This is a genomic window from Pseudomonas sp. LBUM1648 (assembly GCF_059716145.1).
Genome location: NZ_CP166808.1, coordinates 1,729,516 through 1,960,201, shown reverse-complemented (window position 1 = coordinate 1,960,201; position 230,686 = coordinate 1,729,516). Strand labels below are relative to the sequence as shown.

The 230,686-nt window shown below is 58.9% G+C and carries 216 protein-coding genes, 4 tRNA genes and 1 riboswitch (2 of these 221 running past the window's edge); of the genes, 79 read left to right on the top strand and 141 right to left on the bottom strand.

What is annotated here, in order from left to right:
* From ACA043_RS09005 to ACA043_RS08960, 10 genes are all read left to right on the top strand, one after another.
* Positions 1 to 7, top strand: the 3' portion of a protein-coding gene (locus ACA043_RS09005; protein WP_122691297.1) for an XRE family transcriptional regulator. The gene continues 641 nt to the left of window position 1, outside the view; 7 of the gene's 648 nt are visible here — the last part of the coding sequence; its start codon lies beyond the left edge, outside the window; its stop codon occupies positions 5 to 7.
* A gap of 261 nt (positions 8 to 268) precedes the next feature.
* Positions 269 to 859 carry a hypothetical protein gene (locus ACA043_RS09000; RefSeq protein ID WP_497658998.1) on the top strand — a complete coding sequence of 197 codons (591 nt, stop codon included), beginning with the start codon at positions 269 to 271 and terminating at the stop codon, positions 857 to 859.
* Positions 860 to 869: 10 nt separating this feature from the next.
* Complete coding sequence (locus ACA043_RS08995; protein ID WP_497658997.1) at positions 870 to 1,151, top strand: phage antirepressor KilAC domain-containing protein; 282 nt, start codon at positions 870 to 872, stop codon at positions 1,149 to 1,151.
* A 158-nt stretch (positions 1,152 to 1,309) separates the two neighbouring features.
* Positions 1,310 to 1,627: a pyocin activator PrtN family protein gene (locus ACA043_RS08990; RefSeq protein WP_122691300.1), complete on the top strand. Its 318-nt coding sequence runs from the start codon at positions 1,310 to 1,312 to the stop codon at positions 1,625 to 1,627.
* Between the two features lie 55 nt (positions 1,628 to 1,682).
* Entirely contained in the window at positions 1,683 to 2,288 is a 606-nt protein-coding gene (locus tag ACA043_RS08985) for a FliH/SctL family protein (protein WP_497658996.1), read from the top strand.
* Positions 2,285 to 2,827, top strand: a complete 543-nt coding sequence (locus tag ACA043_RS08980) for a phosphohydrolase (protein WP_497658995.1) — start codon at positions 2,285 to 2,287, stop codon at positions 2,825 to 2,827. Before ACA043_RS08985 ends, ACA043_RS08980 begins: the two co-directional genes overlap by 4 nt.
* Positions 2,824 to 3,405, top strand: a complete 582-nt coding sequence (locus ACA043_RS08975; protein WP_497658994.1) for a hypothetical protein — start codon at positions 2,824 to 2,826, stop codon at positions 3,403 to 3,405. Before ACA043_RS08980 ends, ACA043_RS08975 begins: the two co-directional genes overlap by 4 nt.
* Positions 3,306 to 4,454, top strand: coding sequence for a tyrosine-type recombinase/integrase (locus ACA043_RS08970; protein WP_497659630.1), 1,149 nt, complete (start codon positions 3,306 to 3,308; stop codon positions 4,452 to 4,454). Before ACA043_RS08975 ends, ACA043_RS08970 begins: the two co-directional genes overlap by 100 nt.
* 22 nt (positions 4,455 to 4,476) lie before the next feature.
* Positions 4,477 to 5,022 (top strand): GTP cyclohydrolase I FolE, encoded by a 546-nt coding sequence (gene folE / locus ACA043_RS08965; protein WP_010456659.1) that lies wholly within the window; start codon positions 4,477 to 4,479, stop codon positions 5,020 to 5,022.
* A gap of 101 nt (positions 5,023 to 5,123) precedes the next feature.
* A complete protein-coding gene (locus tag ACA043_RS08960) occupies positions 5,124 to 5,495 on the top strand; it encodes a glutathione S-transferase N-terminal domain-containing protein (protein WP_401269716.1) in 372 nt (123 codons plus the stop codon).
* Positions 5,496 to 5,590: 95 nt separating this feature from the next.
* Here ACA043_RS08960 and ACA043_RS08955 read toward each other — a convergent pair whose 3' ends face one another.
* The gene (locus tag ACA043_RS08955) at positions 5,591 to 6,757 is read right to left on the bottom strand and encodes an aminotransferase-like domain-containing protein (RefSeq protein WP_401269714.1); all 1,167 of its coding nucleotides are present in this window, start codon (positions 6,755 to 6,757) and stop codon (positions 5,591 to 5,593) included.
* Positions 6,758 to 6,839: 82 nt separating this feature from the next.
* On the opposite strand from ACA043_RS08955, the gene ACA043_RS08950 reads away from it, so the two are divergent.
* From ACA043_RS08950 to ACA043_RS08915, 8 genes are all read left to right on the top strand, one after another.
* Positions 6,840 to 7,286 (top strand): MarR family winged helix-turn-helix transcriptional regulator, encoded by a 447-nt coding sequence (locus ACA043_RS08950; protein WP_187680076.1) that lies wholly within the window; start codon positions 6,840 to 6,842, stop codon positions 7,284 to 7,286.
* 200 nt (positions 7,287 to 7,486) lie between these two features.
* Positions 7,487 to 8,836: an NCS2 family permease gene (locus ACA043_RS08945; protein WP_401269712.1), complete on the top strand. Its 1,350-nt coding sequence runs from the start codon at positions 7,487 to 7,489 to the stop codon at positions 8,834 to 8,836.
* 91 nt (positions 8,837 to 8,927) lie between these two features.
* Positions 8,928 to 9,557 carry a LysE family translocator gene (locus ACA043_RS08940; RefSeq protein WP_401269711.1) on the top strand — a complete coding sequence of 210 codons (630 nt, stop codon included), beginning with the start codon at positions 8,928 to 8,930 and terminating at the stop codon, positions 9,555 to 9,557.
* 512 nt (positions 9,558 to 10,069) lie between these two features.
* Positions 10,070 to 11,575, top strand: coding sequence for a hypothetical protein (locus tag ACA043_RS08935; RefSeq protein ID WP_497658993.1), 1,506 nt, complete (start codon positions 10,070 to 10,072; stop codon positions 11,573 to 11,575).
* 39 nt (positions 11,576 to 11,614) lie between these two features.
* Entirely contained in the window at positions 11,615 to 13,522 is a 1,908-nt protein-coding gene (locus ACA043_RS08930; protein WP_497658992.1) for a hypothetical protein, read from the top strand.
* A gap of 44 nt (positions 13,523 to 13,566) precedes the next feature.
* Positions 13,567 to 15,486: a hypothetical protein gene (locus ACA043_RS08925; protein ID WP_497658991.1), complete on the top strand. Its 1,920-nt coding sequence runs from the start codon at positions 13,567 to 13,569 to the stop codon at positions 15,484 to 15,486.
* A gap of 282 nt (positions 15,487 to 15,768) precedes the next feature.
* A complete protein-coding gene (locus ACA043_RS08920) occupies positions 15,769 to 17,550 on the top strand; it encodes a hypothetical protein (protein WP_401269702.1) in 1,782 nt (593 codons plus the stop codon).
* Between the two features lie 150 nt (positions 17,551 to 17,700).
* Complete coding sequence (locus tag ACA043_RS08915; protein ID WP_497658990.1) at positions 17,701 to 21,252, top strand: calcium-binding protein; 3,552 nt, start codon at positions 17,701 to 17,703, stop codon at positions 21,250 to 21,252.
* Positions 21,253 to 21,363: 111 nt separating this feature from the next.
* Here ACA043_RS08915 and uraH read toward each other — a convergent pair whose 3' ends face one another.
* Positions 21,364 to 21,717, bottom strand: a complete 354-nt coding sequence (gene uraH / locus ACA043_RS08910; protein ID WP_401269699.1) for a hydroxyisourate hydrolase — start codon at positions 21,715 to 21,717, stop codon at positions 21,364 to 21,366.
* A gap of 432 nt (positions 21,718 to 22,149) precedes the next feature.
* Here uraH and puuE point away from each other — a divergent pair, with 432 nt between their 5' ends.
* From puuE to ACA043_RS08870, 8 genes are all read left to right on the top strand, one after another.
* Positions 22,150 to 23,076 (top strand): allantoinase PuuE, encoded by a 927-nt coding sequence (puuE, locus tag ACA043_RS08905; RefSeq protein WP_192564080.1) that lies wholly within the window; start codon positions 22,150 to 22,152, stop codon positions 23,074 to 23,076.
* On the top strand, positions 23,073 to 23,588 hold the full coding sequence (gene uraD, locus ACA043_RS08900) for a 2-oxo-4-hydroxy-4-carboxy-5-ureidoimidazoline decarboxylase (RefSeq protein ID WP_497658989.1): 516 nt from the start codon (positions 23,073 to 23,075) through the stop codon (positions 23,586 to 23,588). Before puuE ends, uraD begins: the two co-directional genes overlap by 4 nt.
* Positions 23,589 to 23,676: 88 nt before the next feature.
* Positions 23,677 to 24,672, top strand: coding sequence for an allantoicase (alc, locus tag ACA043_RS08895; RefSeq protein ID WP_497658988.1), 996 nt, complete (start codon positions 23,677 to 23,679; stop codon positions 24,670 to 24,672).
* 134 nt (positions 24,673 to 24,806) lie between these two features.
* Entirely contained in the window at positions 24,807 to 25,310 is a 504-nt protein-coding gene (locus ACA043_RS08890; RefSeq protein WP_008005655.1) for an ureidoglycolate lyase, read from the top strand.
* Between the two features lie 51 nt (positions 25,311 to 25,361).
* The gene (locus ACA043_RS08885; RefSeq protein WP_187680061.1) at positions 25,362 to 26,675 is read left to right on the top strand and encodes a urate hydroxylase PuuD; all 1,314 of its coding nucleotides are present in this window, start codon (positions 25,362 to 25,364) and stop codon (positions 26,673 to 26,675) included.
* A 168-nt stretch (positions 26,676 to 26,843) separates the two neighbouring features.
* A complete protein-coding gene (locus tag ACA043_RS08880; RefSeq protein ID WP_497658987.1) occupies positions 26,844 to 28,202 on the top strand; it encodes a nucleobase:cation symporter-2 family protein in 1,359 nt (452 codons plus the stop codon).
* A gap of 71 nt (positions 28,203 to 28,273) precedes the next feature.
* On the top strand, positions 28,274 to 29,059 hold the full coding sequence (locus ACA043_RS08875; RefSeq protein ID WP_497658986.1) for an outer membrane protein OmpK: 786 nt from the start codon (positions 28,274 to 28,276) through the stop codon (positions 29,057 to 29,059).
* Between the two features lie 373 nt (positions 29,060 to 29,432).
* A complete protein-coding gene (locus ACA043_RS08870) occupies positions 29,433 to 30,218 on the top strand; it encodes an outer membrane protein OmpK (RefSeq protein WP_497658985.1) in 786 nt (261 codons plus the stop codon).
* Positions 30,219 to 30,352: 134 nt separating this feature from the next.
* On the opposite strand, the gene ACA043_RS08865 is transcribed toward ACA043_RS08870, so the two are convergent.
* Entirely contained in the window at positions 30,353 to 31,513 is a 1,161-nt protein-coding gene (locus ACA043_RS08865) for a patatin-like phospholipase family protein (RefSeq protein WP_187680058.1), read from the bottom strand.
* Between the two features lie 32 nt (positions 31,514 to 31,545).
* On the bottom strand, positions 31,546 to 32,478 hold the full coding sequence (locus ACA043_RS08860; protein WP_187680057.1) for a lipid A biosynthesis lauroyl acyltransferase: 933 nt from the start codon (positions 32,476 to 32,478) through the stop codon (positions 31,546 to 31,548).
* 117 nt (positions 32,479 to 32,595) lie between these two features.
* Between ACA043_RS08860 and minC the strand changes: the two genes are divergently transcribed.
* The 8 genes from minC (at position 32,596) to ACA043_RS08820 (ending at position 40,749) form a co-directional block, all read left to right on the top strand.
* Positions 32,596 to 33,333 carry a septum site-determining protein MinC gene (gene minC / locus ACA043_RS08855; protein ID WP_038367080.1) on the top strand — a complete coding sequence of 246 codons (738 nt, stop codon included), beginning with the start codon at positions 32,596 to 32,598 and terminating at the stop codon, positions 33,331 to 33,333.
* A gap of 169 nt (positions 33,334 to 33,502) precedes the next feature.
* Positions 33,503 to 34,315, top strand: coding sequence for a septum site-determining protein MinD (gene minD, locus ACA043_RS08850; protein ID WP_187680056.1), 813 nt, complete (start codon positions 33,503 to 33,505; stop codon positions 34,313 to 34,315).
* Positions 34,315 to 34,569 carry a cell division topological specificity factor MinE gene (gene minE / locus ACA043_RS08845; protein ID WP_003223146.1) on the top strand — a complete coding sequence of 85 codons (255 nt, stop codon included), beginning with the start codon at positions 34,315 to 34,317 and terminating at the stop codon, positions 34,567 to 34,569. The genes minD and minE overlap by 1 nt, the downstream gene beginning before the upstream one ends.
* A 91-nt stretch (positions 34,570 to 34,660) precedes the next feature.
* Positions 34,661 to 35,296, top strand: a complete 636-nt coding sequence (locus tag ACA043_RS08840; RefSeq protein WP_007960625.1) for an RluA family pseudouridine synthase — start codon at positions 34,661 to 34,663, stop codon at positions 35,294 to 35,296.
* Positions 35,297 to 35,488: 192 nt separating this feature from the next.
* Complete coding sequence (locus ACA043_RS08835; RefSeq protein WP_187681369.1) at positions 35,489 to 36,778, top strand: M18 family aminopeptidase; 1,290 nt, start codon at positions 35,489 to 35,491, stop codon at positions 36,776 to 36,778.
* A 164-nt stretch (positions 36,779 to 36,942) separates the two neighbouring features.
* Entirely contained in the window at positions 36,943 to 37,119 is a 177-nt protein-coding gene (locus ACA043_RS08830; protein ID WP_305442182.1) for a hypothetical protein, read from the top strand.
* A gap of 77 nt (positions 37,120 to 37,196) precedes the next feature.
* The gene (locus ACA043_RS08825; RefSeq protein WP_497658984.1) at positions 37,197 to 39,350 is read left to right on the top strand and encodes a mechanosensitive ion channel domain-containing protein; all 2,154 of its coding nucleotides are present in this window, start codon (positions 37,197 to 37,199) and stop codon (positions 39,348 to 39,350) included.
* A 64-nt stretch (positions 39,351 to 39,414) separates the two neighbouring features.
* Positions 39,415 to 40,749 (top strand): amidohydrolase, encoded by a 1,335-nt coding sequence (locus tag ACA043_RS08820; RefSeq protein ID WP_497658983.1) that lies wholly within the window; start codon positions 39,415 to 39,417, stop codon positions 40,747 to 40,749.
* A 399-nt stretch (positions 40,750 to 41,148) separates the two neighbouring features.
* On the opposite strand, the gene ACA043_RS08815 is transcribed toward ACA043_RS08820, so the two are convergent.
* Positions 41,149 to 41,862 carry a UTRA domain-containing protein gene (locus ACA043_RS08815; protein WP_187677495.1) on the bottom strand — a complete coding sequence of 238 codons (714 nt, stop codon included), beginning with the start codon at positions 41,860 to 41,862 and terminating at the stop codon, positions 41,149 to 41,151.
* Between the two features lie 352 nt (positions 41,863 to 42,214).
* Between ACA043_RS08815 and ACA043_RS08810 the strand changes: the two genes are divergently transcribed.
* From ACA043_RS08810 to ACA043_RS08785, 6 genes are all read left to right on the top strand, one after another.
* A complete protein-coding gene (locus ACA043_RS08810; RefSeq protein ID WP_489878573.1) occupies positions 42,215 to 43,282 on the top strand; it encodes an ABC transporter substrate-binding protein in 1,068 nt (355 codons plus the stop codon).
* A gap of 133 nt (positions 43,283 to 43,415) precedes the next feature.
* Positions 43,416 to 44,222 carry an alkaline phosphatase family protein gene (locus tag ACA043_RS08805; protein ID WP_187677493.1) on the top strand — a complete coding sequence of 269 codons (807 nt, stop codon included), beginning with the start codon at positions 43,416 to 43,418 and terminating at the stop codon, positions 44,220 to 44,222.
* A gap of 5 nt (positions 44,223 to 44,227) precedes the next feature.
* Positions 44,228 to 45,064, top strand: a complete 837-nt coding sequence (locus tag ACA043_RS08800; RefSeq protein ID WP_187677504.1) for an ABC transporter permease — start codon at positions 44,228 to 44,230, stop codon at positions 45,062 to 45,064.
* Positions 45,051 to 45,851 carry an ABC transporter permease gene (locus tag ACA043_RS08795; RefSeq protein ID WP_401271989.1) on the top strand — a complete coding sequence of 267 codons (801 nt, stop codon included), beginning with the start codon at positions 45,051 to 45,053 and terminating at the stop codon, positions 45,849 to 45,851. Before ACA043_RS08800 ends, ACA043_RS08795 begins: the two co-directional genes overlap by 14 nt.
* Positions 45,848 to 46,837 (top strand): ABC transporter ATP-binding protein, encoded by a 990-nt coding sequence (locus ACA043_RS08790; RefSeq protein WP_187677491.1) that lies wholly within the window; start codon positions 45,848 to 45,850, stop codon positions 46,835 to 46,837. Before ACA043_RS08795 ends, ACA043_RS08790 begins: the two co-directional genes overlap by 4 nt.
* Before the next feature lie 34 nt (positions 46,838 to 46,871).
* Positions 46,872 to 47,525, top strand: coding sequence for an HAD family hydrolase (locus ACA043_RS08785; RefSeq protein WP_187677490.1), 654 nt, complete (start codon positions 46,872 to 46,874; stop codon positions 47,523 to 47,525).
* Between the two features lie 96 nt (positions 47,526 to 47,621).
* Here ACA043_RS08785 and ACA043_RS08780 read toward each other — a convergent pair whose 3' ends face one another.
* Positions 47,622 to 48,584: a zinc-binding dehydrogenase gene (locus tag ACA043_RS08780; RefSeq protein WP_187677489.1), complete on the bottom strand. Its 963-nt coding sequence runs from the start codon at positions 48,582 to 48,584 to the stop codon at positions 47,622 to 47,624.
* A 138-nt stretch (positions 48,585 to 48,722) separates the two neighbouring features.
* On the opposite strand from ACA043_RS08780, the gene ACA043_RS08775 reads away from it, so the two are divergent.
* On the top strand, positions 48,723 to 50,807 hold the full coding sequence (locus ACA043_RS08775) for a carboxy terminal-processing peptidase (RefSeq protein ID WP_187677488.1): 2,085 nt from the start codon (positions 48,723 to 48,725) through the stop codon (positions 50,805 to 50,807).
* Positions 50,808 to 50,941: 134 nt separating this feature from the next.
* On the top strand, positions 50,942 to 52,732 hold the full coding sequence (locus tag ACA043_RS08770; protein WP_497658982.1) for a bifunctional diguanylate cyclase/phosphodiesterase: 1,791 nt from the start codon (positions 50,942 to 50,944) through the stop codon (positions 52,730 to 52,732).
* Positions 52,733 to 52,745: 13 nt separating this feature from the next.
* Here ACA043_RS08770 and ACA043_RS08765 read toward each other — a convergent pair whose 3' ends face one another.
* From ACA043_RS08765 to bamJ, 7 genes are all read right to left on the bottom strand, one after another.
* Positions 52,746 to 53,162 (bottom strand): hypothetical protein, encoded by a 417-nt coding sequence (locus tag ACA043_RS08765; RefSeq protein WP_047599024.1) that lies wholly within the window; start codon positions 53,160 to 53,162, stop codon positions 52,746 to 52,748.
* Positions 53,162 to 57,946 carry an RHS repeat-associated core domain-containing protein gene (locus ACA043_RS08760; protein WP_497658981.1) on the bottom strand — a complete coding sequence of 1,595 codons (4,785 nt, stop codon included), beginning with the start codon at positions 57,944 to 57,946 and terminating at the stop codon, positions 53,162 to 53,164. The genes ACA043_RS08765 and ACA043_RS08760 overlap by 1 nt, the downstream gene beginning before the upstream one ends.
* A gap of 237 nt (positions 57,947 to 58,183) precedes the next feature.
* Entirely contained in the window at positions 58,184 to 58,591 is a 408-nt protein-coding gene (locus tag ACA043_RS08755) for an SEL1-like repeat protein (RefSeq protein WP_187677484.1), read from the bottom strand.
* The gene (locus tag ACA043_RS08750; RefSeq protein WP_003223109.1) at positions 58,592 to 58,963 is read right to left on the bottom strand and encodes a hypothetical protein; all 372 of its coding nucleotides are present in this window, start codon (positions 58,961 to 58,963) and stop codon (positions 58,592 to 58,594) included.
* Positions 58,960 to 59,301, bottom strand: a complete 342-nt coding sequence (locus ACA043_RS08745) for a helix-turn-helix domain-containing protein (RefSeq protein WP_497658980.1) — start codon at positions 59,299 to 59,301, stop codon at positions 58,960 to 58,962. The genes ACA043_RS08750 and ACA043_RS08745 overlap by 4 nt, the downstream gene beginning before the upstream one ends.
* Before the next feature lie 112 nt (positions 59,302 to 59,413).
* Complete coding sequence (locus ACA043_RS08740) at positions 59,414 to 59,869, bottom strand: YkvA family protein (RefSeq protein WP_187677482.1); 456 nt, start codon at positions 59,867 to 59,869, stop codon at positions 59,414 to 59,416.
* A 292-nt stretch (positions 59,870 to 60,161) separates the two neighbouring features.
* Positions 60,162 to 60,878: a BamJ family beta-barrel-assembly machinery protein gene (gene bamJ, locus ACA043_RS08735; RefSeq protein WP_497658979.1), complete on the bottom strand. Its 717-nt coding sequence runs from the start codon at positions 60,876 to 60,878 to the stop codon at positions 60,162 to 60,164.
* A 270-nt stretch (positions 60,879 to 61,148) separates the two neighbouring features.
* Between bamJ and ACA043_RS08730 the strand changes: the two genes are divergently transcribed.
* A complete protein-coding gene (locus ACA043_RS08730) occupies positions 61,149 to 62,957 on the top strand; it encodes a di-heme-cytochrome C peroxidase (RefSeq protein ID WP_497658978.1) in 1,809 nt (602 codons plus the stop codon).
* A gap of 26 nt (positions 62,958 to 62,983) precedes the next feature.
* On the top strand, positions 62,984 to 64,117 hold the full coding sequence (locus ACA043_RS08725) for a catalase family protein (RefSeq protein ID WP_497659629.1): 1,134 nt from the start codon (positions 62,984 to 62,986) through the stop codon (positions 64,115 to 64,117).
* A 328-nt stretch (positions 64,118 to 64,445) separates the two neighbouring features.
* Here the strand turns inward: ACA043_RS08725 and ACA043_RS08720 are convergent.
* The 4 genes from ACA043_RS08720 to ACA043_RS08705 all read right to left on the bottom strand — a co-directional run bounded on the left by ACA043_RS08720 (position 64,446) and on the right by ACA043_RS08705 (position 64,986).
* Positions 64,446 to 64,522 (bottom strand) — tRNA-Asp (locus ACA043_RS08720).
* Positions 64,523 to 64,541: 19 nt separating this feature from the next.
* Positions 64,542 to 64,617, bottom strand: a tRNA-Val gene (locus tag ACA043_RS08715).
* 197 nt (positions 64,618 to 64,814) lie between these two features.
* Positions 64,815 to 64,891: transfer RNA gene (locus ACA043_RS08710), tRNA-Asp, on the bottom strand.
* A gap of 19 nt (positions 64,892 to 64,910) precedes the next feature.
* A tRNA-Val gene (locus tag ACA043_RS08705) sits at positions 64,911 to 64,986 on the bottom strand.
* Positions 64,987 to 65,145: 159 nt separating this feature from the next.
* Here ACA043_RS08705 and rdgC point away from each other — a divergent pair.
* From rdgC to sugE, 3 genes are all read left to right on the top strand, one after another.
* Entirely contained in the window at positions 65,146 to 66,066 is a 921-nt protein-coding gene (gene rdgC, locus ACA043_RS08700; protein WP_122593573.1) for a recombination-associated protein RdgC, read from the top strand.
* 171 nt (positions 66,067 to 66,237) lie between these two features.
* Positions 66,238 to 67,203, top strand: coding sequence for a bile acid:sodium symporter family protein (locus ACA043_RS08695; protein WP_497658977.1), 966 nt, complete (start codon positions 66,238 to 66,240; stop codon positions 67,201 to 67,203).
* Between the two features lie 120 nt (positions 67,204 to 67,323).
* The gene (gene sugE / locus ACA043_RS08690; RefSeq protein ID WP_008077894.1) at positions 67,324 to 67,638 is read left to right on the top strand and encodes a quaternary ammonium compound efflux SMR transporter SugE; all 315 of its coding nucleotides are present in this window, start codon (positions 67,324 to 67,326) and stop codon (positions 67,636 to 67,638) included.
* Positions 67,639 to 67,735: 97 nt separating this feature from the next.
* On the opposite strand, the gene ACA043_RS08685 is transcribed toward sugE, so the two are convergent.
* The 4 genes from ACA043_RS08685 to ACA043_RS08670 all read right to left on the bottom strand — a co-directional run bounded on the left by ACA043_RS08685 (position 67,736) and on the right by ACA043_RS08670 (position 72,516).
* Entirely contained in the window at positions 67,736 to 69,610 is a 1,875-nt protein-coding gene (locus ACA043_RS08685) for an MFS transporter (RefSeq protein WP_497658976.1), read from the bottom strand.
* 96 nt (positions 69,611 to 69,706) lie between these two features.
* Positions 69,707 to 70,858, bottom strand: coding sequence for a TDT family transporter (locus ACA043_RS08680; protein WP_497658975.1), 1,152 nt, complete (start codon positions 70,856 to 70,858; stop codon positions 69,707 to 69,709).
* A gap of 105 nt (positions 70,859 to 70,963) precedes the next feature.
* Positions 70,964 to 71,275, bottom strand: coding sequence for a cupin domain-containing protein (locus ACA043_RS08675; RefSeq protein WP_187677476.1), 312 nt, complete (start codon positions 71,273 to 71,275; stop codon positions 70,964 to 70,966).
* A gap of 53 nt (positions 71,276 to 71,328) precedes the next feature.
* Positions 71,329 to 72,516: an MFS transporter gene (locus ACA043_RS08670; protein ID WP_401269870.1), complete on the bottom strand. Its 1,188-nt coding sequence runs from the start codon at positions 72,514 to 72,516 to the stop codon at positions 71,329 to 71,331.
* 91 nt (positions 72,517 to 72,607) lie between these two features.
* Between ACA043_RS08670 and ACA043_RS08665 the strand changes: the two genes are divergently transcribed.
* Positions 72,608 to 73,150 carry a TetR/AcrR family transcriptional regulator gene (locus tag ACA043_RS08665; RefSeq protein ID WP_401269872.1) on the top strand — a complete coding sequence of 181 codons (543 nt, stop codon included), beginning with the start codon at positions 72,608 to 72,610 and terminating at the stop codon, positions 73,148 to 73,150.
* A 222-nt stretch (positions 73,151 to 73,372) separates the two neighbouring features.
* Positions 73,373 to 76,843 (top strand): hybrid sensor histidine kinase/response regulator, encoded by a 3,471-nt coding sequence (locus ACA043_RS08660; protein ID WP_489878562.1) that lies wholly within the window; start codon positions 73,373 to 73,375, stop codon positions 76,841 to 76,843.
* A 78-nt stretch (positions 76,844 to 76,921) separates the two neighbouring features.
* On the opposite strand, the gene ACA043_RS08655 is transcribed toward ACA043_RS08660, so the two are convergent.
* Both ACA043_RS08655 and ACA043_RS08650 read right to left on the bottom strand, forming a co-directional pair.
* The gene (locus ACA043_RS08655; protein ID WP_187677502.1) at positions 76,922 to 78,286 is read right to left on the bottom strand and encodes a DNA recombination protein RmuC; all 1,365 of its coding nucleotides are present in this window, start codon (positions 78,284 to 78,286) and stop codon (positions 76,922 to 76,924) included.
* Positions 78,287 to 78,461: 175 nt separating this feature from the next.
* A complete protein-coding gene (locus ACA043_RS08650) occupies positions 78,462 to 78,785 on the bottom strand; it encodes a sel1 repeat family protein (protein WP_497658974.1) in 324 nt (107 codons plus the stop codon).
* A gap of 964 nt (positions 78,786 to 79,749) precedes the next feature.
* Between ACA043_RS08650 and ACA043_RS08645 the strand changes: the two genes are divergently transcribed.
* From ACA043_RS08645 to ACA043_RS08635, 3 genes are all read left to right on the top strand, one after another.
* Positions 79,750 to 79,974 (top strand): hypothetical protein, encoded by a 225-nt coding sequence (locus tag ACA043_RS08645; RefSeq protein ID WP_003223079.1) that lies wholly within the window; start codon positions 79,750 to 79,752, stop codon positions 79,972 to 79,974.
* A 299-nt stretch (positions 79,975 to 80,273) separates the two neighbouring features.
* Complete coding sequence (locus tag ACA043_RS08640; RefSeq protein ID WP_401269879.1) at positions 80,274 to 80,756, top strand: hypothetical protein; 483 nt, start codon at positions 80,274 to 80,276, stop codon at positions 80,754 to 80,756.
* A gap of 146 nt (positions 80,757 to 80,902) precedes the next feature.
* Positions 80,903 to 82,174, top strand: coding sequence for an OmpP1/FadL family transporter (locus ACA043_RS08635; protein WP_497617149.1), 1,272 nt, complete (start codon positions 80,903 to 80,905; stop codon positions 82,172 to 82,174).
* An 81-nt stretch (positions 82,175 to 82,255) separates the two neighbouring features.
* On the opposite strand, the gene ACA043_RS08630 is transcribed toward ACA043_RS08635, so the two are convergent.
* From ACA043_RS08630 to cobO, 14 genes are all read right to left on the bottom strand, one after another.
* Positions 82,256 to 82,816 carry a glutathione peroxidase gene (locus ACA043_RS08630; RefSeq protein WP_497617147.1) on the bottom strand — a complete coding sequence of 187 codons (561 nt, stop codon included), beginning with the start codon at positions 82,814 to 82,816 and terminating at the stop codon, positions 82,256 to 82,258.
* A 54-nt stretch (positions 82,817 to 82,870) separates the two neighbouring features.
* Entirely contained in the window at positions 82,871 to 82,993 is a 123-nt protein-coding gene (locus ACA043_RS08625; RefSeq protein WP_305442146.1) for a hypothetical protein, read from the bottom strand.
* Entirely contained in the window at positions 82,990 to 84,192 is a 1,203-nt protein-coding gene (locus ACA043_RS08620; protein ID WP_401269883.1) for an MFS transporter, read from the bottom strand. The genes ACA043_RS08625 and ACA043_RS08620 overlap by 4 nt, the downstream gene beginning before the upstream one ends.
* Positions 84,193 to 84,244: 52 nt before the next feature.
* Positions 84,245 to 84,649, bottom strand: coding sequence for a MarR family winged helix-turn-helix transcriptional regulator (locus tag ACA043_RS08615; RefSeq protein WP_187677467.1), 405 nt, complete (start codon positions 84,647 to 84,649; stop codon positions 84,245 to 84,247).
* Between the two features lie 124 nt (positions 84,650 to 84,773).
* The gene (locus ACA043_RS08610) at positions 84,774 to 85,505 is read right to left on the bottom strand and encodes an adenosylcobinamide-GDP ribazoletransferase (RefSeq protein ID WP_497658973.1); all 732 of its coding nucleotides are present in this window, start codon (positions 85,503 to 85,505) and stop codon (positions 84,774 to 84,776) included.
* A gap of 1 nt (position 85,506) precedes the next feature.
* The gene (gene cobC / locus ACA043_RS08605) at positions 85,507 to 86,082 is read right to left on the bottom strand and encodes an alpha-ribazole phosphatase family protein (protein ID WP_497658972.1); all 576 of its coding nucleotides are present in this window, start codon (positions 86,080 to 86,082) and stop codon (positions 85,507 to 85,509) included.
* Positions 86,079 to 87,134 (bottom strand): nicotinate-nucleotide--dimethylbenzimidazole phosphoribosyltransferase, encoded by a 1,056-nt coding sequence (cobT, locus tag ACA043_RS08600; RefSeq protein ID WP_497658971.1) that lies wholly within the window; start codon positions 87,132 to 87,134, stop codon positions 86,079 to 86,081. Before cobT ends, cobC begins: the two co-directional genes overlap by 4 nt.
* On the bottom strand, positions 87,131 to 87,652 hold the full coding sequence (cobU, locus tag ACA043_RS08595) for a bifunctional adenosylcobinamide kinase/adenosylcobinamide-phosphate guanylyltransferase (protein WP_401269891.1): 522 nt from the start codon (positions 87,650 to 87,652) through the stop codon (positions 87,131 to 87,133). The genes cobT and cobU overlap by 4 nt, the downstream gene beginning before the upstream one ends.
* A 90-nt stretch (positions 87,653 to 87,742) precedes the next feature.
* Complete coding sequence (locus tag ACA043_RS08590) at positions 87,743 to 89,194, bottom strand: cobyric acid synthase (protein WP_497658970.1); 1,452 nt, start codon at positions 89,192 to 89,194, stop codon at positions 87,743 to 87,745.
* Entirely contained in the window at positions 89,191 to 90,183 is a 993-nt protein-coding gene (gene cobD, locus ACA043_RS08585; RefSeq protein WP_401269894.1) for a threonine-phosphate decarboxylase CobD, read from the bottom strand. The genes ACA043_RS08590 and cobD overlap by 4 nt, the downstream gene beginning before the upstream one ends.
* The gene (gene cbiB, locus ACA043_RS08580; protein WP_497658969.1) at positions 90,176 to 91,084 is read right to left on the bottom strand and encodes an adenosylcobinamide-phosphate synthase CbiB; all 909 of its coding nucleotides are present in this window, start codon (positions 91,082 to 91,084) and stop codon (positions 90,176 to 90,178) included. The genes cobD and cbiB overlap by 8 nt, the downstream gene beginning before the upstream one ends.
* Entirely contained in the window at positions 91,081 to 91,731 is a 651-nt protein-coding gene (bluB, locus tag ACA043_RS08575) for a 5,6-dimethylbenzimidazole synthase (protein WP_401269898.1), read from the bottom strand. Before bluB ends, cbiB begins: the two co-directional genes overlap by 4 nt.
* Complete coding sequence (locus ACA043_RS08570) at positions 91,728 to 93,128, bottom strand: cobyrinic acid a,c-diamide synthase CobB (protein ID WP_497658968.1); 1,401 nt, start codon at positions 93,126 to 93,128, stop codon at positions 91,728 to 91,730. The genes bluB and ACA043_RS08570 overlap by 4 nt, the downstream gene beginning before the upstream one ends.
* A complete protein-coding gene (gene cobO, locus ACA043_RS08565; protein WP_187677457.1) occupies positions 93,125 to 93,736 on the bottom strand; it encodes a cob(I)yrinic acid a,c-diamide adenosyltransferase in 612 nt (203 codons plus the stop codon). Before cobO ends, ACA043_RS08570 begins: the two co-directional genes overlap by 4 nt.
* Positions 93,737 to 93,817: 81 nt before the next feature.
* Positions 93,818 to 94,043: riboswitch (cobalamin riboswitch) on the bottom strand.
* Between the two features lie 153 nt (positions 94,044 to 94,196).
* On the opposite strand from cobO, the gene ACA043_RS08560 reads away from it, so the two are divergent.
* A complete protein-coding gene (locus ACA043_RS08560; protein WP_401269907.1) occupies positions 94,197 to 94,781 on the top strand; it encodes a hypothetical protein in 585 nt (194 codons plus the stop codon).
* A 68-nt stretch (positions 94,782 to 94,849) separates the two neighbouring features.
* On the top strand, positions 94,850 to 96,163 hold the full coding sequence (locus ACA043_RS08555) for a PQQ-dependent sugar dehydrogenase (protein WP_489878552.1): 1,314 nt from the start codon (positions 94,850 to 94,852) through the stop codon (positions 96,161 to 96,163).
* Positions 96,164 to 96,295: 132 nt separating this feature from the next.
* Here the strand turns inward: ACA043_RS08555 and ACA043_RS08550 are convergent, their stop codons facing one another.
* From ACA043_RS08550 to ACA043_RS08530, 5 genes are all read right to left on the bottom strand, one after another.
* Positions 96,296 to 96,832: a C40 family peptidase gene (locus tag ACA043_RS08550; protein ID WP_497658967.1), complete on the bottom strand. Its 537-nt coding sequence runs from the start codon at positions 96,830 to 96,832 to the stop codon at positions 96,296 to 96,298.
* A 221-nt stretch (positions 96,833 to 97,053) separates the two neighbouring features.
* The gene (locus ACA043_RS08545) at positions 97,054 to 97,668 is read right to left on the bottom strand and encodes a C40 family peptidase (RefSeq protein WP_187677453.1); all 615 of its coding nucleotides are present in this window, start codon (positions 97,666 to 97,668) and stop codon (positions 97,054 to 97,056) included.
* A 214-nt stretch (positions 97,669 to 97,882) separates the two neighbouring features.
* Positions 97,883 to 98,587 (bottom strand): DnaA regulatory inactivator Hda, encoded by a 705-nt coding sequence (hda, locus tag ACA043_RS08540; RefSeq protein WP_007919828.1) that lies wholly within the window; start codon positions 98,585 to 98,587, stop codon positions 97,883 to 97,885.
* A 219-nt stretch (positions 98,588 to 98,806) separates the two neighbouring features.
* Positions 98,807 to 99,880, bottom strand: coding sequence for an AI-2E family transporter (locus tag ACA043_RS08535; protein WP_187677451.1), 1,074 nt, complete (start codon positions 99,878 to 99,880; stop codon positions 98,807 to 98,809).
* Between the two features lie 34 nt (positions 99,881 to 99,914).
* Positions 99,915 to 100,973, bottom strand: a complete 1,059-nt coding sequence (locus ACA043_RS08530) for a DUF2066 domain-containing protein (RefSeq protein WP_497658966.1) — start codon at positions 100,971 to 100,973, stop codon at positions 99,915 to 99,917.
* 369 nt (positions 100,974 to 101,342) lie between these two features.
* Here ACA043_RS08530 and purM point away from each other — a divergent pair, with 369 nt between their 5' ends.
* From purM to ACA043_RS08515, 3 genes are read left to right on the top strand one after another with little or no spacing between them, the layout of a single operon-like run.
* Positions 101,343 to 102,401, top strand: a complete 1,059-nt coding sequence (gene purM / locus ACA043_RS08525) for a phosphoribosylformylglycinamidine cyclo-ligase (protein ID WP_497658965.1) — start codon at positions 101,343 to 101,345, stop codon at positions 102,399 to 102,401.
* A complete protein-coding gene (gene purN, locus ACA043_RS08520) occupies positions 102,401 to 103,051 on the top strand; it encodes a phosphoribosylglycinamide formyltransferase (protein WP_489878550.1) in 651 nt (216 codons plus the stop codon). Before purM ends, purN begins: the two co-directional genes overlap by 1 nt.
* 8 nt (positions 103,052 to 103,059) lie before the next feature.
* Entirely contained in the window at positions 103,060 to 103,773 is a 714-nt protein-coding gene (locus ACA043_RS08515) for a DUF3108 domain-containing protein (protein ID WP_166220242.1), read from the top strand.
* Positions 103,774 to 104,049: 276 nt separating this feature from the next.
* Here ACA043_RS08515 and ACA043_RS08510 read toward each other — a convergent pair whose 3' ends face one another.
* A complete protein-coding gene (locus ACA043_RS08510; RefSeq protein ID WP_401269922.1) occupies positions 104,050 to 105,675 on the bottom strand; it encodes a methyl-accepting chemotaxis protein in 1,626 nt (541 codons plus the stop codon).
* A gap of 130 nt (positions 105,676 to 105,805) precedes the next feature.
* Positions 105,806 to 106,861 carry an amidohydrolase family protein gene (locus ACA043_RS08505; RefSeq protein ID WP_489878548.1) on the bottom strand — a complete coding sequence of 352 codons (1,056 nt, stop codon included), beginning with the start codon at positions 106,859 to 106,861 and terminating at the stop codon, positions 105,806 to 105,808.
* A gap of 128 nt (positions 106,862 to 106,989) precedes the next feature.
* Between ACA043_RS08505 and ACA043_RS08500 the strand changes: the two genes are divergently transcribed.
* Both ACA043_RS08500 and ACA043_RS08495 read left to right on the top strand, forming a co-directional pair.
* Entirely contained in the window at positions 106,990 to 107,406 is a 417-nt protein-coding gene (locus ACA043_RS08500; RefSeq protein WP_497658964.1) for an OsmC family protein, read from the top strand.
* A 61-nt stretch (positions 107,407 to 107,467) separates the two neighbouring features.
* Complete coding sequence (locus ACA043_RS08495; RefSeq protein ID WP_497658963.1) at positions 107,468 to 108,334, top strand: pirin family protein; 867 nt, start codon at positions 107,468 to 107,470, stop codon at positions 108,332 to 108,334.
* A gap of 94 nt (positions 108,335 to 108,428) precedes the next feature.
* Here ACA043_RS08495 and ACA043_RS08490 read toward each other — a convergent pair whose 3' ends face one another.
* The 4 genes from ACA043_RS08490 to ACA043_RS08475 all read right to left on the bottom strand — a co-directional run bounded on the left by ACA043_RS08490 (position 108,429) and on the right by ACA043_RS08475 (position 112,137).
* The gene (locus tag ACA043_RS08490) at positions 108,429 to 109,157 is read right to left on the bottom strand and encodes a dienelactone hydrolase family protein (RefSeq protein ID WP_187677443.1); all 729 of its coding nucleotides are present in this window, start codon (positions 109,155 to 109,157) and stop codon (positions 108,429 to 108,431) included.
* 68 nt (positions 109,158 to 109,225) lie between these two features.
* Positions 109,226 to 111,130, bottom strand: coding sequence for a molecular chaperone HtpG (gene htpG, locus ACA043_RS08485; RefSeq protein ID WP_497658962.1), 1,905 nt, complete (start codon positions 111,128 to 111,130; stop codon positions 109,226 to 109,228).
* An 81-nt stretch (positions 111,131 to 111,211) separates the two neighbouring features.
* Positions 111,212 to 111,664, bottom strand: coding sequence for a PaaI family thioesterase (locus ACA043_RS08480; protein WP_187677441.1), 453 nt, complete (start codon positions 111,662 to 111,664; stop codon positions 111,212 to 111,214).
* Positions 111,661 to 112,137 (bottom strand): PaaI family thioesterase, encoded by a 477-nt coding sequence (locus tag ACA043_RS08475; protein WP_401269936.1) that lies wholly within the window; start codon positions 112,135 to 112,137, stop codon positions 111,661 to 111,663. Before ACA043_RS08475 ends, ACA043_RS08480 begins: the two co-directional genes overlap by 4 nt.
* Positions 112,138 to 112,295: 158 nt before the next feature.
* Here ACA043_RS08475 and ACA043_RS08470 point away from each other — a divergent pair, with 158 nt between their 5' ends.
* Positions 112,296 to 112,532 (top strand): hypothetical protein, encoded by a 237-nt coding sequence (locus tag ACA043_RS08470; protein WP_497617114.1) that lies wholly within the window; start codon positions 112,296 to 112,298, stop codon positions 112,530 to 112,532.
* A 77-nt stretch (positions 112,533 to 112,609) separates the two neighbouring features.
* Here ACA043_RS08470 and ACA043_RS08465 read toward each other — a convergent pair whose 3' ends face one another.
* The 12 genes from ACA043_RS08465 to sdhC form a co-directional block, all read right to left on the bottom strand.
* Entirely contained in the window at positions 112,610 to 113,011 is a 402-nt protein-coding gene (locus ACA043_RS08465; protein ID WP_187677439.1) for an MAPEG family protein, read from the bottom strand.
* Complete coding sequence (locus ACA043_RS08460) at positions 113,011 to 113,748, bottom strand: DUF599 domain-containing protein (protein WP_187677438.1); 738 nt, start codon at positions 113,746 to 113,748, stop codon at positions 113,011 to 113,013. Before ACA043_RS08460 ends, ACA043_RS08465 begins: the two co-directional genes overlap by 1 nt.
* Positions 113,749 to 113,907: 159 nt before the next feature.
* A complete protein-coding gene (gene brnQ / locus ACA043_RS08455) occupies positions 113,908 to 115,221 on the bottom strand; it encodes a branched-chain amino acid transport system II carrier protein (RefSeq protein ID WP_401269941.1) in 1,314 nt (437 codons plus the stop codon).
* A gap of 319 nt (positions 115,222 to 115,540) precedes the next feature.
* On the bottom strand, positions 115,541 to 116,422 hold the full coding sequence (gene sucD, locus ACA043_RS08450; RefSeq protein ID WP_187677436.1) for a succinate--CoA ligase subunit alpha: 882 nt from the start codon (positions 116,420 to 116,422) through the stop codon (positions 115,541 to 115,543).
* Positions 116,422 to 117,588 carry an ADP-forming succinate--CoA ligase subunit beta gene (gene sucC / locus ACA043_RS08445; protein ID WP_085732277.1) on the bottom strand — a complete coding sequence of 389 codons (1,167 nt, stop codon included), beginning with the start codon at positions 117,586 to 117,588 and terminating at the stop codon, positions 116,422 to 116,424. Before sucC ends, sucD begins: the two co-directional genes overlap by 1 nt.
* 183 nt (positions 117,589 to 117,771) lie before the next feature.
* Positions 117,772 to 119,208, bottom strand: a complete 1,437-nt coding sequence (gene lpdA, locus ACA043_RS08440) for a dihydrolipoyl dehydrogenase (protein ID WP_187677435.1) — start codon at positions 119,206 to 119,208, stop codon at positions 117,772 to 117,774.
* Between the two features lie 97 nt (positions 119,209 to 119,305).
* Positions 119,306 to 120,523, bottom strand: a complete 1,218-nt coding sequence (odhB, locus tag ACA043_RS08435) for a 2-oxoglutarate dehydrogenase complex dihydrolipoyllysine-residue succinyltransferase (protein WP_497617109.1) — start codon at positions 120,521 to 120,523, stop codon at positions 119,306 to 119,308.
* Between the two features lie 42 nt (positions 120,524 to 120,565).
* Complete coding sequence (locus ACA043_RS08430; protein WP_187677433.1) at positions 120,566 to 123,397, bottom strand: 2-oxoglutarate dehydrogenase E1 component; 2,832 nt, start codon at positions 123,395 to 123,397, stop codon at positions 120,566 to 120,568.
* 251 nt (positions 123,398 to 123,648) lie between these two features.
* Positions 123,649 to 124,353: a succinate dehydrogenase iron-sulfur subunit gene (locus ACA043_RS08425; RefSeq protein WP_038364054.1), complete on the bottom strand. Its 705-nt coding sequence runs from the start codon at positions 124,351 to 124,353 to the stop codon at positions 123,649 to 123,651.
* 11 nt (positions 124,354 to 124,364) lie between these two features.
* Positions 124,365 to 126,137, bottom strand: coding sequence for a succinate dehydrogenase flavoprotein subunit (sdhA, locus tag ACA043_RS08420; RefSeq protein ID WP_187677432.1), 1,773 nt, complete (start codon positions 126,135 to 126,137; stop codon positions 124,365 to 124,367).
* Positions 126,138 to 126,140: 3 nt separating this feature from the next.
* Positions 126,141 to 126,509 carry a succinate dehydrogenase, hydrophobic membrane anchor protein gene (gene sdhD / locus ACA043_RS08415; RefSeq protein WP_007977503.1) on the bottom strand — a complete coding sequence of 123 codons (369 nt, stop codon included), beginning with the start codon at positions 126,507 to 126,509 and terminating at the stop codon, positions 126,141 to 126,143.
* The gene (sdhC, locus tag ACA043_RS08410) at positions 126,503 to 126,877 is read right to left on the bottom strand and encodes a succinate dehydrogenase, cytochrome b556 subunit (RefSeq protein WP_034156251.1); all 375 of its coding nucleotides are present in this window, start codon (positions 126,875 to 126,877) and stop codon (positions 126,503 to 126,505) included. Before sdhC ends, sdhD begins: the two co-directional genes overlap by 7 nt.
* 361 nt (positions 126,878 to 127,238) lie before the next feature.
* On the opposite strand from sdhC, the gene gltA reads away from it, so the two are divergent.
* Positions 127,239 to 128,528 (top strand): citrate synthase, encoded by a 1,290-nt coding sequence (gene gltA, locus ACA043_RS08405; protein ID WP_003222994.1) that lies wholly within the window; start codon positions 127,239 to 127,241, stop codon positions 128,526 to 128,528.
* Between the two features lie 1,026 nt (positions 128,529 to 129,554).
* On the opposite strand, the gene ACA043_RS08400 is transcribed toward gltA, so the two are convergent.
* The 3 genes from ACA043_RS08400 to ACA043_RS08390 all read right to left on the bottom strand — a co-directional run bounded on the left by ACA043_RS08400 (position 129,555) and on the right by ACA043_RS08390 (position 132,613).
* On the bottom strand, positions 129,555 to 131,213 hold the full coding sequence (locus tag ACA043_RS08400) for a cation acetate symporter (RefSeq protein WP_187677431.1): 1,659 nt from the start codon (positions 131,211 to 131,213) through the stop codon (positions 129,555 to 129,557).
* The gene (locus tag ACA043_RS08395) at positions 131,210 to 131,521 is read right to left on the bottom strand and encodes a DUF485 domain-containing protein (RefSeq protein ID WP_187677430.1); all 312 of its coding nucleotides are present in this window, start codon (positions 131,519 to 131,521) and stop codon (positions 131,210 to 131,212) included. Before ACA043_RS08395 ends, ACA043_RS08400 begins: the two co-directional genes overlap by 4 nt.
* Before the next feature lie 240 nt (positions 131,522 to 131,761).
* Positions 131,762 to 132,613, bottom strand: a complete 852-nt coding sequence (locus tag ACA043_RS08390) for a glycine betaine ABC transporter substrate-binding protein (protein WP_095190653.1) — start codon at positions 132,611 to 132,613, stop codon at positions 131,762 to 131,764.
* A 287-nt stretch (positions 132,614 to 132,900) separates the two neighbouring features.
* On the opposite strand from ACA043_RS08390, the gene ACA043_RS08385 reads away from it, so the two are divergent.
* Complete coding sequence (locus ACA043_RS08385) at positions 132,901 to 134,496, top strand: glycoside hydrolase family 17 protein (protein WP_497658961.1); 1,596 nt, start codon at positions 132,901 to 132,903, stop codon at positions 134,494 to 134,496.
* A 122-nt stretch (positions 134,497 to 134,618) separates the two neighbouring features.
* Here ACA043_RS08385 and ACA043_RS08380 read toward each other — a convergent pair whose 3' ends face one another.
* Complete coding sequence (locus ACA043_RS08380; protein WP_187677427.1) at positions 134,619 to 134,987, bottom strand: hypothetical protein; 369 nt, start codon at positions 134,985 to 134,987, stop codon at positions 134,619 to 134,621.
* 224 nt (positions 134,988 to 135,211) lie between these two features.
* Between ACA043_RS08380 and ACA043_RS08375 the strand changes: the two genes are divergently transcribed.
* Complete coding sequence (locus tag ACA043_RS08375; RefSeq protein ID WP_187677426.1) at positions 135,212 to 136,510, top strand: serine/threonine protein kinase; 1,299 nt, start codon at positions 135,212 to 135,214, stop codon at positions 136,508 to 136,510.
* Complete coding sequence (locus ACA043_RS08370) at positions 136,503 to 137,291, top strand: MlaA family lipoprotein (protein ID WP_401272091.1); 789 nt, start codon at positions 136,503 to 136,505, stop codon at positions 137,289 to 137,291. The genes ACA043_RS08375 and ACA043_RS08370 overlap by 8 nt, the downstream gene beginning before the upstream one ends.
* Before the next feature lie 86 nt (positions 137,292 to 137,377).
* On the opposite strand, the gene ACA043_RS08365 is transcribed toward ACA043_RS08370, so the two are convergent.
* Positions 137,378 to 138,292 carry a DUF808 domain-containing protein gene (locus tag ACA043_RS08365; RefSeq protein WP_187677424.1) on the bottom strand — a complete coding sequence of 305 codons (915 nt, stop codon included), beginning with the start codon at positions 138,290 to 138,292 and terminating at the stop codon, positions 137,378 to 137,380.
* Positions 138,293 to 138,426: 134 nt separating this feature from the next.
* Here ACA043_RS08365 and ACA043_RS08360 point away from each other — a divergent pair, with 134 nt between their 5' ends.
* Positions 138,427 to 139,032, top strand: a complete 606-nt coding sequence (locus tag ACA043_RS08360; protein ID WP_187677423.1) for a TetR/AcrR family transcriptional regulator — start codon at positions 138,427 to 138,429, stop codon at positions 139,030 to 139,032.
* Positions 139,033 to 139,138: 106 nt separating this feature from the next.
* Here the strand turns inward: ACA043_RS08360 and ACA043_RS08355 are convergent, their stop codons facing one another.
* Positions 139,139 to 139,579, bottom strand: coding sequence for a GlcG/HbpS family heme-binding protein (locus ACA043_RS08355; protein ID WP_187677421.1), 441 nt, complete (start codon positions 139,577 to 139,579; stop codon positions 139,139 to 139,141).
* A 268-nt stretch (positions 139,580 to 139,847) separates the two neighbouring features.
* On the opposite strand from ACA043_RS08355, the gene gcl reads away from it, so the two are divergent.
* From gcl to ACA043_RS08310, 9 genes are all read left to right on the top strand, one after another.
* Positions 139,848 to 141,623, top strand: a complete 1,776-nt coding sequence (gene gcl, locus ACA043_RS08350) for a glyoxylate carboligase (protein WP_007919935.1) — start codon at positions 139,848 to 139,850, stop codon at positions 141,621 to 141,623.
* Between the two features lie 192 nt (positions 141,624 to 141,815).
* Positions 141,816 to 142,598 (top strand): hydroxypyruvate isomerase, encoded by a 783-nt coding sequence (gene hyi / locus ACA043_RS08345; RefSeq protein ID WP_497658960.1) that lies wholly within the window; start codon positions 141,816 to 141,818, stop codon positions 142,596 to 142,598.
* Between the two features lie 222 nt (positions 142,599 to 142,820).
* Positions 142,821 to 143,714, top strand: coding sequence for a 2-hydroxy-3-oxopropionate reductase (locus tag ACA043_RS08340; RefSeq protein WP_489878539.1), 894 nt, complete (start codon positions 142,821 to 142,823; stop codon positions 143,712 to 143,714).
* 154 nt (positions 143,715 to 143,868) lie between these two features.
* The gene (locus ACA043_RS08335; RefSeq protein ID WP_401271711.1) at positions 143,869 to 145,143 is read left to right on the top strand and encodes a glycerate kinase type-2 family protein; all 1,275 of its coding nucleotides are present in this window, start codon (positions 143,869 to 143,871) and stop codon (positions 145,141 to 145,143) included.
* A complete protein-coding gene (pyk, locus tag ACA043_RS08330; RefSeq protein WP_489878537.1) occupies positions 145,140 to 146,555 on the top strand; it encodes a pyruvate kinase in 1,416 nt (471 codons plus the stop codon). Before ACA043_RS08335 ends, pyk begins: the two co-directional genes overlap by 4 nt.
* Before the next feature lie 210 nt (positions 146,556 to 146,765).
* Positions 146,766 to 147,680, top strand: coding sequence for an urea transporter (locus ACA043_RS08325; RefSeq protein ID WP_497658959.1), 915 nt, complete (start codon positions 146,766 to 146,768; stop codon positions 147,678 to 147,680).
* 21 nt (positions 147,681 to 147,701) lie between these two features.
* Complete coding sequence (locus ACA043_RS08320) at positions 147,702 to 148,526, top strand: ion transporter (RefSeq protein WP_401271705.1); 825 nt, start codon at positions 147,702 to 147,704, stop codon at positions 148,524 to 148,526.
* Between the two features lie 103 nt (positions 148,527 to 148,629).
* A complete protein-coding gene (locus ACA043_RS08315; protein WP_401271703.1) occupies positions 148,630 to 149,628 on the top strand; it encodes a sulfate ABC transporter substrate-binding protein in 999 nt (332 codons plus the stop codon).
* A gap of 304 nt (positions 149,629 to 149,932) precedes the next feature.
* The gene (locus tag ACA043_RS08310) at positions 149,933 to 151,120 is read left to right on the top strand and encodes an MFS transporter (RefSeq protein ID WP_187677411.1); all 1,188 of its coding nucleotides are present in this window, start codon (positions 149,933 to 149,935) and stop codon (positions 151,118 to 151,120) included.
* Between the two features lie 40 nt (positions 151,121 to 151,160).
* On the opposite strand, the gene ACA043_RS08305 is transcribed toward ACA043_RS08310, so the two are convergent.
* The 12 genes from ACA043_RS08305 to ccmA form a co-directional block, all read right to left on the bottom strand.
* Entirely contained in the window at positions 151,161 to 151,565 is a 405-nt protein-coding gene (locus ACA043_RS08305) for a type II toxin-antitoxin system HicB family antitoxin (RefSeq protein ID WP_187677410.1), read from the bottom strand.
* Positions 151,565 to 151,777 carry a type II toxin-antitoxin system HicA family toxin gene (locus ACA043_RS08300; protein ID WP_401271699.1) on the bottom strand — a complete coding sequence of 71 codons (213 nt, stop codon included), beginning with the start codon at positions 151,775 to 151,777 and terminating at the stop codon, positions 151,565 to 151,567. Before ACA043_RS08300 ends, ACA043_RS08305 begins: the two co-directional genes overlap by 1 nt.
* A gap of 154 nt (positions 151,778 to 151,931) precedes the next feature.
* Complete coding sequence (locus ACA043_RS08295; protein WP_401271692.1) at positions 151,932 to 152,336, bottom strand: hypothetical protein; 405 nt, start codon at positions 152,334 to 152,336, stop codon at positions 151,932 to 151,934.
* A 25-nt stretch (positions 152,337 to 152,361) separates the two neighbouring features.
* Positions 152,362 to 153,561, bottom strand: a complete 1,200-nt coding sequence (ccmI, locus tag ACA043_RS08290) for a c-type cytochrome biogenesis protein CcmI (RefSeq protein ID WP_497658958.1) — start codon at positions 153,559 to 153,561, stop codon at positions 152,362 to 152,364.
* Entirely contained in the window at positions 153,558 to 154,028 is a 471-nt protein-coding gene (locus tag ACA043_RS08285) for a cytochrome c-type biogenesis protein (protein WP_095190679.1), read from the bottom strand. Before ACA043_RS08285 ends, ccmI begins: the two co-directional genes overlap by 4 nt.
* The gene (locus ACA043_RS08280) at positions 154,025 to 154,561 is read right to left on the bottom strand and encodes a DsbE family thiol:disulfide interchange protein (RefSeq protein ID WP_187677406.1); all 537 of its coding nucleotides are present in this window, start codon (positions 154,559 to 154,561) and stop codon (positions 154,025 to 154,027) included. The genes ACA043_RS08285 and ACA043_RS08280 overlap by 4 nt, the downstream gene beginning before the upstream one ends.
* A complete protein-coding gene (locus ACA043_RS08275; protein WP_187677405.1) occupies positions 154,558 to 156,546 on the bottom strand; it encodes a heme lyase CcmF/NrfE family subunit in 1,989 nt (662 codons plus the stop codon). Before ACA043_RS08275 ends, ACA043_RS08280 begins: the two co-directional genes overlap by 4 nt.
* Positions 156,547 to 156,549: 3 nt before the next feature.
* Positions 156,550 to 157,005, bottom strand: coding sequence for a cytochrome c maturation protein CcmE (gene ccmE / locus ACA043_RS08270; RefSeq protein ID WP_187677404.1), 456 nt, complete (start codon positions 157,003 to 157,005; stop codon positions 156,550 to 156,552).
* A complete protein-coding gene (gene ccmD, locus ACA043_RS08265) occupies positions 157,002 to 157,178 on the bottom strand; it encodes a heme exporter protein CcmD (protein WP_011333085.1) in 177 nt (58 codons plus the stop codon). Before ccmD ends, ccmE begins: the two co-directional genes overlap by 4 nt.
* Positions 157,175 to 157,930: a heme ABC transporter permease gene (locus tag ACA043_RS08260; RefSeq protein ID WP_187677403.1), complete on the bottom strand. Its 756-nt coding sequence runs from the start codon at positions 157,928 to 157,930 to the stop codon at positions 157,175 to 157,177. The genes ccmD and ACA043_RS08260 overlap by 4 nt, the downstream gene beginning before the upstream one ends.
* A 78-nt stretch (positions 157,931 to 158,008) precedes the next feature.
* Positions 158,009 to 158,677, bottom strand: a complete 669-nt coding sequence (gene ccmB, locus ACA043_RS08255) for a heme exporter protein CcmB (RefSeq protein ID WP_085710502.1) — start codon at positions 158,675 to 158,677, stop codon at positions 158,009 to 158,011.
* The gene (gene ccmA, locus ACA043_RS08250; protein ID WP_489878529.1) at positions 158,674 to 159,309 is read right to left on the bottom strand and encodes a cytochrome c biogenesis heme-transporting ATPase CcmA; all 636 of its coding nucleotides are present in this window, start codon (positions 159,307 to 159,309) and stop codon (positions 158,674 to 158,676) included. Before ccmA ends, ccmB begins: the two co-directional genes overlap by 4 nt.
* A gap of 198 nt (positions 159,310 to 159,507) precedes the next feature.
* On the opposite strand from ccmA, the gene fliK reads away from it, so the two are divergent.
* Together fliK and ACA043_RS08240 are read left to right on the top strand one after the other, a co-directional pair.
* A complete protein-coding gene (gene fliK, locus ACA043_RS08245) occupies positions 159,508 to 161,082 on the top strand; it encodes a flagellar hook-length control protein FliK (protein WP_497658957.1) in 1,575 nt (524 codons plus the stop codon).
* The gene (locus ACA043_RS08240) at positions 161,079 to 161,408 is read left to right on the top strand and encodes an EscU/YscU/HrcU family type III secretion system export apparatus switch protein (protein ID WP_401271680.1); all 330 of its coding nucleotides are present in this window, start codon (positions 161,079 to 161,081) and stop codon (positions 161,406 to 161,408) included. The genes fliK and ACA043_RS08240 overlap by 4 nt, the downstream gene beginning before the upstream one ends.
* 124 nt (positions 161,409 to 161,532) lie before the next feature.
* Here the strand turns inward: ACA043_RS08240 and ACA043_RS08235 are convergent, their stop codons facing one another.
* From ACA043_RS08235 to flhA, 14 genes are all read right to left on the bottom strand, one after another.
* Complete coding sequence (locus ACA043_RS08235) at positions 161,533 to 161,925, bottom strand: DUF2802 domain-containing protein (protein ID WP_401271677.1); 393 nt, start codon at positions 161,923 to 161,925, stop codon at positions 161,533 to 161,535.
* The gene (locus tag ACA043_RS08230) at positions 161,926 to 162,411 is read right to left on the bottom strand and encodes a chemotaxis protein CheW (protein WP_010456928.1); all 486 of its coding nucleotides are present in this window, start codon (positions 162,409 to 162,411) and stop codon (positions 161,926 to 161,928) included.
* A 90-nt stretch (positions 162,412 to 162,501) separates the two neighbouring features.
* Positions 162,502 to 163,455, bottom strand: a complete 954-nt coding sequence (locus tag ACA043_RS08225; protein WP_497658956.1) for a CheW domain-containing protein — start codon at positions 163,453 to 163,455, stop codon at positions 162,502 to 162,504.
* 2 nt (positions 163,456 to 163,457) lie between these two features.
* On the bottom strand, positions 163,458 to 164,246 hold the full coding sequence (locus ACA043_RS08220) for a ParA family protein (protein ID WP_187677397.1): 789 nt from the start codon (positions 164,244 to 164,246) through the stop codon (positions 163,458 to 163,460).
* Positions 164,247 to 164,289: 43 nt separating this feature from the next.
* The gene (gene motD / locus ACA043_RS08215; protein WP_187677396.1) at positions 164,290 to 165,180 is read right to left on the bottom strand and encodes a flagellar motor protein MotD; all 891 of its coding nucleotides are present in this window, start codon (positions 165,178 to 165,180) and stop codon (positions 164,290 to 164,292) included.
* A gap of 12 nt (positions 165,181 to 165,192) precedes the next feature.
* The gene (locus ACA043_RS08210) at positions 165,193 to 165,933 is read right to left on the bottom strand and encodes a flagellar motor protein (protein WP_187677395.1); all 741 of its coding nucleotides are present in this window, start codon (positions 165,931 to 165,933) and stop codon (positions 165,193 to 165,195) included.
* Entirely contained in the window at positions 165,933 to 167,069 is a 1,137-nt protein-coding gene (locus tag ACA043_RS08205) for a protein-glutamate methylesterase/protein-glutamine glutaminase (protein ID WP_187677394.1), read from the bottom strand. The genes ACA043_RS08210 and ACA043_RS08205 overlap by 1 nt, the downstream gene beginning before the upstream one ends.
* 49 nt (positions 167,070 to 167,118) lie before the next feature.
* Positions 167,119 to 169,386: a chemotaxis protein CheA gene (locus ACA043_RS08200; RefSeq protein ID WP_187677393.1), complete on the bottom strand. Its 2,268-nt coding sequence runs from the start codon at positions 169,384 to 169,386 to the stop codon at positions 167,119 to 167,121.
* 54 nt (positions 169,387 to 169,440) lie between these two features.
* The gene (locus ACA043_RS08195) at positions 169,441 to 170,229 is read right to left on the bottom strand and encodes a protein phosphatase CheZ (RefSeq protein ID WP_027613919.1); all 789 of its coding nucleotides are present in this window, start codon (positions 170,227 to 170,229) and stop codon (positions 169,441 to 169,443) included.
* 17 nt (positions 170,230 to 170,246) lie between these two features.
* The gene (locus tag ACA043_RS08190) at positions 170,247 to 170,618 is read right to left on the bottom strand and encodes a chemotaxis response regulator CheY (protein ID WP_161986607.1); all 372 of its coding nucleotides are present in this window, start codon (positions 170,616 to 170,618) and stop codon (positions 170,247 to 170,249) included.
* Between the two features lie 166 nt (positions 170,619 to 170,784).
* A complete protein-coding gene (fliA, locus tag ACA043_RS08185; RefSeq protein WP_003222919.1) occupies positions 170,785 to 171,525 on the bottom strand; it encodes an RNA polymerase sigma factor FliA in 741 nt (246 codons plus the stop codon).
* Positions 171,522 to 172,352 carry a flagellar synthesis regulator FleN gene (gene fleN, locus ACA043_RS08180; protein ID WP_003222917.1) on the bottom strand — a complete coding sequence of 277 codons (831 nt, stop codon included), beginning with the start codon at positions 172,350 to 172,352 and terminating at the stop codon, positions 171,522 to 171,524. The genes fliA and fleN overlap by 4 nt, the downstream gene beginning before the upstream one ends.
* Positions 172,353 to 172,468: 116 nt before the next feature.
* Entirely contained in the window at positions 172,469 to 173,809 is a 1,341-nt protein-coding gene (gene flhF / locus ACA043_RS08175) for a flagellar biosynthesis GTPase FlhF (RefSeq protein ID WP_008077677.1), read from the bottom strand.
* Between the two features lie 11 nt (positions 173,810 to 173,820).
* Positions 173,821 to 175,950: a flagellar biosynthesis protein FlhA gene (gene flhA / locus ACA043_RS08170; RefSeq protein ID WP_187677392.1), complete on the bottom strand. Its 2,130-nt coding sequence runs from the start codon at positions 175,948 to 175,950 to the stop codon at positions 173,821 to 173,823.
* Positions 175,951 to 176,590: 640 nt separating this feature from the next.
* On the opposite strand from flhA, the gene ACA043_RS08165 reads away from it, so the two are divergent.
* Entirely contained in the window at positions 176,591 to 176,950 is a 360-nt protein-coding gene (locus tag ACA043_RS08165; RefSeq protein ID WP_497658955.1) for a DUF6124 family protein, read from the top strand.
* 135 nt (positions 176,951 to 177,085) lie between these two features.
* Here the strand turns inward: ACA043_RS08165 and ACA043_RS08160 are convergent, their stop codons facing one another.
* Entirely contained in the window at positions 177,086 to 177,376 is a 291-nt protein-coding gene (locus tag ACA043_RS08160; RefSeq protein WP_497658954.1) for a hypothetical protein, read from the bottom strand.
* Positions 177,377 to 178,006: 630 nt separating this feature from the next.
* Here ACA043_RS08160 and ACA043_RS08155 point away from each other — a divergent pair.
* A complete protein-coding gene (locus ACA043_RS08155; protein ID WP_401271978.1) occupies positions 178,007 to 178,366 on the top strand; it encodes a DUF6124 family protein in 360 nt (119 codons plus the stop codon).
* Between the two features lie 246 nt (positions 178,367 to 178,612).
* On the top strand, positions 178,613 to 181,369 hold the full coding sequence (locus ACA043_RS08150) for an immunoglobulin-like domain-containing protein (protein ID WP_497658953.1): 2,757 nt from the start codon (positions 178,613 to 178,615) through the stop codon (positions 181,367 to 181,369).
* Between the two features lie 214 nt (positions 181,370 to 181,583).
* On the opposite strand, the gene ACA043_RS08145 is transcribed toward ACA043_RS08150, so the two are convergent.
* From ACA043_RS08145 to ACA043_RS07910, 48 genes are all read right to left on the bottom strand, one after another.
* Entirely contained in the window at positions 181,584 to 182,252 is a 669-nt protein-coding gene (locus ACA043_RS08145; RefSeq protein WP_497658952.1) for a hypothetical protein, read from the bottom strand.
* A 132-nt stretch (positions 182,253 to 182,384) separates the two neighbouring features.
* Positions 182,385 to 182,636 carry a hypothetical protein gene (locus ACA043_RS08140; protein ID WP_489878521.1) on the bottom strand — a complete coding sequence of 84 codons (252 nt, stop codon included), beginning with the start codon at positions 182,634 to 182,636 and terminating at the stop codon, positions 182,385 to 182,387.
* A gap of 128 nt (positions 182,637 to 182,764) precedes the next feature.
* Positions 182,765 to 183,904, bottom strand: a complete 1,140-nt coding sequence (gene flhB / locus ACA043_RS08135; protein WP_305442064.1) for a flagellar biosynthesis protein FlhB — start codon at positions 183,902 to 183,904, stop codon at positions 182,765 to 182,767.
* Between the two features lie 3 nt (positions 183,905 to 183,907).
* The gene (fliR, locus tag ACA043_RS08130) at positions 183,908 to 184,693 is read right to left on the bottom strand and encodes a flagellar biosynthetic protein FliR (protein ID WP_489878519.1); all 786 of its coding nucleotides are present in this window, start codon (positions 184,691 to 184,693) and stop codon (positions 183,908 to 183,910) included.
* Positions 184,694 to 184,696: 3 nt separating this feature from the next.
* The gene (gene fliQ / locus ACA043_RS08125; protein ID WP_008077662.1) at positions 184,697 to 184,966 is read right to left on the bottom strand and encodes a flagellar biosynthesis protein FliQ; all 270 of its coding nucleotides are present in this window, start codon (positions 184,964 to 184,966) and stop codon (positions 184,697 to 184,699) included.
* Positions 184,963 to 185,721 (bottom strand): flagellar type III secretion system pore protein FliP, encoded by a 759-nt coding sequence (gene fliP / locus ACA043_RS08120; protein ID WP_497658951.1) that lies wholly within the window; start codon positions 185,719 to 185,721, stop codon positions 184,963 to 184,965. The genes fliQ and fliP overlap by 4 nt, the downstream gene beginning before the upstream one ends.
* On the bottom strand, positions 185,721 to 186,173 hold the full coding sequence (gene fliO / locus ACA043_RS08115) for a flagellar biosynthetic protein FliO (protein WP_497658950.1): 453 nt from the start codon (positions 186,171 to 186,173) through the stop codon (positions 185,721 to 185,723). Before fliO ends, fliP begins: the two co-directional genes overlap by 1 nt.
* A complete protein-coding gene (fliN, locus tag ACA043_RS08110; RefSeq protein WP_123533702.1) occupies positions 186,174 to 186,629 on the bottom strand; it encodes a flagellar motor switch protein FliN in 456 nt (151 codons plus the stop codon).
* A gap of 56 nt (positions 186,630 to 186,685) precedes the next feature.
* The gene (gene fliM / locus ACA043_RS08105; RefSeq protein ID WP_003222890.1) at positions 186,686 to 187,654 is read right to left on the bottom strand and encodes a flagellar motor switch protein FliM; all 969 of its coding nucleotides are present in this window, start codon (positions 187,652 to 187,654) and stop codon (positions 186,686 to 186,688) included.
* A gap of 9 nt (positions 187,655 to 187,663) precedes the next feature.
* On the bottom strand, positions 187,664 to 188,167 hold the full coding sequence (gene fliL, locus ACA043_RS08100) for a flagellar basal body-associated protein FliL (RefSeq protein ID WP_150708269.1): 504 nt from the start codon (positions 188,165 to 188,167) through the stop codon (positions 187,664 to 187,666).
* A gap of 210 nt (positions 188,168 to 188,377) precedes the next feature.
* Positions 188,378 to 189,748: a flagellar hook-length control protein FliK gene (locus ACA043_RS08095; RefSeq protein ID WP_497658949.1), complete on the bottom strand. Its 1,371-nt coding sequence runs from the start codon at positions 189,746 to 189,748 to the stop codon at positions 188,378 to 188,380.
* A gap of 106 nt (positions 189,749 to 189,854) precedes the next feature.
* The gene (locus ACA043_RS08090; protein WP_187677384.1) at positions 189,855 to 190,202 is read right to left on the bottom strand and encodes an Hpt domain-containing protein; all 348 of its coding nucleotides are present in this window, start codon (positions 190,200 to 190,202) and stop codon (positions 189,855 to 189,857) included.
* Between the two features lie 31 nt (positions 190,203 to 190,233).
* A complete protein-coding gene (locus ACA043_RS08085; protein WP_489878514.1) occupies positions 190,234 to 191,940 on the bottom strand; it encodes an ATP-binding SpoIIE family protein phosphatase in 1,707 nt (568 codons plus the stop codon).
* 5 nt (positions 191,941 to 191,945) lie between these two features.
* Entirely contained in the window at positions 191,946 to 192,251 is a 306-nt protein-coding gene (locus ACA043_RS08080) for an STAS domain-containing protein (protein ID WP_489878513.1), read from the bottom strand.
* A gap of 78 nt (positions 192,252 to 192,329) precedes the next feature.
* On the bottom strand, positions 192,330 to 192,779 hold the full coding sequence (gene fliJ, locus ACA043_RS08075) for a flagellar export protein FliJ (protein ID WP_305442054.1): 450 nt from the start codon (positions 192,777 to 192,779) through the stop codon (positions 192,330 to 192,332).
* A 6-nt stretch (positions 192,780 to 192,785) separates the two neighbouring features.
* Positions 192,786 to 194,144 carry a flagellar protein export ATPase FliI gene (gene fliI, locus ACA043_RS08070; RefSeq protein ID WP_187677380.1) on the bottom strand — a complete coding sequence of 453 codons (1,359 nt, stop codon included), beginning with the start codon at positions 194,142 to 194,144 and terminating at the stop codon, positions 192,786 to 192,788.
* Positions 194,134 to 194,940: a flagellar assembly protein FliH gene (gene fliH, locus ACA043_RS08065; protein ID WP_187677379.1), complete on the bottom strand. Its 807-nt coding sequence runs from the start codon at positions 194,938 to 194,940 to the stop codon at positions 194,134 to 194,136. Before fliH ends, fliI begins: the two co-directional genes overlap by 11 nt.
* 4 nt (positions 194,941 to 194,944) lie before the next feature.
* On the bottom strand, positions 194,945 to 195,964 hold the full coding sequence (gene fliG, locus ACA043_RS08060; RefSeq protein WP_095191139.1) for a flagellar motor switch protein FliG: 1,020 nt from the start codon (positions 195,962 to 195,964) through the stop codon (positions 194,945 to 194,947).
* Positions 195,957 to 197,744 carry a flagellar basal-body MS-ring/collar protein FliF gene (gene fliF / locus ACA043_RS08055; RefSeq protein ID WP_187677378.1) on the bottom strand — a complete coding sequence of 596 codons (1,788 nt, stop codon included), beginning with the start codon at positions 197,742 to 197,744 and terminating at the stop codon, positions 195,957 to 195,959. Before fliF ends, fliG begins: the two co-directional genes overlap by 8 nt.
* Positions 197,745 to 197,759: 15 nt before the next feature.
* Positions 197,760 to 198,089 carry a flagellar hook-basal body complex protein FliE gene (gene fliE, locus ACA043_RS08050; protein WP_401272007.1) on the bottom strand — a complete coding sequence of 110 codons (330 nt, stop codon included), beginning with the start codon at positions 198,087 to 198,089 and terminating at the stop codon, positions 197,760 to 197,762.
* A gap of 127 nt (positions 198,090 to 198,216) precedes the next feature.
* Positions 198,217 to 199,608 (bottom strand): sigma-54-dependent transcriptional regulator, encoded by a 1,392-nt coding sequence (locus ACA043_RS08045; protein ID WP_497659628.1) that lies wholly within the window; start codon positions 199,606 to 199,608, stop codon positions 198,217 to 198,219.
* A 5-nt stretch (positions 199,609 to 199,613) separates the two neighbouring features.
* Positions 199,614 to 200,807: a sensor histidine kinase gene (locus tag ACA043_RS08040; protein WP_497659627.1), complete on the bottom strand. Its 1,194-nt coding sequence runs from the start codon at positions 200,805 to 200,807 to the stop codon at positions 199,614 to 199,616.
* Between the two features lie 127 nt (positions 200,808 to 200,934).
* Entirely contained in the window at positions 200,935 to 202,410 is a 1,476-nt protein-coding gene (locus ACA043_RS08035) for a sigma-54 dependent transcriptional regulator (RefSeq protein ID WP_187677375.1), read from the bottom strand.
* Between the two features lie 172 nt (positions 202,411 to 202,582).
* Entirely contained in the window at positions 202,583 to 202,879 is a 297-nt protein-coding gene (gene fliT, locus ACA043_RS08030; protein WP_187677374.1) for a flagellar protein FliT, read from the bottom strand.
* Between the two features lie 10 nt (positions 202,880 to 202,889).
* On the bottom strand, positions 202,890 to 203,285 hold the full coding sequence (fliS, locus tag ACA043_RS08025; RefSeq protein WP_187677373.1) for a flagellar export chaperone FliS: 396 nt from the start codon (positions 203,283 to 203,285) through the stop codon (positions 202,890 to 202,892).
* Positions 203,286 to 203,413: 128 nt separating this feature from the next.
* Complete coding sequence (fliD, locus tag ACA043_RS08020) at positions 203,414 to 204,844, bottom strand: flagellar filament capping protein FliD (protein ID WP_497617064.1); 1,431 nt, start codon at positions 204,842 to 204,844, stop codon at positions 203,414 to 203,416.
* An 82-nt stretch (positions 204,845 to 204,926) separates the two neighbouring features.
* On the bottom strand, positions 204,927 to 205,292 hold the full coding sequence (locus ACA043_RS08015; protein WP_187677371.1) for a flagellar protein FlaG: 366 nt from the start codon (positions 205,290 to 205,292) through the stop codon (positions 204,927 to 204,929).
* Between the two features lie 74 nt (positions 205,293 to 205,366).
* Complete coding sequence (locus tag ACA043_RS08010) at positions 205,367 to 206,218, bottom strand: flagellin domain-containing protein (RefSeq protein ID WP_123465735.1); 852 nt, start codon at positions 206,216 to 206,218, stop codon at positions 205,367 to 205,369.
* 252 nt (positions 206,219 to 206,470) lie between these two features.
* Positions 206,471 to 206,734 carry a hypothetical protein gene (locus ACA043_RS08005; protein WP_187677370.1) on the bottom strand — a complete coding sequence of 88 codons (264 nt, stop codon included), beginning with the start codon at positions 206,732 to 206,734 and terminating at the stop codon, positions 206,471 to 206,473.
* On the bottom strand, positions 206,731 to 208,023 hold the full coding sequence (locus ACA043_RS08000) for a motility associated factor glycosyltransferase family protein (RefSeq protein ID WP_497658948.1): 1,293 nt from the start codon (positions 208,021 to 208,023) through the stop codon (positions 206,731 to 206,733). Before ACA043_RS08000 ends, ACA043_RS08005 begins: the two co-directional genes overlap by 4 nt.
* A 92-nt stretch (positions 208,024 to 208,115) precedes the next feature.
* Positions 208,116 to 209,042: a ketoacyl-ACP synthase III gene (locus ACA043_RS07995; protein ID WP_401271060.1), complete on the bottom strand. Its 927-nt coding sequence runs from the start codon at positions 209,040 to 209,042 to the stop codon at positions 208,116 to 208,118.
* A 228-nt stretch (positions 209,043 to 209,270) separates the two neighbouring features.
* Positions 209,271 to 210,323, bottom strand: coding sequence for a pseudaminic acid synthase (gene pseI, locus ACA043_RS07990; RefSeq protein WP_497658947.1), 1,053 nt, complete (start codon positions 210,321 to 210,323; stop codon positions 209,271 to 209,273).
* The gene (pseG, locus tag ACA043_RS07985; protein WP_497658946.1) at positions 210,320 to 211,822 is read right to left on the bottom strand and encodes a UDP-2,4-diacetamido-2,4,6-trideoxy-beta-L-altropyranose hydrolase; all 1,503 of its coding nucleotides are present in this window, start codon (positions 211,820 to 211,822) and stop codon (positions 210,320 to 210,322) included. Before pseG ends, pseI begins: the two co-directional genes overlap by 4 nt.
* Positions 211,819 to 212,514: a pseudaminic acid cytidylyltransferase gene (pseF, locus tag ACA043_RS07980; RefSeq protein ID WP_489878506.1), complete on the bottom strand. Its 696-nt coding sequence runs from the start codon at positions 212,512 to 212,514 to the stop codon at positions 211,819 to 211,821. Before pseF ends, pseG begins: the two co-directional genes overlap by 4 nt.
* Positions 212,511 to 213,131 (bottom strand): pseudaminic acid biosynthesis-associated methylase, encoded by a 621-nt coding sequence (locus ACA043_RS07975; protein ID WP_497658945.1) that lies wholly within the window; start codon positions 213,129 to 213,131, stop codon positions 212,511 to 212,513. The genes pseF and ACA043_RS07975 overlap by 4 nt, the downstream gene beginning before the upstream one ends.
* A 31-nt stretch (positions 213,132 to 213,162) precedes the next feature.
* Positions 213,163 to 214,320 carry a UDP-4-amino-4,6-dideoxy-N-acetyl-beta-L-altrosamine transaminase gene (pseC, locus tag ACA043_RS07970; protein WP_401271047.1) on the bottom strand — a complete coding sequence of 386 codons (1,158 nt, stop codon included), beginning with the start codon at positions 214,318 to 214,320 and terminating at the stop codon, positions 213,163 to 213,165.
* Positions 214,317 to 215,318, bottom strand: a complete 1,002-nt coding sequence (pseB, locus tag ACA043_RS07965) for a UDP-N-acetylglucosamine 4,6-dehydratase (inverting) (RefSeq protein WP_305442024.1) — start codon at positions 215,316 to 215,318, stop codon at positions 214,317 to 214,319. Before pseB ends, pseC begins: the two co-directional genes overlap by 4 nt.
* A gap of 31 nt (positions 215,319 to 215,349) precedes the next feature.
* Complete coding sequence (locus ACA043_RS07960; protein WP_489878503.1) at positions 215,350 to 218,283, bottom strand: TIGR00180 family glycosyltransferase; 2,934 nt, start codon at positions 218,281 to 218,283, stop codon at positions 215,350 to 215,352.
* A 52-nt stretch (positions 218,284 to 218,335) separates the two neighbouring features.
* The gene (locus tag ACA043_RS07955; protein ID WP_187677361.1) at positions 218,336 to 219,073 is read right to left on the bottom strand and encodes a cephalosporin hydroxylase family protein; all 738 of its coding nucleotides are present in this window, start codon (positions 219,071 to 219,073) and stop codon (positions 218,336 to 218,338) included.
* 17 nt (positions 219,074 to 219,090) lie between these two features.
* Positions 219,091 to 220,161: a class I SAM-dependent methyltransferase gene (locus ACA043_RS07950; RefSeq protein ID WP_497617053.1), complete on the bottom strand. Its 1,071-nt coding sequence runs from the start codon at positions 220,159 to 220,161 to the stop codon at positions 219,091 to 219,093.
* On the bottom strand, positions 220,158 to 221,009 hold the full coding sequence (locus ACA043_RS07945; protein WP_497658944.1) for an NAD-dependent epimerase/dehydratase family protein: 852 nt from the start codon (positions 221,007 to 221,009) through the stop codon (positions 220,158 to 220,160). The genes ACA043_RS07950 and ACA043_RS07945 overlap by 4 nt, the downstream gene beginning before the upstream one ends.
* On the bottom strand, positions 221,006 to 222,232 hold the full coding sequence (locus tag ACA043_RS07940) for a methyltransferase domain-containing protein (RefSeq protein WP_497658943.1): 1,227 nt from the start codon (positions 222,230 to 222,232) through the stop codon (positions 221,006 to 221,008). The genes ACA043_RS07945 and ACA043_RS07940 overlap by 4 nt, the downstream gene beginning before the upstream one ends.
* A complete protein-coding gene (locus tag ACA043_RS07935; RefSeq protein ID WP_401271037.1) occupies positions 222,229 to 222,789 on the bottom strand; it encodes a dTDP-4-dehydrorhamnose 3,5-epimerase family protein in 561 nt (186 codons plus the stop codon). The genes ACA043_RS07940 and ACA043_RS07935 overlap by 4 nt, the downstream gene beginning before the upstream one ends.
* Complete coding sequence (gene rfbG, locus ACA043_RS07930) at positions 222,786 to 223,868, bottom strand: CDP-glucose 4,6-dehydratase (RefSeq protein WP_187677356.1); 1,083 nt, start codon at positions 223,866 to 223,868, stop codon at positions 222,786 to 222,788. Before rfbG ends, ACA043_RS07935 begins: the two co-directional genes overlap by 4 nt.
* On the bottom strand, positions 223,850 to 224,623 hold the full coding sequence (gene rfbF, locus ACA043_RS07925) for a glucose-1-phosphate cytidylyltransferase (RefSeq protein ID WP_401271033.1): 774 nt from the start codon (positions 224,621 to 224,623) through the stop codon (positions 223,850 to 223,852). The genes rfbG and rfbF overlap by 19 nt, the downstream gene beginning before the upstream one ends.
* Positions 224,624 to 224,871: 248 nt before the next feature.
* Positions 224,872 to 226,464 carry a calcium-binding protein gene (locus ACA043_RS07920; RefSeq protein ID WP_497658942.1) on the bottom strand — a complete coding sequence of 531 codons (1,593 nt, stop codon included), beginning with the start codon at positions 226,462 to 226,464 and terminating at the stop codon, positions 224,872 to 224,874.
* 173 nt (positions 226,465 to 226,637) lie between these two features.
* Positions 226,638 to 230,198, bottom strand: a complete 3,561-nt coding sequence (locus tag ACA043_RS07915) for a glycosyltransferase (RefSeq protein ID WP_497658941.1) — start codon at positions 230,196 to 230,198, stop codon at positions 226,638 to 226,640.
* 96 nt (positions 230,199 to 230,294) lie between these two features.
* Positions 230,295 to 230,686, bottom strand: the end of a protein-coding gene (locus tag ACA043_RS07910) for a flagellar hook-associated protein 3 (RefSeq protein WP_187677352.1). It continues 1,174 nt past the right edge of the window; the window shows 392 of its 1,566 coding nt (coding positions 1,175-1,566); the start codon falls outside the window, past its right edge; it ends in the stop codon at positions 230,295 to 230,297.

Below are 230,686 nucleotides of genomic sequence, written 5' to 3'. Positions count from 1 at the left end.
CCTGTAAAATTAACCCTGAAGGTTATTTTTTCTTGACCAAATAACCTTCAGGGTTAATATTGCCTCACTCTCCACCATAGAGCGAGGCATCACCCATGCAATCCACCGCAACCCTCCACGTCCACCCGGCGTGCGTCAGCAACAAAAGGATGATTGAGCAACTGCAGTCCGTTACCGGCTGCTTGGTCATCATTCACAACAGCAAGCCAAAGCTTATTGCCAAGCCTCAACCCTCTCCTTTTGATCCAAAGGGCGGAGGGCACGCAGCGTGAGCAAATACCGAATCGACAACCGCACCCTGCAGTTGCTCAAAGCTCAGGTCAATCTGACCGAGACCTTCAATCATGTCCTACGAACCGCTCCCACGCGCGAGTGCCTTGCGTTCCGCCTCAAAGTAGAACGGGGCGCAACTGAGACCGCATTTAGTGTCGAGCTGGGGACTGAGCGCCACACGCTGACCCTTCCAAGCGACAAGAAAACTCACCTTAAGCTGGCCGACTTCATTGAAGAGATCGCTAACGGACCGTTCGATCCGAGCAATAGCAGCGACCCGGTTCATCTCCCGCATGTCAGCCGCGTATACGGCCGCTTTGAAGCCCAAGACAAGCAGCGTGTGCTTGAGCTGGTGCGCACCGGCGGCGTGCTGAGCCTCGACATGGGGTTTGATCTCCCCCTGCACGTTGCCATTCACCGCACACACACGCGCCGAGGGGCGACCATCATCCTGAGCATCGGGAACAAAAGCCCCAAAACACGATGCTTCACCGTGAGCGACACCGATACCGAGATTTACCTAATGGTTATCGAGTCCATCAACCATCTCGCGGCCGCTGCAACACCTGCCGCACACGCGGCATGAGGTGGACGACATGGAACGCACCCTCGCCCAAGCAGCCTCGAAACTCGGCCTCACACGTCCAAAACTGATTGCACTCATGCGGGAAAAAGACCTGCTAAAGGGCAACCTGCCGGCTTACCCAAAACGGGACAAAGAGTATCTGCGGGTCAAGGACGGCACCTGGTATGACGAAAAGTACGGCTTGCAATACAGCCAGTCGACGCGGGTCAAGCAAGCCGGCATTCGTTGGCTGGCTGAAAAACTCGGCATCGACCTACCTGAAATTCCGGCAGACCGCCGTGACGTGGCCTAGGGAATACGCCCGACAGATCATCGCAATGCGGACACGAGAGGAGCGCAATGCCGCGCTCCTTGAGGTGCCCGAGAATCTGCGGGAGTTGACCAAACGCCATTGCCTGAACGCCTGGAACCATCCAGCAAGAAGCAAACGCAAGGAGGCCACACAAAGCCATGAGTAATGCAGCCCAAGCCCCACTGCGGCTACGCCCCGCTCCTGAATCCACGACCATCGAGCTGCTGTACCGCACCTTCGGCGATGTGCTGATTCCGCTGGAGGCCGTGCGCGAAAAGTATTTCCGCAACCTCAACGAGCAAAAGTTTGTGATTGAAATCAATAGCGGTCGGATCCAGCTTCCGATCACCACACTGGACCCAAGTCGGAAAGCGCCCAAGTACGCCCACATTCGACACGTTGCATCGCTCATAGATATTCGCGCCTACCAGGCCGACGAAGGCATGCAGAGTCAGCAAGACGAGCCAACCGAGTAAGACTTATCCCAAGGACTGCCACCACCAGTCCAACACTGAATCAGGAGCAAACCAAATGACAGCAGTTCAAATTTACGCGCTGATAGCAATCATCCTCACGACCGCCGCCGTTTGCTGGCTCACATACCGGAGCGGCTTCAGCAATGGACATTCCGAGGGTCAATCGCAAGGCTATAGCGAAGGCTACGACGTCGGTGGCTGCGTTGGGTATCGAGACGGAATCAACGAAGGCAAAGCCATTCAGAGCGCAGATAACTCGGAAGATATCCGCAACCTGACGCACTCCCTCAATCAGGCTCGCGACCAGTACAAGGAGTTGTACGCCCACTACGAGCGCGCCCTGGCAGCCTCGAAACTCGGGGAGCCTGCTCGTCAGACTCTGCTGGATATTGCGGAGAAGCTGCGAATAGCCGCCGCCACTTTCAATGCGCTGCGCACCGGTAAAGTCATCACTCGTGAAACAACCGCTCTATGTGATCAGGCTCTCGCCATGGCTGAACTACTGATGCCCACAGAAAGAACCGGTGTCGCAAAGGTGGTGATAGAGCCTTTCAGCCCTTCCCTCAGTACGGTCGATGCAGAGAAAGCTGCATTATTTTTCCAGCAAGATAACCAAGCAATCGCCACAACAATGCATACAGCTTTAGGTGGTGCCGCATGAGCGAGATTCTGACTTCCACCGGCAAACGGTTCGAACTGTTCAAACCCGACACCATCATGATTGAACCGAACGACATCTCTCACGCGCTCGCCCACCTGTGCCACTTCGAAGGCCAAGCCTGCGAGTTCTACAGTGTTGCCCAGCACAGCTGCATCGTTGCCGCTATGGTGCCGGAAGAACACAGACTCGCAGCGCTACTTTATGCCGCCACCGACGCGTATGTGGCTGTGATCAACGAACACCCCAAGATATGGATGTTCCTCCAGCAGCGTTTTGAAGATGTTATTTGGCAACGTATTTGCGAGCGCTTCAGCCTTTCCCACGAGACTCCCGAATGCGTATACGAGGCAAGCCTCGTTACGATGGCAACTGAATACCGAGATCTCATGCCAGCAGCCCCGGCTATCAGTGACTGTCTTATTGGCATCGAACCTTCAGTCGAAACCATCCGACCCTGGACTGCTGCAGAAGCCCAACTCAATTACCACCAGCACTTGATGGATCAACTCTCTATCGAACTACGGAGGAAAGCGGCATGACGAACGCTCAAAATATCCCTCGTACTCAGACCGCTTTGCTCCGCAATGATCACAGTATCGCCACGCCAGTAACAAACAGCTGCTGCGCAGCAGCTCGCATCATTGACGCTTACAACAGAACGACCGAGGGTTTTACCCCCCACGAAAAGCTGCGCGAGGCAGCCCCCCACAGTGCAACGCTTATCGCTCAAAAACGCTCGCCCGCGCAGCTTGTCGAGGGGTATACGCAGTGTGATGAGGTGGCAGAGCTATCGCTGCCGACCTACCACCTCGACAAGATTCCAGAAGACAAGATGGCCGAACTGGTCGGCACCACCCGCCGGGCATTACAAGGCAAGCGCGCCAGAGGCGTTATCCCCAAAGGGGTCTGGAACAGCATCGATAGCCGCATCTATTACAGCCTAAGGAGATACGAAGCATGGCTCGAGAGCCAATGGGATTGCCCACCGGAGTTGAATTTGCTGGACAGTCCGTCCGCATTCGCTTCACCTGGAACGGGCAACGCCGTTGCAAAACCCTCCCCTATCCCCAAACGCCGAAGGGGATTAAGGCTGCCGCCGACCTACGCGCTAACGTAACCAGCCTGATCAAGCACGGCGTGCTGGATGATCAGCGCTACGCCGAACTGTTCCCAAACTCCACCTATGCAAACTACTCGGCGACTCCCCGTTTCGGGGAGTACGCCCAGGAGTGGCTCAACAGTCGCGAAATCGTGGCTGGGACACGCAAGAACTACCTCGGCTCGCTCAATCTGTACTGGATGCCTTATCTGGCGATGCTGCCTATCGACAGCATCACGTCGGTGATGCTGCGCAAGGTCGTGGCCAACACAGAATGGCCTACGCCGGGCGTGAAGCGCGCGGCGATCCAGCGCCTGACCACAGTGTTCGGTACCGCGGTAAAAGATGGCCTGATCAACCGTAACCCGGTGGAGTCCATCGAGCTGCCGGTAAAGGCCAAAAAGCCCATCGATCCGTTCACGGTTGGCGAGGCCAACCAGATCATTGATCATCTATATAAGACGCTGGCCCATTCGATGCGGATCTACGCGGCGTACTTCGAGTTCGCCTTCTACACCGGAATGCGCCCCAGCGAGATCGCGGCACTGCGCTGGGAAGAGGTCGACAAGGAAAAGCGACTGGTCAACGTGTGTCGGATCGTCGCGGACTACAAGATCGAGGAGCGCACCAAAACCCGGAACGTGCGCCAAGTCATGCTCAATAGCCGAGCGCTGCACGCCCTCGAGCAAGCCGAGCTGGAAGCACAACAACGCGCCTTGCAAAGCCGCCGCAAACGCGCAGATTCGCCCTACGTGTTTCCGCCAACCAAGAACTTCGAGTTCATTCAACAATCGAGTGTGACTGACAAACACTTCCAGGCTGCACTGACCAAATTGGGGATTCGCGCCCGCCGGCAATACAACTGCCGACACACATACGCTACCATGTGCCTCATGGCGGGTATGAACCCTGCGTTTATTGCCACTCAGCTCGGTCATAGCGTTCAGATGTTGCTATCGACTTACGCCCGATGGATCAACTCCAGCACCGACTGGGGTGAGCTCGGTAAGCTCGAAAACAGCTTGATTGGTACAAAATTGGTACAGACAGAAACAGTACCCCTCTGAAACCCTTATGGAATCAGCCCCTGTGACACTGGAACAGAACTACACCGCGATTCTCGGCCAATTGGGCGAGGACGTCTCCCGCGAGGGCCTGCTCGACACGCCAAAGCGTGCCGCCAAAGCCATGCAGTACCTCTGCCGCGGTTATGAACAGACGCTCGAAGAGGTCACCAACGGTGCCCTGTTCAGCTCCGACAACAGCGAAATGGTGCTGGTCAAGGACATCGAGTTGTACTCGCTGTGCGAACACCACCTGCTGCCGTTTATCGGCAAGGCGCATGTCGCTTACATCCCGAGCGGCAAAGTGCTGGGCCTGTCGAAGGTCGCGCGCATCGTCGATATGTACGCGCGCCGCCTGCAGATTCAGGAAAACCTGAGTCGTCAGATCGCCGACGCGGTGCAGCAAGTCACCGGCGCGCTGGGCGTGGCCGTAGTGATCGAGGCCAAGCACATGTGCATGATGATGCGCGGTGTCGAGAAGCAGAATTCGTCGATGATCACTTCGGTGATGCTCGGTGAGTTCCGGGAAAACGCAGCGACCCGCAGCGAATTTCTCAGCCTGATCAAGTAACTCGTCACACAAAAAAACCGGCGTTGATCGCCGGTTTTTTTCGCCCGTGAAAAATCGGGTAAGCTGCGCGCCTTCTTCAATGTCCCTGTGAGGCTTGTAACGTGTTCGTCAAAGCGCTTCGTGTCGGCCTCGGCCAACTGATTATCTTCATCGATTTCCTCACCCGTCCGGGCAAGAAAAAACGCCCCGCCGCTGCCCAGGCTCAGGTGGACGCCTCTGCGAAGGACCTGACCCTGTATCAGTTCCACGCCTGCCCGTTCTGTGTGAAAACCCGCCGGACCTTGCGTCGTTTGAATGTGCCGGTGGCGCTGAAGGATGCGAAGAACAATGAGCAGGATCGTCAGACGCTGCTGGAACAGGGCGGCCGGATCAAGGTGCCTTGCCTGCGCATTGAAGAGAATGGGCAGACGACCTGGCTGTATGAATCCAAGGTGATCATTGATTATCTGGATAAGCGTTTCGCTGCGGTCTGATGCATTTGTTGTGGGCCTGCTAACGATGAGGCCCGCCCGGTCAGCGCAAAACCCAGACAACAATAAACCGGCCCTTGAGCCGGTTTATTGGTTTTTCAGGCAGCTTTCTCGATTTGCGCCTTGCGCACCACCGCCGCCAATCGCTTGAGCCCTTCATCCAGCCGCGCCGGGTCGATGTGGCTGAAATTCAAACGCAAATGCCCGAGGTTTCTATCGGGGTCGGGAAAGAACGGCTCGCCCGGCATGAACGCCACATCATTGGCCAGCGCCTCGTTAAGCAACGTTCGCGTGTCCAGCGGCTGCTTCAACGTCAGCCAGAAAAACAGCCCACCCTGCGGCACATTCCAATCAGCCAAATCAGCGAAATGCGTTTCCAGCGCCGATTGAAAACCATCGCGCCGCTGACGATAGAAACCGCGCAATTCGCTCAAATGCTGCTGATATTTCTCGCTGCCGATCCACTGCAATGCCTGCCACTGGCCAATGCGATTGGTGTGCAGATCCGCCGATTGTTTGAGCTTGAGCAGGTGCGGGAACAGATCCGGGCTGGCGATCAGATAACCGACACGCAAACCGGGCAGCAAGGTTTTCGACACGGTACCGGTGTAGATCCAGCTGGACTTCTTCAAACGTCCGGCAATCGGTTTGGCGCTACCGCCGTCGAAAGTCAGTTCGCGATACGGCTCGTCTTCAATCAGTGTGACGCCGAATTCGTCGAGCAATGCAGCGACGGCGGCACGCTTGGATTCGCTGTAGCGCACGGCGGATGGGTTCTGGAACGTTGGGATCAGATAGATGAACGCCGGACGATGCTGTTCCAGGCGACTGCGCAGTTGCGCCAGGTTCGGGCCATCGGACTCTTGCGGCACGGTGAGGCAGTCGGCGCCGAACAGCTGGAAGATCTGCAACGCCGCGAGATAGGTTGGCGCTTCCAGCAGGATTTCGGTGCCCTGGTCGATGTACAACTTGGCCGCCAGATCGAGTGTCTGCTGGGAGCCGCTGACCACTAGAACCTGACTCGCTTCACAGGCCAATCCCAACGCCCTCGCCTCCGCGGCCAGCGCTTCGCGCAATGCCGGTTCACCCTCGCTCATGCCGTACTGCCCGAGGGACAGCGGCATATCGGCCCATTCGACTTTCGGCAGCATGGCTTCGGCGGGCAAGCCGCCAGCGAACGACATCACTTCCGGACGCTGGGCCGCGGCGAGGATTTCACGGATCAAAGAACTTTTAAGGCGCGAAACACGTTCGGAAAAAGCCATGGAAGTCACCGGTAGCAAGGCATGTGAAAAATGAGTCAAACTTGTTGACTGAAATTACGCCAGTCTGAGCGAGTACGTCAACATGCTTGACCTTAAAAACCCCAACAGTCAGCAACAGGCCATGGAAGCGTTTTTCTTCGGCTATCAGGCCTTCACCGCCAAGGCTGACGAGATGCTCGAACGCCGCGGCCTGTCGCGGGTGCATCAGCGGATTGTGTTTTTCATCGCCCGTTATCCGAACTTGAGCGTGAAGGAATTGCTTGCGTTGCTCGGTGTGAGCAAGCAGGCGTTGAACATGCCGTTGCGGCAGTTGCAGGAGATGCATCTGGTTGAGAGCGTGGCGTCGCAGGCAGATAAGCGTAAGCGGTTGCTGGAGTTGACGCCGGAAGGGGCGAAGTTTGAACAGGCATTGCGGCGTGAGCAGGTGAAGTTGCTGGAGCGGGTGTTTGCCGAGGCCGGGGAAGCGGCGGTGAATGGGTGGCTGGCGGTGAACCTGGCGCTGGGGAACACTCAGGCTGCTGTCGAATGACCGATATATCCCTATCGACGGACCTTTCGTAAACAAAATCAAAAACAATATTTGCTTTATTTGTACACAAAAGCATAATCCACAGCGCGCGAGTTCCTGACCGCATGGTCAACAAATTCGCGTATGCCTCAAAGGGCCGCTGCCACCCCTCATGGGTCCGGCCCTGGAAATAACAATAAAACTCTTGAGGAGTACTCGCTGTGGAAAGCCGCAAATCCGAAGCATCGACGCTGGATCTCTCGCCGCCGTTACGCACTGGCTTGCTTGAGCGCCTGTTTAAACTCAGCTTGCATGGCACCACGGTGAAGACCGAGCTGATTGCCGGTCTGACAACCTTCATCACCATGGCCTACATCATCTTCGTCAACCCGAACATCATGGCCGATGCCGGGATCGATCACGGTGCAGCCTTCGTCGCCACCTGTATCGCCGCTGCGCTGGGCTGTCTGTTGATGGGCCTGTACGCCAACTGGCCGGTGGGTCTGGCACCGGGCATGGGCCTGAACGCGTTCTTCACTTACACCGTGGTCGGTACCATGGGCTACAACTGGGAAACCGCCCTCGGTGCGGTGTTCGTGTCCGGTGTGCTGTTCATGATCCTGACCTTTTCGCGGATTCGCGAATGGCTGCTCAACAGCATTCCCGTCAGCCTGCGTTATGCGATGGGTGCGGGTGTCGGCCTGTTCCTCGGTCTGATCGGCCTGAAAACCGCCGGCATCGTCGTCGACAGCCCAGCTACTTTGATCAAACTCGGTTCTCTGCGTGAACCCGGCCCGCTCCTCGCCGCCATCTGCTTCCTGATGATCGCGATCCTCAGCTACCACCGCGTATTCGGCGCGATCCTCATCAGCATCATCACCGTGACCCTGGCCGGTTGGGGTCTGGGCCTAGTGCACTACGAGGGCATCATGTCCGCCCCGCCGAGCCTGGCACCGACCTGGATGGCCATGAACGTCGCGGGTGTGTTCAACATCAGCATGATCAGTGTGGTGCTCGCCTTCCTCTTCGTGCACATGTTCGACACCGCCGGCACCTTGATGGGCGTGGCCCAGCGCGCCAATCTGGTCGGCGCTGACGGGCGTATAGAAAACCTCTCCCGCGCGATGAAAGCCGACAGCGCTTCGAGCGTATTCGGTGCGGTGGTTGGTGTTCCTCCAGTAACAAGTTATGTAGAAAGTGCTGCCGGCGTGGCCGCTGGTGGTCGGACTGGTCTTACCGCAGTCACCGTAGGTGTGCTATTTATAGCGGCGATGTTTTTCGCACCACTGGCCGGCATGATTCCCGCTTACGCCACCGCCGGTGCGCTGATCTACGTTGCGATGCTGATGATGGGCGGCATGGCCCATATCGAATGGGACGAAGCGACCGACAGCATTCCGGCGATCGTCACCGCGATCATGATGCCGCTGACCTTCTCGGTCGCCGACGGCATCGCGCTGGGCTTTATCACCTACGTGGCGCTGAAGGCCGGTACCGGCAAGTACAAAGAAATTTCCGTCAGTTTGTGGGTGCTCTGCGCGATCTTCATCGCCAAGTTCATCTTCTTGTAAGCGTCACGCGGTTCCAGCTTCAAATCAGCCTCACCCTCGCGGGTGGGGCTTTTGCACATTCGTGATACCAACAAAAATAGGGAGGAAAGTGATGAGTCTGGAAACCTGGTTGCTGTTCAGCGGCGCCGCATTGGTGGTGATCCTGATTCCCGGGCCACTGTCGTTGTTGATGATCAGCAACAGTCTGAATTACGGTTTGCGCCGTTCGTACCCGGCATTTCTCGGCGGCGTAATTGCCTCGATCTGCTTGCTCAGTGCGTCGGCGCTGGGTCTGGGTGCCCTGCTGCTGGCTTCGGAAAAACTGTTCAGCGCCCTGAAGATCGTCGGCGCGCTGTACCTGTTCTACCTTGCCTGGCAGAGCTGGCAGCAATCGCGTCAGCCATCCACTGGCGCTGAAGTACCGCAGGCGGCTCCGGTACCACGCTTTCGTGCGCTGTTCGGCCGTGCATTTGTGCTGGGCGCAAGCAATCCGAAAGATATCCTGTTCTTCGCCGCTTTCCTGCCGCAGTTCCTCAGCGCCGAACAGCCGTTCCTGCCGCAGTTACTGATCATGATAGCGACCTGGACGGTATTGGATCTGCTGTGCAAGCTGGCTTACGGGCTTGGCGCCCATGGCGCAGCGCGCTATCTGCGCAGCGGCAAAGGCCAGAGCTGGTTCAATCGGATCAGTGCCGGGTTGTTTGGTGGTGCAGGCGCCATGTCTTTACTTGGCAGCCGTTGATCTGATTGAACAAAAATGGATCATTGCCACCGGCCATCTCGCGCTGACAACTGCCGAGGCACGGGGAAATGTTGAAAACCGCATCAGCTCCGAATGCAGTTTTTATCCTTGGAAAGCGCTAACACTCCTCAAACCCTCATCGATCCACCGGTGAGGGTTTTCAAATCCCGCCCCTCGGTATCAGCGTAACGCCTTGCATTACTTGGCCGCAAAGCCAGATATATATACCGCACACCAGCCCCCCCGTTTGCACAACATAAGCCCTCTTGAAACCCGCCGCGCGAAACGCGCTTCACCGGAGCAATTCAATGGCTAAACCACCCAAGAAAATATCCACTACAACGTCAGCCGATCCCTCGGTAACCACAACAAGGCCAACGGCCGACGCCTCTGGCACCGCTCGCGGTGACACGGGGCGTTCCGTCCCAGACATCGGGAGCAGTGATCCGACACCCGGGTCCTCTACCTCAGCAGTTCTGTCAGAGACACTTGGCCAGCGCCCAAGCGTTATCGTGAGCCGCATGCAGGATCCCCAACAACTTTCGCCTGCACGCCAATCGCGCGCGGCGGACGGCGCACAAGACTCGGCAACACATCAGGCGATCAATATCGATGTGTCCGGCAGCACTGATCCGCGCCCACCTGAATTCATTTTCGCGGAGATGGCTGCCCTGCTGACAAGTGCTGAAAACTCACCTGAAGGCATCCGCTACGGCAAACACGGTACGCCCTATGTTGATATGGAGGGCGGAACCGTGATGATCAGCAAGGCCACGGACGGCAGTGTTCGACACACGCATCCCGGTGAGTCCAGCCCCACGGGAGCCTTGCTCGAACAGATCCCCGGAACCCGACTCTGGCGCTTAAAAGAGCCGACCAACACGGGCGTAAAACGTCCACAGCCCGACGTTGATTCTTCACCTGTCGAAACCACTGAGGCGATTGCCGGCCCAAGCAAACGGCCGCGCCAGGAGTCGGCCAGCAGTGACACCGCGAGCACCGACGCGCTCATGGAAACACTGTTTTCCCGGCAGCCCGTCGCACTGGATCTATCCTCTGGCCAGTGGAGAAACTGGGCAAAAGCGACCCGCCCCGAAAATGGCGATTCGGTAGAAATAGACGGCGCCCACTACCAGATCGTATCCCGGGGCGGTCAACCCGACACCGGTCTTGTCTATTTGCAACATCCGGGATTTGCACCTGAGAGCTATGACGCGTTTGAAAACATGCTGCGCAATGAGCCTTCACGCCAACCGAAGTGGGCGCTCAAGCGCAACGGCCAATGGAGCGTCCTGGAAAGCCATCCCCCTTTTGAAATGCCAATGACGCAATACGTTGCCGGTGCCTTCAAATACTTATCAAATCATTGCTCAAACACCATCGCACGCGCCGTGTTTGATCACAGCACGCAGTCCGGAGCGGTAACCAATCATGCACTGTCGATGATGGTTCTGACATTTCGACACTGGGTTGATCGCGTCAATAACGATGCGCCGCCAGCGCGAAGCCTGCTGGACCCGTTGATGCTTCTGCCCAAGTTGCCGACACAGCCCGACAGACTGTTTTCCGGCGGCATCCTGACACTCCCCTCATCCTCCGCCGAAGCATTTTTACGTATCGACTTTGATCCGCAAACGTTCTCCACAAAATGGAACGCATACGTTTCGGCCGCTACGCCTGCCAACTTGCGCTCGTTGTTTATTACCGTTCTGCAAGACAACGGGTACAGCGTCAACCCGAAAACACGCGCCCTGCAAGAGGGAGCATTGATCTTTCACCGCGAAGGCATACCTGCGGTATTCGTGTTGAAACTGCCGCGTATTACCGGGCATTCGATTCCCCGAAACTCGCTACCAGGTTCCGAAATTTCCAGCACGGTATTCCAGGCGAGGCTGAGTGCCGCTGCACAACAGGCATTGAACATTCATCTTGCGCAAAACGAGGTCGTTTATTTGATGGGAGGAACGCAATTGAAGGAGTCGGGTGAACCGACGCTCTTCATGGTTAGAGAAGGGTAATCGCGAACACAGACTCATTAACCGAAAGGAGCGCCAAGGATGGCAAAGCCACCAAAGAAAATTCTCGTAACCCCCTCATCCGATACTTCACCGACCACCACAAGGGCCGTATCGGACCCATCTGCGGGCGACCGTCTTGTAGCGCAGATTCCCGATCCCGCGATCCCTGGCAGTGTTCGCGCGCCAGAGGTTTCAGGAGATGTTGCGCAAACCGGGACGGACCGGTCGCCAACGGTAACGGTCAGTACATTGCCGGATTCGATCGCCAGATTACTGGAGATCAATATGAGCGCGATTACCTGGCCTGCCGATAAAACCCACCTGTTGCGCACAACCGGCAGCGGCCTTTTCCAGAGCCCGGAGGGCGGCACTTATGCTCACGTGGCAGGCGAAGGCTACCTTCAAGTCATACGCCAGCCGGATGGGCGCTATCGGGTGTTCTGGCCGCAAAATCTGGGGGAGTCGGGTCCGTTCCTGAAACAGATCGAGGGGCAACCTCTCTGGCGCCCCGAGACAGCGAACCGACCGAGTCACGGGGTAGAGGCTGATCGTGCGCCGGCAGTTGAATCACCGTCTGATCCGCAGCCCCCCCTACCCTTGCCGATTGCACAGGTCGCCTGGCTGACAAATGCCCAGAACACGGCGGACGGGCTTCGTTACGACAAACGGGGCGCCACCTATGTCGACATGGAGGACGGAACCACCTTCCTGGTGCGCAGGGATCCGGCCGGTCATTATCGGCAAGCCTCTGCCCGCGAGCGGTCTTCACCTGGCGCAGTTGTCGAGCCTTCTCCGGGCACAAAACGGTGGCGGGTAAAAACGCCGGAACCTTACCGGCCGCCTGGCACGTCACGAAGAACTCATGAACGGTCAGCTGTTGTCATCGACGAACCGACGCCCGGCCCAAGCAAACGCCCACACCTGACTGAAGATAGCGAGCAACGCCACACACAGCCATTGACCGTGCCGTTGCCTGATGCCACACCGCTCGCGCATGCCTGGCCCGCAGGACACTGGAGAAACTGGGGGAAAACCTTCAAGCCAGAATGGCAGGATTCCATAGAAATAGACGGTCAGCATTATGTGATCGTGCCGCAACGCGTGTCGGTCGAAACGACCTTGGTGTACCTGGAAAACCCGCTCTTTTCTCCGGGTCGATACGACGCATTCGAGCGGATGCTTAACCACAACCCATCACTGCAGCCGAAATGGGCGGTTAGAAATGATCACACATGGACGGTGGTGGAACTCCCCGCGTTTGGCAGATCGCTGACTCAGTCTGTTGCCAAATCCTTCAAGTACTTGTCGGATCACTCCTCGAGCACCCTCGCCAGAGCAGCGTTCAATGAGGCCAACCACAGTGATGTCATCAACGGTGAAGGGTTGCGGGTGCTGTTTGACACCTTCTATCACTGGGAAAACCGCTCCCTTGCCACGGCCCCCCGCCGCGAACTCGCTGACCCGCTGATGATGCTTCCGGTTCTGCCCCTGCAACCCGGCGTGCTTAGCCAGACACTGTTGCTGCCCTCGCCCCATGCCACGGCTCTGGAGCGCATCGACTTCGATACGCAAATGTTTGATCAGCGATGGCGTGATGCCATGAATACCCCCGGTTCCAGCCTGCGCGGTGTCTTCAGCGAAATTCTGCAGCACAACGGTTATGAGGTCGATCGCACCAGTCGGTTGTTCAGCGAGGATGCCTTGTTGTTCAAGCGCAGCAATCTGGACGTTGTATTCGTGTTGCGATTCCGCCCCAGCGCCCCGGACGGCACAGTCCAGCGCCTGATGGAACCGGGCGAGGAACTGAATGCACCGGCACTTAGAGCCACGCTCGAGAAATCCGAATGGAAGCACATGCTCGAACCCGGCAAGGTCGTCTATCTCGTGGGCGGCACTCAAAAAGTCTCTGCGCAACAGACATATCTATTCATCGTCAGAGAAGGCTGAGACCGATGCGCAACCGAAAACCAACACGATCGAGAATGTCCTGAATGGCTAAACCTCCGAAAAAAAAACCAGGCACCCCTCTGCCTGATTCCCCCGCCAAGACCGATCCTGTGGCCGTGAATTCGCCCGACGTCAACCGCACGGATATCGCGGGTATCGATACGATGCGTGCGCGCGTTGATCAAACTCTCGACCTCACGCCCGAGGGGGCGTCCGACGAATTGACACATCAGCCTTCTGTAACCGTCAGTGAAATACCTTCAACCCGCCCGCTATCACTCGATGACGTATTGCGCTCGATAACCTGGCCCGCCGATCGCTCGCATTTGTTGATGCCACTGGATCCTGACGGAGGTCTGTTCATCAGCTCGGACGGCAGAATTTATGCCCATATCGAAAGCGACGGCCATTTTCTGGTGGAACGCCAAGCCGATGGCCGCTATCAGATTCCCTTCGACTTCGCCCCCGGCTCGCCAGGCCCGTTCGTGAGCAAAATAAAAGACCAACCGCTTTGGCGCCTGGAAAAACCGGATTGGCTGACACCGCAGTCAGACGTACTACCCCATGTCCCGACCGTGCCATCACCGATGACAGTGAACGCAACCAAATACCTTGATCCGGATCTGGCGGCACGGCTTTCTCAAGCGGCGGATTCCAGCGATGGAATCCGCTATGACAAACATCGTAAAACCTATGTCGATACACCCGACGGCACTGTCATGGTGAGTAAAAATGCTGACGGCAACTATCAGCAGACCTTCGCCAGGGAGCGCCGCCCCTCCGGTGCATTGCTTGAACGGATTGCCGGAACAAAACAATGGCGCCTGAAAACACCGCACGCTTCGGGTACTCAAGATACATTGCGTCTGGACAGACGTCGGCCGGCAACTGAAACGAATCCCGCGCCGGGTCCAAGTAAACGGCTCTTTTTGGGCGACGATGCAGACAGTGCAACCGATACACAAGCACTTACCCAGAGCTTGATTTCATCCAGCGACGCTGCACTTGATCCGTCTTTCGAGCAATGGCGCACTTGGGGCAAGACGACCAGAGCGCCGCTAGAGATGCACATTGAAATAGACAATCTTCACTACCCAGTAGTGATTCAGAACATTAACGCCGACACCCGACTGGTGTATGTGAAACACCCGCAATTTTCACCTGGCTTATATGACGCCTTCGAACACATGCTCGGAACTGACCCGGCGTTACAGCCAAAATGGGCGGTTAAAGTCGATAAAAAATGGTGTATCCTGAGCAAACGTGTACCGTTCGAAATGCCCCTCACAAATTACATTTCGACGCATTTCAAATATCTGTCGACTGAATCTACACGTTCACTTGCTCGAGCCATGTTTAATCAGGCTAACCGATCCGAAGTTATCAACGGTCATGGCCTGGCGGTATTGAACCAGACATTTAGATTCTGGGCCGACAGGAAGAACAACCCGGTTCAACGACGAGAATTGGCTGACCCGCTCACGATGTTACGCAAACTCCCGCCGCCGAATGCAGACGACCTGTCATTGAGCATGCCTTCATCGCTAGGTGAGGGATTACAACGCCTGGACTTCGATCCCGGACAATTTGCTCAGCACTGGATTGACCACGCCGTGCTACCGACAACACCTGACTTGCGGAGTTTGTTCAGCGCTGTATTGACGCAAAACGGTTACCTCATCAACGAAACGTCGCCTCATCTGGGCGAAAATACGTTGTTGTTTCATCGAGAAAAAATCAACAGCGTCTTTGTACTGACCTTCCCGAAAGTTATCGGCAAACAGATACAGCGCAAGGCTCTCCCCGCTTCACATTTGAGTGAGTCTGCTTTGCAAATCCGTATGGGCGAACAACAAAAGGACTTGGCCACCTATATCGATGAACAAAAGGTCGTCTATCTGATGGGGGGCATTCAAAAACAGACTCAGCAACTTACAACACTCTTTATCGTCAGAGAGGGCTGACCTGCTTTCCATATAAAACCACAGCAAACGTCAATTACAACAGCGGTTATCAATTTACATGAAGCACTACGGCTCGTAGCGATAACGCTGCGCCGGTTAACTGTTGCCGAGTGGAGATTGATAAACGCAAAAGACGGAAACCGCCAGAGCGTCAATTAACGACGCCCTGGATAAACAGCAGATCATCAGAGGTCAACGTCAATGACCAAACCACCCAAATCGATAACGGGAAGTCATTACAGCGATACATCCCAAACATCCAGACCTGTACAGGATCAAACTGTGGCCAACCGTGTCAACATTGAGAGTTCCAATCCGCCCATATCCGCAGGTGAGCGAGTATCCGACACTTCCACACCCACGTTGGCGGGTAACGACGACATTGCACCGCGTGTCGTTGTAACCCGTATCACGGATCCGGTCATGACGGATCTCAATACCAACCTCAGAGAGATTTCATGGCCGGCCCTGCAGAATCATCTATTGCGGCCCCACGCGTCGATCGACGGGTTTTACGTCAGCCCAAGAGGTGAGTTCTATGCACACTTGGAAGAAGGAGGCTATTACCGTGCCGAACTCAACAGCAACGGTGACTACCAGATTCCCTGGCCCGACGCACCGGGTGTTACGCCACCGATATTGAGGAAAATCGAAGGGCAGGCTCGCTGGCGTGTCGAGGCAGACTGGTATGGGCGAACGTCAGAGCAGGGAAACAGTACGCAACCTGCAGTGGCAGGCGCGCCGTCACAAGCATCGATCCTCCTCCCCCCGCATCTGGCAGCACTGTTGACGAGTGCACACAGCACGACCGACGGCGTGCGTTATGACAAGTTCAAGAAAAGCTATGTCGATCTGGCGGAGGGAACCGTCATGGTTCGTAAAAACCCCGACGGCCATTATCAACAGACCTTTGCTGGAGAACGGACGGCGTCTGGCTCTGTGCTTGAGCAAATACCGGGAACACAGCTCTGGCGCCGCAAGACCGTGCACACGGTGCCACCGGATAATCGCCGGGCAGCTTCTGAAACCGATGAACCAACGGCAGTGCCAGGTAAACGACCGAGAATGGATGGCGAATCAGACGCTGCGGATCTGCGTAGCGGCGACTGGCGCGCCTGGGGAAACACCACCAGACCACACATCAGTGACGCTATCAAAATCGAAGGAAAATACTTTCCGATAGTCCCTCAGGCGGGACATGCCGATGACGCTCTAGTCTTTATCAAACCACCACGTTTCGCCGCTGAACGTTTCGACGCGTTCGAACAGATGCTACGTGTCATGCCGGAGTTACAACCCAGGGGCGCGGTGAAGATAAAGCAAAATCACGCAGTCGCCACAGAACCTGACTGGAGGGTCGTAGACGGTCATCCATTCAAAAAACCGTTCGCCCGCTATGTTGCCGATAAATTTCCTTATATGTCGGATCATTCGGCAAACGAAACCGCACGTCTTATGTTCAAGCGAGCCAATCATTCTGAAGAGATGAATGGTTACGGCCTCAATGATTTGTTTGATACGTTTAACTACTGGACAGACCGATCCAGGAATCTTGACGTTCAAAACGTCAACCGTCAGGAATTGATCGATCCATTGGCTCTCATGCCCCCGCTGCCAAAGGACGCGACAGGCTTCATGTATATGCCACCCTTTTCTGCTGAAGGGCTCTACCGGATTGACTTTGATTCGCAGCGTATGCCAGTGCAGTGGAAAAGAGCAATAAACGGCAGTTCACCGAGAGCCGTGTTCAAAGCGGCTCTGGAACATCAAGGTTACAATATATTTGAATCTTTTCGCCAAACACAAAGGGACGCACTGATGTTTAGACGAGCAGGCGTCGACAATATATTCCTTATGTTATTCAGTCCTTTTCATGAAGGCAGAACATACAGGGTAAATCCGACAGAGTGGGTTTATTCAAAAGCACTGAAAAACCAAATCAATCCTAATGACGCACTTACCCTGCGAAAACATGTTGAGAAGAATAAAATCTTCTACTTACTTGGAAGTTTCAATATCCTACCTTCCGGACAAGGCAGCCTTGTCATCACAAAATTTGATTAATTGATCCAACCGGCTGCTACGCAAAACGGCAGCCAATAGAAACCATTCAAAAAAAAATCAGCCGAAACAAGCGAGAGAATTATTTTCTCGCTTGCATCACCCCCTATTCTCATCGACTTATAACTTGCAACACCGAACAAGGATGTTTACATGTCAATCCCCCTGCCCATTAATACCTATGCAAAAGACGAAACCGTCGAAGTTTTTGATATTGGTAATCATGCTAATGAGCGCACTTCATCGACTATCGACTTCGCGCCTGACATCAAGAGCGACAGTGCAAACCCAGAACCCGAAAATAGCGCCCGCAAACCCGGCCAGCTCAAGATGCTCGACGATCTGTTTGGGCCGTTCAAGATCGGCCCCTACACCATTACTCGTCGAGGCCTGGATGCATTGGGTGCGACTATTGATGGCCAACCGCTGACCGGCCATAACACCCAGTTTCGTACACCCAGCCGATCGTTCGTCAACGCCCTGCAACTCAGTTATCCCGAAATCGAGAAGCGCATGAAAGTGTCCACTTTCGGCGACGATTATTTACTGCCCTCCCTGTTATATGAGATGGCCTGCCTGCGCCCGCAGACGGCCCCGCCGGTCATAAGGAATGACACCGGTGTGAACGTCGGGGAGGTCGATTACTCGCAGAAAATGTCTCGTCTTCTCAACTCGGCACAGAACCTGGATCTGCGTCTGAGCTATTCAAAAAAGCAGAGCAGCCCGAGCTGGATCATCATCAAAAACCATTCCACGGTCGGCGCCAGCGTCGGCATTCAGGCCTTTGGCATATTCATGGGCATTCGCGGTATTTACGATGCCGTCAAAAAGAATGACAAGGATGAAATCATCTTTAACAGCATCGGCATCGGGACAGAGGTCGGTTCGATTATCACCGACGTAGCCGTCACCAAAGCCGGTCAACGCATGATCGAAGCAGGCAGTGGCGCCTTGAAGGATTTCGCCAAAACCCGGGTCGGAATCAGGCTGGGGCGTTCAGGGGGACTTGTCGGCGGTGCGCTGACGTTGCCGTTCGATATCTACAGTGCTGTCAGAGAATTCAACGCCGCCAGCAATAAAACCGGCAAACAAGCCATTGATCATTACGTCAGCGCCGGTTTGAACATCGCCAGTGCCGCCATGACGGTCATTCTGGGTACCGCCGCCCTGGCCGGCTTTTCGTTCGCAGGGCCGGTCGGCCTGGCCGCTGGTGCGCTCATGGCGATCGGCTCGCAGATCTACGGCGCCGTGCGCATGGTGGATGAAATCGACGACTACATTGAACTCACCGTTGAAGAACGCTGGCGCACCGGCTGGTTCTCGTTTGTGCCGTTGATGGATATCGATCAAGACATCAAAAATCGCTACGAACTGGCCAAAGCCAAAATCGAAACCGCCAAACGACTGACAACGACGGCCAGAAAGATACTCGACGAGACTCAAAAGGACACCATCGAGGCGGTCGTGCACGGCCGCTACGAAGACCGCCTCAAGAAACGACGTGAACGCGTAAAACACTGGTGGGGCGTAGAAACCATGCCGATCGTCTACGTCCCCGAGGTCGTAGGTCTTGACGATACGATTGACGCACGAGCCGGCGTTACAGCCCAGACACCCGGTGCTGTGCTCGGTACGCCAGGAGAAGACAAAGGCATCCTGTGGATGATCGGTGATGGCAAGGATACGGTCACGGGTGTCGAGAAAAAGCCCAATGCCTTTTATTACGCAGAGGGGACAAAGACTCTGACCGGGGGTGAAAAGGATGACAAATTCATTGTCCAAAATGCCGCGCAAGCAATCGAGAGGCCGGTTGAGAGCGCTGAGTTCTCCAGACTGAAAGGGGGCGCCGGCAGCGATACATTGATACTGGATGGCAAGCAGTCATTTCCCGCGGAGGGACGGGGATATGACATCGACCTGACGGCGGGCACCCTGCAAATCTACACACCCAATGCGGATCCGGCAGTCGAGGATGGAGAAAGTTATTCTTTCAAGGCACTGCTCGAAAACATTGAAAACGTTCAGACGCTCAATGATGGAAAAAGTATTGTCACGGGCACTAAAGAAGCCAACGTGATCACATCAAGAGGCGCAGACAAAATCTACGCCGGCGCCGGTAACGACACGCTTTATCTGCTCAAGAACAATGCAACGGCCTTTGGTGAAGCCGGAACGGATTTTTATCACGTGGACCTTGCGCAGGGCTCAGTGCTCATTAGCGATGATGGTGTTGATGAAAGCTATATCTCGCTGGGCTGGCGAATGGACCACATCGAGAAGTGGAAGGTGGACAGACTTCGCCTTCTGATAACGCTGCAGTTCGATTTTCACTATGGCCGCAGAAGCATCATAGCGATTGACAATGTCTACAAAACATCCGAAGGCCACAGGGTTTTGAACAATGACAAATTGACCATCATCACCAGAGATGGCTACTACTTGAAACCCGATCTGCCGGAAAAAATGCAACACGATGACCCGTTTGAGATAAGCGCAGAAATCACCAAGGTGGGCCGTCCCGAAAAAACCACCATTGTCCATGAAACAGTGTGCAAAGTGCCCACTAACCAGAACACCCACTACTACGTCCAGCGATTCAACCCGCACACTCAATTTATAACCGGGAGTCACCCTGACTCCTATTACGGTACCCGAATCTTTCTCGACTACGACTTTTCCGAGCTGACGAGCGCTCATGCAGCCTTTGCGACTACGCCGTCCATTGAAATGAATGCCGCCGCCGGTAACGACAAGGTTAATGTCTCAATCGACTTTCTGTTTTACTTCGGCAAAAACCTGTTGCAAATCGCCGGCGTTAGCCAATACGCAGACACGACACTCGACGCTGCACTGGTAAAAGCGGCGGCCAATGTTTCAACTCATGGATACATGCTGGTGTTCCGGGATGGAAAAGCCCACACCCTGATTCTTGAAGCGGACTATGCCAAACCTCCCGCGCACTATAAGCCCAACGTGGCTGGCAATACGCTGACCAGCCACGACTTACGCTTCCCGATACGGGTCAAAGACAATGCGGTTTTTGAAATCCCCCAAACCCTGGCGCTAGAGCTGGATCACATTTCTTCTTGCTCCCGGCTACTGCCTCTCGCCAAACAGACTGCCATCGATAACATTGAAGGTGCGGGAGCCACTTATCTTATCCATCTGAGCGCGAACAGGGTGCTGCGGATTTCGACGCCCGGCGGTCTGGCCACCGCAAGCAGCCAACTGAACCATTCCTCCACCTGGGAGCTCGACGCCACACAACTCGGTGAATTCAACATCGTCCTGGCGGATAACAAACTGTATATCGGAAACACCACTGTGCATTTACCTCAATACGGTGCCGACGATCTTATTGACGAGATTTTTGTCATCGGACCAAAGGGCGTGGTGCATACCGTAGACCTTTCTTTCGACAGAATTTATATCAACCGCCTGGACGCCAGATACTTTGAGTCACCCACCGACGCTACAGCCGATGTGCCCGAAGAGTTTTCTGCCATTGCGCACAGTGTCCTCGAAGTCCGCAATGTTGCGATGACCGATGGCACCCGAGGAAAACTCAAATACAGCATGCCGGAGCGCAAATGGATCCTGGAAAGTAACAAGTCTCGGACAATAACCAATGCCGACCTGAAGATATTTGGCCGCTGCACCCACCAGACGCCGGATATGCTCACACTGTCGTTGCCTGACAACTGACCTTTAGTCATGCGCCATCACTGAAATAAAAAAAGCCCGCAGTGTGAGCGGGCAAAAGACCAAAGAAGCTATATGCGCAGTCGCTTCCCGGTGGGGGCAGCTGCTTGGGGGTCAGCTGCCCCGGTACGTGGAATAGCTGTAAGGCGAAATCAGCAGGGGTACGTGGTAGTGATCCTGTTCGGCAGAGATGCCGAAGCGCAGCACGACCACATCCAGAAATGCCGGCTCCGGCAGTTGCACCCCACGGGCTCGGTAGTAATCGCCGGCATGGAACTGCACCTGATAAACCCCGGTACGGTAATCATCGCCTTGCAGCAGCGGCGCATCGACCCGGCCGTCACTGTTGGTCATCGCGCTGGCAACCAATTCCAGGTGCGAACCTTCAACGCGGTACAGCTCGACCTTGATCGAGCTGCCCGGGCAACCGTGTGCAGCGTCCAAAACGTGTGTTGTCAAACGTCCCATTGATTCTGCGCGCCTGGCCGCAAAGAGCAGTCAGACTTCGCGCCTCCCGAAGTCAGTTGAAAAGGAGACCGCACCCTTTCGATGCACGAAAAGCTGCGGCGAGCGATTGATTAAGACACTTTCCAAAAAAATTGTACACAATAAAAACGACATTTTTCACACCACCCCCGCCATCCGGGCGTTTACAGCGGATCTGCCAGCGCAGCGCCTGATCATTGAACCTCCTATCCATTAGCTGACTGGTCAGGCAGGTTTCTTGCAGGTTCACGCCGATAGCAGTAAAAGATGACAGTCGGTGAAAAATGCAAAAAATCAGGCTTACAAATTGAGAATAAAGTTGTATACAATCAGCCCATCGCTGTGACGCCAGCCTGCAACCTCACCGCCAGGCCGCCACGTAATATCTGTCAACGAATAAGAAGGAAGACTGCAGTGAGCGCTGACTACCCACGCGACCTGATCGGTTACGGCAGTAACCCTCCTCACCCACACTGGCCGGGCAATGCCCGCATCGCCCTGTCCTTCGTACTCAATTACGAAGAAGGCGGCGAGCGCAACATTTTGCACGGCGACAAAGAATCCGAAGCCTTCCTCTCTGAAATGGTTGCTGCTCAGCCGCTGCAAGGCGCGCGCAACATGAGCATGGAATCGCTTTACGAGTATGGCAGCCGTGCCGGCGTGTGGCGGATTCTGAAACTGTTCAAGGAATTCGACATTCCGCTGACCATTTTTGCCGTGGCCATGGCGGCCCAGCGTCACCCGGACGTGATCCGCGCGATGGTCGAAGCCGGCCACGAGATCTGCAGCCACGGCTACCGCTGGATCGACTACCAATACATGGACGAAGCGCAGGAACGCGAGCATATGCTCGAAGCGATCCGCATCCTCACCGAACTGACCGGCGAGCGCCCACTGGGCTGGTACACCGGCCGCACCGGCCCGAACACCCGTCGCCTGGTGATGGAAGAAGGTGGATTCCTTTACGACTGCGACACCTATGACGACGACCTGCCCTACTGGGAACCGAACAACCCGACCGGCAAGCCACATCTGGTGATCCCTTACACCCTCGACACCAACGACATGCGCTTCACTCAGGTGCAGGGTTTCAACAAGGGTGACGACTTCTTCGAATACCTCAAAGATGCGTTCGACGTGCTTTACGCCGAAGGCGCAGAAGCACCGAAGATGCTGTCGATCGGTCTGCACTGCCGACTGATCGGCCGTCCGGGTCGCCTCGCTTCGCTCAAGCGCTTTATCGAATACGCCAAAAGTCATGAACAGGTGTGGTTCAGCCGTCGCGTCGACATCGCGCGTCACTGGCACGAAACCCACCCGTACCAAGGGGCCGCCAAATGAGCCGCTTTCAAACCCTGCAACCGTCGACCCTGAGCCGCGACGCCTTCGTCAACGCCTTCGCCGACATCTACGAACATTCGCCATGGGTGGCCGAAAAGGCCTACGACCTGGGCGCAGATGCCTCGATCGACGAGATCGAAACCCTGCACCAGCGCATGAGCGACTTCCTGTTGAGCGCCGATCACGCCAGCCAGTTGGCTTTGATCAACGCTCACCCGGACCTGGCCGGCAAAGCCGCCGTCCAGGGCCAACTGACCGAAGCCAGCACCAATGAACAGGCTGGCGCCGGTATTCACCAATGCACGGCCGAAGAGTTTTCTCGCTTCACCGAGCTGAACGACGCTTACAAAGCCAAGTTCAAGTTTCCCTTCATCATGGCGGTAAAAGGCAGCAACCGGCATCAGATCCTCGCGGCGTTCGAAACGCGCATTCACAACTCGGTCGACACCGAATTCAAATGTGCGCTGGCGGAGATCAACAAGATCGCCCTGTTCCGTTTACTGACTCTCTAGCGAAGCCTGACCCGAGTACATCAGACGCGGAGAGTACCCAGGGTCTTGCAAGCATCCCAAGCCACTTATTTAAAGGCAGACAAGAAGAATGAAAGCTTACGCCGTACCTTTCGAGAAGTTCGTCAACCTGGCCGATGCCCGTCTGGGCACCAAAATCCTCTCGGTCACCGATGACTGGTTCGCAGACGCCAATCGTCTGTTTCAGCCAACCCCGGCCGTGTGGAAGGAGGGCGTGTTCGATGACAACGGCAAGTGGATGGACGGCTGGGAGTCGCGCCGCAAGCGCTTCGAAGGCTTCGACAGCGCGGTGATTCGCCTGGGCGTACCGGGTTCGATCAAAGGCGTAGACATCGACACTTCATTCTTCACCGGCAACTTCCCGCCGTCGGCCTCGCTGGAAGCGTGCTTCCTGGCCTCGGGCGAGCCTGATGAAAACACCCAGTGGACTGAAGTGCTGTCGGCCGTCGAGCTGCAGGGCAATAGCCACCACTACCACGAAATCAGCAACGACAAAGCCTTCAGCCACCTGCGCTTCAACATCTACCCGGACGGCGGTGTTGCTCGTCTGCGCGTGTACGGCATTCCGTTCCGCGACTGGTCGGCAGTTGGCGACAACGAACAGGTTGACCTGGCGGCTGCTCTGAACGGTGGCCGTGCGCTGGCCTGCTCCGACGAACACTTCGGCCGCATGAGCAACATCCTCAACCCGGGCCGTGGTATCAACATGGGCGACGGCTGGGAAACCGCACGTCGTCGCACGCCAGGCAATGACTGGGTAATCGTCGCGCTGGGCCACCCGGGCGAGATCGAAAAAATCGTCGTCGACACCCTGCACTTCAAAGGCAACTACCCGGACACTTGCTCGATCCAGGGCGCGTTCGTCAAGGGCGGCACCGACAGCCAGATCGAAACCCAGTCGCTGTTCTGGCGCGAACTGCTGCCGGCACAGAAACTGGAAATGCACGCCGAACACACCTTCGCCGAGCAGATCAAGGCTCTGGGCCCGATCACCCACATCCGTCTGAACGTTTTCCCGGATGGTGGTGTGAGCCGTTTGCGCGTTCTCGGCAAGGTCGCGAAGTAATGCTGAGACTGTAGGAGCTGCCGCAGGCTGCGATCTTTTGACTTTGTTTTTCAAGATCAAAAGATCGCAGGCTTCGCCAGCTCCTACAGGGATTGCAGTGAATTGAACATACATTTGAAGACAAGAAGAACAGCATGCGCACACTGACGATTGAACCGCTGACCAAAGAAGCCTTCGCCCCTTTCGGTGACGTAATCGAAACCGACGGCAGCGATCACTTCATGATCAACAACGGTTCGACCATGCGCTTCCACAAACTGGCGACGGTCGAAACCGCTACGCCTGAGGACAACGCGATCATCAGCATCTTCCGCGCCGACGCGCAGGACATGCCGCTGACCGTTTGCATGCTGGAACGCCATCCGCTGGGCAGCCAGGCTTTCATTCCGCTGCTCGGCAACCCCTTTCTGATCGTGGTCGCGCCACTTGGCGATGAACCTGTATCAGGCTTGGTCCGCGCCTTCGTCACCAACGGCAGGCAGGGCATTAATTACCATCGCGGCGTCTGGCACCACCCGGTGCTGACGATCGAAAAGCGGGATGACTTCCTGGTGGTTGATCGCAGTGGCACAGGCAATAACTGCGATGAGCATTTTTTCAAAGAGGATGAGCGTTTGATCCTCGCCCCCCACCAATAAGAGAAGGTCTGATCACCCGACAACAAGGGTGACAGGCGAGAGGTAAAGACTGTGGAAGCACATCTGTTGGAATGGCTGAACCTGAGCGTGCGCTGGGTTCACATGATCACTGGCGTGGCCTGGATCGGCGCGTCGTTCTACTTCGTCTGGCTGGAGAACAACCTCAACCGCGTCAACCCGAAAACCGGTCTGGCCGGTGATCTGTGGGCGATCCACGGCGGCGGTATCTACCACCTGGAAAAATACAAACTGGCCCCGCCGGCAATGCCGGAGAACCTGCACTGGTTCAAATGGGAAGCCTATTTCACCTGGATGTCGGGGATCGCGCTGCTGTGCGTGGTGTTCTACTACAACCCGACGCTTTACCTGCTGGCTCCGGGCAGCACGCTGAGCGGCCCTGAAGGCGTGGCCATCGGTATCGGCTCGCTGTTCCTCGGCTGGTTCATCTACTCCTTCCTGTGCGACTCCGCTCTGGGCAAACGCCCTGCCCTGCTCGGTTTCATCCTGTTCGTGCTGATCATCGGCGCGGCATATGGCTTCAGCAAGGTGTTCAGCGGTCGTGGTGCGTACCTGCACGTCGGCGCGATCATCGGCACCATCATGGTCGGCAACGTGTTCCGCATCATCATGCCGGCGCAGCGCGCACTGGTTGCGGCGATTGCCGAGAACCGCACGCCCGATCCGGCGCTGCCAGCCAAAGGCTTGTTGCGGTCGCGTCATAACAACTACTTCACCCTGCCGGTGCTGTTCATCATGATCAGCAACCACTTCCCGAGCACTTACGGCAGCCAGTACAACTGGTTAATCCTGGCCGGGATCGCAGTGTTTGCAGTGTTGGTGCGTCACTACTTCAATACCCGTCACGACAGCCACAAGTTTGCCTGGACGCTGCCTGTCGCAGCGGTCGGGATGATCAGCCTGGCTTACGTCACCGGCCCAACGCCGATGTCGACAGCTCCGGAAGTGGCCAACGCACCAGCGAAAATCGAGTACCAACCGCTGCCGGAAACGGCACTGGGTGGTGGCGCAAAACCGGCTGAAGCAGCGCAACCGGCAGCACCTGCCGCCCCTGCTGCGGCACCGGCACAGGCGTCCAACGCCGGCCCCGGTTTCGACAAGGTGCACAACGTGATCCAGGAACGTTGCACGGTGTGCCACTCGGCCAAACCGACCAGCCCACTGTTCAGCGCCGCCCCGGCCGGCGTGATGCTCGACACCCCTGAGCAGATCCGCCAGAACGCGGCGCGGATCCAGGCGCAAGCCATCACCACACAGATCATGCCACTGGGCAACATCACACAGATGACCCAGCAGGAACGTGACCTGATCGGTGCCTGGATCGCCCAGGGAGCCCAGACCAACTAAGCAGTAAAAGCATCGCTGGCAAGCCAGCTCCCACAGGGATTACCTGAATCCTGTGGGAGCTGGCTTGCCAGCGATTAGCCGCAGCGCGGTTTACCTGATGCAAAAAAACAGCTGTGAGCAACCCGGCAGCTGTTCAATCACAAGAATAAAAAAGATCCGAGGTGTTGCATGTCCGAGCTGTACAAAGCGCGCATCCCCGACGCACCCGCCATTCAGCGTTTGCCCCTTTTGCAACTGATCCTGGTCGGTTTGCAACATGTTCTGCTGATGTACGGCGGTGCCATCGCGGTGCCGCTGATCATCGGACAGGCCGCTGGCCTGAGTCGTGAAGAAATCGCCTTCCTGATCAACGCCGACCTGCTGGTCGCCGGCATCGCCACCATCGTGCAGTCGATGGGCATCGGCCCGATGGGCATTCGCATGCCGGTGATGATGGGCGCCAGTTTTGCCGCTGTGGGCAGCATGGTCGCCATGGCCGGGATGCCCGGTATCGGTCTGCAAGGGATCTTCGGTGCAACGATCGCCGCCGGTTTCTTCGGCATGATCATCGCGCCGTTCATGTCCAAAGTCGTGCGCTTCTTCCCGCCGCTGGTGACGGGCACGGTGATCACCTCGATCGGTTTGTCGCTGTTCCCCGTGGCCGTGAATTGGGCCGGTGGCGGTGCTGCCGCTGCGCAATTCGGTTCACCGATTTATCTGGCCATCGCCGCACTGGTGCTGGGCACCATTTTGCTGATCCACCGCTTCATGCGCGGTTTCTGGGTCAATATCTCCGTGTTGATCGGCATGTGCTTCGGCTACCTGCTGTGCGGGGCGATCGGCATGGTCGACTTGAGCGGCATGGCCAACGCGCCGTGGATTCAGTTCGTTACCCCGCTGCACTTCGGCATGCCGAAATTCGAACTCGCACCGATCCTGTCGATGTGCCTGGTGGTGGTGATCATCTTCGTCGAGTCCACCGGGATGTTCTTGGCGCTGGGCAAGATCACCGGCCAGGAAGTCTGCCCGCGCATGCTGCGTCGCGGCTTGCTGTGCGATGCCGGCGCGTCGTTCGTTGCCGGGTTCTTCAACACCTTCACCCACTCTTCGTTCGCGCAGAACATCGGCCTGGTGCAGATGACCGGCGTGCGCTGCCGCTCGGTGACCATCGTCGCCGGCGGCTTGCTCATCATGCTCAGCCTGCTACCGAAAGCGGCCTTTCTCGTGGCCTCGATTCCACCGGCCGTATTGGGTGGTGCTGCGATTGCGATGTTCGGCATGGTCGCGGCCACCGGGATCAAGATCCTGCAAGAAGCCGACATCGGTGATCGTCGCAATCAGTTGCTGGTGGCAGTGAGCATCGGCATGGGCCTGATCCCGGTGGTGCGTCCGGAGTTCTTCGCCCACCTGCCGCTGTGGATGAGCCCGATCACCCACAGCGGTATCGCCATGGCCACGCTCAGTGCGCTGACGCTGAATCTGCTGTTCAACATTCTTGGCGGCAAAGAGCGCGCAGCGATCAACGACTGCCACGCGCACCCGCATTAACAGCAACACCGATAGCCCCTTGTGGGAGAGCAACTCTGCGCCTGAAAAATAAAAACAAGAGGGAGCAACAGATGATTCGCACGCAAACCAACCTGCTGTTGAGCGGCTGCCTGCTGGCCGCATCCCAAGCCATGGCCGGCGATCTATTGCTGTGGCAGACCAACAGCCTGAGCTATCTGTACGGCAAGAATTTCGCGATCAACCCGTCGATTCAGCAGACGGTGACGTTCGAACATGCTGACAAGTGGAAGTACGGCGACAACTTCCTGTTCGTCGACAAGATCTTCTACAACGGCCAGGAAGACCGCAACAAAGGCCCGCACACCTTCTACGGCGAATTCACTCCGCGTTTTTCGTTCGGCAAGATCTTCGATCAGAAGCTCGAATTCGGCCCGATCAAAGACGTGCTGCTGGCGATGACCTACGAGTACGGCGAAGGTGAGAGCGAGGCCTATCTGATCGGCCCAGGCTTTGACCTCAAGGTGCCCGGCTTCAACTACGTCACCCTGAACATCTTCCGTCGCCAGACCGAGGGCCCGCGTCCCGGCGATGGCGTCTGGCAGATCACCCCCGGCTGGTCCTACAGCATTCCCGTGGGCAATTCCGATCTGCTGATCGACGGCTATCTGGACTGGGTTGTCGACAACGACGAGAACTCGCGCGGCACCTACCACGCCAACCTGCACATCAATCCGCAAATCAAATATGACCTCGGCAAAGCCCTTGGCTGGAGTCATAAGCAGTTGTACGTCGGCACCGAGTACAGCTATTGGAAAAATAAATACGGGGTCGAAAACAGCCGCAACCTCGACACCAATCAGAACACCGCCAGCCTGCTGGTGAAGGTGCACTTCTAAGATGACCCGCAACCGTGCCCCATACCTGTCGTCGGTGCTCTGTTGCGGGGCACTTGAGAGCTGGCCAAGGAGTCAGTATTCTCCGCGGCCTCTTGAATTCGGTCTAAAAAAAAGCCCGGATTTAATTCCTGACCGAAAAGCCAACTTATCCCGGCCCCGGCCAGTACCGAGGCATCCCGAAAACACGCTCAATCGACTGTTTTTCAGCAGCCGAACGGGCGTTTTTTTGCTTTCTGAAAGCGTTGGCCCAGCTCTTGCTATCGATAGCGAAGCTGACCGATCGGATGACTTTTGCAGCAACGAAAAAAGGCGCCACACCAGAGCGCCGATCTTAAAAAAATAAACGTGGAACACCTACTTTGGGAGCAACCGAATGAAACGTATGTGCACCAGCCTGATGCTCGCGGGATCGATGTTGGCCGGGGGGCAGGCCATGGCCGAAGGCCTGCTGCAATGGCAGAACAACAGCCTGACTTACCTCTATGGCAAGGACTTCCAGGTCAACCCGCGCATCCAGCAGACCGTCACCTTCGAGCACGCCGATGCGTGGAAGTACGGGGATAACTTCTTCTTCCTCGACAAGATCTTCTACAACGGTGGCAAGGACTTCAGCAACGGCCCGAACACCTACTACGGTGAGTTCAGCCCGCGCATCTCGCTGGGCAAAGTGCTCGACCAGAAGATCGAGTTCGGCCCGATCAAAGACGTTCTGGTGGCGATGACCTACGAGTTCGGCGAAGGCGACACCGAGTCGTACCTGATCGGTCCGGGCTTCGACCTGGACATCCCGGGCTTCGACTACTTCCAGTTGAACTTCTACCAGCGCCACACCCAAGGTGCACGCGCCGGTGACAACGTCTGGCAGATCACCCCGGTCTGGTCCTACACCATCCCGGTCGGCAAGTCGGACATCCTCATCGACGGCTTCATGGACTGGGTGACCGACAACGACTCCAATTCCAAAGGCGATTATCACGCCAACCTGCACTTCAACCCACAGGTCAAATACGACCTGGGCAAGGCGCTGAGTTTCGGCGAGAAGCAGTTGTATGTCGGTGTTGAATACGACTACTGGAAAGACAAGTACGGGATCGACGATACCGGTGCGTTCAAGACCAATCAGAGCACCACGAGCTTCCTGGTGAAGTTCCACTTCTGATAAAGATCAAAAGATCGCAGACTGCGATCTTTCGCTCTAAAAGCTTCGCGAGCAGGCTCGCTCCCACATTGGTTTTGTGAACGACACAAATCCCTGTGGGAGCGAGCCTGCTCGCGAAGGCCTCACCGCAGATCTCACTCCTGCCGCAATCCTAAAAACCGGCACAGCTCCTCACGCTTGGCCAACGCATCGCGCCGCCCCAGATCGATCAACTCGCTGCAATACCCCGCCTCGAACAGCAGATAACTCAACACCCCGGCCCCACTGGTCTTGGTCGCCCCCGGCCCACGCAAGAACAAGCGCAACGCCGCCGGCAATTCCTGCCGATGTCGCGCCGCGATCTCATCGATTGGCTGACTCGGCGAAATCACCAACACCTCCACCGGCGCCACACCCAACTCGCGAGTCGGCGTACCTTCGGGCATCAGATGGCTGAACTGGTTGAGACGCTGAAGCAGCTCGATATCGCCCTCCAGGCTGTCAATGAACGTGCTGTTGAGCATGTGCCCGCCGATCTGCGCCAGCGTCGGCTGTTGACCGGTGTAGGTGCGCTCCAGTGGCTGCTCGGGATCGAACCCGCGCGGGTTGCCGCTGACGCCCACCACCAGCACGCGACTGGCACCCAGGTGCAACGCCGGGCTGATCGGCGCCGATTGCCGCACCGCGCCGTCGCCGAAATATTCCTCACCGATTTTCACCGGAGCGAACAACAGCGGAATTGCCGAACTCGCCAGCAGATGCTCCACCGACAATTGCGTCGGCACACCGATGCGTCGATGGCGCAACCACGCATCAATCTTGCCGCCACCCTGATAGAACGTCACCGCCTGCCCCGACTCGTAGCCGAACGCGGTCACCGCCACCGCATGCAATTGCTTGCGCGCGATGGATTCGGCGATGCCGGGCATGTGCAGTTTTTCATTGAGCAGGTCGCGCAGTGGCGAACTGTTGAGCAGCGCCACCGGCAGCTGGCGACCGAGGCCAAGCAAGCTGTGGCTGACGAAGCGGCTGGCCTGGTGGATCACGCCCGGCCAGTCGCTGCGCAGCACGCGGTGGCTGCGAAAGCCCTGCCAGAACAGGGTCAGGCGTTCGATGGCAGCACGAAAGTCCGTGGCACCACTGGCCAGACTAACCGCGTTGATCGCCCCGGCCGAGGTGCCGACGATTACCGGAAACGGATTGTCGGCGCCCAACGGCAGCAACTCGGCAATCGCCGCCAGCACCCCCACCTGATACGCCGCCCGAGCCCCGCCGCCGGAAAGAATCAAACCTGTGACCGGTTCAGCTGGGCTCATCGCAACACTCCATGGTGCTTATAGGGATTGGTTCAACCGCGTTTGGCGTACAGCTTCGGCTCGCCCGGCGGACGGCTTTTGAAGCGGCGATGCGCCCACAGGTATTGCTCGGGGCAGGCACGCAATGCGCTCTCGACCCACTGGTTGATGCGGATGCAGTCGGCCTCTTCGGTCTCGCCGGGGAAGTCTTCCAGCGGCGGGTGAATCGTCAGGCGATAACCGCTGCCGTCCGCCAGACGCTCCTGAGTGAACGGCACCACCAGCGCTTTACCCAACCGGGCGAATTTGGTGGTCGCGGTCACGGTCGCGGCCTGAATGCCGAACAGCGGCACGAAGATGCTTTGCTTGGCGCCGTAGTCCTGATCCGGTGCGTACCAGATCGCCCGACCTGAACGCAGCAGCTTGAGCATGCCACGCACGTCATCGCGCTCCACCGCCAGCGAATCGAGGTTGTGTCGCTCGCGACCACGACGCTGGACGAAGTCGAACAATGGATTCTTGTGTTCGCGGTACATGCCGTCGATGGTGTGCTGCTGACCGAGCAGCGCCGCGCCGATTTCCAGCGTGGTGAAATGCGCGGCCATGAGGATCACGCCTTTGCCTTCACGCTGGGCCTTTTGCAGATGCTCCAGACCTTCGACGTGGGCCAGTTTCGCCAGGCGCTCGCGGGACCACCACCAGCTCATCGCCATTTCAAAAAAGGCGATACCGGTAGAGGCGAAGTTTGCCTTGAGCAGGCGTTTGCGCTCGGCGGCGGATTTTTCCGGGAAGCACAGCTCAAGATTGCGCTTGGCAATGCGCCGCCGGTCGCCGGCCACGCGATACATCAAGGCGCCCAAAAATCGACCGATGGTCAGCAACGCCGGATACGGCAATTGCACGATCAGCCACAAAAGCCCCAGCCCGCACCAGAGCGGCCAGAAGCGTGGAGCAAGAAATGCTTTTCGAAAACGCGGGCGATCCATTAAAGCTTCCGTAAATACAGTGGCCGCGCATTCTACATCGTTCGACCCGGCTTGCGGCTCGCGGGCGTTCTCGTTATAAGTCTCGGCACTTTTAGTGACAAGTCGTTGTATGCCGACATGAGCCAAACCGAACCGTTAGACCAAGATCCCGTATTCCAGCTCAAGGGCAGCATGCTGGCCATCACTGTGCTGGAACTGGCCCGTAACGACCTCGAAAGCCTCGATCGGCAATTGGCCGCCAAAGTCGCCCAGGCGCCGAACTTCTTCAGCAACGCGCCGCTGGTTCTGGCGCTGGACAAACTGCCACCGAGCGAAGGCGCGGTCGATCTGCCGGGCCTGATGCGCGTGTGCCGCCAGCATGGCCTGCGCACCCTGGCGATTCGCGCCAGCCGTATCGAAGACATCGCCGCCGCTATCGCCATCGACATTCCGGTGCTGCCGCCATCCGGCGCCCGTGAACGACCGTTGGAAACCCCGGAAGCCGAAGTCAAAAAGAAACCGGAAAAGCCGCCGGAGCCGACCATCAAACCGACCCGTGTCATCACTACGCCAGTGCGTGGTGGCCAACAGATATATGCCCAGGGTGGCGATCTGGTCGTGGTGTCCTCGGTCAGTCCGGGGGCGGAACTTCTTGCCGATGGCAACATCCATGTATACGGCCCGATGCGCGGTCGTGCACTGGCCGGGGTCAAGGGCGACACCAAGGCGCGGATTTTCTGTCAGCAATTGAGCGCTGAACTGATCTCCATCGCAGGCCACTACAAGGTTTCCGAAGACTTGCGTCGCGATCCGATGTGGGGCTCGGGCGTACAGGTCAGCCTGTCGGGCGACGTGTTGAACATCATTCGGCTTTAACGGATACTGCCGCATTTTCCAAGCATCTCTAAAACGTAGCGAAAACGGCTCAAACGAAGTAGGAAAAAGGCTAAAAGCCAAATTCCAGCCAAGGCTGTCCGACTGCAGTAGTTTTCAAGAGATGTTTTTCAGGGGCTAAAAAGTCCTTCTTCCTTAGGGGTGAAACACCTTGGCCAAGATTCTCGTGGTTACATCCGGCAAGGGTGGTGTGGGTAAGACCACCACCAGCGCCGCTATCGGTACCGGCCTCGCTCTGCGCGGCCACAAAACAGTAATCGTCGACTTCGACGTGGGCTTGCGTAACCTTGACCTGATCATGGGTTGCGAGCGCCGCGTGGTGTATGACTTCGTCAACGTGGTCAACGGCGAAGCCAACCTGCAACAGGCTCTGATCAAAGACAAGCGTCTGGAAAACCTCTACGTACTGGCCGCCAGTCAGACCCGCGACAAAGACGCGCTGACTGTCGAAGGCGTGGAAAAAGTCCTGATGGAGCTCAAGGAACAATTCGAGTTCGTGGTCTGCGACTCCCCGGCGGGCATCGAAAAAGGCGCGCACCTGGCCATGTACTTCGCTGACGAAGCGATCGTTGTGACCAACCCGGAAGTGTCCTCGGTACGAGATTCGGACCGCATGCTCGGCCTGTTGGCGAGCAAATCGCGTCGCGCCGAACGTGGCGAAGACCCGATCAAGGAACACCTGCTGATCACCCGCTACCATCCAGAGCGTGTTGAAAAGGGCGAGATGCTTGGCGTTGAAGACGTCAAGGATATCCTCTCGGTAACGCTGCTGGGCGTGATCCCGGAATCCCAGGCGGTGCTCAAGGCATCCAACCAGGGCGTACCGGTCATTCTCGACGATCAGAGCGATGCCGGTCAGGCGTATAGCGATACCGTCGACCGCTTGCTGGGCAAAGAAAAAGCCCACCGTTTCCTCGATGTCGAGAAGAAGGGATTCTTCGAGCGCCTGTTTGGAGGTAGGTAATGAACCTTTTTGACTTCTTTCGTGCCAACAAAAAGCCAAGTACCGCCTCGGTAGCGAAAGAGCGTCTACAGATCATCGTGGCGCATGAGCGCGGCCAGCGCAGCACGCCGGATTACTTGCCAGCCTTGCAGAAGGAACTGGTCGACGTGATCCGCAAGTACGTCAACATCGGCAACGACGACGTACATGTTGCACTGGAAAGCCAGGGCAGTTGCTCGATTCTGGAACTCAACATCACCCTGCCTGATCGCTGAGTCGATACGGCAGGAACGACGGCGGCTCAGGGCCATTCCCATACCGGAATGGCCCTGAGCCGCCGTTGGCATTTGTTACGAGGCTGTTTTAATGCCGTTGTCCAACATCCGCATCATCCATCAGGACGCCGCCGTACTGGTGGTCGACAAACCGACCCTGCTGCTCTCGGTGCCCGGTCGCGCCGACGACAACAAGGACTGCCTGATTACCCGCCTGCAGGAAAACGGCTACCCGGAAGCGCGCATCGTCCATCGTCTGGACTGGGAAACCTCCGGCATCATTCTGCTCGCCCGTGACGCCGACACTCACCGCGAACTCTCGCGCCAGTTTCACGACCGAGAAACCGAAAAGGCCTACACCGCATTGGCCTGGGGTCAGCCTGAACTGGACAGCGGCAGCATCGACCTGCCGTTGCGCTACGACCCGCCGACCAAGCCGCGCCACGTGGTCGATCACGAATTCGGCAAGCATGCGCTGACCTTCTGGCGCGTGCTGGAACGTTGCGGCGACTGGTGCCGCGTCGAGCTGACGCCGATCACCGGTCGCTCGCACCAGTTGCGCGTGCACATGCTATCCATCGGACATCCGCTGCTCGGTGACGGGCTCTACGCCCATGAACAGGCACTGGCAGCTTGGCCGCGTCTGTGCCTGCACGCGAGCATGCTCAGCTTCACCCACCCGCAAACCGGTGAGCGTCTGCGCTTCGAGTGCCCGGCGCCGTTCTGAATGGCACCGCTGGCCCCATGTAGGAGCTGCCGAAGGCTGCGATCTTTTGCTCTGGTTTTTGATTTACGAAACACCAGATCAAAAGATCGCAGCCTTCGGCAGCTCCTACAGGTTATGCATGCGCAGCAACGACCGCATGTCATGCCCCAACCGATGCGTTAAACTCCCGCCCATTGCTGTCTGGAGCTTCTTATGCGCGAAGAGTTGAACCAAGGCCTGATCGACTTCCTCAAGGCCTCCCCTACCCCGTTCCACGCCACCGCCAGCCTTGTTCAACGTCTGGAGGCCGCCGGTTTTGTGCGCCTCGACGAGCGCGAGCCATGGACTACCGAGCCCAACGGCCGCTACTACGTTACTCGTAACGACTCCTCGATCGTCGCGATCAAAATGGGCCGTCACTCACCGCTGCACGGTGGCATCCGCCTTGTCGGTGCACACACTGACAGCCCATGCCTGCGGGTCAAGCCACAACCTGAGCTGCAACGTCAGGGCTTCTGGCAATTGGGCGTCGAAGTCTACGGCGGCGCGCTGCTGGCACCGTGGTTCGACCGCGATCTGTCGCTGGCCGGCCGCGTGACCTTCCGCCGTGACGGCAAGGTCGAGAGCCAGTTGATCGACTTCAAGGCACCGATCGCGATCATTCCCAACCTGGCCATTCACCTCAACCGTGAAGCCAATCAGGGCTGGGCGATCAATGCCCAAACCGAACTGCCGCCGATCCTCGCGCAATTTGCCGGTGACGAACGCGTCGACTTCCGCGCCGTACTCACCGATCAACTGGCCCGCGAACACGGCCTCAACGCCGATGTGGTGCTCGATTACGAGCTGAGCTTCTACGACACGCAAAGCGCTGCGGTGATTGGCCTGAACGGCGACTTCATTGCCGGCGCGCGCCTCGACAACCTGCTGTCGTGCTACGCAGGCCTGCAAGCCTTGCTCACAGCCGAGACCGACGAAACCTGCGTGTTGGTCGCCAACGACCACGAAGAAGTCGGCTCCTGCTCAGCCTGCGGTGCCGATGGCCCGATGCTCGAACAGACCCTCCGTCGCCTGCTGCCGGAGGGTGACGAGTTCGTCCGCACCATCCAGAAATCGCTGCTGGTCTCGGCCGACAACGCCCACGGCGTACACCCCAATTACGCCGAAAAGCACGACGCCAACCACGGCCCGAAACTCAACGCCGGCCCGGTGATCAAGGTCAACAGCAACCAGCGCTACGCCACCAACAGCGAAACCGCCGGGTTCTTCCGCCATCTGTGCATGGCCGAAGAAGTGCCGGTGCAGAGCTTCGTGGTGCGCAGCGACATGGGCTGCGGCTCGACCATCGGCCCGATCACCGCCAGCCATCTGGGCGTGCGCACCGTCGATATCGGCCTGCCGACCTTCGCCATGCACTCGATCCGTGAACTGTGCGGCAGCCATGACCTGGCACATCTGGTCAAAGTGCTGAGCGCCTTCTACGCCTGCCGCGAATTGCCGTAACAATTCGGCACGACACGCCCCCTGTAGGAGCTGCCGCAGGCTGCGATCTTTTGATCTTGTGTTTTATAAATCAAAAACAGGATCAAAAGATCGCAGCCTGCGGCAGCTCCTACAGGTGGAAACCGACCTAGACTCAAATCATCCCTTCCGACAAGGCAGTCACCATGATCTCGATGTCCTCCTTCCACGCCATGCTCATTCCCATCCTGAGCGGAATGATCCTGCTGGCCGTCGGCTTCAACTTCCGCGACAAGAACGCCGGGGTGTTCGCCATGTGGATCGGCATGCTGACGATACTCGCCACCGTGGTCTACAAGATCCTCGCCAAACTCAACGAATAAATCCGCGCCCGGCTCGCATTGATTAATGCGGCCTCGTACACTCCAGCGAATCCGCCCCTTGCGAGGTTGACCGCCTAGTGTTTGCTCGTCTTTTTGCTCTACCCTGCCTGTTCCTCATCTGCTTGATGACGCTGCTGCCCATGGCACCCGCCCACGCGGTCGGTCTGCCGGGCCTGCTCAACACCACCAAGACGCAGCCAGAAGCCCAGGAACCGCTTGGCCAGTCCCTCGACGAAGTCATCAAGTCGCTGGAAAACGACAAGCAACGTGCACAGTTGCTGACCGATCTGAAGAAACTGCGCGACGCCACGAAAAAAGCCCAGGCCTCTCCCGAAGAAGGCGTGCTCGGGTTGATTGGCGGCACCCTGGCCAATTTCGAGAAACAGTTTTCCGGAGCTGGCAGCCCGGTCACTCGCTGGTCCAACGAATTCGATCTGGCCAAAGATGAACTGAAAGCGCTGATGCTCCCGGCCAGTGAATGGCTGCCGATCATTTTCGGCTTCGCCATGATTCTCATGGTCTGGAGCCTGCTTGCCGCCGCGCTGATCTGGGTCAGTCACCGGGTGCGCATGCGCTTCGGACTCACTGAAGAACTGCCGCAACACCCCAGGGCCGTCGACATGCTGCGCTTCGCATTGCGCAAGCTCGGGCCGTGGTTGATCGCGTTGGTGATCACCGTCTACATGAGTTATGCGTTGCCGTCGTCTCTGGGCAAAAGCCTGGCGATGGTGCTGGCCTACGCGCTGGTGGTCGGCACCTGCTTCTCGGCGATCTGCGTGATCGCTTTTTCCCTGCTCGACGGCCCACACCGCCATCGCGCGTTGTACATCCTGCGCCATCAGGCGTTTCGGCCGTTGTGGCTGATCGGCAGCTTCGCCGCCTTCGGGGAGGCGCTGAACGACCCGCGCCTGATCGAGAGCCTCGGTGTGCATCTGGCGCACAGCGCCGCGACCATCGCCAATGTTCTCGCTGCGCTGTCGACCGGGCTGTTCATCCTGCGATTCCGCCGGCCGATCGCCCACCTGATCCGCAACCAGCCGTTGTCCCGACGCCTGACCCGACGCGCGCTCAGCGACACCATCGAAATCCTCGGCACCTTCTGGTACGTACCAGCGCTGGTGTTGGTCGGCATCTCGCTGTTCGCCACCTTCGTCTCCGCCGGCGACACCAGCACCGCGCTACGCCAGTCGCTGATCTGCACCGTACTGTTAGTGTTGTGCATGGTGATCAACGGCCTCGTGCGCAGGCACTCGCTGAAACCGCAACGCGGATCAAAACGCCACGCGCTCTATTCCGAGCGCCTGAAAAACTTCTTCTATACCCTCGCGCATTTGCTGGTGTGGCTGGTGTTCATCGAACTCGGCCTGCGCGTGTGGGGCCAGTCGCTGATCGGTTTTGCCGAAGGCGAAGGGCATGACGTCAGCGTCAAACTGTTCAGCCTGATCGGCACACTGGTTTTCTCCTGGCTGATCTGGATCCTCGCCGACACCGCCGTGCACCACGCCCTCACTCGCTCACGCAAAGGCCTGGCCAATGCGCGGGCGCAAACCATGATGCCCCTGATCCGCAACGTGCTGTTCGTGGCGATTTTCATCATCGCGCTGATCGTCGCCCTGGCGAACATGGGCATGAACGTCACGCCACTGCTGGCCGGTGCCGGTGTGATCGGCCTGGCTATCGGTTTCGGTGCACAGTCGCTGGTGGCGGACTTGATCACCGGCCTGTTCATCATCATCGAAGACTCACTGGCCATCGATGACTACGTGGATGTCGGCGGCCACCTCGGCACCGTCGAAGGCCTGACCATCCGCACCGTGCGCCTTCGCGACATCGACGGTATCGTCCACACCATCCCGTTCAGCGAAATCAAAAGCATCAAGAACTACTCGCGGGAATTCGGCTACGCGATCTTCCGCGTGGCGGTGCCGTACAACATGGAAATCGACGACGCGATCAAACTGATGCGCGACGTCGGCCAGAAAATGCGCACCGATCCGTTGCAACGCCGCAATATCTGGTCGCCGCTGGAGATTCAGGGTGTAGAGAGTTTCGAGTCCGGCAGCGCGATTCTGCGCGCGCGCTTCAAGACCGCGCCGATCAAACAGTGGGAAGTTTCCCGAGCCTTCAACCTGTCGCTCAAACGTCACCTGGACGAAGCCGGGCTGGACCTGGCGACGCCGCGCATGAGCGTGCAAGTGATCACTGCCGGCGGTGGTCAGGCGAAGGAATAGCACTTAGGCACGACGTTCGGGTCACAGGCAGGGAAGCCAAGAACAATAAACAAGGAGAAACCCGATGCAGCTGACACGCATTGCCCAGACCGTTCTGCTCACCCTGCTGGCCGGCCACGCCACTGCAGCAACAATGGACAGCACCCGCGAACAAATCGCCGCGCAGGCCAAGGCACTTGAGCCGCAACTGCTGGAAACCCGCCGCGACATCCACGCCCACCCGGAACTGGGCAACACAGAAAAACGCACGTCCGAATTGGTCGCCAAACAACTGAAAGCCATAGGCCTTGAGGTGAAAACCGGCGTCGCCCGCACCGGCGTCGTCGCCATCCTCAAAGGCGCCCTGCCCGGCCCGACCGTGGCTCTGCGCGCTGACATGGACGCGCTGCCGGTCAAGGAAGTCGCGGACCTGCCGTTCGCCTCGAAAGCCAAAGGCACCTACCTCGACAAAGAAGTCGACGTGATGCACGCCTGCGGCCACGACGCCCACACCGCGATCCTGCTGAGCACGGCGAAAATTCTCACAGGCATGCGCGACACTCTGCCCGGCACCGTGGTGTTCTACTTCCAACCCGCCGAAGAAGGCCCAAGCGACTTCATCCCCGACGGCAAAAACACCTGGGGCGCGAAAATGATGGTCGAAGAAGGCGTGATGAAATCACCCAAACCCGACGCCGTTTTCGGCCTGCACGTCTGGGCCGGCGTCCCGGCCGGCCAGATCGCCTACCGCCCGGGCGCCACCCTCGCCAGCTCTGACGACCTGCGCATCAAAATCCTCGGCAAACAAACCCACGCCGGCCGCCCCTGGGACGGCATCGACCCGATCACCGTCGGCGCCCAAACCATCGTCGGCCTGCAAACCGTGGTCAGCCGCCGTACCGACATTTCATCTTTTCCGTCTGTCGTCAGTATCGGCACCATCAACGGCGGCACCCGTTACAACATCATTCCCGAATCCGTCGACATGACCGGCACCATCCGCTCCTACGACTACGGCATCCGCCAGAAACTGCATGCGGACGTGCGTCAGACCGTCGAGAAAATCGCCGAAAGCGGTGGTGCGAAAGCCGACGTCACTATCATTGAAAAATACGACCCAACCATCAACAACCCGGCACTGACCGAAAAAATGCTGCCGACATTGAAGTGGGCGGCCAAGGATGACGTGGTGAATGCGCCGCTGGTGGGTGGCGCGGAGGACTTCTCGTTCTTTGCCAAGGAAGTGCCGGGGCTGTTTGTGTTTCTCGGTGTGACTCCACGAGACCAAGACATAAGCAAGGCTGCGCCGAATCACAATCCGGGGTTCTTTGTGGATGAGTCGGCGTTAGTGGTGGGCGTGAGGACACTGGCATCGTTGGCGACGGATTATTTGTATGCCAATGCCGGGGCAGCAAAATAGAGATGGAGTGACTGTGGGGGCGCCTTCGCGAGCAAGCTCGCTCCCACAGAAAAGCAAAGCCGAGCGCATCCGCTCTTCACCACTCAACAGAATGAGCGTTAGCTCGGCTGCAGCTTTTGATCTGAAGGCCCGTCGGCAGGCTGAGTGGAGGGATTGATCCGGGGGTGGGAGCGCAGCGACCGTTCGACGAAGTCGAACACATCGAAAGGAGGTGCAGCGAAGCAAACCGGAAGCGATGCGCCCGGATCAATCCCGGAGCGAAGGTACCCGAGCCACGGCGAGGGCCGAACGTCAGGGTAAAGACCTTTGCTTCCTTTGGGGCGTTTGCCAAAGGGAGTCGACCGTCAGGGCGAAACCATAAGAAGCCATCACCGCAGCAACGGATATTCACCCAACCGATCAAACGACATCGACCCCGACATGAATCGCATCATGCCGCCAAAACTCCAGATCACAATCAATCAACCGCTCATGCTGATCATAATTGACCCGAGCAATCCGCAACCCCGGGCTCCCCACCGACACCCGTAAAGCCGCCGCCGCATCCACCGACAACGACGTAGGCACGATCTCAAACCGCACCCGCCCATAGTGCAAATCGTAATGCCGCGCATACAACTCAGTAATCGACTGATTCAAATCAAACTCTAAAATCCCCGGGAAATACTGCGGATTCAAATAGTGCTCTACATAAAGCACCAACCGCCCATCAATCCGCCGCGACCGACAAATCTGAATCACACTCGACAACGCCGGCAACTGCAACCAGGCACACACCGCCGCCGAAGCCGGTTGCAGTCGAGCCGAAATCACCTCGGTCGAAGGCACCCGCCCCTGCGCACTGACCATCGCGTGAAAGTGACTGCGCTGCATCAGGTTGTAGGCCAGACGCGGTGGCGAAACGAACCAGCCCCGCCGCTCCTCACGATAAATCTGCCCCTGCGCCTCCAACTGCAACAACGCCTCACGCACAGTAATCCGCGTCGTGCCAAACAACTCACTGAGCTTGCGCTCGGCCGGCAACTTGCTGCCGGGCGCCAATAGCCCGTGGTCAAGTTGCTCCTGCAACACCTGGCCAATCGCTGTCACCGCTTTTGTTGCCTCATCGCGCATCAACGTTACCTATCTGGACTAGACCAGCACTGTTTCAGGGCAAAAACCGAACGACCTGCAAGCCGTTAACGAGTGTTGCAAGCCTAGGCAGTGCAGATGACCAACAGATGACAAACCTGCTCAACGGTCGCCTTAACGACTTGCAATACATCGGCCAAGTCCCTTGCCCGCCGGGGCTTTGAGCATGGTCTACGCTTATCTGGCAGCCGCCGATACCGGGCAAATAAAAGGCCTGAAGCAAGGCCACCGACATGAAAGTGTCATCCAGCCCCCTTAAATTGGCTCAGGTATTGCTGACCTAGACCAACACAAACCGCAATCGCAGCGTTGAACACGACCAAGGAGCTTCGTAATGAAACAGCTTTTCCTGGCAACACTGTTAGGCTCGACCATTGCAATGTGCACCGCCGCCATGGCGGCCGACACTGATCTGAAAACCCTCGAAGCCGCTGCGAAAGCGGAAGGCGCCGTCAACAGCGTCGGCATGCCCGATGACTGGGCCAACTGGAAAGGCACCTGGGAAGACCTGGCGAAAAAATACGGTCTGAAACACATCGACACCGACATGAGCTCGGCCCAGGAAATCGCCAAATTCGCTGCGGAAAAAGATAATGCCAGCGCCGATATCGGCGACGTCGGTGCCGCCTTCGGCCCGATCGCGGTCAAGCAAGGCGTGGTGCAACCGTACAAGCCAAGCACCTGGGACCAGATCCCGGACTGGGCTAAAGACAAGGACGGCAACTGGGCACTGGCCTACACCGGCACCATCGCTTTCATCGTCAACAAGAAGCTGCTGCACGGTTCCGACGTACCGACCAAATGGGCTGACCTCAAGGGCGGCAAATACAAGGTTTCCATCGGTGACGTGAGCACCGCTGCGCAAGCTGCCAACGGCGTTCTGGCCGCAGCGCTGGCCAACGGTGGCGACGAGAAGAATATCCAGCCTGCCCTGCTGCTGTTCGCAGACATCGCCAAGCAAGGTCGCCTGTCGATGGCCAACCCGACCATCGCCACCATGGAAAAAGGCGAGATCGAAGTCGGCGTGGTCTGGGACTTCAACGGCCTGAGCTACAAGGCCAAGATGGCCAACCCGGATGACTACGTGGTGCTGATCCCGTCTGACGGTTCGGTGATTTCCGGCTACACCACCATCATCAACAAATACGCGAAGAACCCGAACGCCGCCAAGCTGACCCGCGAATACATCTTCAGCGACGCCGGCCAGACCAACCTCGCTCGCGGCAACGCCCGTCCGATCCGCGCCGAACACCTGCAACTGCCGGAAGACGTGAAAGCCAAACTGCTGCCGAACGAGCAGTACAAAAAGGTCACGCCGATCAAGGACGCCGATGCGTGGGAGAAAACCTCCAAAGGCCTGCCACAGAAGTGGAACGAAGAAGTCATCGTAGAGATGAAGTAATCCTTCATCTGTAGGAGCTGCCGCAGGCTGCGATCTTTTGATCTTGCTCTTGAAAGGCAAAGTCAAAAGATCGCAGGCTTCGCCAGCTCCTACAACGTTCGGTCCCAGCCTTGTTTTCGGAGTCACCGCCCCTATGAAGCACAACGTCATCCTTGTCGTGCTCGACGGCCTCAACTACGAAGTCGCGCGTCACGCCATGGGGCATCTGCAGGCTTACGTTGGCGCAGGACGCGCCGCACTCTACAAACTGGAGTGCGAGTTGCCCGCCCTGTCCCGACCACTTTACGAATGCATCCTCACCGGCGTGCCGCCGATCGACAGCGGTATCGTTCACAACGACGTCTCGCGCCTGTCCAACCAGCGCAGCATCTATCACTACGCGCGTGACGCCGGCCTGAAAACTGCCGCCGCGGCCTATCACTGGGTCAGCGAGTTGTATAACCGCTCGCCGTTTGTGGCCGCCCGCGACCGCCACACTGACGATCCATCACTGCCAATCCAGCACGGCCACTTCTACTGGAACGATCACTACCCGGATTCGCACCTGTTCGCCGACGCCGAAAACCTGCGCCTGCGGCACACGCCTGACTTCCTGCTGATTCACCCGATGAACATCGACGACGCCGGCCACAAGCACGGCCTCGACACCCCGCAATACCGCAACAGCGCGCGTTTCGCCGACATCATCCTCGCCGACTACTTACAGGCCTGGCTCGACGCCGGTTATCAGGTGCTGGTGACCGCCGACCACGGCATGAACAACGACCGCTCGCACAACGGCCTGCTGCCGGAAGAACGCCAGGTACCGCTGTTTGTTCTCGGCGACGCCTTCAGCCTCAACGCAGACGCTGCACCGAAGCAGACCGAAATCTGCGGCACGGTCTGCGAACTGCTCGGCGTGCCCCATGACAAACCTGTGTGCCGGGAGCTGCTCAAGTGAATGCCATGACTCGCGGCAAATGGCTGGCGGCACTGTGCCTGGTGCCCTTCGCACTGTTCTTTATCGTGTTTGAAATCGCCCCGCTGATCTGGGTGATGATCAACAGCCTGCAATCGGAAGAGTCCGGTTGGGGCCTGGAAAACTTCAGCAAGATCTTCAGTTCGAAGTTCTACCGACAGGCGATCCAGTACAGCCTGGAAATCAGTTTCTGGTCGAGTGTGTTCGGCATCATCATCGCCGTGCTCGGTGCGTACTCCCTGCGCCGGGTCGACTCGAAACTGCGCAACTTCGTGAATGCCTTCGCCAACATGACCAGTAACTTTGCCGGCGTTCCTCTGGCCTTCGCGTTCATCATCCTGCTCGGTTTCAACGGCAGCATCACCATCATGTTGAAGCAGGCCGGGATCATCGAGGACTTCAACCTGTACTCGAAAACCGGGTTGATCATCCTTTACACCTACTTCCAGATCCCCCTCGGCGTGTTGCTGCTCTACCCGGCCTTCGATGCCCTGCGCGAAGACTGGCGCGAGTCCGCCGAATTGCTCGGTGCCAACGGCTGGCAGTTCTGGCGGCACATCGGTCTGCCGGTCTTGACCCCCGCGCTGCTCGGCACGTTCGTGATCCTGCTGGCCAACGCCCTCGGCGCCTACGCCACGGTGTATGCACTGACCACCGGCAACTTCAACGTGCTGCCGATCCGTATCGCGGCGATGGTATCCGGCGATATCTCCCTCGATCCGAATCTGGCCAGTGCGCTGGCCGTGGTACTGGTGGCGCTGATGACCATCGTGACCGTCGTGCATCAACTGCTGTTGAAGAGGAGCTACCATGTCTCGCGTTGAATCCGGCCCGGCCGGCCTCTACCACCGCGTCGTGGTCTACCTGCTGTTCGCCATCCTCTTGGCACCGCTTGTGGGCACACTGATTTACTCAATCGCCAGCAGTTGGTCGGCGACCATTCTGCCCAGCGGCTTTACCTTCAAGTGGTACATCCAGTTGTGGAGCGATCCACGCTTCCTGCACGCCTTCGGCCAGTCATTGCTGGTCTGCGTCGGCGCGTTGGTGCTGTCGGTGGTGCTGATCCTGCCGCTGCTGTTTGTGGTGCATTACCACTTCCCCAAACTCGATGCGCTGATGAACATCCTGATCCTGCTGCCCTTCGCGGTGCCGCCAGTGGTGTCGTCGGTTGGCCTGTTGCAGCTCTACGGTTCCGGGCCAATGGCGATGGTTGGTACGCCGTGGATTCTGATCGGATGCTACTTCACCGTGGCGCTGCCGTTCATGTACCGGGCGATCACCAACAACCTTCAAGCGATCAATCTGCGCGACCTGATGGACGCCGCCCAACTGCTCGGCGCGAGCACCTTTCAGGCAGCAATTCTGGTGGTGCTGCCGAACCTGCGCAAAGGCCTGATGGTGGCGTTGCTGCTGTCGTTCTCGTTCCTGTTCGGTGAGTTCGTCTTCGCCAACATCCTCGTCGGCACCCGCTACGAAACCCTGCAGGTTTATCTGAACAACATGCGCAACAGCAGCGGCCACTTCACCAGTGCGCTGGTCATCTCCTACTTCTTATTCGTGCTGGTCCTGACCTGGATCGCCAACATTCTGAACAAGGACAAAAGCGAATGAGCTATGTCAGCGTCCAACATCTTCAAAAAAACTACGCTGGCACCACGGTGTTCAGCGACATCGACTGCGAAATAAACAAGGGCGAATTCGTCACCCTGCTCGGCCCGTCCGGTTGCGGCAAATCCACCCTGCTACGTTGCATCGCCGGGCTGACGCCGGTCGATGGCGGCAAGATCCTGCTCGATGGCGTCGACATCGTGCCGCTAAGCCCGCAGAAACGTGGCATCGGCATGGTGTTCCAAAGCTACGCGCTGTTTCCCAACATGACCGTCGAACAGAACGTCGCCTTCGGTCTGCGCATGCAAAAGGTCAATGCCGACGACAGCCATAAACGCGTTGCCGAAGTGTTGAAACTGGTTGAACTGAACGACTTCGCCAGTCGCTATCCTCATCAGCTTTCCGGTGGCCAATGCCAGCGCGTTGCCCTCGCCCGTTCGCTGGTGACTCGTCCGCGTCTGTTGCTGCTGGATGAGCCGCTGTCGGCCCTCGATGCACGGATTCGCAAGCACCTGCGCGAACAGATTCGTCAGATCCAGCGGGAACTCGGCCTGACCACGATCTTCGTCACCCACGATCAGGAAGAAGCGCTGACCATGTCTGACCGGATTTTCCTGATGAATCAGGGAAAAATCGTACAGAGCGGCGACGCCGAAACCCTGTACACCGCGCCTGTCGATGTGTTCGCCGCCGGCTTCATCGGCAACTACAACCTGCTCGATGCCGACGACGCGTCGAAGCTGTTGCAGCGCCCGATCAACCACCGCATTGCCATTCGCCCGGAAGCCATCGAACTGAGCCTGAACGGCGAACTCGACGCACAGATCCGCAGCCACAGCCTGCTCGGCAACGTCATCCGCTATCGCGTCGAAGCGCGCGGCGTAGAGTTGGTGGTGGATGTGCTCAACCGTTCGGCCGCCGATCTGCACCCCGACGGTCAGCGTCTGGCACTTTCCATCGATCCCACGGCCCTGTGTGAGGTAGCCTGATGACTTTGCTGACGTTGAAGAGAGAACTGCACTGATGGCCCTGGCAATTTTTGATCTGGACGAAACCCTCATCCATGGCGACTGCGCTACCCTCTGGAGCGAGCAGATGGGCCGTTTGGGCTGGGTCGATCCCGAATCGTACATGCGCAAAAACAACGAGCTGATGGATGCCTACAGCCATGGCAAATTGCGCATGGAAGACTACATGGACTTCAGCCTCGAACCACTGATCGGCCGCACCCCAGAAGAAGTCGAGCACTTGGTCGGCCCGTGGGTTGAAGACTTCATCGAACCGATCATCTTCAGCGACGCGACCAAAACCATCGCCGCCCACCGCAAGGCTGGCGACCGGATTCTGGTGATCTCGGCGTCGGGCACGCATCTGGTCAAGCCGATTGCCGATCGGTTGGGTATCGACGAAGTCCTCGGAATCGAACTGGAAGTCGCGCATGGCGTGTACAGCGGCCATACCGTCGGCACCCTGACTTACCGCGAAGGCAAGATCACCCGCTTGCTTGAGTGGCTGGATGCTGAAGAGGAAAACCTGGAGGGCGCGAGTTTCTATTCCGACTCACGCAATGACCTGCCGTTGTTGCTGAAGGTCGATTTCCCGCACGTGGTCAATCCGGATCCGGTGCTGCTTGAACATGCCGAAAAGGCCGGCTGGCCGATCCATCTCTGGAAATAAAAGCAAAAGATCGCAGCCTCCGGCAGCTCCCACAGGGTGTACACATTCCACCGTAGGAGCTGCCGAAGGCTGCGATCTTTTGATCTGGCCTTTCTTTCAGCTCAGGCTGTCGTCAATCACCAACACCAGTTTTCCGGAAACGGTATTGCTCGCCAGTTCGGCAAATGCCGCCTCGGCGTCTTTCACCGGGAAAGCCTTGGCCAACTGCGGACTCAAGCGTCCTTCGGCAAACAACGGCCACACATGCTGACTCAGGTCACTGAACAGATCGGCCTTGAACTGATCGTCACGACTGCGCAGCGTAGAACCCAGCAATTGCACGCGCTTGGCCAACACCTGGGCCAGATCCAGCTTCGCCTCACGGCCCCCCATCAAACCGATCAACACCCAACGCCCATCCAGCGCCATGAGCTTGAGATTGAGCGCCGAGTAGTTGCCGCCGACCGGATCGAGAATCACATCGAACGGGCCGAAGTCGCGCAGGCTTTCCAGATCATCCGTACGCACTACGCCGCCCTGGGCTCCCAACGCTTCACAGTAAGCCAAACGCTCGGTCGAGCCGACGCTGACCCAGCACGGGTTGCCGAACGCCTTGCACAGCTGAATAGCGGCTGAACCAATTCCACTTGCCCCGGCGTGCAAGAGAACTTTCTCACCCGGTTTGAGCGCCGCAAGCTGAAACACATTCAGCCAGACCGTTGCATAAACCTCGGGTAATGCCGCCGCCTCGATCAGCGACACGCCTTCGGGAACCGGCAGCACGTGCCGCCCGTCGACGACCACCTCTTCGGCCATGCCACCCCCGGCCAGCAAGGCGCAGACCCGGTCGCCGACGTGCCACGAACTGCCCGCACCGACCTCGCTGATCACCCCGGAGCACTCAAGACCGAGGACTTGGCTGGCACCCGGGGGCGGCGGATAAAGCCCTGCTTTCTGTAATAAATCGGCGCGATTGAGGCCGGCTGCCGCCACTCGAATGCGGACTTGTCCTACATCACACGTAGGACTCGGCTCTTCAACCCATGCCACTTGACCTTCCACGCCTTGCAATGCCTTCACAGTGCCTCCATAGTGAGTCTGGACTGAGCCCGAAGCTGTAGCGCCGGGCTTTTTGCATTATGCGACCGGCTCTCGTAGAACCGGCGACTTCAAAGACGGCCTAATATGCGTTATCAATTGTCCCCGCGTCGAATCAGCATGAAGCATTTGCTCCCCAGCACCGCCCTCGCTCTTTTCATCGGCATCGGCCTGTTGCCGGTGTCGGGCAATACATTCGCAGCCAACAGCTGGGACAAATTGCAGCCTGATCGCGATGAAGTCATCGCCAGCCTGAACGTCGTCGAGTTGCTCAAGCGTCACCACTACAGCAAGCCGCCGCTCGACGATGCGCGCTCGGTGATCATCTACGACAGCTACCTCAAGCTGCTGGATCCGTCGCGCAGCTATTTCATGGCCAGCGACATCGCCGAATTCGACAAGTGGAAGACCCAGTTCGACGACTTCCTCAAAAGCGGCGACCTCAACGCCGGGTTCACCATCTACAAGCGCTATCTGGATCGCGTCAAGGCGCGTCTGGACTTCGCCCTTGCCGAGCTGAACAAAGGCGTCGACAAGATGGACTTCACCACCAAGGAAACCTTGCTGATCGATCGCAAGGACGCTCCTTGGCTCAAATCCACCGCCGATCTTGACGACCTGTGGCGCAAACGCGTCAAGGACGAAGTGCTGCGGATGAAGATCGCCGGCAAAGAGCCGAAGCAGATCCAGGAAACCCTGACCAAGCGCTACAAGAACCAATTGTCGCGCCTGGATCAGACCCGTCCGGAAGATATCTTCCAGGCGTACATCAACACCTTCGCCATGTCCTACGATCCGCACACCAACTATCTGTCGCCGGATAACGCGGAAAACTTCGACATCAACATGAGCCTGTCCCTCGAGGGCATCGGCGCCGTGTTGCAGAGCGACAACGATCAGGTGAAAGTCGTGCGTCTGGTGCCTGCCGGCCCTGCCGACAAGACCAAACAGGTCGCCCCTGCCGACAAGATCATCGGTGTTGCCCAAGGCAACAAAGAGATGGTCGACGTGGTCGGCTGGCGTCTGGACGAAGTGGTCAAGCTGATCCGCGGCCCGAAAGGCACCGTGGTGCGCCTGGAAGTGATTCCGGCCAGCAATGCACCGAATGACCAGACCACCAAGATTGTGCCGATCACCCGCGAAGCGGTGAAGCTTGAAGATCAGGCCGTGAAAAAATCCGTACTGAACCTGAAGCAGGACGGCAAGGACTACAAACTCGGCGTCATCGAGATCCCGGCCTTCTACCTCGACTTCAAGGCGTTCCGTGCCGGTGATCCGGACTACAAGAGCACCACTCGCGACGTCAAGAAACTGCTGACCGAGTTGCAGAAAGACAAAGTCGACGGCGTGGTCATCGACCTGCGCAATAACGGCGGCGGTTCTCTGCAGGAAGCCACCGAGCTGACCAGCCTGTTCATCGACAAAGGCCCGACCGTACTCGTGCGTAACGCCGATGGCCGCGTCGACGTGCTGGAAGATGAAAACCCGGGTGCGTTCTATAAAGGCCCGATGGCGCTGCTGGTCAACCGCCTGTCTGCCTCGGCGTCGGAGATCTTCGCCGGCGCCATGCAGGACTATCACCGCGCGCTGATCATCGGTGGCCAGACCTTCGGCAAAGGCACCGTGCAGACCATTCAGCCGCTGAACCATGGCGAACTGAAACTGACCCTGGCCAAGTTCTACCGGGTTTCCGGTCAGAGCACCCAGCACCAAGGCGTCTTGCCGGACATCGACTATCCGTCGCTGATCGACACCAAGGAAATCGGTGAGAGTGCCCTGCCGGAAGCCATGCCGTGGGACACCATCAAGGCCGCAATCAAACCTGCGGCCGATCCGTTCAAGCCGTTCCTGGCACAGCTCAAGTCCGAGCATGACACTCGCACCGCCAAGGATGCCGAGTTCGTGTTCATCCGCGACAAGCTGGCACTGGCGCAGAAGCTGATGGAAGAAAAAACCGTCAGCCTCAATGAAGCGGATCGTCGTGCCCAGCACGCCAGCATCGACGCCAAGCAACTGGTGATGGAGAACCTCCGTCGCAAGGCCAAGGGCGAAGAACCGCTCAAAGAGCTGAAGAAAGAAGACGAAGACGCCCTCGCGGCAGCCGAGCAGGACAAGGTCAAACCGGAAGACGATGCCTACCTGAGCGAAACCGGGCGCGTTCTGCTGGATTACCTGAAACTGAGCAATCAGGTGGCCAAGAAGTAAGGTGATGGCAATTTAATGCTGACGATCCCCGGATCGTCATCAAACAGTCATCATTCTGTCGTGCAATAAAGGACTGGGAGCCACTCTCTTCATCGAGAGCGCTCCCAGTCCTTTTTTTATCGCCAGAGATTGCCATGACCACGACCGAACAGCTGAGTGCCTTGAGCTCGATACTGACTCAAAGCGGTTTACACAGCCTGTTCCAGCCGATCATCTGCCTCTCTGAGCGACGTATTCTCGGTTACGAAGCTCTGACTCGCGGCCCGTCCAATAGCCCTCTGCACTCGCCCATCGCGCTGTTCGCGGTGGCGCGTCAGGCCGGACGCTTGAGCGAACTGGAAATCGCCTGCCGCCAGAGTGCTTGCCGTCGATTTAACGAACAGCAACTGCCGGGCAAACTGTTTCTCAACGTCTCGCCGGAGTCCTTGCTCGAAGCGGCGCATCAGCCAGGGCGGACACTGCAATTGCTGCAAGACTTCGGCATCCCGCCGAGTCAGGTGGTGATCGAACTCACTGAACAGACGCCAATCGACGACTTCCAGTTGCTGCAAACGGCTCTACATCACTATCGAGCGATGGGTTTTTCGATTGCCCTGGATGACCTCGGCGCCGGGTATTCGAGCCTGCGCCTGTGGTCAGAACTGCGTCCAGACTACGTGAAGATCGACCGGCATTTCATTGATGGCATTCATCAGGATGCATTGAAGCGAGAATTCGTCGGCTCGATCCTGCAGATTGCCAAAGCCTCCCGGGCGCAAGTCATTGCCGAAGGCATCGAACTGCCGGAAGAACTGGCGGTGCTCACCGAAATGGGCGTTGATCTGGTGCAGGGTTACTTGCTGGGTCGCCCCCAGGAACAGCCACCCCGTGACGCCCGCGCCCTGATGCCTAAACACGACAGCAGCGCCGTGGCCCTGAACGACGAAGGCAGCGACCTCAGCGCCCTGCTCAACGACCAACCCGCCGTGCCACGCGACACGCCGACCGCTACCGTGCTGGAAGCCTTCCGCCGCCAGGCCAACCTCAACTCACTGGCAGTACTCGACGAACAAGGCCAACCGTGCGGCATCGTCCACCGCCACTCTCTCTCGGATGCGCTGCTCAAACCGTTCGCCACCGACCTGTTCGCGCGCAAACCCATCAGCCGCCTGATGAACGACGACTTCCTCGCTGTGGAAATGAGCCAGTCGCTGCAACAGGTCAGTCGCCTGATCACCAGCCGCGCCCGTCAGCGGATCGAAGAAGACTTCATCATCACCCTCAACGGCAGCTATCTCGGCCTCGGTCGGGTGATCGACGTGCTCAAACTGATCACCGAACTGAAAATCCAGCAAGCCCGCTACGCCAACCCGCTGACCCTGCTACCCGGCAACGTACCGATCCAGCAATGCCTGACGCGCCTGCTGCAACAGGCCCGCGAATCAATCATCTGCTACGTCGACATCGACAGCTTCAAACCCTTCAACGACATCTACGGCTACGGCCGCGGCGACGAAGTCCTGCTGTGCCTGGCGCAGTGCCTCAACGAACGCGTCGACCCTACCCGCGACTTCGTCGGCCACATCGGCGGCGACGACTTCCTGCTCGTCCTCGGTCCCGAAGACTGGCGCAAACGCCTAAACCAGTTGCTTGATGACTTCCAAAGCCAGTGCCGCCGCTTTTACCGCCCCGAGCATCTAGAGGCCGGCTGCTTCATCGCCCCCAACCGACAAGGCATTCGCCAGGAATTCCCGTTGTTGTCACTGTCCATCGGCGTGGTGCATCTGCATCCCGAAGCGTGCGCACAACTGGACGCCAGCCAGCTTGCGGAAATGGCTTCGCAGGCGAAACATCATGCGAAGAATGTTCCGGGGTATAGCGTGCATGTGATTGATAGTCTCGCCTCTGCCGAGCTACATCGATTGCAACTTAGCGTACAACGTTGACTTGATTTTTAGTTTACCAAGCCGACTTATCTTCACTAGCAGCCATCAACAGATCCTCTTTCCAGATTTCTGTCGCTAGTTGATAGACATCTTGAAAAAACCTACGTGGACTTTCTAATGAATACCATTCCTCACGCGGCCAACTGTTTGTCTCGCATTCATCTATTTCAAATATGGCTTGAAAATCGAAGTTTGGATCCTTAAGCACCGCCTCTAGATTTTCAATGAGAGCCAATTTATGCCTATGTGAGAGATAAGGCTGATTCAAGCAATACTTCTTTATTAGCATACTTCTATCAGCTTGATCATTCGGATCATAAGCCTCGAGTTCTACACCCTTGGTCTCCTCTCTATCATAAACATCAAATATCCCAACGAACCACATTAAGTCAGGTTCGAAGCGTTCATTTAAAAATGGGTCTTTCAGCATCACTTTCCCTCCGCGGGGAAGCCCGTAAAAGGCTCCTGTGTATTCACTTTGTCGAATTTAACCTCAAACCAATTCATATCCTCATTAAGCCCCGGATTTTGTGAATCTTTTTTATTGGGTCTGTAACCGCGCCCAGCTCCAGGCAGTTCCAACCTAACTATTGGATTTTTCTTCTGATCCTTTCCTGTATGCCTAATCAAACCGTTTTTATCCTTCGTCATCGCTTTATTCAAGGCACCCAAATGCATGCGCCAGCTATGAAACTGAGAGCTTGGATTACCTTTGGCACCTTTCGGGACCTCACCGGTATGAGGATCCGCTCCATTGATCGCTCGCTGTTTGAGAGCTGGATCAGAAATTTCCGAACTATGTTTTTTCACAGTGTGCATGTCATAAATTTTTTCATACTCACTAACACGCCGCTTTGCATTTTCCTCGGCTAGTTCATCAATTCTCGCCCTCCGCTCCTGCGCCGTCATCTTCGGCAGCGCTGGCTCACCCTCATCAACCTTAGCCCCACCAATCCCACCCGGCACCGTACAACCCGGCGTCTTCGGCGGCGGACAGTTCGAACTCAACCCCAGCGGATCCACCCACCCCGTCGGATTCGGCACGTACTGGTACTGATTCAACCCACCCGCCAGCTTGATCGGGTCCGGCGTCAGATACCGGCCCAGCCGTGGGTCGTAATACCGATGCCGGTTGTAATGCAGTCCACTCTCCCCATCGAAATACTGCCCCTGAAACCGCATTGGCTGGTCGAGGTATTCCTCGGCGGCGAGGGTCAGCGCGGCAACTTTGCCGTAGGCGTCGTATTGCGCCGACCAGACGATTTCGCCGCTGTAGTCGGTGAGTTCCTGCGGGGTGCCGAGGTGGTCGAGTTGGTAGTAGAACGGGCAGGCGCGCTTCGGGCCTTTGCCGTCGAGCAGCGCCAGCGGGCGGAAGGTGCCGGGTTCGTAGACGTAGCTGCGGTGGTGGGTTTGGCTGCTTTCGGCGACGAGGTTATCGCCTTGCCAGAAGAACTCGGTGGTGGCGCCGTCGACGGTTTTGCTGATGCGCCGGGCGAAGGCATCGTATTTGTAGGACGCGGTTTTGCCGTCGGGGCGGGTCAGGCCGATGAGGCGGTGTTGGCAGTCGTAGCGGTATTCGGTGACGAGTTTCTGCGCGGTGCCGCGGCGTTCGCGGATCAGGTTGCCGAAGGCGTCGTAGTCGTAGTGGCGGTCGCCCTGCATCAGCAGGCGGTTGCCCTTGATTTGCGTCGGGCCGGAGCGATCCTGCATCAGCAGGTTGCCGGCCGGGTCGTGGGCGAAGGATTCCGGGAGTTCGTCGTGCGAGTGGCGCACGCGGATCAAACGGTCGAGAGCGTCATAGCCGTAGGTGCGCTGGCCGTGGCGGGTGTCGGCGATGTGCTCAAGGTTGCCGTTGGCGCTGTAGGCATAGTCGCGGCGATACAGCGAATCGTGCTGATGGCCTACGGCATGGGCGAGCAAGCGACCCTGATCGTCGTAGGTGTATTCGCTGAGCAGCAGGCCTTGCTGGCGTTGTTGCTCGCGTCCTGACTGATAGACGTGGCGCGTCAGTGACGCGCCGTTGAGGTCGATGGCTCTGAGCGCACCGCCCTTGGCGTGGTGGTAATCGAGTTTGCTGTTGTCCGGCAGGCGCATGCGTTTGAGCTGGCCGCAGGCGTCGTAGGCGTAACGCAAAGTGCCCCAGCCCTGGTGCTCGGTGATCAGCCGGTCTTGCAGGTCGTATTCGAAGGCCAGGGGATGCTTCTGACCGTCGTCGACGCCGGTCAGTCGGCCGAGGCGGTCATAGCGGTATTCGACCTTGATCCCGTCGGGCAGGGTTTTGACCAGCAGGCGGCCGACGGCATCGCGCTCGTATCCGGTGACCAACGTCGAGCCGTCATCGCCGAATTCGGTCTTTTCCAGCAGATGACCATTGAGGTCATAGGCGTAGCTCGTGCGCCGGCCATCGAAGCCGGTTTCCTGTCGGATCAGTCCGGTCGGCGTGTAGTCCAGACGGTACTTTTCGCCGGACTCGTTTTCGATTTCGGTGAGCAGAAGTTGTGCATGGTCGTAGCGGTATTGCACCCGCGTACCGTCGGGGTTGATTCGGCGTGAGACCAGATGCAGGTCGTCGTCATATTCGAAGCGAGTGATGCGGCCGAGTTCGTCGCGTTCGGCGGTGACCTGGTTGTAAGCGCCGTAGCTGTAGGCGCGCGTCGCGCCTGTAGGAAACGTCACCTGCACCAGACGGCCCACGGCGTCCCAGTGCTGACGCGTGAGCGCACCGTGTTCGTCCTGAGTCGTGCTCCGTCGCCCCAGCGCATCGTAGGAGAAGCGCCGCACACCGCCATCGGGCAGGGTTTCTTCAACCAATTGACCGAGACCATTCCAGACCAGCACATGCCGACTGGTGTCCGGATAACGAATCGACAGCAACTGCCCAAGCGCATCGTAGTGGTAATGCGTGACCTGCCCGTCTGGATCAACCGCTTCGGTAACATCACCCTGGGCATTGCGCCGGTACGTCCACACCGCCTCGCCGCGAGAGCGGCTGTGCAGGAAACCGTTGCGGTACTCGTAGGACGTCGGCTCATCGTCCGGTGGAAGCAGCGCGATCAGGCGTCCGACGTCGTCGTAGCGGTATTCGGTGACGGCGCCGAGCGGATCCTGCTCGGCGATCAAACGCCCCGCGTCGTCGTAGGCCTTGAGGTGCTCGCCACCGTCGGCCTCGACCTTGCGCACCAGCCGCGCACGCTCGTCGTGGACGTAGGTTTCTTCGGTGCCATCGACGTAATGCACCGCGACACTGCCGTCGTCATCCCAGACGTAGCGGGTGTCCATCTGCGAGAACGACGCCCAGTGCCGCACGCAGCGCGCCGATTTTCCGGCCCGTTCCCACTCCCAGAAGAAACTCGCCCCACCGGTCAGCTGACGCTGGAGGATGACGTGCTGATCGTCGTAGTCGTAACGCTCGCTGTCGCCAACGGCGTTACACGCTTCGATCAGGTGTTGATAAGCGTCGTAGCGATAACTGACGAGGGTTTGTTCGGTTTGCCAGCCACCATCACAAAACGTTTGGTAATCGACGCCGACCAGATGAGCCCGGTCATACCGCAACAGCAGCGCCCGCCCCGCACCGTTGTCCAACCGCTCAATGCGATCCTGACGATCCCGCGAAATGCGCAGACGATTGCCATACCCATCACTGACCGCCGTCAGCCGCCCGGCCCGAAAGTGATAAAACCGCGCAGTGTCCCCCGCCAGCGCAAGAATCAGCTCCTCCGGTTCATCCCCCAGAAAAATCGCCGCCCGCGACAGACTGTTGTGAATCGCCGGCCGCTCGACACTCGGCAACGGAAACCGCGTACGCCGGTTCTCATGATCCACCCAAACAACAAAATCGCCCTCAAACTCCAGCCGATGCGCCAGCGAATGGCTCCAGCCAAACCCCAGCCCGACATCGATTTCGGCGGCACTGGTGCGATACAAGCGGGTGAACTCGAACGGCAGCAATCCATCGAGCGTGCCGTCAGTCAGGGTCAGCAGTTCCTCACCGGTAACCATCGACACCGGGCAGCCGTTGGTGCAGGTGCTCGGCACACAATCGGCGCTGTCGCCGTTGGGGTTTTTAGCCTGATCGGGCTTATCGTCGTGAGGTTCGTCTTTCTTCAGCGAGGCGTTGCGCTTGGCATTCCAGCGCAGTTGCATCCGGCCTTTTTTCACGCCGGCCGCTATGCCGCGCGCGGCAACGGTTTTGTATTGATCAACGTACTTGATGAAGCCGTTGACGATGGCAAAAAGCGCCTTCACCAACCGCGTCACCGCTGACAGCAATTGAGCCGCGCGATCTGCCAGACGCAGCGTCAGATACGCGATCCCTGCGCCGCCACTGGCGAAAGTCAGCACAACGCTGATCAGCACATCGATCAGCAATTGCACGATCATCATCGACGCCGCTTCAGCGGTTTTGCCGGCGATCTCACTGGGCGGCAACATCTCCAGCCAGAGACTCGCCGTGCGTAGCAGCAAACACAGGGCCGCCTCGTCACTGACCAGCAGTTGAAGCTGCTCCATCACCTCAGGCGCGGTAGCTGCCAGATTGATCAGATCAGTTGCGCCACTTCCCAACCGTTGGGCAAACTTGCCCGGATCCTGGAGAATCTCCGACAACAATCCAATGCTATCCCACACCCCCTCGATCGCCGCCCAGCTCCCGGCCAGCATGCCGTTACCCGCCGCCGTCGCCACCGACTGCGACCACTGTGGCTTGAACCCCTGCCATTCGCTACGCAGCCAATCATCCAGTTCAACGGTCAGGCCATCGTAGGACTCAAAAAGATCTTCAACCTGTTCCGGGCTGACAGCACCGTGCACTTGCACCCGGTAGAACTTGCCCTCTGTGCCCTTGAACTGCCCCTTGCCTTGAGCATCCAGAGTGATGGGCGTCGTTTCGCCACCATCCACTGCCACCACATCGACCACGATGTTGCCGAGCGGGATGTCATACACCGACTCGAACTTGCTCTCGATCAGCATCAGCCCGCCCTTCGGGCACTGCACGACGTTGGAGAAAAACTGGTCGTCGCTACTGCTGACGGCGGTACTGCTCTCACCAAAGCGGATGATCCGCTCGATGCCCATCAGCGACGGAAGATCTGCGGCATGGCTGACTGTGTCGGCGGCACGGCTGGCCCAGTGTTTGAGCTGCTCGCGGTAGAGGCTGAGGGTGTCAGGGAAGCTGTCGAGTGCTTGCTCGATACGGGTGATGGCTTCCATCAACGCACGCTTGGGTGCGGGGTGGACTGAATAACCGGGTCGAGCATGAACGTTCCCTCGCGCAAAAATTAGGCGCGGGAACTGTGCGGGGGATCAATCAGGAAAGAAGTCAGGCGAGTAGGCAATAGATGTAGGACTAATCCTCAAACTATCCAAAAAAACAAACAGGCAGGCGAAAACGCAAACGTGGCGTGAGGTTTCCCTCACGCCACGTTTATTGAGCGGACACAGATAGACTTACTGCGTTGAATCCCGCGCACTCAACTCTTTCAACTTATGCTCGGCCAACGGATGCCCGGCCTTGGCAGCCATGCTCCACCAGCGTGCGGCCTCAGCAGGGTCAGGCGCTTTGCTCGGTGTACCCGTCAGGCTGATCACCCCGACCTGATAAGCCGCTTTGCCATCGCCGGCCAGTGCCGCCAGCCGCAACAGTCGCACGCCCTCTTCACGCGCTCCCAACCCTACACCGCGAAAGGTCAGGATGTGGCCGTAGAAGCTTTGCGCGCCGACATCGCCGAGGGTAGCCATACGCGCAAACTGGCCTTCAAGCCAGCGCCAGCCTCGGGGCTGGCGAACAAACCACGACCAGTGAAACAGCCGGCGAGCCAGCCAGTAACCGGCTCGCGCCTTGAGTCGTAAAAACACTCAAGCCTCCGCCGATTCCGGGTACTCGTATTCGAAGACTCTGACGACCTCCGAAGCATGCCATGACGCTGCGGCGACGCCATCGGACGGCCCGGAAAAACGCCCCAGGCGCTCGACGCATTCAAAAAAACCGGTACGCGGCAGGCGACTGGCGCCCTGACTTATCACCAGCGAACTGCGTAATGGTTGTTCGGCCTTGGCATCCAGCGCGGCCAGATGCTCCAACGCGGCCGTCAAGGTTTGCATCGCCGGTGTCGGCAATTGCAAACGTTCGAGCAAGGCCCGATAGGTCAACAGATGGCGCTGCCGGCGCGCCTGATCCAGCTCCCCCAGCAATCCGTCCCAATGTTGACGACTGATGCGTACGCTCACGATTCTTCCCTCCACCCTGGCACCGTCAGCTCCCAGGCCAGGCTGCGGCGAATCGCGGCGTCGGGCAGACGCTCGCCACTTTCGATCATGGCCAGATAAGACGGGCTGATGCCTACCGTGCGGGCCAGCGCCTCGACGGCGATGCCCTTCCCTTCGCGCAAACTGCTTAGTTGATCCAGACCTGGAAGAATCGGGTCCGGTGTTGCCACGAGCGGCGCTGGCGCCTGCTGTGGCGGTGCTTCTTTGATGCCTGCTGCTTTCAGTAGAGACTGATACTGAGCCCATGGCAAAACCGCATATTCGGGTTCGCCATCGCGTGCAATTATCTGAATATCCATGACTACCCCGTAGGACAACAACACTTAGCGAGTCGGCACTTTTCCTTAGAAGTGTAATCCTAACAGCGGCCAAGGTCGCGGGGGGTATCTATCTGTAAGCGGACTTCGACAATCAGGGCTTTTTCGGGCCCTGGAGTTGCAGTTGCTCGGGGGTATCGGGCAGACGTTCGACGACTGCCAGTTTTTCCGGTTGCAAGCGGTTGCGCCAAAGTCGGAAGGCGTTGAGTTCATCGTCGAGGGTTTTCATCAGCCAGGCGAGGACGGCGATGTCGTCTAGCATGCCGAATACCGGGATAAAATCCGGGATAGCATCCACCGGGCTGAGGAAATACATCAACCCCGCCACCACCGAAACCAAGGCTTTCGGGCTGATCGCCCGGTACTCACCGCGCCAGTAGGCCAGGCACAAGGCCTGAAGCATACGAAGATCATCTTTGAGTTTGCCGAGTCTATTGCCTTGCGCGGCGCCTTTGCTGGCCACGGCAAACAGCAGCGTCGGCAGGCGACCGCGAGCCAGCAGACGGCCGGCCAGAGGCAGGAATCGAGCGAAATTCCACGGAGCTTTCATCTATTCCTCCCGTTGAAATGTTATCCACACAAATTGTGGATAACCTTGTGAACAGAGCTGCATTTCAGCGCTGAAAGCCCCGTTTCATAAGGGCTACGCTCAGATCGGGCGTTTTTTACTCACATAAAAAAACCCAATATTTCATTGACTTGGCGGCTGAGGGCGTCTAGCGAGCAACCTCAAAGGCTATGACTCCCCCGACCGCCATCGGTTCGCTCTGTTTACCCTTGCCAAGGTCCAGATGCAACAACGCCCCGCATAAGCGAGGCGTTGTTGTCGAAGCCTTGGCTAATTACTTGGCCGCGGCGCCTTCTTTGGCTGGATCCTTGATGGCCATCAGTTCCAGGTCGAAAACCAGAACCGAGTTGGCCGGGATTGCCGGGCTTGGCGATTGAGCGCCGTAAGCCAGATCGCTAGGGATGTACAGCTTGTACTTCTCACCAACGTGCATCAATTGCAGACCTTCAACCCAACCCGGGATCACGCCGCTTACTGGCAGATCGATCGGGCTGCCGCGCTCGACGGAGCTATCGAATACGGTGCCGTTGGTCAGCTTGCCGGTGTAGTGAACGGTCACTACGTCAGTCGGCTTAGGCTGTGGGCCGTCGGCCTTTTTGACGACTTCGTACTGCAGACCCGAAGCGGTGGTGGTCACACCAGCCTTCCTGCCATTTTCTTCGAGGAATTTCTTGCCAGCGGATGCCGACTCTTCGCTCATCTTGGCCATACGCTCTTCAGCACGCTTTTGCAGCGCGGCGAAGGCTTCGACCAGCTCTTCATCTTTCAGCTTCTGTTCTTTCTTGCCGACGGCATCTTCGATGCCCTGGGCTACCGCTTTGGAGTCCAGATCATCCATGCCTTCCTGAGCAAGGCTCTTGCCCATGTTCAGGCCGATACCGTAGGAAGCTTTTTGCGCCGGGGTTTTCAGCTCTACGCTGGTCTGCGAATCACAACCCGCGAGGACCAGGCTAACCAGGGCTACCGCCGCCGCCAACCGATGCTGTTTCATGCTATTTCCTTGTTCATGCGCCGAAAGGGCAATCGAGTAAAGCCGCGAGCTTATCAGGCCGCCACGACCAATGGCTACCGGCATGAGAGCAGTAAACCTGCGATAAGTTCAGGGATTAAAACGCATTTGGGCAAAGCAATGATGAAGCTTATGTCATCTGGTCGCGACAACGACCGACTTACATTCCCCCAACATCTGGCGTAATGGCCACTTGCCACGCACAGCCATGCTCAGGCATAACAGCGCAACAATTCGACAAGGATGTTTATCTTGCGCCTTTTATTCCGCGTGCTGGCTCTGGTCGTCGTGCTGCTGGGACTCGTCCTCGCGGTGGTTTTGTACTACGTGGCCAATCCGAAAATGCCCTTCTACACGCCCGCGCAGCAGGTGCATTACCTGAATCAGTGGGCGGAAGAAGAACGACAGACCTATTACTTCACGCCCCAGGGCACGCAAGTCAAAGGGTTGCGCTATGAGTGGTTTCAGGCGCTGGAGTTGCCCTTTTCGCAGCAACGTTTCGCCGCCCCCGAATACCTCGCGCGCTTCGGTTTTCTCGTCGATCCGCAACAGAAAGCCACGCCGGGCAATCCCGGCAACCTGCCCGTCGGCTTTGCGCGACACCAGAATCCCGGGAGCACCGAGCAATATCTGGACATAACTTGTGCCGCTTGCCACACCGGTGAACTGCGCTTCAACGGCCAAGCCGTGCGCATTGACGGTGGTTCGGCACAGCACGTACTGCCGTCGAGTGTTCCTACGCTGCGCGGTGGCAGTTTCGGACAGGCATTGGTCGCCAGTCTGACCTCGACTTACCTCAACCCATGGAAATTCGAACGCTTTGCCCAACAGGTGCTGGGCGATGACTACGACGCCCGCCACGAGCAATTGCGCAAGGATTTCAAAAGCTCGCTGTACACCTTTCTGAAAGTCGCGTGGAACGACACGCATCGCGGCCTCTACCCCACCGAGGAAGGCCCGGGCCGCGCCGATGCCTTCGGGCGGATTGCCAACGCGACGTTCGGCGATGCCATCTCCCCCGCCAACTATCGCGTGGCCAACGCGCCGGTGGACTACCCGCAGCTATGGGATATGTGGACGTTCGACTGGGTGCAGTGGAACGGTTCGGCGCAACAACCTATGGCGCGCAACATCGGCGAGGCATTGGGGGTGGGTGCCACGCTGCAGTTCTTCAACGCCAACGGTCAGCCGTTGCAAGGCGATGACCGTTACGCTTCCAGCGTCCGTGTACGCGACCTGCACAAGATCGAAGAAACCCTGCAACGCCTACAACCACCCGCCTGGCCGGAAGCTCTGTTTGGCACCGTCGACAGATCGCAGGCAGCCAAGGGACGCGCGCTGTTTACAGAGAACTGCGCCGCTTGCCACGTCCCACGCAAAACCCAGGAAGGCGAACGCTGGGTGCAGCATTTGCGCATGGTGCCAGTGGATGTCATCGGCACCGACCCGAACGCCGCCAACAACATCGCCACCCACCGCTTCGACCTGACGGCGCTGCAATGGGATCTGAAAGAGCTGGAAAAGATGGACGTAAAGCTGCATCCAACACCGACGCAACCGCTCGATCTGAGCCAGTTGTCAGTGGCTAAAGGCCTGGCTTACGTCACCGCATTCGTCGAAAACCGCGCTTATCGCGAAGCGAAGGTGACGCCTGAGGAGAAACCCGGGCTCGACGGTTTTGGTCTGCCGATCGGCGTTCGCGAACAAGTCGCCTACAAGGCGCGCCCACTGGCCGGCATCTGGGCTACCGCGCCGTTTCTACACAACGGTTCGGTGCCAAGCATTTATCAATTGCTGTCGCCGCAGGATGAGCGCGCCACCACCTTCTATAAAGGCACCTTCGAATACGACCCGCGACATCTGGGCTACCGCACCGAAGCCTTCACCAATGGTTTTGTGTTCGACACGCGGGTTACCGGCAACCACAACAGCGGCCATGAATTCCGCGCCGGCGAGCGCGGCAATGGCGTTATCGGCCGGCTGTTGCAGCCCGAAGAACGCTGGGCATTGCTGGAATACCTGAAAGTTCTGGGCGGCCCGCTCGAGGCGCAATTGCCATGATCTCGACCTTCAAGAAAGAATTGCCTTTGTTGGCCAGAGTCTGGTTGTGGCTGGGACGATTGTTGGGCAAAACGTTGTTGATCGTGTTCGCCATCGGACTGCTCGGCTGGGCCGTCGCCACGGCGTGGTTTGCCTGGCAGCACCGTGGCCCGGTTTCAGCACTGGAGCAGATTCCGCCAGACGAGTCGGCCATGACTCAGGATGTGATCCAGACGGCCGTGCGCATCGTCGATCAACACCGCGAAGGCACTCGCTATTTACGCGACGCTCACGCCAAGGCCCATGGTTGTGTGAAAGCGCAGGTGCAGGTTCTGCCGCAACTGGCACAGTCATTGCGACAGGGTGTCTTCAGTGAGCCGGGTAAAACCTGGCAGGCGATGATTCGACTGTCCAATGGCAATGCCTATCCGCAGTTCGACAGCATGCGCGACGCCCGTGGCATGGCGATCAAGTTGCTCGACGTGCCGGGCATGCAACTGCTCGGTAACCGCCAGCAACAGCGCGAACAAGACTTCGTAATGTTCAGTCACCCGAACTTCTTTGTCAGCGATGTCGCCGAGTATCGTCAGAATGTGGCGGCGCAGGCTGACGGTAAAAAGGTCATGGCGTTTTTTCCGGGATGGGATCCACGCACTTGGCAGATCCGCCATCTGTTTATTGCGCTGGCAACACTGTCGCCGCCGCCGGACAGTCCGACCGGGACGACTTACTTCTCGGTATCGCCCTACAAGTTGGGTGAGGCCAATGTGAAATTTCGGGTAACGCCCGATCCGGACAATTGCCCAACCTACACCTTGCCCAAGCAGAACCACGATTTGCCGAACTTCCTGCGCGGCGCCCTGAATCAGCAGTTATCAACGGATCGCGTGCCTGCTTGTTACGTGCTGCAGATCCAGCGCCAGGATGCCAATAAATACATGCCGATCGAGGACACCAGCATCGAGTGGCGCGAGCAAGATGCACCGTTCGAATCCGTTGCCCGCATCACCCTGCCACCTCAGGATTTCGATACACCACAGCAAAATCTTCTATGCGACAACCTTTCGTTCAACCCATGGTTTGGCATCGAAGCACATCGCCCGATCGGCGGAATCAACCGACTGCGTAAAGCGGTGTACGAAGCGGTCAGCGACTATCGCCACCAGCGCAACGGTGAATGATCAATGCCTGGCCGGTACGTTCTTCACAGCGGATGATGCCGCAACCTTTCCGACACGCGGCCAGGTTTTGCTCGGAAGAAGAACGCTGAGGATTCCGGCGTTGGCGGCTTTGTCGACAAACATTTGCGGACTCACAGCGCCGGCGCTGATTTTTTGCTCAAGGCCTTGAGCAAGCGAAGAACATTGCCCATTGTCCGAAAGTGACCCGTCTGGCAGGCATTACATAGATATATGCAGCGAAAATAACCCAAACGCCAGACAGCAAAAAGCCCGCACTGGGCGGGCTTTCTGTGGTGATCTGGCGTTCAGTGTTCCAGATTACCGAATATGGCGCAGCGGACGGGACTCGAACCCGCGACCCCCGGCGTGACAGGCCGGTATTCTAACCGACTGAACTACCGCTGCGCGAAACGCTTGAAACGAATGGTGGGTGATGACGGGATCGAACCGCCGACATTCTGCTTGTAAGGCAGACGCTCTCCCAGCTGAGCTAATCACCCTTCGCTTCGTTACGGGGCGCATTATGCCACAAGTTTTCGTAAAGTGTTGATTTAATTGAAGTTTTTTCAAAAAAATCTGAAAACCGGTGAAACAACACATCCCGCGGGTACAACGTACAAACTTGAGACAGAAAAAAACCCGCCTCAGCGGGTTTTTCCGTGGTGACCTGGCGTTCAGCGTTCCAGGTTACCGAATATGGCGCAGCGGACGGGACTCGAACCCGCGACCCCCGGCGTGACAGGCCGGTATTCTAACCGACTGAACTACCGCTGCGCGTAACACATGAAACGAATGGTGGGTGATGACGGGATCGAACCGCCGACATTCTGCTTGTAAGGCAGACGCTCTCCCAGCTGAGCTAATCACCCTTCGCTTCGGTGTGGCGCGCATTCTACGGAGCGACCCCACCTCTGGCAAGCACTTTTTTAAATAATTTTCTCAGGCCTTCCAAAGGCTTAGAGAAGGGTTGGCCTATGCCACGGCGAAGACAATAATGCCCCCCTTTGTATAAAGGAGAGACTCACCCCATGTGGTTCAAAAACCTGCTTATCTATCGCCTGACCCAAGACCTGCCTGTCGACGCCGAGGCGCTGGAAACTGCACTGGCCACCAAACTGGCGCGTCCATGTGCAAGCCAGGAGTTGACCACCTACGGCTTCGTCGCGCCGTTCGGCAAAGGCGAAGATGCTCCACTGGTGCACATCAGCGGTGATTTCCTGCTGATTTCTGCGCGTAAAGAAGAACGCATTCTGCCGGGCAGCGTCGTGCGCGACGCGGTCAAGGAAAAGGTCGAAGAAATCGAAGCCGAGCAGATGCGCAAGGTCTATAAGAAAGAACGCGACCAGATCAAGGATGAAATCATCCAGGCGTTCCTGCCGCGCGCCTTTATCCGCCGCTCGTCGACCTTCGCCGCCATCGCGCCGAAGCAAGGGCTGATTCTGGTCAACTCGGCCAGCCCGAAACGCGCCGAAGACCTGCTGTCGACCTTGCGTGAAGTGATCGGCACCCTGCCCGTTCGCCCACTGACTGTGAAGATGGCTCCAACGGCGGTCATGACGGATTGGGTTACCACGCAGAAAGCCGCTGACGACTTCTACGTGCTGGACGAGTGCGAACTGCGCGACACCCACGAAGACGGCGGCATCGTCCGTTGCAAGCGTCAGGACCTGACCAGCGAAGAAATCCAGCTGCACCTGAGTACCGGCAAAGTGGTCACTCAACTGTCGCTGGCCTGGCAGGACAAATTGTCGTTCATGCTCGACGACAAGATGACCGTCAAGCGCCTGAAGTTCGAAGATCTGTTGCAGGATCAGGCGGAACAGGACGGCGGCGACGAAGCCCTGGGCCAACTGGATGCCAGCTTCACCCTGATGATGCTGACGTTCGGCGACTTCCTGCCGGCGCTGGTTGAAGCGTTGGGTGGTGAAGAGACTCCGCAAGGGATCTAAAGCCTCTCGCAAGCACCTTCTTCTATAGAGGGTGCCTGAAAAAAGATCGCAGCCTTCGGCAGCGCCTGCATTTGGAATGCATTTTCCTGTAGGTGCTGCCGAAGGCTGCGATCTTTTTGCAAGCACCGTATGCTTAGCTTCCTAACGCTTTCACATAACAAGGAACAAGCCATGCGCGCACTGGCTGCACTCAGCCGCTTTGTCGGCAATACCTTCGCTTACTGGGTTCTGATTTTCGCCGTCGTGGCCTTCCTGCAACCTTCGTGGTTCCTCGGCTTGAAAAGCGCGATCGTGCCGCTGCTCGGACTGGTGATGTTCGGCATGGGTCTGACGCTCAAACTCGACGACTTCGCCGCTGTCGCCCGCCATCCATGGCGTGTGGCGCTGGGCGTGGTTGCGCACTTCGTGATCATGCCCGGCGTGGCGTGGTTGCTTTGCCAGGTGTTTCACCTGCCCCCGGAAATCGCCGTCGGCGTGATTCTGGTCGGTTGCTGCCCAAGCGGCACCTCTTCCAACGTGATGACGTGGCTGGCTCGCGGTGATCTGGCACTGTCGGTGGCCATCGCCGCCGTCACCACCCTCCTCGCCCCGCTGCTGACCCCGGCGCTGATCTGGCTGCTGGCTTCGGCGTGGCTGCCGGTATCGTTCATGGAGCTGTTCTGGTCGATCCTGCAAGTGGTGCTGCTGCCGATCATCCTTGGCGTGGTGGCGCAACGGTTGCTCGGTGACAAGGTGCGTCACGCGGAGGATGTATTGCCGCTGGTGTCGGTGGTCAGCATCGTGATCATCGTCACTGCGGTGGTCGCCGCCAGTCAGGCAAAAATCGCCGAATCCGGTTTGCTGATCATGGCCGTGGTGATGCTGCACAACAGCTTCGGCTACTTGCTGGGCTACTTCACCGGACGTCTATTCAAATTGCCGCTGGCTCAGCGCAAATCGCTGGCGCTGGAAGTCGGCATGCAGAATTCGGGGTTGGGTGCCGCACTGGCCAGCGCACACTTCTCGCCACTGGCAGCGGTGCCAAGCGCGTTGTTCAGCGTCTGGCACAACATTTCCGGAGCGTTGCTCTCCACTTATTTCCGGCGGATGAGCGAGAAAGAAGATGAACAGGCGCTGGCTCAACGAGCTACGGACTGATCGGGAAACTTGATCCCCGGGTTAATGCGCGGCACTCTATTGCGCAACGCGGGGACGACCTCGCGGCTCGATCGAGTTTTTTAATCTGGGGACGACCCCGTCAATCGATGGAGGTCTCTCATGTCCTGGATCATTCTGTTTTTCGCCGGCCTGTTCGAAGTTGGCTGGGCTGTCGGCCTGAAATACACCGATGGCTTCAGCCGTCCACTTCCCACTGCACTGACCGTTGCGGCCATGGCCATCAGCCTTGGCCTGCTCGGCCTTGCGATGAAGGAATTGCCGCTGGGCACGGCCTACGCGATCTGGACCGGCGTGGGTGCCGTGGGTACGGTGATTGCCGGGATCATTCTGTTTGGTGAGTCAATGGCGTTGATTCGGCTGGCCAGTGTGGCGTTGATCATCACCGGGTTGATCGGGCTCAAGGTCAGCGCTTAGGCCTCTACCGCTATCGCGAGCAGGCTCACTCCTACAGGGGAACGCATTCCAACTGTGGGAGCGAGCTTGCTCGCGAAGAGGCCAGATCAGGCGACAACTATCTAACAGTGCCCCGCAACTCCCCCACCAACCCCTGCAACTTCAATGGCTCTGCCACCTCAACCGTCACCGGCGCTCCCGCCACCAACGTCACCCGCGACCACAACCGGCGGAACACGCCCTTGTTCGGATCGCGACTGAAGAAACTCCCCCACAACCCCTGCAATGCCAGCGGAATCACCGGCACCGGCGTTTCCTCGAGAATCCGCGTCACCCCCCCCTTGAACTCGTTGATCTCGCCATCGGCCGTCAACTTGCCCTCGGGGAAAATGCACACCAGTTCACCGTCCTTCAGATATTGGGCGATCCGGGTGAAGGCCTTTTCGTAGATCTGGATGTCTTCGTTGCGTCCGGCAATCGGAATAGTCCCCGCCGTGCGGAAGATAAAGTTCAGTACCGGCAGGTTGTAGATCTTGTAGTACATGACAAAGCGAATCGGCCGACGCACCGCGCCGCCAATCAACAGCGCATCAACAAACGACACGTGGTTACACACCAGCAACGCCGCGCCTTCATCCGGGATCGCTTCAAGGTTGCGATGCTCGACGCGGTACATGGAATGGCTGAGCAGCCAGATCATGAAACGCATGCTGAACTCGGGGACGATCTTGAAGATGTAGGCGTTGACGCCGATGTTCAGCAGCGACACCACGAGGAACAGTTGCGGGATCGACAGCTTGGCCAGGCTTAACAGCACGATTGAAACGATGGCGGACACCACCATAAACAGCGCGTTGAGAATGTTGTTGGCCGCGATCACCCGCGCCCGCTCGTTCTCGGCGGTGCGCGACTGGATCAATGCATACAGCGGCACAATGTAGAAACCGCCGAAAATACCGAGGCCGAGGATGTCGACCAGTACCGCCCAGGTGTGGCCAAAGCCAAGCACTTCGGTCCAGCTATGGCCGGTGACACTGTCGGGAATTCCACCGGAATGCCACCACAGCAGCAGGCCGAACACCGTCAGGCCGAACGAGCCGAACGGCACCAGACCGATCTCGACTTTGCGCCCGGAGAGCTTCTCGCAGAGCATCGAACCCAGCGCGATCCCCACCGAGAACACCGTGAGAATTAGCGTGACCACGGTTTCGTCGCCGTGCATCCATTCCTTGGCGTAGGCCGGGATCTGCGTCAGATAAATCGCCCCGACAAACCAGAACCACGAGTTGCCGACAATCGAACGCGACACCGCAGGCGTCTGGCCCAAACCTAGTTTCAATGTGGCCCAGGACTGACTGAAAATATTCCAGTTCAGGCGCATTTCTGGCGATGACGCCGCTGCGCGGGGAATGCTGCGGCTGGCCAGATAACCCAGCACGGCAATGCCGACGATGGCGATCGACACCAGCGGCGCGTAGTGGGTCGAGGACATGATGATCCCGGCGCCGATGGTCCCGGCGAGAATCGCCAGGAATGTGCCCATTTCCACCAGACCGTTGCCGCCGACCAACTCTTCCTCACGCAACGCCTGCGGCAAGATCGAATACTTCACCGGCCCGAACAGCGCCGAGTGGGTGCCCATGGCGAATAGCGCCACCAGCATCAGCGACAGATGATCGAACAGGAAGCCGACCGATCCTACCGCCATGATCGCGATTTCCGCGAGTTTGATCAGACGGATCAGCGCGTCCTTGGCGAACTTCTCGCCGAACTGCCCGGCCAGCGCCGAGAACAGAAAGAACGGCAGGATAAACAGCAACGCACACAAGTTGACCCAGATGGAGCGGTCACCCTCGATGGTCAGCCGATAGAGAATGGCAAGGATCAGCGACTGCTTAAACACGTTGTCGTTGAACGCACCGAGCGACTGCGTGATGAAAAACGGCAAGAAACGCCGGGTGCGCAGCAGGTTGAACTGTGAGGGGTGACTCATCTTCCGTGTTTCCCTGATGTTGGGTAGTGAGGCCTGGGTTCTTGTATTGGAATCTCGAACCGCGATCCAGGCCACACCTTACCTAAACTTTTCAGGTTATTTCTTCAAACCTGCAATGCAGGGCGAGACAAACAGCTCGCCACGCCACGCACCTTGCACCGTCCGTTTGCCCACAATCAGCCACATCACCGCCAGCAACGCCACCAGCACGCAGCCGACCACACTGAAAAAGCCGAGGTTCAAGGTGCTGGCAAGTTTCAGCGTTGCCAGCGAATAAACGCCCAACGGGAAGGTAAAGCCCCACCAACCCAGGTTGAACGGAATGCCGTCTCGCAGATAGCGCACGGTAATCAGCAGCGCCATCAGCATCCACCACAGACCGAAGCCCCACAGCGTGATCCCGGCCACCAAACCAAGGCCCGCAGCGATTTCACCAATACCCGGCAAACCGTTGGCGGCGAAGATGGCCGGCGCATCAGCGCCCAGCAGGAGCATGCCCAGCGCACCGGTGCCGATCGGGCCCAGGGCCAGCCAGCTCGATGCGGCCATGTTTTCGTGGGGCAGTTTGTGCAGGGCCATGCGCAGCAACAGGATCGTCAGAATGCTGAACGCGACCGGTAGGGAAAATGCCCAGAGCACGTAGCTTGTGGTCAGCACCACCAGTTGCGAGTGGGCATCGCTCAGGTGCGGTGCGAGCAATCCACCGCTGGCCGCAGCTACCTCTGCGGCTACCACGGGCAACAGCCAAACGGCCGTCATCTGGTCGATGCTGTGTTCCTGACGGGTAAACATCATGTAGGGGATCAACACGCCACAGGCCAGCGACATCGCCACGTCAATCCACCACAGCACTTCGGCGAGATGGATGACGCCATTGCCCCAGCGCGGCAGGCCGAACAGCAGAAAGCCGTTAATGATTGTCGCCAGGCCCATGGGAATGGTGCCGAAGAACATCGACACAGTGGAGTGGCCAAAAATCCGCCGCGCTTCATCGAAGAACAGAATCCAGCGGGCGGCATAGCCAGCGGTAAACAACGTGAACAACAGAATGTTGAACAGCCATAGCCCTTCGGCCACCGCGTGTAGACCGGGTATCGCCACCGGCAAATTCGCCAACGCCAGAGCCAGCACGCCGGTGCCCATGGTTGCGGCAAACCAGTTCGGGGTGAATTGGCGGATCACTTCGCGGGGATGCTGAAGTTGGCTGAACGGCTTGATGCCGCGTTTAACGCTGTTAGGGCAAGTCATCATGAACTCCTGTCCTCTGGTGAGGTTGAGTCCATGGTAGATCTGAATCGAATATCTATATAACGGGTAATTTCTCTAACTGTTATCTGTTTTACAGATAAGCAGTCAGACGCTGCCTTCGCTCTCGATCACCAGAATCCGCGCCGCGCCCTGCGGATGGGCGACGTGTTCGGTGCCGACCGAGGCGTGGAAGATGTCTCCGACTTCGAGCAACGTCTGCTTTTCCTCACCGTTTTCGCGATAGCGCATCTGTACTTGCCCATCGAGCACCACGAACACTTCTTCGCCGTCATTGATGTGCCATTTATACGGTTGATCGGTCCAGTGCAGACGTGTGGTGATGCCGTTCATGTTGGCGATATCGAGTGCGCCCCAGGCTCGGTCGGCGGTGAAGGCCTTGCTGCGAATAATCTTCATGAGTGGATCCGAGAACAGAATGACTGGGGCAAGGCTAACCGAAAGCGCTGCGGTTATGGAGCGCCGCACACCTTGGCCGGTTGCGGACGCAGACTGAGCAACAAAGCACCGACGGCCAGTACGATGAGTACCCCGCCATACACATCGGTCATGGCAAGCAGTCCGAGGCTATGGGTGAAATGTCCTGCCAGCAGAGCCGGTAAGCAAAACGCCAGATAGCTCAACACGTAATACGCCGACATCAACCCGGCCCGTTCATGGGGCAATGCCAGCGGCACCAGGCTGCGTACCGCGCCGAGGAAGCCTGAACCAAAACCACAACCGGCGACCAGCGTACCGAGGAAAAACAGCGACAGACTGGCGCTGTGCACACCCAGCAGAATCAGCACCAGACCGCTCGGCAGCAAGCTTGCACCTATCTGCAAAGCCCGAGTGGCGGCACCATTACGCAAGGTGAAAATCATCAGCGCACCGGTCACTGTCAACGCCGCCACGGTCGCGCCACCGATCAGGTTGGAGGTGGAACCGGTGGCGGTGCGCACCAGCGATGGCGCCAGCGATGCGTAAAAACCGCCGAGCGCCCAGGTCGCGGTGTTCAGCGGCAGCACTCGCCACAACGTGGCACGGGCCTGAACCGGTACATGCAAAGTCGGCCGCAACGAGGCCCACGCCCCGACTTGCGGCGTAATGCTTTCCGGCAGGCGCCAGACGTACAACGCCTGCCCCACAAACAGCGCGAGCAGCAGCCAGTAAGTCAGTTGCAACGGCGCCGGGGCAAATTCGGCCAGCAAACCACAACCCATTGCCCCCAATGCCATCCCGAGCAACGGGGCAACGCTATTAATCAATGGCCCGTGCTGGCGGTCAGTATCGAGCAGCGTCGCACTTAACACCGCAGTGGCCATGCCGGTGGCAAAACCTTGCAGTACCCGCGCTCCGATCAACCAACTGACGCTGTCGGCATAGATAAACAGCAACATCGCCAGTGCATTGAGCAGCACCGCGGTGAAGATCACCGGTTTGCGTCCCAAATGATCCGAGAGCGAACCGACGGTCAGTAGAGCCGCCAGCAGGCTCAACGCGTAGACACCGAAAATCAGGGTCAGCACCGCTGCCGAGAAGTGCAGTTGATCCTGATACAGGTGATACAACGGCGTCGGCGCGGTGGAAGCGGCGAGAAAACTGAGTAAGGTGATCGCCAGAAACCACAGGTTCGAGCGATGGGAAACGGGACTATTCATGTGCACACTCCGCAAAAGCTAATTTTTTGCTTTTGCGGAGTGTGCTACCGCCCAACGCTTAAAGCAAATTCTTTGTGTTAAGGTCTGCCGCATGGCTATTAAAGAAGGTTTACGCCCGGGCGGTCGTAGTGCCCGAGTGCAAGAGTCGATTCACTCGGCAGTCCGCGCGCTTCTGCAAGAACAGGAGCGTTCAACTGTGACCGTGCCGCAAATCGCGGCGCGCGCCGGGGTGACGCCGTCGACGATTTATCGGCGCTGGGGTGATCTGGCGGCGTTGCTGGCCGACGTCGCCCTCGCCCGCATGCGTCCCGACAGCGAGCCGGCGCAAACCGGTAGCCTGCGTAGCGATGTCCGCGCGTGGGCCGAGCAATACCTCGACGAGATGAGTTCGGAGCCGGGCCGCAACATGATGCGCGACGTGCAGGCGAGCGCGACGCCGGGGTATTGCGTGACGATTATCGGGGCGCAGTTGCAGACCATCATCGAACGGCACCCCGCTGAAACGGCGCCGAGTGTTGATCGGTTGATCAATCTGGTGGTGGCGCCGGTGGTGTTCCGGATTCTGTTTTCGGCTACGGCGCTGGAGATAGAGGAGCTGCACCGGTTGATCGATATTGCGTTGAAACAGGACTGACGCCTTCGCGAGCAAGCTCGCTCCCACAGGGGAATGCATTCCAAATGTGGGAGTGAGCTTGCTCGCGAAAAGGCCCGCCCAATCACCATCAAAACCACCCGATTCCCTGCCTGCGACACCCCGCCACGCCACGACCTTGGTCGACACTGACTAACCGCCGCACTCATGCGAGACTGTCCGCCCGGGCAGGAGTGCCGGGGAGTCTTCTGTCGGGAGTGTTGCATGCCGTTGTCCACCGGGCTGATCGCCGTTGTCGCCCTGGCCTATATGGCCATCATGTTCGCCATCGCCTTCTACGGCGACCGTCGCAGTGCGCCGCTGCCGCCGCGAGTGCGTGCCTGGGTGTACAGCCTGTCGCTGGCGGTTTATTGCACCAGTTGGACATTCTTCGGCGCGGTTGGTCAGGCCGCCGAACAGTTGTGGTCATTCCTGCCGATTTACCTCGGGCCGATTTTGCTGTTAGTCGGCGCGCCGTGGGTTCTGCAAAAAATGGTGATGATCAGCAAGCAGGAGAACATAACCTCCATCGCCGACTTCATCGCCGCACGCTACGGCAAATCGCAATCGCTGGCGGTAGTCGTGGCGCTGATCTGCCTGGTCGGCGTCCTCCCCTATATCGCCCTGCAACTCAAAGGCATCGTCCTCGGCGTAAACCTGTTGATCGGCGCCGGTGCCGACGCGATGGGCACCCGCGCCCAGGACACCGCGCTGATCGTGTCGCTGGTGCTGGCGCTGTTCACCATCGTCTTCGGCACACGCAACCTCGACGCCACGGAACACCACCGTGGCATGGTGCTGGCGATTGCCTTTGAGTCTTTGGTCAAGCTGTTCGCGTTTCTCGCCGTCGGCGCCTTCGTCACTTATGGCCTGTATGACGGCTTCGACGATTTGTTCAATCAGGCGATGCTCGCCCCGCGCCTTGAGGAATACTGGAAGGAAACGATTAATTGGCCGTCGATGGTGGTACAGACCGGCGTGGCGATGATGGCGATCATTTGTTTGCCGCGACAGTTTCACGTCACGGTGGTCGAGAACATCGACCCGCAGGATCTGCGCCTGGCCAAATGGGTGTTTCCGGCTTACCTCGCCTTGGCCGCGCTGTTTGTAGTCCCTATCGCCCTCGCCGGTCAGATGCTACTGCCGAGCGATGTGCTGCCGGACTCGTTCGTGATCAGCCTCCCTCTGGCCCAGGCCCATCCGGCGCTGGCGATGCTGGCGTTTATCGGCGGCGCTTCGGCGGCGACCGGCATGGTCATCGTCGCCAGCGTGGCGCTGTCGACCATGGTCTCCAACGACATGCTGTTGCCGTGGCTATTGCGGCGCAACAACGCCGAGCGCCCGTTCGAAGTGTTCCGCCAGTGGATGCTGTCGGTGCGCCGAGTCAGCATCGTAGTGATTCTGCTGCTGGCTTACGTCGCCTATCGCTTGCTCGGCTCCACCGCCAGCCTGGCGACCATCGGCCAGATCGCCTTCGCCGCGGTGACACAACTGGCCCCGGCCATGCTCGGCGCACTGTACTGGAAACAAGCCAACCGTCGCGGCGTGTTTGCCGGTCTCGCTACGGGCACCTTCTTGTGGTTTTACACATTGATCCTGCCGATTGCCGCGCGCAGCCTCGGCTGGCCGCTGGACACGTTCCCCGGCCTGGCGTGGCTGCACAGCAACCCGTTGAATCTGCCAATCACGCCGTTGACCCAAGGCGTGGTGCTGTCGCTGGCGGGCAACTTCACGTTGTTCGCCTGGGTTTCGGTGCTGTCTCGCACACGTGTGTCGGAGCACTGGCAGGCCGGGCGTTTCATCGGCCAGGAAATCAGCGCCCGGCCGAGTGCGCGCTCGATGCTGGCGGTGCAGATTGATGATTTGCTGCAACTGGCGGCACGCTTTGTCGGTGAAGAACGCGCGCGGCAAAGCTTTATCCGTTTCGCTTATCGCCAAGGCAAAGGCTTCAACCCGAATCAGAACGCCGACGGTGAATGGATCGCCCACACCGAGCGATTGCTGGCGGGTGTCCTCGGCGCCTCTTCGACAAGAGCGGTAGTAAAAGCCGCCATCGAAGGTCGGGAAATGCAGTTGGAGGATGTCGTCCGAATTGCTGACGAAGCCTCGGAAGTGTTGCAGTTCAACCGCGCCCTGCTGCAAGGCGCCATCGAGAACATCACCCAGGGCATCAGCGTGGTCGACCAGTCGCTGAAACTGGTGGCGTGGAATCGGCGCTATCTGGAGCTGTTCAACTACCCGGACGGCCTGATCAGCGTCGGCCGGCCAATCGCCGACATCATTCGCTACAACGCCGAACGCGGTTTGTGCGGCCCCGGCGAAGCGGAAGTCCACGTCGCCCGACGCCTGCACTGGATGCGTCAGGGCCGCGCGCATACGTCTGAACGACTGTTCCCCAACGGCCGGGTGATCGAGCTGATCGGCAACCCGATGCCCGGCGGCGGTTTCGTCATGAGTTTTACTGACATCACCGCGTTCCGTGAAGCCGAGCAGGCGCTGACCGAGGCCAACGAGGGGCTGGAGCAACGGGTCAGTGAGCGGACTCAAGAGCTCTCGCAGCTCAACGTCGCCTTGACCGAAGCCAAGGGCACCGCCGAGGCCGCCAACCAGTCGAAAACCCGCTTTCTCGCGGCAGTCAGCCATGACTTGATGCAACCGTTGAACGCCGCGCGGCTGTTCTCTGCCGCCCTCTCCCATCAGGACGACGGTTTGAGCAGCGAGGCGCAGAAACTGGTTCACCACCTCGACAGCTCGTTGCGTTCGGCTGAAGACCTGATCAGTGATCTGCTGGACATTTCCCGCCTGGAAAACGGCAAGATCAACCCGGATCGCAAGGCGTTTGTGGTCAATGAGCTGTTCGACACCCTAGGTGCCGAGTTCAAGGCGCTGGCGCAGGAACAAGGTTTGAGCTTCCGTGTGCGTGGCAGCCATTTGCGCATCGACAGCGACATCAAGTTGCTGCGGCGGATTCTGCAAAACTTCCTGACCAACGCTTTTCGCTACGCCAAAGGTCCGGTGCTGCTGGGTGTGCGGCGACGTGGTGGGGAGTTGTGTCTGGAGGTATGGGATCGCGGGCCGGGTATTCCGGAAGACAAGCAGCAGGTGATTTTCGAAGAGTTCAAACGCCTCGACAGCCATCAGACCCGCGCCGAAAAAGGCCTGGGGCTGGGCTTGGCGATCGCTGATGGTTTGTGTCGCGTACTCGGCCATACATTGCGCGTGCGCTCGTGGCCGGGGCGCGGCAGCGTGTTCAGTGTCAGTGTGCCGCTGGCTCGCACGCAGGCTTTGCCGGCGAGCGCTGCTGTCGAGCTGAACGGCAAGTTGCCAAGCGGCGCCCGGGTGCTGTGTATCGACAACGAAGACAGCATTCTGATCGGCATGAACAGCCTGTTGAGTCGCTGGGGCTGTCAGGTCTGGACAGCGCGCAATCGCGAGGAATGTGAGGCGCTGCTCAGTGACGGGGTGCGGCCGCAACTGGCGTTGGTCGACTATCACCTGGATCACGGCGATACCGGCACTGAACTGATGGCGTGGTTGCGTACGCGTCTGGGCGAGCCGGTGCCGGGCGTGGTGATCAGCGCCGACGGGCGACCCGAGATGGTCGCGCAGGTGCATGCGGCGGGGCTGGATTATCTGGCCAAACCGGTGAAACCGGCGGCGTTGCGGGCGTTGCTGAGTCGGTATTTGCCGCTTTAAAAGCACAAGATCGCAGCCTGCGGCAGCGCCTACATGGATCCCGTGTAGGCGCTGCCGCAGACTGCGATCTTTTGATCTTTATTCCGGCAACTCAACCAGCCCATCGACATCCGTCATCGCCCGCTCCAGCAGATCCGCCGGCAAGCTCTTGCTCGCCCGTGCGCCCAGCAGTTTGAGCTGCTCACTGCGGCTGACCAGGTTGCCGCGCCCTTCTGTCAGTTTGTTGCGTGCTGAGCTGTAGGCTTTGTCCAGTTGTTGCAGGCGATTGCCGACCTCGTCCAGATCCTGAATGAACAGCACGAACTTGTCGTAGAGCCAACCGGCGCGCTCGGCGATTTCCCGGGCGTTCTGACTCTGGCGCTCCTGCTTCCACAGGCTGTCGATGACGCGCAGTGTCGCCAGCAACGTGGTCGGGCTGACAATGACGATGTTGCGATCGAACGCCTCCTGAAACAAAGAAGGCTCGGCCTGCAATGCCGCCGAAAACGCCGCTTCGATCGGTACGAACAGCAAGACGAAATCGAGACTGTGCAGGCCTTCCAGGCGCTTGTAATCCTTGCCGGCGAGGCCTTTGACGTGATTGCGCAGGGACAGCACGTGCTGTTTGATCGCGATCTGCCCAAGCGTGTCGTCGTCGGCGGCAACGTACTGTTGATACGCCGTGAGGCTGACCTTGGAGTCGACCACCACTTGTTTGTCGCCCGGCAGATAAATGATCACATCCGGCTGGAAGCGCTCGCCATCCGGGCCTTTGAGGTTGACCTGGGTCTGGTACTCGCGGCCCTTCTCGAGACCTGCGTGTTCCAACACGCGCTCAAGGATCAGCTCGCCCCAGTTGCCCTGGGTTTTCTGGCCTTTCAGTGCACGGGTCAGGTTGGTCGCTTCGTCACTCAGGCGCAGGTTGAGCGCCTGCAAGCGCTCCAGTTCCTTGGCCAGCGAGAAGCGCTCTCGGGCTTCGGCCTGATAGCTTTCCTCCACGCGCTTTTCGAAAGACTGAATGCGTTCTTTCAACGGATCGAGCAACTGGCCAAGGCGCTGCTGACTGGTCTCGGCGAAACGCTGTTCGCGCTCGTCGAAGATCTTGCCTGCCAGCTCGGCGAACTGCGCACGCAGCTCATCGCGCGAACCTTGCAGGTCGTCGAGGCGTTGCTGATGGCTTTCCTGTTGTTCACGCAGCTCGGCGTTCAGCGAAGCCGCCTGAGCGTCGAGGCGACGCAGTTCCGCCTCTTTGTTGGCGCGTTCGAGGTTCCAGGCGTGAGAGGCATCACGGGCGTCGTCGCGCTCGATTTGCAGCAACTCGACTTCGCGGCGCAGAGCCGCCAGATCAGCTTGCTTGGCCGCGTTGGCCTGGCCGAGATCGGCAACTTCGTCACGGCTGGCATCGAGTTGAGCGTTGAGCCCGTCCTGCGCCAGTTGCGCCATAGCCAGCCGCTCTTCAAGCAACGCCACCTCGGCTTGTCGGTCGCTCGCCCGGCGTTGCAGTTGCCAAGCCAACGCCAGCAGCGGCAGCCCCGCCCCTGCGAGACCGAGCAGCACGCTGGTCAAGTCCATAGCCATAGCCACTCCTGCCGATCCGATAAAGTCTGAAGGTTAACCAAGGTGTCAGAACTTGGACAGCTCAGTCTTCGATGAGGCCAAGTTCCTGTTGCGCACGGTGATCGCCGGCGCGTGCGGCCTGGCGTAACAGATCCTGACCGATACGGCGATCCCGGGCATTGCCACACTCGCGGCACATCAACTGGCCGAGACGGCTTTGCGCAGCGACCACGCCTTCGCGCGCCGGTTGCTTGAGCAAGCGGCCGGCCAGATGTTTGGCATTATGGCTGTCGCTCAGGCGCGGGCTGTCGAGCAGCCACTCGGCAACGCGCACGGAAAATCGCTTAGGGGGGGTAACACGGGGAGGTTCTGAGGTAACAGAGTCTGATACTGAGCGAAACTTCATAAAGCACTGTGGGACAGATCGGAAGGCGCGCCACTCTACTCTCTTTTTCTTACAGGTAAAGTCGAAAAATAACCCGGCACGCCCGTCCTAGAGCAAGCGCTCGGGACAATCCACAGAAGCTGTGGATAACTCAGTGGACAACCGCCCTCCAACCGTCGCAAAGCCTTGTAGAATGGGGCTCACAGTCAAACTGACGATTTTTTCACCAACAAAAAAAAGCGATGTTTTTCATTGACTTAAACTTTCGTTACAGGCAGCCACCGGAGTCAGGATTGATGTGACAGCGCCGTTACAGCGCGCGCAACTAATGTGCACAAGTACCTGTTACCCGGTTATATCGATGCGCTTTTTCGGGTCGTTTTGGCAGTAATCCTGGGGATAAGCCGCTCTGTCGCGTGGTTTTACAAAAAATCCCTCACCGACCAACGGTCGAGATGTGAGCCAGTTCGGGGCAGTCCAGCGTCTCGCAAGGCAGATCTGTCCCCCGCCTGCAATATTTTTCAACGCAGAGTTTGCTTTACCCATTTCGATCCGTTAGTATCCGCGGCGTTAGTACCAAGCTGAAAGTCAATTCCGGTCGAACACATCCCCACGGTCAATCTTCTTCACAGAAGCCTTCACCGAAAAAAGCGGGAACGACCCCTCGATGGTTTCCAGGTAAATCTTGCGACGACACCGCCTTTGAATGAATGCAAAGGGTGTTGCGAAGGCTACTTACTCTGACCGAACCAACCTGCAAATTGATCAGGATCTTCACCCCGGGCCCAGAACCTTTGCCCTTGATGTGTTGCCTGCCCTCCTAAGTACCTACCTGCCAGCCCAAGCGCGCCAAATTATCAGCGCTTCAAACTGGCTGCTTTGTTCCAGTCGGGTTCTTTGTTCGACCAATGGTGGTCGACATTACTGGAACGTTTTAACGTTGCACGGTTCTTATCCGTGTCATTTGTAGGAACACCTAATAACTATGTCTACTCAAATCCATACTCAGGATGCCATTCGCACCCTAACCAATGCTTTTGCTCCAATGAACTGCCTGATCATGGCCGCTCGCAAAGGTTGCTTCAGCTTCACCGTAGTCAATGAACACGGGATCGCCCGCCACAGCGAGCGTCTGTACCCCGATCAATACTCCAGCGCCGAACCGCTGCAGGCCGTGATCGACCGTACCCGTCAGGCATTGATTGCCTGAGAGCCGCAAAGGCTGCAAAAGCAAAAGCAAAAGCAAAAGCAAAAGCAAAAGCCTCGCTTAAAACGCGGGGCTTTTTATTGCCTGATATTTCACTTTTTACTCTTGGCGCATAAGCACCATCGGATATAAGGGTTATAACTCGCAGCCGGAAATATTTTAAAAACAGACCTTTACGTCGCGAATATGACACTACACTTCAACTCAAGCGGCGTGATCCGCTTCCGGCGAGCCTGAGTCGATCCACCGCTGCCAAGGCCCCCTTCAGGTTTCGCCGCCCAATAACAAGATCCGAGGGATTTATGGGTATCGCTGCCAGCGAACTGTGTCGCTATGTGATCCGTCCTACGCTGATTTATCTGGGACGTCACTGCGCAACCGCCGAATCCCTTTTGCTGGGCATTGCCGCCAGCCAGTCCGCCCTCGGATCAGCCCTGCATGACCGCCGTGGCCACGGCCTCTATCGCATCGCCGAGCATCGTCATCAGGCACTCTGGGATGATTACCTCGCGCTCGATCCGGAGCGTGCCAGCCTGGTTCGCGGGCTCGCCAGTCAACATGCCTTTCTAAGCGGCCCGCACCTGGAACTGACCGTCAATCTACGTTACGCCACAGCCATCGCCTGGCTATTGGTAGAAGAACAAAACCCCACCCTCCCCGAACCGAACGATCTGCTCGGCATGGCGCGCATCTGGCGTCAGACCTTCCAGCCTCAGGGTCGTCTGCGTGACTTCACGTACGCCTGGCAAACTTGTGTTTCACCGCTGAATCAGGTCGCTTGCTGACCGAGCAGTTTCACAAGATCGCTCAACCGGTCGTGATTTTGGTCTGATTGTCCTACAAAACCGCTCTAACTCAAGGCATACAGACTATAGCGCTGAGGCGAAAATGTTGGTAATTTTCGCCCCGGTGATCACCAGGAGTTCTAATAATGAAAAAAGTCATGCTCAAAACCACCCTTAGCCTTGCCGTTACCCTTGCCTCCACTCAAATTTTCGCGGCCGGCTTTGCCCTCAACGAACAAAGCATCAGTGGGATGGGGACTGGTTTTGCCGGGCGATCTTCTTCTGCAGACGACGCAAGTACTGTTTATGGCAACCCCGCCGGCATGTCGCGCATCAAGCGCGAACAAGTTACCGGCGGTGTAGCCGTTGTCGATGCTCATACCGATATCAGCAATGCCAGCTCCAGCCCCAACGGCGGCAGCAACAAAGGCGACATGGTGCCCTTCACCGCTGTACCTATGGGCTTCTACGTCAAACCGATTGATGATCATTGGGCATTCGGCCTCGGCGTTTATGTGCCGTTCGGCCTGATCACTGATTATGAAAACGGCTTTGCCGGCCGTTACTTCGGCAGCAAGTCCGAAGTACAAGTCATCACCTTCCAGCCAACCGTCAGCTACGCCTTCAACGACAAGGTGTCGATCGGTTTCGGCCCGACCATCAACCGCATCGACGGCTCGTTGGAATCCAACCTGTCGATCACTCAGGCAGCGCCAGACGGCAAGGTCAAGATCAAGGGCGACGACACCGCACTGGGCTACAACGTTGGCTTGCTGGTACAAGCCACCGACTCTACCCGCGTGGGTCTGACGTACCACTCGAAAGTCGACTACAAGCTCGAAGGCAACACCAAGGTCAACTACGGTGTACTGGCCTTGGCCGGTCTGAACCCGAGCCAGAAGTACGACGCATCGTTGAAGATCACCACACCTGAGTCCGTCGACCTCTCGGTCACCCAGGCGATCAACGAGCGCTGGAACGTTTATGCCGGTACTACCTTCACCCGCTGGAGCCAGCTGGAGAAGATCACCGTCAAGAACTCCGGCGTACAGCCGGCGCTGGCCGGCCAGTTCGGCGAGATCAACGAAGACCAGAACTGGCATGACAGCTGGGCCTATGCAATCGGTACTTCGTATCAGTTGAACAAGGAATGGGTACTGCGTACCGGTCTGACCTTCGACCAGTCGCCAACCAACAACGTCGACCGTTCGCCACGCATCCCTACCGGCGACCGGACCATCTTCAGCATCGGCGCTGGCTGGAGCCCGACCGAAGACCTGACCATCGACGTCGCTTACTCGTACCTGAAGGAAGAGTCGGTCAACATTCGCAACGAAAACGATCGTGGCCAGACTTACAACTCCAAGTATGAAAACTCGGCAAACGGTTTCGGTGTCGGCGCTACTTACCGCTTCTGATGCTGTTGGGCGAGGCTGATCCCTCGCCCACTAAAAAGCCCCGCTCTCTTTGCAGAGGCGGGGCTTTTTCATGGGCGCCGATCAGGGTTTCAGTGGTTTTGAAGCGATAGCCTTCTCGATCGCCGCAATAAATTCCGGATCATCGGGCTTGGTCAGGCTGGAGAAATTGGCGATCACTTTACCCTGACGATCGACCACGTACTTATAGAAATTCCACTTCGGCGCACTGCTCTGCGCAGCGAGCACCTGGAACAGATGCGTGGCGTCATCACCGCGTACTTTTTGCGGCTCGGTCATGGCGAACGTCACGCCGTAGTTGGCGTAGCAGACCTTGGCGGTCTCGGCGCTGTCCTTGGACTCTTGTTTGAAGTCGTTCGACGGTACGCCAAGCATTTCCAGCCCCTGCGCCTTGTAGCGCTGATTGAGCGCCTCAAGGCCTTCGAACTGTGGCGCAAAACCACAGAAGCTGGCGGTATTGATCACTACCAGCGGTTTATCGGCATAGCGTTGACACAGATCGATGGATTCCTTGGCGCGCAATTTGGGCAGCGAGCCTTGCAACAATTCCGGACAGTCAGCGGCCTGAGCCAGGCCAGTCAACGCCATCAGCAACGCGGGAACAGCACACCAGCGCTTGAGCATGTCGGGCATCCTTGAGAAGTCTTCAAACCATGAAGTTACTCGCCGGGCTTCTTTCTAGCAAATACTCATGCCCAACTGCATCAAGGCCAGACCACCCTGATGCCAGCCCCACCACACCAGCGCCAGCAGGGCGCCGCCGAGTGCGATGACGGCAATACGTGGCCAGAGTCGGCTCATACGGCGCTCGCTTGCAGGCGCTCGACCGGACGCTCGCGCACCGGCCAATTCAACGCGGCCGCCAGCAGGCTCAGAAGCACCGCCACTTGCCAGATCAAGTCATAACTCCCGGTACGGTCATACACCACTCCGCCCAGCCAGCCGCCGAGGAACGAACCGAGCTGATGGAACAGGAACACGATGCCACCGAGCATGGACAGGTTTCGCACGCCAAACAAGGTCGCCACCGTACCGTTGGTCAACGGCACCGTCGACAGCCACAAGAACCCCATGGCCATGCCGAACAGATAGGCCGTTGTCGTCGTCACCGGCAACCACAAGAACAACACGATCACCACTGCCCGCAACAAATACAGCGCCGTCAGCAAGCGCGGCTTGGACATGCGCCCACCCAGCCATCCGGCCGTGTAGGTGCCGAAGATGTTGAACAGGCCGATCAGCGCCAGCACCGTGGTGCCGACTGTGGCCGGCAGGTGTTGATCGACCAGATACGCCGGCAGATGCACACCGATAAAAACGACCTGAAATCCACAGACAAAAAAGCCCAACGCCAACAGCCAGAACCCGGAATGCGAACAGGCTTCGCGCAGGGCCTCGGATAATGTTTGCTCATGGCCGAGCACCGGCAGCGGCTTGTCCTTGAGCATGCTCACCAGCGGCACGATCATCGCCACCAACAAGCCCAACACCAGCAACGCGGCGGACCATCCGAGCCAGCCAATCAGCCCCAACGTACCCGGCAACATCGCGAACTGGCCGAAAGAACCCGCAGCGCTGGCAATGCCCATGCCCATGCTGCGTTTCTCCGGTGGCACGGCGCGACCGACCACGCCGAGGATCACCGAGAACGAGGTGCCGGACAAACCGATACCGATCAGCAAACCGGCGCTCAGCGAGAGAGTCACCGCCGAGTCGGACAAGCCCATGCACACCAAGCCCAAGGCGTAGAGCACACCGCCGACCAATACCACTTTCGCCGCACCGAAACGGTCGGCCAGCGCACCAGTGAACGGCTGGGCCAGGCCCCAGATCAGGTTCTGCAAGGCGATGGCGAAGGCGAACACTTCACGCCCCCAGCCGAACTGCGCGCTCATCGGCGACAGAAACAGACCGAAACCGTGCCGCACGCCCAATGACAACGCCAGGATCAGCGCACTCCCCAGCAACACCCAACCGCACGTACGCCACATCGATGTCATTGTTATTCTCCAGTCGCGGGTATATACCCGCTTGAATCCGAAAAAACCGGCGCTATGCCAGTTCGTCCAGCAGTCTGAGCAAGGTCTCACGCTTCTCGGCACCCAAGCGGTCGATCAACCGCTGCTGCGCCGCCTCCCACGCCGGCAAAGCTGCCGCCAGGCGCTGCACACCGGTATCGGTGAGCTTGACGATGCGGTTGCGCATGTCTTCGCCCTCAGCCAGCGCCACCAGCCCTTCGCCTTCGAGCACGCGCAGATTGCGCCCGAGGGTGCTGCGATCCAGGCCCATGGCTTCGGCCAGTTCAGAAATGCTCGGTTGATCCAGACGTTGCAGATTGCACAGCAAAGAATACTGGGCAACGTTGATCCCGAAGCCATCGAGAGCGCCGTCGTAATGCCTGCTGACGCCACGAGCGGCGCGACGCAGGTTGGTGCATAAACACTGAGAAGGAAGCATGGTGCGTGTATATACCCGCGACTGTGTTAAATCAAGTTACACATCAAAAGATCGCAGCCTTCGGCAGCTCCCACAGGGTACGCAATCCCATGTAGGAGCTGCCGAAGGCTGCGATCTTTTGCTTTTAAAACAACGCCAACCCCACCAACACCGCCATCTCCAGCAATTCCAGCAAAGCCCCCGCCGTATCCCCGGTCGTCCCGCCCAACCGCCGCACCATCAAGTGCCGCAACCAGACAAACACACCAACAGCGACCAGCAGCGCAACAATTGCCTTGAGCCCGGCGATGATCACACAAGCCAAGGCACTGATCCCCAGCACCCACCACCCCGCCCTGCGCGGCAGATGATCGGCCAATGCCTGCCCCAACCCACCCGCACGCACATACGGCGTGGTCAGAAATAACCCCAGCAGCGCCGCCCGCCCGAGCAACGGCAAGATGATCAGTGCCACCGCCTGCTGCTGGCCAATCAACGCCAACAATGCGGCGAACTTGAGCAACAACACCAACACCAGCGTCACTACCGCAATCGGCCCACTGCGCGGATCTTTCATGATCGTCAGCGTGCGCTCACGATCACCAAACCCGCCGAGCCAGGCATCGGCGCTGTCGGCCAGACCATCAAGGTGCAACGCGCCGCTGAGCAACACCCACACCGTCAACAGCAACGCTGCGTGTAGCAGCAATGGCGCACCGGCCAACACCAAGTTCAGCGCCCACAGAATCACGCCGAACAGCAGCCCCACCAACGGATAGAACAGCAGTGATCGCCCAAGCTGTTCAGGCTCCGGCATCCCCGGCAGACGAATCGGCAAACTGCTGAGAAATTGCAGGGCGATCCACAGCGGCAACATGTCAGTGACCTTCCTTGAGCGAACCATCAACGGCGACCGTGAGTGAAAACAACGCGCCGTGACCCACCTCGACATTGAGCAATTGCTCACGCGGCAAACCCCGAGCCTGCGCCAACAACAGTCGCATTACACCGCCATGACTGATCAACAGCACCCGTTCACCCGCATACGCCGCGTTTAGCCGCGCAACCGCTGCCAACACTCGCGCAGAAAAGTCGCTGACCGGCTCGCCCTGCGGCGGTGTGAACGAATACGGATCCGCCCAGAACAGCCCCAACGCCTCGGCATCAGTGTCCATCAACGCGGCGGCGCTCTGCCCTTCCCAAGCGCCGAAGTGCAGCTCTTGCAGATCTTTGTCCAGTTGCACCGGCAGATTCAGTTGCTCGCCAAGCTCAGCGGCGAACCGCGCGCAACGCTGCAACGGCGAACTGACCAGTCGATCCCAAGGCCCGCCCGCGATCACGGCTTCGCGCATCTGCGCCCAGCCCTTTTCAGTGAGCGCATCGTCGAGACTGCCGCGCAAACCGCCGCCCAGTTCAGTCTCGCCGTGGCGTAGCAGATCCAGATACAAGGTCATGCCGGACGATCCGCCACAGCGGCTTCGGCGAACGTTGCCATCTGCCCGTGCAGATCACAGGCCAGACGCAACAACGGCACCGCCAACGCCGCACCGCTGCCCTCACCCAGGCGCAGGCCGAGTTCCAGCAACGGTTCGGCGTTCAGCGTCTCCAGCACATGACGGTGGCCCGGCTCGGCACCGCGATGGCCGAACAGCAGCCACTCGCGGCAAGCCGGATTCAAGCGCACCGCCACCAACGCGGCGACTGTGCAGATAAAGCCGTCGACCAGCACCGCAATACCTTCCTGCGCACACGCCAGGTACGCGCCGACCAACGCCGCAACCTCGAAACCGCCGAGGTTGAACAAAGTCTGCAAGGCATCGCCACGCTGAGCTGCGTGCAAGGCTAATGCGCGCTCGATCACTTGCGCCTTATGGCTGACGCCCTCGGCATTCAACCCGGTGCCGGGGCCGGTCAGGTGCGCGACAGGGCAATCGAGCAAGGCACAGGCCAGCGCACTGGCCGCAGTGGTATTGCCGATGCCCATTTCGCCGCCGATGAACAACTGCGCGCCTGCGGCTTTGGCTCGCAACACACTGTCGCGACCGGCCTGCAATGCAAGTTCACCTTGGGATTGCGTCATTGCCGAACCCTGCGCAAAGTTCGCAGTGCCCGGGCCGATGTTCAGGTGGCGCACGCCCGGCAGGTTCAGCGACGGCGTCACCGTGCCCAAATCCACCACTTCCAGTTGTGCATTGAGCTGGCGCGCCAACACGCTGATCGCCGCGCCGCCGCTGACGAAGTTGAGCAGCATCTGCCCAGTGACTTCCTGCGGATACGCCGATACGCCTTCGGCGACCACGCCATGATCACCGGCAAAAATCGCAATCCAGACCTGCTCAAGCGTCGGCTTCACCTGCCCTTGCAGACCGGCCAGTTGCACCGCCACCGACTCAAGCCGCCCCAGCGAACCGGCCGGCTTGGTCAGTTGCTGTTGCCGCGCTGCCGCTTGCTCGACGATATCGGCATGCACCGGTTTGCAGGGGTTCAGCCACCAGGTTTGGGTCATAACGCAGATCCTTTCAAAGTCAGGGGCAGGCCGGCGACGGTCAGGACAACACGCTGACAGCGCTCAGCCAAAGCTTGATGCAGCCAACCGGCTTCATCGACATAGCGGCGAGTCAATTCGCCCAGCGGCACGACACCCATTCCGGTCTCGTTGCTGACAAAAATGATTTCACCCGGCAGTGTCGCCAGGCAGTCGAGCAAGGCATCGCGTTCGGCGGCGAGACGCTCGGCGTCATCGAGCATCAGCAGGTTGGTCAGCCACAGGGTCAGGCAATCGACCAGCAAGCATTGCGTGACGCTGGCGTTTTCGCGCAGGACACGGGCCAGTTCGAGCGGTTCTTCGATGAGTGCCCATTCGGCAGGACGACGGGCGCGGTGATGGGCGACGCGGTCGTTCATCTCGCCGTCCAGCGGTTGGCTGGTGGCGATGTAGGTCACGGCCAGCGCACTGTCAGTGGCGAGTTTTTCGGCCAGACGACTTTTGCCGGAGCGGGCGCCGCCGAGGATCAGTTGGAGCATGGGGACATCCTGAAAGTTATGTGGTGAGGCAACTGGCGCTATCGCGAGCAGGCTCACTCCTACAAAGGATCTCGAGCAGCCATAGGCAACTCAAATCCCACAGAGCTGACGCAACAGATCGGTATCGAGATGCTTCTCCACCAGATCCGCCAGGCGCTCGATATCACGCTCGCGCAACCCGTGGTAATCCACCTCCTGCACATCGCTCAACCCGGCCCAGCGCAGCAACGCCGCACTGGCCGCCGGCGACTCGAACAGGCCATGCAGATAGGTGCCGAACACTTGCCCGTCAACACTCTGCGCACCGTCGCAACGACCATCATCGAGCTGCACCGCTGCATTCTCCAGCGCCGGCCCGGTGGTTACACCGGCATGAATCTCATAGCCACTGACCTCGGCATCTTCCAGTGTCAAACGCCCGCGCACATTGCGCAGTTGCTTCTCGGCGTCGAGCTGCGTTTCGAACGCGAGCAAACCGAGCCCGGCGCTGGAACCCGGCGCGCCTTCCAGACCGAGCGGATCGTGCACCTGCTCGCCGAGCATTTGCAGACCGCCGCAAATACCCAGCACTTTGCCGCCATAACGCAAATGGCGACTGATCGCCGTATCCCAGCCATTGGCACGCAAATAGGCCAGATCACTGCGCACACTTTTCGAGCCCGGCAGGATGATCAGGTCAGCCGGCGGAATCGCTTGCCCCGGGCCGACAAATTGCAAATCCACTTGTGGGTGCAGACGCAGCGGATCGAAATCGGTGTGGTTGCTGATGCGCGGCAGCACCGGCACCACCACTTTCAACACCTGCTCGGCCTTGTCGGTCTGGCGCTGATCGATGCCGTCCTCGGCCTCAAGATGCAGATCCATCACATAAGGGAGCACGCCGACCACCGGCTTGCCGGTACGCTGTTCCAGCCAGTCGAGGCCCGGCTGCAGCAAGGCAATGTCGCCGCGAAAACGGTTGATGATGAAGCCTTTGACCCGTGCCTGTTCGCTCGGCGAGAGCAGTTCCAGCGTGCCCACCAGATGAGCGAAAACGCCGCCACGATTGATGTCGGCGATCAGCAGCACCGGGCAATCGACTGCTTCGGCAAAGCCCATGTTGGCGATATCGCCGGCACGCAGATTGATCTCCGCCGGCGAGCCGGCGCCCTCGACCATCACCAGCGGATACGCGGCGCTGAGTCGCTCGTGGGAGGCGAGCACCGCTTTCATCGCGATAGCTTTGTAGTCGTGATAGGCAACGGCGTTCATGCTGGTGACGGCGCGGCCATGGATGATCACTTGCGCGCCGGTATCGCTATTGGGTTTTAGCAGCACAGGGTTCATGTCGGTGTGCGGCTCAAGGTTCGCGGCTTGCGCCTGCACCGCTTGCGCGCGGCCGATCTCGCCACCGTCGGCGGTCACCGCGCTGTTGAGCGCCATGTTCTGCGGCTTGAATGGCACCACCGCCACGCCCTGCCGGGTCGCCCAGCGGCACAGCGCCGTCACCAGTGTGCTTTTACCGGCGTCGGACGTGGTGCCTTGCACCATCAGCGTTGTCATTGGATTTCCTTGGCGAACGCTTGCAGCGCTTGTTCGAGACGGGATTCTTCAGCGGCGTTGGCGGGCAGGCCGAAACGCACACTGCTGTTGTGGGGGAAGATGCGCAGGAGAATCCCCCGCCGAGCCATGAATTCGTGCAGCGCTTGCGCGTGCTCGGTGATCAGCCACTGAAACAGCGCGCAACCACCCTGCGGTTTGAAACCGTAGCGTTCCAGCAAAAGCGCCAGCCGTTCGCTGGCCTCATCGCTGCGAATCCGCTGGCGTGTGTGGCCTTCGGTGTCTTGCAGACAGGCTTGGCCCAGCACCCGCGTCGGCCCGCTGACGGCCCACGGCCCGACCTGTTCGGCGAGCAGCTTGAGCAACTTGCGCTCGGCCAGTACAAAACCCAGTCGCACCCCGGCCAGACCGAAGAACTTGCCGAACGAGCGCAACACGATCAGACCGATCTGATGGGTGTGCGCAGCCAGACTCAGCTGCGGAGTGTTGTCCATGAACGCTTCATCAACCACCAGCCAACCGCCGCGCGGGGCCAGTCGTGCATGCCAGTCGAGCAGGCGCGCCGGGGTCAGGCTCAGGCCGGTCGGGTTGTTCGGATTGACCACCACCAGCACGTCGAGGCTGTCGAGAAAGAACTCGACTTCCTGCTCCAGCACTTCGCGCACGATGTAGCCGCTGCGGCGCCAGGCTTCGGCGTGCTCGGCATAACACGGCGACAGCACACCGACCTTGCCGGCCCGACGCAAACGCGGCAGCAACTGGATGGCCATCTGTGAACCCGCTACCGGCAGAACTTGCGATGCGCCGTAGTAATCGCACGCCGCCTGCTCCAGACCGTCATCGGTTTCCGGCAAGCGTGCCCAGGCGCGCAGCGGGATTTCCGGGATCGCAAACGGCCACGGCGCCAGACCGCTGGACAGATCGAGCCAGTCGGCCTCGGCGATACCGTAATCGAGTGCAGCCTTGCGCAGCCGGCCACCGTGCTCAAGCATAGAATTCAGCCCCCACGCAGAGAATCAGCAGCCACAACCATACGCCGCGCTGAACCAATTGCCAGCCACGATCAATAGAGTCGGCATCGGCCTGAACGCCTTCGCCCAGTTGCGGACGCTCATGCAATACGCCGTGGTAAATCGCCGGGCCACCCAGCTCCACACCGAGCGCACCGGCGCCGGCCGCCATCACCGGGCCGGCATTGGGGCTGTCCCATTTCGGCGCCTGGGTACGCCAGCATTTCAGGGCCAGTCGGGTTTTGCCCAGCAGCGCGTAGGTCAAAGCCACAAGGCGTGCGGGAATATAGTTGAGGACGTCGTCGATCTTTGCCGCGCACCAGCCGAAACGCTCGAAGCGTTCGTTGCGATAGCCCCACATCGCGTCGAGGGTGTTGCTCAAACGGTAGAGGACGACGCCCGGCGCGCCCGCCACGGCAAACCAGAACAACGCGGCGAACACCGCGTCGCTGCCGTTTTCCAGCACCGATTCGGTGGCGGCACGAGCGACGGCGGTGCTGTCGAGTTCGCTGGTCTGGCGACTGACCAGATAGCCGACACGCTTACGCGCCTCGTCCAGATCATCAGCACGCAATGCCTTGGCCACTGGCTCGACGTGCTCGCCGAGGCTGCGCATGCCGAGGGCGCAATACAGCGCGAGAATCTCGACGATCCAGCCCACGTACGGCGCCCAGGAAAACGCGGTGGCGAGCAACGTCAGCGGCAGCACCGCGATCACCCACGCGGTGACGCCATGACTGCGCCAGCCACGGCCACCGGCGTTGAAACGTTGCTCGATGCGCCCGGCAAAATTGCCGAACGCCACCAGCGGATGCCAGCGTTTCGGTTCACCCAGCAGCGCATCCAGCGCCACTGCGGCGACACTCAACAACGCCACACTCATTGACTCACTCCCCAATAATTTTCATACAGCAACTCATTGAGCGGACGCGCCTGCGCCCACCCTTCGAGTACCAGCATCGGCGCCGGATAGAATTCCTTGACCGGGCCAAGACAAAGAACGGCCAACGGCTTGGCCCCCGCCGGTAGCTTCAACAGATCAGCCAGCGCTTGCGGCTCGAACAGCGAGACCCAGCCCATGCCCAGGCCTTCGGCGCGCGAGGCCAGCCAAAGGTTCTGGATCGCACAGGACAGCGACGCCATGTCCATTTCCGGCAGCGTGCGGCGACCGAAGATGTGTTTTTCTCGATCGTCCATCAGCGCGGCGACCAGCACTTCCGCGCAATCATTGATGCCTTCGACCTTGAGTGTCATGAACTCATCGCTGCGCTCGCCGAGCGCTTCGGCAGTGCGGATGCGCTCTTCTTCCACCAGATTCTGGATCTGCCCGCGCAGGGTACGGTCGCTGATGCGGATGAATCGCCACGGCTGCATCAGGCCGACGCTTGGCGCCTGGTGCGCGGCTTCGAGCAAGCGGCTCAGCAGTTCGGGCGCGACGGTGCCACCGGTGAAGTGGCGCATGTCGCGGCGTTCGGCGATGGCTTTGTAGACCGCTGCGCGTTCGGCTTCGGAAAATGCGTTGTCTGTCATGGCCCTTTCGCGAGCAGGCTCGCTCCCACAAGGGATCGCATTTCTTCAGTCACCACCGTTTCAACTGTGGGAGCGAGCCTGCTCGCGAAGGCGACTTCGGAGTCAGCCGCAAATAGTGCCGCGATAGCCGCAGGATTCGACGGGAAATAAAAATGCACATACGAAGCCGTCATCCGCCCTTCCCGATAAACCGCCTCAGCCCCGCGCCCGCCATTCGGGCTCAAGCCCCGGGCTATCGGCGTCAATTCAGTGGTCGTCAGGGAATGGTGATAAGTGTGGCCGCGCAGCGAACCTTCTGGCAGATCCACCGCTTGCAGCGCCAGTGCGGCGAGACGCTTTTGCATCACCGCATCACCCGCCAGAAGCCCCACCAGTTCAGCACGAGTGCCTTCAACGTCGGTCAACGAATCGAGCAGATACAGCATGCCGCCACACTCGGCGAGCAACGGTTTGCCCGCCGCATGGTGTGCGCGAATCGCGTCGAGCATCGCGGTGTTCTGCGCCAGCGCCACATGATGCAATTCCGGGTAACCGCCGGGCAGGTAAAGGCTGTCCGCCTCAGGTAATTGCGTGTCGCGAATCGGCGAGAAGAAACTCAACTCGGCGCCCATCGCTCGCAGCAGATCGAGGCTCGCACCATAGGTGAAGGCAAAGGCTTCATCGCGGGCGATGGCAATTCGTACACCTTTCAATAACGGCTCTGCAGTGATGACCTCAGGCGCGGCAAATTCCACGGCCGGTGGCAGCGCTACCTCGCAACTGCTGGCAAGCGCTTCGGCAGCAGCGTCCAGGCGCATATCGAGGTCATTGAGTTCACTGGCCTGAACCAGGCCGAGGTGACGGCTCGGCAGTTCGATGCCGGTCTCGCGGGACAGCGCGCCATACCAGCGCAAACCTTCGGTAAGGCTGCCTTCCAACAACTGCGCATGCCGCAATGTGCCGACCCGGTTGGCCAACACGCCAGCGAATGGCAGATCCGGCTGATATTTCGCCAAGCCCAGTGCCAACGCACCAAAGGTCTGGGCCATGGCCGTGCCGTCGATCACGCCGAGCACCGGCACGCCGAAATGCCGCGCCAGATCGGCGCTCGACGGCGTGCCGTCGAACAGGCCCATCACGCCTTCAATCAGAATCAGATCAGCTTCAGCGGCGGCTTCCCACAACAGGCGACGGCTCTCCTGCTCGCCAACCATCCACATGTCCAGTTGATACACCGGCGCACCGCTGGCGCGCTCGAGAATCATCGGATCGAGAAAGTCCGGCCCGCACTTGAACACGCGCACCTTGCGCCCCTGATTGCGATGCAAACGGGCCAGCGCGGCGGTGACGGTGGTCTTGCCCTGACCGGAGGCCGGCGCGGCGATCAGTACCGCCGGGCAGTGACGTGGTTGATTCAAAGTTCGACGCCTTTTTGCGCTTTGATGCCAGCCTGAAAAGCGTGTTTGAGCATGCCCATTTCGGTGACGGTGTCGCCCATCTCGATCATTTCCGGCTTGGCGCCGCGACCGGTGACGATCACATGCTGCATCGGCGGACGCGCCTGCAAGTCGCTGAGCACCTGATCAAGATCGAGGTAGCCGTGCTTGAGGGCAATGTTCAATTCATCCAGCACCACCAGACCGATCGACGGATCGCGCAGCAGTTCACGGGACACTTCCCACGCGGCTTCGGCGGCGGCGATGTCGCGCTGACGATCCTGGGTTTCCCAAGTGAAGCCCTCGCCCATGACGTGGAAACGCACTTGCTCGGGGAAGCGGCGAAAGAACAACTCTTCGCCCGTGCTGTGGCGTCCCTTGATGAACTGCACCACGCCGCACTGCATGCCGTGGCCCATGGCGCGGGCGAGCATGCCGAACGCCGAACTGCTTTTGCCTTTGCCGTTGCCGGTCAGGACCAGCACCAGGCCGCACTCGTCAGGCGAGTTGGCGATGCGTTCATCGATCACGGCTTTTTTGCGCTGCATACGCGCCAGATGGCGTTCGTCACGCTCGGGGGAATCAGTCATGGGGGAGCTCTCCGTTGAGGCTGGATAACGGCGGGCAGGCACAAGAATAGACGGCAAAAAGCCTGGCATCGCCCACCGTGATGCCGCTGGATGGATCAGGCCGGTCTCCGGGCTCATGAGCGGCGTTCGCCGGACTGCGCGCCTTCCCGCTGTTGAGCAGTGGCACAAGACGCAGTTTTCACTCATTTACCGTTGCGGGGGCAGCGCCGGGATCGTGGTCGTACTTGCTCTGAAGACAACCCTCACCGGCTTCCCTGTTTCACTCTGTCGACGCAAGCCACAGAGCACCTGAAACAAGCCGCGAAGGTTAGAGGGTTGGGGGTGGAGCGTCAATTAAAGAGGGGGCCAACGGGCGAATAACTGCCGCCGATCAATTATCTGACGCCAATCTTGTGCCACAGTCTCAAGAGTGATATCAAAGAGCCACAATCTCACATCACACAAGAATAAGGTGAGCCACATGCAAGGCATGATCATCAGCAACCCGCGCCTGGAATTTCTGCGTCCGGTGCTGGAACGCTGGTTTGACTGTATCGACCGTTACAACGCCGTGCGCGGCGACAGCGACACGCCCTACTGGCATGACGAAAAAGCCAATCTAGGGCTGCTCTCGGCGGCAGCCTGGATGGCCGAACTGGTTACGCTTGAACAGACGGCCACGCGCAAGCAGAACGAAGAAGGCGAACGCAATGCCCGCGCCGATCTGTTCCTCGCTGGCAGCGAAGACCGCGCTTACATTCAGGCCACGCAACGCTGGCCTCGGGTCAACAACCTCAACCTGACCCAAGCCCTGCTGGAAATCACCAGCGACGCCAAACGCATCAGCTTCGCCAGCGACCTCAAGCTCGGCTGCCTGTTTGTCGCGCCGCAAAAAGCCCAGCACAGCGCCAGCCCCGAAGAACTGCAGGACATGGTCGACGACCTACAGAAGGAACACACCTGCGCCGTCGCCTGGTATTTCCCCTATGCCTACCGCAAGTTGCGCAGTGAAGCCGGCAACTATCACCCGGGCATCGCCGTGCTGTTCAAAGAGGCCCGCGGTTGAGCAGTTGAACCATCGGGCTTGCGCGCTTCTCTATGATTAGGTCAATGCATTCATAGGGAAGATCAGTAATGCGCAAGTCCCAGCTCGCTCTCGTCATCGCTCTCGCCGGAGGGCTCGCCGCCTGTGGTGAATCCTCCAGCCTGCAAGTCACCGACGGCACCGGCCCGTCACCGAAACTGCCTGAACCGAATAAAACCCTGATCCCGACGGTGAATATCGCCCCGGCGATCGGCTGGCCCGAGGGCGCAAAACCGACTGCCGCGGCAGGCACACAAGTGGCTGCGTTTGCCGAAGGCCTCGATCATCCGCGCTGGCTCTACGTGCTGCCCAATGGCGACGTGTTGGTGGCAGAAACCAACGCCCCGCCGAAACCTGACGACAGCAAAGGCGTTCGAGGCTGGGTGATGAAGCAAGTCATGGGCAAGGCCGGAGCCGGCGTACCAAGCCCGAATCGCATTACGTTGCTGCGTGATGCCGACCACGACGGCGTAGCTGAAACCCGCACGGTGTTTCTGCAAAACCTCAACTCGCCGTTCGGCATGACCCTGGTTGGCAATGATCTGTATGTCGCCGACACCGATCGTTTGCTGCGCTTCAACTACGAAGCCGGTGCGACCGAGATCAAGACACAGCCGATCAAGGTCACGGATCTGCCCGGTGGCACGCTGAATCACCACTGGACGAAAAACGTTATCGCCAGCAAGGACGGCAGCAAGCTGTACGTCACCGTCGGCTCGAACAGCAACGTCGGCGAAAACGGCATGGATCAGGAAGAAGGTCGCGCGGCGATCTGGGAAGTGGACCGGGCGACCGGCAATCACCGGATCTTTGCCTCGGGCATTCGCAACCCTAACGGCCTGGCGTGGGAGCCCACCAGTGGCGCGCTGTGGACAGCCGTCAACGAACGTGACGAGATCGGCAGCGATCTGGTGCCGGACTACATTACCTCGGTCAAGGATGGCGGCTTCTATGGTTGGCCGTTCAGCTATTACGGCCAGCACGTCGATGTGCGGGTGGAGCCGCAGAATCCTGACCTGGTCGCCAAAGCCATCTCTCCGGACTACGCCGTCGGCCCGCACACCGCTTCGTTGGGTCTGACGTTCGCCGAGGGCAACACCCTGCCGGCGCAGTTCAAGGAAGGCGCGTTCATCGGCCAGCATGGTTCGTGGAACCGTAAACCGCACAGCGGCTATAAAGTGATTTTCGTGCCGTTTGCGGCAGGCAAGCCAACGGGCCAACCGGTGGATGTGCTGACCGGTTTCCTCGACAAGGACGAGAACGCACTGGGTCGCCCGGTAGGCGTAGTGATCGACCAGCAAGGTGGCTTGCTGGTGGCGGATGATGTGGGGAACAAGGTTTGGCGCGTTTCTTCTACCAAATAATTTGACCTGCCCCAAAACAACTGCAGGAGTGAGCCTGCTCGCGATAACGGTGTTTCAGTCAACGATGATGTCGACTGACACGATGCTATCGCGAGCAAGCTCACTCCTACATTGGGTGATGTGCTGCTTGAATTACGGATTACGCGCCAAATGCTCAGGCTGCAACACACGCTTGGCACTCAAATACGCCTTCTGCCAATACGCCTTCGACAGGCTATCGAGCTTCACCGTGCCGCCAGTTGCCGGCGCATGCACGAAGCGCCCTTCCCCGACGTAAATCCCCGCATGACTGACCTGCGAACCACCATTGGTGGCGAAGAAGATCAGATCACCGGTCTGCAATCCTTCCTTACCGACATTCGGCGCCTGCATGAGGATCAGCTCGCGCGTGGAGCGCGGCAGAGAAATACCGGCAGCATCACGGTAGACGAAGCCGATTAGCCCACTGCAATCAAATCCCGAGTCCGGTGTATTGCCGCCCCAGCGATAAGGCGTGCCGACCAGGCCGAGCGCACGGAACAGCACGTCTTCAGCAGCAGGAGAAAAGGCCTGGGAAGGCCCGAACACCACCGGCGCGCGAACCACTGGCGCAGGCGGCGGCGTACGACTGGCGCAGGCGCTGAGTAGCGCTGCGAAGAACATCAATGCGAGGCGGGCCGACATGGTCATAAGCAGAACATCCTGATCTGGCTGCGGCTTTCTCTGCCGAATGGACAGAAAACAAAACCGCCTGCGTGGCACGCAGGCGGTTTGCCATCAATATAGATTCAGGATTCTAGCGGCTACGCGGCAAACTTCAAGTAAGACTTTAACTTCACCTTGTAAAGTATAGGTCTACTCCGTTACCGGAAGCCGTTTTTGTCGCCGCGAATGCGGCGACAACGGGAAGATTACTTGCGAGCAGTCACTACAGTAGGAGCGTTCGCCAAAGCACGTTTGGCTTCGATGAAGGTCTTGCTCCAGTAACTGTCACCCAGGCTGTCTATGCGAACACCGCCGCTGCGACGACTGCTGGAGTGAATGAACTGATTGTCACCCAGGTAGATCCCGGCGTGACTGACACGACCGCGACGACCGTTGGTGGCGAAGAACAGCAGATCGCCCGGCTCGAGATTGCTACGCGATACCAGCGGAGCATCCACGTTGATCATTTCGCGGGTGGAGCGTGGCAGGTTCATGCCGGCTTCTTCGCGGAACAGATAGCCGATGAAACCGCTGCAATCGAAACCGGCTTCGGAGGTACCGCCGAAACGGTAACGGGTACCGATCAGGGACATGCCGCGTTCGAGGATGCTGTCAGCCAGAACCGGAAGCTCGTACGGCTTCTTGTTGAAGTCCGACAGTTCTTTTTCGGTGTCCAGCTCTTCCTGGTAAATAACAGAAGACTGGGCAGTGGCAGAATTTTTAACCTGTTGAGGCTGCTCTTGGACTGGAGAATGAGCAGCACAACCGTACAACAGGGTGACGAGTGCGAGAGGCACGAGGGGTGCGAAGCGCTTTAGCATGGGCACGACCGTGGCTGATAGTTGTAAAGAAGCCGAGACTATGCCCGCTATCAACCTCATTTGCAAATTCAATCGATCTTTTTGTGACTTCTCGGTTTCTCGTTTACATCTAAGCGCTTAAGCCCATTTGAATCGAAACGCGGCCTGCACAACGTGCAGGAAAGCGGATTTTCTGGCGCCTGAAATATGCCGAAACCCGCTGAAAGCCTTGGATTTACCAGCCTAGCGTTTCTTTGAGGAAGGGAATTGTCAGCTTGCGCTGAGCCTGCAAAGAGGCCTGATCGAGCTGTTCGAGCAAGTCGAACAATGCGCTCATGCTGCGGGTCCCGCGGGTCAAAATAAAATGCCCGACTTCATCGGTCAGGTGCAGACCACGACGCGATGCACGCAATTGCAGGGCACGCAGCTTGTCTTCATCGGAGAGTGGGCGCATCTGGAATATCAGCGCCAGGGTCAGGCGTGATTTCAAGTCAGCCAGTTTGACCGGCAGTTCACGCGGCGAAGTGGATGCCGCGATCAGCAGACGCCGACCGCTGTCACGCAGGCGGTTGAACAGATGAAACATCGCCTCTTCCCAGTCAGCCTTGCCGGCAATCACCTGCAAGTCATCCAGGCAAACCAGCTCGTACTGCTCGAGGTTGTCGAGAATCTCGACGCCGCGATCCATCAACTCCGCCAGAGGCAGGTAAACCGCCGGCTCACCCATCTGCTCGAAACGCAGACACGCTGCCTGCAACAGATGCGTGCGCCCTACGCCATGTTTGCCCCACAGGTAGATCAGGCTTTCTGTCCAGCCGGCGTCGGCTTCGCATAGGCGCTCGACATAGCCGAGTGCAGCGGCATTGGCGCCTGGGTAGTAGTTGATGAAGGTGGCGTCGTCACGCAGACGCACACCTAGGGGCAGCTGAATCGGTTTCATGCTGACTGAACAGTTCTCAAGGAACCGTTAGTGGCCTCTGTGTAAAGTTTGCGAAGTTTATACCCGTGAAGCTGAGCGCACAATGCGACAGAGTCCAAGCAAAATCAAAGGTTTGCGTTAACACACTGGTTTTATGGCAGATTCTCTGACGCTGCCGTGCCAGTAGTGCCCGCAAAACACGGGCCAACCCGGCACAATGCCGGGCCGCCCATGATGAAGTTACAACTCGGGTTCGTCGACACCACTATAGATGTCGGAATCCTTGTACAAATCGTGCACGTGGCGCACCAGCACCATAATCACCGCCGCCACCGGCAGCGCAAGCAGTACACCGGTGAAACCGAACAGCTCACCGCCAGCCAGAATCGCAAAGATCACCGCCACTGGATGCAGGCCGATCCGGTCACCCACCAACAACGGCGTCAGCACCATGCCTTCCAACGCCTGACCGACCATGAACACTGCGACGATCCCGATCATCGGGTACAGATCGCCACCGAACTGGAACAACCCGGCGATCAGCGCCGCGCCGATGCCGATCACAAAGCCCATGTACGGCACAATCGCCGCCAGCCCCGCGATCAGGCCGATCAACAAGCCCAGCTCCAGACCGACGATCATCAGCCCCGCCGCGTAAATCACGCCCAGTGCCAACATCACCAGCAACTGCCCGCGTACAAACGCCCCAAGCACTTCATGGCATTCGCCAGCCAGTGCTACCACTCGTTCTTCACGATCACGCGGCAGTAGGCTGCGGATCTTGGCCATCATCACGTCCCAGTCACGCAGCAGGTAGAAACTCACCACCGGGATCAGCACCAGATTGGCCAGCCAGCCGATCAGCGCCAGACTCGACGCGGTTGCCTGGCTCAGCACCACACCGACGATATCGGTGGTCTGGCCCATGTGTTCGCTGATCGCCGCTTTGACCTTGTCGAACTTCCAGAACCCGTCAGACAAGCCCAGTTTCGACTGCGCCCACGGCACAGCGGTGTGTTGCAACCAGTCGAGCATTTGCGGGGCCAGTTCGTACAAACGCAGCAACTGCTTGGCGAGCATCGGCACCAGCACCAGCATCAGCGCCGTGACGATCAGGGTGAATAAGGCAAACACCGCGATCACGCCCCAAGTGCGCGACAAACCGAGCTTCTCCAACCGATCCACCAGCGGATCGAACAGATACGCCAACAGCAGCGCCACCAGAAACGGCGTGAGGATCGGATGCAGCAACCACACAAACGCGCAAAGCAGGACAACCCCACCGAGCCAGAACCAACGCCGCGTATCGGCCATGTATCACTCCTACTGCTTCTATATAAAGAAAGACTTACCAGCGAAACCGCAACGACGGTGCAGCAGGTGTCGGGGCCGGAGCCGCTACAGGCGCGGCACCCGCCACCGCAGGCTGCGGCGCGGCCACCGGGACCGGCGCTTCAGCGGGCAACTCCTGCAACTTCGCCAGCGACAACTGCGCGCGCATCTGATCGGCGCTGCCATTGACCCGATACACGATGCGATCGCCATCGACACTCTGCAGACGCACGCCAAACGGTTCGAGTAACCGCAACAGTGCGGCGTAATGCTCAAGATTCATGCCCTGCACTTCCAGGGTCTGCTGACCCGAAGCACCCGGCTTGGCAACAAAACGTGGCGCCAGGCGCTCGGCCACCGCCAGCATCACGGCGTCAGCCACGGCAGCCTGATCGGCCCCTTGCACACTGCCCGCCTCTTTTTGATCACCCAGCCACAAGCGCCATTTGGCCTGCCACTGCCCGCCCTCTTCGCGGGCATGCACGGCCAGCAAGGCGTCAGCGTTATAGCGCTCGGACGCACCGCGCAACGGCGCCGGATCAGCACCTTCCAGCGCAGGTGCTGTGGCAACAAGCTGTTCACTCAGATCCGCCAGCGGCAAACGCAGCGGCAGTCCGCGATGTTGAGCGGCAGTACGCAATGGCGCGGCGGCGGCCTGACCATCACCGACCAGACTGGAACCTTCGGTGGAATCGTTCAGCCACCAACTCAGAATCGACGGCCGACTGGCGCCCCACAAAGACAACCCGGCGCGGCGCAATGCCTGTTCGGTGCTGCTCGGGTCGAAGTCGACTTTCAGCACCTCCGGCGGCCCGGCATCAAAGCCGAACTGACTGATGATCTGCTGCGGGTCCTTGCGAACTGCCGCCAGCCCCGGATTTTGCGGCGCCTTGGGATCGCCGGTCAGGCGCAGCACCAAAGTATCCAGCGCGGCCTGAGTGGCGCGATCGCGCTCTTCCGGGGCCTGGCTGCTGACCGGCTGACGCACTTGATATAGGCCTTTGAGGTTTTCGGCATGACTCGCCAGGCTGACCACAGAAAAACAACCCACAAACAACAATTTACAAAAACGCATGGAGAATTCCCGTCGACAGGAGCGGCTGGAACAGGCCGCGTGAACCGGTTGAGCAAGGCTGTGACCATCGGCCGTTGCAAAACATTCACACGGCGGCGGTAAGTTTTTGCACAGTCATAACGATAGACGGTTAATTGCGACACCTTATACAGGCACCCACATGCCTCAATTGCAAAAAATTTCTGCTGATATGCCCCTGCCCGTCGGCGTGAGGATGGCCGCTGCCCCTCAAGCCTGATAAAATCGCGCGCCTTCGCAGACCGGCAACAGCCGGGCACCTCGAAACTCGCGTGAGGCAATCGCCCCATCGACTTCGGCGCCCCGCTGGACTCGGTCGTTACCCCTGAATCCCCCCTAAAGGCCTGGATCATGAGCAAGCAACCCTCCCTGAGCTACAAGGACGCCGGTGTAGACATCGACGCCGGTGAAGCATTGGTCGAACGCATCAAGAGCGTCGCCAAGCGCACTGCGCGTCCGGAAGTCATGGGCGGCCTGGGCGGTTTCGGCGCCCTCTGCGAAATCCCGGCCGGCTACAAGCAACCTGTGCTGGTTTCCGGTACTGACGGCGTCGGCACCAAGCTGCGCCTGGCCCTGAATCTGAACAAGCACGACAGCATCGGCATCGACCTGGTCGCCATGTGCGTCAACGACCTCGTAGTGTGCGGCGCCGAGCCACTGTTCTTCCTCGACTACTACGCCACCGGCAAGCTCAACGTCGACACCGCTGCCCAGGTTGTAACCGGCATCGGCGCTGGCTGCGAACTGTCCGGTTGCTCGCTGGTCGGCGGCGAAACCGCTGAAATGCCAGGCATGTACGAAGGCGAAGACTACGACCTGGCCGGTTTTTGCGTCGGCGTCGTGGAAAAATCGGAAATCATCGACGGCTCGAAAGTCGCCACCGGTGACGCCCTGATCGCCCTGCCGTCGTCCGGCCCGCACTCGAACGGCTACTCGCTGATCCGCAAGATCATCGAAGTCTCCGGCGCCGACATCGAAAACACCCAGCTCGACGGCAAACCGCTGAGCGACCTGCTGATGGCCCCAACCCGCATCTACGTGAAGCCGCTGCTCAAGCTGATCAAAGACACCGGCGCCGTCAAAGCCATGGCCCACATCACCGGTGGCGGCCTGCTCGACAACATCCCGCGCGTTCTGCCAAAAGGCGCCCAGGCCGTTGTTGATGTGGCCAGCTGGACTCGACCTGCCGTCTTCGACTGGCTGCAAGAGAAAGGCAACGTTGACGAGACCGAAATGCACCGCGTGCTGAACTGCGGCGTCGGCATGGTCATCTGCGTCGCTCAGGAGCACGTTGAAGTGACTCTGAACACCCTGCGTGACGCCGGCGAACAGCCTTGGATCATCGGTCAGATCGCTGTCGCTGCCGAAGGCGCTGCTCAGGTTGAACTGCAGAACCTTAAGGCTCATTAATGTCCGCAACCTGTGATGTCGTGGTGCTGTTGTCCGGCACCGGCAGTAACTTGCAGGCTCTGATCGACAGCACGCGGACCGGCGACAGCCCGGTCCGCATCGCTGCGGTGATTTCCAACCGCGCCGACGCCTACGGCCTGCAACGCGCCAGTGACGCGGGTATCGCCACCCGCTCACTGGATCACAAGGCATTTGAAGGCCGCGAGGCCTTCGATGCTGCTCTGATCGAACTGATCGACGAATTCAATCCAAAACTCGTGGTACTGGCCGGATTCATGCGCATTCTCAGCGCTGACTTCGTTCGCCACTATCAGGGTCGCCTGCTCAACATCCATCCGTCGCTGCTACCCAAATACAAAGGGTTACACACTCATCAGCGCGCGCTGGAGGCCGGCGACAAGGAGCACGGCTGCTCTGTACACTTCGTCACCGAGGAACTCGATGGCGGGCCACTGGTCGTACAGGCAGTATTACCGGTAGAGTTGCACGACACGCCGCAGACTCTTGCGCAGCGAGTGCATGTTCAGGAACACCTGATCTACCCGCTGGCCGTACGCTGGTTTGCCGAAGGGCGACTGGCACTCGGTGAGCAAGGTGCTTCACTGGACGGCCAGTTACTCGCGGCCAGCGGCCACTTGATTCGAAACTAGGAGATATTATGCGTCGCGCCCTGCTCTTCGCTTGCGCACTGCTCGCCCTGCCTTTCGCACAGGCGGCAGACCTTCAACCGTTCTCCGCCAGCTACACCGCCGACTGGAAGCAGCTGCCCATGAGCGGCACCGCCGAACGCAGCCTGACCAAGGAAGCCAACGGTGTCTGGAAACTCAGCTTCAAGGCCTCGATGATGATTGCCAGCCTGAGTGAAGAAAGCACCCTGACTTTGGACAAGGACACCTTGCTGCCACAGTCCTACCACTTTGAACGTGGCGGTCTGGGCAAGGCCAAGAAGGCTGATCTGGATTTCGACTGGAACAGCAAAATGGTCACCGGCACCGACCGTGGCGACGCGGTGAAGATCCCGCTGAACCGTGGCATGGTCGACAAATCCACTTATCAGCTGGCACTGCAACATGACGTCGCCGCTGGCAAGAAAACCATGAGCTACCAAGTGGTCGATGACGGCGAAGTCGATACCTACGACTTCCGCGTACTGGGCTCGGAAAAAGTCGAGACCAAGGCCGGCAAGATCGATGCAATCAAGGTCGAGCGCGTACGCGACCCGACGCAAAGCAAGCGCATCACCGTCCTGTGGTTCGCCAAGGATTGGGATTACCTGCTGGTTCGCCTGCAACAGGTTGAAACCGACGGCAAGGAGTACAACATCATGCTCCAGGACGGCACGGTCAACGGCAAGGCTGTCAAAGGCAGCTGATTCACCGCTATAGCAAAGAGCCCCGCAAAATGCGGGGCTTTTTTTCGTCTGCTGGACTGGAGATTTGTGCCTGGCTCGCCCCTCACCCCAGCCCTCTCCCGAGGGAGAGGGAGCCAACCGAGATGTCTGGCGCTATGCATCGACCTGAAAGATCGAGTCGATTGTGGATTCACCAAAGAATGTTCAGGTCGACGTAACTCGCCAATCTCCCACGGTCAGTCCCCTCTCCCTCCGGGAGAGGGTTAGGGTGAGGGCAACCTCAGGATCAGCACACACTCAGACCGAGAACTTAGCCACCATGTTGTTCAGATCCACTGCCAACCGCGACAACTCCTGGCTCGCCGCACTGGTCTGATTGGCGCCCGCCGACGTCTGCATCGCCAAATCACGAATATTCATCAAATTGCGATCCACCTCCCGCGCCACCGCTGCCTGCTCTTCCGAGGCGCTGGCAATCACCAGATTGCGCTCATTGATCAAGGTGAACGCCGAGGCGATTTCCTCCAGCGCAGTCCCGGCTGCCTTTGCCAATTCGAGCGTCGAACGCGCCCGTACATTGCTTCGCTGCATCGAACTGACCGCCGAATCGGTGCCCTGCTGAATGCCGCCAATCATTTGCTCGATTTCTTGCGTCGACTGCTGGGTACGATGCGCCAATGCCCGCACCTCATCCGCCACCACTGCAAACCCACGCCCGGCATCACCGGCCCGGGCCGCTTCAATCGCCGCGTTCAGCGCCAGCAGGTTGGTTTGCTCGGCAATCGAACGAATCACGTCCAAAACTTTACTGATGCCATGAACCTTCTGTGCAAGGTCTTCGACTTGCGTTGCATTGGCCGTAACGTCCTCGGCGAGGGATTCGATTGAAGTCACGGTCTGCCGCACCTGCTCACGACCATGCTGAGCAATGCGGTCGGACTCGCGCGAAGCCTCGGAAGTCGCCACAGCGTTGCTCGCCACCTCCTCCACCGCTGCGGTCATTTGATTGACCGCCGTGGCTGCCTGCTCGATCTCCAGACTCTGCTGATGCAACCCTCGCGTGGCGTCTTCCGTGACGCAGCTCAGTTCTTCCGAGGCCGAAGCCAATTGACTCGACGACTCCGAGATCTTCCGAATGGTGTCGCGCAAATTGTGCTGCATGCTCTTGAGCGCCTGCAGCAGCCGCGCCGGCTCATCCTTGCCGGAAATGCTGATGTCGCCGGTCAAGTCACCGCCGGCCACCACTTGCGCCACGCCCAATGATTGCGCCAACGGCAGTACGATACTGCGGGTCAGCAACAGCGCCAGGCCGATGGTGACAATCGCCGTTATGCCGATCATGACCCCGACCCACACACGCGAATTGGTGAAGACCAGCCGCGCAGCCTCGGTGGCGAGATTGGCATTATGTTTATTCAGCTCGACCAATTCACGCAGGGTGACCGCAATCTCGTCGGCCAAGGGGCTCATCTCGCCATTGAGGATGGCCGCCGCCTCCTCCACCCGGTTCTGAGCAGACAACTGCATGACTTGCGCCTGAAGCTCCAGATATTTGTGCTCGGCGACCTTGAAGCGATCAAACAGTCGGCGCTCCTCGGGCAGCACGATCAACACGTCGTAACGCTGCTGAGCCTGACTGAGCGCACCCCGAAGTTCATTGAGCTTGGCGACATTCTGCTGCAGTGCCTGCGCATCGCGGTTGAGCAACAGGCGCATGGTCAGCGCACGCAGGCGCAGCATGTCCTGACTCATTTCGCCGACCGCCATCACGCTGGGCAGCCAGTTGTTGTCGACCTCGTCGGACTGGGCACGCATGTTCGACATTTGCAGCAGGGCGAACGCCCCAAGGGCAAACACCATCAGGGCCAACAAGCCAAAACCGAGGCCCGCACGCGGGGCAATATTGAGACTACGGATACTCATTGCGCTGGTTCCTTCCAAAAGCGCTGCATCAACCCTGCAGCTGGTTGCTTTAGAAGGTATCGGCCCGGCTGAAATTTGCGTAAGACCAAAAGGTGATATCAAAAGGCCTTAATACTTCGAACACTCGGCATTAACGATTCAGCGTGGTTTTGCCGGACTTAAGCTCCGTTCGCGGCAAGATCGCCAGAAAGTTATCTTTTGCGACTTTGCGCGCTACGTCTTCGGGTAAAGCGTCCAGAAACGGTTTGAAGCTGTGCATTTCCTTACCGAGCTTGTTGAACCGCCCTACAACATCGGAACCGATCATGAAGCGCTCAGGGTGACGTTTGACCAGCGCCAACCATTCCGGACGCGGCTGGCCCTGTTCGTCCAGCAGATACGGCGAGAGCATGCTCCACGACAAGTCGATGAACAGATTCGGATACGCCTCAAGCATGCGCGTGAGGGTCGGCAGGAGAAAATCCAGCTGTGTTTGATGCCGATGGATTTCCGCGCTGGTGCCAGCGTGAGCCCAGATGAACCGTGTGTGCGGGTGATTACGCAGCGGCTCTTCGATTTCCTTCAGGTACAACGGATTTTTCTCACGTTTGGAAGTGATGTTGGAATGCAGCATCACCGGCAGATCATTTTCCGCCGCCAGATGATAGATCTTCGTCATCGCCTCGTTGTTGGCGCGCGGCGTATCACCAGAGGTCAGCGCCGTGAGGTCGTCATGGCGGGTAAACACTTCGCCAATGCCCTGCCACAGCCCCGGATACAGATCGAGCATGCGCTGGATATGCGCGGCGGAGTTCTTGTCGTTGGGGTTGAAGCCAGAGAGAAACGGATGAAAGTACGGACGCTGCTCAGGCGTCAGTTTTTGCACCGCATCGGCGACGATCACATCGGTGGCGCTGTACCAATAGGCATCGGCATCATCGCCGGCGTAATAGCGCGGACGCTTGGGTTCGTCTTCGTGCCACTTTTTCGCCACGGGGATGCCGGAAATCATCACGTGCTCAATGGAGTTTTCTTTCATCGCCGTCAGCAGTTTCGGCATGCCGGCGGTTTCCTGGAAAAAATCCACGTAATGCAGGTGCGCATCGCTGTAGGTGTATTCGCGGGCACTGGCAGTACCCGCAAACAGCAAAAGACAGGCGAGACTCAAACGATACAGGGACACAAGTAATCTCCGACAAGTAGGCATAGCCTAGACCCCGCCCTGACAACAAGGGTTCATCCCGCAGGAAAGTGGAACGCGCGCCGGTGGGAATGCTCTATAACTGCAAGGTCTTTTTTGATCGAACGACTTTTCCTACTGCCAGTGAGGTTCCCATGACTGTTACCGTCAATACCGTCTCCGCTGAAGGCTTTCGTCACACCGTACAAATCGATGACCACGAATTGTTTGCCGACGTGCCGGTTGCTGCCGGTGGCGAAGGTTCGGCGCCAGAGCCGCACGACTACTTCGACGCCGCCCTCGGTGCGTGCAAGGCCTTGACCCTGAAGATGTACGCGAAGAAAAAAGACATCCCGCTGACCGGCGTGGGTGTCGAAGTGAAACGCGACAACAGCCAGGAGCAGAAAGGCAAATACGCCCTGCACGTCACGCTCACCCTCAAAGGCGTGCTCACCGATGCCCAGCGCAAAGAATTGCTGCGCGTGGCCGATCGTTGCCCGATCCACAAGCTGATGACCACCAGCGAAGTCAGCATCGAAACCCACGCCCCACAAGGCTTCGACAGCCAATAACCATCCTGATGCCAGCGGCGGGTTATGCTTCTGGCATCACCCGCTCAGCCTGGAATGCACCATGGACACGCAACCCCTGATCATCCGCCCGCGCGCCGAAGACGTCGAAGGCCAGCCGATTCTGCGACCGCTGCCGTCAGCCAAATGCCGCAGCGTCGGGCCTTTCGTGTTTTTTGATCACATGCTTGAGACGGTTTATCCGACGGGCAAAGGCATGAACATCCGACAGCATCCACACATTGGTCTGTCGACCCTCACCTATTTGTTCGAAGGCCAACTCCTGCACAAGGACAGCCTCGGCTCCGATCAAGTGGTCAGCGCCGGTGATGTCAGCTGGATGACCGCCGGCAGCGCGATTGCTCATGTTGAACGCACGCCCGAACCGCTGTGGGATCAGAGCTTCACGATGCACGGCTTGCAGATCTGGTTGGCTTCGCCCAAGGATCACGAACAAGGCCCCGGGCATTACAGTCATCACCCGGCGGCGACCTTGCCGGTCAGCGATAACCTCGGCGTGCAGATTCGGATGATTGCCGGGTCAGGCTTTTGCCTGGAATCACCAGTGCCGGTGCTTTCTCCTACCCTGTATGCCGAAGTGAAGATGCAAACGGCGACCACACTGCTGATTCCCACCGAGCATGAGGAACGTGCGTTGTATGTATTAAGCGGCGATGCGCAGTTGAACGGCGAAGCAGTCGAGCCGCATGCGTTGGTGGTGTTGCCGGCCGGGGAAGAGATGAGCCTGTTTGCAGAGAGTGACGTTCACGCCGTGGTATTCGGCGGCGCCCCACTGGACGGGCCTCGGCGGATCAACTGGAATTTTGTCGCAAGCGATCCGGCGGCGATTGATGAGGCGCGGCGCAAATGGGCGGCTGGAGATTGGCCGACGGTGCCAGGGGAAAGTGAGCGGATCGAATTGCCGCGTTAAAACATTAGAAACAAAAGATCGCAGCCTGCGGCAGCGCCTACACGGGATCAATGTAGGCGCTGCCGCAGGCTGCGATCTTTTGATCTGAGGGCAATCAGCCCTTGAACACTTCATCCAGCAAGTCATGCATCGACTTGAATGCCCGTGCAGCGGTCTTCGCGTCGTACATCATCTTGCCCGGCACATTGGCGTGCGGATCGGTAAACGAGTGCACGGCACCGCCGTAGCTCAGCAGTTGCCAATCCACGTTCGCCGCGTTCATCTCGTCTTCGAAAGCCGGCAACTGCTCCTTCGGCACCAATGGATCGGACGCGCCATGCAGCACCAGCACCGAGCCTTTGATGTTTTTGGCATCCGCCGGATTCGGCGAGTCCAACGTACCGTGGAACGAAACCGCCGCCTTCACCGGCGCGCCAGTACGGGCCAGATCCAGTGCACAGCAACCGCCGAAGCAGAAGCCGAACACCGCCAGTTTCGAGAGATCGACCGCCGCTTCACCCTGCTTCTGCAACTGCTCGAACGCTGCCTGCATGCGCTTGCGCAACAGTGCACGATCATCCTTCAGCGGCATCATCGCCGCACCGGCCTGATCAGCGTTTTGCGGACGTACGGCCTGGCCGTAGACGTCGGCGATCAATACTACGTAGCCCTTGGCCGCCACTGATTTAGCGATTTCCTCAGCCCCAGCGCTGACGCCCATCCAGTTCGGTGCCATCAGCAAACCCGGGCGCGCGTCCTTGTGCTCGGCGTTAAACGCCAAACGACCTTCATAAGGCTGACCGTCAATCTGATAGACCACGGAACGTACAGTGACTTGGCTCATTTCTGACTCCTGATTGGTTAAACACCAGAATGAAAAAACCCGCCGAAGCGGGTTTTTCTACAACGTGATCAAACCGACAGTTCAACCAGCAGCTTGTTCAGACGGCGCACGTACGCGGCCGGATCCTTCAAGCTGTCGCCGGCAGCCAGGGCTGCCTGATCGAAGAGGATGTGCGACAGGTCGCCGAAACGCTCTTCGCTCTGCTCGCCGTCGAGTTTCTCGATCAGCGGGTGAGCCGGGTTGAACTCGAAAATCGGCTTCGAATCCGGCACCTTCTGGCCGCTGGCTTCGAGGATCTGACGCATTTGCAGACCCAGATCCTGCTCGCCGATGGCCAGAATTGCTGGCGAGTCGGTCAGACGATGAGAAACCCGCACTTCAGCCACGGAATCACCCAGCGCCGTTTTCAGACGCTCAACCAGACCTTCTTTGGACTTGGCAACCTCTTCTGCGGCTTTCTTGTCCTCTTCCGAGTCCAGGTTGCCCAGATCGAGGTCACCGCGTGCCACGTCGACAAAGCTCTTGCCGTCGAATTCGCTCAGGTAGCTCATCAGCCACTCGTCGATACGGTCGGTCAGCAGCAGCACTTCGATGCCTTTCTTGCGGAAGACTTCCAGGTGCGGGCTGTTCTTGACCTGCGCGTAAGTTTCGCCGGTGAGGTAGTAGATCTTGTCCTGACCTTCCTTGGCGCGTGCCAGGTAATCGGCCAGACCGACGATCTGCTCGCCGTCGTCACCGTTGGTCGATGCAAAACGCAGCAGACCGGCAATTTTCTCTTTGTTGGCGAAGTCTTCTGCCGGGCCTTCTTTAATGACCTGACCGAAGTTTTTCCAGAAGCCTTTGTATTGCTCAGGCTCGTTCTTCGCCAGTTTTTCCAGCATATCGAGTACGCGCTTGGTCAGCGCCGACTTCATCGAATCGATGATCGGGTCTTTCTGCAGGATTTCCCGCGACACGTTCAGCGACAGGTCGTTGGAATCGACCACACCTTTGATGAAGCGCAGGTACAGCGGCAGGAACGACTCGGCCTGATCCATGACGAACACGCGCTGCACGTACAGCTTCAGGCCTTTCGGCGCTTCGCGCTGGTACAGATCGAACGGTGCGCGGGCCGGCACGTACAGCAGCGAGCTGTATTCGAGTTTGCCTTCGACCTTGTTGTGGCTCCAGGCCAGCGGGTTCTCGAAGTCATGAGCGATGTGCTTGTAGAATTCCTGGTATTCCTCGTCCTTCACGTCAGTGCGAGGACGGGTCCACAGGGCGCTGGCGCGGTTGACGGTTTCCCATTCAACGGCTGGTGTTTCTTCGCCTTCGGCTGCGGTGACTTCTTTCGGCAGCTCGATCGGCAGCGCGATGTGGTCGGAGTACTTCTTGATGATGTTACGCAGACGCCAGCCATCAGCGAACTCGTCTTCTGCCGCTTTCAGGTGCAGAACGATGCGAGTGCCGCGCTCAGGTTTTTCGATGTTAGCGACTTCGAATTCGCCCTCGCCTTTCGACGACCAGTGCACACCTTCGCTGGCAGGAGTGCCGGCGCGACGGCTGTACACGTCAACCTGGTCGGCAACGATGAAGGCCGAGTAGAAACCTACGCCGAACTGGCCGATCAGGTGCGAATCCTTCTTCTGATCGCCGGACAGGTTTTTCATGAAATCGGCGGTGCCCGATTTGGCGATGGTCCCCAGGTGGGTGATCACATCGTCACGGTTCATGCCGATACCGTTGTCTTCGAGGGTGACGGTCTTGGCGTCTTTATCGAAGCTCACACGGATTTTCAGATCAGCGCCACCTTCGAGCAAATCCGGCTTGGCCAGGGCTTCGAAGCGCAGCTTGTCTACAGCGTCAGAGGCGTTCGAGATCAATTCGCGAAGGAAAATTTCCTTGTTGGAATACAGCGAATGGATCATGAGGTGCAGCAGCTGCTTTACCTCGGTCTGGAAGCCCAGGGTTTCCTTTTGAGTTTCCACACTCATGGTCATCAAACTCCAATCAGATGGCATTGGCCGCGACCTGAATGGTCTGCGGCGGGTTGTCATCTGAGTTTGGGGCAGTGTTCAGGATTTCAAGGGCTCATCGATTTTGAAGTGTGCTCGGGCGGTGGCAATCGGTTCGCTCTCTGTGCTTTGCCACGCGGTGACGGCGACGTTGGCCACTCGCCGCCCCTGACGACAGACCTGACACTTGGCCCACGTATCACGAAACTGCCCGGCACGCAGGTAGTCGAGAGAAAAGTCGATGATCTTCGGCACACCCGGCGCCCCGGTAAAAATCAGTAGATGCAGCGCTGCAGCCAGCTCCATGAACCCGGCAATCACCCCGCCATGGATCGCCGGCAACAAAGGGTTACCAATGTTGTCCTTGTTCGCCGGCAGCTTGAACAACAGTTCATCACCGACCCGCGAGCACTCGATGCCGATCAGACCGGCATAGGGGATCAACTTAAGCAACGGCGCGTAGTCGCCCTGCGCGTGGGCCAGTTGCAACTGATCCTTGAAGTCGCTGCTCATTGGCCTTCACTCTTGATGGCGCCGCCGAAACCCTTGGCGCCTTTAATGTTTTTGCCCATGCGCATGAACGTGCCAACAACATGAGCGATTGGCTGTTCGGGATCATCCTGATAGGCAAAACCGCGGGCGAAGATCACATCTGTCGTAACGCGATAGCACTGAGCGAAGCCGTAGACATTTTTGTGGGGTTCAGCGGCGTGCATGTAGTCGATGCGCAGATCAAGGGTCGGGCAGACTTCGAATACCGGCAGCACACACAACGTCGACATCCCGCAGGCCGTGTCCATCAACGAGGTGATTGCCCCGCCATGAATCACCCCGGTTTGCGGGTTGCCGACGATTTTCGGACTGTACGGCAGGATCACTGTAAGTCCTTCACTGGAGGCGCTGTGCACCTGCAAACCCAGTACCTGACAGTGACGCAATGCCGAAAGAAAACGCGTCGCGCGCTCAAAAACGGGGTTTTCGGCCATTTGATAATTACTCTCGTTAGAGCCTGTATTGAGTAGTAACCGGAACAGCAAAAGTTCCGTCGCAAAACAAACTTATATATCTGAAAGAAATGAGGAACTTAACCCTCGGCGCTGAGTTCTTAAGGCTAGTAGTTATTTTCCATAAGGAGAAACACCCCATGCGTAAGACTTTAGCTATTGCCTTGATGTTGACCGCGTCCCTCGGTCTCGCTGCCTGCGATAAAAAATCCGAGGACAAAGCTCAAGATGCCAACCAACATGCTGAGCAGGCTCAGCAAGACATGAACAAAGCACAGGATAAAGTGAACGACGCAGCGCAAGAAAACCAAAAAGCTGCCGAAGCTCAGGCTGAATCGAACAAAGCTGCACAAGAAGAAGCTGCCAAGAAGCAATAATTTGCTCTTCGGTGTAACAAAAGAAAACCCGCCAAGTGCGGGTTTTCTTTTGACTGGAATTTATCGGTACTGTCGACTTAGAGCAACACGGTTCTAAAAGTCGGACTAATCATCAGCAACAACGAACACACTAAGCCGACCAGCCAGACCAAGCTGCGAAGCTTGGGTAGATCCGCCAGGTAAAACCACAAGTAGATAATCCGTGCGATCACGAAAATAATCGCCAAGGCATCAATCAACCACCCTTGGGTTTGCGTGGTGTGCGCCATCAGTACACCCACGGCAAACAGGATGAACGCTTCGATGCTGTTCTGGTGGGCCGCCAGCGCCCTTGCGCCATAACCGGTCAGTTGCGCCTGCTGTTGGCGCGGCAGGTGGTTGTTGTAACCGCCCTGCTCTTTCATGGCTTTGCCCACCGGCATGCGCGCGATATAGATCAACAGCGCACTGATAAACACACACCAGAACGGAATACTCATCAAACGGCCTCTTTGTTCGCCTCGGGGATGGGCGCCTCTGTAGGGGTATAGACCATCACATCGAGAACGTCGGAATGAAATTCGCGGCGATACAAGACGACGACCACGCCGGCGCTCATGATCATGAACAACCATGGGCTGACGAACCAGGCCAGCATGCTCATCCCGAAGTAGTAGGAGCGCAGGCCGAAGTTGAACTGGTTGGCTGCCATCGAAATCACCCGCGCCGCCCGCGAAGCAAAGGCCTTGCGCTCCTGCTCCGAGACTTGACGCTCACCGATCATGGGCGCCGAGCCGATCAGGATCGCCGCAAAGTTGTACTGGCGCATGCACCAGCTGAAGGTGAAGAACGCGTAGACAAACACCAGCGCCAGACACAGCAACTTGATCTCCGACATGCCCTGCGACGCCTGCTGCACCATCGGTATGTCCGCCAGCAACGACACCGCCCGTTCAGACGCACCCAGCACAGTGAGAATACCGGCGAGGATGATCAGTGTGCTGGAGGCGAAGAACGAGGCGTTGCGCTCCAGGTTGCCGATCACGCTGGCGTCGGCGATACGGTTGTCACGCAGCAACATACGGCGCATCCAGTCCTCGCGATACAGGTGCAGGACGCTGGCCAGGCACGCTGTATCACGGGCCTTCCAGGTGGCATAACGGGTGTAGCCGCCCCAGCAGATGACGAACCAGACGGCGGCGAGCAGGTGAATCAGGTTGGCTTGGATGAACGACATGCGGTTCCTTGTGATGTAGATGCGGAATCTAAGCAACCCTTCGACGTTAGCTCAGGAAAAAAGACACTGCCTGACGCCCATAAAAAATGCCCCGTATCGATTGATACGGGGCATTTCTGTTTAAGCGTTCAAGACCCGCTTGTGGCGAGTCAGGAAACGTCAGGCAATGGCTTCGCTGCGCTTGCCCAGCACGCGATCGCAGACTACCGCGACCACCAGAGTCATTACGCACGGCACCAGCCACGCCAGACCTTGCTCGCTAAGCGGCAGATGGGACAGCTGCGAAGGCATCCAGTCAGCGAGACCGGCGCCTTTCAGCGCGTCGATGGTGCCGAACAGGAACGACACCAGCATCACCGGGCCAAGAATACGGCCGTGTTCATGCCAGAAGTCTTTGCAGAAGCTCAGGGCCACCAACACGATGCATGGCGGATAGATCGCGGTCAGCACCGGGATGGAGAACGCAATCAACTTGGTCAGGCCAAGGTTGGACACCAGCAGCGAGAACGCGGCCAGAATGATCACCAGCGTCTTGTAGGACAGTGGAAGCACACGGCTGAAGTACTCAGCACAGGCGCAGGTCAGACCGACCGCCGTCACCAGACACGCCAGCGAGATCAGCACCGCAAGGAAACCGCTGCCCAACGAACCGAAGGTGTGTTGCACGTAAGCGTGCAGTACCGCAGCGCCGTTGGTGGCACCGACCGCGACTTCGTGGCTGCCGGAACCTAGACGGAACAGGCTGACATACACCAGCGCCAGACCGACACCGGCAATCAGGCCAGCGATGATCGCGTAACGGGTGATCAGCGCTGGCGACTCGACGCCACGGGAGCGGATCGCATTAACGATGACGATGCCAAACACCAGCGCGCCCAGGGTATCCATGGTCAGGTAACCATTGATGAAGCCTTGGGAGAACGGTGCTGCCACGTATTCCGGCGTACCGCTACCGATATCACCGGCCGGCAAGGCGAACGCGGCGATGCCGAGTACCGCCAGCGCGATGATTTTCAGCGGCGCGAGAAAACGCCCAACGGTGTCGAGCAAACGGCCCGGGTAGAGCGAGATGAAGAACACCAGCAGGAAGTACACCGAGCTGTAGAGGAACAGCGCCAGCGGACTTTCGCCGGTCAGCGGCGCCAGCCCCACTTCGAACGACACGGTCGCGGTACGCGGGGTGGCGAACAACGGGCCGACCGCCAGGTAGCACGCAGCAGCCAAAATGCCGCCGGCGATCTTGCCGATCGGGCTGCTCAGCGCATCCATCGCCCCGCCAACCTTGGCCAGCGCGACGACGGTGACCACCGGCAGACCGACCGCCGTGATCAGAAAGCCCAGCGCGGCCATCCAGACGTGAGGTCCGGCCTGCAAACCGACGATAGGCGGGAAGATGATGTTACCGGCCCCAACGAACAGGGCAAACGTCATAAAACCAAGTGCCAGGATGTCCTGACCTTTCAAAACTTTCATTAAGGAAATACCACACTACTGAATCGGAATTTAGAGGGGAATTGCCCTGTGGGATTAGGGAAATGCTGTCGATCCGTATGGGACTGACCCGTATAGCGCGTTGCATGCCTTGTGGGCGGCAGACGCAAAAATGGCTGCTAGCCTAACGAATTTGGCTCACAAACGCACTGTTAGAGGGCGAACTATCCGATACGCGACGTTTCCGTGTCGCGTTTTTGCATGTAATTGGGGGCAAGCCTATAAATCCTCGATTGCCGGAAACGACAAAGGCCACCCGAAGGTGGCCTTTGTTTGGTAAAGCGTCAGTTAAGCGCGAGGCTTACTTGACAGGCCAACCAGTCAGCTCGGCCAGGGCCTTGCCGATGTCTGCCAGCGAACGCACGGTTTTAACGCCTGCGTCTTGCAGCGCAGCGAATTTCTCGTCTGCAGTGCCTTTGCCGCCAGAGATGATTGCGCCAGCATGGCCCATGCGCTTGCCCGGAGGAGCAGTCACACCAGCGATGTAGGAAACAACCGGCTTGGTCACGTGTGCCTTGATGTAGGCAGCCGCTTCTTCTTCAGCCGAACCGCCGATCTCGCCGATCATTACGATCGCTTCGGTCTTCGGGTCTTCCTGGAACAGCTTCAGGATGTCGATGAAGTTCGAACCCGGGATCGGGTCACCACCGATGCCGACGCAAGTCGACTGACCGAAACCGGCGTCAGTAGTCTGCTTTACAGCTTCGTAGGTCAGGGTGCCGGAACGGGAAACGATACCGACCTTGCCTGGCAAGTGAATGTGACCAGGCATGATGCCGATCTTGCATTCGCCTGGGGTGATCACGCCTGGGCAGTTAGGGCCGATCAGGACTACGCCCAGCTCGTCGCACTTAACTTTAGCGTCCAGCATGTCCAGGGTAGGAATGCCTTCGGTGATGCAGACGATCAGCTTGATGCCGCCGAAAGCCGCTTCCAGGATCGAATCCTTGCAGAAAGGAGCCGGAACGTAGATCACGCTGGCGGTAGCGCCGGTGGCAGCTACAGCATCTTTAACGGTGTTGAACACTGGCAGACCCAGGTGCTCGGTGCCGCCTTTGCCTGGAGTTACGCCGCCAACCATCTTGGTGCCGTATTCGATGGCTTGCTGGGTGTGGAAACTACCTTGCGAACCGGTAATACCCTGGCAGATAACTTTGGTGTCTTTATTGATCAGGACGCTCATTATTTGCCCTCCGCAGCTTTGACAACTTGTTGAGCAGCGTCGGTCAGGCTGGTAGCAGCGATGATGTTCAAACCGCTTTCTGCCAGTACTTTAGCGCCCAGCTCAGCGTTGTTGCCTTCAAGGCGAACAACAACCGGGATTTTCACGCCGACTTCTTTCACAGCGCCGATGATGCCTTCGGCAATCATGTCGCAGCGAACGATGCCGCCGAAGATGTTGACCAGTACTGCAGCGACGTTAGTGTCGGACAGGATGATCTTGAACGCTTCGGTAACGCGTTCTTTGGTTGCACCACCACCTACGTCGAGGAAGTTGGCTGGCTTGCCGCCATGCAGGTTGACGATGTCCATGGTACCCATGGCCAGGCCAGCACCGTTGACCATGCAACCGATGTTGCCTTCCAGCGCTACGTAGTTCAGTTCGAACTTGGCAGCGTGCGCTTCGCGCGGATCGTCTTGCGACGGATCATGGAAAGTCTTCAGCTTAGGCTGACGGTACATGGCGTTGGCGTCGATGTTGATCTTGGCGTCGAGGCAGTGCAGATCGCCGTCAGCCTTGATCACCAGCGGGTTCACTTCCAGCAGAGCCAGGTCGTGATCCTTGAACAGCTTGGCCAGACCTACGAAGATCTTGGCGAACTGAGCAACCTGCTTGCCTTCCAGACCCAGCTGGAATGCCAGCTCGCGACCCTGGAATGGCTGAGCGCCAACCAGTGGATCGATAGTGGCTTTCAGAATTTTTTCTGGAGTGTCGTGAGCGATTTTCTCGATGTCCACGCCACCTTCGGTGGAAGCCATGAACACGATGCGACGGCTCGAACGGTCAACGACAGCGCCCAGGTACAGCTCTTTAGCGATATCAGTGCACGATTCAACCAGGATCTTGGTGACTGGCTGGCCATTGGCGTCAGTCTGGTAAGTCACCAGACGCTTGCCCAGCCACTGCTGTGCGAAGGCTTTGGCGTCTTCTTTGCTGCGAACCAGCTTAACGCCGCCCGCTTTACCGCGACCACCGGCGTGAACCTGGGCTTTGACAACCCACTCGTTGCCGCCGATCTTGTCGCAAGCTTCTGCTGCTGCTTCCGGGGTGTCTACTGCGTAACCAGTGGAAACTGGCAGGCCGTATTCAGCGAACAGCTGCTTACCCTGATACTCGTGAAGATTCATGCTTTTTACCGTCTTCGTTAGGTACTGCGCATTCGGCGCTGCGCTCTTTATGAGTGCCGCGCCACCTGTGACTGCTGCTTGCGTAGCTGAGCTACGCAAGACTGCGTCCAGCGGACATTCCGCGGTGAGACTTGCTCGCAAGGCTCACGACGGGCCGTTACCGCCGTGGTTTCTTATTGTGTCTTAACGCTTCTTGCGGTTGGCAATGTGGATGGCGCCGCCATTCACAGCCAGAGCAGCTTCGTGCAAGGCTTCAGACAGGGTCGGATGGGAGAAAACCATCATGCCCAGGTCTTCAGCGCTGGTGCCGAATTCCATACCGATCGCGCCCTGCTGAACCAGCTCTGCAGCGCTCGGGCCAATCACGTGCACGCCCAAAACGCGGTCAGTCTTGGCATCAGCGATGACCTTGACGAAACCACCGGTATCGTTGGCGGCCATGGCACGGCCGGAAGCGGCGAACGGGAAGGTGCCGACGTTAACTTCAACGCCTTCAGCTTTCAAGGCCTGCTCGGTTTTGCCAACCCACGCGATTTCCGGGTGAGTATAAATAACCGAAGGGATCAGGTCATAGTTCATCTGGGCTTTGTGGCCCTTGATGCGCTCGACAACCATGATGCCCTCTTCCGAAGCCTTGTGAGCCAGCATCATGCCGCGAACCACGTCACCGATGGCGAAAACGCCCGGTACGGTGGTGGCGCAGTGATCGTCAACGTGCACGAAACCGCGCTCGTCCAGGGTCACGCCGCTATCGGCAGCCAGCAGATCAGTGGTCACCGGACGGCGACCAACGGCTACGATCAGCTTGTCGAAAGTGATGGTCTGTTCGCCGTTGGCATCGGTGTAGCTGACAACGACTTCGTCGCCGTTCACTTTCGAACCGGTGACGCGAGCGCCCAGCTTGATGTCCAGACCCTGTTTGGTCAGGGTTTTCAGCGCTTCCTTGGAAACAGCGGTGTCCGCTGCCATCAGGAAAGTGTCCAGAGCTTCCAGGACAACTACTTCAGAACCCAGACGCGACCACACCGAACCCAGTTCCAGACCGATCACGCCAGCGCCGATCACGCCCAGACGCTTAGGTACGGCTTGGAATTCCAGTGCGCCAGTCGAATCGACGATGACTTTCTGATCAACCGGAGCCGGTGGAATGTCGATAGGACGCGAACCTGGAGCCAGGATGACGTTTTCAGCTTCGATGACTTCAACCGAACCGTCTGGCTTGGTGACTTCGACTTTCTTGCCAGCCAGCAGTTTGCCGTGGCCCTGGATCGAAGTAACGCCGTTGGCCTTGAACAGGGTGGCAACGCCGCCGGTCAGGTTCTTGACGATGCCAGCCTTGCGGCCAATCATCGCCGCGACGTCCATTTTGACTTCGCCGGTCGAGATACCGTGAACGTTGAAGCTTTCTTTCGCTTCCTTGTATTTCCAGGAGCTGTCCAGCAGCGCCTTGGAAGGAATGCAGCCGACGTTCAGGCAGGTGCCGCCCAGGGCTTGCTTGCCTTCGGCGTCGGTGTACTTCTCGATGCAGGCAGTGGTCAGACCCAGCTGCGCGGCCTTGATGGCTGCTACGTAGCCGCCAGGGCCAGCACCGATCACTACTACGTCAAATTTCTGCGACATTCAAAAATTCCTCTTTAGCGAAAAGCTTCAAGCCGCGCGCTCCAAGCCAAGCTGCCCTTTCCTGCAGCTTGAAACTTGAAACCCGCGACTGCTTCTATCAGATATCCAGCAACAGACGAGCCGGATCTTCCAGCAGGTTCTTGATGGTCACCAGGAAGGTCACAGCTTCTTTGCCATCGATCAGACGGTGATCGTAGGACAGTGCCAGGTACATCATCGGACGGATAACGACCTGACCGTTGATGGCCATAGGACGCTGGATGATGTTGTGCATGCCCAGAATCGCTGCCTGCGGCGGGTTGACGATCGGGGTCGACATCATCGAACCGAAGGTACCACCGTTGGTGATGGTGAAGGTACCACCGGTCATCTCGTCCATCGACAGTTTGCCGTCACGGGCTTTCTTGCCGAAAGTGGCGATGCCGCCTTCGATTTCAGCCAGGCTCATCAGCTCGGCGTTACGCAGAACCGGTACTACCAGGCCACGATCGCTGGAAACGGCAACGCCGATATCCGCATAGCCGTGGTAAACGATGTCGCCACCGTCGATCGACGCGTTGACAGCCGGGAAGCGTTTCAGCGCTTCGGTAGCTGCTTTGACGAAGAACGACATGAAGCCCAGGCGCACGCCGTTATGGGACTTCTCGAACAGATCCTTGTACTTCGAACGCAGGGCCATGACTTCGGTCATGTCTACTTCGTTGAAAGTCGTCAGCATCGCCATGTTCGATTGCGCTTCAACCAGACGCTTGGCCACAGTGGCGCGAACGCGGGTCATCGGTACGCGCTTCTCGATGCGGTCGCCAGCGGCGAACACAGGAGCGGCAGCCGAAGGAGCAGCAGCCTTGGCAGGCGCGGCAGCCGGAGCGGCTTTCTTGGCAGCAACAGCTGCAACCACGTCTTCCTTGGTCACACGACCACCCTTGCCGGTGCCGGCAACGGAAGCGATGTTGATGCCGTTCTCTTCAGCCAGCTTGCGAGCAGCCGGAGCAGCGACAGGATCGTCTTCGCCTTCGGCAGCAGCAGGTGCAGCAGCAGCGGCCGGAGCAGCAGCGGCTGGAGCTGCGGCAGCAGCGCCGCCCGCTTCGATGGAGCCCAGGACTTCGTCGGACAGAACGGTGTCGCCTTCGTTCTTGACGATTGCGCCCAGCACGCCATCAGCAGTAGCCAGCACTTCCAGTACGACTTTGTCGGTTTCGATGTCAACGATCAGATCGTCGCGCTTGACAGCGTCGCCCGGTTTTTTGTGCCAGGTGGCAACGGTGCCATCGGCAACCGATTCCGGGAAAGTGGGGGCTTTGATCTCGATAGCCATTATCTGTAGTTCCTTAAATTCGGTTTCAAGTGCGCGAAGGCATTAAACGGTAAACGCGTCTTGCAGCAGTTTTTCCTGCTGCTCGGCGTGCATCGATGCGTAACCACAAGCAGGTGCAGCGGATGCATCACGGCCCGCGTACTCAAGTACGAGAGATTTGTCGTGTTTGCCAACGATGCGGCGCATGTGGTGCTGGCTGCAGTACCAGGCACCCTGGTTCATCGGCTCTTCCTGACACCAAACGATATGTTTGAGGTTGGTGTACGGAGCCAGGACTTCAATCAAGTCGTCCTCAGGGAATGGGTACAGCTGCTCGATACGCACGACAGCGATATCGTCACGACCTTCGGCACGACGCTTTTCCAGCAGGTCGTAGTAGACCTTGCCGCTACACAGAACAACGCGCTCGACCTTTTGTGGGTCTTGAGCATCGATTTCCGGGATAACGGTCTGGAACGAACCTTCGGCCAGATCTTCCAGAGTCGAGATGGCCAGCTTGTGGCGCAGCAGCGACTTCGGCGTCAGCACGACCAATGGTTTGCGCAGCGGGCGAATCACCTGACGACGCAGCAAGTGGTAGATCTGCGCAGGCGTGGTCGGTACGGCTACCTGAATGTTGTGCTCGGCGCACAGCTGCAGGTAACGCTCCAGACGTGCCGAGGAGTGCTCAGGACCCTGACCTTCGTAACCGTGCGGTAGCAGCATGGTCAGACCGCACAGACGGCCCCACTTGTGCTCGCCACTGGTGATGAACTGGTCGATAACCACTTGGGCACCGTTGGCGAAGTCGCCGAACTGGGCTTCCCAGATCACCAGCGCATCCGGCGTGGTGGTCGAGTAGCCGTATTCGAACGCCAAAACGGCCTCTTCCGACAGGAACGAGTCGTACAGGTCAAAGCGTGGCTGACCGTCGTACAGGTGCTGCAGCGGAACGTAAGTGCCAGCGTCTTTCTGGTTGTGCAGAACAGCGTGACGGTGCGAGAACGTACCGCGGCCGATGTCCTGACCGGTCATGCGAATCGGGTGACCTTCGAACGCCAGGGTCGCGTACGCCATGGTTTCAGCGTAACCCCAGTTGATCGGCAGGCCGCCGGCTTGCATCTTCTGACGGTCTTCGTAGATCTTCGCAACCTGGCGCTGAACCACGAAGCCGTCCGGAATTTCCAGCAGCTTGGCAGACAGTTCCTGCAGGGTTTTCAGATCGAAACGGGTGTCGTGACGCGCAGTCCAGGCGTGGCCCAGATACGGACGCCAGTCCACGAACAACTCTTTGTTCGGCTCTTTGACCAGGCTTTTCACTACGTGCAGACCGTTGTCCAGCGCGTTGCGGTATTCGTCGACTTTCGCCTGAACACGCTCTGCATCAAGCGTACCGTCCTGAGTCAGACGATCAGCGTACAGCTCACGGGTGGTGCGCTGCTTGGTGATCTGCTGATACATCAGAGGCTGGGTGCCGCTTGGCTCGTCGGCCTCGTTGTGGCCGCGACGACGGTAGCAGACCAGATCGATTACCACGTCACGCTTGAATTGCATGCGGTAGTCGATGGCCAACTGGGTCACGAACAACACGGCTTCCGGATCATCACCATTCACATGGAGGATCGGCGCCTGGATCATCTTGGCAACGTCGGTGGCGTACTCGGTGGAACGCGAGTCCAGCGGGTTGCTGATGGTGAAACCAACCTGGTTGTTGATCACGATGTGCACAGTACCGCCGGTCTTGAAACCGCGGGTCTGGGACATCTGGAAGGTTTCCATGACCACGCCTTGACCGGCGAATGCCGCGTCACCGTGGATGGAGATCGGCAGAACCTTCTCACCGGTCGAATCGTTACGACGATCCTGACGGGCGCGAACCGAACCTTCGACCACCGGGGAAACGATTTCCAGGTGGGACGGGTTGAACGCCATGGCCAGGTGGACTTCACCGCCGGCGGTCATTACGTTGGAGGAGAAGCCCTGGTGGTATTTAACGTCACCGGAACCCAGCTCGACCTTCTTCTTGCCTTCGAACTCGTCGAACAGCTCACGCGGGTTCTTGCCGAAGGTATTGACCAGCACGTTCAGACGACCACGGTGGGCCATGCCGATGACGACTTCCTTGGTACCGTAGGAACCGGAACGCTGGATCAGTTCGTCGAGCATCGGAATCAGGCTTTCGCCGCCTTCCAGACCGAAACGCTTGGTGCCCGGGTATTTGGTGCCCAGGTATTTTTCCAGACCTTCACCGGCAGTCACGCGCTCAAGCAGGTGGCTCTTGATGTCGGCGGAGTACGTCGGACGACCACGCACGCTTTCCAGACGCTGCTGGAACCACTGGCGCTGCTCGGAATCGGTGATATGCGTAAATTCAGCGCCGATGGTGCGGCAATATGTCTGCTGCAACGCTTCGTGAATTTCGCGTAGGCTCGCTTCCTCTTTGCCGATGAACAGGTCGCCGGCACGGAAGGTCGTATCAAGATCGGCATTGGTCAAGCCGTAATGATTGATCGACAGGTCTGCAGGTGCAGGACGCTGCCACAGTCCCAGCGGGTCAAGCTGGGCTGCCTGGTGGCCACGCATACGGTAGGCCTGGATCAATCGCAGCACTTCAACTTGCTTCTTCTCGTGCTCGCTGCTCACGCTCCCGGCGGAAACCGGTTGAGCGCGGCGCTGGTTCTTTGCCAGCAGCACGAAATGATCGCGAATCGTCGAGTGCGAAACATCAGTGGCAGAGTTGCCGTCGGCAGGCAACTTCTGAAAGTAGGTGCGCCACTCTTCTGGCACAGCGTTAGGGTCGTGCAGGTAGAGCTCATAAAGCTCTTCCACATAGGCAGCGTTTCCACCTGAAAGGTAGGCGCTGTTCCACATGCGCTGCATCACGCTTTCTTGCATGCTTGGTCACCCTCGGTTAGGGGAACACCATCGGTGTCGACACCGAGCAAACTTGCAGAAGTCCGAATGCAGCGACTAAAACAAGCCACTTAGGATCACACTGATAGTCCGGGTACCAGCCCGGATGCCCCTGCTTGTCTCATTTCTTCAAAATAAGAGCTGCAGCTTGTGACTACTGCTCTGGTTATAGCCATGACGCGGGTTGAAGCCCGCGCCACAGCCTCTACGGTACAGCGGTTACAGCAGCTGAATCACACGCCGCTCGAAAGCAGCATGTTACGGATGTGACCGATGGCCTTAGTCGGGTTCAGGCCTTTCGGACATACGTTGACGCAGTTCATAATGCCCCGGCAGCGGAATACGCTGAACGGGTCATCGAGCGAAGCCAGACGCTCGTTGGTCTTGGTGTCACGACTGTCTGCCAGGAAGCGATAGGCTTGCAGCAGAGCAGCTGGACCCAGGAACTTGTCCGGGTTCCACCAGAAGGACGGGCAAGAGGTCGAGCAGCAAGCGCACAGGATGCACTCGTACAGACCGTCGAGCTTTTCACGCTCTTCTGGCGACTGCAGACGCTCGATGGCCGGAGCCGGCGTGTCGTTCTGCAGGTAAGGCTTCACCTTCTCGTATTGCTTGTAGAAGATGCTCATATCGACGACCAGGTCACGGATAACCGGCAAACCTGGCAGAGGACGAACGATCAACTTGTTACCTTTTACAACGGCGGACAGTGGCGTGATGCAGGCCAGACCGTTCTTGCCGTTGATGTTCATGCCGTCGGAGCCGCAGACACCTTCACGGCAAGAGCGACGATAGGAGAAACCTTCGTCCTGCTCTTTGATGAGGGCCAGCACGTCCAGCACCATCAGGTCTTTACCACCGGTATCGACCTGGAATTCCTGCATGAACGGCGCAGCGTCCTGATCAGGGTTGTAGCGATAAACACTGACTTGCAACATGGCGGTCACCCTTAATAAGTCCGGACTTTCGGTTCGAAAGTCGGAACAGTCTTCGGCGAGAAGTTAACGGCACGCTTGGTGACGCGCTTGTCACCCGGGAAGTACAGGGTGTGGCACAGCCAGTTTTCGTCGTCACGGTCTTCGAAGTCTTCACGGGCGTGCGCGCCGCGGGACTCTTTACGCACTTCGGCAGCGATGGCAGTCGCTTCAGCCACTTCCAGCAGGTTTTGCAGTTCCAGCGCTTCGATACGTGCAGTGTTGAAAGCCTGCGACTTATCGTTGATCTTCACGTTAGCGATACGCTGACGCAGATCGGCCAGTTGAGCGATACCTTTCTGCATGTATTCGCCGGTACGGAACACACCGAAGTAGTTCTGCATGCAGCTTTGCAGCTCACGACGCAGGGTTGCCACGTCTTCGCCATCAGTGCGGCTGTTCAGCGAGTTCAGGCGCGACAGGGCAGCTTCGATATCGGCTTCGGTAGCGTCGTCGTATTCGATGCCGTCGGTCAGTGCCTTTTCCAGGTGCAGGCCGGCAGCGCGGCCGAATACCACCAGGTCGAGCAACGAGTTGCCGCCCAGACGGTTGGCGCCGTGAACCGATACGCAAGCCACTTCACCTACAGCGAACAGACCAGGAATGATCTGATCCACGCCGTCGGCGTTCTGGGTGATCGCCTGACCATGAATGTTGGTGGCAACGCCGCCCATCATATAGTGGCAAGTCGGAACAACCGGAACCGGCGCAACCACCGGGTCAACGTGCGCGAAAGTCTTCGACAGTTCGCAGATGCCTGGCAGACGGCTGTGCAGCACTTCCTCGCCCAAGTGGTCGAGTTTGAGCATTACGTGGTCGCCATTCGGACCGCAACCGTTGCCGGCGATGATTTCTTTAACCATCGAGCGAGCAACCACGTCACGACCGGCAAGGTCTTTGGCGTTCGGAGCATAACGCTCCATGAAACGCTCGCCGTGCTTGTTGATCAGGTAACCACCTTCACCACGGCAACCTTCTGTAACCAGTACACCAGCGCCGGCGATGCCGGTCGGGTGGAACTGCCACATTTCGATGTCTTGTACCGGCACGCCAGCACGCAGAGCCATGCCGACGCCGTCACCGGTGTTGATCAGGGCGTTGGTGGTGGACGCGTAGATACGGCCTGCACCGCCGGTAGCCAATACGGTGGCTTTTGCGCGGATGTAGGAGGTTTCGCCAGTTTCGATGCAGATCGCGATCACACCGACGAAATCGCCCTCCTGGTTTTTCACCAGGTCGACAGCGTAGTACTCGTTCAGGAACGTAGTACCGGCTTTCAGGTTGCCCTGATACAGAGTGTGCAGCAGTGCGTGACCGGTACGGTCGGAAGCGGCGCAAGTACGTGCAGCCTGGCCGCCCTTGCCGTAGTCCTTGGACTGACCGCCGAACGGACGCTGGTAGATACGGCCTTGCTCGGTACGCGAGAACGGCAGACCCATGTGGTCCAGCTCGAAAACGGCAGCCGGGCCTTCCTGACACATGTATTCGATAGCGTCCTGGTCACCGATGTAGTCGGAACCCTTGACGGTATCGTACATGTGCCAGCGCCAGTCATCGTTCGGGTCAGCGGACGCGATTGCACAGGTGATGCCGCCCTGGGCGGATACAGTGTGCGAACGGGTCGGGAAAACCTTGGTGATCACGGCAGTCTTGTGACCGCCCTGCGCCAGTTGCAGCGCAGCGCGCATGCCGGCACCGCCACCACCAATGATGATGGCGTCGAAAGAAATCGTTGGAATGTTAGCCATGACTCAGATACCCCAGAGAATCTGCACACCCCAGACGAAGTAAGCGAACATCGCAACGCCGCATACTGCCTGGAAAAGGAAACGTACTGCGGTCGCGGACTTGCCCAGCGCCATTGGCGTCAGGTAGTCGGTCGCGATGGTCCACATGCCGACCCAGGCGTGAGCGCCGAGAGCAACAAGGGCCAGCAGACTGAAGATACGCATCCCGTTGTGGGCGAACAGGCCGTGCCACTGGTCGTAGCCAATGCCCGGATTCGCTGCAAGGTATCCGATCAGGAAAATGAAATAAGCCGCGAGAACAACCGCAGACACACGTTGCGCCATCCAGTCATAGAGGCCCGAACGCGAAAGGTTCGTAACGCTGGTTACCATATCCAAACTCCTGCCAGAACGATCAACACCACCGAAACGGCGATGATAATTTTCGAGCCCAGGCGGCCGCCTTCCAGCGTCTCACCGATGCCCATATCCATGATCAAGTGGCGCACACCGGCTACCAGGTGATACAGCAGAGCGGACAGGAGGCCCCATGCTACGAACTTGGCCAGCGGGCTGGTCAAGCATGCCTTCACTTCGGCAAAACCTTCCTCGGAACCCAGAGACTTGCCCAATGCATAAAGCATGAAGCCGATACCCAGGAAGAGGATGATGCCGGAAACACGGTGAAGAAACGACGTAACGCCGGTGATGGGGAGTTTGATGGTCCTTAGGTCTAGGTTTACAGGTCGTTGGCTTTTCACGGCTTTTTTTTCACACTGAAGAGCCCCTAACAATCAGGGCAAAGTTGTTGGGGAGTGCACTGGTCAGGTAACCACCACCCAGGGATGCGACCCCCAATAAAGCAGGCCCAAAAGCCCTTGGCGGTCGGTGGCCGAGTATAGACAGTTAGGCTACTAATGACAACGCAATCACCTACCCCCAATAGCTGATTGCACAAGTTCAATAAAAGGCGTAAATGGCAGGCAATTTCGAGGAAAAAGTGCGCTTAAAGCCTTCTGGAGCAAGACTTTAGGCAAATTGACATTCGAATTTATCTCACTATAGTGGTGCGGGCCCTGCGTGGGGGGTCTGTCTGATGGTTAAGCATAAATAGGAGGCCACATGGCTGACAAAAAAGCGCAGTTGATCATCGAGGGCGCAGCCCCCGTCGAGCTGCCCATTTTAACCGGCACCGTTGGTCCCGATGTAATCGATGTTCGGGGCCTGACGGCCACGGGCCGCTTCACTTTCGACCCTGGTTTCATGTCGACCGCCTCGTGCGAATCGAAGATTACCTATATCGACGGCGACAACGGCATTCTGTTGCACCGCGGCTACCCGATCGAACAACTGGCTGAAAAGTCAGACTACCTGGAAACCTGCTACCTGCTGCTCAACGGCGAACTGCCGACAGCAGAACAGAAGGCCCAGTTCGTCAGCACCGTCAAGAACCACACCATGGTTCACGAGCAGCTGAAAACCTTCTTCAACGGTTTCCGTCGCGACGCCCACCCGATGGCCGTCATGTGCGGCGTAGTCGGCGCCCTCTCGGCCTTCTACCACGACTCCCTGGACATCAATAACCCGCAGCATCGCGAAATTTCCGCGATCCGCCTGGTTGCCAAGATGCCGACCCTGGCAGCGATGGTTTACAAGTACTCCATGGGCCAACCCATGATGTACCCGCGCAACGACCTGACGTACGCGGAAAACTTCCTGCACATGATGTTCAACACCCCGTGCGAGATCAAACCGATCAGCCCGGTGCTCGCCAAGGCGATGGACCGGATCTTCATCCTCCACGCCGACCACGAGCAGAACGCATCGACTTCCACCGTGCGCCTGGCAGGTTCTTCGGGCGCCAACCCGTTCGCCTGTATCGCCGCCGGTATCGCCGCACTGTGGGGCCCTGCCCACGGCGGTGCGAACGAAGCCGTTCTGACCATGCTTGATGAAATCGGCGATGTGTCCAACATCGACAAGTTCATCGCCAAGGCCAAGGACAAGAACGATCCGTTCAAACTGATGGGCTTCGGTCACCGCGTTTACAAGAACCGCGATCCTCGCGCGACTGTAATGAAGCAGACCTGCGACGAAGTACTGAAGGAACTGGGCATCAACAACGATCCGCAACTCGAACTGGCCATGCGCCTGGAAGAGATCGCCCTGACCGACCCGTACTTCATCGAACGCTCGCTGTACCCGAACGTCGACTTCTACTCGGGGATCATCCTCAAGGCGATCGGCATTCCGACCAGCATGTTCACCGTGATCTTCGCGCTGGCACGTACTGTCGGCTGGATCTCCCACTGGAAAGAAATGCTCTCCAGCCCGTACAAGATCGGCCGTCCGCGCCAGCTGTACACCGGCTACGAGTCGCGTGACATTACCAAGCTGGAAGACCGCAAATAAGACTTGTCTTGCGATAACGTCTTGAGTTGTATCGGGAACGGCCTCTATTTATATAGGGGCCGTTTTTGTTTATTGGGCCGCATCGGCCTGTGGGCCGACTGGTTTTTTGGAATCAGGTGTATATCCGTTTTTTGAGTAGCTGCTGCTGGCGGTTTCGCTCTTACAGCGAGTCACCTTTTCCAAACGCCGGAATGCCGGCCCAGCGAAAAGGTAACCCAAAAGACTTTGCCCCGGCGTTCGGCACTTCGCTGAGGCTCAGTGTTCCCTCGCTACGGTGTCCATCAGGGGGCATCGCCTACGGTTTGCTTCGCTGCACCTCCTCTCGATGAATGCGGCTTCGCCGCACGGCGCTTCGCGCCTACCCCCCCCTGATGAACACCTTCACTCGGCCTGCCGATGGGGGCAAAAGAGCAAAAGCAACATCAAGAGCCAAGCCAAAGCCAAAGCCAAAGCCAAAACAGATCAAAAGATCGCAGCCTTCGGCAGCTCCTACAATTGGGTTGGGTGCACCTGCTAGAGATTGGTCGACTGTCAGGCCGCCATCGCGAGCAGGCTCGCTCCCACAGAAAATCAGAAGTCGACCGCACGCTTTTCCACCACCCAACACAATGAGCGTTAGCTCGAGTGCAGCTTTTGATCTTGATCCACCGGCCCCTTCGGCAGGCTGAGTGGAGGGATTTATCCGGGGGCGGGAGCGCAGCGACCGTTTGGCGAAGCCAAATGCATCGAGAGGAGGTGCAGCGAAGCAAACCGGAGGCGATGCGCCCGGATGAATCCCGGAGCGAAGGAACCCGAGCCTGCGAGGGCCGAACGCTGGGGCAAGCCTTTTTTTGCTTACTTTTTTGAGGCGTTTGTCAAAAAAGTGAGTCGCCGTAAGGGCGAAACCCTAAGAAGCCGTTACCGCAGCAACGGATATAAACGCAACAAAAAGGCAACAAACAGCCGCAGTCCGATAACCGCCCAATAAAAATGCCCCAATCTCTCGACCAGGGCATTCAGTACAGCGTTGCTAACTATCGAAAACCATCAGTGCGAAACCGCCCCGCTCGCCCCCAATCCCGTCTGCGAACGCACAAACTGCGGGAAGAACAGCGCCCGCTCCTTGTCCGCTGCCGCCGACTTGTCAGTGATCGAGAAGAACCAGATCCCCACAAACGCGATGATCATCGAGAACAGCGCCGGATACTCGTAAGGGAAGATCGCCTTCTCATGATGCAGAATCTGCACCCAGATGGTCGGGCCAAGCACCATCAGGCCCACAGCACTGATCAGCCCCAGCCAGCCGCCGATCATCGCACCGCGAGTGGTCAGCTTCTTCCAGTACATCGAAAGCAGCAGGACCGGGAAGTTACAGCTCGCCGCGATGGAGAACGCCAGGCCAACCATGAACGCGATGTTCTGGCTTTCGAACAGGATACCCAGACCAATCGCCAGCACTGCCAAGGCAATGGTGGTGATCTTCGAAACGCGGATCTCATCCTTCTCGTTCGCCTTGCCTTTCTTGATCACGCTGGCATACAGGTCATGAGACACCGCCGATGCACCGGCCAGAGTCAAACCCGCGACAACCGCCAGAATGGTCGCGAACGCCACAGCCGAGATGAAGCCGAGGAAGATGCTCCCGCCGACTGCGTTGGCCAAGTGCACCGCCGCCATGTTGTTGCCGCCCAACAGCGCGCCAGCAGCATCTTTGAAGGCCGGGTTGGTGCTGACCAGCAGGATCGCGCCGAAGCCGATGATGAAGGTCAAAATGTAGAAGTAGCCAATGAAACCGGTTGCGTACAGAACGCTCTTACGGGCTTCTTTAGCGTCGCTCACGGTGAAGAAGCGCATCAGAATGTGTGGCAGGCCAGCAGTACCGAACATCAGCGCCAGACCGAGGGAGAACGCCGAAATCGGATCTTTCACCAAGCCGCCAGGGCTCATGATCGCTTCACCTTTAGGGTGAACCTTGATCGCCTCGGAGAACAGCATGTTGAAGTCGAAGTTGACGTGCTTCATCACCATCAGCGCCATGAACGAGGCACCGGACAGCAACAGCACAGCCTTGATGATCTGCACCCAAGTAGTCGCCAGCATGCCGCCGAACAGCACGTACATGCACATCAGCACACCGACCAGAATCACCGCCACGTGGTAGTCCAGACCGAACAACAGTTGGATCAACTTGCCGGCACCAACCATTTGCGCGATCAGGTAGAACGCCACCACCACCAGCGAACCGCAGGCAGACAGGGTGCGAATCTGGGTTTGCCCGAGGCGGTAGGACGCCACGTCGGCAAAGGTGTATTTGCCCAGGTTACGCAGACGCTCGGCGATCAGGAACAGAATGATCGGCCAGCCCACCAGAAAGCCGATCGAGTAGATCAGGCCATCGTAGCCGGAGGTGAACACCAGCGCGGAAATCCCCAGGAAGGACGCCGCCGACATGTAGTCACCGGCGATCGCCAGACCATTCTGGAAACCGGTGATCTTGCCGCCCGCCGCATAGTAGTCGGCCGCCGAGTTGTTTTTCTTCGAGGCCCAGTAGGTGATGTACAAGGTCGCGCCAACGAACGCCACGAACATCAGGATGGCTGGAATGTTCAGTGGCTGCTTGGCCACTGCGCCCGTCAAGGCGTCAGCCGCAAAGGCACAAGGCGCGAACGCTGCAACGCTCAATAGAGAAAGTAGACGCCGGATCATTGCTGAGCCTCCTTGAGAATCGCATTGTTCAGGTCGTCAAACTCGCCATTGGCGCGGCGCACGTAGATAGCAGTGAGGATGAAGGCCGAGATAATCAGGCCGACACCGATAGGAATGCCCCAGGTAATCGAGGATTCAGGACTGAGCTTCGCACCCAGCACGTGTGGCCCGTAGGCGATCAGAAGGATGAATCCGGAGTAGAGCCCGAGCATGATCGCCGAGAGTATCCAGGCGAACTTTTCCCTTTTTCGCACCAGCTCCTTGAATCGGGGACTGTTTTGAATCGAGAGGTAAATGCTGTCGTTCATTGTTTTTATCCTCGCAGCACAGATTATTGTTGGAACGTAGCTAATGTATGCGGCTGCGGGACAGGTTCCAGACGACCTTAGTAGTAGAACGCCATGACACTTTTGCCAATTTCAAGCAGCCCAAAAACAAATGTGGGAGCGAGCCTGCTCGCGAAGGCGTCGTGCCAGTCAACATTTAGTTAACTGACAGACCGCTTTCGCGAGCAGGCTCGCTCCCACTGGGGTATATCGGTGTTGCGGTTATTTAGTCCAGTCAGCCACGCGATCCGGGTGTTTGGCCACCCAATCCTTGGCGGCTGCATCAGGCTTGGCACCGTCCTGAATCGCCAGCATCACTTCACCGATTTCGTCTTTCGAAGCCCACTGGAAGTTCTTCAGGAACTTGGCCACTTCTGGTGCCTTCGCATCCAGGCCCTTGCTGCCGATGCTGTTCACGGTTTCAGCAGCGCCGTAAACGCCTTTAGGGTCGTCGAGGAAGCGCAGCTTCCACTTGGCGAACATCCAGTGCGGCACCCAACCGGTGACGGCGATGGATTCGTTTTTCTTCTCGGCACGGGTCAGCTCGGCAATCATGCCGGCGCCGGAGCTGGCTTTGAGGGTGTACTTATCGAGGCCGTAATCCTTGATCGCCTGATCGGTCTTGAGCATCACGCCTGAACCGGCGTCGATGCCGACTATGCGATTTTTGAAGGTGTCGTCGGTTTTCAGGTCTTCGATCGACTTGGCTTTTACATATTCCGGGACGATCAGGCCGATTTTCGCATCCTTGAAGTTCGGGCCGTAATCGACGACCTGATCCTTGTTCTTCGTCCAGTATTCGCCGTGGGTCACTGGCAGCCAGGCCGACAGCATGGCGTCGAGTTTACCGGTGGCGACACCCTGCCACATGATCCCGGTGGCGACGGCTTGCAGTTTCACGTCGTAGCCGAGTTTCTGCTTGATCACTTCGGCCGCCACGTGGGTGGTCGCGACGCTGTCGGACCAGCCGTCAACGTAACCGATGTTCAGGGTCTGTTTTTCAGCGCTGGCGAAAGTGGAGCTCATCGCAAGCGCCAGAGCGGCACCTGCGCCTAAAAGTCGTCGCATCTTCATCGTTACTTCCCCGAAATGCTGCGCCCGACGGATGACGGGCGGCGTCAACGTATTGTTATGGTGCACAGCGCCCCCATCACGCCTCACCGCAAACTCGTCCGGACATCAGTGGAGTACTGACGGCTTCGATCATCAACCTGACGCCCAAGGCGACCTGCTCTGTCAGCGACCTCAAGGCAACGAGAAACGACATCAGAAGGCCATTAACCGCGTCTATATAAATGACGCCAAATAATCCGCCCGAACTTTGCATGTCAAAACCATGCGGGCCACCAACCCTCTGTTAATTGCAGGTAACATGCGTCGCTTTGCAGCCACTCGGCCTGACCATGTCCGCGACTTCCCGCTTTGCTTTTCTTCCTTATGTCTTCGTCTGCCTGCTCGGGCTGTTTGCCCTTGGCGGCTTCTGGTATGGCCTCGGTAAGCCATTGATTTTGCCGGACGCTGCCACCCCGACGCACAAGTTGCAATGCGCCTCCTATACCCCATTCGACAAGGACCAGTCGCCGTTCGACGTGCCGTTCAAGCTGCGCCCGGAGCGCATGGACGCCGACCTCGCCCTGTTGGCGACGCGCTTTGAATGCATCCGCACTTACTCCATGACCGGCCTCGAAGCGCTGCCGGATCTGGCACGTAAACATGGCCTGAAATTGATGATCGGCGCCTGGGTCAACAGCAACCCGGTGGACACCGAGAAGGAAGTCGACCTGCTGATCGCCTCGGCCAACGCCAACCCGGACGTGGTCACCGCAGTAATCGTTGGCAACGAAGCGCTGCTGCGTAAAGAGGTTACCGGCGGGCAATTAGTGAAGCTGATAAACAAGGTCAAAAGTCACGTTAAACAGCCGGTGACTTACGCCGATGTATGGGAGTTCTGGCAAAGGCATCCAGAAATCGCTCCCGCCGTGGACTTCATAACGATCCACTTGCTGCCGTACTGGGAAGACCATCCATGGAACGTTGACGTGGCCTTGTCGCAAGTGGCCGCGATTCGTCGCAGTTTTGGCAGCATGTTTGCGCCAAAAGAAATAATGATCGGCGAAACTGGTTGGCCGAGCGAAGGCCGCCAGCGCAAGACTGCCGTGCCGAGCAGAGAAAACGAAGCCAAGTTTATCCGTGGCTTTGTCGCGATGGCCGAGAAGGAAGGCTGGCGTTACAACCTCATCGAAGCATTTGATCAACCATGGAAACGTGCGAGCGAAGGCGCGGTCGGCGGTTATTGGGGGCTGTTCAATGCCGATCGCCAGGACAAGGGTGTACTCGCAGGCCCCGTGACCAACGTACCGTACTGGAAGCAGTGGCTGGCCGTCGGCGGTTTGATTTTCCTCGGCACATTGGTCCTCGGCGGTCGGGTTCGCACGACGCGATCAGCACTGGTGCTTCCGCTGTTGGGCGCCCTCGCCGCTTGTTCAATCGGTGCGTGGGGCGATCTGGCCCGCGTGACCACACGATTTGCCAGTGAATGGCTGTGGGTCGGGCTGCTGACGGCGTTGAATCTGTTGGTGTTGGCGCATGCCGCGCTGACCTTGAGCACCCGCACGGGTTGGCGTGAACGGGCGTTCAATCTGCTGGAACGTCGCGCCGGTTGGCTGGTTGCGGCGGCAGGGTTCGCGGCGGCGGTGATGATGCTGGAGATGGTATTCGATGCGCGTTATCGCAGCTTTGCGAGCATGGCGTTCATCCTGCCGGCGCTGGTTTACCTGTGCCGCCCGGTTAGCGTGCCGCGTCGGGAGATTGCGCTACTGACCTTTATCATCGGGGCCGGCATTGCGCCGCAGTTGTATGAAGAAGGATTGCTGAATCAGCAGGCCTGGGGTTGGGCACTGGTGAGTTTGTTGATGGCTGCTGCACTTTGGCGCTGCTTGCGGGTTCGCATCCGCTGACCTTTAGCGCCTGTACCTGCCTCATCGCTGGCAAGCCAGCTCCCACAGGTTTTGGGGTCATACACAAATGTTGTGTTTCTCCAGATCCCTGTGGGAGCGGGCTTGCCCGCGATGACTGATTTTCAGGCGCTGCGAGACTCCCGGACAAGGCGCAACCCGGCAATCACCACCGCAAACACCGCCAGCGTCGTGTTGTACAACGCCAGTGCCGGCAACCCGAAGACCAGCGCCAGCACCGCCAGCCACCACCCTGCCCGCCCGGGCAAGACAAAACCGATCAGCGCCGCACCCAGCGCCGTCCAGCCCAACACCTTGAAGTGAATCATCAGCCCGAGGTTCGAGCGCACCTGACACTCCCAACGGCTGGCCTCATCCACACAGATGCCGACCCACTGCCCGTCTTCCATAAAGCCATAACGCGCGCCATAACTGGCAGCCAGCCATAACGGCAACAAAACGAGCAGCAGAATCACGGGCAAACGGCGGGACATGAAACTCTCCAATCAACGAAAATCGGCGGTCAGCTTAATCTTCGGCCTGTCAGACGCAAGCACTAACAACAGTTAACTTATCATCCGGGCGATGCAAAGTGTATCGTCCAGCTACTATTACTCCGAATTCTGCCTGTTTGGTGCCGCGGCATGGCACTTTGGCGCAACCCCGGTGGTCATAGCCTGCGAACTTCATTCGGCACCTTCCTCTTAGGGATCTAGTCATGCTCCGTTCCTTGCGCTTCGCCGCGCTGTTCAGCGGCCTTATTTTGAGTGCGTCCGCACTGGCGGTGGATATCGACGCCGCCAGTTATGGCTATCCCCTGACCAACCCGTTCGAGGCGACCATCGCCACGACTCCGCCGGACTTGCGCCCGGAATTGCCGCTGGACGACGACATCAATCAGTCGGACCGCAGCGTCACCTTGCGTCCGGAACGCGAGTTCATTCTTCCGGACAACTTCTGGCCGGTGAAAAAGCTCACCTACCGCATCGCCGAGCAGGACAAGCCAGCACCGCTGATATTCCTGATCGCCGGCACCGGCGCGCGTTATGACAGCACGCTCAACGAATACCTGAAAAAGCTCTACTACAAGGCTGGCTACCACGTCGTACAGTTGTCGTCGCCGACCAGCTTCGACTTCATCAGTGCAGCCTCGCGCTTCGCCACTCCGGGCGTGACCAAGGAAGACGCTGAAGACATGTATCGGGTGATGCAGGCCGTGCGGGCGCAAAACCCGAAACTGCCGGTCACCGAGTATTACCTCACCGGTTATAGCCTTGGTGCTCTCGATGCCGCGTTCGTCGCGCATCTGGACGAAACCCGACGCAGCTTCAACTTCAAGAAAGTCCTGCTGCTCAACCCGCCGGTCAACCTCTATACCTCGATCACCAACCTCGACAAGCTGGTGCAGACCGAAGTTAAAGGTATCAACAACAGCACCACGTTCTATGAATTGGTGCTGACCAAGTTGACCCGCTACTTCCAGCAAAAGGGTTATATCGACCTCAACGACGCCCTGCTCTACGACTTCCAGCAGTCCAAGCAGCATCTGAGCAACGAGCAGATGGCGATGCTGATCGGCACCTCGTTCCGCTTCTCGGCCGCCGATATTGCGTTTACTTCTGACCTGATCAACCGTCGCGGCCTGATCACCCCGCCGAAATTCCCGATCACCCAGGGCACCAGCCTCACGCCGTTCCTCAAACGTGCACTGCAATGCGACTTCGATTGCTACCTGACCGAGCAAGTGATTCCGATGTGGCGCGCGCGCACCGACGGCGGCAGCCTGCTGCAACTGATCGATCAGGTCAGCCTGTATGCACTGAAGGATTACCTGCACGACAGCCCGAAAATCGCCGTAATGCACAACGCCGACGACGTGATCCTCGGCCCGGGCGACCTCGGCTTCCTGCGCAAAACCTTCGGTGATCGTCTGACCGTGTACCCACTGGGCGGCCATTGCGGCAACCTTAACTACCGCGTCAACAGCGACGCCATGCTGGAGTTCTTCCGTGGCTAAATATCTCCTGCTGATTGCAGCGTTACTCTGTGCAGGCGTGGCCCAGGCCGACAACAGCAAAGCCAATGCACCGGTGGTGGTCGACAGTGACGGCTTCAAGGAACCGCTGTCCAAACTCAAGTTCAACCCGGGGCTGGATCAGCGCGAATTCGAGCGCTCTACGCTCAACGCACTGAACGTGTATGACCCACTGGAAGAGTGGAACCGTCGCGTTTACCACTTCAACTACCGCTTCGACCAATGGGTGTTCCTGCCGGTGGTCGATGGCTACCGCTACATCACGCCAAGCTTCTTGCGCACCGGCGTGAGCAACTTCTTCAACAACCTGGGTGACGTACCGAACCTGATGAACAGCCTCTTGCAGTTCAAGGGCCAGCGTTCGATGGAAACCACCGCACGCCTGTTGCTCAACACCACCATCGGCATCGCCGGCCTCTGGGACCCGGCGACCGCCATGGGGCTGCCGCGCCAGAGCGAAGACTTCGGTCAGACTCTGGGCTTCTACGGTGTTCCGGGCGGCGCCTATTTCGTCCTGCCGATCCTCGGCCCGTCGAACCTGCGTGACACCGCAGGCCTGGCTGTGGACTACAGCGCCGAATCGGCGATCAACTTTCTCAATGTTTCGGAAGTCAGTTCCAACCACCCGGAAATCTGGGCTCTACGCGCCGTCGACAAGCGCTACCAGACCAGCTTCCGCTATGGTCAGCTGAACTCGCCGTTCGAGTACGAGAAAGTGCGTTACGTGTACACCGAGTCGCGCAAGTTGCAGATTGCCGAGTAAAACCGGCAGGCACAAAAAAGGCCATTCGATGCAAATCGAATGGCCTTTTTTAATGACAAAACAACGCTACCACAGAGGTTATGCGTTCAACCTTTGATCGCTTTCCAGATTTTGCCGACAACAGAAACAACCGCCAACACCACCGCGCCAGCGATGATCCCCGCCACGCCATTGAGCAACATCGGCACCGCAAACCCGGCAGCACCGGCCGCCGCGCCAACACCCTCAATCCAGTGGCCCACCACCGGTACACCGTGGGTCAGAATGCCGCCGCCGACCAGGAACATCGCTGCAGTGCCAACCACCGACAGCGTTTTCATCATGTAGGGCGCCGCGACCAGGATGCCGCTACCGATTTTTTTGGCGACCTGCCCAGGCTTCTGCGTCAGCCACAGACCTAGGTCGTCGAGCTTGACGATGCCGGCCACCAGACCGTAAACGCCCACGGTCATGACGATGGCGATGCCGGACAGCACGATCACCTGCTGCGTCAACGAAGCCCCAGCCACGGTGCCGAGGGTGATCGCGATGATTTCTGCCGAGAGGATGAAGTCAGTGCGGATCGCACCTTTGATCTTGTCCTTCTCGTACGCCACCAGATCGGTTGCCGGATCGGCCACGGCCTCGGTCAGTTGCGCGTGCTCGGCATCATCTTCAGCCTTGCTGTGCAGAAACTTGTGCGCGAGTTTCTCGAAACCCTCGAAGCACAAGTACGCACCACCGACCATCAACAGCGGCGTCACCAGCCACGGCACGAACGCACTGATCGCCAGCGCCGACGGCACCAGGATCAGTTTGTTGACGAACGAGCCCTTGGCCACCGCCCAGACCACGGGAATCTCCCGCTCGGCCCGCACACCAGAGACTTGCTGAGCATTCAGCGCCAAGTCGTCGCCGAGCACGCCAGCGGTCTTCTTGGCGGCCATTTTGGTCATCAACGCAACGTCGTCCAGAACGGTGGCGATGTCGTCGATCAGCACCAGCAAACTGCTTCCTGCCATGAATCTTGTTTCCTTATGTTAATAATGCCGTGCAGCATACCGCGACTGCAGGCCACACGGGGCATTGTTGAGCGCTGCGCGAGGCCGGTGCTACCATGCGCAACCGCCAGAACAGGCAAGGAACCACCGGGTTTATGAGCACAATCCGCGAGCGCAACAAAGAACTGATCCTGCGTGCCGCCAGTGAGGAGTTTGCCGACAAGGGCTTCGCTGCGACCAAAACCAGCGACATCGCCGCCAAGGCAGGACTGCCCAAGCCCAACGTCTACTACTACTTCAAGTCCAAGGAAAACCTCTACCGCGAGGTGCTGGAAAGCATCATCGTGCCGATCCTGCAGGCCTCGACGCCGTTCAACCCGGACGGCGTGCCGAGCGAAGTGCTCAGCGGTTACATCCGCTCGAAGATCCGCATCTCCCGCGACCTGCCCTTCGCCTCCAAGGTGTTCGCCAGCGAAATCATGCACGGCGCCCCGCACCTGAGCGCTGATCTGGTCGAGCAACTCAACGCTCAGGCCAAGCACAACATCGACTGCATCCAGACTTGGATCGACCGCGGCCAGATCGCCCCGATCGACCCCAACCACCTGATGTTCAGCATCTGGGCCGCCACCCAGACCTACGCCGACTTCGACTGGCAGATCTCTGCGGTCACCGGCAAGGACAAGCTGGACGAGGCGGATTACGAGGCTGCTGCGCAGACGATTATTCGGTTGGTGCTCAAAGGGTGTGAGCCGGACTGAAACACCGCAGTGACGCGATCGCGATCAGGCTCACTCCTACATTTGGAAAGCGTTCCCCTGTAGGAGTGAGCCTGCTCGCGATAGCGGTTATTCAATCACCACAGATTTAAGCCGCCACCCCCGCATCCGCCTTCAGATCCAGCGCTTCCACCGCTTTGATCGCCACCTGCTCATCAATATCCGACAGATCGCCGCTAATCCCGATCGCCCCCAGCACATTCCCCGCCTGATCGCGGATCAACACACCGCCCGGTGCCGGCACGACGCTGCCCTGCCCCATGCTGTTGAGAGCGGCGATGAAGGCCGGGCGTTGTTGGGCGTCCAGTGCCAGCAGGCGTGAACCCTTGCCCAAGGCGATGGCGCCCCACGCTTTGCCGATGGCGATTTGCGGGCGTAGCAGGCTGGCGCCGTCTTCGCGTTGCAGCGTAATCAGGTGGCCGCCGGTATCGAGTACCGCGATGGTCAGCGGCGCTGCGGAGATGGCCCGCCCTGCGCTGATGGCTTCGTTGACCAGGTTGACTGCGACTTTCAAGGTTAAAGCGCTCATGGTGCTGTCCTCATTTTGTTATTGGGAAAGTCGTGAGACTGCGCGTTTGTGCCGCAGTCCGATGCAACAAATAGAACACAATGAGTTATTTTTTTGTATACAATAATTATCGAAAAGCGCCACATGCGACGAAAAGCCACAGCAGAAAAGGCTTCCGACAAATGAAACAGCCGCTTGAGAAAATGGATTGACCTGCGCCGTCCGCCGTGAATAAACTCTGCGCAAAGCCACTTGTATACAATTACAAAACGTAAAGAGGCACAAAACCATGAGCAAAATGAGAGCAATCGAAGCCGCCGTTCTGGTGATGCGCCGTGAAGGGGTTGATACCGCTTTTGGCATTCCGGGCGCTGCCATCAACCCGCTGTACTCCGCCTTGCAGAAAGTCGGTGGCATCGATCACGTCCTCGCTCGCCACGTTGAAGGCGCCTCGCACATGGCCGAGGGCTACACCCGCACCAAGGCCGGCAACATCGGCGTGTGCATCGGGACTTCCGGCCCTGCCGGTACCGATATGGTCACCGGGCTCTACAGCGCCTCGGCCGACTCGATTCCAATCCTTTGCATTACCGGCCAGGCACCCCGCGCCCGTATGCACAAGGAAGACTTCCAGGCGGTCGACATCACCAGCATCGTCAAGCCAGTCACCAAGTGGGCGACCACTGTTCTGGAGCCGGGCCAGGTGCCTTACGCGTTCCAGAAAGCATTCTTCGAGATGCGCTCCGGCCGTCCAGGCCCTGTGCTGATCGACCTGCCGTTCGACGTACAGATGGCCGAAATCGAATTCGATATCGACGCCTACCAGCCATTGCCGCTGGCCAAACCGACCGCTACCCGCGTTCAAGTCGAGAAGGCTTTGGCCTTGCTTGATCAGGCCGAGCGTCCATTGCTGGTGGCCGGTGGCGGCATCATCAACGCCGACGCCAGCGACTTGCTGGTCGAGTTCGCCGAACTCACCGGCATCCCGGTCATCCCGACCCTGATGGGCTGGGGCACCATCCCGGACGATCACCCGTTGATGGTCGGCATGGTCGGCCTGCAGACTTCGCATCGCTACGGCAACGCGACGATGCTCAAATCCGACGTGGTGCTGGGTATCGGCAACCGCTGGGCCAACCGTCACACCGGTTCGGTGGACGTATACACCGAAGGTCGCAAGTTCATTCACGTCGATATCGAAGGCACACAGATCGGCCGTGTATTCACGCCGGACCTGGGCATCGTGTCTGACGCCGCTGCCGCGCTGACCGTGTTCATCGAAGTGGCTCGCGAGTGGCAAGCCGCCGGCAAGCTGAAAAATCGCAGTGCCTGGTTGCAGGATTGCCAGCAGCGCAAAGCCAGCCTGCACCGCAAGACCCACTTCGACAATGTGCCGGTCAAACCGCAGCGCGTGTATGAAGAGATGAACCAAGTATTCGGCAAAGACACCTGCTACGTCAGCACCATTGGTCTGTCGCAGATTGCCGGCGCGCAGTTCCTGCACGTCTATAAACCGCGTCACTGGATCAACTGCGGTCAGGCAGGCCCTCTGGGCTGGACCATTCCGGCAGCACTGGGCGTGGTCAAGGCCGATCCGAGCCGCAAAGTCGTGGCCCTGTCGGGGGACTATGATTTCCAGTTCATGATCGAAGAACTGGCGGTCGGCGCTCAGTTCAAACTGCCTTACATCCACGTCGTGGTGAACAACTCGTACCTGGGGCTGATTCGTCAGGCCCAGCGCGGGTTCGAAATGGACTACTGCGTGCAGTTGTCCTTCGATAACCTGAACGCGCCGGAACTCAACGGTTACGGGGTTGACCACGTCGCAGTTGCCGAAGGCCTCGGCTGCAAGGCACTGCGTGTGTTTGAACCGTCGGAAATCGCTCCTGCCCTGCGCAAGGCCGAACAGATGATCGAAGAGTTCAAAGTGCCGGTGATCGTCGAGATCATTCTGGAGCGTGTGACCAACATCTCCATGGGGACCGAGATCAACGCCGTCAACGAGTTCGAAGACCTGGCGCTGGTCGGCAACGATGCGCCAACGGCGATTTCGCTGCTTGATTGAACGTAATTAGCTCCCTCTCCCCCCGGGAGAGGGCTGGGGTGAGGGAAAGGTTTTGCGGTGCTCGCAAAATCGGGATCAGACTCAGGATTCCCCCTCACCCTAACCCTCTCCCCCAGGAGAGGGGACTGATCGCGTTTCATCCGACCAATTGCGTCATACCTGTTACACGAGAACCTACAACGGGAGACCACCATGCCGCGTTTCGCAGCCAACCTGTCCATGCTGTTCACCGAACAGGATTTCCTTGCCCGTTTCGACGCCGCCGCCAAGGCCGGTTTCAGTGGCGTGGAATATCTGTTCCCGTACGACTTCAGCTCCGCCGAAATCAAAGCCAGGCTCGACGCCAACGGTCTGACCCAAGTGCTGTTCAACCTGCCGGCCGGTGACTGGGCCAAGGGCGAGCGCGGGATTGCCTGCCTGCCGGATCGGGTTGAAGAGTTTCGCGCCGGTGTCGATCTGGCGATTGCCTACGCACAAGTGCTGGGCAACACCCAGGTCAACTGCCTGGCCGGTATTCGTCCGCAAGGTGTCGACGATGCCACCGTGGAAAAGACCTTCGTCGCCAACCTCAAATACGCCGCCGACAAGCTCCAAGCCGTCGGCATCAAACTGGTGATGGAAGCGATCAACACCCGCGACATCCCGGGTTTCTACCTGAACAACACGGCGCAAGCCCTGTCGATTCGCGAGCAGGGGGGCAGCGCCAATCTGTTCCTGCAATACGACATCTATCACATGCAAATCATGGAAGGTGATCTGGCCCGCACCCTGCAATCGCACCTGGGCGAGATCAACCATGTGCAGCTCGCGGACAACCCGGGGCGCAACGAACCAGGCACCGGTGAGATCAACTACCGCTTCCTGTTCGAACACCTCGACCGCATCGGTTATCAGGGTTGGGTCGGTTGCGAGTACAAGCCGTTGACCACCACTGAAGCGGGCCTCGGCTGGCTGAAAACCCATAACGCAATCTGAGTTCGAGTGTTGAACCTTGATCTGGACTTGAAACCAGATCCCCTGTGGTGAGGGGATTTATCCCCGACCGGCTGCGCAGCAGTCGTAAAACCGACACCCCGGATCGTACTGACTCACGCTAAAAACTGGGGCAGCTTTGCTGCCCATCGGGGATGAATCCCCTCGCCACAAAAGCTCATCGGTTCCAAACCGGGGGCAAGACAAAAACAAGAGGATTTTCTCATGGCTAAAATCGGATTTATCGGCACCGGCATCATGGGCCACCCAATGGCGGCAAACCTGCAGAAAGCCGGTCACAGCCTGTTCCTGTCGGCGCACCACGACGCGGCCCCCGCCGACCTGGTTGCCGCTGGCGCCGTCGCGTTGGCCAATCCGCGCGAAGTCGCGCAGGAAGCCGAATTCATCATCGTCATGGTTCCGGACACCCCGCAGGTCGATGACGTGCTGTTCCGCGCCGACGGCGTTGCGGCAGGCATCAGCAAAGGCAAAATCGTCATCGACATGAGCTCGATCTCGCCAACCGCCACCAAGGCGTTCGCCGCCAAGATCAACGAGAAAGGCGCGCAGTACCTCGACGCGCCGGTGTCCGGCGGTGAAGTCGGCGCCAAAGCCGCGACCCTGAGCATCATGGTCGGTGGCGATACCGATGCGTTCGAACGCGCGCTGCCACTGTTCCAGGCCATGGGCAAAAACATCACGCTGGTCGGCGGCAATGGCGACGGTCAGACCGCGAAAGTGGCGAACCAGATCATCGTTGCGCTGAACATTCAGGCAGTCGCTGAAGCCCTGCTGTTCGCCTCCAAAAACGGTGCTGATCCGGCCAAGGTGCGTGAAGCACTGATGGGTGGTTTCGCCTCCTCGAAGATCCTCGAAGTACACGGCGAGCGCATGATCAAAGGCACCTTCGATCCGGGCTTCCGCATCAGCCTGCACCAGAAGGACCTGAACCTGGCCCTGCAAGGCGCCAAGGAGCTGAACATCAACTTGCCGAACACCGCCAACGCCCAGCAAGTGTTCAGCACCTGCGCGGCCATCGGTGGCAGCAACTGGGACCACTCGGCGCTGATCAAAGGTCTGGAGCACATGGCCAACTTCTCGATTCGCGACAAAAAATAAAGCCTGCACAAAACCCTGTGGGAGCGAGCCTGCTCGCGAAAACGGTTGCACATTCAACATCCATGTTGGCTGACACACCGCCTTCGCGAGCAGGCTCGCTCCCACAAGGGTTCCGAGTTGCCCTTTCAAATAACAAGAATTCCGGGAGCCCGCCATGTCGGTCGATCCGCAACAACTGCTGCGCGAGCTGTTTGCCACAGCCATTGACGCGGCCCATCCGCAGCAAGTCCTCGAAGCCCATCTGCCTGCCGATCGCACCGGTCGGGTGATCGTCATCGGCGCCGGTAAAGCCGCAGCCGCCATGGCGCAAGTGGTCGAGCGCTGCTGGCAGGGTGAAGTATCCGGTCTGGTGGTGACCCGTTACGGTCACGGCGCCCCGTGCGAAAAAATCGAAGTGGTCGAAGCTGCGCATCCAGTGCCTGACGCTGCTGGCCTGGCCGTAGCCAAACGCGTGCTCGAGCTGGTCAGCAACCTGACGGAAGACGACCGCGTGATTTTCCTGCTGTCCGGCGGCGGTTCCGCCCTGCTGGCCCTGCCGGCCGAAGGCATCACCCTCGCCGACAAGCAATCGATCAACAAAGCCCTGCTCAAATCCGGCGCGACCATCGGCGAGATGAACTGCGTGCGCAAGCACCTCTCGGCGATCAAGGGCGGCCGCCTGGGCAAGGCCTGCTGGCCGGCCACTGTTTATACCTACGCGATTTCCGATGTACCGGGCGACCTCGCCACGGTCATCGCCTCCGGCCCTACCGTGGCCGACCCAAGCACATCCGCCGAAGCGCTGGCGATCATCAAGCGTTACGGCATCGAGATCCCCGCGTCAGTGCGCAACTGGCTGCAAAGCCCTGAGTCGGAAACGGTCAAACCCGGCGACCCGAGCCTGGCCCGCAGCCATTTCCAGTTGATCGCCCGCCCTCAGCAATCGCTGGATGCCGCAGCGGTAAAATGCCGTCAGGCCGGTTTCAGCACGCTGATCCTCGGCGACCTGGAAGGTGAATCCCGCGAGGTGGCGAAAGTCCACGCCGGCATCGCCCGCCAGATCATCAACCATGGCCAGCCCCTGGCCGCGCCGTGCGTGATCCTCTCCGGCGGCGAAACCACGGTGACTGTGCGCGGCAATGGCCGTGGCGGACGCAACGCCGAATTCCTCCTCAGCCTGACCGACAGCCTCAAGGGCCAGCCCGGCGTCTATGCGTTGGCCGGTGACACCGACGGCATCGACGGCTCGGAAGACAACGCCGGCGCAATCATGACCCCGGACAGCTACGCGCGCGCCGCCGCCCTCGGTTTGAGCGCCAGCGACGAGCTGGATAACAACAACGGCTACGGCTATTTCGAAGCGCTCGATGCGCTGATCGTCACCGAGCCGACCCGCACCAACGTCAACGACTTCCGCGCCATTCTGATCCTTGAGAACTCCAAATCATGACGCCTGATAAAAAGGTCAAAATCCTCGCCACCCTCGGGCCTGCGGTCGACGGCATCGACGACATCCGCGAGCTGGTCGAGGCCGGAGTCAACATCTTCCGCCTCAACTTCAGCCACGGCGACCACGCCGACCACGCCAAGCGCTATCAGTGGATCCGCGAAGTCGAGCGCCAGCTCAATTATCCGCTGGGCATTCTGATGGACCTGCAAGGGCCAAAACTGCGCGTCGGCAAGTTCGCTGACGGCAAGGTGCAGTTGCATCGTGGTCAGGCGTTTCGTCTCGATCTGGATGCCACGCCGGGCGATGAACGTCGGGTGAACCTGCCGCATCCGGAGATCATCGCGGCGCTGGAAGCGGGTATGGACCTGCTGCTCGACGACGGCAAACTGCGCCTGCGTGTGGTCACCAAATACACCGACGCGATCGACACCACCGTGCTCAATGGCGGTGAATTGTCCGACCGTAAAGGCGTGAACGTGCCGCAAGCGGTGCTCGAGCTGAGCCCGCTGACCGCCAAGGATCGCCGCGACCTGAGCTTCGGTCTGGAGTTGGGTGTGGATTGGGTGGCGTTGTCGTTTGTGCAGCGTCCGCAGGACATGCTCGAAGCCCGCGAATTGATCGGCGACAAAGCCTTTCTGATGGCGAAAATCGAGAAGCCGTCGGCGGTCGAGCAACTGCGCGAAATCGCCGAACTGAGCGACGCGATCATGGTGGCCCGTGGTGACCTCGGCGTCGAAGTACCGGCCGAGAGCGTGCCGCAGATTCAGAAAAACATCATCACCACTTGCCGTGAACTCGGCAAACCGGTGGTGGTGGCGACGCAGATGCTGGAGTCGATGCGTTTCTCCCCGGCGCCGACCCGGGCCGAAGTCACCGACGTCGCCAACGCGGTGGCCGAAGGTGCTGACGCTGTGATGCTCTCGGCGGAAACCGCGTCCGGCGAATACCCGCTGGAAGCCGTGCAGATGATGAGCAAGATCATCCGTCAGGTGGAAAACGGCCCGGATTATCAGACGCAGCTCGACGTCAGCCGACCAAAAGCCGAGGCGACGGTTTCCGATGCAATCAGCTGCGCGATCCGGCGTATCAGCAACGTGCTGCCGGTGGCGGTGCTGGTCAACTACAGCGAGTCGGGCGCTTCCACTTTACGTGCGGCGCGGGAGCGGCCGAAAGCGCCGATCCTCAACCTGACGCCGAACCTGCAGACCGCTCGCCGCTTGAGTGTGGCGTGGGGGATTCATTCAGTGGTCAATGATCGTTTGCGGCAGGTCGATGAGGTTTGCTCGACGGCGCTGGAAATCGCCCAGGCGCAAGGTATGGCCGAGCGCGGTGACACGCTGTTGATCACCGCCGGTGTGCCGTTTGGGCAGCCGGGGTCGACCAACTCGCTGCGGATCGAGACTCTGATCTAACCCACATTTTTGATGTGAATACAAAACCTGTGGCGAGGGGATTTATCCCCGATGACTGCGCAGCAGTCACCGCTTTTAAGGGTGTGACGGTTTTCACAGAAAAACCGCACTCACTGATTGGGGGCCGCTTCGCAGCCCATCGGGGATAAATCCCCTCACCACAGGTAAGCAAGACCTTTTGCTTTTCCAACTGCCCAGATTTTTTTCGCCATGCCTGCCAATCACTTCAACACCCACTGCCCCGACTGGGCCGAGGCTTTGCTCAACGGTTTCAGTCAGATATTCCTCCAGCGCCATCCGCTGTGCGGCCTGCTGTGTCTGCTGGCGATCCTGCTGACAGCGCCAGTGCTATTCGCCGGTGCGCTGCTCGGTGCCGTCGCCGGATTGCTCACTGCGCAACGGCGCAACTATGCCAAGGCTGATCGTCAGGCCGGGTTGTTCAGCTACAACGGCGTGTTGCTCGGTCTGCTGTTGAGCCTGTATTTCCCGTGGTCACCCATGCTGCCGCCGCTGATTCTCGCTGCTGGCGGTTTGAGCGCGATGATCACTCAGCAATGGCTCAAACGCGTGCGGCTCAGCCAATCGATGCCCGCCTACACCACGCCCTTCGTGGGCATGAGCTGGGTGCTGCTGTGCTTTGCCGAGCCGTCCGCGCCGACAGCTCACATCGAGATGACGACGCTGAATCTGCTCGCCGCCGAACTCAGAGGGTTGGGCCAAGTGATGTTCCTCGGTCATCCGCTGGCGGGCGCGTTGATCGCCATTGGTTTGCTGTTCGCTGATCGTCGTGCTTTCGGCTGGGCTTTGCTGGCGTCTGCCGTCGGCCTCGGTTCTAGCCTGTTGCACCACGAAACCAGCGCGGCACTGCTCGGCCTCGGCAGTTACAACGCCATACTTGCCGCCCTCGCCTTCAGTGCCCAGCGCCGACAACCCTGGTTGCCGTTGCTCGGCATTGTTGTGGCGCTACTGGTCACGCCGCTGTTCGCCGCCATCGGCCTGGCCACATTGACCGCGCCATTCATCCTCGCCTGCTGGCTGATCCATGCCGGCATTCAGATGCTCGGCAAAGCCACGGTCGACGACGCGTCTTGCACTCATGGGGAGAATCAACCTAGGCTGCGCTGATCTTCGATTCGGGCGTTATCCATGGACAGCAGCAACAGTTGGCGTGAACGGCTTTACGTCATGATTTTCCAGAGCGACACCCTCGCCGGGCGGCGCTTCGACGGCATTTTGCTGTTGATCATCCTCGCCAGCCTGGTGATCGTGATGCTCGACAGCATCGACAGCATTCACCAGAACTACGCCGATGTGCTGGCGTACATCGAGTGGGGCTTCACGATCATCTTTCTCGGTGAGTACATCCTGCGTCTGTATTGCTCGCCCAAGCCGCTGCGTTACGCCTTCAGTTTTTATGGGCTGGTGGATTTACTGGCGATCGTGCCCGGCATCCTCGCGCTGTATTACAGCGATGCGCAGTACCTGCTGATCATCCGGATTATTCGGATGCTGCGGATTTTCCGCGTGCTCAAGCTCAGCCCGTACCTCAAGCAAGCCAACTATTTGATGTCGGCGCTGCGCGGCAGCAAGCAGAAGATCGTGGTGTTTCTGGTCAGCGTCTGCACCCTGGTGACGGTGTTCGGCACGTTGATGTACGTGATCGAAGGCCCGGAACACGGGTTCACCAGCATTCCCAAAGGCATCTATTGGGCTATCGTGACCCTGACCACGGTGGGCTTCGGCGACATCGTGCCGAAGACACCGCTGGGTCAGGTAATTTCGTCGTTGGTGATGATCACCGGTTACTCGATCATCGCCGTGCCGACCGGGATTTTCACCGCCGAACTGGCCAATGCCATGCGCGGCGAACAACTGCAACACGACTGCCCGGTGTGCAAGAAAAACAGCCATGAACACGGCGCTGCGTTTTGCTCACGCTGTGGCAATCAGCTGTTCAAGAAAATGGAATAAGCACAGAGCTTTTTAATCTTTAAGCGACTATGCGTGCCCCGTTATAGTCGCTGGCAAATGGCCTCATTTTTGGCACAACACCCCACAGAACAAGGAATGCGCAGTGAAAAAACTCTTTGGCGCCTCACTTCTCGCCGCCGGTCTTGCCTTCGGCAGCGTGGCTCAAGCCGCACCGACTCTGCTGAACGTTTCCTACGACGTGATGCGCGATTTCTACAAGGACTACAACACTGCGTTCCAGAAACACTGGCAAGCCGAGCACAACGAAAACATCACCGTGCAGATGTCCTTCGGCGGTTCGAGCAAGCAAGCGCGTTCGGTGATCGATGGCCTGCCCGCTGACGTCATCACCATGAACATGGCGACCGACATCAATGCCCTCGCCGACAACGGCAAACTGGTTCCTGACAACTGGGTCACGCGCCTGCCGAACAACAGCGCGCCGTTCACCTCGGCCACCGTATTTATCGTGCGCAAGGGCAACCCGAAAGCTCTGAAAGACTGGCCGGACCTGCTCAAGGATGGCGTGCAAGTGATCGTGCCGAACCCGAAAACCTCGGGCAACGGCCGTTACACCTACCTTTCGGCCTGGGGCTACGTGCTGAAAAACGGCGGTGACGAGAACAAGGCCAAAGACTTCGTCGGCAAGCTGTTCAAGCAAGCGCCAGTGCTGGATACCGGTGGTCGCGCCGCGACCACCACGTTCATGACCAACCAGATCGGCGACGTGCTGGTGACCTTCGAGAACGAAGCGGAAATGATCGCTCGCGAGTTTGGTCGTGATCAGTTTGAAGTGATCTACCCGAGTGTTTCTGCCGAGGCAGAGCCACCGGTGTCGGTGGTCGACAAAGTCGTCGACAAGAAAGGTTCGCGTGCAGCGGCTGATGAGTACCTGAAATACCTGTGGTCGCCGGAAGGTCAGGAAATTGCTGCCGCCAACTACCTGCGTCCGCGTGACCCGGCGGTGTTGGCGAAGTACACCGACCGTTTCCCGAAAGTCGACTTTTTGTCGGTGGAGAAAACCTTTGGTGACTGGCGCACCGTGCAGAAGACGCACTTCAATGATGGCGGGGTTTTCGATCAGATCTACTCGGGCCAGTAAGGCTTAAGTGGCAAACAAAAAGGCGACCTCAACAGGTCGCCTTTTTCGTGGCCAGAATCCGCTCACCCCAGCCCTCTCCGGGAGGGAGAGTATTTGGCGCAAACATAAGCACGCTATCGAACTAGATGTAAGTGAATGTATCATCGACGCTCAACGGTCGGACGCAAGGTTCGCCGATGGGCGACACCACCCGAGCGTCACTCATTCCGCAATGGAATAACTGATATCGATCTGACGTTTCTACCGCCGGTTCGCCCCATCCTTTAGCCTCACCGCATTCACTTTCGCTGGATCGAGAAATCTTATGACCGCCACAACTCACGCAATGACCCGAGGCATGGTGCTGCTGTTCGCCTTCTGCTGCGGCGCCATCGTTGCCAACATCTACTATGCGCAACCGATCATCGGCCTGATTGCGCCGGACATCGGCCTGACCGACACCATGGCCAGTTTTATCGTCTCGCTGACACAGATCGGCTACGCGCTGGGTCTGTTCTTCCTGGTGCCGCTGGGTGATCTGCTGGAAAACCGTCGGTTGATGATCATCACCACCGTGGTGGCAATTGCCAGCCTGCTTGGTGCGGCGTTCACTGATCAGCCCAACCTGTTTTTGTTGATCTCGCTGCTGGTGGGTTTCAGTTCGGTGTCGGTGCAGATCCTGATTCCGCTGGCCGCGCATCTGGCGCCGGAAGAGTCTCGCGGGCGCGTCGTTGGCGGGATCATGGGCGGACTGCTGCTGGGTATTCTGCTGGCGCGGCCGGTGTCGAGCGTGGTCGCCGACCACTTGGGCTGGCGGGCGATGTTCATGATTGCTGCGGCGTTGATGGCGGCGATCAGCGTGGTGTTGGCGTTGACCGTACCCAAGCGCCAACCGGATCACAGCGCCACCTACGGGCAATTGATCGGTTCGCTGTGGACGCTGCTGCGCCAGCAACCGGTGCTGCGTCAACGCGCGTTTTATCAGGGTTGCATGTTTGCCACGTTCAGCCTGTTCTGGACCGCCGTGCCGCTGGAGTTGGCACGCAACCATGGCCTGTCGCAAAGCGAGATCGCGATCTTCGCCCTGGTCGGCGCCATCGGTGCCATCGCCGCCCCGATCAGCGGACGCCTGGCCGACGCCGGTCACACCCGCATCGCCTCGCTGCTGGCCATGCTGTTCGCCAGCCTGAGCTTCCTGCCCGCGTTCATCCACCCGGCCTACAGCGTGATCGGCCTGGCCGTGACCGGCGTGGTACTCGACTTCTGCGTGCAGATGAACATGGTGCTCGGCCAACGTGCGGTCTACTCGCTGGACGCGAAAAGTCGTGGTCGTCTGAACGCGTTGTACATGACCAGCATCTTCATCGGCGGCGCCTTCGGCTCCTCGGTGGCCAGCGCGGTGTTCGAGCATGGCGGCTGGTTGTGGATCGTGATTGTCGGCAGTGTTTTTCCGTTGTTGGCGTTGTTGCGGTTTTTGAGTGCATCGCAAGGGCGGTCGCTGGCGACTGCGTAAAACGTAAAAAACATCGCGGGTCAACTGGCCCGCGATGTTTTCAATACCGAACCAACTTCTCCATCGCCGCATCCGCCAGAAAGGAAGAGCGGCTTTTGACATTGTGCTCGCGCACATAGCGGTCGATTCGCTGAATCACATAGCCAGGCAGTGTCACGTTGACCTTTTCGGTCTTGCCCAGGTACGGCGAGATATCCAGCTCCAGCATGCCCCAGCCCATCCCGGCGAACTCCGGATTATTGCGATGCGCCGCAGCAGAGGTCGGCATCGGAATCGACTCTCCGTCCGCCGCAATCTCCTGGAGCATGATGTGTGCGATCTCAACCGCAGCCTTGTAGGCATCTTCAAAGCTATCCCCCGCCGTCACGGCGCCGGGAATATCGGGGATCTGAATACCGATGGCGGTGTTCTCATCGCCCCACTCGATGCAGATTGGATATTGCATTATGGATCTCCTTCATAACTGGCTGGCGGGTTGTACAACCCCGCACGCCTCCTGATGCTTTTGACCGTCCCCAACGGCAAATCCTTTTTCGGGTGAGGGACGGGAATCGTGTATGGGTTGTAACGGTGCTTGAAGATGTGATGACTGCCGGTGACCCGATCCAGCGTCCAGCCTGCCTCCTCCAGCTCCTTCATCAATAGTCTGCTCTGCACCAACCGCCTCCTTGCTTCGGCCCAACAAAAATAACTCTAGAGTTATCTTTACTCAAGCACAGAAATCCAAAGAGCGACGCCCGGTTGTTTTACAGAGTGTGATTTATTGCAGCCACAGACAGCAAAACGGCGATCCGAAGATCGCCGTTTTCACTCACTGCCCGAACCGCTTGCCCAACCCCGGCGGCACGCCGTGAATATCGGTGTCTTCCCATGGGCCGTTGGGGCTGACGGAGCGGCTCCAGCCATTGTTCCAGCGGAAGTAGGTGCGCTGTCGGTAGAAAGTGTTGGACTGGTCGTCGAGCACATAGACGCCGAGTTTCTGATCCCAGTGACTGTTGCCGCCGGGAGGTGGGGCGAAGCTGGCCGAGGTGCGTGGGACGGGTTTCGCGGGTTTGGCGGGAATGCTTTTGCCCGGTGTTGGCGAGGTCGACGGGGTCGGGCTCGGCTGCGATGGCGGGATCGGCGGCAGGTTAGTGCTCCGTCCCGGTGGTTGCACCGCACATGCGCTCAGGCCCAGGGCCAATGTGAGAACCGTGATTCGGGCGAGGGTGTGCATGGCGGTGCTTTCCTGTGTTGCCCGGTTACTTGTCCGGGCTGTCGATGGTCAATTTTTGCAGCGCGGTGGTGCTGCTGGCCAGAGGGCCGCTGCGACCGACCCACTCCCCTGCGGTCGGCTGACCGGCACGGGAGATGCGCGCAACCAGTTGGACTTCAGGAAAGTTCGACAGTTTCAACTGCGGCATCATGGCGTCGGCATCGCCCAGCTCGACGGTCACCGGCAGATCCGCCACGGTCAGGCGCTTGGCTGCCAGCGGTGCCGGTGGCCCGGACGTGGCGCGGGCGAAGATGAACACGCTGTCACCCGGTTGCACTTTGCCTTTTAGCTCGCTGGCCAGATCGACGCTGACTTTCAACAAAGCTGCTTTTGGCACTGTTGCCTGAGCGACCTTGCCGCCGCTGGCTTGCAGGCGTTCTGCGGCTCGCTCGATCCCGCCTTGCAACGCGGCACGGGAATTGTCCTGCGGCGGCAATTGCGCCAGCAGACGGTTCCAGTAATCGATGGCTTCCTGATAACGCTCGCCTTCGAAAGCGGCGATGCCGAGCAGGCCGAGGCTGGTGACTTCCTTCGGATCGGCCTTCAGCGCTTCATCGGTGAGGGACTGGATCTTGTCCGACCATTTTTTTCCGTCGGCGAAATACTGCGCCTGCGCCCACTGGCCGAGCAGCTCCGGCTGACGACCGGCGAGGTTGGCAGCGCGTTCGAACATCTTCGCCGCGTCCGCCGGACGCTCTTGAGCCATGTAGGTGCGACCGAGGAAATACAGGCCTTCAGCCGAATCCGGTTGCGCAGCAACGGCACGCTCCAGACGCTGGGTCATCTCTTCCATCGACTGCGGTGCCTGGGCGAATTCGCGAGTCAGTTCGACCTTGTCGGCAGCGCCGAAGTGCAGATACAGACCCAGGCCCAAGACCGGCACCAGCACTGCCGCCAGCAGCGGCAACGGTTTGCCCAGCTTCGAGACGCGCGGCGCAGCCACACCTTCGGTATCGGCGAGCAGTTCACGCGCAGCTTCAGCGCGGCCGCTGTCCATTTGCGCGGCATCCAGCACACCTTCGGCCTGTTGCGACTGCAACTCGGCAACGCGTTCCTGATACAGCGCAACGTTGAGAGCAGTACGATCCTCTTCACGCTGGGCGCGGCGTTCACGCAGAACAGGGATCAGCAGAAAACTCAGGGCGACCAGAAGCAACAGCCCTGCGGCAAGCCAGAAATCAATCATTCTTGGTTTTTATCCAACAGTTGGTCGAGGCGCTGACGCTCTTCGATGGACAGCGCTTGCGGGGTCTCGGCGCGCTGGCCGCGACGTCGGCGAACGATCACCGCGATCACCACGAAACCACCGAGCAGCAGCCCGGCCGGGCCGAACCACAGCAGTGCAGTCTTGGCATTGAGTGCGGGTTTGTAGCGAACGAAATCACCGTAGCGGTCGACCATGAAGTCAATGATCTGCTGATTGTCCTTGCCCTCGCCGAGCATGCGGAAAATCTCTTTGCGCAGGTCAGCCGCAATCGGTGCGTTGGAATCGGCGATGTCCTGGTTCTGGCACTTGGGGCAGCGCAGTTCCTTGGTCAATTCGCGGAAACGCTCGCGATCACCTTCTTTGGCGAACTCGTAGGTGTCGATGGCGGCGTGAGCCACACCGACCAGACTCAAACCCAATACCACGGCGGCTAGAAAGCGCTTCATGGTTTGGCCTCATCGACCAGCGCCTGATACTTGGCCGCGAGTTTTTCACGCCAGACCTGCTCGTCAATCACGCCGACGTATTTGTCACGGATGATGCCCTTGGCATCGATGAAGAAGGTTTCCGGAGCGCCGTACACGCCGAGGTTCAGGCCCAGCGAGCCTTCGTCGTCCCGGATGTCCAACTGATACGGATTGTGGAATTCGGCCAGCCACTTCAAGGCATCGGCATTGACGTCCTTGTAGTTGATCCCGTAGATCACCACGCCGCGCTCGGCCAGCTTATTCAGCACCGGATGCTCGACCCGGCAGGAAATGCACCACGTGCCCCAGACGTTGACCAGCGCAGGCTTGCCGAGAATATCGGCTTTGGTCAGGGTTTTATCACCCTGCACGTTTGGCAGGGAAAACTCCGGAAATGGCTTGTTGATCATCGCCGACGGCAGTTCCGCCGGATCAAGGTACAGACCGCGATAAAGGAATACCGCCACCAGCAGGAAAATCGCCAGTGGCACCAGCATCAACCAACGTCTCATGCAGCCGCTCCTGTCATGCCCAGCGCTTCACGCACCTTGGATTTCACCTTGACCCGATAACGCCGATCCAGTGCGGCCAGCAGCCCGCCTGCACCTGTGAGCAAGCCGCCGAACCAGATCCAGCGCACGAACGGTTTGACGTGTACGCGCACGGCCCACGCGCCGTTGTCCAGCGGCTCGCCGAGGGCGACGTAGAGGTCACGGGTGAAACCGGCGTCGATGCCGGCTTCGGTCATCACCGAGTTCTGCACGGTGTACAGACGCTTTTCCGGGTGCAGCACACTGATTTCCTTGCCGTCGCGGATCACCCGAATGGTGCCCTTGTCGGACGTGAAGTTAGGCCCTTCGAAGTGCTTGGCGCCTTCGAATACAAACTGATAACCGGCCAGGTTCATCGACTCGCCCGGCGCCAGACGCAGGTCGCGTTCGGCGCTGTTCTGGCTCGACAACACCACACCCAACGCGCAAACGGCGATGCCGAGGTGGGCGATCTGCATGCCCCAATAACTGCGGGTCAGGGTCGGCAGGCCTTTGATCAGGCCTTTGTGACGAGTCTTGTCGAAGATGTCGCGCACACCGGCCAGCAACACCCACGCAGCGAGCAGGAAAGTGGCGATAACGGCCCAGTTGAAATCGCCGTAAGCGACACCGGCCACCACTGCCAATGCGACGCTGCCCAGCAACACCGGAGTGAGCATGCTGGCCAGCCATTTAACCGGCGTGTCTTTCCAGCGCACGACCACACCCACCGCCATCACCAGCATCAGCAACGCCATCAACGGAATGAACAACGCGTTGAAGTATGGCGGGCCGACCGACAGTTTGGCGCCGCTCAGGGCATCGAGAATCAGCGGGTACAGGGTGCCGAGCAGAATCATCGACGCGGCCACGACCAATACCAGATTGTTGCCCAGCAGCAGGGTTTCCCGCGACCACAGGTTGAAGCCGACCTGACTCTTGACCACAGGCGCGCGCAACGCGAACAACGTCAGCGAGCCACCGACCACGAACAGCAGGAAGATCAAGATGAACACGCCGCGCTCCGGGTCGGAGGCGAACGCGTGTACCGAGGTCAGCACGCCGGAACGCACCAGGAACGTACCCAGCAGGCTCAGCGAGAACGCGGCAATCGCCAGCAACACCGTCCAGCTCTTGAACACGCCACGTTTTTCCGTGACCGCCAGCGAGTGAATCAATGCGGTGCCGACCAGCCAAGGCATGAACGAGGCGTTTTCCACCGGGTCCCAGAACCACCAGCCACCCCAGCCAAGTTCGTAATAAGCCCACCACGAACCGAGGGTAATGCCGATACCGAGGAAGGCCCACGCCACAATCGTCCAAGGCCGCGACCATCGGGCCCACGCCGCGTCGAGACGACCGCCCATCAACGCGGCGATGGCGAACGCGAACGCCACCGAAAAGCCCACGTACCCCATGTACAACATTGGCGGGTGAACGATCAGGCCGATGTCTTGCAACAACGGATTCAAGTCCGCGCCATTGCTGGGCATTTGCGGGAGGATGCGCTTGAACGGGTTGGACGTAAGGATCAGGAACAGCAGGAAACCGGTGCTGATCATGCCCATCACCGCCAGGACGCGGGCGAGCATGACTTGCGGCAACTGCCGGGAAAATACCGACACCGCGAACGTCCAGCCGCCGAGGATCAGTGCCCATAGCAGCAACGATCCTTCGTGAGCGCCCCACACCGCGCTGAATTTGTAAAACCATGGCAAAGCGGTATTGGAGTTGTTCGCCACATAGGCGACGGAGAAGTCATCAGCCATGAACGCGTAGGTCAGGCAGCCGAACGCGAACAGCAAAAACGCAAACTGCCCCCACGCGGCTGGCTGGGCCAGACTCATCCAGAAGCGGTCACCGCGCCAGGCACCGACCAACGGCACCACGGCCTGTACCAGCGCAAAGCACAGCGCCAGAATCATCGCCAAATGGCCGAGCTCGGGAATAAAAAGTGCGGAAGTCATCAATCAACCCTCCTTCGCTTGGGTCGGAGCGGATTGGCCACTGTCTTTCAACGCTTTGGTCACTTCCGGCGGCATGTACTTCTCGTCGTGCTTGGCCAGCACTTCATCGGCAACGACCACGCCGTCGGCGTTGATTTTGCCCAGAGCGACAATGCCCTGCCCTTCGCGGAACAGATCCGGGAGGATGCCGCGATAGGTGATGGTCACAGCCTTGTTGAAGTCGGTGACGACGAATTTGACGTCCAGCGAATCCGGGGAACGTTGCAGCGAGCCCTTCTCGACCATGCCGCCGGCACGAATCCGCGTGTCCTGCGGCGCTTCGCCGTTGGCGATCTGGGTCGGGGTGTAAAACAGGTTGATGTTCTGCTGCAGGGCACTCAAGGCCAGGCCAACGGCAGCGCCGACCCCGACCAGAATGGCCAGAATGATGATCAGACGTTTCTTGCGCAGCGGATTCACTTGCCGTTCTCCCGGCGCAGACGACGCGCCTCTTGTTGCAGATAGCGCTTGCGGGCCGCGATCGGCGCCGCCACGTTAAGGATCAGCACCGCCAGACAGATGCCGTAGGCCGACCAGACATACAGGCCATGATGGCCCATGGCGAGGAAGTCGCCGAATGAAGCAAAACTCATCGCGCGGCCTCCAGACTGCTCTGCACTTCTTCTTTGACCCAACTGGCGCGGGCTTCGCGCTTGAGCACTTCAAGGCGCATGCGCAGCAACAACACGGCACCAAAGAAACAGTAGAAGCCCAACACCGTCAGCAGCAGCGGCAGCCACATTTCGGCGGGCATCGCCGGTTTTTCAGTGAGGGTGAAGGTCGCGCCCTGGTGCAGGGTGTTCCACCACTCCACCGAGTATTTGATGATCGGGATGTTGATCACGCCGACGATGGCCAGCACCGCGCAAGCCTTGGCGGCGCTGTCGCGGTTGCTGATGGCGTTGCCCAGCGCGATCACGCCGAAATACAGGAACAGCAGAATCAGCATCGAGGTCAGCCGCGCATCCCATACCCACCACGAGCCCCATGTCGGCTTGCCCCAGATCGCCCCGGTGACCAGCGCCACGGCGGTCATCCACGCGCCGATCGGTGCGGCGCATTGCAGGGCGACGTCGGCCAGCTTCATCTTCCAAACCAGACCCACCACGCCGCACACCGCGAGCATCACGTAAATCGACTGAGCGAGCATCGCGGCAGGTACGTGAATATAGATGATGCGGAAGCTGTTGCCTTGCTGATAGTCCGGCGGCGCGAAGGCCAGGCCCCAGACGACGCCAACGCCAATCAACAGCAACGCAGCGATGCTCAGCCACGGCAAAAACTTGCTGCTGATGCCGTAGAACCACTTGGGCGAGCCGAGCTTGTGAAACCAGGTCCAGTTCATACTGTTTCCATCACGGTTGCCGCTCATCAGTGTGAGCGGTCTCAGGGTCTTTGCTGGTTAAATTTTAACCAGACCTCATTATTCGCCGACGCTGATCTTCAGGCCAGCCGCTATTGCAAAGGGTGTCAGGGTGATCGCCAGGGCGGTCAGGCTACCAAGCCACAGCAGATACCCGGTCGCCGGCATGCCTTGCAACGCCGCTTGCAGGGCGCCACTGCCAAGGATCAACACCGGGATGTACAACGGCAGAATCAGCAGCGCCAGCAACAGGCCGCCACGTTTCAAACCGACCGTCAGTGCCGCGCCCACCGCGCCGAGCAAGCTCAGCACCGGTGTCCCCAGCAGCAACGAAAGCAGCAACACCGGCAGACAAGCGGCAGGCAAACCAAGCATCAACGCCAGCAAGGGCGAGAGCAACACCAGTGCCAGTCCGGAAAAAAGCCAGTGTGCCAGCACCTTGGCCAAGACCAGAAGAGGCAGCGGGTGCGGCGAAAGGACCCACTGTTCCAGGGACCCGTCTTCGAAATCACTGCGAAACAGCCCGTCCAGCGAAAGCAGGACCGACAAAAGTGCGGCCACCCAGACTAACCCCGGGGACAGGTTTTGCAAGACTTGAGTTTCCGGGCCGACGGCCAGCGGGAACAAAGCGATGACGATGGCAAAGAAAATCAGCGGATTGGCCAGTTCCGCCGGGCGGCGAAACAGCAGTCGGGACTCACGGGCAACCAGCAGGCCGAACACACTCATACTGCCCAGTTCCCCAGATCGATGTCGCGATAACCGGCCGGCATCCGGCTCAGGGTGTGGTGGGTGGTCAGGACGACGAGGCCGCCGCGCTCACAGTGCCCGGCCAGGTGTTCTTCCAGTTGCGCCACGCCCTGCTTGTCGAGGGCGGTAAACGGCTCATCGAGAATCCACAGCGGCGGGCTGTCCAGATACAACCGCGCCAGCGCCACGCGGCGTTGCTGGCCGGCGGAAAGCGCGTGGCAGGGAACATCTTCGAATCCGCGCAATCCTACGGCTGCCAGTGCCTGCCAGATCGCCTCGCGTTCGGCGGGTTGATGCAGGGCGCAGAGCCAGGACAGGTTTTCTTCCGGGGTCAGCAGATCCTTGATCCCGGCGGCATGGCCAATCCACAAGAGGTTGCGCGCCAGTTCGCCGGGCTGTTCGGTCAAGGGCTGGCCGTTGAGCAACACCTGGCCGCTGGTCGGTTGCATCAAACCGGACAACAATCGCAAAAGGCTGGTTTTACCGCTGCCGTTGGGACCGCTGATCTGCACCATATCGCCACTGGCCAGTCTCAATTCGAGATTTTCGAAGAGCAGTCGCAGGTCTCGCTCACACGCGAGGGCAACGGTTTGCAGGACAGGACTGGTCAAGGGATCACGGGCCTTATACGGTTCAAGTCGGCTCTGGCGCGGCCGTTAAAGAGATGCAGCATAGATGCATTGACGGCTCGATCTAGAGAGCTGCGTCAAACAATTGCTATGTTTTTTTGAACGAAGCGCAAGACGGGCGGCATTATACATGCCGTGCCTTACTCTCAAGAGTGCAATTTCCTCAGGTTGTGTCCGCGTATGACAGGCGAAATGAACATCCTCCCGCTCCCGCCAACCACCCCGGCGACCGCTCGCCCGCAGGTCGGCGAACTGCTCAAGCTGCTGACGCCAGTCGAAGGCTTGATCGGTGCCGGGCAAAGCGCCAAGGCTGAGGTGTTGTCGCTTAAACAGGCAGATCAGACCTTTCAATTGTTGCTGAAGGTGACACTGGACAGCGGCCGCCAGACCACCGTGCAAGCGACCAGCAATCTACCGCTGGCGCAAGGCACCAGTCTGGCAATCACTCAACCGTCAGCGGGTAATCTGGCGATTACCGTACAACAGGCGATTGCCAGCAGCGTCGCCACCCTCACCCGCATCGATACTGCGCAATTGCCGGTGGGCACGCTGCTGCAAGGCAAAGTCGTGACGTCGCAGGCATTGCCACAGACGCCGGGGCAAGCGACGGTTTTTCGTTCGATGGTCAGTTTGCTCAACACGGCGTTGAGCGGGAGCACATTGACGATCGACAGCCCGCAGCCGTTGCGCATCGGGACTTTGCTCTCGGCGCTGGTGCAGGATTCGCAAACCCTCAAGTTCGTGCCCTTGAGCAACCGCCAGGAACAATTGGCGGTGAGTCAGCAACTGGTCGGCCAGCAGAGTCGCCAGGCGTCACTGAACGGTTTGTTGAATGCGCTGCAAAGCCTGCCGCCAGCCACCGATCAGACATCGGCGGATTTGCGCGCCGTGGTCGACAAACTGCTCGCCAGCCTGCCAGACGTGCAGCAGATGAGCACTGCCAAAGGTGTCGCCCTGGCACTGGCCAACAGCGGCGCCTTCCTCGAAGCCAAACTGCTCACCGGGCAAAACACAACGCTGGCCCCGGACATGAAAGCCGATCTGCTCAAGCTGATCGCACAACTGACCCCGGGCCTGCCGAGCAGCACCAGTTTCAACGCCATCATCGCCGCCAACACCCTGGCGCAGGCGCTGCCGAGCTTCGTGCGCAACGCGCTCGGCACCCTCGGCCAGGTCAGCGCGAAACCCGTGCCGAGCAGCTTCCCCCTGCCCGACCGCTTGCTGCAAAGCCTGGAAGGCGAAGGCGATCTGGAGCAATTGCTGCGCCTCGCCGCCGCTGCGGTGTCACGCTTGCAAAGCCATCAACTGTCGAGCCTGGAACAGACCGGCGTCACCGATGACGGCCGCCTGCTCAGCACTTGGCAACTGGAAATCCCCATGCGCAACTTGCAGGACATCGTGCCATTGCAGGTCAAGTTCCAGCGCGAAGAAGCGCCGCAGAAAGACCCCCAACCCGACGAGCGCCGCGACGAACGCGAACCGAAGCAACAACTGTGGCGCGTCGATCTGGCGTTCGACATGGAGCCGCTCGGGCCGATGCAGATTCAGGCGCAGTTGATCGCCGGCAGCCTGTCGAGTCAGCTGTGGGCCGAACGGCCTTACACCGCCGACCTGATCGAAAACAATCTGGCCGCGCTGCGTCAGCGTCTGCTGGATCGCGGCTTGAATGTCGGCGATCTCGACTGCCACCTCGGCACCCCGCCGCAAGGCAACCAAACCCGTCTCGAACACCGCTGGGTCGACGAAACCGCATGAATGACACTACCGCTCCACGCCAGGCCATCGCCCTCAAGTACGACGGCAACCACGCCCCGACCCTCACCGCCAAGGGCGACGAAGAACTGGCCGAAGAAATCCTGCGGATCGCCCGCGACTGCGAAGTGCCGATCTATGAAAATGCTGAACTGGTGCGGCTGTTGGCGCGCATGGAGTTGGGCGACAGCATTCCCGAGGAGCTGTACCGCACCATCGCCGAGATCATCGCGTTTGCGTGGAATCTGAAAGGGAAATTCCCCGAGGGACGGGATCCGGATGCGCCGATGGTCGAGAAGGACGTCACCGATCGCGGGGATGATTACTGAGGTTTCAAAGGCGCTTTCGCGAGCAGGCTCGCTCCCACATTTGGCCGCGCTCCTACTGGAGGAATGCGATCGAATGTGGGAGCGAGCCTGCTCGCGAATAGCGCTTTGAGCTTGAGCGCAAAAATCAGCTCTTGTGCAACTTGCGCATCAACTCCGCCTCAGCCTGGGTCAAACCACAGGACTGAGTCAGTTCATCAACGCTCGCGCCCATGCCCACCAGTTTCGCCGCCTGGGCGAACGACAGGCTCGACGGGTCGCGCTGTTCCAGCTGAACAATTTTGTCCGGCAACGGACCGACTACCGCGCGCAGCTCGTGCAGGGCCTCGCCCATGTGCACATTACCGTTCTGGTAGTCGTCAACGCGCTTGGCCAGGTCCTTGATGCGCTGATCACGCAGCGCATCGCCCTGAGCCTGTTGCGCAGCGATGACCCGCTGCGCCTTGATGTACGCCAGAAACATCGCCAGCGTGCCTGCCCAGAAGAGGAACAGGACAATGACCGCAACCTCGAGAATCAATCAGATGTTCTCCAGATCCGACCATTCTTCTTCGCTCATCATCTTGTCCAGTTCGACCAGGATCAGCAGTTCGTTGTTCTTGTTGCACACGCCTTGAATGAACTTGGCCGACTCTTCGTTACCGACGTTCGGTGCGGTTTCGATTTCCGACTGACGCAGGTAAACCACTTCCGCCACGCTGTCGACCATGATCCCGACCACTTGCTTGTCGGCTTCGATGATGACGATACGGGTGTTGTCGCTGATCTCGGCATTCATCAGGCCGAAGCGCTGACGGGTGTCGATTACGGTGACCACGTTACCGCGCAGGTTGATGATGCCCAGCACGTAGCTTGGCGCGCCCGGCACCGGAGCGATTTCGGTGTAGCGCAGCACTTCCTGAACGCGCATCACGTTGATGCCGTAGGTTTCGTTGTCCAGCTTGAAGGTCACCCATTGCAGGATCGGATCTTCAGAACCTTTTGCATTCGTCGCCTGACTACTCATACCCTGACCCCTCGAAAAAACCGCACTGAGCGGTGTGTGTTCTGTGTGGCGGCATTCAACAATGCCGTCGCCTGATTGTTATGTCGGCTGCTATGTCGGTTTATGTAGCGGCTTGCTGCCACCCAAGTGCTTTGCCCCACCGCTGGCGATCAACTCGGCCAGTGCGGAAACGTCCAGCAATGCACACATGTGCTCAATCACGGTGCCGGCGAGCCATGGCCGCTGACCCCGGTGACTTCTCCATTTGATTTCATTCGGATCAAGACGCAACGAACGGCTGACCTGATGCACCGCCAGGCCCCACTCGTAACCTTGTACCGAAATCACGTACTGCAAACCCTGACGGAAGTCATCACGATAACGATCCGGCATGACCCAACGCGCGGTGTCCAACACTTTCAGGTTGCCGGCCTGGCTCGGCAGAATCCCGAGGAACCATTCCGGCTGACCGAACAGCGGTGTCAGCTCGTGACCGGCCAGCGAATAGATCGAGCCGAGGCACACCAGCGGCACGGCAAGGGTCAGCCCGGCAACGTCGAACAGCAAACATTCGAACGCTTCGGAGGCCCAGGCCGGACGGCCGTCGGTTTCCACCGGCGGCGGTGTATTGCTCGGCGGCAGATGCACTTCCACCAGTGGCGGCACCAGCGTCTGTTCGACGGGTGCGGGCACGACTGGCGCAGGCTCGACCACTGCCGGTTCCGGTGTGGTCTTCAGCAACTGAGTTTGCAGCAGCGGTGCCAACGTCGAGACCGATGCGCGAACCGGTTCGGCTTCTTCGATCAACGTCACTGGTGCTTTGGCAACTGGCGCCATCGCAGGCGCGGCAACCGGCGTGACAGGTTTGGCGGCTTTCTGCGCATCACGCGCCTGCTCTTCCAGCACGGCAGCCTGGAATTCATCCAGCGCTTCAGCGCTTTCAATCACCTCAGGCTGTGCCGCAATCTGCGCCGGCAATTCGTCGGGAATCTCCTCCAACAAACTGTCCAGATAAGACTGCAACGCCAACTGCGGCTTCGACGTCGATTTCAGCGGCCGATTCATGCTCATGCCACCTGCGGAACAAGTTGTTGCGCCAACAGATGTTTGAGCAGCGCGCGATAAGCCAGCACACCACGGCTCTTGCCGTCGAATTGCGAAGGCGTGACACCGGCGCGGCTGGCGTCGCGCAGACGAGTATCGACCGGGATGTAACCCTGCCAGATCTCGTCCGGGAATTTGTCGCGCAACACACGCAAGGTGCCGAGCGATGCCTGAGTACGGCGGTCGAACAACGTCGGCACAATGCTGAAAGGCAGCGCCTGTTTGCGCGAGCGGTTGATCATCGCCAGGGTGTTGACCATGCGCTCCAGGCCTTTGACAGCCAGGTGTTCGGTCTGCACCGGGATCACCAGTTGCTGACTCGCCGCGAGGGCGTTGACCATCAGCACGCCAAGCAACGGCGGGCTGTCGATAACGGCGTAATCGAAGTCCTGCCACAGCTGCGCCAGACTCTTGGCGATCACCAGGCCCAGACCACTCTGCCCCGGCGACTGACGCTCGAGGGTGGCCAGCGCGGTGCTGGACGGCAACAGGGAAATGCGTTCGTCACTGGTCGACAGCAACAGTTGCCCCGGCAGGCCTTGCGGCACGGTGCCCTTGTGCAGAAACAGGTCGTAGTTGCTGTGTTCCAGGCTGTCGGGGTCGTAACCGAAATAACTGGTCATCGAGCCGTGCGGGTCGAGATCGACCACAACCACGCGCTTGCCCGCCTCTGCCAGCAAACCGGCTAAAGCGATGGAAGATGTGGTTTTACCAACACCACCCTTTTGATTGGCGACTGCCCAGACTCTCATTCGTTTCTTTCCTCCCGGCCGAGATGCTCGACCGAGACATGGCTCAGCGTATTAATGCGGGCGACGGAGAATTGACGGCACTCTCGCGTCCCGGCGTCTTGACCGGGGTCGGTGCAGTTTGTGTGCCAGCGCGCTTCAGTGCGGCATCCGGTTGCGCGTTGGCGGTTCCGGTGCCCGTGAGGCTGCGGCGTACATCGAGATTGCGCGACACCACCAACACCACACGACGGTTTTTCCCTCGACCTTCGGCGGTGGCATTGTTGGCCACTGGCTGGAACTCACCGTAACCCACCGAAGCCAGACGGCCGGGATTCACACCCTGCATCGCCAGCATGCGCACGATGCTTGCCGAGCGCGCCGAGGACAGCTCCCAGTTGGTCGGGTACTGCGCGGTGCGGATCGGTTGATCGTCGGTAAAACCTTCGACGTGGATCGGGTTGTCGAACGGCTTGAGGATCGCCGCAACCTTGTCGATGATGTTGAACGCAATGTCGCTCGGCATGGCATCGCCGCTGCCGAACAACAGGCTGGAGTTGAGTTCGATCTCGACCCACAACTCGTTGCCGCGCACGGTCATCTGGTTGGAGCTGATCAGGTCGCCGAACGCCGCGCTGATATCGTCGGCAATGCTTTTCAGCGGATCGCTGGCACCGGCGATACCGGCGTCGATCTGCTCGGCGTCCTTGACCAGCGGCTTGGCCGGGGTCACGGTCTTCGGTCGTTCGTCGCCAATCGGGATCGGTTTGAGCGCGCGGTCGGAATCCTTGAAGACCCCGACCAGCGCTTCGGAAATTTCCTTGTACTTGCCTTCGTTGATCGACGAAATCGAGTACATCACCACGAAGAACGCGAACAGCAAGGTAATGAAGTCCGCGTAGGAAACGAGCCAGCGCTCGTGGTTGACGTGTTCTTCCTGATGTCTGCGACGAGCCATGAGGTTATTCCCTTAGTCCATGAAGCCTTGCAGCTTCAACTCGATGGAGCGTGGGTTTTCACCTTCGGCGATCGACAGAATGCCTTCCAACAACATTTCGCGATAACGCGACTGCCGCAACGCGATTGACTTCAACTTGGCCGCCACCGGTAGCAGGATCAGGTTGGCACTGGCCACGCCATAAATGGTCGCGACGAATGCCACGGCGATGCCGCTACCCAGTTGCGTCGGGTCGGCAAGGTTGCCCATCACGTGGATCAGGCCCATCACCGCGCCGATGATGCCGATGGTCGGCGCGTAGCCGCCCATGCTTTCAAAGACCTTGGCCGCTTCGATGTCGCGGGCTTCCTGGGTGTAGAAATCCACTTCAAGGATGCTGCGGATCGCTTCCGGCTCGGCGCCGTCGACCAGCAGTTGCAGACCTTTGCGCGAGTAGCTGTCGGGTTCGGCATCGGCCACCCCTTCCAGACCCAGCAGGCCTTCCTTGCGTGCGGTAAGACTCCAGTTGACCACGCGGTCGATGCCGCCGGCCAGATCCACACGCGGCGGAAAGAAGATCCAGGCGAGGATCTGCATGGCGCGTTTGAACGCGCTCATCGGTGATTGCAACAGCGCAGCACCGATGGTGCCGCCCACTACGATCAGCGCCGCCGGGCCGTTGGCCAGCGCACCGAGGTGACCACCTTCAAGGTAGTTGCCGCCGATGATGGCGACGAACGCCATGATGATGCCGATAAGGCTTAGAACATCCATCAGATACAGGCCTCGACGATGTGCTTGCCGATATCGTCCAGACCGTACACCGCATCAGCGAGGTCGGCTTTGACGATGGCCATCGGCATGCCATAGATCACGCAACTGGCTTCGTCCTGCGCCCACACCGAGCTACCGCCCTGTTTGAGCAGACGCGCGCCTTCGCGGCCGTCGGCGCCCATGCCGGTCAGTACGACCGCCAGAACTTTGTCACCGTAGGATTTCGCGGCGGAACCGAAAGTAATGTCCACGCACGGCTTGTAGTTCAGACGCTCATCGCCCGGGAGGATTTTCACCGCACCACGGCCGTCGATCATCATCTGCTTGCCACCCGGAGCGAGCAGCGCCAGGCCCGGACGCAGGATGTCGCCATCCTCGGCTTCCTTGACGCTGATACGGCAGAGCTTGTCCAGACGCTCGGCGAAAGCCTTGGTGAACGCCGCTGGCATGTGCTGGATCAGCACGATCGGTGCCGGGAAGTTCGCCGGCAACTGAGTCAATACTCGTTGCAGCGCAACCGGGCCGCCAGTCGACGTGCCGATGGCAACCAGTTTGTAGGCCTTGCGTTTCGGTGCCGGCGACGAAGCGCTGGCAGCCGATGCGCGAGCAGGAACAGGCGCGGGTGCCGGACGTGCCGGAGCAGCAGTGCTGTGGCTGCTGTAACTCGACGCAGCCGGAGCTGCCGCAGGTGCAGGCGCTGCGGTCGGGGCTGGCGCGCTGTAAGCGCTGAAACGACGGTTACTGCGCGAGATGCTGTGAACCTTCTCGCACAGTAGTTGCTTGACCTTCTCCGGGTTACGGGAGATGTCTTCGAAATTCTTCGGCAGGAAATCCACCGCGCCGGCGTCCAGCGCATCCAGGGTTACCCGGGCGCCTTCGTGGGTCAGCGAGGAGAACATCAACACCGGGGTCGGGCAGCGCTGCATGATGTGCCGCACTGCCGTGATGCCGTCCATCATTGGCATCTCGTAGTCCATGGTGATCACGTCCGGCTTGAGGGCCATGGCCTGATCGATCGCCTCTTTACCGTTGGTTGCCGTGCCGACAACCTGGATGCTCGGATCCGCTGAAAGAATTTCCGAGACGCGGCGGCGGAAAAAACCCGAATCGTCCACCACCAGGACTTTGACTGCCATAAACACTCCATTAGGTGCAGCGGGGCATCGTCGCCCCGCCGCCCCGGATTCAAATACGCCGTGCGGCGTAACGCTTGAGCATGCTTGGAACATCGAGAATCAGTGCAATGCGGCCGTCACCGGTGATGGTGGCGCCGGACATGCCCGGAGTCCCTTGCAGCATTTTGCCCAATGGCTTGATGACCACTTCTTCCTGGCCAACCAGTTGATCGACGACGAAGCCGATCCGCTGCGTGCCCACCGAAAGGATCACCACATGGCCCTCGCGCTGCTCTTCGTGAGCGGCGGAGCTGACCAGCCAGCGCTTGAGGTAGAACAATGGCAATGCCTTGTCCCGCACGATCACCACTTCCTGACCGTCCACGACGTTGGTGGTCGACAGATCGAGGTGGAAGATTTCGTTGACGTTGACCAGCGGGAACGCGAACGCCTGATTGCCGAGCATCACCATCAGGGTTGGCATGATCGCCAAGGTCAGCGGCACCTTGATGACGATCTTCGAGCCCTGGCCCTTGGTCGAGTAGATGTTGATCGAACCGTTGAGCTGGGAAATCTTGGTCTTCACCACGTCCATGCCGACACCGCGGCCGGACACGTCGGAGATCTCGGTCTTGGTCGAGAAGCCCGGAGCGAAAATCAGGTTGTAGCACTCGGTGTCGCTCAGGCGATCGGCCGCGTCCTTGTCCATCACGCCGCGTTTTACCGCGATCGCACGCAGGACGTTCGGGTCCATGCCTTTGCCGTCATCGGAGATCGACAGCAGGATGTGGTCGCCTTCCTGTTCGGCTGCCAGTACCACGCGACCGCCACGGGCCTTGCCCGACGCTTCACGTTCTTCCGGCGACTCGATACCGTGGTCGACGGCGTTGCGCACCAAGTGGACCAGCGGGTCGGCCAGAGCCTCGACAAGGTTTTTGTCGAGGTCGGTTTCTTCGCCGACCAATTCCAGGTTGATCTCTTTCTTGAGCTGACGCGCGAGGTCGCGAACCAGACGCGGGAAGCGCCCGAAGACCTTCTTGATCGGCTGCATCCGCGTCTTCATCACCGCGGTCTGCAAGTCAGCCGTGACCACGTCGAGGTTCGACACGGCCTTTTGCATGGCTTCGTCGCCGCTGTTGAGACCCAGGCGCACCAGACGGTTACGCACCAGCACCAACTCGCCGACCATGTTCATGATTTCGTCGAGACGTGCAGTGTCGACCCGCACGGTGGTCTCGGCTTCGCTCGCCGGTTTTTCCGGTGGCGGTGCAGCCGGAGCACGGGCCGGAGCCGGTGCAGCAGCGGCAGCCGGTTTTGGCGCTTCAGCTTTTGGCTCAGGCTTGGCGGCAGGTTTCGGTGCAGCAGCGACCGGTGCCTTCGCGGCAGGCGTGGCGACTGTCGAAGCGGAGCCTGCAGCAGCGGCGCCAACTTCAGTGAACTTGCCTTTGCCGTGCAATTCGTCGAGCAGCGATTCGAACTCGTGATCGCTGATCAGATCACTGCCGGCAGCGGCAGCCACCGGAGCGGCAGGCGCAGCAGGTGCCGAAGCAATTGCCGACTCCAGCGCTTCAACAGCGAAGTTGCCTTTGCCGTGCAACTGATCGAGCAGTGCTTCGAATTCGTCGTCGGTGATGTCCGAACTGTCGCCCGCCGCAGGTGCCGCAGGTTTGGCCGCTGCTGGCGTGACCGCGTCGGCTGCAAACTGACCTTTGCCGTGCAGTTGATCGAGCAACGACTCGAACTCGGCATCGGTGATTTCATCGCTGGCTGCCGCATCGGCAGTTTGCGCAGGTGCAGCAGCGGCCGGGGCCTCGGCTTCGGCCTTGACGGCGTTCAGCGAGTCCAGCAGCTGTTCAAATTCGTTATCGGTGATGTCGCCAGAATCGCCCTCGACGACCAGTTCCTCGATCATCTCGGCCACTGGCGAAGCCGGGGCTTCATCCGCCGTTTGCGGCTCGGCCAGACGTGCCAGTGCAGCCAGCAGTTGCGGAGTCGCAGCGGTGATCGGGGCACGTTCACGGACTTCGCTGAACATGCTGTTCACTGCGTCCAGTGCTTCGAGGACAACGTCCATCAGTTCTGCATCAACGCGACGCTCACCCTTGCGCAGGATGTCGAACACGTTTTCGGCGATGTGACAGCACTCCACCAGCTCGTTGAGCTGAAGGAAGCCGGCGCCCCCTTTTACAGTGTGAAAACCGCGAAAAATTGCGTTGAGCAGATCTGCGTCATCCGGACGGCTTTCCAGCTCGACCAGTTGTTCGGACAGTTGCTCAAGAATCTCGCCGGCCTCAACCAGGAAATCCTGAAGGATCTCTTCATCGGCGCCGAAGCTCATTAATGGGGTGCTCCTACAGGTCTAAAAACCCAAAAAACCTAAAATTCAAAAACTCTAGAATCCAAGGCTGGATAACAAATCGTCCACATCGTCCTGACCGGACACAACGTCTTCTCGTTTATCGGCATGAATCTGCGGACCTTCACCCTGCGAGAGATGTTTTTGTGGATCTTTTTCTGCAAGCATCGCCGCACGGTCATGTTCGATGCCCGCAAAGCGGTCCACCTGACTGGCCATGAGGACGAGTTTGAGCAAATTGCTTTCGACTTCGGTGACCAGTTGGGTCACACGCTTGATCACTTGACCGGTAAGGTCCTGATAATCCTGAGCCAGCAGGATGTCGTTCAGATTGCTCGACACCGCACGGTTGTCCGTGCTGCTGCGCGACAGAAAACCGTCGACCCGGCGCGCCAGTTCGCGGAACTCTTCAGCCCCGACTTCACGACGCATGAAACGACCCCAATCGGTGCTCAAGGCCTGGGCTTCTTCAGCCAGACCATTGACCACCGGCGTGGCGCTTTCCACCAGATCCATGGTGCGGTTGGCCGCGGCTTCTGTCAGCTTGACCACATAGCCCAGGCGTTCGGTGGCGTCGGTGATTTGCGACACTTCCTCGGCCTGCGGCATGTGCGGATCGATCTGGAAGTTGACGATCGCACTGTGCAGTTCGCGTGTGAGCTTGCCCACTTCCTGATACAGGCCGCGGTCACGGGTCTGATTGAGCTCATGGATCAGTTGCACAGCGTCGCCGAACCTGCCTTTTTCAAGGCTCTCGACCAGTTCGACCGCGTGTTTTTTCAGGGTCGATTCGAAATCGCCCTGTGAAGATTCGTTATGCTCCATAGCTCCCCCGCGCGTCATCAGCCGATGCGTTCGAAAATCTTCTCGATTTTGTCTTTCAACGCCTGAGCCGTGAAAGGTTTGACCACGTAGCCGTTCACACCGGCCTGAGCGGCCTCGATGATTTGCTCGCGCTTGGCTTCAGCGGTCACCATCAGCACTGGCAGGTGCTTGAGTTTTTCATCGGCACGCACGTGACGCAGCAGATCGATACCGGTCATGCCCGGCATGTTCCAGTCCGTTACCAGAAAGTCGATGCTGCCGCTGTTGAGTACCGGAATGGCGGTGACGCCATCGTCGGCCTCTACGGTGTTGGTGAACCCAAGATCCCGCAGCAGGTTCTTGATGATCCGCCGCATCGTTGAGAAGTCATCAACGATGAGGATTTTCATGTCTTTGTTCAATTCGACCTCCAAGCAGTCTTAAACGCGCCCAGCACCTGGACGCGCCACTTCAATCAATCGGCGCAGCACTCGAAGACTGTCTGGAGCACAACAGAGCAAGACCGGTGCCGTTTATCACCGCACCAGCCTCGTTCGCAGTGTCCCCACACTGCCTTCAGCGCGCTCGCCACTCCCCCAAACGCCCCCGCAAACGGGCCGCGCACTGGCTGTGTAACTGGCTGACCCGCGATTCACTGACGCCAAGGACTTCACCGATCTCCTTGAGGTTCAGCTCTTCGTCGTAGTACAGCGCCAACACCAGTCGCTCACGCTCCGGCAAATTGGCAATCGCGTCCGCCAGCGCTGCCTGGAAGCGTTCATCTTCCAGATCGCGTGACGGCTCAAGATGAGCACTGGCGCCATCCTCGTGCAGCCCTTCGTGTTCGCCGTCCTGCAACAGGTCGTCGAAACTGAACAAGCGGCTGCCCAGGGTGTCATTCAAAATCCCGTAGTAATCGTCGAGACTCAATTGGAGTTCGGCCGCAACCTCGTGATCTTTAGCATCACGGCCGGTTTTAGCTTCAATTGCACGAATCGCGTCACTGACCATACGGGTGTTGCGGTGAACCGAGCGTGGCGCCCAGTCCCCTTTGCGCACTTCGTCGAGCATCGCGCCGCGGATTCGAATGCCCGCGTACGTTTCGAAACTGGCGCCTTTGCTGGCGTCATATTTGGTCGAGACTTCGAGCAGACCGATCATCCCGGCCTGGATCAGATCCTCGACCTGCACACTCGCCGGCAATCGCGCCAGCAGGTGATAGGCAATGCGTTTTACCAGTGGCGCGTAACGCTCGATCAATTCGTACTGCGCGTCACGTGCCGACTTCTTGTAGTAATTCATACCGCTGGCGGTCATAGCACAGGCCCTGCCGTTTGCTGCACGAGGCGTTCGACGAAAAACTCAAGGTGGCCGCGCGGGTTGGCAGGCAGCGGCCAGGTGTCGACCTTCTGGGCGATCGCCTTGAACGCCAGCGCGCACTTGGAGCGCGGGAAGGCTTCATAGACCGCACGCTGCTTCTGCACCGCCTTGCGCACGCTTTCGTCGTAAGGCACGGCGCCGACGTATTGTAGGGCCACGTCAAGAAAACGATCCGTGACCTTGGTCAATTTGGCGAACAGGTTGCGACCTTCTTGCGGGCTCTGGGCCATGTTGGCCAGGACGCGGAAGCGGTTCATGCCGTAATCGCGATTGAGCAACTTGATCAGGGCGTAAGCGTCAGTGATCGAGGTCGGCTCGTCGCAGACCACCAGCAACACTTCTTGCGCGGCGCGAACAAAACTGACTACCGAGTCACCAATACCCGCAGCGGTGTCTATCACCAAAACGTCGAGATTGTCGCCGATGTCACTGAAGGCCTGAATCAGACCGGCATGTTGCGCCGGGCTGAGGTGAACCATGCTCTGGGTGCCGGACGCAGCGGGCACGATGCGGATCCCGCCCGGGCCTTGCAACAAAACGTCGCGCAGCTCGCAGCGGCCTTCGATCACGTCGGCCAGCGTGCGTTTGGGCGTCAGGCCCAGCAGAACGTCGACGTTCGCCAGCCCCAGATCGGCGTCCAGCAGCATGACCCGACGGCCAAGCTCTGCCAGCGCCAGAGACAAGTTCACTGACACGTTAGTCTTGCCGACGCCACCTTTGCCGCCGGTCACCGCGATCACCTGTACGGGATGCATGCTGCCCATGTTATTTCTTTACCTTGTCTTGCATAGACGGAGGCCACATTACTGGCTGCGCGTTCACAACCGGAACAATGCGTGGCAGACCATCGATGTAGGTACAAAAACTGTTCATGAATACCTCAGCCTACCTGCTTGGTCGGGCTGTGATAGATATCAGCGAACATGTCAGCCATGGCTTCTTCGCTGGGTTCTTCCTGCATTTGCACGCTGACGGCGCGGCTGACCAGTTGATGACGGCGCGGCAGATGCAAATCATCCGGAATCCGTGGGCCATCGGTCAGGTACGCGACCGGCAATTCATGACTGATCGCCAGGCTCAACACTTCGCCAAGGCTGGCCGTTTCATCCAGTTTAGTCAGGATGCACCCGGCGAGCCCGCAACGCTTGTAACTGTGATAAGCGGCGGTTAGAACCTGTTTCTGGCTGGTGGTTGCCAAGACCAGATAATTTTTTGAACGAATGCCACGACCGGCCAGGCTTTCGAGCTGCATGCGCAGTGCCGGATCGCTGGCTTGCAGGCCGGCGGTATCGATCAGCACCACGCGTTTGCGCAGCAGCGGATCCAGCGCCTGGACCAGCGACTGGCCCGGATCGACGTGGGTTACCGGCACGTTGAGAATCCGGCCCAGGGTCTTCAGTTGTTCCTGAGCGCCGATGCGGAAGCTGTCCATGCTCACCAGCGCGACGTTCTGCGCGCCGTATTTGAGCACATAGCGCGCAGCAAGCTTGGCCAGCGTGGTGGTCTTGCCCATGCCGGCAGGGCCGACCATCGCAATCACACCGCCCTCTTCCAGCGGCTCGACTTCCGGTACGGCAATCATCCGCGCCAGGTGCGCCAGCAACATGCGCCAGGCCTGACGAGGTTCTTCGATATCAGTGATCATCGCCAGCAAGTCGCGCGACAACGGGCCGGACAGACCGATCCGTTGCAGACGGCGATACAGGTTGGCTTGCGCCGGGCGGCTGCCTTGCAGCTGATTCCAGGCCAGGGTGCCGAGCTGGACTTCCATCAGCTCGCGCAGGCTGTTCAATTCAAAACGCATCGAATCCAGTGCACGCGGATCAACACCGCCAGACGATTGCGCAGGTGCCGGGGCTGGACGCGCTGGCGCAGCGTAAGTCGGCTCGCTCAACGGTTCGGCGGCAGTCAGCGGCAGGCCAGCGGTCAACGGCAGCCCGGCAAAGATCTGGCGATTGCTATTGCCGTCGGCTTCGCCACGCAGGCTCAGTTCGGCTTGTGCAGTGACGATACGCGACTGGGTCTTGCGCAATTCATCCTCAAGTTCCATGTTCGGAACCCGTGGCGCCAGCGCCGACAGTTTGTAATCCAGCGCCGCCGTCAGCTCGACGCCGCCGGCAATGCGGCGGTTGCCAATGATGGCGGCATCAGCGCCCAGCTCATCACGAACCAGCTTCATGGCCTGACGCATATCGGCGGCGAAAAAACGCTTAACTTGCATAAACCACTACCTCAGCCGTTGGGCCCTACTGTCGCAACGATCGTCACTTGCTTGTTGTCCGGGATTTCCTGGTAGGCCAGCACGTGCAGCCCCGGAACTGCGAGGCGACCGAAGCGCGAAAGCATCGCGCGAATCGGGCCTGCTACCAACAGGATCACCGGCTGACCTTGCATTTCCTGACGCTGCGCCGCTTCGATGAGCGACCGTTGCAGCTTCTCGGCCATGCTTGGCTCCAGCAGAACGCCCTCTTCCGAGCCTTGTCCTGCCTTCTGCAGACTATTGAGCAATATTTGTTCCAACCTTGGTTCCAATGTGATCACAGGCAGCTCGGACTCAGTGCCTACAATGCTTTGGACGATGGCACGCGATACGCCGACCCGCACGGCGGCCACCAGCGCGGCGGTATCTTGACTCTTCGCGGCGTTGTTAGCGATAGCTTCGGCAATGCTGCGGATATCGCGTACCGGCACGTGTTCGGCCAGCAGCGCCTGCAACACTTTGAGCAGTTGCGACAGCGAGACCACACCCGGCACCAGCTCTTCGGCCAGTTTCGGCGAGCTTTTGGCCAGCAATTGCATGAGTTGCTGCACTTCCTCGTGGCCGATCAGCTCACTGGAATGCTTGTACAAAATCTGGTTCAAGTGGGTCGCGACCACAGTGCTCGCATCAACCACGGTGTAACCGAGGGATTGCGCCTGCGCCCGTTGGCTGATTTCGATCCACACCGCTTCCAGACCGAAAGCCGGATCTTTGGCGTTGATGCCGTTGAGCGTGCCGTAGACCTGGCCCGGGTTGATCGCCAGTTCGCGATCCGGGTAGATCTCGGCTTCAGCAAGGATCACGCCCATCAGGGTCAGGCGATAGGCGCTCGGCGCCAGATCGAGGTTGTCACGAATGTGCACAGTGGGCATCAGGAAGCCCAGATCCTGCGAGAGCTTCTTGCGCACGCCCTTGATCCGCGCCAGCAATTGTCCGCCCTGATTGCGGTCCACCAGCGGAATCAGGCGATAGCCGACTTCCAGGCCGATCATGTCGATCGGGGTCACGTCGTCCCAGCCAAGCTCCTTGGTTTCCATGGCGCGGGCCGGCGACGGCAGCAGTTCCTGCTGACGCTTGACCTCTTGCAGCGCCTGCACCTTGACGACGTTTTGCTTCTTCCAGAACAGATACGCGCCACCGGCGGCCAGTGCAGCCATGCTCAGGAACGAGAAGTGCGGCATGCCCGGCACCAGGCCCATGACCGCCATCAAACCAGCAGCCACCGCCAGCGCTTTCGGCGAGGCGAACATCTGACGGTTGATCTGTTTGCCCATGTCTTCCGAACCGGAAGCACGGGTCACCATGATCGCTGCCGCTGTGGATAACAACAGTGATGGCAATTGCGCCACCAAACCGTCACCAATGGTCAGCAAGGCGTAAACCTTGCCGGCGTCGGCGAAGGTCATGTTGTGCTGGAAGATACCGACAGCCATGCCGCCGATGAGGTTGATGAACAGAATCAGCAAACCGGCGATGGCGTCACCGCGAACGAATTTGCTGGCACCGTCCATCGAACCGTAGAACTCGGCCTCTTGGGCGACTTCCTGACGGCGCGACTTGGCTTGGTTCTGGTCGATCAGGCCGGCGTTGAGGTCGGCGTCGATGGCCATTTGTTTGCCAGGCATTGCATCGAGGGTGAAACGTGCGCTCACCTCGGAAATCCGCCCGGCACCCTTGGTCACCACAACGAAGTTGATGATCATCAGGATCGCGAAGACCACGATACCGACCACGTAGTTACCGCCGATCACCACTTCACCAAAGGCCTGGATCACCTTACCGGCGGCGGCGTGGCCGTCCTGCCCGTGGAGCATCACCACCCGCGTCGACGCCACGTTCAACGCCAGCCTCAGCAATGTCGCGACCAGCAAAATGGTCGGGAACACCGCAAAATCCAGCGGCCGCAGCGCGTAAACGCAGACCAGCAGGACGACGATCGACAGAGCAATGTTGAAGGTAAAAAACACGTCCAGCAGGAACGGCGGGATCGGCAACATCATCATTGCCAACATGACCAGCAGCAACAACGGCACGCCCAGATTGCCTCGACTGAGGTCGGCAACATTAGTGCGAGCAGTGTTGAATAACTGAGAGCGATCCACCGGTTTTCCCCGTTCCTTTAAAGCAAACTTTTGACGCCCAGAGCGGGCTCACGGCGGCTATTGCAAGAAGCCTTCCAACTTTTGCCGGGGAATGAAATAGAGCGGGTTGGCGGGGAATTTTTTGCTGATTGGGCTGGCCCTTTCGCGAGCAGGCTCGCTCCCACAGGGAACCGCATTCCAAATATGGAATGAAATACAAACCAAAATGCGGGATTGGAATGCATTCCAAATGTGGGAGCGAGCCTGCTCGCGAAGGGGCCAGTGAAGTCAGCGAAAATTGCGTCTTAAACTCAGGTGTTTAAAAGACACCTCCAGACACGCCTCCAAGGCTACACATCCTTGCGCCATTGCCTACAGCTACGCCAGAATCCGCCGGCTTGTGCGCTTTGGAGGCGGGCTCTATCGTGGACCGGTCGCTGACGAATCAGCGATCGGGTTTAGCGACCCGAATCTGTGTAGGCGCACCAGCGCTCCAAACTCCATTGCAGACACTCTGCCTGCAATTGATGTCATGGCGGCTGTGCGCGGGAGACCTTCGGGTCTGCCGGGCGCCTACACCCGGTTCGCTAACCTGCGTCCAGCCGCCACCTTTTCCTGTTTAGCGACGGGTTTTGGTGGCCTCACCTGTAGGAGCTTCACCATGATCAAACCAACACCCAACCCGCCCGAAACCGATCCCACCTCGCCCTACGAATCCCTCGATTCGAAAAAGCTCCACGAAGCCGCCGACCGCGCGCTCGATCACTACCTCTGCCCGCCCGGCTCCACGCCGCCGCCACGTAAAACCCGTGCGATGTACGCCGTTACCGCAGACTTCAAAAACGAGGAACTACTGGCCAACGCTTGCGAAACACTCACCTCAGCAAGAACCATCGCCAATGACTTCGCCCATCTCATACCCGCCTCGCAACGCAGGACGCTGCTGGGCATTGCGCAACTGATCATGCTCGGGGAACTGGCGGTGAATCGGGTGCTGGATAATCTGGAGTTGCCGAACTAGCCCGCTGCCCCCAGGCCTGAAGATCGTTCCCACGCTCTGCGTGGGAATGCCTGAACGGACGCTCCGCGTTCGGCTTTGGAGGGGACGCTGAGCGTCCCGGGCTGCATTCCCACGCGGAGCGTGGGAACGATCAAACTAAAAACGGAGGCGTGTGACTTCCTTCGTCTCTGTACTCACACGATCATATTCGACCGGCTTACCGACTTTGAAGCTCTGTTTGTGTTTGAGCTCTTCAGGGACCTGGAAGTAAAAACATCTGTCGTCAGGGTCACGCGGAAGATCCGGTCCGGGGAAATACTTTGTACGTTTGCTTTTTATGTCGAGGTATTCATCGTACGTTCCCGGATAAATAGTGCCCCTGCCAGTGTTTTCGTCATAGCTTACGAATGCACCCTTCAGCTCTTCACCTTCCATTTCATCTGCCATTTCCCTTCTCCTTTGCCATCGCAAAAAAGGATGCGCACTAAATGTGCGACACCACGCAGCAATCAAATCGCAAAGGCACGCTTCCCACACCTGTAAAACCTGACAGGTAAGACGCGCTTTCAGACCAAAGGTAAACCTCAGAAATCGCGCCACAAATCCGACGAAATCGACAAACCGCTGGGATTTTTCAAGGAGAGTTCAAATATCACTCATAGAATCTTTCAGGGATCGATCACGTTGTCATCCAGACAGTCGCCCACTCTTTTGCCTTTTAAACTCAGGTGTTTAAAAGACACCTTCTGACACGCCTCCAAGGCTACAAATCCTTGCGCCATTGCCTACAGCCAAGCCAGAATCCGCCGGCTTGTGCACCTTGGGGTCGGGTTCTATTGTGGTCCGGTCGCTGACCAATCAGCGATCGGGTTTAGCGACTCGGATCAGATTAAAGGTGCATCAGCGTTCCTGGCTTCGTTGCGGATCTGTATGTCTGCAATGTCTCTATGGTGGCTGTATGCGGGAGACCCTCGCGGTCTACCGGGTGCCTTTGACCGGTTCGCTAACCTGCGTACAGCCGCCACCCCTCCTGTTTAGCGACAGGATTTGGCGGCTCCCCCTCAAAGGAGCTTCACCATGATCAAACCAACACCCAACCCGCCCGAAACCGACCCCACCTCCCCCTACGAATCCCTCGATTCGAAAAAGCTCCACGAAGCCGCCGACCGCGCCCTCGATCACTATCTCTGCCCGCCCGGCTCCACGCCACCGCCACGCAAAACCCGTGCGATGTACGCCGTTACCGCAGACTTCAAAAACGAGGAACTCTTGGCCAACGCTTGCGAAACTCTCGCCTCAGCAAGAACCATCGCCAATGACTTTGCCCATCTCATACCCGCCTCGCAGCGCAGGACGCTGTTGGGCATTGCGCAACTGATCATGCTCGGGGAACTGGCGGTGAATCGGGTGCTGGATAATCTGGAGTTGCCGAACTAGCCCGCTGCCCCCAGGCCTGAAGATCGTTCCCACGCTCTGCGTGGGAACGATCAAAAAAACCGCCGCCCCGTTCAATCGGGACGGCGGTTTATTTGGTTTCAGCTGTTTGAGATCTATCAGAGACAACCCACATTTACTTCGCACTGATGACCACTCGTCGCCACCTGTCAGATCTGACAGGTGTCTAATTCATCCTTTAGCGCTCTGATAGCTCCTGCCCGTTCCCTCTGCGCAGGAGCTTCGCCCATGACCACCTCAACCCCACCAGACAACACCATTCTTGTGCTCCGCCCACCCCGAGTAATTGAAGCCACTACCCCGGTAGTCGGCGCCATTTATGGTGTGCCCAAACATGTCTATGACCTCAAACCCATGGGCCTGACAATCGCAGTCGATCCGCCGGCGTCGGGTACGGTTGATGCCGGCGATGTCATCCGGCTCGTGCTGAACGGCGCCAGCACCGAGGCCACAAAAACCATTCCGGATGGCGGAGAGAACAACATTCAAACGTTGTATCTGCCCATAGGCCTGCTGCTGACAGACCTTGTCAATGAACTCGTTTACACCATCACCCGCGGCAGTCTGAACAAGGGGACTTCGACGCCGGCGCTGACATTGCTGTACAACCGCATCCGTCCCGGCCTCAAAGATCGCTTGACCGATCCCGGTGGTCACTCCGAACTCAAATTGCTGCTGCCCGACGCCATCAAGAACGGCGTCGCCCCGGACTTCGTCAGCGCAGAGGTGTGTGTGGCGTACCCCTACTGCCGGGCTTACGACCGCATCAGCCTCAAATGCAACGGCGAACTGATGACGGCCGATGTCAATCCGAATCAGGCGCCGCAACCACCGGATCATGGCTCCGAAGTGCCGATCACCATCTGCTTCACCGTGGATCGCGCTTACCTGGACAAGGCGAAACGGCTGGATCACAAACTGAATTTTTCCTACACCGTCACCGACCAGCTCGGTAACGGCCCGGACACCGATGCACCGTGGTCGCCGGCGCAGACCGTGGATGAGGATCTGGATGGTGTCCTGCTGCCGATGCCGATTCTGCTGGAACGGCTGGAAGATTTTCCGGGTGATGATGCGAGCATCATCGATCTGGAAAAACTCGCCGGTAATCCGTTACTGATGGTTGTGATAACGGCGGACAACCGTTTTGTGGCCGGAGACGATGTCCTTGCCACCTACACCGCGAAAAATACAGGCCAACCCGCCGACGTGGTAGTGACTGTCCCCGGCAAAGTTGAAGCGGATCCTTTCGGTTCCAAGAAAACCTTGTTCCTTGAAATGGCCAACGACAAGGTCTTCGCTGGCAGTATCGTGACGGTGACCTACGAACTGCGCCGCCCCAACGGTGATCTGGTGGGTAACTCAAAACCCGCGAAGGCCACGGTGACGGGTGCGGCCCCGATTAAATTGTTGAAGCCAAAAATCAAGCAAGCCCCCAACGATACAAGCCTCGAGCCGCTCGCTGCCAAGGACGCCCTGACGGCCGTGATTCCAGCCTACCCCAACATGATCGGCACGCAGGTCACCGTGACCTGGAGCGGCACCGCCGGTTCGGGCAGCCAGACCGTCGGCCCCATCAATGTGAGCACGCAAGGGGATCTGAACATCCCTCTGGACAACGCAGTCGTGGCGTTCAACCTTGGTAAAACGGTGAAGGTGGCCTACACCGTGACCGGCAATAGCACACCGTCGGATCCGCTGGATCTGAGTGTGCTGCCGATTGCCGATGAAAACCCCGCCATGGGCATACCGTTAATCACCCAGGCGGCCAACAATGGTGCCGGCCCCGAGTTCGACGTCAGCAAGCTGACCACTGCCGCAACCGTACGAGTGAACCGTTGGCCACTGATTGCGCTGGCTCAGTACGTCTGGCTGCGCCTGACAGGCACCAAAAAGGATGGCAACAACTACGACGAAACGTTTTGGCAACCACCGGGCTCGCAAACCAACACTACCTGGATCAGCCAAGGCTATTGGGAGCGCTCGATCCCCCTCGCCACCTTGCAGAATCTGAAAGACGGTAGCGAACTGACACTGGAGTTCAAAGCCGGACTTGGCGGAAGTCAGGACGTTGGTCTGGCGCTAATCTTCAAGAAACGCATTTATACCGTCAAGGCCGTTGAGGATGTGAAGCCTGAGATCACAATGATCACCGGCTCGCCGAGTGGAGACGAGATTCCCCCTGACGGTAAGACACTGGAAACGGCGGTCATCGTGACAGGCACGGCCAGTAAAGGTCAGGCGGTCAATGTTTACGACGGAATCACGCTTAAAGACCGGGCAGAGGCTGATCCAGACACCGGAATCTGGACCTTGAAGCTCAGTGACCTGAAGGTCGAAACACACCGCATTACCGCCGAAGCTATCTATGGATCTGGCGCGGTCTCCGCCCCCCGAATGTTCGAGGTATTGGCCAAGTTGAACTTTGGAACCGCACTCACGCTGAGTCTCCCGAACTATAGCGTTGTACGGGGTATTCCACCGCTGAACCCTGTAGGCGAAGCTGCCTATACGCGAACGCCGACCGGCGGAATCGAGCCCTACCGTTTCAGCTCCAGCAACACCAACGTCGCATTGATAGACGCAAACACAGGCAAGGTACGCGTCTCTGGGCGAGGGACCACAACACTGAAAGTCACAGATCATCAAAACAATGAAGCCACTTATACACTCACCACGACAGGGTTAAAGATGTTCATCAGGCTTGGTAATTTCATGACTGAGCCCGACGCAGAGCGAGCCTGTATAAACGCCGGGGGAGGTCTGCCCAACAATCGAGCTGAACTGCGTGCTGTATACAACACCTACAAAGGGCAACCAGGAGGCATTGTTGCTGCTGCAAACTGGCTCCCCAATAACACATGGACCAATGAAGGCCACCCACAGACGAACCATTTTTGGGTAATACGCATGGAGGACGGAGCAGATTCCTTTGCACATACCATCCAGGGCCAATCAGCGGTTGCCTGCCGAGTAGATACTTGAGTCAAGTCCGCGAACTGCCAATAAACCCGCTCGGGGAAGTACAACGGGAGCAAACGCGGGTAACGACACTGTAGCTGCCGAAGGCGATGATCTTTTTTAACTTTGAGTTTTTAACAAGCAAGATCAAAAGATCGCAGCCTTCGCCAGCACCTGCAGGAGTTCATTTCAACTGTAGGCGCTGGCGAAGACTGCGATCTTTTGCTTCAAGCGCTTGTTACTGCGCCGTCAGAATCTGACTGGGAGCAATATTACCGAAGCTGAGTTGCCGGCTATTGATGTATCGCGTCCCCCTGAACATCTGCAGACCTTCAACCTCAACCAGATCCTCATGTGCATACATGAGCACGACCTTGGTTATTGGCGCCGTCACCCCCGGCTCCTCAGCATGGCCTTCCAGCAGATTGAGAGCCCATTGAAAACGAATGATCGGCAAATCCTCGATTACAATCTGACGTGAATCGTCCAGCAACCGGAAATCCTGGTGCGCGGTGATTCGCAGTTTGCGCTCGACAAGGCCAAACACTGGCTTGCCATAGCGCACCTCCAGATCATTACTGGCGGCCCAATCATCCATGTAGTTGTCTGGCGAGGTGAACAGTTTGAACAACGCCTCGTTATCGCGAATATTGCCCGCCGAGGAAAACAGGTAGTTGTAGGAATAGTGATAAGCCAGGCCGTCCAGCTCAGGCCTAATCGCGTTGACCGGACTATCCAGGTAACGCGGAATATAAACATTGGCCATTTGCACGAAGTGGGTGAAGTCCAGATCCATATCGAAGGACACCGTGTAACGAATGGCCCGCTCCTCGGGACGCTGTTCAAGCCGCCCTGACACATATTCCAGTGTCATTCCTTCAAGCTTTTTGTAGATTCGCTGTGTCATGAGTGCACCCTCTGCGCTGTGGGATTATTCCCAAACACATGGGAGCGCTACCGGAGGTCGGCGTCTACTGTCAGAACTAACAGGTATGCAGGCCTTTCAGACAGACGGAAGGCGTCAGAAATCAGCCGCAGACTACTTCAGAGGGCGATCCGGGCCCAGACGCAGATTTGTGGCTTTTCCTCGCGCCGTTTTCGGCTCGTCGAATTCCACAGGATCGCCCACTTTGATCTTGTCCCGATTTGAATCGGTCTTTGGAATGTGGAACTCGTAACCTGCGTCCGACAAAAAGAAGCCTGTAGCGGCCGCAAAAGAAGTCCCGGAGCGCTTAGGCGTAATGATGCCCTTGCCGGTTTTTGGGTCATAGCTACTGAATGTGCCTTTCATTGTCTTGCTCCCTTGCGCGTGCCGAGTACTCGCGCCAAGTGCGCGGTATAACCTGCATAAAACTGCAAAGACAAAACGAACGCACCTGTCAGAGTTGACAGGTATGCACCGTTTTCAGACAAACGGCATCAGGAGTCGCGGCGCAGATCCGGCGGAATCGGCAGGTCGTCCTTGAGCGGATCCGGGCGTTTGCCCTTGCCGGCGCGATGTTGGCGGATCTGATAGACGTAGGCCAAGACCTGGGCAACCGCCAAGTACAGCCCACCGGGGATTTCCTCATCAAGTTCGGTGGAGTAGTAGATCGAACGCGCCAGCGCTGGCGACTCGAGGAGCATGACGTTGTTGGCCACGGCGATTTCGCGAATCTTCAACGCCAGGAAATCGCTACCTTTGGCCAGCAGCAATGGCGCACCACCCTTCTCGGCGTCGTATTTGAGTGCCACCGCGTAGTGGGTCGGGTTGGTGATGATCACGTCGGCATCGGGAATCGCCGCCATCATCCGTCGCTGGGACATTTCGCGCTGAGTCTGGCGGATGCGCTGTTTGACCTCCGGCCGCCCCTCTTGATCCTTGTGCTCGTCACGCACTTCCTGCTTGGTCATTTTGAGCTTTTTCATGCTCTCCCAGATCTGCACCGGGACGTCGACCGCCGCGATCAGGATCAACCCGCAGGCCATCCACAAAGTGCTCCAACCCACCAGCAACACGCTGTGAATGATGGCCTGATCCAGCGGCTCATGGGCGATACGCAACAAGTCGTCGACGTCCGCAGACAACACCACCAGCGCCACGGCCAGCACGATGAAAAACTTGGCCAACGCCTTCAGCAACTCGACGATGGCTTTCATCGAAAACATGCGCTTGAGGCCCGCGCCGGGGTTCATCCGGCTGAATTTGGGCGCCATGGTGCCGGCGGAAAACAACCAACCGCCCAAGGCAATCGGACCCAACAGCGCGGCCAGCAACAGGGTAATCATGATCGGCTGAATCGCCACCAGCGCGAGCTTGCCGGAATGCATCAGAAAAGTGCCCATGGAGCGCTGATCCATGATCACTTCGCGCGGCAGCGAGAAGTTCATGCGCATCAGATCCATCAAGTCCTGCGCCAGCATGCCGCCAAACACCAGCAAAGCACCGGCACCGGCCAGCATCACGGCCAGGGTGTTGAGCTCTTTGGAGCGCGCGACCTCACCCTTTTCGCGGGAGTCCTTTTTGCGCTTCTCCGTGGGGTCTTCTGTTTTGTCCTGACCGCTTTCGCTTTCAGCCATGACTCAGCGCGCCTGTGCCAGTTCGCGTAAAAACTGCAAGGCCTCGGTGGCCAGCGGTTGATACTGATTGAGAATGTCCGCCAGGCCGACCCAGACGATGAAGAGGCCGAGCACCAGGGTCAGCGGAAAACCGATGGAGAAGATATTCAACTGCGGCGCCGCGCGGGTCATCACACCAAAGGCGATGTTGACCACCAGCAACGCCGTGATCGCCGGCAGCACCAGCAATAATGCTGCGCCGAGCACCCAGCCGAGTTTGCCGGCGAGCTCCCAATAGTGTGTCGTCATGAAGCCGCTGCCAACGGGCAACGTCGTGAAGCTTTCCGTGAGGACTTCGAACACCACCAGATGGCCGTTCATCGACAAGAACAGCAAGGTCACCAGCATGGTGAAGAACTGCCCGATTACCGCCACCGACACACCGTTGGTAGGGTCGACCATCGAGGCAAAGCCCATACCCATCTGGATCGCGACAATCTGCCCCGCCACCACGAACGCCTGAAAGAACAGCTGCAAGGAGAACCCCAGCACCGCGCCAATCAGGATCTGCTCGCCAATCAGCAGCAGCCCGCTCAGGTCCAGCGCATTGACCGGTGGCATCGGTGGCAGATTGGGCGCAATCACCACAGTGATCGCCAACGCGAAATACAGACGGATACGCTTGGGCACCAGCGTCGTGCCGAACACCGGCATGACCATCAGCACCGAGCCCACACGAAACAGCGGCAACATGAACGTCGCCACCCAGGTACTGATCTGGGTGTCGGTCAGCTGAAGCAGCGATTGCATGGCTTAGCCGATGACCATCGGAATGTTGTGATACAGCTGAATGATGTATTCCATGAAGGTCTGCACCAGCCACGGGCCGGCGACGATCAGGGTAACCAGCATCACCAGCAGACGCGGGAGGAAGCTCAGGGTCTGTTCGTTGATCTGCGTCGCGGCCTGGAACATCGCCACCAGCAGACCGACCAGCAGACTCGGAATCACCAGCACCGCGACCATCATGGTCGTCAGCCACAGCGCTTCGCGAAAGATGTCGACCGCGACTTCCGGCGTCATGGCGAGACACCTCCAAAACTGCTGGCCAGCGTACCGATAATCAGGGCCCAGCCGTCCACCAGCACGAACAGCATGATCTTGAACGGCAGGGAAATGATCAGCGGCGAGAGCATCATCATACCCATGGCCATCAGCACACTGGCCACGACCAGGTCGATGATCAGGAACGGAATGAAGATCATGAAACCGATCTGGAAGGCGGTTTTGAGCTCAGAGGTCACAAACGCCGGCACCAGAATTGTCAGCGGCGCCTGATCGGGCGTGGCGATGTCGGTGCGCTTGGACAGGCGCATGAACAGCTCAAGATCGCTGGAGCGAGTCTGGGCGAGCATGAAGTCCTTGATCGGCACCTGCGCCTTTTCCACCGCTTGCTGAGCGGTGAGTTTTTCCGCCAGATACGGCTGCAAGGCATCGTTGTTCACCCGATCGAACACCGGCGCCATGATGAACAGGGTCAGAAACAGCGCCATACCGGTGAGGATCTGGTTGGACGGTGTCTGCTGCAAGCCAAGGGCCTGACGCAGGATCGAGAAGACAATGATGATCCGGGTAAAACTGGTCATCAGCATGACGAACGCCGGGATGAAACTCAGCGCAGTCATGATCAGCAGAATCTGCAGACTGACCGAATACTCCTGCGCGCCATCGGCGTTGGTGCCCAGCGTGATCGCCGGGATCGACAGCGGATCGGCGGCCAATGCCAGCGGCGCAGCCAGCAGCAGGGCCAGCGTCAAGACGATGCGAAGCGCACCCATTACTTCTTATCCTTCTGATCCTTGCCGAGAATTTTCAGCAGATGCTGGGCAAATTCCGGGGTCGCTTTCTCGGTAGTGCTCGGCACTTGCACCGGTTCCTTCAGCACATGCAGCGCGGTGATGGTGCCGGGGCTCAAGCCAAGCAGAATCTGCTCGTTGCCGACCTGAACCAGCATCAACCGGTCACGCGGACCGAGCGCGCGGGAACCGATCAGCTCGATCACCTGCCCCTTGCCCGCCGGCCCTGCCTGTTGCACACGGCGCAGTAACCAGGCGAGGAAGAAGATCAAGCCCAACACCACCAGCAGGCCCAGCACCAACTGAGTCAATTGCCCGGCCACGCCGCTGCTGACCATTGGCGCGGTAGCGGCAGGCGCGCCGGCGCTGGCAACCGGCTCGGCGGCCAGCACGCCCAAAGGCAACGCCAGCAGCACCCAGAGAAACCTTTTCACTCAGCGCAGCTTCTTGATGCGTTCGCTTGGGCTGATCACGTCGGTCAGGCGGATGCCGAACTTCTCGTTGACCACTACGACTTCGCCGTGAGCGATCAGCGTGCCGTTGACCAGCACGTCCAGCGGCTCACCGGCCAGGCGATCAAGCTCGATCACCGAACCCTGGTTCAGTTGCAGCAAGTTGCGGATGTTGATGTCGGTACTGCCCACTTCCATCGAGATGGACACCGGGATGTCGAGGATCACGTCCAGGTTCGGGCCGTCCAGCGTCACCGGATCGTTGTTCTTCGGCACGCTGCCGAACTCTTCCATCGGCAGACGGTTGGAGCCCGACGCACCGGCGTCGGCCGCCAGCAGCGCATCGATGTCGGCCTGGCCGTCACCAGTCTCTTCCAGGGCCGCAGCCCATTCATCGGCCAGTGCCTGATCGTCCTGGGCGTTCATATCGTCGTTCATCATTTGTCCTCGGCGGGCAACAATTCAGCTAAATGTGTGGGGGTAAGAGCGCCGCTTCAGCGACGCTCGATCGGCTCGATCACCTGCAACGCGAGGTTGCCTTTGTGCGAGCCCATCTTGACCTTGAAGGCCGGCACGCCGTTGGCGCGCATGATCATGTCTTCCGGCATCTCGACCGGGATCACATCCCCCGGCTGCATGTGCAGGATGTCGCGCAGTTTCAACTGGCGGCGGGCCACGGTGGCACCGATCGGTACGTCGACATCGAGCACGTCCTGACGCAGGGCGTTGACCCAGCGCTCGTCCTGATCGTCGAGGTCCGACTGGAAACCGGCGTCGAGCATCTCGCGCACCGGCTCGATCATCGAGTACGGCATGGTCACGTGCAGATCGCCGCCACCGCCATCGAGTTCGATGTGGAATGTCGACACGACAATGGCTTCGCTCGGGCCGACGATGTTGGCCATGGCCGGGTTCACTTCCGAGTTGATGTACTCGAAATTGACTTCCATGATCGCCTGCCAGGCTTCCTTCAAATCGACGAAGGCCTGCTCCAGCACCATGCGCACTACGCGAAGTTCGGTCGGGGTGAACTCACGCCCTTCGATCTTGGCGTGACGGCCGTCGCCGCCGAAGAAGTTGTCCACCAGCTTGAACACCAGTTTGGCGTCGAGGATGAACAGCGCGGTGCCGCGCAACGGTTTGATCTTGACCAGGTTGAGACTGGTCGGCACGTACAGCGAGTGTACGTATTCGCCGAACTTCATTACCTGTACGCCACCGACGGCAACGTCCGCCGAGCGGCGCAGCATGTTGAACATACTGATGCGGGTGTAACGGGCAAAACGCTCGTTGATCATTTCCAGAGTCGGCATGCGTCCACGGACGATGCGATCCTGGCTGGTCAGGTCGTAGCTTTTGACACTGCCGGGTTCGGCAGCGTTATCGGTCTGTACCAGACCATCGTCGACGCCATGCAACAGCGCGTCGATTTCATCCTGGGACAGCAGATCCTGCACGGCCATGTCGTGTTCCTACTGCAGTACGAAATTAGTGAAAAGCAACTGTTCGATCACCACTTTGCCCAGCTCTTTCTGCGCCACTTCCTGCACGCTCGCTGTAGCCTTCTGGCGCAACATCTCTTGCCCGACCGGTGTCGCCAAAGTGGCGAAATCCTGACCGGAGAAGAGCATCACCAGATTGTTGCGGATCACCGGCATGTGCACTTTGAGCGCTTCCAGATCAGCCTGGTTACGCGCCAGCATGGTGATGCTCACCTGCATGTAGCGCTGACGGCCGTTCTGGTTGTAGTTGGCGACGAATGCCGGTGCCATCGGTTCGAAAATCGCCGGCTGCTTGCCGACCGGCGTAGCATCTGCGGCCTCGGCAGGCTTGCTCTGGGCACTGTGCATGAAGAACCAGGTCGCCCCCACGGATGCGCCAATGGCCAACAGCAACGCCAGCACGATCACGATGATCAGCTTGAGTTTGCCTTTGGTCGCGGGGTCTTTTACTGCTGCTGTTTCGCTCTTCGCCATGCCAATAATCCGTCACTATTCGGGTTTTCACAGTCGCACGGCAAGGCAAGAGCAAGTGTTATGCCAGAAGTGTCGGAGCACATTGGGAGAGCATCACAAAACAGTGTGGGAGCGAGCCTGCTCGCGAATACGATTTAACATTCAACATTTATGTCGATTGTTACACCGCTATCGCGAGCAGGCTCGCTCCCACAAGGGTTATGCGTTTGATCAGGCGTAATAGTCGACGGCGCTGGTGCCGATCACGCTGGTGGTCTGCGCGGCAGCTTCAGCCACGCTGGCAGGCTCCAACTCTTCATCCGTCGAATCCAGTCGACCACCCGCAGCGCTGGTGCGTCCACCCTGCCCCTGCTGCGCCTGCTCCTGCCCTTGCTGACCCTGCCAGCCACGGTTCTGGTCAGAGACATTGACGTCAACCTGACCCATGCCTTGCTGGGTGAACATGTCACGCAGGCGATGCATCTGGCTGTCGAGCGCTTCACGCACGCTTGGATGCGCGCTCATGAACGTCACCTGAGTCTGCTGGTCCGGAACCATGTTCACGCGAATATCCAGACGCCCCAACTCGGCCGGCTGCAACTGAATGTCAGCCGCTTTCAGACTGGTACTCGACAGATACATGACGCGGTTGACCACTTCCTCTGTCCAGCCGCTTTGATTCATGGCGATCGGCTGATTCACCGGCACAGCGTTCGCGGTCTTCGGCGTCGCGGCTTGAGTCAGCGCCGCCAGACGGTTGGCGAAGTCATCAACGCGGGTGTCACTGGTGGCGGATTTCAAGTCTTTCAGACCGTCATCGATCAATCCGCTGAAAGCTTTCTCGCCACCCTGACTGGTGCTGTCCTTGTCGGCCTGCACGTCGAGCATGCTCGCCATGCCAGCAGCGAAGTTCTGTGCCGAGGTCAATTCGCCATCGGCCTGGGTCTGGGCGGGTGAAGCTTTTGGCTGAGCCTGACTGGCGGCGGAAATGTGGCCACCCTGCTCCATGGCCATGCGCACGGCAGGCAAAGCATCGAGGGGATCGGCCGAAGGATCGAAATTGCTGTCGGTCGTGGCCGCAGGCTCTTTGGTCACACTCGGCAACACGGCCAGCGCGGGAGTTTCGGTTTTTGGCTCGGCAGCCGTTTCGACAACCGGGGCCGCCACGACCGGCGTGGTCACCACCGGCTGAACGACTTCTGCCAACGCCGGTTCCAGCGTCGGCTCGACCGGAGCGGCATCGGCCACCGGGGTCTCTGCCGTATCAGCGGTATCGTCGCTGGTGGCGGTCTTGTCGTCGGTCGATGCCGGCTTGTCGGCAGGCAAGGCATTGCCGCTATCGGCAACTGCTGGCTGCGTATTGGCCGGTTGATCCTTGCCGACATCTTTCTTGGCGCTGTTGTCGGCGACCTTGTCGCGCGCCGATTTCAAAGGACTGTCTGCCGTCACCGCAGACTTGCCCGGCCCTTGATCGGCAAACACCTGAGCGAAGCTTGAGGCCTTGTCCCCGGCGTCTGCGGCCATTGCCGACGTTTTGGTCGAGGCGGCTTGCGCCTTGGCCTGAGCGGCGGTCTGAAGAAGAATGTTAGGGGTCGCAGGCATGAAACGGTCTCCGCTGCACTGGGATCGTAGGTACAGTTGGCGAAGTTAATTGCAAGTGCCGGGCCAGTTTTGCCCGGCGACTGAGAAAAGCGCCGGACGGCGCGAGTCAGTGGGTGTGAGAGTGCTGTTGCTCGTCTTCGTAGACAGGACGAACCTGCTCAAACTCGCCGCAGATGTCGGCGACCATCAGGGCAATTTCCGACGGACTTTTATGCCTGGCCTGGGCTTCGAGTTCATGGCACAACTCAGCCAGTCGAATGGCTCCCATGTTGCTGGCGCTGCCTTTGAAACTGTGGGCAACGTCGGACAACGCCTTTGCATCGACGGTATTTTTAAGTTCGCCCAAGCGCGTTTTGGAATCCGTCAGAAAGGTATCCAGCAATTCCGGATAACTATCCTCCATGACGTCGCGCAATGCGCTCAGCGTTTCGCGATCTACATGTTCGTCAGTCACTTGCTCACTCCTTGATCAAGAATTGCGCGAATTATGCCTCAACCTCCCAGAAAAACTCTACGTGGGCACTGCGACCTTCGTCCGACCAACTGGCGTTACGCCCCAATTGCCGAACCAGACTGACCCCACGCCCCGACAAACGGACACCGTCCAGTGGCCGCTCCATCACCCGCGCCACGTCGAAGCCTTTGCCGCTGTCGTCGACTCGAATGACCAGACAGCCGCCCTCGCCCTGTGGCTTTACCTGCAAATGTACGCGCACATAGCCGTCCTGCAAGGCCTCCAGACGGGTGTTGCGCTGCTCATAGTAGCGGGCGAATCCCACAGCATCGCGCTTGAGGCTGGAGTCGAGCCCCAACACGCCGTGCTCCAGCGCATTGGAATACAACTCGGCGAGCACGCTGTACAACGCGCCGCTTTGCGCACGCAACCCATGCACCTCCTGGAGCAACTGCAACAGGTACGGCAACGGATTGAAACGCTTGAGCGTAGCACCACGAAACTCAAAGCTCACCGACCAGTCCAGCGGGCACGACTGGCCGCTGTCGGAATAGACCGGGACTGTCGGATTGACCTGCGTCGGCTCCAGCAGGCTCACCTCGACCATGCTCACATCGTCGCGCGCCTCGCCACGAAAATTGCGCAGCGCCTGCTCGATGTCCTCGAACAGGCAATCCGGCTCGCGATTGGCGGCAAATACCCGCTGCAAGCGTTCAACGCCGAACAGTTGATCACTGGCATTGCTGGTGTCGATCACTCCGTCGGACAACAGAAAGACCCGATCACCGACGGCCATCGAGTAGACCTGGGTACAGTCATCGAATGCCTGCGGACTCAACACACCCAACGGCAGATGCCGCGCCGCCAACGGTACGCGCTCACCGCTGGCGATCCGATGCAGATAGCCGTCAGGCATGCCGCCGTTCCACACCTCGACCGAACGTCTTTGGGAACTCAGGCACAACAGGGTTGCGCAGCAAAACATGTCCACCGGCAAGATGCGCTTGAGCTTGGCGTTCATCTCGCGCAGCGTTTCGGCCAGACCGTAGCCCTTGGCCGTCATGCCGTAGAACACTTCGGCCAGCGGCATCGCCCCGACCGCAGCCGGCAAGCCATGACCGGTGAAATCGCCGAGCAGTACATGCATGTCCCCCGCCGGCGTGTACGCCGCCAGCAGCAGATCACCGTTGAACAGCGCATAGGGCGATTGCAGATAGCGAATATTCGGCGCGCTCAGACAGCCGGAATGCGCGACCTTGTCGAACACGGCTTTGGCGACGCGTTGTTCGTTCAGCAGGTAATCGTGATGTTTGGCGATCAGATCGCGCTGCTGCAGCACAGTCGCCTGCAAGCGGCGCAAGCGATCCATCGCCTTGATTTTGGCGGCAAGGATCACTTGGTTGTAGGGCTTCGCCAGAAAGTCGTCGCCACCGGCCTCAAGACAACGGGCCAGCGCCTCGCTTTCAGTGAGCGAGGTAAGGAAGATGATCGGCACCAGCGTTTCCCCTGCCAGCGACTTGATCTGCTGGGCCGCTTCGAAGCCGTCCATCACCGGCATCATCGCGTCCATCAGGACAAGGTGGGGTTGCTGGCGGCGGAAGACGTCGACGGCCTCGGCACCATTGGCCGCCGTCAGGACTTCATGGCCCTGACGACGGACAATGGTTGAGAGCAGCAGCCGGTCGGCGGCGCTGTCTTCGGCGATCAGGATCGTCAGCGGCTCGGCATCAGCCTGCATTGCGTTTATGCCACGTCGAAGATTTGTTCGAAGTTCGAGATCGCAAGTATCTTGCGTACGTCGGCATTCGCGTGGGTCAAGGTGATTTCGGCATTTTCGCCGCCCGCATGGTCACGCAACAACAACAGCATGCCGAGCGCGGAACTGTCGAGGTAAGTGGCGTCTTTCAAATTCACTTCAAAAGACTCGGGTTTCGGCTTTACACCCTCGTAGGACTGCCGAAACTCCTGATGCTTGGCGAAATCGAATCGGCCCTTGACCGAGATAGTCAGTTTTTTCCCACCCGAAGAGACTTCTGTAACGACTGACATTGACTGGCTTCCTTGTCATTGGCGAACGTGTACAAGGTTTAGCACTTGGACAGGGTTGGGGCAAGGTTGGAAGCCAGATCAAAACGGATCGTGTCGAGGTAAACGCTGAGACAACTCATCCAGTAATTTCTGCTCGCGCTTGTCTTCGAGGCGCTGAGCCTCGTCGCGATAGCGCTGGACCAGTTTGCGCAACCCCTCGACACGAGCGAACGCTTGCTGCCAAGCCTCCCGCGCCTTGTCCAGGTTGTTCTGGTGCCAGACCAGGCTTTGGCGTTGCTGATCGACGGCGGTGTCGAGTTGCGCCAGAAAGCCCTGAAAGCCGAGCAGCCATTGCCCGCTGACGCCGGTGCTGCCGCGCACGATCCACTGCTGCGAATAATCCAGACGAAAGGCGTGCAAGTCAGCGAGTTTGCTTTCGGCCACTTTGACCTGCCCCTGGAAATACCCGAGGCGTTGCACGGCGGCTTTTTCGGCCTTCTCGGCCATGTCCACCACCGGCACCAGACGCGCGGCTCGACTCTGGGCCATGGCGAGTTAGCCGCCAGGAGCCGGAGCAAAGATCGAGGCCAGCTGATTTGCACTGGCGCCCATGTTGATGTTGTCGTTCAAGCCCTGACGCAGGTACATCGACATCGTCGGTTGCAGCTGAATCGCGGTGTCGGTTTCCCGGTCACCACCGGCCACATAAGCACCGACGCTGATCAGGTCGCGACTCTGCTGATAGCGCGACCAGTACTGCTTGAACATCTGCGCATGGTTCATGTGCTTGATGCCCACCACGGCCGGCATCACCCGGCTGATCGACGCTTCGATATCGATGGCCGGATAGTGCCCTTCCTCGGCCAGACGCCGCGACAGCACGATGTGACCGTCAAGCACGCCCCGCGCCGAGTCGGCGATCGGGTCCTGCTGATCGTCACCCTCGGACAGCACGGTGTAGAACGCGGTGATCGAACCGCCGCCCTTCTCGGCATTACCGGCGCGCTCCACCAGTTTCGGCAGTTTGGCGAACACCGACGGCGGATAACCCTTGGTCGCCGGTGGTTCGCCGATGGCCAAAGCGATTTCCCGCTGGGCCTGGGCGAAACGGGTCAACGAATCCATCAGTAACAGGACGTTCTTGCCCTTGTCGCGAAAATACTCGGCGATGCGCGTGCAGTACATCGCCGCGCGCAGACGCATCAGCGGCGCATCGTCCGCCGGCGAGGCAACGACGACGGAACGCTTGAGGCCTTCTTCACCGAGGATGTGCTCGATGAATTCCTTGACTTCTCGACCTCGCTCACCGATCAGACCCACGACGATAATGTCGGCCTCGGTAAAGCGAGTCATCATGCCCAGCAGCACGGATTTACCGACACCGGTACCGGCGAACAGACCGAGACGCTGGCCACGCCCGACGGTCAACAAACCGTTGATGCAACGGATGCCGACGTCCAGCGGCACGCTGATCGGATCACGGTTGAGCGGGTTGATTGTCGGGCCGTCCATCGGCACCCAGTCTTCGGCTTTCATGCCGCCCTTGCCGTCCAGCGCGCGACCGGCGCCATCGAGTACACGACCGAGCATGCTCATGCCCATCGGCAGGCGACCGGTGTCGGCCAACGGCACTACGCGGGCGCCCGGGGCAATACCGGCGACGCTGCCGACCGGCATCAGAAAGACTTTACTGCCCGAGAAGCCCATGACTTCCGCTTCCACCTGCGAGGGGTGATAGCTGTCGTCGTTGATCACCAGGCAGCGCGTGCCCATGGCTGCGCGCAAGCCTTCGGCTTCGAGAGTGAGGCCGACCATGCGCAGCAGGCGACCTTCAAGAATCGGCGCGCCAGCCATTTCGGTGGCTTCGGCATACGTGCTGAGGCGCTTGGCGAAACTGGTGCGTTCAAGGCGCATCGGGTTCGTCCGCGAGCGGCTCGTCAGGGATGGCCGCCGATTTTGATTCTTCGGGGATATCCAGGCTCAGATCCGCTGCAGCCGGGTGCAGGGCCTGTTCGTGCAACTGATCGAACAGCTTGTCCATGACCTGAGTGACGCGGGTTTCAATGCTCGCGTCGATGCGGCTGTGCGCGGTTTCAACCCGGCAACCGCCCGGCATCAGCGACTCGTCTTCGACGATGCGCCAGGTTTCCTCATGACGTTCGCGCAGGGCTTTGGCCTGTTCGAAGTCCTGTGGATTGACGTACAAACGCACATTGTCGACGCCCAGCGGCAACAGCTTGAGGGCGTCGCGCATGACGTGTTCGATCTGACTGGAGTCGATGGCCAACTCGCGCTTGATCACCTGTTTGGTGATGTGTTGCACGAGGTCAACCAGCGACTTTTCGATCTGGGTATCTTGCTCGGCGATGGGTTCGAACAGATGCCCCATCAACTGCTCAAGGCTGGCGAGTTTCGCCGCCAGGGCCACTTCGGCTTCTTGACGCACCTTGAGCGTGGCACTGTGAAAACCTTCTTTTTCGCCGACGGCGAAGCCCTCATTGTAAGCCTCCTGACGGATGCTTTCGAGTTCTTCCAGGGTCAGTGGCTGGACTTCTTCCAGCGGCACTTCTTCCATTTCCGGCGGTTCAGGCTCCGGTTCCGGCTCGGGTTCCGGTTTCGGCGGATCGAAGCTGGGCAGCGCCCAGGATTCGAAACCACGGACATCGCGGGCACGGATCAGATCCGTCACATCGTCATCGTGCTTATCCATGGGCTTAGATCATTTCCTCGCCGCCCTTGCCACCGAGCACGATCTCGCCGGCTTCGGCCATGCGACGGGCAATGGTGAGGATTTCTTTCTGTGCGGTTTCCACGTCGCTGACGCGTACCGGGCCCTTGGCCTCGAGGTCGTCGCGCAACAGTTCGGCGGCACGCTTGGACATGTTCTTGAAGATCTTCTCTTTGACGCCTTCGTCCGAACCCTTGAGGGCCAGTACCAACACGTCGGAAGACACTTCGCGCAACAGCGCCTGAATACCGCGGTCGTCGACATCGGCCAGGTTGTTGAACACGAACATGAGGTCTTCGATCTGACCGGACAGGTCTTCGTCGACTTCGCGGATCGAGTCCATGAGCTGGCCTTCGATCGAACTGTCGAGGAAGTTCATGATGTCTGCCGCACGCTTGATGCCACCCAGGGTGGTGCGCGAGGCATTCGAGTTGCCGGAGAACTGCTTCTCGAGAATCTGGTTGAGTTCTTTCAATGCCGCTGGCTGCACGGTGTTCAACGACGAGACGCGCAGGATGATGTCCAGGCGCACCTTGTGGTCAAAGTTGCCGAGCACTTCACCAGCCTGATCCGGGTCGAGGTAGGCAACCACGATGGCCTGGATCTGCGGGTGTTCATAACGGATCACGTCGGCAACCGCCCGCGGCTCCATCCATTTCAGGCTGTCGAGGCCGCTGGTGTTGCCACCGAGCAGGATGCGGTCGATCAGGCCGTTGGCCTTGTCTTCACCCAGCGCCTGCGTGAGCATTTTGCGCACGTAGTCGTCGGAACCGACGCCCAGGCTGGTCTGGTCGCCGACGATGTCGACGAACTCGCTCATGACCTGTTCGACCTGCTCGCGATGGACGTTGCCCATCTGCGCCATGGCCACACCTACACGCTGAACCTCTTTCGGGCCCATGTGGCGCAGCACTTGCGCAGCATCGGTCGACCCCAGGGACAGCAGCAGAATTGCGGCTTTATCAACCCGGGTCAGTTTGGCGACGGCGGCTCGGTTATCACTCATCTGCGTTAATCCACTCTTTCACGACCTGAGCCACACGACCCGGGTCTTCTGCCACCAGACTCTTGATTGCATTCAGCTGCGCGTCATAACCCTCGCTCGGGCTCGGCAACAGAATGCTCTGCGGACCACCGAGGCTCACGCGGTCGTTGGAAAGTTCGCCGTCCAGGCCGCCCATGCCACCGAGTTCCACGTCGCTGCCCAGACCGGCCAGCTCCTTGCCTTTGCCACCGCCGGTGATGTTGTTGAGCACCGGACGCAGCACACCAAACACCAGCACCAGGATGAACAACACACCCAGCACCTGTTTGACGATGTCCCAGAACCATGGCTGGGAGTAGAACGGAATATCGGCAATCACTTCACCGCGCTCGGCGGAGAACGGCATGTTGATCACGCTGACGCTGTCGCCACGGCTGGCGTCGAAACCGACGGCGTCCTGCACCAGACGAGTGAAGCGCGCCAATTCGTCGGCGGTCCACGGCGCGCGGGTGGTTTCACCATTAGCCGCGTTGACCTTGACCTGATCATCGACCACCACCGACACCGACAGACGATTCAGGCGACCCTGCTGCTGCTTGGTGTGGCTGATGGAACGATCAAGTTCGAAGTTCTTGGTGGATTGTTGACGCTTGTCGGCCGGGTACGGCGCGAGCATCGGCTGACCGGTGGCCGGGTCCATGATCTGCTGGCCATTGGCGTCAACCAATGGCTGACCTGGCTGGATCATGCCGGCGGCGGCTTGAGCACCACCGGTGGTTTGCGGTGCTGAGGCTGGCGATGGCGGCTGATTGCTCAGGGCACCCGGCACACCTTGCGGGCCATTGCTGGCGGTACGTTGTTCGTTGACCGACTGCTCGCTGCGCAACGCCGGTTGATCCGGGTTGAACTGCTCGGCAGTGGACTCGACGGCACTGAAATCGACATCGGCCGAGACTTCAGCCTTGTAGCGATCATTACCCAGTACCGGTTGCAGAATATTGTGCACACGCTGAGTGAGCATGCTTTCCATGCGGCGGCTGTAATCGAACTGCTTGCCGGCCATGGTCATTTCAGAGTTTTCCGCCTGATCAGAGAGCAGGTTGCCCTTCTGGTCGACGACGGTGATCTGCGATTTGCTCAGCTCAGGAACAGAAGTCGCCACCAGGTTAATGATGGCAACCACTTGACCCGGCTCCAGCGAACGACCGGAGTACAACTCGACCAGCACCGAAGCGCTTGGCTTGCGTTCATCGCGCACGAACACCGAACTCTTCGGAATCGCCAGATGCACGCGGGCACCCTTGACGTTGTTCAGGCTGGAAATGGTGCGCGCCAGTTCACCTTCGAGGCCGCGACGATAACGGGTCGCTTCCATGAACTGGCTGGTGCCCAGACCTTGTTCCTTGTCGAGGATTTCAAAACCGATGTTACCGTCGCTGGGAGTGACACCAGCGGCCGCGAGCTTGAGGCGCGCACGGGACAGGTCATCGGCCTTGACCAGCAAGGCGCCGGAGTTCGGTTCAACGGTGTAAGGAATGTCGGCGGAGGCCAGGGTATCCATGACCTGCTTGGCGTCCATGCCGGCCAGGCTGCCGTACAACGGACGGTAATCCGGCTGCTGCGACCACAGCACCACGGCAAAGCCAATCGCCACGCTCGCAGCCAGGCCGACCAACAGGCCCACCTGACGCAGCACGGTCATCTCGGAGAGGTTTTCCAGGAAGGACAGGCCGAACAGCGGCGGTTTGCCGTCTATCGGGGTGGCCTTGGCCGGAACGTTATCGGCGACTGCTTCTGCCATGACTCAATCTCGTCCTTATACCGGCATCTGCATGATGTCTTGATAAGCCTGAACCAGTTTGTTGCGCACCTGGGTCAGAGCCTGAAACGACACGCTGGCTTTCTGTGAGGAAATCATCACGTCCGTCAGATCGACGCCGCTCTTGCCCACTTCGAATGCATTGGCCAATTGAGCCGACGCCTGCTGGGTATCGCTGACTTTATTGATCGCCTGACCGAGCATGTCGGAAAAGCTGCTGCCCGCCAGTTCAGGGACAGCGGCAGTCGATTTCGGCGCAGACATGGCATCCATTTGCATGGCCTTCATGTCCATCATCAACCGATTGAATTCAATACCTTGGCTCATGGTCTACTCTCTTGGGCGGCCCGCAATTTTTTGACACTCACTCGGCGGGTACACAGGTATTAGCAACAAGGGTGCCAGCTCATGGGCAGCCTTTTCAGAAAAGCGTTTTCAAGCATTGCGCCGGCAATCAGGTGGCGAACAAATAGCCTTCGACGTCCATGCCCGCATCGCGCATTTGCGCCAGTTTGTAACGCAGGGTGCGCGGGCTGATTCCGAGTTTTTCAGCCGCTTCCTTGCGTCGGCCTCGCTCGCTGCGCAGGGTGTCGATGATCATCTGAAACTCCCGGCGGCGCAGGTCGTCGCCCAATGCGCCCGCCGAATCAGCGTCGATTTCGACCTCACGATTCACCGCAGGCGTCGGCGACTTGACTGGTAATGCAGCGAACGTCACGTAGCCCGCCAGACAGAAATCCTGCGGCTGGATCAAGCCGCCCTGCTGCAAAATCAGCGCACGCTGAATCGCGTTATCCAGTTCACGCACATTGCCCGGCCATGGATAACCGGTCAGGCACGCTTGCGCCTCAGGCGAGAGTTTCGCCGCGGCATGCTTCATTTTATTGACGTGTTTGGCCAGCAACCGCTCAGCCAGCGGCAAGATATCGGCAGTACGCTCGCGAAGTGGACGCCACGCCAGCGGGAAAACTGACAGACGGTAGAAAAGATCTTCACGGAAGCGACCCGCTGCCACTTCGCCGGCGAGATCGCGGTTGGTGGTCGCGACCACACGGATATCCAGGGTGATCGGCTTGCGCGCGCCGACCCGCTCGACTTCGCGCTCCTGCAGCACACGCAGCAGTTTGGCTTGCAGACCAAGGGGCATTTCAGAAATTTCGTCGAGCAGGATAGTGCCGCCGTCGGCCTGTTCGAATTTGCCGGCCTGCGCCGCGATGGCGCCAGTGAACGAGCCCTTTTCGTGACCGAACAGCGTCGCCTCGAGCATGTTGTCAGGGATCGCGGCACAGTTGATCGCGATAAACGGCTGATTGGCACGATGGGATTGCTGGTGGATATAGCGCGCCAGCACTTCTTTGCCGGTACCGGACTCGCCCGAGATCAGCACGGTGGAATCACTGCGTGCGACCCGCGCCGCCAGCTCAAGCAATTGAGCACTGGCCGGCTCGACTGCAATCGGGCCTTCGGCATCACTGGCACCTAGACTGCCGAGAGCATGTCGAGACACCAGATCGAGCAGCGCCTTGGGCTCGAACGGTTTGACCAGATAATCCGCCGCTCCCTGGCGCATCGCATCGACGGCTCGCTCGACGGCGCCATGCGCAGTCATCAGCAACACTGGCAACTGCGGCTGCCGGGCACGCAGCAGAGAAAGCAATTGATGCCCATCCATGCCAGGCATATTGACGTCGCTGACCACCAGACTGAACGCTTCGCGCGCCACCGCCGTCAACGCCTCTTCAGCGCTGCCGACCGCGTGATAATCGTGGCCCGCCAACAGCAGCGTATCGGCCAGCGCTTCGCGCAACGAACGGTCATCCTCGACCAGCAAAACCTTGATGCCCATGTCGTTCACTCAGCTCCCTGTGCAGCGGAAAACAGCGGCAGGATCACCTGCGCGCACGTGCCGCGCCCGACTCGCGAACGCAGCTGCAATTCTCCCTGATGCGCACGGGCGACAGCCTTGACCACGGTCAGGCCCAGGCCCGTGCCGGTAACTTTAGTGGTGAAAAATGGCTCGCCGAGCCGCGCCAGCACCGCCGGCTCAATCCCGCTACCGGTATCGCTGACACACAGCCGCAGGGTGTTGTTGCGGGTGTAGCAATGCACTTTCAAGCGCACATCGCCGGCGCTGGCCTGAATGGCGTTTTCGATCAGGTTCAAAAGAGCGCCGACCAGCGTGTCACGATTGCACAGCAACTCGCCGACATGGCTGTCGCACTGCCAGCGGATGGGCAAATCCTGCACATGGGTCAATGCGGCCGCTTGCAGCGACTGCATCAAGGCGTTAGGCGTGAGGCGGTCGGTCAGTGGCAATTCACCGCGGGCAAAAACCAGCATGTCGCGCACCTGATGCTCCAACTCATGCAGGCGTTCCTTGAGGCGGCCAGCGAAGCGCTGCTGAGTGGCGACCGGCAGTTCCTGCTCAGTCAAATGGCTGGCGTAGAGCAACGCGGCGGATAACGGGGTGCGGATCTGATGAGCCAGCGAGGCGACCATCCGCCCCAACGAAGACAAGCGTTCGTGGCGCGCCAGTTGATCCTGTAGATGACGGGTTTCGGTCAGGTCGTTGAGCAGCACCAATTGCCCCGGCTCGGCATCCAGCGAGCGGGTGGCAATCGACAGGCGCCGACCGTTTTTCAGAGAGATTTCGTGACCGTCGTCTTCACGCGGGGCGAAGCAGCGCGCGATGACATGGCGCCACAGCTCGCCTTCCAGTGGCAAGCCGAGCAACTCGATGGCCGCCGGGTTGGCTTCGACCACAATGCCGTGACCATCGATCACGATGACGCCACCGGGCAACAGATCAAGGAGGTTTTGCAGACGGTTGGCCAGACGCTCTTTTTCCGCCAGTTCCTGCATGCGCTGAGCACTGACCACCGCCAGCTCACCCTTGAGCTCAGTCACCCGGGCTTCAAGCATGCTATAGGAGTCAGTCAACTGACTGGACATCTGGCTGAACAGCGCGAATGCCTGCTCAAGACCCTGTCGGCTGACCTGCTCTACGGAGGACGGCTGCCCCTCGGGACTGGAGGCAGAAGACATCTGGGCGACTTGGGGCATTGTGCTCTCTCGCTGGCTGACCGTCAGTTAAACGGAACGTTGCGAGGGATGTAGCAATACCCGTGCCTAAAAAAAACTGCTTATAAATGAAGAGGTTGAAAAACAGGCGTCAATCATCCGCCTGTTCATCACCATCGCGCCGGCTCATGCCGTACTTGCGCATCTTCTCCACCAGCGTGGTACGACGAATGCGCAAGCGCTCGGCCGCACGCGCCACGATGCCATTGGCATCGTCCAGCGCCTGCTGAATCAGGCCCTGTTCCAGACCACCGAGGTAGTCCTTCAGATCCAGGCCTTCCGGCGGAAGCATGGCGTTGGCGGTGAAGTCCGGCGTATGGCCGTTGATTGCCACGCGCTCTTCCAGATCACTGCGCAGGCTGTCGACCAACTGCTCGTCTTCATCGTCGACGTAGCGGAATTTCTTCGGTAGCTCGACCACGCCGATCACCCCGTACGGATGCATGATCGCCATGCGCTCCACCAGGTTGGCCAGCTCGCGGACGTTGCCCGGCCAGCCGTGACGGCACAGCGACATGATTGCCGCCGAGTTGAAACGGATCGAACCGCGCTTTTCGTGTTCCATGCGCGAGATCAGTTCGTTCATCAGCAGCGGGATGTCTTCGACGCGCTCACGCAGCGGCGCCATCTCGATCGGGAACACGTTCAGGCGATAGTAGAGGTCTTCGCGGAAGGTGCCGATCTCGATCATGCTTTCGAGGTTCTTGTGAGTCGCAGCGATGATGCGCACGTCGACGCTTTGGGTCTTGTTGCTGCCCACACGCTCGAAGGTGCGTTCTTGCAGCACGCGCAGCAGCTTGACCTGCATCGGCAGCGGCATGTCGCCGATTTCGTCGAGGAACAACGTACCGCCGTTGGCCAGTTCGAAGCGGCCGGCACGGCTGGTGATTGCGCCGGTGAAGGCGCCCTTCTCGTGGCCGAACAGCTCGCTCTCGAGCAGCTCTGCCGGGATCGCCCCGCAGTTCACCGGCACGAACGGCGCGTCGCGGCGCTTGGAGTGGTAATGCAGGTTGCGCGCAACCACTTCCTTGCCGGTGCCGGACTCGCCGAGGATCAGCACGCTGGCGTCTGTGTCGGCCACTTGCTGCATCATCTGGCGCACGTGCTGGATCGCCCGGCTGGTGCCGACGAGGCTGCGGAACAGGTTGGGTTCACGATGACGGCCGCGCTCGCGGGCCTGGTCATACATCTCGCGATAGACCTGGGCACGGTGCAGGGAGTCGAGCAATTTGCTGTAGCTGGGTGGCATTTCGAGGGTCGAAAGCACTCGACGACGCTGGTCTTCAGGCAAGTCAACGGAAGAATTATCGCCCATCAGCAAAACCGGAAGGAACTCATCCCAGGTTGAGAGTGTCTTTAACAAGCCCAAAAGCGCACCAGGAGCATTGACCGTCCCGATCAGTACGCAAATGACCTCACGACTAGATGACAAAGAGCCGACTGCCTGCTGCCAGTCATGGCTTCCGCAGGGTAAATTTTCTTCGCCGAGAAAATTTAAGATCACCGCCAGGTCGCGGCGGCGGACGCTATCGTCATCGATCAGCAGAATTTTGGTTTCACGCCACATGCAATAGCAACTTCCCTAGTCAACTCAATGCCCGAAAAATGGGGCAAGCGAGACGCTTGCAGGACACCATGTGCCTGTAGACGCCTGAAATCTGAAATCAGCCACTAGTTAAGTCAAAAAACCGTGCACAGTCAAATTTATGGCGCACATATCTGGATTAACTGGGGGTTAATTAACCAAACAGATGGTAAACCTTTGCCGCGTTCTGCGCTTGGGTGATCTGCGACATCTCGTTGGCTATCGCCTGCCGCTCCCCCGTCGCCGCCTCGAGCAGCTTTTTGTAAACCCCGAGCAATTCCTCAAGGTTATCGCGCAACGCGGCCTCGTCCACCGAAGCTTCACTCAAGACGTCTTCCATGCAGGAACGGCAAGCCAGATCCAGCTCGCCAATAGCTTCCCAGTTGCGCTCGGCCAGAGCACCGACCAGAGCCTCGCGGGTTTCTTCGATTCGCTGCAATACAAGACTCATGGTGATCTCCTTAAAACTGTGGAGCCGGCGTGCCGATGGCATCCCAGCCGTCCTTGACCGTGCGCAGCAGGTCAGCGACTTCGTCGAGGATCTTTGGATCGGTCTTGGCGTTGGCTTCGGTCAGACGCTTCATCATGTATTCATAGAGATTGGCCAACTCGCCAACCTGCTCCGACCGATTATCCAGATCAAGCCCTTCAAGCAGACCACCGATAATGCCGATGGCTTTGCCGATCAGGATGCCCTTGTTCGGGATGTCCTTGCGCTCCATGGCACCTTTGGCCTGGGCAATACGATCCAGACCACCTTCCATCAGCATCTGTACCAGACGGTGCGGACTGGCTTCGGAAGTCTGCGCCTGAGCGCCAATCTTCTGGTATTGGCGAAGGGCTAACATCGGATTCATGTTCTACCTCATCAAATTTCTATGGGACGCATATCAAGGGTATCGACGATGCGTCAAAAAACTTTAGATTGAAATACAAAAAGCCCGGAGCGTAGAAAAACGCTGCCGGGCTTTTGGCGTTTCAGGCCTTAGCCTTTCTGTTGAGCGGTCAACGCCTCGAACATCGAAGTGATGTTGCTGGCGGTGGCCTTCAGCTTGCCGACAAGGGTGTCCATGTCGTTGTACTTTTTGGTCAGTACAGCGGTCAGGGTTTCGATACGACGATCGAGCGCAGCCTGATCATTGGTCAGTTTGGTCTTGGTCTTGTTCAGACTGGTGGTGCGCTGATCCAGAATCCCGCCAGTAGTGGAGAACGGCGTAATCGCTTTTTGCATGCGCTTGAGCAGACCGTTGTCAGAACCCAACTCGCCAACGAACATCTTCTGGACTTCGCCACCCAGCTTCTTGTCATTCATGGCAGCGGTGAACTTGGTGCTGTCAAAAGAGAGCGCACCGGTTTTCTGATCGGTGGTAATGCCCAGTTGCGCCAGAACGGTCAGCTTGTCGCCCGAACCGGTTTGCGACAGCGGCTCACGGATGGCCGACAGGATCGAACGCGGCAAGGCGTCGCCAGTCAGAGCCGCCGCAACGGTCGGCTTGCCATCATCGTCCAGGGAAGGCTTGGTCAGCGCAGTGATGCCGTTGGCCAGAGCATTGTAGGCATCGACGAACTTCTGAATGGAAGCCTTCAAGCCATCGTTGTTGCTGGCGACGGTGACAGTGGAGGTACCGGTCGCTACCAGATTCAAGGTCAGGCCGGAAACAGCCTTGTCGACGGTATTGCTCTTGCTGGTCAGGGCCATGCCGTCGATGGTGAATTCGGCATCGATCGCCAGAGCACCAATGGAACCCGCGGAAGTCGCCGTCATCGGCGAGCCGCTGGTGCCAATCACGGTACTGCCATTGATGGCCAGCTCGGAAATTCCGCTGACGGAAATATCGGAACCCGCACCCGTGGTAGTAGAACCCAATACCAGACGCGAACCAAAGGAGTCAGTGACGATGTTGGCACTGATGCCTGCGCTCTTGAGCTTGTCGTCACCGTTGATCGAGTCGCGCACCGATTGCAGTGTCGCCCCAGCCTTGATGTCGAGGTTATATGTGCCAGTACCCTGCTTGATGGTCAGCGTGCCAGCCGTAATCGGACTGGTGTTACCACCTGCAAAAGCGGCACTGGCAACCTTCGAGGAGGTGGCCAGCTTGCCGACGGTCACAACGTAGTTACCATTGACCGCCGTGTTGCCGGCAGTGGCGCCGAGGATCTTTGGATCAGAGGAAGTGGCAGCAAAACCCGGGAACTGTGGGTTGGAGAGACTGCCCAGGTCCGTCAAGGTCTGAGTGAAAGCCGTCATCAACGACTTCAGAGTACCGATACCGGAAATGCTTGCGGTGTTGGTCGCAGTCCCACGGTCGATCTGACCTTGCTTGGCCGCTTTGTCAGCGTTTACCAAGGCTTTGACGATAGCACCGGTATCAAGGCCGGAGCCTAAACCCGTGCCCGGTAGAATTGGACTTGCCATGTGGAACTCCCTTCAGTGTGTCGCCGGTCTTTTGACCACTACAACGCCCAAAAGAACATAGCAACAAAATTCGTGCCAGCTGTCAGACTTTAGCGCTGAACAACAGGCTGCTTGCATCATTCAAACTATTTGCCAGTTTCAGCACTTCTTCGTTGGGGATCTGACGGATCACCTCACCGGATTCGCTGGCAATCACTTTGACCACTACTTTGCCTGAAGGCTCATCGATCGAGAACTCCAGATTGCGCTTGACCGACTGCACAAACTTTTCGATTTCCTGAACGGCCATCTTCAGTTTTTCCTGCTCGGTCTGATCGCTTTTGCGTTCATCCTTGACGATAGCTACCGGGGCAACCACCGGGCGAGGCTTCTCCGCAGGCTTGTCGGCAACAGTCGTCGCCTGCTTGGCCGCAGGATAAGACAAGTTCAGCTTGGCGCTCATATCCATGTCCATCACCTCTTAAAAAAGTAAAAAGCGAGAGAGCGCGACAAGCGCACTCCCCCGCCAAAACTCACCAGCTATTACTGAAGCAGTTTCAGTACAGCGGATGGCAGTTGGTTGGCCTGAGCCAGAACTGCGGTCGAAGCTTGTTGCAGAGTTTGTTGCTTGGTCAGCTGTGCAGTTTCAGCAGCGAAGTCGGTATCTTGTACGCGACCCAGTGCAGCACTGGCGTTTTCGTTGATGTTTTGCAGGTTGGAGATAGTGCTGGTCAGACGGTTCTGAGCAGCACCGAGGTCCGCACGGCTGGTGTTGATGGTTTTCAGAGCTTTGTCGATCGCGTCGATTGCAGCTTTGGTGCTTGCTTCAGCAGTGGTGCTGTCGGTACCGGTAACAGCGATAGTAGCCGAACCAACGCTCAGAGTTGCAGCGTCGAAGCCGCTGTTCAGAGTGATGGTGATCTGGTTGGTAGCGCCAGTGTTGGAACCAACCTGGAAGGTCATGGTGCCAGCAGTACCGTCGATCAGGTTTTTGCCGTTCAGGTTGGTCGACTTGGCGATACGAGTCAGCTCGTCCGACATGGTCGCGAATTCTTTGTTCAGAGCAGCACGGTCGTCGGTGCCGTTCGAGTCGTTTCGTGCTTGAACAGCCAGTTCACGCATACGCTGCAGAATGTTGGTCGATTCTTGCATCGCGCCTTCAGCGGTCTGAGCGATCGAGATACCGTCGTTGGCGTTTTTGATCGCCATGGTCTGACCACGGATCTGCGAAGTCATACGGGTAGCGATTTGCAGGCCGGCGGCGTCGTCTTTAGCGCTGTTGATTTTCAGGCCGGAAGACAGGCGAGTCATCGAAGTCGACAGAGCGTCGGAAGCACGGTTCAGGTTTTTCTGAACGTTCAACGATGTGACGTTAGTGTTTACTGTTAAAGCCATGACGAATTCCTCGTTGGTTGGGTACTGCGGCTTCCGGCCCTGGCAACCGCCGGGTATGGCCTAGAGAACCTTCGTAATAGTTATCGTCGGGATTGGGACTTGCTTTAGGGGATTTTCGAAAAAAATTGCCATCAGACGGCCACCCCTCGTAAATCAAGGACTTGGCGGCCGTCGACAAACGAAAAAATGGCGTCAGGAATACGCCGGAAGCTCAAGATCGGGAGCCAGAACCGACGAGTGGGGAGAAATTGTCTAAACGGACAGACTGTCCGTGATCAGTTGAGTCAATTCGTATTCGAGGTAATCCGCCAGTGCCAGCCAGTTTTGCGCCTCCTGACATTCCAGCATCAGACTGAGAACCTGCAGCCATTGGTGTTGATTATCCGCACCCGCTTGATCGAAGGATGGTTGCAGCGCAGCGGCCAGATCAATCATCGCCAACCCTGCCTCAACGTCACGCCCCAGCCGGAACAACGTCGCACACTGCTGTGCCTGCTCGACAAACATTGCACTCATAGCGCCAACTCCGGATGAAAGGCGGTCCCGGCAATGATCGCCCCGGCCCGACTGCTGTTGTAAAAGCGCACCTGAGGATGCCCGGCGATAAAGCGCTCCAGTTCGCAAAGATAGCTACGGAAGTTGAGTTGGGTTTTGATGCGTTGGCCGTGGCCATCGAGCACCCAGTGTTTCGCCGCACCGAGTTGTGGTCCCAGTTCACCGTCATTCCAGCCGGCATGGGTCTTGTCGCCCGGGAAGGCAAAGTCGGCACCGAACAGGGTGATTTCCCCGGCACCCATTTTCACCGCCAGATCCACTGCAGGGTGGATCACGCTGCCGCCCCCATGCAATTCACCTCTGGGAAATTGCTGGCGCAATGCCTGATAGATCGGGCTAGGTGAATAGGCTACATAGCGCGGGCCTTGCCAGGCACTCAACACTGACGGATCGACCATGGGCATATACACCAGACGAATGGCGCTCGTACCGGCCGGCGGCAAGTGGCGCTCGGCAATGCGCTGATCGATCGTAACCACGATGTCGGGGTGAATCCCCTGTTCAAGCAACGGTCTATACGCGGTGTCGACACAGATAAACAGCGGCCGAGGCTGTTGCTCGCGGATCGTCCGCAATCGCTGGAAGTGCATTTCCAGGCTCGGCCCTGTCGCAATCACAAACACCGGCATGCCCGCGCATGTGCCGAACAGCTCGGCGACATCCGCATCGACGTGCATCAGCGTCTGACTGGCATGCAAGCGTTCGACAATGTGCGCAGCGTGCGGATCGAACTCGCGATTATTGAACGTAAGGTGCGTCTCGCTGATCAGTCGGTCGCGGATTTTCGCGTTGTAGTCGTCTGCCAGCACCAGCTCGGACGGCAAGGCAAAGAAAGGCAGGCAGATTTCCTCGCGATCACCGGCGTAGTGCAACTGGACGCGTGAATCGCCGAGCCACGGTGCTTGATCAAGCAGTTGCAGCACCAGCGAAAACACGGCGCCATTGAGAATGTGCACGTGCAACTGCGCGAGTGCCGGACGTAGCAGCAGCTCGTGTTGCAGATCGCCCAACCCGGCACCGTAGATGTGTAACACCGGGCTGTCGGCTGCCAGGCTTGCGGCCTGCACCTGCGCTTCACGCATACGGTCATGCCGACTGGTCAACTGAATGCCATTGACGCTCAAGGTCGAGCCCAGTCCTTCCACCAGATCGGCCTGCAACGAGCTCGGGTCTTCGCTCAGCAGACGCGCAGCCACCGCAGGCCAGCGCTTTTCGATGATCTGGATATTGGATTGAAAAAACTCGCTCATGGCGCCTCGCCTGACATCCGGGCAAAAAAATAGCGCTCAAGGTTACACCTTGAGCGCTTTTTTGTGCCGCGTTTTATAGAAAAACAGGTGACTCAGGGACGATAGATGATCGCCGACCCCCAGGACAAACCGACACCGAAACCGCTGATCGCAACGCGACTCCAGTCAGAATCGAGCACGTGTTTTTCCAGCAGCAACGGAACACTCGACGACACGGTATTGCCGGTCTCGACCATGTCCTTGATGAACTTCTCCGGCTCGCCTTCGAAGCGCCGCGCCACCGCATCGACAATTGCCGCACTGCCCTGGTGAATGCAGAACGCATCGATGTCGTCAGCCTTGAGGCCGGAATCGTCGAGCAATTCATGCAGATGCGCCGGGACTTTGAGCAGCGCGAAGTTGAACACCTGACGACCGTTCATAAAGAACACACCATTGCTGACCTTAAGGTGCGGAGCGCCGGAGCCGTCAGTGCCGAACTTGGCTTTACCCAACGCCCAGGTCGGATCTTCGCCCATCCAGGTGGCGGTGGCGGCATCGCCGAAGAGCATGGTGGTGTTGCGATCTTCCGGGTCGACGATCTTCGAATAAGGGTCAGCGGTGATCAGCAAGCCGTTCTTCAGGCCTGCGGCTTCCATGAAGCCCTTGATCGCATAGATGCCGTAGACGTAACCGGAGCAGCCCAAGGAAATATCGAACGCCGCGACATTGGTCGGCAGACCGAGCTTGTCCTGCACGATCGCGGCAGTATGCGGCAGGCCTTCTTCGTCACCGTTCTGAGTGACGACGATCAGCGCGTCGATCGACTCACGTTTCAGCTCAGGGTTGCTGGCAAACAGCGCATTGGCCGCTTCAACGCACAGATCGGAGGTTTCTTGTTCAGCGTCTTTGCGCGGCAGGAATGCCGAGCCGATCTTGCCAAGGATGAAGTCTTCATCCTTCTCGAATTTTGCACCTTGTGCGTAATTGTCCACGCCGGCTACAGGAACGTAGCTCGCAATGCTTTTTATGCCAATCATTACGGCTTCCCAATAAAAAACAGCCCAAAACCACCGCTCGCAAGGATTCGAGGGGCGCCGACAAACAGAAAATGGCTGCCACAACGGGCAACCAGAGGGGGAGCGCAAAGGGCTATCACTGGAACCGATAAAGGGCCAGGCGCCATCTCCCCGATCAATACAATACAGTGAAGATGCGCGTTATGACTCGCAGGTCACGCTATTTTGCCGAATCGGCTGTAGATCGGGTTATTCGACCAACGACCAATCCAGCGGCGTACCGCGCTTGATCGCGGCGCGAGCGTGGCGCCCGAGAACCGCATCGGTGTGCTTGGGCGGCAGACCGAGCCCGGGGCGGATGGCACGCAGATTGGCAGCGGTGAAGGCCTCGCCCGCCGCCATGTCGGCGGTGACGTACAGCGAACGGCGGTAGACCAGCGACTTGCGCTCGGCCTCGGTGGGGCCGTATTGCACTTGGCCCATGGCCTGCCAGGCACGCTCGGTCTCAAGCACCAGACTGGCCATTTCCGCAGGTTCCAGCGAAAAACTGGCATCCACCCCACCTGCCGAACGGTCGAGGGTGAAATGTTTTTCCACCACCGTTGCACCGAGCGCCACAGCAGCGACCGACACGCCGACGCCCATCGAGTGGTCAGACAGCCCGACCTCGCATCCAAACAGCTCACGCAGATGCGGGATCGTGCGCACGTTGCTGTTAAGCGGTGTCGCCGGATAAGTGCTGGTGCACTTGAGCAACACCAGATCCTTGCAGCCGGCCTCACGGGCAGCGCGCACGGTTTCATCGAGCTCTGCGATGCTGGCCATGCCGGTAGAAATAATCAGCGGCTTGCCAGTGGCGGCGACACGACGAATCAACGGCAGATCAGTATTTTCGAAACTGGCAATCTTGTAGGCCGGCACATCGAGGCTTTCGAGAAAATCCACCGCGCTGTCATCGAACGGCGTCGAGAACGCGAGCATCCCCAGTTCTTTCGCGCGGGCAAAGATCGGCGCATGCCACTCCCACGGCGTATGGGCCTTTTCATACAACTCGTAGAGCGAAGTGCCCGCCCACAGGCTGCCCGGATCCTTGATAAAGAACTCACCCTCTGCCAGGTCCAGTGTCATGGTCTGGGCCGTATAGGTTTGCAGTTTCAGCGCATGCGCCCCGGCCTTGGCCGCCGCCTCGACGATTTGCAGAGCAACGTCCAGCGACTGGTTATGGTTGCCGCTCATCTCGGCAATGATGAACGGCGGCGCGTCGGCACCGATCAGGCGATTGCCAATCTTGAAACTGCTCATTTGCGGTGATCCTTCAAAACACGGGTGAACGCGCAGGCACTTTGAGTGAACCCGGCGTCGCGAAAAACATTCAGTGAGGCCTGGTTGGCCGGCAACACTTGAGCGGTGATCGCGCTCATCTGCGGCCAATGTGCAGAGGCGAACGCTTCGCCCCGCGCCAACAGTGCACCGCCCCAGCCGAGACCAAAACGCCCTTGCAGCAAATACAGCGAGACCTCCGCGTCAAAACCACGCAAGTCATAGCGCAGAACGCCGACCGGGCCGTCATCGCCTTCAGCGACCAACAGCAGCCGCTGAGGGTTACGCAAGCTCGCAGTCAGCCAGTCCAGATGTTGCTTCCAGTCGATAACGCCAGCGTCCGGTGACCAGCGGCGCACCGCCTCGGCATTGCGTCCGTCAAACAACAACTGCGCGTCGTCCAGCGTGGCCGGGCGCACCTTGAGCACCGCGCCCGCCAATGCCGCCGCAACCCGCAGCGCGCCGCGCCCGTCGACCAATTGCCGCGAACGTTCGGCCAGACTTTGGCGCAGATAAACATTGTCGACGACCAAGCCGATGGCTTGGCGCAATTGCTCGACACTGACCTGCTCGCGGGCGCCCATGAACACATGCGCGCCAGCCGCCGCCATGACTTCGCCGTTGGCCTGCTGATTATTCGACACGGCTATGCAGATCGTTGGCAGCCCCAGTGCCGCGCGCTCCCAACTGGTGCCACCGCCGGCGCCGATAAACAAATCGGCCTCGGTCATGCGTTGATGGAAATCGCTGACAAAACTGTGCAATCGCCAATTCGGCCGTGTCTCGGCCAGGGCCTGCATCTGTGCCCATGCCGGGTTGTCGGCGCCGGCGACGAAATCCACTTCGAGCTCGGGAAAATCCGCCAGCGCCAGCATCGCGTGATGAGTCTGCATCGCCGCGTCGAAACCGCCGAAATTCACCAATATCCGCCGAGCCTTGGACTTGATCTCGATGGCCGGGCAAATGAACTCCTCGCGCAGCATGGCAAAACGCGGACCGAGCAATGCGCGACAACCGTCAGGCAACAGCGGCGCGTAATTCTCGCTCAGGCCGGAGAGGTTCTGATTGAGCAGCAGGTCAACGCTATAGCGCCGAGTGGCCAGATCATCCACTGCTGCAATCCGTGACGCCCAACGCCGGGCCGCCGTTTGCCAGTGATGATCGAGGCCATAGTGGTCGGCAATGATCCAGTCGAACCCTTCATGGCCGTCGAGCAGTACATCCAGTGCATCAATGTCCGCTTGCCACGGCAGCATCGATTCGATGGCCTGCTGTGGATCTTCTTCGGCATAGCGTTCGGGTAATGCGAACGTCTCGAAACCCTCTGCCTGCAACGCATCAAGCCGGTGCCCCGGCAAGCGCCGACAGGCAAATGCGACGTGACTGCCCTGCTTGCGCAACACCCGGGCCAGCGTCAGGCAACGGGCAATGTGACCACTGCCGATGGTCGGCGACGCGTCCGCACGGATCAGCACTCTCATTGCACTTCCCCGCCAGCCTTGAGCGCGGCGTAGAGGTATTCGGCGCGTTTCCAGTCTTCGACGGTGTCGATGTCCTGCACCAGATGCCGAGGCAGGATTACCGGCAGACTGGCTGGCGAATACAACACCTCACCGCGCAGCCATGCCTCGCATCGGCCCCAGTAGAACTGACCGGCATCCTGGAATGCTTCAGGCAGATCCTGCGAGCGGGTGTTGCGAAACTCCGGGTACAACGCCGTCAGCGCACCCTGCCCGTCCAGGGTCAGCGCGCGCTGCACGGGAAAACCAAAGCTGCAAACAGAAAACGCGAAGGACTTGTCGCACTGCTGCTCCAGCAATTCGAAGCCTTCACGCAGAAACCGCGCCTGCAACAACGGCGCCGTGGCATAGACGCAACAGGCGTAATCAAACGCTGGCAGTTGCTGCAAGGCATGCACGATCACTGCTGCCGTGCCGGTGAAATCATCGGCCAGATGCGCAGGACGCAAAAATGGCACCGTGGCGCCATGAGCCCGCGCGAGCTCGGCGATTTCTTCGTCGTCAGTACTGACCACAACCTCGTCGAACAATCCCGAGTCCAGCACCGTGCGAATCGAACGGACAATCATCGGCACGCCATCGAACGGCGCAAGATTCTTGCGCGGAATGCGTTTGCTGCCCCCGCGGGCCGGGATGATTGCAACGTTGCTCAAGGGCGTTTTTCCAGAAGGAACCAGGTGACGTCGTCAGCAGGAAATTGCCGGTCACGGTGATACACGAAGCCGTAATCCAGCAGGTGCAGATCAGCGTAGCGATCAAGCATTTCACCGGCGAAATCGCGTTTGAACAGTTTGCCGCTGTTGCCGCGATAGGACACTTCCACCGGCGCCGGATTGTAGTACTCCGCGATCAGGATATAGCGCTGGCTGAGCTCGTACAGCTGCGCGTAGGCCTTCGGCAACAGTTCCGGGGCAAGATGAATCAACACGCATTTGCTCAGCGTCAGATCGTAGGAGCGCTCGTAGGGAAAGTCGAACAGCGAACCGTGCCAGATCTTTGCGATGTCCAGTGCTTTGGCCTGTGCACAGGCATTGGCGTTGATCTCGACGCCGGACAACTCGCATTGCGGCAACAGTTGATGCAGTGCCTGCAAGTTGTTCCCGACATTGGTACCGAGTTCCAACAGGCTGTCGATCCGCCCCGTTCTTGCCAGCGCCTTGGCAAACAACGCCAGATTGGCCGCCACCAGCGATTGCCCGACGTTGCGCGCAACGTACTCGTTGCCGAAGTCACCCTGCCAGAATTGTTCCTGTTCACTCAGATTGCGCATTGCCATTTCCCATCCACCGCCACAGCGGTGTTCACTCAGTCAACTGTCGCAATTGCTCGACCACATAGTCCTGCTGCTGATCGCTCAGCAAAGGAAACAGCGGCAGGCTGATCGCTTCGGCGTAATAGCGCTCGGCTTCGGGGAAGTTTCCCTCGGCGAAACCCAGGTCGCGATAGTACGGCTGCAAATGCAGTGGAATATAGTGCAGATTCACCCCGACTCCGGCCGCGCGCAAGCCTTCGAAGACCTGGCGGTGGCTGAGATTGATCCGATCGGTCTGCAAGCGGATCACGTACAGATGCCAGGCGGATTCAGCGAGCGGTTGGGCGCTCGGCAAGGTCACGGGCAAATATGTCAGCAAATTCGCGTAACGTGCCGCCAGCTCGCGTCGACGGGCGATGAAACCGTCCAGTTTGTTCAGTTGCGACAAACCGAGCGCGGCTTGCAAGTCGGTGATCCGATAATTGAAGCCCAGTTCCACTTGCTGGTAATACCACGGGCCGTGGCTGGCTTCAGTCATCTGCTGCGGATCGCGGGTCATGCCGTGGCTGCGCAGGCGTTGCAAGCGCTCGGCCAGTTCCGGGCGATTGGTCAAGACCATGCCGCCCTCGGCGCTGGTGATGATCTTCACCGGGTGGAAGCTGAACACGGTCATCGCGGCGAATTCGCCGCACCCGACCGGCCGCCCGGCATAGCTGGCGCCCACTGCATGGGAGGCATCTTCGATGACGGTGAAGTTGTAGCGCTCGGCCAACTCGCCGATCTTGCGCATGTCGCAGCTCTGACCGGAAAACGCCACCGCCACCAGTACTTTTGGCAGTGTGCCGTCCTGCTCGGCCTGATCCAGCTTCGCTGCCAGCGCGAAAGCATCGAGGTTCCAGGTCAGCGGATCGATATCGACAAAATCAACGTCGGCGCCGCAATAACGCCCGCAGTTGGCCGACGCCAGAAAGGTGTTCGGCGTCGTCCACAGGCGGTCGCCCGGGCCAAGTCCGGCCGCCAGACAGGCAATGTGCAGCGCTGCGGTGGCGTTGCACACCGCCACCGCATAATTCGCCTGACAACGTTCGGCCATCGCCTGCTCGAAACGCTCGATGGTCGGACCCTGGGTCAGCCAATCCGACTGCAATACCTCGACCACCGCATCGATGTCAGCCTGATCGAGGCTCTGGCGGCCGTAGGGAATCATGCCGAGAGCTTCGCGTGCAGGTCGGCGATCTGTCCCACCGAGAGGAACTGCGGGTTGGTGTCGGAGCGGTATTCGAAGTCCTCACTCACCGGCTGGCCGCGCTCGCCGAGCTTGTCCACGGCAAAATCGACATCGACGCTGGTGAAGCGAATCGATGGCTGGATGGTGTAGTGATCCTCGAATTCAAGGGTCATCCGCGCATCGTCCAGCGGCACCATCAGCTCATGGAGTTTTTCCCCCGGACGGATGCCGACGTTTTTATGCGGCAGATGCTCGGCCATGCCCCGGGCCAGATCGACAACGCGGATCGACGGGATCTTCGGCACAAACACTTCACCGCCGTGCATGCGTGCAAAGCTGTCGAGCACGAACTGCACGCCGTGATCGAGGGTGATCCAGAAACGCGTCATGCGCTCATCGGTGATCGGCAGCTCGGTGGCCCCGTCAGCGATCAGCTTGCTGAAGAACGGCACTACCGAACCGCGCGAACCGGCCACGTTGCCATAACGCACCACGGCAAACCGGGTCTGCTGCTCGCCGGCAATGTTATTGGCGGCGACAAACAGTTTGTCCGACAGCAACTTGGTCGCGCCGTACAGGTTGATCGGGCTGGCAGCCTTGTCGGTGGACAGCGCGACAACTTTCTTCACGCCGTTATCGATGGCGGCGGCGATGATGTTTTCAGCGCCGTTGACGTTGGTACGAATGCACTCGGTCGGGTTGTATTCCGCTGCCGGCACTTGTTTGAGCGCGGCGGCGTGAACCACGTAATCGATACCGCGCATGGCCTGACGCAAACGATCGGCGTCGCGCACATCGCCAAGGAAATAGCGCATGCACGGCGCGTTGAACGTCTGCTGCATTTCGTACTGCTTGAGCTCATCGCGGGAGAACACCACCACGCGCTTGGGTTGGTATTGCTCCAACAGGCGACGAATGAAATTACGCCCGAACGAGCCAGTGCCGCCGGAGATGAAAATCGATTTACCGTTGAACATGTCTAGAGTCCTGTTTCCTGTGCACGAGGCGTCAGGCGAGCAACTGCGCCCAGTTCACACTGGACGCAGCGCCGAGAGTAAAGCCCTTGCCGGTCAGGGAAAGGTTCTGGTTGTAAGCCGTGTCTTGAGCGAAGCGAGCCTGCCACTTGTCACGTAGCGCGGCAGCCAGTTGCGGCGCTTCGGGGAGCACGCCCGGATGCTGGATTTGCGCTTGTGGGCACCAGACCGTCAGGTAACCGGCATCGGCTGCTTTCAGACACAGATCAATGTCGGCGAACGCCGTGTCGAAATGTTCTTCATCCAGACCACCGAGTGCTTCGAACAGTGCTTTGCGAATCATCAGACAGGCGCCGGACACCGCCGAATAGTTCTGTTCGACCAGATGGCCGAACAGGTAGCCCGGAGCGTCTTTTTTCTCACCGACGTACGCCGCGCCAAGCAGATCGTTGAGCCCCAGAATCAAGCCACCCTGAGTGGTGACGCCACGTGCATCCTGCAGTTTCGCTCCGACGATCCCGACTTCGGGCCGTTGCGCCTGATTGAGCAGTGCATCAAGCCAGTTGGCATTGACCACTTCGGCGTGCGCGGAAAACAGCACCAGGTATTCACCTTTGGCTTCAGCGCCAGCGAGGTTGTACAACGCCGATTCGCTCAACCGCTCGCTGCTGCGCAGCACCCGAACTCGCTCACCCTTGCCCTCCAGATTGCCCAGCCATTCAGCCAGTTCCGCAGACTGGCTATGGTTGTCGACAATGAGGATTTCGTGGCGCTGATAGCGGGTTCGTTGCAGCAGGCTGACCAGCGCCGACTGCAACGCTTCGAGGTTGTCCTCACTGCGCAGAATGATCGACACCAGCGGCCGTTCGCTGTGCTGATAGTCGATTTGCCAGGTTTGCGGCAACGTCGAACCCACTTGGCCGCGGTATCCGCGCTTGGCGAGATGACGTGTCAGGGTCTGACGCTCATGAGCGTTTTCTTCAGCAGGCGGTGCGTCGCAGATCAGCAACGGCTCCGCCAGATGAGCAAGGCCAGCCAGCCCGCCGTCTTCGATCAAGCGCAGCAAAAGGTCGAATTCCAGCGCATCGCTGTACTCGGCGGCGAAGCCTTTGGCCTGAACCAACACATCGCGCTGGAACAACCAGTGTCGCGCCATCATCGACGGCACGGTTTGCAGCAGGTCGAAGTTGACCCCCGGACGGAACACATCCGCCAGCGCACCGCCCGGCTGACGCTGGATTTCATCCATCGCCACGGCGCGCACTCCTTCGGCCCCCAGTAGTTCAAGGCTTGCACGCAGCAGACCGCTGGCAGTGAACTGGACCCCCGCCTCGGCGAGCATGATCCAGTCGCTACCGATCTGAGGCAGCAGTTGATTGATCCGCTCGACGTAGTTGGTCGTGGTCACTTTGACGAAATGCACGGTATCGCGCACGGTCGTGGTCGCCGGCAACTCCCCGGTGGTGAGTACAACCAGTTTGAACGCCTTGCAATGGCCGCCAACCAGGCTGTCGAAGGTCGTCTGCAGCTTGACCATGTCGGCATCCAGATCCAGCAGGAGAATGCCCATTTGCGGACCGCCGGCATGGCTGGTCAGGTGCCGGGTGATTGCTGGCAGTTGCGCAGGCTCGGGATCACGCGCTTCGAGCCATTGCAGCAGCCGCCCGGTCGGCATGTTTTCGAAAAGCTTGCGCTCCTGTTGCCCCGGTACCGAATTCAAACGCTCCAGCCAGGCCTGTAGCTTCACCCCTTCTTCAGGCTCTTCACTGGCAAGCATGGACTCGGCCAGGCGTTCGACTACCTCGCGATTGAACATGTTCAGGGTCAGCGCTTCCCATAGACGCGCGCGAATCGTCCGTTCATCGTCATTGGGATGAACACGCATCAATTCGTGCTGACGCAGCAACACACCTTCCAGCTCCTGCAATTGCAGGCGCCCGGCAGGCATGGCGTGCAGCAGGAATTCGTACTCGGTCAACAAGTCGAAAACCGGCTTGTTGTAGAACGGCATCTCGACAAATTGCTCGGGCGCGAATGAGCGCACCGGCTCCTGACCCGGCTCAATCCACGCCGAGCGGAAAATCGCTGCACCGGACAGCGAACGCCCCTTGAGCAGGCAGTCAGCCATTTCGGCAAAACTGTTCAGGGCAATCTGCTTGATCGCGGCCGGATCCTGACCACTGAAAGCAGTAGGGATCGACGCCAAAAACTCGGCAAAGCGCTCGCGCTCGGCTACGGTTTTCGCGTCTTGCCAAGTCAGGACCGTCAACACGTTGGTGTTGTGATCAGAGCTGCCGTAGTTGGCTTCGCGCACCGCAAAAGCAATCGGCAGAACCCGCGCCTTGGCGCACGCCAACAGATAAAACGTGTGACCGATTTCCTGCCATTCGAAACTGGTGCCCGCCGGCAGCAAGCTATACCACTGCTTTAGCAGATCGGTTCGGGTCACCGCATAGAACGGCGGCAGGAACTGCCCCATGAATTCCATGACACGGGTTTCCGGCTGTGCCGAGTCATAGTCTTCCTGAATAAGCTTGTCGCGACGGTAATAGGTCACTTCGCTGGCACGGGTCAGGTACATGAACCCGTAGCCGTGGCACAGGCCGTAGTCAGGATTGGCCTGGAGGAAATCCACCGAGGCCGTCAGTGCGTCATGGATCAGGAAATCATCGTCGGCCGCAAACACCATGTACGGCGTAGTCACCTGCTGCACGCCCCAACTGAGCTTTTCCTGCAGGCCTTTGTAGGAGTACTGCGGCAAATGACGATAGTCCACCGACGGAAAATCGACAGCGATGCGATCATCGCCCTGCACCGTCGAATCCAGCACCAGCACCTTGGCCGCGTAGCTGCTGTAGTACTGCAATGTACGACGCAGAAACGCATTGCGGTTGTGGGTGATCACCACCACCGTGAACAGCTCGTTCAGCGGTGTCGTGTTGGTTTGAGTGCTGCTTTGAACCTGCATTTTTCCTATCCCCACAACCGGCCAGACGCCTGATGCCTGAAACTGTTTTTGATTAACGAACGCGACGCAGATAACCGTCCGGCGCCACGGTGATCAGCAGTTTGTTTTGCAGCTGCTGGTCAATCTCGAAATCCTTGTTCTCTTCCAGGTATTTCCATACCGCGGTTTTCGGATTATCGCCCGGGCCCCATGGACGGTCCGGGAAGAAATCGGCCGGCATGTCTTCAACCACGGTGTCCATGACCACGCAGTAGCTGTCGACCGACACCAGCGGAGCGTACAGACGCAGCTCTTCGAGCACGTGATCGTGGGTGTGGTTGGAGTCGAGCACCAGAATGACTTTCTTGCCGGCGGCTGCGGCTTGCACCTGAGCGGCGATGGCCGCGTCGATGCTCGAACCTTCGATCATCTTGATGCGCTTGGCCATCGGATGGCTTTCGATCGCTTCACGGTTGTGCGGGCGAATATCGAGGTCGATGCCCAGCACTTCGCCGTGGCCTTGCAGCTCCAGCAGGGAGGCGTAGTAAATGATCGAACCGCCGTGGGCGATGCCGCACTCGATAACCAGATCCGGTTTGACCTGCCAGATGATCTCCTGCATCGCCATCATGTCTTGCGGCAACTGAATGATCGGGCGACCCATCCACGAGAAGTGGTAGCTGTACTTGTGTTTGGCCGATTCGTTGAAGAAATCACGGGCCAGGCCAGTGAGTTTCTGGTCGTCACCTTGCTGGGCGATCTGCTCGCGGCATTCGGCTTCAAAGGCTTGGTTAATGCTGTTGTCGGTCATGGTCAAAATCTCAATGGTCACTGGAACGAAGCGCTATCGACGGCGTGATAGACGTAGCGTCCACCGGTCATCCGCTTGATTTCTTCGAGGTAATTGGAGTTCATCACAAACAGGTTGGCGCCTTCGGGCAAGGCGTCCATGGCCTCTTGCGGCGAGGACACGCGAGCGCCGCTCAACGGCAGATAACGACCCTGCTTGGCCGGGTTGATATCCACCACACGATCCACCGCCACTCCCGCACGTTGCAGGGCCAGCGAATAGATCACGCCTTTGGAGGAGGCGCCCCAGATCGCCGAACCCTGCTCGGGGGCGGCCTGAATGATCTGCACCGTGCGCTCGAGGCTGGCGGTGAAACCGTCAGGCAGCGTCAGGCGTGGCACCGGTTGTTCCGGGGTCAGGCGCAGCGTTGAAAGGTCGGCGACGATGTACAGGTATTGGCCACCGAACAGGTGACCGGCCTCGTGCACGGTGCCGAACATCCGGCGCAGGTCATCGAGGCGGAAATAATTGACGTGTTCGTAGAACAGGTCGAACCAGGCTTTGTGCTCGAGGATCCAGTCGAAGCACGGCACTTCGATGTAGATCTGCCCGCCCTGATTGGCTTCGGCGATCACCGACAGGAAGCTCAGCGGGTCCTCGATGTGTTCAAGCACATGACGCAGCACGATAGCGTCCGCCGCCAGGCCAAGACCGCGAGTGAACGGTGCCTTGATCACGTCGGCATTTTCGCCTTCGTAAGCCGGATCGATGCCGGTGATCGAGTAGCCGAGGCCCTTGAGCAACTCAAGGAAGTAGCCTTTGCCACAGCCAACTTCGATCAGTTCCTGACCCTTGAAGTGTTTGGCGATGATCCCTTCAACGTCGCTCAGGTGCTTCTGGAACTGGCCGGAATGCGCCTGCTCGTTTTGATAGTCGGCGTCGTAGCTGAGTTTGTCGGCGTCGAACGCGGCGTTGAAGATCAAGCCGCTGCGCTCATCCTGCACCAGCAGCATGTCGGCACTGGCCGAGGCCTGCGCCGACTCGGGATCGGCGAAGGTGCGGTTCTGCAGCACCGGCAAATTGGTGACGCGGTACAACTCGTGCCTCATTGCGGCTCTCCCAATAACTGTTGCAAACGCTCGGTCACCGCCCAGAACGCCAGCGGTTCGTGGGTTGGGTATGGGTAGTGGCCGAGGTTCAGCTCGATGGACTTGCCGCGCTCACGCAGGCGTTGTTCGACCAGCGCGCGTACCGACACTGGCTGACCGCTGGCGCAATTGATCACGCCATTGAAATCGCGTTGATGCAGGATCGCGGCAAGGTTATCGGCAGCGGTCTTGATCGGTAGAAAGTCGCGCAGTTGTTCGCCGGCAGACATGTTGAACGATGGTTCACCCGCATCGATCGCTCGATCCAGCGCCGCCAACAGACTGTTGGGGTTCTGCCCTTCGCCATGCAGATAGAACAGTCGCGCCCATTGCAAGGTGAACGGATGTTCCTGCTGCAGATTCTGCAAAAACAGGTGCAACGTATGCTTGGCCAACCCGTAGGGATTGCTCGGGCGCGGCTCGGCACTTTCGCTTAGCGGCCCGCTCTGCATCCCATATTCAAAGCAGGTACCGGTCACCAGAACCTGCTTCACACCCGCCTCGACCGCGCTTTTGATAAAGCGATAATCGGCCATCAGGTTGTGCTCGAAATGAAACAACGCGCGATAGTTCGGCAACCCCGGCCAGGCCAGATGCGCCAGCGCATCGACATCCTCGGTCAATGCAACGACGTCGAGATCGGCGGCGTGAATATCCGCCGCGACGAATTCGACGTCGTTGATCCACGGCATGCCTTGCGCGGTTTCTGCATTGCGCGCCACGGCTCGCACTGCGCAGCCGCGCGCCAGCAATGCCGCGACCAGATGCCGGCCGACGAAGCCCGTGGCTCCCGTCACCAGCACTTTCACAGCACGCTCAACTCAGGCACGGCGATCACGAAGCGGCCGTCCCATTGACGCACCTGCGCCAGTTGCTGACTGACTTCGTGCAGCAGGTTCCATGGCAGCACCAGCACATAGTCCGGTTTCTCGATGTCGATCTGCGCCGGCGCGACAATCGGGATGCGACTGCCCGGCATGAACTTGCCCTGCTTGTGCGGGTTGGCATCGGCCACCCAAGCCAGCAGGTCGGGTTTGACCCCGGCGTAATTGAGCAAGGTGTTGCCCTTGGCCGCTGCGCCGTAGCCGACCACACGCTTGCCATCGGCCTTGGCCTGCAACAGGAAGCGCAGCAGTTCATGCTTGATGCGTTCGGCAGCCGGCGCGAGGGTCGTGTAGTACGCGGCAGTTTTCACACCCGCATCGAGTTCAGCCTGCAACTGTTGCTGCACTGCCGGTTGTACCGCGCGGCGCTCGCCGTCCTTGCGCTGCACGAACACCCGCAGCGAGCCACCGTGAGTGTTCAACTGGCTGACGTCGAACACTTCCAGACCATTGCGCTCGCACAGGGTCTGCACGGCGGTCAGCGACAGGTAGGAATAGTGCTCGTGATAAAGCGTGTCGAACTGCGCGCCAGCCATCAGCGTCAGCAGTTGCGGGAATTCAAAAGTGGCTACGCCGGCAGGCTTGAGGAGTGCCGCGAAACCGCCCAGAAAATCGTTGATGTCCGGCACATGCGCGAGCACATTGTTGGCCGCCATCAGGTCGGCGCCCCAGCCCTCTTTTTTCAGCTGCGCGGCCGTGTCGCGACCGAAGAACAGCTCACGAATCTCCAGACCTTTTTCCCGCGCTGCCTGCGCGGTGCTGCGAGTCGGTTCGACGCCCAGGCACGGGATGCCGCGACCGGCGACGTACTGCAACAGGTAACCGTCGTTGGCGGCGACTTCAACCACACGGCTTTCAGTGCTCAGGCCAAAGCGTTCGACCATCTCGGCCACATAGCGCTCGGCATGCGCCAGCCAGGTGCTTGAAAACGAACTGAAGTAGGCGTATTCGGCGTCGAACAGGCTGTCGGCGCGGGTGTAGTCCTCGGTCTGCACCAGCCAGCATTGCTCGCACACGGCGACCTTCAATGGCACCCATTGCTCGGCCTGTTCCAGGCGATCGGCATGCACGTAGGCGTTGGACGGTGGCGAGGTGCCGAGGTCGATCAGCGGCAGGCTCAGCGGTGCGGCGCACCCACGGCAGTTCATAGACGCACTCCAGCAAAGTGTTGATCGAGCGCGGGATGGCTGGAATCACGCACTGACAAATTATTGACAGGCAACGGCCAGGCAATCGCCAGCCGTGGATCGTTCACCGACAGACCGCCCTCGTGCTCCGGCGCGTAATCGGCGCTGTGCAGGTAGAGCAACTCAGCATCTTCGGTCAGCGTCTGGAAACCGTGGGCGAACCCGGCCGGGATCAACAGGCTGCGACCGTCACCGGCCTTCAGGTGCTCGGCGTGCCAGTGCAAAAAGGTTTCGGAATCGGGACGCAAATCCACCGCCACATCCCACACTTCACCGCGCAGGCAGGTGATCAGTTTGGCTTCCGGCGCATTCGCGTTTTGATAATGCAGACCGCGCACACTGCCCTTCTCGCGGGTGCAGGAATGGTTGATCTGGCGGATGTGAAATTCGCTGCCAAACGCACTCAAACTGCCTTCGCAGAACAGTCGAGCGAAGTGCCCGCGCTGATCTTCGAAGCGTTTGTGCTGGACACTGAACAGTCCGGCCAGCGGCAATGCGTGTAAGGAGAACTCGCTCACAGCGCGCCTCGGTATAGATTCAGTTGGCCTAGAGTGACGGCGCGCATGTCGTCGCCGTTCTGCCACGCCAAATGCCAGTCGAGGGTCTGGGCCAGGCATTGCTGCAAGGTCCAGCGTGGTTGCCAGGCAAGCAGTTGACGTGCGCGGCTGCTGTCCAGACGCAGCAGACCTGCCTCATGCAGTTCGCTCGGCTCGATGCGCAGCCCACGCGCCTGTGGCCAGCCACTGGCGAGCAATTCGACCACTTCGCCGACGCTGCACATATCCGCTTCGCTCGGGCCAAAGTTCCACGCACCGGCGTATTCCGGGCCTTGTTCGTAGAGGCCGGCGGCCAGTTGCAGATACCCAGCCAATGGCTCCAGCGCGTGCTGCCATGGGCGCACGGCTTGCGGGTAGCGCAGGGTCACCGGCTCGTCTGCCGTCCAGGCCTTGAGTACGTCGGGAATAAGTCGTTCCGGGGCGAAATCACCGCCGCCCAAAACGTTGCCGGCACGCGCCGTGGCCAGGGCCAGACCGTGTTCGGCGTACTTTTCAGCCGGGAAGAACGACGCCGCATAAGACTGCGCCAGCAATTCACAGCAAGCCTTGCTGCTGCTGTAAGGATCGTGACCACCGAGGGCTTCGTCCTCGCGGTATGGCCACAGCCATTCCTTGTTGGCGTAGACCTTGTCGGTGGTCACCAGCACGCAGGCGCGCACGCAACCGACCTGACGGATCGCCTCAAGCAGGTTCAACGTGCCCATAACGTTGCTGGAGTAAGTGCCGAGCGGATCGCGATAACCTTCACGCACCAGGGGCTGGGCCGCCAGATGCAGGACGATTTCAGGCTCGGTGTCAGCGATGATCTCCAGCAGCGCGCCGAGATCACGCAGATCGCCGCGTTGGTCGTTGATGCCTTCGTGGACCCGCGCCAGTTCGAACAGGCTTGGTTCGGTCGATGGATCGAGGGAAAATCCGCTGACTTGCGCGCCAAGGCTTTGCAGCCACAGGGTCAGCCAGCTGCCTTTGAAACCGGTGTGGCCGGTGACCAGCACACGCTTGCCACGCCAGAAATCAGCACTCAGGCCCATTGCTTCCATGGGGCCTCCCCGCTCATCCACAGCGCTTCAAGATGGTTCTTGTCGCGCAGGGTGTCCATTGGATGCCAGAAACCTTCGTGCTCGAAGGCTTTCAATTGTTCGTCCTCGGCCAGACGGGCCAAAGGTTCGGCTTCCCAGGTCGTCTCGTCACCGCTGATGTACGGCATCACTTTGGGGGAGAGCACGAAGAAGCCGCCGTTGATCCAGCCGCCGTCGCCACGAGGTTTTTCGGTGAAGCCAAGCACCTGATCGCCTTGACGTTCAAGGGCACCGTAGCGACCCGGCGGCTGCACCGCCGTGACGGTCGCGAGACGGCCGTGAGCTTTGTGGTAATCCACAAGCTGAGCGATGTTGATGTCGGAGACGCCGTCGCCGTAGGTGAAGCAAAACGCCTCCTCATCCTTCAGATAACGCGCGGCACGCAGCAGACGGCCACCGGTCATGGTTTCCTCGCCGGTGTCGATCAGCGTGACGCTCCATGGCTCGCTGTAGTTCTGGTGCACGTCCATGCGGTTTTCGCGCATGTTGAAGGTGACGTCGGAGGTGTGCAGGAAGTAGTTGGCGAAGAAGTCCTTGATCGCATAGCCCTTGTAGCCAAGGCAGATCACGAAGTCGTGAATTCCGTGGGCGGAATACTGCTTCATGATGTGCCAGAGAATTGGCTTGCCGCCGATCTCGATCATCGGTTTGGGCTTGAGGTGCGACTCTTCACTGATGCGCGTGCCGAGGCCACCCGCCAAAATAACTGCCTTCATCGTCTCCCCTCTTGTTCTTCACCTGACTCGGCCAAGCGGTTGCAGGCCTTTTGGCTAAACCTTTGCCAATCCGGGCGCGGGTCAATGACCGCGAGCGCTCGTTTTATGGCGATTTGAGGGGGACTTGCAGGAAACGCGCCAGCTCGATGGACGCTGCGTCGGCAGTGCGACGGGCATAAAAAAGGGACGAATCCAACAGTGGACTCATCCCTTCATCGCGCACGCCTCAAGTTGAAGGCGTCAAAGGATCAACCAAATAGGGCGAAAGCGTCACCGGTGGCCGGCAGATCGTAGATCATGCCGTCGGCCGTCTGGATATGCTCGATGGTGTTGCCCTGCGCGTACCAGTTTTCCAGCTTCACGCCACTGGCTGGAACGCCGCTACTGCCATCATTGGCACTGTGCAAATAGGCGTCCTTGCCCACCCGAGTGACACTCAACTGGCTGGCATTGGCGATGGTGTTCAACACCAGCGTGTCGTTAAGACTGCTGCCATATTCCTGAATGGTCACCAACCCCGTGGAGTTCACGACATAGGTGTCATCACCCTCACCGCCACGCGCCTGACCACCCGTGCCCTGGCTGCCCACGAGGTTCAGGATCAGCAGGTCATCGCCGTTGCCTGCGGACAACGTGTAATAGCTGCCGGTGCCGGTCAGAACATCATTGCCGTCGCCGCCGTCAGCACTGCCCCGATTGACCGTGATAGTGTCATTTCCCTCATCGCCACTGGCAAAAGTAGCCAGGTCGTTGGCAGCGCTGACGATAACGTCATCACCCTCTCCCCCCCAAAGCGTATCGCCCTGCGGTGCCGTGCCGTCGAGACCGGATGCCAACCCGCCATAAATGTGATCGGCCCCTTCGCCACCGCGAATGAAATCGTTGCCGGCACCACCCTCCAGATAATTGCCATTCGAATCCCCATCCAGCCAATCATCAAACTGACTGCCGCGCAGGCCTTCGATATCGTAGAACGTGTCACCCGAGGCAATACCGGTTTGTGAACCCCACGCCAGATTGATGTTTACCCCGGCATCACTGTCGTCATAACTGACAATGTCGATCCCCGCACCACCGTAAAAGGCATCACTGCCCGCGCCACCCGACAACACGTCATTGCCGGCGCCGCCTGTCAGCATGTTGTCACCGGCATTGCCATGGCCGGTGAAGTCACCCGTGCCGGTATAAGTCATGCGCTCGATGAACGGATCCATGGTCATCACTGACAGACTGGTATACAGCTCGTCCACACCGCCACTCTCTATTTCGGAAATGGTCACACCGGTACTGTTGATGATGTAGACATCATTGCCCTGACTACCGTCAACCGTTACGCCACCGGTGTCGATCGTGAAATGGTCGTCCAGCAGGGAGCCGACGATTTTTTCCACATTGCTGACCAGACCACCGATGCGCAGCTCAACACTGACAGCCTCCAATGAATCGGAATAGTTCAGAACGTCGTAGCCATCGCCACCATCGAACGCTTGCCCGGCTTCCTTGCCAAACAGTACATCGTCAAAGCCTGAACCCTGAATGGCTTCGATTCCGGTGAACGTATCACCGTTGGCGAAACCGGTAGACATCCAGCCTTGCGCCATATCAATGAACACGCCTTCACTGCTGTCGGCGTAGCTGACCGTGTCAAAACCCTCACCACCAACAAAGTGATCCGCGCCGTTTCCCCCGAACAGCAGGTCATTGCCGGCACCACCAATGATCAGGTTGTCACCGGCATTTCCATAACCGGTGAAATCGCCGGTGCCGGTGAAGGTCATTTTTTCAACGGAAGCGTCCATCTGCATGTTGTCTGCTTCACCCGTTCCATTTATCACTGCCATGTGTTTCTTCCTTGCGTTGTTGTTGAATCCTGTCCCTGGGGCGAGACACTCCTCGCTTGAGTGGGCGCACATTTGAAATTTATCGACCAGTGCCATTAAAGGCTGAGAGCAAGACAAAAAAAACGCAGGCAACCGTGAGGTCACCTGCGTTTTTTGTGCCCGCCGAATTCAGATCAATCCGGCAACCAGCCCCACAGCCAATGATTGAGGTTGTCACCGCGTAACATGAAATCACGGTGCACCGCTTCCTTCAGTTCGTCGCCCATGCGGTAGCTGGCGCCCGGATCGGCGAGGTGCATACGAATCGCTTGCAGCCATTCTGCGGTGCTGTTGCTGTAGACCTTGGTGCATGGCAGGTGCCCGCGATAGGCCTCGGTGTCGGTGCAGATCACCGGGTAGCCGCAGGCACCGTACTCCAGCAGACGCAGGTTGCTCTTACAGTCATTGAAAATATGGAATTCCAACGGCGCCAGTGCCAGGTCGAGGTTCAGACTGGCCAGTTTGAACGGGTAGCTCTGCAGGCTGATGGCCGAATGAAATTCATGAATGTAGGGACGCAACTCGTCCGGGCACATGCCGAAGAATACCCACTCGACTTCGTTCGCCAGTTCCCGAACGACCTCGGCAATGATCTCAAGATCCCCCGAGTGGCTGGTGCCGCCACCCCAACCCACGCGCGGCTTGCTCGAGGTACGACGGTGACTGGTCAGGGTCGCCCACGGCTCCGGCGAAAGCATATTCGGCACAATGCGAATATCGCTGTGCATGCTCGACAACGCATCGGAAAGTGCCTGGGTGGTAACCACCACACGATCACACAGCGCAATACCTTCGCGCAGCATCTGTTCGGTGTTGACCGGTTTATTGCGCGCGTGGGTGTTTTTCTTTGGCGCACTGATCACGTAGTCGTCGAGTTCGAAGATTCGCAGCGCGCTGGAGTACTTCTTGATTCGCTGAATATCGCTGACCGCACCGTCGCTATAGCGGCATTGCAGAATGATCGAATCCGGGGCCAGACGCTCGATTTCGACGGTCGAAGGCGACTCGTAAGCCCAGCGGCCAAGCGCCCGGCCAGAGGCTTCAAGCTCGGCCAGCGGCCCGGTCACGCGGTAATGACCGACAGCCGAACTGTTGACCGGCAACCCGAGAATCAACGGCAAGTGACGAGAACAGAACGGATTCCAGTTATTGCGCAACGACGGCTCCAGACTGAAGCTCGACACGCCGAGGCTGAGCGACGGACTGTACGCCGGATCCTTGATGATTTTCGGCATCCACTGGCGATGGAACGCTTCTTCCTCTTTTTCAGAGAGGGCAAGCGGCGCATTCTCGGTCAACGGCGCAATCACGACACTGGCATAAGGCGTCCAGACCACCAGGTAGCCATCGCTGCCTGCCCGCAGACACAGATCGACGTCGCTCAAACCCCGCGCGAACGTCTCGCCATCGAACTGCCCGAGCGCATCGAAAACTTGCTTGCGGACCATCAGGCATTGACTGCTGACCGCGCTCCAGTTCTGCACCACGTGCAGACGCTGCATATAGCCGCGAGAGCTTGCCGACTCACCGGCAAATGGCGAACCGACCGGCCCCGCCAGCCCCAGAATCAAACCGGCACTGACAATCGCCCCTTCAGGGCTGAGCAGGCGGGCACCGACCACGGCAACCTCCGGACGCCGGGCCTGGTTAAGCAGTTCGTCGAGCCAGTCGCTTTCATAGATCACCGCCTCGGCGTCGAGCAGCAGTAAATACTCGCCCCGCGCCTGATCGGCGGCGAAGTTACGGAGGGCGGCGACATTGTCGGCTCCGGCGTACTGCACGACCCGCAGCATCGAGGCGCCCAATTGAGCCATGGCAGCCAGCCATTCGATCATCGCCGACTCAGTGCTGCCGGTGTCGACCAGCAGAATTTCGTAGCGACTGTAGGCGGTATGCTCAATCAGGCTCTCGGTGCAACGCTGCAAGGCGTGCAACGAATCGCCGGCCTGAATGATGATCGACACCAGCGGATTTTCTGCGTGGTGATAGTCGACGCGGTTGATCAGCGGCATCTCTTCATGACGAATGCTGTAATCCACACCGATGCGCTGCAAATGCGCGCCGACCATCGCGGCGTTGTGATCGATCACTTCCGGCAGCGACAGCCACTGGGCATACGTCAGGCTGGACTCCACCTGAATCTCGGCGATGTGCTCGATGGTCTGCGGGCCGGCTTCTTCCACCAGGCGCCACAACAAGTCATGCGGAGCGAGTTCGCCATGGGCCGGATCGAAGCCACCCACAGCCAGATAGCGCTGACGCTCGAAAGCCAGAGCGCGTCCAACATAAGGGTAGGCGCGCATCAGATCGAGATTGAAGTCCGGCTTGAATACCGGTTCGATGGATTCACCTTCGATCAGCGCCCCCTCATCGCTGTAGGCACACAACAGGCCCGGCGTTGCGGCGATGCGCTCGGCCAGAATCAACAGCGCTGATTCGCGCAAGGTGTCGCCGGCACGCAGCAGGTAAAACCAGTCGGCACCTTCCAGTTGCGGGATCACCGCGTTGAGTTGCTGCGCCCAGTCGGCCTGAAACGGCAACCGCAGCACTCGCTCGCCGACATCGCACTGTGCATCCGAAAGCAGCACAACCGCCGCTGGTGCATAAAGCTGAGCCTCGATGCCGCGCAACGTGGCCTGCAAGGCTTCTATATCGCCGTCAGGGTCGATGACAATCGGCACAATCTGCGCCCGCGTCGACCAACTGGCGATGCGCTGCGGCATCTGCTGTTGCTCGACCGGCGAGAAGCAGCGGATCGATAGCCACTCCCGATAGAAATCGTCATAGCTTTCGCTTTCGGCGCCGACCCGGCCGCTGACCACGGTATTGCGGTTACCGAGAATGCGCGTCACGCACAGCTCTTGCCAAGCGTGGGGCTGATCATTGATGTTGGCCAAATCGATATAGCGCACCCAGCCAGCCGCCGGCGCGGCTTCGCCACTACGGGCAACAAGCATTTGCGCCAGCCACTCCCACTCCACTCGCGCTCGCTTGAGCATTTCCGGCGTACGGCTCAGCCGCTCCGGGTACAACCGCTCGGTGCTCAGCACGGTGTTGAGCGAGACCATATTGCCGCGGCGCATCAGACACACGAACAAGGCGAAATCGAGCGTGGCGACAAAACCTGCACCCTCTTGAATAAGCGCAGGCAGTAACTCCAGCACGTCGGCGCGACGCATCAACGCGGCACTGAAGTTGCCGACAAAATTCAACGGCGTGGATTCGAATATCGCCAGCATGTCGTCGCCCTTGAACAAGGCGTCGTTCGGGCTGAACCGGCAATTGTCAACGCGCGGCGGCAAGAGGAAATTGCCGGCGTCGCTGAGCATGCGCAAGGCAAACACCAGATTGGCATCAGCGTGATCAATCAGCACCTGCGCCTGCAGGGCAATGCTCGGCGCGAACAGTCGATCGTCATCGCACAACACTTTGACGAACTCGCCACGAGCCTCTTCGACGCAACGCAGCACGTTGTTCTGTAACCCCAGACGCTGCGGGTTACGCAGATAGCGGATCGGATGAGCCGGCTCGGCGAACGACTCGACAATCTGGCGAATCTGCTCATCGTCCGAGTCGTCACAAATGACGATTTCGAGGTGCTCATACGTCTGCGCGAGCGCACTCATCAGCGCCTGATCGAAGAAGCGCGGGTTGAAGGCGGGGATGACGATACTGACGAGGGGGTGTTGATTCACGGCGGGAAACTCTCGAGCGGCGGGTCCCTGCCCTATTCAGGCAGGAACCCCGTAACCGCTTAGGAAAAGACGGTTGGCAGCTCGACAGGCACAGACTCAGATCTTGTTGAACAAGCCCAGTTGCGCAATCTTGCTGAAGGCCAGTTGCGAGGCTTGCAACATGGTTTGCTGCAGGGTCAGACGGGTCATGACCTCGGCCGGATCGGAGTCGCGGATCGACGATTGTGTCTGCGCGTTGGCCAATACCAGCGACTGATTGGTATCGCTCTGGGTCACCAGCGACGAGCCACGACCACCGACCGAACTGATCGCACTGGATAACTGATCGGTGCCACTGGCGAGGTTGCCCAGACCGGAGGCCAGACCGGCCTGCAATTGCTGGATAGCCAGCGCATTACCATTGGTTGGCGTGTTCAGCACGTTTTTCAACTGACTCACGCTGTCCAGAATGTTCTGGGTTTCGTGAGTATTGACGGCCACGCTGAACT

Bases quoted from the DNA above. Each gene is read 5' to 3' on its own strand.
- ACA043_RS08995 (WP_497658997.1), top strand. From the start codon at position 870: ATGGAACGCACCCTCGCCCAAGCAGCCTCGAAACTCGGCCTCACACGT.
- ACA043_RS08990 (WP_122691300.1), top strand. From the start codon at position 1,310: ATGAGTAATGCAGCCCAAGCCCCACTGCGGCTACGCCCCGCTCCTGAA.
- ACA043_RS08985 (WP_497658996.1), top strand. From the start codon at position 1,683: ATGACAGCAGTTCAAATTTACGCGCTGATAGCAATCATCCTCACGACC.
- ACA043_RS08980 (WP_497658995.1), top strand. From the start codon at position 2,285: ATGAGCGAGATTCTGACTTCCACCGGCAAACGGTTCGAACTGTTCAAA.
- ACA043_RS08975 (WP_497658994.1), top strand. From the start codon at position 2,824: ATGACGAACGCTCAAAATATCCCTCGTACTCAGACCGCTTTGCTCCGC.
- ACA043_RS08955 (WP_401269714.1), bottom strand. From the start codon at position 6,757: ATGGCTTTTTCCGAACGTGTTTCGCGCCTTAAAAGTTCTTTGATCCGT.
- ACA043_RS08950 (WP_187680076.1), top strand. From the start codon at position 6,840: ATGCTTGACCTTAAAAACCCCAACAGTCAGCAACAGGCCATGGAAGCG.
- ACA043_RS08940 (WP_401269711.1), top strand. From the start codon at position 8,928: ATGAGTCTGGAAACCTGGTTGCTGTTCAGCGGCGCCGCATTGGTGGTG.
- ACA043_RS08930 (WP_497658992.1), top strand. From the start codon at position 11,615: ATGGCAAAGCCACCAAAGAAAATTCTCGTAACCCCCTCATCCGATACT.
- ACA043_RS08925 (WP_497658991.1), top strand. From the start codon at position 13,567: ATGGCTAAACCTCCGAAAAAAAAACCAGGCACCCCTCTGCCTGATTCC.
- ACA043_RS08915 (WP_497658990.1), top strand. From the start codon at position 17,701: ATGTCAATCCCCCTGCCCATTAATACCTATGCAAAAGACGAAACCGTC.
- uraH (WP_401269699.1), bottom strand. From the start codon at position 21,717: ATGGGACGTTTGACAACACACGTTTTGGACGCTGCACACGGTTGCCCG.
- uraD (WP_497658989.1), top strand. From the start codon at position 23,073: ATGAGCCGCTTTCAAACCCTGCAACCGTCGACCCTGAGCCGCGACGCC.
- alc (WP_497658988.1), top strand. From the start codon at position 23,677: ATGAAAGCTTACGCCGTACCTTTCGAGAAGTTCGTCAACCTGGCCGAT.
- ACA043_RS08890 (WP_008005655.1), top strand. From the start codon at position 24,807: ATGCGCACACTGACGATTGAACCGCTGACCAAAGAAGCCTTCGCCCCT.
- ACA043_RS08880 (WP_497658987.1), top strand. From the start codon at position 26,844: ATGTCCGAGCTGTACAAAGCGCGCATCCCCGACGCACCCGCCATTCAG.
- ACA043_RS08875 (WP_497658986.1), top strand. From the start codon at position 28,274: ATGATTCGCACGCAAACCAACCTGCTGTTGAGCGGCTGCCTGCTGGCC.
- ACA043_RS08870 (WP_497658985.1), top strand. From the start codon at position 29,433: ATGAAACGTATGTGCACCAGCCTGATGCTCGCGGGATCGATGTTGGCC.
- ACA043_RS08865 (WP_187680058.1), bottom strand. From the start codon at position 31,513: ATGAGCCCAGCTGAACCGGTCACAGGTTTGATTCTTTCCGGCGGCGGG.
- ACA043_RS08860 (WP_187680057.1), bottom strand. From the start codon at position 32,478: ATGGATCGCCCGCGTTTTCGAAAAGCATTTCTTGCTCCACGCTTCTGG.
- minC (WP_038367080.1), top strand. From the start codon at position 32,596: ATGAGCCAAACCGAACCGTTAGACCAAGATCCCGTATTCCAGCTCAAG.
- minE (WP_003223146.1), top strand. From the start codon at position 34,315: ATGAACCTTTTTGACTTCTTTCGTGCCAACAAAAAGCCAAGTACCGCC.
- ACA043_RS08840 (WP_007960625.1), top strand. From the start codon at position 34,661: ATGCCGTTGTCCAACATCCGCATCATCCATCAGGACGCCGCCGTACTG.
- ACA043_RS08835 (WP_187681369.1), top strand. From the start codon at position 35,489: ATGCGCGAAGAGTTGAACCAAGGCCTGATCGACTTCCTCAAGGCCTCC.
- ACA043_RS08830 (WP_305442182.1), top strand. From the start codon at position 36,943: ATGATCTCGATGTCCTCCTTCCACGCCATGCTCATTCCCATCCTGAGC.
- ACA043_RS08820 (WP_497658983.1), top strand. From the start codon at position 39,415: ATGCAGCTGACACGCATTGCCCAGACCGTTCTGCTCACCCTGCTGGCC.
- ACA043_RS08815 (WP_187677495.1), bottom strand. From the start codon at position 41,862: ATGCGCGATGAGGCAACAAAAGCGGTGACAGCGATTGGCCAGGTGTTG.
- ACA043_RS08810 (WP_489878573.1), top strand. From the start codon at position 42,215: ATGAAACAGCTTTTCCTGGCAACACTGTTAGGCTCGACCATTGCAATG.
- ACA043_RS08805 (WP_187677493.1), top strand. From the start codon at position 43,416: ATGAAGCACAACGTCATCCTTGTCGTGCTCGACGGCCTCAACTACGAA.
- ACA043_RS08800 (WP_187677504.1), top strand. From the start codon at position 44,228: ATGACTCGCGGCAAATGGCTGGCGGCACTGTGCCTGGTGCCCTTCGCA.
- ACA043_RS08795 (WP_401271989.1), top strand. From the start codon at position 45,051: ATGTCTCGCGTTGAATCCGGCCCGGCCGGCCTCTACCACCGCGTCGTG.
- ACA043_RS08790 (WP_187677491.1), top strand. From the start codon at position 45,848: ATGAGCTATGTCAGCGTCCAACATCTTCAAAAAAACTACGCTGGCACC.
- ACA043_RS08785 (WP_187677490.1), top strand. From the start codon at position 46,872: ATGGCCCTGGCAATTTTTGATCTGGACGAAACCCTCATCCATGGCGAC.
- ACA043_RS08775 (WP_187677488.1), top strand. From the start codon at position 48,723: ATGAAGCATTTGCTCCCCAGCACCGCCCTCGCTCTTTTCATCGGCATC.
- ACA043_RS08770 (WP_497658982.1), top strand. From the start codon at position 50,942: ATGACCACGACCGAACAGCTGAGTGCCTTGAGCTCGATACTGACTCAA.
- ACA043_RS08765 (WP_047599024.1), bottom strand. From the start codon at position 53,162: ATGCTGAAAGACCCATTTTTAAATGAACGCTTCGAACCTGACTTAATG.
- ACA043_RS08760 (WP_497658981.1), bottom strand. From the start codon at position 57,946: ATGGAAGCCATCACCCGTATCGAGCAAGCACTCGACAGCTTCCCTGAC.
- ACA043_RS08745 (WP_497658980.1), bottom strand. From the start codon at position 59,301: ATGGATATTCAGATAATTGCACGCGATGGCGAACCCGAATATGCGGTT.
- ACA043_RS08740 (WP_187677482.1), bottom strand. From the start codon at position 59,869: ATGAAAGCTCCGTGGAATTTCGCTCGATTCCTGCCTCTGGCCGGCCGT.
- bamJ (WP_497658979.1), bottom strand. From the start codon at position 60,878: ATGAAACAGCATCGGTTGGCGGCGGCGGTAGCCCTGGTTAGCCTGGTC.
- rdgC (WP_122593573.1), top strand. From the start codon at position 65,146: ATGTGGTTCAAAAACCTGCTTATCTATCGCCTGACCCAAGACCTGCCT.
- ACA043_RS08695 (WP_497658977.1), top strand. From the start codon at position 66,238: ATGCGCGCACTGGCTGCACTCAGCCGCTTTGTCGGCAATACCTTCGCT.
- sugE (WP_008077894.1), top strand. From the start codon at position 67,324: ATGTCCTGGATCATTCTGTTTTTCGCCGGCCTGTTCGAAGTTGGCTGG.
- ACA043_RS08685 (WP_497658976.1), bottom strand. From the start codon at position 69,610: ATGAGTCACCCCTCACAGTTCAACCTGCTGCGCACCCGGCGTTTCTTG.
- ACA043_RS08680 (WP_497658975.1), bottom strand. From the start codon at position 70,858: ATGACTTGCCCTAACAGCGTTAAACGCGGCATCAAGCCGTTCAGCCAA.
- ACA043_RS08675 (WP_187677476.1), bottom strand. From the start codon at position 71,275: ATGAAGATTATTCGCAGCAAGGCCTTCACCGCCGACCGAGCCTGGGGC.
- ACA043_RS08670 (WP_401269870.1), bottom strand. From the start codon at position 72,516: ATGAATAGTCCCGTTTCCCATCGCTCGAACCTGTGGTTTCTGGCGATC.
- ACA043_RS08665 (WP_401269872.1), top strand. From the start codon at position 72,608: ATGGCTATTAAAGAAGGTTTACGCCCGGGCGGTCGTAGTGCCCGAGTG.
- ACA043_RS08660 (WP_489878562.1), top strand. From the start codon at position 73,373: ATGCCGTTGTCCACCGGGCTGATCGCCGTTGTCGCCCTGGCCTATATG.
- ACA043_RS08650 (WP_497658974.1), bottom strand. From the start codon at position 78,785: ATGAAGTTTCGCTCAGTATCAGACTCTGTTACCTCAGAACCTCCCCGT.
- ACA043_RS08645 (WP_003223079.1), top strand. From the start codon at position 79,750: ATGTCTACTCAAATCCATACTCAGGATGCCATTCGCACCCTAACCAAT.
- ACA043_RS08640 (WP_401269879.1), top strand. From the start codon at position 80,274: ATGGGTATCGCTGCCAGCGAACTGTGTCGCTATGTGATCCGTCCTACG.
- ACA043_RS08635 (WP_497617149.1), top strand. From the start codon at position 80,903: ATGAAAAAAGTCATGCTCAAAACCACCCTTAGCCTTGCCGTTACCCTT.
- ACA043_RS08630 (WP_497617147.1), bottom strand. From the start codon at position 82,816: ATGCTCAAGCGCTGGTGTGCTGTTCCCGCGTTGCTGATGGCGTTGACT.
- ACA043_RS08625 (WP_305442146.1), bottom strand. From the start codon at position 82,993: ATGAGCCGACTCTGGCCACGTATTGCCGTCATCGCACTCGGCGGCGCC.
- ACA043_RS08620 (WP_401269883.1), bottom strand. From the start codon at position 84,192: ATGACATCGATGTGGCGTACGTGCGGTTGGGTGTTGCTGGGGAGTGCG.
- ACA043_RS08615 (WP_187677467.1), bottom strand. From the start codon at position 84,649: ATGCTTCCTTCTCAGTGTTTATGCACCAACCTGCGTCGCGCCGCTCGT.
- ACA043_RS08610 (WP_497658973.1), bottom strand. From the start codon at position 85,505: ATGTTGCCGCTGTGGATCGCCCTGCAATTTCTCAGCAGTTTGCCGATT.
- cobC (WP_497658972.1), bottom strand. From the start codon at position 86,082: ATGACCTTGTATCTGGATCTGCTACGCCACGGCGAGACTGAACTGGGC.
- cobT (WP_497658971.1), bottom strand. From the start codon at position 87,134: ATGACCCAAACCTGGTGGCTGAACCCCTGCAAACCGGTGCATGCCGAT.
- cobU (WP_401269891.1), bottom strand. From the start codon at position 87,652: ATGCTCCAACTGATCCTCGGCGGCGCCCGCTCCGGCAAAAGTCGTCTG.
- ACA043_RS08590 (WP_497658970.1), bottom strand. From the start codon at position 89,194: ATGACAACGCTGATGGTGCAAGGCACCACGTCCGACGCCGGTAAAAGC.
- cobD (WP_401269894.1), bottom strand. From the start codon at position 90,183: ATGCTTGAGCACGGTGGCCGGCTGCGCAAGGCTGCACTCGATTACGGT.
- cbiB (WP_497658969.1), bottom strand. From the start codon at position 91,084: ATGAGTGTGGCGTTGTTGAGTGTCGCCGCAGTGGCGCTGGATGCGCTG.
- bluB (WP_401269898.1), bottom strand. From the start codon at position 91,731: ATGACAGACAACGCATTTTCCGAAGCCGAACGCGCAGCGGTCTACAAA.
- cobO (WP_187677457.1), bottom strand. From the start codon at position 93,736: ATGACTGATTCCCCCGAGCGTGACGAACGCCATCTGGCGCGTATGCAG.
- ACA043_RS08560 (WP_401269907.1), top strand. From the start codon at position 94,197: ATGCAAGGCATGATCATCAGCAACCCGCGCCTGGAATTTCTGCGTCCG.
- ACA043_RS08555 (WP_489878552.1), top strand. From the start codon at position 94,850: ATGCGCAAGTCCCAGCTCGCTCTCGTCATCGCTCTCGCCGGAGGGCTC.
- ACA043_RS08550 (WP_497658967.1), bottom strand. From the start codon at position 96,832: ATGACCATGTCGGCCCGCCTCGCATTGATGTTCTTCGCAGCGCTACTC.
- ACA043_RS08545 (WP_187677453.1), bottom strand. From the start codon at position 97,668: ATGCTAAAGCGCTTCGCACCCCTCGTGCCTCTCGCACTCGTCACCCTG.
- hda (WP_007919828.1), bottom strand. From the start codon at position 98,587: ATGAAACCGATTCAGCTGCCCCTAGGTGTGCGTCTGCGTGACGACGCC.
- ACA043_RS08535 (WP_187677451.1), bottom strand. From the start codon at position 99,880: ATGGCCGATACGCGGCGTTGGTTCTGGCTCGGTGGGGTTGTCCTGCTT.
- ACA043_RS08530 (WP_497658966.1), bottom strand. From the start codon at position 100,973: ATGCGTTTTTGTAAATTGTTGTTTGTGGGTTGTTTTTCTGTGGTCAGC.
- purM (WP_497658965.1), top strand. From the start codon at position 101,343: ATGAGCAAGCAACCCTCCCTGAGCTACAAGGACGCCGGTGTAGACATC.
- purN (WP_489878550.1), top strand. From the start codon at position 102,401: ATGTCCGCAACCTGTGATGTCGTGGTGCTGTTGTCCGGCACCGGCAGT.
- ACA043_RS08515 (WP_166220242.1), top strand. From the start codon at position 103,060: ATGCGTCGCGCCCTGCTCTTCGCTTGCGCACTGCTCGCCCTGCCTTTC.
- ACA043_RS08510 (WP_401269922.1), bottom strand. From the start codon at position 105,675: ATGAGTATCCGTAGTCTCAATATTGCCCCGCGTGCGGGCCTCGGTTTT.
- ACA043_RS08505 (WP_489878548.1), bottom strand. From the start codon at position 106,861: ATGCCTACTTGTCGGAGATTACTTGTGTCCCTGTATCGTTTGAGTCTC.
- ACA043_RS08500 (WP_497658964.1), top strand. From the start codon at position 106,990: ATGACTGTTACCGTCAATACCGTCTCCGCTGAAGGCTTTCGTCACACC.
- ACA043_RS08495 (WP_497658963.1), top strand. From the start codon at position 107,468: ATGGACACGCAACCCCTGATCATCCGCCCGCGCGCCGAAGACGTCGAA.
- ACA043_RS08490 (WP_187677443.1), bottom strand. From the start codon at position 109,157: ATGAGCCAAGTCACTGTACGTTCCGTGGTCTATCAGATTGACGGTCAG.
- htpG (WP_497658962.1), bottom strand. From the start codon at position 111,130: ATGAGTGTGGAAACTCAAAAGGAAACCCTGGGCTTCCAGACCGAGGTA.
- ACA043_RS08480 (WP_187677441.1), bottom strand. From the start codon at position 111,664: ATGAGCAGCGACTTCAAGGATCAGTTGCAACTGGCCCACGCGCAGGGC.
- ACA043_RS08475 (WP_401269936.1), bottom strand. From the start codon at position 112,137: ATGGCCGAAAACCCCGTTTTTGAGCGCGCGACGCGTTTTCTTTCGGCA.
- ACA043_RS08470 (WP_497617114.1), top strand. From the start codon at position 112,296: ATGCGTAAGACTTTAGCTATTGCCTTGATGTTGACCGCGTCCCTCGGT.
- ACA043_RS08465 (WP_187677439.1), bottom strand. From the start codon at position 113,011: ATGAGTATTCCGTTCTGGTGTGTGTTTATCAGTGCGCTGTTGATCTAT.
- ACA043_RS08460 (WP_187677438.1), bottom strand. From the start codon at position 113,748: ATGTCGTTCATCCAAGCCAACCTGATTCACCTGCTCGCCGCCGTCTGG.
- brnQ (WP_401269941.1), bottom strand. From the start codon at position 115,221: ATGAAAGTTTTGAAAGGTCAGGACATCCTGGCACTTGGTTTTATGACG.
- sucD (WP_187677436.1), bottom strand. From the start codon at position 116,422: ATGAGCGTCCTGATCAATAAAGACACCAAAGTTATCTGCCAGGGTATT.
- sucC (WP_085732277.1), bottom strand. From the start codon at position 117,588: ATGAATCTTCACGAGTATCAGGGTAAGCAGCTGTTCGCTGAATACGGC.
- lpdA (WP_187677435.1), bottom strand. From the start codon at position 119,208: ATGTCGCAGAAATTTGACGTAGTAGTGATCGGTGCTGGCCCTGGCGGC.
- odhB (WP_497617109.1), bottom strand. From the start codon at position 120,523: ATGGCTATCGAGATCAAAGCCCCCACTTTCCCGGAATCGGTTGCCGAT.
- ACA043_RS08430 (WP_187677433.1), bottom strand. From the start codon at position 123,397: ATGCAAGAAAGCGTGATGCAGCGCATGTGGAACAGCGCCTACCTTTCA.
- ACA043_RS08425 (WP_038364054.1), bottom strand. From the start codon at position 124,353: ATGTTGCAAGTCAGTGTTTATCGCTACAACCCTGATCAGGACGCTGCG.
- sdhA (WP_187677432.1), bottom strand. From the start codon at position 126,137: ATGGCTAACATTCCAACGATTTCTTTCGACGCCATCATCATTGGTGGT.
- sdhD (WP_007977503.1), bottom strand. From the start codon at position 126,509: ATGGTAACCAGCGTTACGAACCTTTCGCGTTCGGGCCTCTATGACTGG.
- gltA (WP_003222994.1), top strand. From the start codon at position 127,239: ATGGCTGACAAAAAAGCGCAGTTGATCATCGAGGGCGCAGCCCCCGTC.
- ACA043_RS08400 (WP_187677431.1), bottom strand. From the start codon at position 131,213: ATGATCCGGCGTCTACTTTCTCTATTGAGCGTTGCAGCGTTCGCGCCT.
- ACA043_RS08395 (WP_187677430.1), bottom strand. From the start codon at position 131,521: ATGAACGACAGCATTTACCTCTCGATTCAAAACAGTCCCCGATTCAAG.
- ACA043_RS08390 (WP_095190653.1), bottom strand. From the start codon at position 132,613: ATGAAGATGCGACGACTTTTAGGCGCAGGTGCCGCTCTGGCGCTTGCG.
- ACA043_RS08380 (WP_187677427.1), bottom strand. From the start codon at position 134,987: ATGTCCCGCCGTTTGCCCGTGATTCTGCTGCTCGTTTTGTTGCCGTTA.
- ACA043_RS08375 (WP_187677426.1), top strand. From the start codon at position 135,212: ATGCTCCGTTCCTTGCGCTTCGCCGCGCTGTTCAGCGGCCTTATTTTG.
- ACA043_RS08365 (WP_187677424.1), bottom strand. From the start codon at position 138,292: ATGGCAGGAAGCAGTTTGCTGGTGCTGATCGACGACATCGCCACCGTT.
- ACA043_RS08360 (WP_187677423.1), top strand. From the start codon at position 138,427: ATGAGCACAATCCGCGAGCGCAACAAAGAACTGATCCTGCGTGCCGCC.
- ACA043_RS08355 (WP_187677421.1), bottom strand. From the start codon at position 139,579: ATGAGCGCTTTAACCTTGAAAGTCGCAGTCAACCTGGTCAACGAAGCC.
- gcl (WP_007919935.1), top strand. From the start codon at position 139,848: ATGAGCAAAATGAGAGCAATCGAAGCCGCCGTTCTGGTGATGCGCCGT.
- hyi (WP_497658960.1), top strand. From the start codon at position 141,816: ATGCCGCGTTTCGCAGCCAACCTGTCCATGCTGTTCACCGAACAGGAT.
- ACA043_RS08340 (WP_489878539.1), top strand. From the start codon at position 142,821: ATGGCTAAAATCGGATTTATCGGCACCGGCATCATGGGCCACCCAATG.
- ACA043_RS08335 (WP_401271711.1), top strand. From the start codon at position 143,869: ATGTCGGTCGATCCGCAACAACTGCTGCGCGAGCTGTTTGCCACAGCC.
- pyk (WP_489878537.1), top strand. From the start codon at position 145,140: ATGACGCCTGATAAAAAGGTCAAAATCCTCGCCACCCTCGGGCCTGCG.
- ACA043_RS08325 (WP_497658959.1), top strand. From the start codon at position 146,766: ATGCCTGCCAATCACTTCAACACCCACTGCCCCGACTGGGCCGAGGCT.
- ACA043_RS08320 (WP_401271705.1), top strand. From the start codon at position 147,702: ATGGACAGCAGCAACAGTTGGCGTGAACGGCTTTACGTCATGATTTTC.
- ACA043_RS08310 (WP_187677411.1), top strand. From the start codon at position 149,933: ATGACCGCCACAACTCACGCAATGACCCGAGGCATGGTGCTGCTGTTC.
- ACA043_RS08305 (WP_187677410.1), bottom strand. From the start codon at position 151,565: ATGCAATATCCAATCTGCATCGAGTGGGGCGATGAGAACACCGCCATC.
- ACA043_RS08295 (WP_401271692.1), bottom strand. From the start codon at position 152,336: ATGCACACCCTCGCCCGAATCACGGTTCTCACATTGGCCCTGGGCCTG.
- ccmI (WP_497658958.1), bottom strand. From the start codon at position 153,561: ATGATTGATTTCTGGCTTGCCGCAGGGCTGTTGCTTCTGGTCGCCCTG.
- ACA043_RS08285 (WP_095190679.1), bottom strand. From the start codon at position 154,028: ATGAAGCGCTTTCTAGCCGCCGTGGTATTGGGTTTGAGTCTGGTCGGT.
- ACA043_RS08280 (WP_187677406.1), bottom strand. From the start codon at position 154,561: ATGAGACGTTGGTTGATGCTGGTGCCACTGGCGATTTTCCTGCTGGTG.
- ACA043_RS08275 (WP_187677405.1), bottom strand. From the start codon at position 156,546: ATGACTTCCGCACTTTTTATTCCCGAGCTCGGCCATTTGGCGATGATT.
- ccmD (WP_011333085.1), bottom strand. From the start codon at position 157,178: ATGAGTTTTGCTTCATTCGGCGACTTCCTCGCCATGGGCCATCATGGC.
- ACA043_RS08260 (WP_187677403.1), bottom strand. From the start codon at position 157,930: ATGAACTGGACCTGGTTTCACAAGCTCGGCTCGCCCAAGTGGTTCTAC.
- ccmB (WP_085710502.1), bottom strand. From the start codon at position 158,677: ATGAGTGTGTTCGGCCTGCTGGTTGCCCGTGAGTCCCGACTGCTGTTT.
- fliK (WP_497658957.1), top strand. From the start codon at position 159,508: ATGACAGGCGAAATGAACATCCTCCCGCTCCCGCCAACCACCCCGGCG.
- ACA043_RS08240 (WP_401271680.1), top strand. From the start codon at position 161,079: ATGAATGACACTACCGCTCCACGCCAGGCCATCGCCCTCAAGTACGAC.
- ACA043_RS08230 (WP_010456928.1), bottom strand. From the start codon at position 162,411: ATGAGTAGTCAGGCGACGAATGCAAAAGGTTCTGAAGATCCGATCCTG.
- ACA043_RS08225 (WP_497658956.1), bottom strand. From the start codon at position 163,455: ATGAATCGGCCGCTGAAATCGACGTCGAAGCCGCAGTTGGCGTTGCAG.
- ACA043_RS08220 (WP_187677397.1), bottom strand. From the start codon at position 164,246: ATGAGAGTCTGGGCAGTCGCCAATCAAAAGGGTGGTGTTGGTAAAACC.
- motD (WP_187677396.1), bottom strand. From the start codon at position 165,180: ATGGCTCGTCGCAGACATCAGGAAGAACACGTCAACCACGAGCGCTGG.
- ACA043_RS08210 (WP_187677395.1), bottom strand. From the start codon at position 165,933: ATGGATGTTCTAAGCCTTATCGGCATCATCATGGCGTTCGTCGCCATC.
- ACA043_RS08205 (WP_187677394.1), bottom strand. From the start codon at position 167,069: ATGGCAGTCAAAGTCCTGGTGGTGGACGATTCGGGTTTTTTCCGCCGC.
- ACA043_RS08200 (WP_187677393.1), bottom strand. From the start codon at position 169,386: ATGAGCTTCGGCGCCGATGAAGAGATCCTTCAGGATTTCCTGGTTGAG.
- ACA043_RS08195 (WP_027613919.1), bottom strand. From the start codon at position 170,229: ATGGAGCATAACGAATCTTCACAGGGCGATTTCGAATCGACCCTGAAA.
- ACA043_RS08190 (WP_161986607.1), bottom strand. From the start codon at position 170,618: ATGAAAATCCTCATCGTTGATGACTTCTCAACGATGCGGCGGATCATC.
- fliA (WP_003222919.1), bottom strand. From the start codon at position 171,525: ATGACCGCCAGCGGTATGAATTACTACAAGAAGTCGGCACGTGACGCG.
- fleN (WP_003222917.1), bottom strand. From the start codon at position 172,352: ATGGGCAGCATGCATCCCGTACAGGTGATCGCGGTGACCGGCGGCAAA.
- flhF (WP_008077677.1), bottom strand. From the start codon at position 173,809: ATGCAAGTTAAGCGTTTTTTCGCCGCCGATATGCGTCAGGCCATGAAG.
- ACA043_RS08165 (WP_497658955.1), top strand. From the start codon at position 176,591: ATGATCAAACCAACACCCAACCCGCCCGAAACCGATCCCACCTCGCCC.
- ACA043_RS08160 (WP_497658954.1), bottom strand. From the start codon at position 177,376: ATGGCAGATGAAATGGAAGGTGAAGAGCTGAAGGGTGCATTCGTAAGC.
- ACA043_RS08155 (WP_401271978.1), top strand. From the start codon at position 178,007: ATGATCAAACCAACACCCAACCCGCCCGAAACCGACCCCACCTCCCCC.
- ACA043_RS08150 (WP_497658953.1), top strand. From the start codon at position 178,613: ATGACCACCTCAACCCCACCAGACAACACCATTCTTGTGCTCCGCCCA.
- ACA043_RS08145 (WP_497658952.1), bottom strand. From the start codon at position 182,252: ATGACACAGCGAATCTACAAAAAGCTTGAAGGAATGACACTGGAATAT.
- ACA043_RS08140 (WP_489878521.1), bottom strand. From the start codon at position 182,636: ATGAAAGGCACATTCAGTAGCTATGACCCAAAAACCGGCAAGGGCATC.
- flhB (WP_305442064.1), bottom strand. From the start codon at position 183,904: ATGGCTGAAAGCGAAAGCGGTCAGGACAAAACAGAAGACCCCACGGAG.
- fliR (WP_489878519.1), bottom strand. From the start codon at position 184,693: ATGCAATCGCTGCTTCAGCTGACCGACACCCAGATCAGTACCTGGGTG.
- fliQ (WP_008077662.1), bottom strand. From the start codon at position 184,966: ATGACGCCGGAAGTCGCGGTCGACATCTTTCGCGAAGCGCTGTGGCTG.
- fliP (WP_497658951.1), bottom strand. From the start codon at position 185,721: ATGGGTGCGCTTCGCATCGTCTTGACGCTGGCCCTGCTGCTGGCTGCG.
- fliN (WP_123533702.1), bottom strand. From the start codon at position 186,629: ATGAACGACGATATGAACGCCCAGGACGATCAGGCACTGGCCGATGAA.
- fliM (WP_003222890.1), bottom strand. From the start codon at position 187,654: ATGGCCGTGCAGGATCTGCTGTCCCAGGATGAAATCGACGCGCTGTTG.
- fliL (WP_150708269.1), bottom strand. From the start codon at position 188,167: ATGGCGAAGAGCGAAACAGCAGCAGTAAAAGACCCCGCGACCAAAGGC.
- ACA043_RS08095 (WP_497658949.1), bottom strand. From the start codon at position 189,748: ATGCCTGCGACCCCTAACATTCTTCTTCAGACCGCCGCTCAGGCCAAG.
- ACA043_RS08085 (WP_489878514.1), bottom strand. From the start codon at position 191,940: ATGCAGGCTGATGCCGAGCCGCTGACGATCCTGATCGCCGAAGACAGC.
- ACA043_RS08080 (WP_489878513.1), bottom strand. From the start codon at position 192,251: ATGTCAGTCGTTACAGAAGTCTCTTCGGGTGGGAAAAAACTGACTATC.
- fliJ (WP_305442054.1), bottom strand. From the start codon at position 192,779: ATGGCCCAGAGTCGAGCCGCGCGTCTGGTGCCGGTGGTGGACATGGCC.
- fliI (WP_187677380.1), bottom strand. From the start codon at position 194,144: ATGCGCCTTGAACGCACCAGTTTCGCCAAGCGCCTCAGCACGTATGCC.
- fliH (WP_187677379.1), bottom strand. From the start codon at position 194,940: ATGGATAAGCACGATGACGATGTGACGGATCTGATCCGTGCCCGCGAT.
- fliG (WP_095191139.1), bottom strand. From the start codon at position 195,964: ATGAGTGATAACCGAGCCGCCGTCGCCAAACTGACCCGGGTTGATAAA.
- fliF (WP_187677378.1), bottom strand. From the start codon at position 197,744: ATGGCAGAAGCAGTCGCCGATAACGTTCCGGCCAAGGCCACCCCGATA.
- fliE (WP_401272007.1), bottom strand. From the start codon at position 198,089: ATGAGCCAAGGTATTGAATTCAATCGGTTGATGATGGACATGAAGGCC.
- ACA043_RS08045 (WP_497659628.1), bottom strand. From the start codon at position 199,608: ATGGGCATCAAGGTTTTGCTGGTCGAGGATGACCGTTCGTTGCGCGAA.
- ACA043_RS08040 (WP_497659627.1), bottom strand. From the start codon at position 200,807: ATGTCTTCTGCCTCCAGTCCCGAGGGGCAGCCGTCCTCCGTAGAGCAG.
- ACA043_RS08035 (WP_187677375.1), bottom strand. From the start codon at position 202,410: ATGTGGCGTGAAACCAAAATTCTGCTGATCGATGACGATAGCGTCCGC.
- fliT (WP_187677374.1), bottom strand. From the start codon at position 202,879: ATGAGTCTTGTATTGCAGCGAATCGAAGAAACCCGCGAGGCTCTGGTC.
- fliS (WP_187677373.1), bottom strand. From the start codon at position 203,285: ATGAATCCGATGTTAGCCCTTCGCCAATACCAGAAGATTGGCGCTCAG.
- fliD (WP_497617064.1), bottom strand. From the start codon at position 204,844: ATGGCAAGTCCAATTCTACCGGGCACGGGTTTAGGCTCCGGCCTTGAT.
- ACA043_RS08015 (WP_187677371.1), bottom strand. From the start codon at position 205,292: ATGGATATGAGCGCCAAGCTGAACTTGTCTTATCCTGCGGCCAAGCAG.
- ACA043_RS08010 (WP_123465735.1), bottom strand. From the start codon at position 206,218: ATGGCTTTAACAGTAAACACTAACGTCACATCGTTGAACGTTCAGAAA.
- ACA043_RS08005 (WP_187677370.1), bottom strand. From the start codon at position 206,734: ATGAGTGCAATGTTTGTCGAGCAGGCACAGCAGTGTGCGACGTTGTTC.
- ACA043_RS08000 (WP_497658948.1), bottom strand. From the start codon at position 208,023: ATGAGCGAGTTTTTTCAATCCAATATCCAGATCATCGAAAAGCGCTGG.
- ACA043_RS07995 (WP_401271060.1), bottom strand. From the start codon at position 209,042: ATGATTGGCATAAAAAGCATTGCGAGCTACGTTCCTGTAGCCGGCGTG.
- pseI (WP_497658947.1), bottom strand. From the start codon at position 210,323: ATGAGCAGTTTCAAGATTGGCAATCGCCTGATCGGTGCCGACGCGCCG.
- pseG (WP_497658946.1), bottom strand. From the start codon at position 211,822: ATGAGAGTGCTGATCCGTGCGGACGCGTCGCCGACCATCGGCAGTGGT.
- ACA043_RS07975 (WP_497658945.1), bottom strand. From the start codon at position 213,131: ATGCGCAATCTGAGTGAACAGGAACAATTCTGGCAGGGTGACTTCGGC.
- pseC (WP_401271047.1), bottom strand. From the start codon at position 214,320: ATGATTCCCTACGGCCGCCAGAGCCTCGATCAGGCTGACATCGATGCG.
- pseB (WP_305442024.1), bottom strand. From the start codon at position 215,318: ATGTTCAACGGTAAATCGATTTTCATCTCCGGCGGCACTGGCTCGTTC.
- ACA043_RS07960 (WP_489878503.1), bottom strand. From the start codon at position 218,283: ATGCAGGTTCAAAGCAGCACTCAAACCAACACGACACCGCTGAACGAG.
- ACA043_RS07955 (WP_187677361.1), bottom strand. From the start codon at position 219,073: ATGACCGACAACAGCATTAACCAAGCCTTTGAAGCCGAATGCCGCGAG.
- ACA043_RS07950 (WP_497617053.1), bottom strand. From the start codon at position 220,161: ATGAGGCACGAGTTGTACCGCGTCACCAATTTGCCGGTGCTGCAGAAC.
- ACA043_RS07940 (WP_497658943.1), bottom strand. From the start codon at position 222,232: ATGAACTGCCGTGGGTGCGCCGCACCGCTGAGCCTGCCGCTGATCGAC.
- rfbG (WP_187677356.1), bottom strand. From the start codon at position 223,868: ATGGAAGCAATGGGCCTGAGTGCTGATTTCTGGCGTGGCAAGCGTGTG.
- rfbF (WP_401271033.1), bottom strand. From the start codon at position 224,623: ATGAAGGCAGTTATTTTGGCGGGTGGCCTCGGCACGCGCATCAGTGAA.
- ACA043_RS07920 (WP_497658942.1), bottom strand. From the start codon at position 226,464: ATGGCAGTGATAAATGGAACGGGTGAAGCAGACAACATGCAGATGGAC.